Source organism: Pseudomonas sp. MG-9 (assembly GCF_018729515.1).
GTDB classification, from domain to species: Bacteria; Pseudomonadota; Gammaproteobacteria; order Pseudomonadales; family Pseudomonadaceae; genus Aquipseudomonas; species Aquipseudomonas serboccidentalis.
Map to the genome: position 1 here is coordinate 1 of NZ_JAHHZH010000007.1, position 230686 is coordinate 230686.

At 59.7% G+C, this 230686-nt stretch carries 209 protein-coding genes and 1 pseudogene (1 of these 210 cut by a window edge); 88 read left to right on the forward strand and 122 right to left on the reverse strand.

Annotated elements, in window-relative coordinates; all coding sequences use genetic code 11:
• The first annotated feature begins 329 nt into the window (after window positions 1-329).
• On the forward strand, window positions 330-1217 hold the full coding sequence (gene rhtA / locus KKQ10_RS18600; RefSeq protein WP_127648696.1) for a threonine/homoserine exporter RhtA: 888 nt from the start codon (window positions 330-332) through the stop codon (window positions 1215-1217).
• Between the two features lie 168 nt (window positions 1218-1385).
• On the forward strand, window positions 1386-1667 hold the full coding sequence (locus KKQ10_RS18605) for a hypothetical protein (RefSeq protein ID WP_102353948.1): 282 nt from the start codon (window positions 1386-1388) through the stop codon (window positions 1665-1667).
• Window position 1668: 1 nt separating this feature from the next.
• Here KKQ10_RS18605 and KKQ10_RS18610 read toward each other — a convergent pair whose 3' ends face one another.
• Window positions 1669-2247, reverse strand: a complete 579-nt coding sequence (locus KKQ10_RS18610) for a TetR/AcrR family transcriptional regulator (protein ID WP_215501935.1) — start codon at window positions 2245-2247, stop codon at window positions 1669-1671.
• Window positions 2248-2339: 92 nt separating this feature from the next.
• Here KKQ10_RS18610 and KKQ10_RS18615 point away from each other — a divergent pair, with 92 nt between their 5' ends.
• Window positions 2340-3068, forward strand: coding sequence for an SDR family oxidoreductase (locus tag KKQ10_RS18615; protein ID WP_215501936.1), 729 nt, complete (start codon window positions 2340-2342; stop codon window positions 3066-3068).
• Window positions 3069-3108: 40 nt separating this feature from the next.
• On the forward strand, window positions 3109-3705 hold the full coding sequence (locus tag KKQ10_RS18620; RefSeq protein ID WP_215501937.1) for a 2-hydroxychromene-2-carboxylate isomerase: 597 nt from the start codon (window positions 3109-3111) through the stop codon (window positions 3703-3705).
• A gap of 48 nt (window positions 3706-3753) precedes the next feature.
• Here KKQ10_RS18620 and KKQ10_RS18625 read toward each other — a convergent pair whose 3' ends face one another.
• The 4 genes from KKQ10_RS18625 to KKQ10_RS18640 all read right to left on the reverse strand — a co-directional run bounded on the left by KKQ10_RS18625 (window position 3754) and on the right by KKQ10_RS18640 (window position 7965).
• Window positions 3754-5562, reverse strand: coding sequence for an aminopeptidase P family protein (locus tag KKQ10_RS18625; protein WP_215501938.1), 1809 nt, complete (start codon window positions 5560-5562; stop codon window positions 3754-3756).
• A 56-nt stretch (window positions 5563-5618) separates the two neighbouring features.
• Window positions 5619-6785, reverse strand: coding sequence for an aminotransferase class V-fold PLP-dependent enzyme (locus KKQ10_RS18630; RefSeq protein ID WP_215501939.1), 1167 nt, complete (start codon window positions 6783-6785; stop codon window positions 5619-5621).
• Between the two features lie 205 nt (window positions 6786-6990).
• Window positions 6991-7605, reverse strand: coding sequence for a LysE family translocator (locus KKQ10_RS18635; protein WP_215501940.1), 615 nt, complete (start codon window positions 7603-7605; stop codon window positions 6991-6993).
• A 102-nt stretch (window positions 7606-7707) separates the two neighbouring features.
• Window positions 7708-7965: a hypothetical protein gene (locus tag KKQ10_RS18640; RefSeq protein ID WP_215501941.1), complete on the reverse strand. Its 258-nt coding sequence runs from the start codon at window positions 7963-7965 to the stop codon at window positions 7708-7710.
• A 393-nt stretch (window positions 7966-8358) separates the two neighbouring features.
• Between KKQ10_RS18640 and msuE the strand changes: the two genes are divergently transcribed.
• The 4 genes from msuE to KKQ10_RS18660 all read left to right on the forward strand — a co-directional run bounded on the left by msuE (window position 8359) and on the right by KKQ10_RS18660 (window position 12525).
• Window positions 8359-8922, forward strand: coding sequence for an FMN reductase (gene msuE, locus KKQ10_RS18645; RefSeq protein WP_127648704.1), 564 nt, complete (start codon window positions 8359-8361; stop codon window positions 8920-8922).
• A 10-nt stretch (window positions 8923-8932) separates the two neighbouring features.
• Window positions 8933-10078, forward strand: a complete 1146-nt coding sequence (ssuD, locus tag KKQ10_RS18650; protein ID WP_127648705.1) for an FMNH2-dependent alkanesulfonate monooxygenase — start codon at window positions 8933-8935, stop codon at window positions 10076-10078.
• Between the two features lie 131 nt (window positions 10079-10209).
• On the forward strand, window positions 10210-11397 hold the full coding sequence (locus tag KKQ10_RS18655) for an acyl-CoA dehydrogenase family protein (protein WP_215501942.1): 1188 nt from the start codon (window positions 10210-10212) through the stop codon (window positions 11395-11397).
• Between the two features lie 24 nt (window positions 11398-11421).
• Window positions 11422-12525 (forward strand): sigma-54 interaction domain-containing protein, encoded by a 1104-nt coding sequence (locus KKQ10_RS18660; protein ID WP_215501943.1) that lies wholly within the window; start codon window positions 11422-11424, stop codon window positions 12523-12525.
• Here the strand turns inward: KKQ10_RS18660 and KKQ10_RS18665 are convergent.
• On the reverse strand, window positions 12522-12887 hold the full coding sequence (locus KKQ10_RS18665) for an antibiotic biosynthesis monooxygenase (protein ID WP_127648708.1): 366 nt from the start codon (window positions 12885-12887) through the stop codon (window positions 12522-12524). The genes KKQ10_RS18660 and KKQ10_RS18665 overlap by 4 nt on opposite strands.
• Window positions 12888-12981: 94 nt before the next feature.
• Here KKQ10_RS18665 and soxR point away from each other — a divergent pair, with 94 nt between their 5' ends.
• From soxR to KKQ10_RS18715, 10 genes are all read left to right on the forward strand, one after another.
• On the forward strand, window positions 12982-13431 hold the full coding sequence (soxR, locus tag KKQ10_RS18670) for a redox-sensitive transcriptional activator SoxR (RefSeq protein ID WP_215501944.1): 450 nt from the start codon (window positions 12982-12984) through the stop codon (window positions 13429-13431).
• 107 nt (window positions 13432-13538) lie between these two features.
• Entirely contained in the window at window positions 13539-13997 is a 459-nt protein-coding gene (locus KKQ10_RS18675; RefSeq protein WP_127648710.1) for a VOC family protein, read from the forward strand.
• A gap of 280 nt (window positions 13998-14277) precedes the next feature.
• Window positions 14278-15468: a PepSY-associated TM helix domain-containing protein gene (locus KKQ10_RS18680; RefSeq protein ID WP_127648711.1), complete on the forward strand. Its 1191-nt coding sequence runs from the start codon at window positions 14278-14280 to the stop codon at window positions 15466-15468.
• The gene (locus KKQ10_RS18685; RefSeq protein WP_127648712.1) at window positions 15465-16007 is read left to right on the forward strand and encodes a PA2404 family protein; all 543 of its coding nucleotides are present in this window, start codon (window positions 15465-15467) and stop codon (window positions 16005-16007) included. The genes KKQ10_RS18680 and KKQ10_RS18685 overlap by 4 nt, the downstream gene beginning before the upstream one ends.
• The gene (locus KKQ10_RS18690) at window positions 16004-16345 is read left to right on the forward strand and encodes a hypothetical protein (protein WP_215501945.1); all 342 of its coding nucleotides are present in this window, start codon (window positions 16004-16006) and stop codon (window positions 16343-16345) included. Before KKQ10_RS18685 ends, KKQ10_RS18690 begins: the two co-directional genes overlap by 4 nt.
• Window positions 16342-16917 carry a DUF6162 family protein gene (locus KKQ10_RS18695; RefSeq protein WP_215501946.1) on the forward strand — a complete coding sequence of 192 codons (576 nt, stop codon included), beginning with the start codon at window positions 16342-16344 and terminating at the stop codon, window positions 16915-16917. Before KKQ10_RS18690 ends, KKQ10_RS18695 begins: the two co-directional genes overlap by 4 nt.
• Before the next feature lie 35 nt (window positions 16918-16952).
• Window positions 16953-17882, forward strand: coding sequence for a metal ABC transporter substrate-binding protein (locus tag KKQ10_RS18700; protein ID WP_127648715.1), 930 nt, complete (start codon window positions 16953-16955; stop codon window positions 17880-17882).
• On the forward strand, window positions 17879-18727 hold the full coding sequence (locus KKQ10_RS18705) for a metal ABC transporter ATP-binding protein (protein ID WP_252191668.1): 849 nt from the start codon (window positions 17879-17881) through the stop codon (window positions 18725-18727). Before KKQ10_RS18700 ends, KKQ10_RS18705 begins: the two co-directional genes overlap by 4 nt.
• Complete coding sequence (locus tag KKQ10_RS18710) at window positions 18727-19626, forward strand: metal ABC transporter permease (protein ID WP_127648717.1); 900 nt, start codon at window positions 18727-18729, stop codon at window positions 19624-19626. Before KKQ10_RS18705 ends, KKQ10_RS18710 begins: the two co-directional genes overlap by 1 nt.
• Window positions 19627-20541, forward strand: coding sequence for a metal ABC transporter substrate-binding protein (locus KKQ10_RS18715; protein ID WP_215501947.1), 915 nt, complete (start codon window positions 19627-19629; stop codon window positions 20539-20541). It abuts the gene before it with no gap.
• Window positions 20542-20670: 129 nt separating this feature from the next.
• Here KKQ10_RS18715 and KKQ10_RS18720 read toward each other — a convergent pair whose 3' ends face one another.
• From KKQ10_RS18720 to KKQ10_RS18740, 5 genes are all read right to left on the reverse strand, one after another.
• Complete coding sequence (locus KKQ10_RS18720; protein WP_016985437.1) at window positions 20671-20895, reverse strand: MbtH family protein; 225 nt, start codon at window positions 20893-20895, stop codon at window positions 20671-20673.
• An 83-nt stretch (window positions 20896-20978) separates the two neighbouring features.
• Entirely contained in the window at window positions 20979-22391 is a 1413-nt protein-coding gene (locus KKQ10_RS18725; protein WP_127648719.1) for an aspartate aminotransferase family protein, read from the reverse strand.
• A gap of 143 nt (window positions 22392-22534) precedes the next feature.
• Window positions 22535-23020, reverse strand: a complete 486-nt coding sequence (locus KKQ10_RS18730; RefSeq protein ID WP_215501948.1) for a GNAT family N-acetyltransferase — start codon at window positions 23018-23020, stop codon at window positions 22535-22537.
• Window positions 23021-23148: 128 nt separating this feature from the next.
• Window positions 23149-24471 (reverse strand): ATP-binding protein, encoded by a 1323-nt coding sequence (locus tag KKQ10_RS18735; protein WP_215501949.1) that lies wholly within the window; start codon window positions 24469-24471, stop codon window positions 23149-23151.
• On the reverse strand, window positions 24471-25151 hold the full coding sequence (locus tag KKQ10_RS18740; RefSeq protein WP_127648722.1) for a response regulator: 681 nt from the start codon (window positions 25149-25151) through the stop codon (window positions 24471-24473). Before KKQ10_RS18740 ends, KKQ10_RS18735 begins: the two co-directional genes overlap by 1 nt.
• Before the next feature lie 295 nt (window positions 25152-25446).
• Here KKQ10_RS18740 and KKQ10_RS18745 point away from each other — a divergent pair, with 295 nt between their 5' ends.
• The 4 genes from KKQ10_RS18745 to dsbG all read left to right on the forward strand — a co-directional run bounded on the left by KKQ10_RS18745 (window position 25447) and on the right by dsbG (window position 29603).
• The gene (locus KKQ10_RS18745) at window positions 25447-26130 is read left to right on the forward strand and encodes a hypothetical protein (RefSeq protein ID WP_215501950.1); all 684 of its coding nucleotides are present in this window, start codon (window positions 25447-25449) and stop codon (window positions 26128-26130) included.
• Window positions 26131-26254: 124 nt separating this feature from the next.
• The gene (gene dsbD, locus KKQ10_RS18750; RefSeq protein WP_215501951.1) at window positions 26255-27988 is read left to right on the forward strand and encodes a protein-disulfide reductase DsbD; all 1734 of its coding nucleotides are present in this window, start codon (window positions 26255-26257) and stop codon (window positions 27986-27988) included.
• A complete protein-coding gene (locus KKQ10_RS18755) occupies window positions 27988-28857 on the forward strand; it encodes a TlpA disulfide reductase family protein (protein WP_215501952.1) in 870 nt (289 codons plus the stop codon). Before dsbD ends, KKQ10_RS18755 begins: the two co-directional genes overlap by 1 nt.
• Window positions 28833-29603: a thiol:disulfide interchange protein DsbG gene (gene dsbG, locus KKQ10_RS18760; protein ID WP_215501953.1), complete on the forward strand. Its 771-nt coding sequence runs from the start codon at window positions 28833-28835 to the stop codon at window positions 29601-29603. Before KKQ10_RS18755 ends, dsbG begins: the two co-directional genes overlap by 25 nt.
• A 48-nt stretch (window positions 29604-29651) precedes the next feature.
• Here dsbG and KKQ10_RS18765 read toward each other — a convergent pair whose 3' ends face one another.
• From KKQ10_RS18765 to KKQ10_RS18775, 3 genes are all read right to left on the reverse strand, one after another.
• On the reverse strand, window positions 29652-31175 hold the full coding sequence (locus KKQ10_RS18765) for a hypothetical protein (protein WP_215501954.1): 1524 nt from the start codon (window positions 31173-31175) through the stop codon (window positions 29652-29654).
• Window positions 31176-31296: 121 nt separating this feature from the next.
• Window positions 31297-32121, reverse strand: coding sequence for an alpha/beta fold hydrolase (locus KKQ10_RS18770; protein WP_215501955.1), 825 nt, complete (start codon window positions 32119-32121; stop codon window positions 31297-31299).
• Between the two features lie 191 nt (window positions 32122-32312).
• Window positions 32313-45311, reverse strand: a complete 12999-nt coding sequence (locus KKQ10_RS18775; protein WP_215501956.1) for a non-ribosomal peptide synthetase — start codon at window positions 45309-45311, stop codon at window positions 32313-32315.
• Window positions 45312-45680: 369 nt separating this feature from the next.
• On the opposite strand from KKQ10_RS18775, the gene KKQ10_RS18780 reads away from it, so the two are divergent.
• Complete coding sequence (locus tag KKQ10_RS18780) at window positions 45681-46235, forward strand: RNA polymerase factor sigma-70 (RefSeq protein WP_027613402.1); 555 nt, start codon at window positions 45681-45683, stop codon at window positions 46233-46235.
• Between the two features lie 96 nt (window positions 46236-46331).
• Here the strand turns inward: KKQ10_RS18780 and KKQ10_RS18785 are convergent, their stop codons facing one another.
• The 3 genes from KKQ10_RS18785 to KKQ10_RS18795 all read right to left on the reverse strand — a co-directional run bounded on the left by KKQ10_RS18785 (window position 46332) and on the right by KKQ10_RS18795 (window position 48943).
• On the reverse strand, window positions 46332-47345 hold the full coding sequence (locus KKQ10_RS18785) for a GNAT family N-acetyltransferase (RefSeq protein WP_215501957.1): 1014 nt from the start codon (window positions 47343-47345) through the stop codon (window positions 46332-46334).
• 84 nt (window positions 47346-47429) lie between these two features.
• The gene (locus tag KKQ10_RS18790) at window positions 47430-48227 is read right to left on the reverse strand and encodes a substrate-binding periplasmic protein (protein ID WP_127648730.1); all 798 of its coding nucleotides are present in this window, start codon (window positions 48225-48227) and stop codon (window positions 47430-47432) included.
• A gap of 92 nt (window positions 48228-48319) precedes the next feature.
• A complete protein-coding gene (locus KKQ10_RS18795; protein ID WP_127648731.1) occupies window positions 48320-48943 on the reverse strand; it encodes a TetR/AcrR family transcriptional regulator in 624 nt (207 codons plus the stop codon).
• Window positions 48944-49126: 183 nt separating this feature from the next.
• Here KKQ10_RS18795 and KKQ10_RS18800 point away from each other — a divergent pair, with 183 nt between their 5' ends.
• The 8 genes from KKQ10_RS18800 to ppnP all read left to right on the forward strand — a co-directional run bounded on the left by KKQ10_RS18800 (window position 49127) and on the right by ppnP (window position 58494).
• Window positions 49127-50917, forward strand: coding sequence for an acyclic terpene utilization AtuA family protein (locus tag KKQ10_RS18800; protein WP_215501958.1), 1791 nt, complete (start codon window positions 49127-49129; stop codon window positions 50915-50917).
• Between the two features lie 12 nt (window positions 50918-50929).
• Window positions 50930-51799, forward strand: a complete 870-nt coding sequence (locus KKQ10_RS18805; RefSeq protein ID WP_215501959.1) for an SDR family oxidoreductase — start codon at window positions 50930-50932, stop codon at window positions 51797-51799.
• 3 nt (window positions 51800-51802) lie between these two features.
• Window positions 51803-53419: a geranyl-CoA carboxylase subunit beta gene (gene atuC / locus KKQ10_RS18810; RefSeq protein WP_215501960.1), complete on the forward strand. Its 1617-nt coding sequence runs from the start codon at window positions 51803-51805 to the stop codon at window positions 53417-53419.
• A gap of 30 nt (window positions 53420-53449) precedes the next feature.
• Window positions 53450-54607: a citronellyl-CoA dehydrogenase gene (gene atuD / locus KKQ10_RS18815; RefSeq protein ID WP_215501961.1), complete on the forward strand. Its 1158-nt coding sequence runs from the start codon at window positions 53450-53452 to the stop codon at window positions 54605-54607.
• Complete coding sequence (locus tag KKQ10_RS18820; protein ID WP_215501962.1) at window positions 54604-55401, forward strand: enoyl-CoA hydratase/isomerase family protein; 798 nt, start codon at window positions 54604-54606, stop codon at window positions 55399-55401. The genes atuD and KKQ10_RS18820 overlap by 4 nt, the downstream gene beginning before the upstream one ends.
• A 119-nt stretch (window positions 55402-55520) precedes the next feature.
• Entirely contained in the window at window positions 55521-57482 is a 1962-nt protein-coding gene (locus KKQ10_RS18825) for an acetyl/propionyl/methylcrotonyl-CoA carboxylase subunit alpha (RefSeq protein WP_215501963.1), read from the forward strand.
• Between the two features lie 70 nt (window positions 57483-57552).
• Window positions 57553-58095 carry a 3'-5' exonuclease gene (locus KKQ10_RS18830; RefSeq protein ID WP_127648738.1) on the forward strand — a complete coding sequence of 181 codons (543 nt, stop codon included), beginning with the start codon at window positions 57553-57555 and terminating at the stop codon, window positions 58093-58095.
• A gap of 114 nt (window positions 58096-58209) precedes the next feature.
• A complete protein-coding gene (ppnP, locus tag KKQ10_RS18835; protein ID WP_127648739.1) occupies window positions 58210-58494 on the forward strand; it encodes a pyrimidine/purine nucleoside phosphorylase in 285 nt (94 codons plus the stop codon).
• A gap of 70 nt (window positions 58495-58564) precedes the next feature.
• Here the strand turns inward: ppnP and KKQ10_RS18840 are convergent, their stop codons facing one another.
• Together KKQ10_RS18840 and KKQ10_RS18845 are read right to left on the reverse strand one after the other, a co-directional pair.
• The gene (locus tag KKQ10_RS18840) at window positions 58565-59371 is read right to left on the reverse strand and encodes an MOSC domain-containing protein (RefSeq protein ID WP_127648740.1); all 807 of its coding nucleotides are present in this window, start codon (window positions 59369-59371) and stop codon (window positions 58565-58567) included.
• A gap of 109 nt (window positions 59372-59480) precedes the next feature.
• Entirely contained in the window at window positions 59481-60416 is a 936-nt protein-coding gene (locus tag KKQ10_RS18845; RefSeq protein WP_215501964.1) for a chemotaxis protein CheV, read from the reverse strand.
• A 453-nt stretch (window positions 60417-60869) separates the two neighbouring features.
• Between KKQ10_RS18845 and KKQ10_RS18850 the strand changes: the two genes are divergently transcribed.
• The 3 genes from KKQ10_RS18850 to KKQ10_RS18860 all read left to right on the forward strand — a co-directional run bounded on the left by KKQ10_RS18850 (window position 60870) and on the right by KKQ10_RS18860 (window position 63382).
• On the forward strand, window positions 60870-61340 hold the full coding sequence (locus tag KKQ10_RS18850) for a hypothetical protein (protein WP_215501965.1): 471 nt from the start codon (window positions 60870-60872) through the stop codon (window positions 61338-61340).
• Between the two features lie 492 nt (window positions 61341-61832).
• The gene (locus KKQ10_RS18855) at window positions 61833-62726 is read left to right on the forward strand and encodes a sensor histidine kinase (RefSeq protein ID WP_215502112.1); all 894 of its coding nucleotides are present in this window, start codon (window positions 61833-61835) and stop codon (window positions 62724-62726) included.
• Window positions 62723-63382 carry a response regulator gene (locus KKQ10_RS18860; protein WP_127648742.1) on the forward strand — a complete coding sequence of 220 codons (660 nt, stop codon included), beginning with the start codon at window positions 62723-62725 and terminating at the stop codon, window positions 63380-63382. The genes KKQ10_RS18855 and KKQ10_RS18860 overlap by 4 nt, the downstream gene beginning before the upstream one ends.
• Here KKQ10_RS18860 and yegS read toward each other — a convergent pair.
• The gene (yegS, locus tag KKQ10_RS18865; protein WP_127648743.1) at window positions 63366-64283 is read right to left on the reverse strand and encodes a lipid kinase YegS; all 918 of its coding nucleotides are present in this window, start codon (window positions 64281-64283) and stop codon (window positions 63366-63368) included. The two genes, KKQ10_RS18860 and yegS, sit on opposite strands and share 17 nt — an antisense overlap.
• A 318-nt stretch (window positions 64284-64601) precedes the next feature.
• Here yegS and KKQ10_RS18870 point away from each other — a divergent pair, with 318 nt between their 5' ends.
• The gene (locus tag KKQ10_RS18870; protein ID WP_174823769.1) at window positions 64602-64910 is read left to right on the forward strand and encodes a hypothetical protein; all 309 of its coding nucleotides are present in this window, start codon (window positions 64602-64604) and stop codon (window positions 64908-64910) included.
• 57 nt (window positions 64911-64967) lie between these two features.
• On the opposite strand, the gene KKQ10_RS18875 is transcribed toward KKQ10_RS18870, so the two are convergent.
• Complete coding sequence (locus tag KKQ10_RS18875) at window positions 64968-66155, reverse strand: molybdopterin molybdotransferase MoeA (protein ID WP_215502113.1); 1188 nt, start codon at window positions 66153-66155, stop codon at window positions 64968-64970.
• Window positions 66156-66177: 22 nt separating this feature from the next.
• Entirely contained in the window at window positions 66178-66717 is a 540-nt protein-coding gene (gene moaB, locus KKQ10_RS18880) for a molybdenum cofactor biosynthesis protein B (RefSeq protein ID WP_003226719.1), read from the reverse strand.
• A gap of 82 nt (window positions 66718-66799) precedes the next feature.
• Between moaB and mobA the strand changes: the two genes are divergently transcribed.
• Together mobA and KKQ10_RS18890 are read left to right on the forward strand one after the other, a co-directional pair.
• Window positions 66800-67402, forward strand: a complete 603-nt coding sequence (gene mobA, locus KKQ10_RS18885) for a molybdenum cofactor guanylyltransferase MobA (RefSeq protein ID WP_215501966.1) — start codon at window positions 66800-66802, stop codon at window positions 67400-67402.
• A 78-nt stretch (window positions 67403-67480) separates the two neighbouring features.
• Window positions 67481-67702, forward strand: coding sequence for a YgdI/YgdR family lipoprotein (locus KKQ10_RS18890; RefSeq protein WP_003226722.1), 222 nt, complete (start codon window positions 67481-67483; stop codon window positions 67700-67702).
• 77 nt (window positions 67703-67779) lie between these two features.
• Here KKQ10_RS18890 and KKQ10_RS18895 read toward each other — a convergent pair whose 3' ends face one another.
• From KKQ10_RS18895 to KKQ10_RS18905, 3 genes are all read right to left on the reverse strand, one after another.
• The gene (locus KKQ10_RS18895; protein ID WP_215501967.1) at window positions 67780-68670 is read right to left on the reverse strand and encodes a pseudouridine synthase; all 891 of its coding nucleotides are present in this window, start codon (window positions 68668-68670) and stop codon (window positions 67780-67782) included.
• 81 nt (window positions 68671-68751) lie between these two features.
• On the reverse strand, window positions 68752-69069 hold the full coding sequence (locus tag KKQ10_RS18900) for a hypothetical protein (RefSeq protein WP_064588512.1): 318 nt from the start codon (window positions 69067-69069) through the stop codon (window positions 68752-68754).
• Window positions 69070-69234: 165 nt separating this feature from the next.
• Window positions 69235-69471 (reverse strand): glutaredoxin family protein, encoded by a 237-nt coding sequence (locus KKQ10_RS18905; protein ID WP_215501968.1) that lies wholly within the window; start codon window positions 69469-69471, stop codon window positions 69235-69237.
• Window positions 69472-69672: 201 nt separating this feature from the next.
• Here KKQ10_RS18905 and KKQ10_RS18910 point away from each other — a divergent pair, with 201 nt between their 5' ends.
• On the forward strand, window positions 69673-71385 hold the full coding sequence (locus KKQ10_RS18910) for a cation:proton antiporter (RefSeq protein WP_215501969.1): 1713 nt from the start codon (window positions 69673-69675) through the stop codon (window positions 71383-71385).
• On the opposite strand, the gene KKQ10_RS18915 is transcribed toward KKQ10_RS18910, so the two are convergent.
• Window positions 71382-72590: an ammonium transporter gene (locus KKQ10_RS18915; protein ID WP_127648750.1), complete on the reverse strand. Its 1209-nt coding sequence runs from the start codon at window positions 72588-72590 to the stop codon at window positions 71382-71384. The two genes, KKQ10_RS18910 and KKQ10_RS18915, sit on opposite strands and share 4 nt — an antisense overlap.
• A 306-nt stretch (window positions 72591-72896) precedes the next feature.
• Between KKQ10_RS18915 and KKQ10_RS18920 the strand changes: the two genes are divergently transcribed.
• From KKQ10_RS18920 to KKQ10_RS18955, 8 genes are all read left to right on the forward strand, one after another.
• Window positions 72897-73211 (forward strand): ElaB/YgaM/YqjD family protein, encoded by a 315-nt coding sequence (locus KKQ10_RS18920; protein ID WP_025113166.1) that lies wholly within the window; start codon window positions 72897-72899, stop codon window positions 73209-73211.
• Window positions 73212-73213: 2 nt separating this feature from the next.
• A complete protein-coding gene (locus KKQ10_RS18925) occupies window positions 73214-73597 on the forward strand; it encodes a phage holin family protein (RefSeq protein WP_215501970.1) in 384 nt (127 codons plus the stop codon).
• Entirely contained in the window at window positions 73594-73932 is a 339-nt protein-coding gene (locus tag KKQ10_RS18930; RefSeq protein WP_102354011.1) for a hypothetical protein, read from the forward strand. Before KKQ10_RS18925 ends, KKQ10_RS18930 begins: the two co-directional genes overlap by 4 nt.
• 125 nt (window positions 73933-74057) lie before the next feature.
• On the forward strand, window positions 74058-75221 hold the full coding sequence (locus KKQ10_RS18935) for an EAL domain-containing protein (protein WP_215501971.1): 1164 nt from the start codon (window positions 74058-74060) through the stop codon (window positions 75219-75221).
• Window positions 75222-75297: 76 nt separating this feature from the next.
• Window positions 75298-76626 (forward strand): deoxyguanosinetriphosphate triphosphohydrolase, encoded by a 1329-nt coding sequence (locus tag KKQ10_RS18940; RefSeq protein WP_215501972.1) that lies wholly within the window; start codon window positions 75298-75300, stop codon window positions 76624-76626.
• A gap of 344 nt (window positions 76627-76970) precedes the next feature.
• Window positions 76971-77597: a response regulator transcription factor gene (locus KKQ10_RS18945; RefSeq protein WP_127648754.1), complete on the forward strand. Its 627-nt coding sequence runs from the start codon at window positions 76971-76973 to the stop codon at window positions 77595-77597.
• Window positions 77598-77605: 8 nt separating this feature from the next.
• Window positions 77606-81250, forward strand: coding sequence for a transporter substrate-binding domain-containing protein (locus tag KKQ10_RS18950; RefSeq protein ID WP_215501973.1), 3645 nt, complete (start codon window positions 77606-77608; stop codon window positions 81248-81250).
• 48 nt (window positions 81251-81298) lie between these two features.
• Window positions 81299-84244 carry an HD domain-containing phosphohydrolase gene (locus tag KKQ10_RS18955; protein WP_215501974.1) on the forward strand — a complete coding sequence of 982 codons (2946 nt, stop codon included), beginning with the start codon at window positions 81299-81301 and terminating at the stop codon, window positions 84242-84244.
• Here the strand turns inward: KKQ10_RS18955 and msrC are convergent, their stop codons facing one another.
• Both msrC and KKQ10_RS18965 read right to left on the reverse strand, forming a co-directional pair.
• The gene (msrC, locus tag KKQ10_RS18960) at window positions 84245-84727 is read right to left on the reverse strand and encodes a free L-methionine (R)-S-oxide reductase MsrC (RefSeq protein ID WP_215501975.1); all 483 of its coding nucleotides are present in this window, start codon (window positions 84725-84727) and stop codon (window positions 84245-84247) included.
• Entirely contained in the window at window positions 84724-85614 is an 891-nt protein-coding gene (locus KKQ10_RS18965) for an ATP-binding protein (protein ID WP_127648758.1), read from the reverse strand. The genes msrC and KKQ10_RS18965 overlap by 4 nt, the downstream gene beginning before the upstream one ends.
• A 167-nt stretch (window positions 85615-85781) precedes the next feature.
• On the opposite strand from KKQ10_RS18965, the gene KKQ10_RS18970 reads away from it, so the two are divergent.
• Window positions 85782-88103 carry a hybrid sensor histidine kinase/response regulator gene (locus KKQ10_RS18970; protein ID WP_215501976.1) on the forward strand — a complete coding sequence of 774 codons (2322 nt, stop codon included), beginning with the start codon at window positions 85782-85784 and terminating at the stop codon, window positions 88101-88103.
• Here the strand turns inward: KKQ10_RS18970 and KKQ10_RS18975 are convergent.
• From KKQ10_RS18975 to msrB, 3 genes are all read right to left on the reverse strand, one after another.
• Window positions 88087-88548: a MarR family winged helix-turn-helix transcriptional regulator gene (locus KKQ10_RS18975; RefSeq protein ID WP_127648760.1), complete on the reverse strand. Its 462-nt coding sequence runs from the start codon at window positions 88546-88548 to the stop codon at window positions 88087-88089. The genes KKQ10_RS18970 and KKQ10_RS18975 overlap by 17 nt on opposite strands.
• The gene (locus KKQ10_RS18980) at window positions 88545-89030 is read right to left on the reverse strand and encodes a glutathione peroxidase (RefSeq protein WP_127648761.1); all 486 of its coding nucleotides are present in this window, start codon (window positions 89028-89030) and stop codon (window positions 88545-88547) included. The genes KKQ10_RS18975 and KKQ10_RS18980 overlap by 4 nt, the downstream gene beginning before the upstream one ends.
• Window positions 89031-89131: 101 nt before the next feature.
• A complete protein-coding gene (msrB, locus tag KKQ10_RS18985; RefSeq protein WP_215501977.1) occupies window positions 89132-89527 on the reverse strand; it encodes a peptide-methionine (R)-S-oxide reductase MsrB in 396 nt (131 codons plus the stop codon).
• A gap of 223 nt (window positions 89528-89750) precedes the next feature.
• On the opposite strand from msrB, the gene KKQ10_RS18990 reads away from it, so the two are divergent.
• Entirely contained in the window at window positions 89751-90962 is a 1212-nt protein-coding gene (locus tag KKQ10_RS18990; RefSeq protein ID WP_127648763.1) for a pyridoxal phosphate-dependent aminotransferase, read from the forward strand.
• A gap of 304 nt (window positions 90963-91266) precedes the next feature.
• Window positions 91267-92154 (forward strand): protease HtpX, encoded by an 888-nt coding sequence (htpX, locus tag KKQ10_RS18995; RefSeq protein ID WP_007964827.1) that lies wholly within the window; start codon window positions 91267-91269, stop codon window positions 92152-92154.
• Between the two features lie 199 nt (window positions 92155-92353).
• Here htpX and KKQ10_RS19000 read toward each other — a convergent pair whose 3' ends face one another.
• Window positions 92354-93004, reverse strand: coding sequence for a thiopurine S-methyltransferase (locus KKQ10_RS19000; RefSeq protein WP_215501978.1), 651 nt, complete (start codon window positions 93002-93004; stop codon window positions 92354-92356).
• Window positions 93005-93107: 103 nt separating this feature from the next.
• Between KKQ10_RS19000 and KKQ10_RS19005 the strand changes: the two genes are divergently transcribed.
• Complete coding sequence (locus KKQ10_RS19005) at window positions 93108-93875, forward strand: DODA-type extradiol aromatic ring-opening family dioxygenase (RefSeq protein WP_215501979.1); 768 nt, start codon at window positions 93108-93110, stop codon at window positions 93873-93875.
• Between the two features lie 161 nt (window positions 93876-94036).
• Here the strand turns inward: KKQ10_RS19005 and KKQ10_RS19010 are convergent, their stop codons facing one another.
• Window positions 94037-95710: a DEAD/DEAH box helicase gene (locus tag KKQ10_RS19010; RefSeq protein WP_007964821.1), complete on the reverse strand. Its 1674-nt coding sequence runs from the start codon at window positions 95708-95710 to the stop codon at window positions 94037-94039.
• Between the two features lie 422 nt (window positions 95711-96132).
• Here KKQ10_RS19010 and KKQ10_RS19015 point away from each other — a divergent pair, with 422 nt between their 5' ends.
• Entirely contained in the window at window positions 96133-96924 is a 792-nt protein-coding gene (locus KKQ10_RS19015; protein ID WP_127648766.1) for a crotonase/enoyl-CoA hydratase family protein, read from the forward strand.
• A 115-nt stretch (window positions 96925-97039) separates the two neighbouring features.
• Here KKQ10_RS19015 and KKQ10_RS19020 read toward each other — a convergent pair whose 3' ends face one another.
• Window positions 97040-97795, reverse strand: coding sequence for a spermidine synthase (locus tag KKQ10_RS19020; protein WP_127648767.1), 756 nt, complete (start codon window positions 97793-97795; stop codon window positions 97040-97042).
• A gap of 153 nt (window positions 97796-97948) precedes the next feature.
• Here KKQ10_RS19020 and KKQ10_RS19025 point away from each other — a divergent pair, with 153 nt between their 5' ends.
• Window positions 97949-99295, forward strand: coding sequence for a class II 3-deoxy-7-phosphoheptulonate synthase (locus KKQ10_RS19025; RefSeq protein ID WP_215501980.1), 1347 nt, complete (start codon window positions 97949-97951; stop codon window positions 99293-99295).
• A 206-nt stretch (window positions 99296-99501) separates the two neighbouring features.
• On the opposite strand, the gene KKQ10_RS19030 is transcribed toward KKQ10_RS19025, so the two are convergent.
• Together KKQ10_RS19030 and KKQ10_RS19035 are read right to left on the reverse strand one after the other, a co-directional pair.
• On the reverse strand, window positions 99502-100728 hold the full coding sequence (locus KKQ10_RS19030; RefSeq protein WP_215501981.1) for a winged helix-turn-helix domain-containing protein: 1227 nt from the start codon (window positions 100726-100728) through the stop codon (window positions 99502-99504).
• 64 nt (window positions 100729-100792) lie between these two features.
• Window positions 100793-101014 (reverse strand): DUF1127 domain-containing protein, encoded by a 222-nt coding sequence (locus KKQ10_RS19035; protein ID WP_007964812.1) that lies wholly within the window; start codon window positions 101012-101014, stop codon window positions 100793-100795.
• A 96-nt stretch (window positions 101015-101110) separates the two neighbouring features.
• Here KKQ10_RS19035 and KKQ10_RS19040 point away from each other — a divergent pair, with 96 nt between their 5' ends.
• Window positions 101111-101965, forward strand: coding sequence for a LysR substrate-binding domain-containing protein (locus tag KKQ10_RS19040; protein ID WP_047295460.1), 855 nt, complete (start codon window positions 101111-101113; stop codon window positions 101963-101965).
• On the opposite strand, the gene KKQ10_RS19045 is transcribed toward KKQ10_RS19040, so the two are convergent.
• Window positions 101955-102704 carry a sulfite exporter TauE/SafE family protein gene (locus tag KKQ10_RS19045; RefSeq protein WP_174823773.1) on the reverse strand — a complete coding sequence of 250 codons (750 nt, stop codon included), beginning with the start codon at window positions 102702-102704 and terminating at the stop codon, window positions 101955-101957. The genes KKQ10_RS19040 and KKQ10_RS19045 overlap by 11 nt on opposite strands.
• A 109-nt stretch (window positions 102705-102813) precedes the next feature.
• Here KKQ10_RS19045 and KKQ10_RS19050 point away from each other — a divergent pair, with 109 nt between their 5' ends.
• From KKQ10_RS19050 to KKQ10_RS19060, 3 genes are all read left to right on the forward strand, one after another.
• Entirely contained in the window at window positions 102814-103770 is a 957-nt protein-coding gene (locus KKQ10_RS19050) for a LysR family transcriptional regulator (RefSeq protein ID WP_127648771.1), read from the forward strand.
• Window positions 103771-103843: 73 nt separating this feature from the next.
• Complete coding sequence (locus KKQ10_RS19055) at window positions 103844-104308, forward strand: MarR family winged helix-turn-helix transcriptional regulator (RefSeq protein WP_215501982.1); 465 nt, start codon at window positions 103844-103846, stop codon at window positions 104306-104308.
• Window positions 104309-104640: 332 nt separating this feature from the next.
• Window positions 104641-105060 (forward strand): organic hydroperoxide resistance protein, encoded by a 420-nt coding sequence (locus KKQ10_RS19060; RefSeq protein WP_215501983.1) that lies wholly within the window; start codon window positions 104641-104643, stop codon window positions 105058-105060.
• Window positions 105061-105204: 144 nt separating this feature from the next.
• Here KKQ10_RS19060 and KKQ10_RS19065 read toward each other — a convergent pair whose 3' ends face one another.
• Both KKQ10_RS19065 and earP read right to left on the reverse strand, forming a co-directional pair.
• Window positions 105205-105774: an elongation factor P gene (locus tag KKQ10_RS19065; protein WP_028619992.1), complete on the reverse strand. Its 570-nt coding sequence runs from the start codon at window positions 105772-105774 to the stop codon at window positions 105205-105207.
• Window positions 105775-105822: 48 nt separating this feature from the next.
• Window positions 105823-106965, reverse strand: a complete 1143-nt coding sequence (earP, locus tag KKQ10_RS19070; protein ID WP_215501984.1) for an elongation factor P maturation arginine rhamnosyltransferase EarP — start codon at window positions 106963-106965, stop codon at window positions 105823-105825.
• 125 nt (window positions 106966-107090) lie between these two features.
• Between earP and KKQ10_RS19075 the strand changes: the two genes are divergently transcribed.
• Both KKQ10_RS19075 and KKQ10_RS19080 read left to right on the forward strand, forming a co-directional pair.
• On the forward strand, window positions 107091-107501 hold the full coding sequence (locus tag KKQ10_RS19075; protein ID WP_215501985.1) for a hypothetical protein: 411 nt from the start codon (window positions 107091-107093) through the stop codon (window positions 107499-107501).
• Between the two features lie 2 nt (window positions 107502-107503).
• Window positions 107504-107986 carry a GreA/GreB family elongation factor gene (locus tag KKQ10_RS19080; protein ID WP_003226791.1) on the forward strand — a complete coding sequence of 161 codons (483 nt, stop codon included), beginning with the start codon at window positions 107504-107506 and terminating at the stop codon, window positions 107984-107986.
• A 9-nt stretch (window positions 107987-107995) separates the two neighbouring features.
• Here KKQ10_RS19080 and cysB read toward each other — a convergent pair whose 3' ends face one another.
• From cysB to KKQ10_RS19105, 5 genes are all read right to left on the reverse strand, one after another.
• Window positions 107996-108970 (reverse strand): HTH-type transcriptional regulator CysB, encoded by a 975-nt coding sequence (gene cysB / locus KKQ10_RS19085; RefSeq protein ID WP_007908591.1) that lies wholly within the window; start codon window positions 108968-108970, stop codon window positions 107996-107998.
• 113 nt (window positions 108971-109083) lie between these two features.
• On the reverse strand, window positions 109084-109587 hold the full coding sequence (locus tag KKQ10_RS19090) for a universal stress protein (RefSeq protein WP_127648775.1): 504 nt from the start codon (window positions 109585-109587) through the stop codon (window positions 109084-109086).
• A 98-nt stretch (window positions 109588-109685) separates the two neighbouring features.
• Window positions 109686-110591: a 5'-nucleotidase gene (locus tag KKQ10_RS19095; protein WP_025113136.1), complete on the reverse strand. Its 906-nt coding sequence runs from the start codon at window positions 110589-110591 to the stop codon at window positions 109686-109688.
• A gap of 28 nt (window positions 110592-110619) precedes the next feature.
• Window positions 110620-111576, reverse strand: coding sequence for a putative 2-dehydropantoate 2-reductase (locus tag KKQ10_RS19100; protein WP_215501986.1), 957 nt, complete (start codon window positions 111574-111576; stop codon window positions 110620-110622).
• Entirely contained in the window at window positions 111577-111963 is a 387-nt protein-coding gene (locus KKQ10_RS19105; protein WP_215501987.1) for a thioredoxin family protein, read from the reverse strand. It lies immediately after the preceding gene.
• Here KKQ10_RS19105 and KKQ10_RS19110 point away from each other — a divergent pair.
• The gene (locus KKQ10_RS19110) at window positions 111962-112405 is read left to right on the forward strand and encodes a PilZ domain-containing protein (protein WP_064588583.1); all 444 of its coding nucleotides are present in this window, start codon (window positions 111962-111964) and stop codon (window positions 112403-112405) included. The two genes, KKQ10_RS19105 and KKQ10_RS19110, sit on opposite strands and share 2 nt — an antisense overlap.
• A gap of 129 nt (window positions 112406-112534) precedes the next feature.
• Window positions 112535-113611, forward strand: coding sequence for a 3-deoxy-7-phosphoheptulonate synthase (locus KKQ10_RS19115; RefSeq protein WP_108592466.1), 1077 nt, complete (start codon window positions 112535-112537; stop codon window positions 113609-113611).
• A gap of 63 nt (window positions 113612-113674) precedes the next feature.
• On the opposite strand, the gene KKQ10_RS19120 is transcribed toward KKQ10_RS19115, so the two are convergent.
• Window positions 113675-113956 (reverse strand): GNAT family N-acetyltransferase, encoded by a 282-nt coding sequence (locus KKQ10_RS19120; protein ID WP_025113131.1) that lies wholly within the window; start codon window positions 113954-113956, stop codon window positions 113675-113677.
• A 636-nt stretch (window positions 113957-114592) separates the two neighbouring features.
• On the opposite strand from KKQ10_RS19120, the gene oprI reads away from it, so the two are divergent.
• A complete protein-coding gene (gene oprI, locus KKQ10_RS19125) occupies window positions 114593-114844 on the forward strand; it encodes an outer membrane lipoprotei OprI (RefSeq protein WP_025113130.1) in 252 nt (83 codons plus the stop codon).
• Between the two features lie 122 nt (window positions 114845-114966).
• Here the strand turns inward: oprI and KKQ10_RS19130 are convergent, their stop codons facing one another.
• The 3 genes from KKQ10_RS19130 to KKQ10_RS19140 form a co-directional block, all read right to left on the reverse strand.
• Window positions 114967-115938, reverse strand: a complete 972-nt coding sequence (locus KKQ10_RS19130) for a L,D-transpeptidase family protein (RefSeq protein WP_215501988.1) — start codon at window positions 115936-115938, stop codon at window positions 114967-114969.
• A 136-nt stretch (window positions 115939-116074) separates the two neighbouring features.
• The gene (locus tag KKQ10_RS19135) at window positions 116075-116368 is read right to left on the reverse strand and encodes a hypothetical protein (protein WP_003226812.1); all 294 of its coding nucleotides are present in this window, start codon (window positions 116366-116368) and stop codon (window positions 116075-116077) included.
• 57 nt (window positions 116369-116425) lie between these two features.
• On the reverse strand, window positions 116426-117031 hold the full coding sequence (locus tag KKQ10_RS19140) for an arylesterase (protein WP_215501989.1): 606 nt from the start codon (window positions 117029-117031) through the stop codon (window positions 116426-116428).
• A gap of 10 nt (window positions 117032-117041) precedes the next feature.
• On the opposite strand from KKQ10_RS19140, the gene KKQ10_RS19145 reads away from it, so the two are divergent.
• Genes KKQ10_RS19145 through greB form a run of 3 tightly spaced genes read left to right on the forward strand, consistent with a single transcriptional unit; the run spans window position 117042 to window position 120761 of the window.
• Window positions 117042-117725: an ABC transporter ATP-binding protein gene (locus KKQ10_RS19145; RefSeq protein ID WP_007908572.1), complete on the forward strand. Its 684-nt coding sequence runs from the start codon at window positions 117042-117044 to the stop codon at window positions 117723-117725.
• Window positions 117725-120229 carry an ABC transporter permease gene (locus tag KKQ10_RS19150; protein WP_215501990.1) on the forward strand — a complete coding sequence of 835 codons (2505 nt, stop codon included), beginning with the start codon at window positions 117725-117727 and terminating at the stop codon, window positions 120227-120229. Before KKQ10_RS19145 ends, KKQ10_RS19150 begins: the two co-directional genes overlap by 1 nt.
• Window positions 120230-120263: 34 nt before the next feature.
• Window positions 120264-120761: a transcription elongation factor GreB gene (greB, locus tag KKQ10_RS19155; protein ID WP_003226818.1), complete on the forward strand. Its 498-nt coding sequence runs from the start codon at window positions 120264-120266 to the stop codon at window positions 120759-120761.
• 3 nt (window positions 120762-120764) lie between these two features.
• On the opposite strand, the gene KKQ10_RS19160 is transcribed toward greB, so the two are convergent.
• The 3 genes from KKQ10_RS19160 to KKQ10_RS19170 all read right to left on the reverse strand — a co-directional run bounded on the left by KKQ10_RS19160 (window position 120765) and on the right by KKQ10_RS19170 (window position 123286).
• On the reverse strand, window positions 120765-121073 hold the full coding sequence (locus tag KKQ10_RS19160) for a class I SAM-dependent methyltransferase (RefSeq protein WP_123587445.1): 309 nt from the start codon (window positions 121071-121073) through the stop codon (window positions 120765-120767).
• A 248-nt stretch (window positions 121074-121321) separates the two neighbouring features.
• Entirely contained in the window at window positions 121322-121756 is a 435-nt protein-coding gene (locus KKQ10_RS19165; RefSeq protein ID WP_007964771.1) for a DoxX family protein, read from the reverse strand.
• A gap of 108 nt (window positions 121757-121864) precedes the next feature.
• The gene (locus tag KKQ10_RS19170) at window positions 121865-123286 is read right to left on the reverse strand and encodes an MltF family protein (RefSeq protein ID WP_215501991.1); all 1422 of its coding nucleotides are present in this window, start codon (window positions 123284-123286) and stop codon (window positions 121865-121867) included.
• Between the two features lie 238 nt (window positions 123287-123524).
• Here KKQ10_RS19170 and KKQ10_RS19175 point away from each other — a divergent pair, with 238 nt between their 5' ends.
• From KKQ10_RS19175 to KKQ10_RS19185, 3 genes are all read left to right on the forward strand, one after another.
• Complete coding sequence (locus KKQ10_RS19175) at window positions 123525-124331, forward strand: TatD family hydrolase (RefSeq protein WP_215501992.1); 807 nt, start codon at window positions 123525-123527, stop codon at window positions 124329-124331.
• Window positions 124332-124506: 175 nt separating this feature from the next.
• Window positions 124507-125988 (forward strand): methyl-accepting chemotaxis protein, encoded by a 1482-nt coding sequence (locus tag KKQ10_RS19180; RefSeq protein ID WP_215501993.1) that lies wholly within the window; start codon window positions 124507-124509, stop codon window positions 125986-125988.
• A 203-nt stretch (window positions 125989-126191) separates the two neighbouring features.
• Window positions 126192-126557: an Mpo1-like protein gene (locus KKQ10_RS19185; RefSeq protein WP_041069479.1), complete on the forward strand. Its 366-nt coding sequence runs from the start codon at window positions 126192-126194 to the stop codon at window positions 126555-126557.
• A 1-nt stretch (window position 126558) separates the two neighbouring features.
• On the opposite strand, the gene KKQ10_RS19190 is transcribed toward KKQ10_RS19185, so the two are convergent.
• From KKQ10_RS19190 to KKQ10_RS19200, 3 genes are all read right to left on the reverse strand, one after another.
• Window positions 126559-127353 carry an acyl-CoA thioesterase gene (locus KKQ10_RS19190; RefSeq protein ID WP_127648785.1) on the reverse strand — a complete coding sequence of 265 codons (795 nt, stop codon included), beginning with the start codon at window positions 127351-127353 and terminating at the stop codon, window positions 126559-126561.
• A 213-nt stretch (window positions 127354-127566) separates the two neighbouring features.
• Entirely contained in the window at window positions 127567-128337 is a 771-nt protein-coding gene (locus tag KKQ10_RS19195) for a CHAD domain-containing protein (protein WP_215501994.1), read from the reverse strand.
• Between the two features lie 79 nt (window positions 128338-128416).
• Entirely contained in the window at window positions 128417-128695 is a 279-nt protein-coding gene (locus KKQ10_RS19200; protein WP_041069470.1) for a hypothetical protein, read from the reverse strand.
• Between the two features lie 215 nt (window positions 128696-128910).
• Here KKQ10_RS19200 and KKQ10_RS19205 point away from each other — a divergent pair, with 215 nt between their 5' ends.
• Window positions 128911-129948, forward strand: coding sequence for a patatin-like phospholipase family protein (locus tag KKQ10_RS19205; RefSeq protein WP_127648787.1), 1038 nt, complete (start codon window positions 128911-128913; stop codon window positions 129946-129948).
• A 135-nt stretch (window positions 129949-130083) separates the two neighbouring features.
• On the opposite strand, the gene KKQ10_RS19210 is transcribed toward KKQ10_RS19205, so the two are convergent.
• From KKQ10_RS19210 to kdpF, 6 genes are all read right to left on the reverse strand, one after another.
• On the reverse strand, window positions 130084-130782 hold the full coding sequence (locus KKQ10_RS19210) for a response regulator (RefSeq protein ID WP_127648788.1): 699 nt from the start codon (window positions 130780-130782) through the stop codon (window positions 130084-130086).
• A 48-nt stretch (window positions 130783-130830) separates the two neighbouring features.
• Window positions 130831-133482, reverse strand: coding sequence for a DUF4118 domain-containing protein (locus KKQ10_RS19215; protein WP_215501995.1), 2652 nt, complete (start codon window positions 133480-133482; stop codon window positions 130831-130833).
• Between the two features lie 115 nt (window positions 133483-133597).
• Window positions 133598-134143 (reverse strand): potassium-transporting ATPase subunit KdpC, encoded by a 546-nt coding sequence (kdpC, locus tag KKQ10_RS19220; protein ID WP_215501996.1) that lies wholly within the window; start codon window positions 134141-134143, stop codon window positions 133598-133600.
• A 208-nt stretch (window positions 134144-134351) separates the two neighbouring features.
• Window positions 134352-136415 carry a potassium-transporting ATPase subunit KdpB gene (gene kdpB / locus KKQ10_RS19225; RefSeq protein WP_414892887.1) on the reverse strand — a complete coding sequence of 688 codons (2064 nt, stop codon included), beginning with the start codon at window positions 136413-136415 and terminating at the stop codon, window positions 134352-134354.
• 4 nt (window positions 136416-136419) lie between these two features.
• On the reverse strand, window positions 136420-138114 hold the full coding sequence (gene kdpA / locus KKQ10_RS19230; protein WP_215501998.1) for a potassium-transporting ATPase subunit KdpA: 1695 nt from the start codon (window positions 138112-138114) through the stop codon (window positions 136420-136422).
• A gap of 8 nt (window positions 138115-138122) precedes the next feature.
• On the reverse strand, window positions 138123-138212 hold the full coding sequence (gene kdpF / locus KKQ10_RS19235; RefSeq protein ID WP_007963673.1) for a K(+)-transporting ATPase subunit F: 90 nt from the start codon (window positions 138210-138212) through the stop codon (window positions 138123-138125).
• A gap of 383 nt (window positions 138213-138595) precedes the next feature.
• On the opposite strand from kdpF, the gene eat reads away from it, so the two are divergent.
• From eat to KKQ10_RS19250, 3 genes are all read left to right on the forward strand, one after another.
• Window positions 138596-139960 (forward strand): ethanolamine permease, encoded by a 1365-nt coding sequence (gene eat, locus KKQ10_RS19240; protein WP_127648792.1) that lies wholly within the window; start codon window positions 138596-138598, stop codon window positions 139958-139960.
• Window positions 139961-140180: 220 nt separating this feature from the next.
• Window positions 140181-140348 carry a DUF2897 family protein gene (locus tag KKQ10_RS19245; protein WP_003226857.1) on the forward strand — a complete coding sequence of 56 codons (168 nt, stop codon included), beginning with the start codon at window positions 140181-140183 and terminating at the stop codon, window positions 140346-140348.
• A gap of 171 nt (window positions 140349-140519) precedes the next feature.
• The gene (locus KKQ10_RS19250; RefSeq protein ID WP_215501999.1) at window positions 140520-141077 is read left to right on the forward strand and encodes a TetR/AcrR family transcriptional regulator; all 558 of its coding nucleotides are present in this window, start codon (window positions 140520-140522) and stop codon (window positions 141075-141077) included.
• On the opposite strand, the gene fabF is transcribed toward KKQ10_RS19250, so the two are convergent.
• From fabF to KKQ10_RS19270, 4 genes are all read right to left on the reverse strand, one after another.
• Window positions 141074-142348 (reverse strand): beta-ketoacyl-ACP synthase II, encoded by a 1275-nt coding sequence (gene fabF / locus KKQ10_RS19255; protein WP_215502000.1) that lies wholly within the window; start codon window positions 142346-142348, stop codon window positions 141074-141076. The two genes, KKQ10_RS19250 and fabF, sit on opposite strands and share 4 nt — an antisense overlap.
• Window positions 142349-142365: 17 nt before the next feature.
• Window positions 142366-143163, reverse strand: coding sequence for an SDR family NAD(P)-dependent oxidoreductase (locus tag KKQ10_RS19260; RefSeq protein WP_215502001.1), 798 nt, complete (start codon window positions 143161-143163; stop codon window positions 142366-142368).
• A 212-nt stretch (window positions 143164-143375) separates the two neighbouring features.
• A complete protein-coding gene (locus KKQ10_RS19265) occupies window positions 143376-143711 on the reverse strand; it encodes a ComEA family DNA-binding protein (protein ID WP_215502002.1) in 336 nt (111 codons plus the stop codon).
• Between the two features lie 112 nt (window positions 143712-143823).
• Window positions 143824-145818, reverse strand: a complete 1995-nt coding sequence (locus KKQ10_RS19270) for a polysaccharide biosynthesis protein (protein WP_425518788.1) — start codon at window positions 145816-145818, stop codon at window positions 143824-143826.
• A 369-nt stretch (window positions 145819-146187) separates the two neighbouring features.
• Between KKQ10_RS19270 and cysC the strand changes: the two genes are divergently transcribed.
• Window positions 146188-146781, forward strand: a complete 594-nt coding sequence (gene cysC, locus KKQ10_RS19275; RefSeq protein WP_215502004.1) for an adenylyl-sulfate kinase — start codon at window positions 146188-146190, stop codon at window positions 146779-146781.
• Complete coding sequence (locus tag KKQ10_RS19280) at window positions 146778-148157, forward strand: FAD/NAD(P)-binding protein (RefSeq protein WP_215502005.1); 1380 nt, start codon at window positions 146778-146780, stop codon at window positions 148155-148157. The genes cysC and KKQ10_RS19280 overlap by 4 nt, the downstream gene beginning before the upstream one ends.
• A gap of 81 nt (window positions 148158-148238) precedes the next feature.
• On the opposite strand, the gene KKQ10_RS19285 is transcribed toward KKQ10_RS19280, so the two are convergent.
• From KKQ10_RS19285 to mtnA, 26 genes and pseudogenes are all read right to left on the reverse strand, one after another.
• A complete protein-coding gene (locus KKQ10_RS19285) occupies window positions 148239-149303 on the reverse strand; it encodes an NAD-dependent epimerase/dehydratase family protein (protein ID WP_215502006.1) in 1065 nt (354 codons plus the stop codon).
• Between the two features lie 29 nt (window positions 149304-149332).
• Window positions 149333-150790 (reverse strand): alginate O-acetyltransferase AlgX-related protein, encoded by a 1458-nt coding sequence (locus KKQ10_RS19290; RefSeq protein ID WP_215502007.1) that lies wholly within the window; start codon window positions 150788-150790, stop codon window positions 149333-149335.
• Window positions 150791-150835: 45 nt separating this feature from the next.
• Complete coding sequence (locus KKQ10_RS19295; protein ID WP_215502008.1) at window positions 150836-152263, reverse strand: MBOAT family O-acyltransferase; 1428 nt, start codon at window positions 152261-152263, stop codon at window positions 150836-150838.
• A gap of 77 nt (window positions 152264-152340) precedes the next feature.
• On the reverse strand, window positions 152341-154170 hold the full coding sequence (locus KKQ10_RS19300; RefSeq protein ID WP_215502114.1) for a rhamnan synthesis F family protein: 1830 nt from the start codon (window positions 154168-154170) through the stop codon (window positions 152341-152343).
• A 116-nt stretch (window positions 154171-154286) separates the two neighbouring features.
• Window positions 154287-156302: a rhamnan synthesis F family protein gene (locus KKQ10_RS19305; RefSeq protein ID WP_215502009.1), complete on the reverse strand. Its 2016-nt coding sequence runs from the start codon at window positions 156300-156302 to the stop codon at window positions 154287-154289.
• A gap of 23 nt (window positions 156303-156325) precedes the next feature.
• Window positions 156326-157525, reverse strand: a complete 1200-nt coding sequence (locus KKQ10_RS19310; protein WP_215502010.1) for a sulfotransferase — start codon at window positions 157523-157525, stop codon at window positions 156326-156328.
• Window positions 157518-158921: an ABC transporter ATP-binding protein gene (locus tag KKQ10_RS19315; protein WP_215502011.1), complete on the reverse strand. Its 1404-nt coding sequence runs from the start codon at window positions 158919-158921 to the stop codon at window positions 157518-157520. The genes KKQ10_RS19310 and KKQ10_RS19315 overlap by 8 nt, the downstream gene beginning before the upstream one ends.
• Window positions 158911-159741 (reverse strand): ABC transporter permease, encoded by an 831-nt coding sequence (locus tag KKQ10_RS19320; RefSeq protein ID WP_215502012.1) that lies wholly within the window; start codon window positions 159739-159741, stop codon window positions 158911-158913. The genes KKQ10_RS19315 and KKQ10_RS19320 overlap by 11 nt, the downstream gene beginning before the upstream one ends.
• A 187-nt stretch (window positions 159742-159928) precedes the next feature.
• Window positions 159929-160903 (reverse strand): glycosyltransferase family 2 protein, encoded by a 975-nt coding sequence (locus KKQ10_RS19325; protein ID WP_274657495.1) that lies wholly within the window; start codon window positions 160901-160903, stop codon window positions 159929-159931.
• Between the two features lie 289 nt (window positions 160904-161192).
• Window positions 161193-162209 (reverse strand): MraY family glycosyltransferase, encoded by a 1017-nt coding sequence (locus tag KKQ10_RS19330; RefSeq protein ID WP_215502013.1) that lies wholly within the window; start codon window positions 162207-162209, stop codon window positions 161193-161195.
• Window positions 162206-163167: pseudogene (locus KKQ10_RS19335) on the reverse strand (UDP-glucose 4-epimerase family protein). The gene KKQ10_RS19330 and the pseudogene KKQ10_RS19335 overlap by 4 nt, the downstream one beginning before the upstream one ends.
• Window positions 163164-164087 (reverse strand): glycosyltransferase, encoded by a 924-nt coding sequence (locus KKQ10_RS19340; RefSeq protein WP_215502014.1) that lies wholly within the window; start codon window positions 164085-164087, stop codon window positions 163164-163166. Before KKQ10_RS19340 ends, KKQ10_RS19335 begins: the two are co-directional and overlap by 4 nt.
• A 56-nt stretch (window positions 164088-164143) precedes the next feature.
• Window positions 164144-165034, reverse strand: a complete 891-nt coding sequence (gene rfbA / locus KKQ10_RS19345) for a glucose-1-phosphate thymidylyltransferase RfbA (protein WP_215502015.1) — start codon at window positions 165032-165034, stop codon at window positions 164144-164146.
• Window positions 165031-165924 carry a dTDP-4-dehydrorhamnose reductase gene (gene rfbD / locus KKQ10_RS19350; protein ID WP_215502016.1) on the reverse strand — a complete coding sequence of 298 codons (894 nt, stop codon included), beginning with the start codon at window positions 165922-165924 and terminating at the stop codon, window positions 165031-165033. The genes rfbA and rfbD overlap by 4 nt, the downstream gene beginning before the upstream one ends.
• Window positions 165921-166997 carry a dTDP-glucose 4,6-dehydratase gene (gene rfbB, locus KKQ10_RS19355; RefSeq protein WP_215502017.1) on the reverse strand — a complete coding sequence of 359 codons (1077 nt, stop codon included), beginning with the start codon at window positions 166995-166997 and terminating at the stop codon, window positions 165921-165923. The genes rfbD and rfbB overlap by 4 nt, the downstream gene beginning before the upstream one ends.
• A 225-nt stretch (window positions 166998-167222) precedes the next feature.
• Window positions 167223-167462: a LapA family protein gene (locus KKQ10_RS19360; protein ID WP_215502018.1), complete on the reverse strand. Its 240-nt coding sequence runs from the start codon at window positions 167460-167462 to the stop codon at window positions 167223-167225.
• A 27-nt stretch (window positions 167463-167489) separates the two neighbouring features.
• Window positions 167490-167783 carry an integration host factor subunit beta gene (gene ihfB, locus KKQ10_RS19365; protein ID WP_038858476.1) on the reverse strand — a complete coding sequence of 98 codons (294 nt, stop codon included), beginning with the start codon at window positions 167781-167783 and terminating at the stop codon, window positions 167490-167492.
• A gap of 153 nt (window positions 167784-167936) precedes the next feature.
• Window positions 167937-168215: a hypothetical protein gene (locus KKQ10_RS19370; RefSeq protein ID WP_215502019.1), complete on the reverse strand. Its 279-nt coding sequence runs from the start codon at window positions 168213-168215 to the stop codon at window positions 167937-167939.
• A 213-nt stretch (window positions 168216-168428) separates the two neighbouring features.
• Window positions 168429-170111: a 30S ribosomal protein S1 gene (gene rpsA, locus KKQ10_RS19375; RefSeq protein WP_041069380.1), complete on the reverse strand. Its 1683-nt coding sequence runs from the start codon at window positions 170109-170111 to the stop codon at window positions 168429-168431.
• 119 nt (window positions 170112-170230) lie between these two features.
• Window positions 170231-170920 carry a (d)CMP kinase gene (gene cmk, locus KKQ10_RS19380; RefSeq protein ID WP_064391442.1) on the reverse strand — a complete coding sequence of 230 codons (690 nt, stop codon included), beginning with the start codon at window positions 170918-170920 and terminating at the stop codon, window positions 170231-170233.
• Window positions 170917-173124, reverse strand: coding sequence for a bifunctional prephenate dehydrogenase/3-phosphoshikimate 1-carboxyvinyltransferase (locus KKQ10_RS19385; protein ID WP_252191670.1), 2208 nt, complete (start codon window positions 173122-173124; stop codon window positions 170917-170919). Before KKQ10_RS19385 ends, cmk begins: the two co-directional genes overlap by 4 nt.
• Window positions 173125-173152: 28 nt before the next feature.
• Entirely contained in the window at window positions 173153-174265 is a 1113-nt protein-coding gene (gene hisC / locus KKQ10_RS19390) for a histidinol-phosphate transaminase (protein ID WP_127648816.1), read from the reverse strand.
• Between the two features lie 12 nt (window positions 174266-174277).
• Window positions 174278-175372 (reverse strand): prephenate dehydratase, encoded by a 1095-nt coding sequence (pheA, locus tag KKQ10_RS19395; protein WP_127648817.1) that lies wholly within the window; start codon window positions 175370-175372, stop codon window positions 174278-174280.
• A complete protein-coding gene (gene serC, locus KKQ10_RS19400) occupies window positions 175372-176457 on the reverse strand; it encodes a 3-phosphoserine/phosphohydroxythreonine transaminase (protein WP_127648818.1) in 1086 nt (361 codons plus the stop codon). Before serC ends, pheA begins: the two co-directional genes overlap by 1 nt.
• 242 nt (window positions 176458-176699) lie before the next feature.
• Window positions 176700-179354: a DNA gyrase subunit A gene (gyrA, locus tag KKQ10_RS19405; RefSeq protein ID WP_127648819.1), complete on the reverse strand. Its 2655-nt coding sequence runs from the start codon at window positions 179352-179354 to the stop codon at window positions 176700-176702.
• A gap of 426 nt (window positions 179355-179780) precedes the next feature.
• Window positions 179781-180857: an S-methyl-5-thioribose-1-phosphate isomerase gene (gene mtnA, locus KKQ10_RS19410; protein WP_215502021.1), complete on the reverse strand. Its 1077-nt coding sequence runs from the start codon at window positions 180855-180857 to the stop codon at window positions 179781-179783.
• Window positions 180858-180965: 108 nt separating this feature from the next.
• Between mtnA and KKQ10_RS19415 the strand changes: the two genes are divergently transcribed.
• The 5 genes from KKQ10_RS19415 (at window position 180966) to KKQ10_RS19435 (ending at window position 185886) form a co-directional block, all read left to right on the forward strand.
• A complete protein-coding gene (locus tag KKQ10_RS19415; protein ID WP_215502022.1) occupies window positions 180966-182300 on the forward strand; it encodes a TRZ/ATZ family hydrolase in 1335 nt (444 codons plus the stop codon).
• A gap of 58 nt (window positions 182301-182358) precedes the next feature.
• The gene (gene ubiG, locus KKQ10_RS19420) at window positions 182359-183057 is read left to right on the forward strand and encodes a bifunctional 2-polyprenyl-6-hydroxyphenol methylase/3-demethylubiquinol 3-O-methyltransferase UbiG (RefSeq protein ID WP_108183445.1); all 699 of its coding nucleotides are present in this window, start codon (window positions 182359-182361) and stop codon (window positions 183055-183057) included.
• Window positions 183058-183061: 4 nt separating this feature from the next.
• A complete protein-coding gene (gene mupP, locus KKQ10_RS19425; protein WP_215502023.1) occupies window positions 183062-183733 on the forward strand; it encodes an N-acetylmuramic acid 6-phosphate phosphatase MupP in 672 nt (223 codons plus the stop codon).
• 123 nt (window positions 183734-183856) lie between these two features.
• Entirely contained in the window at window positions 183857-184597 is a 741-nt protein-coding gene (locus KKQ10_RS19430) for a YciK family oxidoreductase (protein WP_025113079.1), read from the forward strand.
• 362 nt (window positions 184598-184959) lie between these two features.
• Window positions 184960-185886 (forward strand): GGDEF domain-containing protein, encoded by a 927-nt coding sequence (locus KKQ10_RS19435; protein ID WP_215502024.1) that lies wholly within the window; start codon window positions 184960-184962, stop codon window positions 185884-185886.
• 138 nt (window positions 185887-186024) lie between these two features.
• Here the strand turns inward: KKQ10_RS19435 and KKQ10_RS19440 are convergent, their stop codons facing one another.
• The 7 genes from KKQ10_RS19440 to KKQ10_RS19470 form a co-directional block, all read right to left on the reverse strand.
• Window positions 186025-186786 (reverse strand): iron-containing redox enzyme family protein, encoded by a 762-nt coding sequence (locus tag KKQ10_RS19440; RefSeq protein ID WP_252191672.1) that lies wholly within the window; start codon window positions 186784-186786, stop codon window positions 186025-186027.
• Window positions 186787-186865: 79 nt separating this feature from the next.
• Window positions 186866-189325, reverse strand: coding sequence for an EAL domain-containing protein (locus tag KKQ10_RS19445; RefSeq protein ID WP_215502026.1), 2460 nt, complete (start codon window positions 189323-189325; stop codon window positions 186866-186868).
• 200 nt (window positions 189326-189525) lie between these two features.
• On the reverse strand, window positions 189526-191352 hold the full coding sequence (locus tag KKQ10_RS19450) for an ABC transporter ATP-binding protein (protein ID WP_127648827.1): 1827 nt from the start codon (window positions 191350-191352) through the stop codon (window positions 189526-189528).
• Window positions 191345-191947: a DsbA family protein gene (locus tag KKQ10_RS19455; RefSeq protein ID WP_174823774.1), complete on the reverse strand. Its 603-nt coding sequence runs from the start codon at window positions 191945-191947 to the stop codon at window positions 191345-191347. Before KKQ10_RS19455 ends, KKQ10_RS19450 begins: the two co-directional genes overlap by 8 nt.
• A 35-nt stretch (window positions 191948-191982) precedes the next feature.
• A complete protein-coding gene (trhO, locus tag KKQ10_RS19460; protein ID WP_108592511.1) occupies window positions 191983-192924 on the reverse strand; it encodes an oxygen-dependent tRNA uridine(34) hydroxylase TrhO in 942 nt (313 codons plus the stop codon).
• 151 nt (window positions 192925-193075) lie between these two features.
• Window positions 193076-193375 carry a BolA family protein gene (locus KKQ10_RS19465; protein WP_127648829.1) on the reverse strand — a complete coding sequence of 100 codons (300 nt, stop codon included), beginning with the start codon at window positions 193373-193375 and terminating at the stop codon, window positions 193076-193078.
• 12 nt (window positions 193376-193387) lie between these two features.
• Window positions 193388-193906 (reverse strand): DUF2059 domain-containing protein, encoded by a 519-nt coding sequence (locus tag KKQ10_RS19470; protein ID WP_003226938.1) that lies wholly within the window; start codon window positions 193904-193906, stop codon window positions 193388-193390.
• A 193-nt stretch (window positions 193907-194099) separates the two neighbouring features.
• Here KKQ10_RS19470 and KKQ10_RS19475 point away from each other — a divergent pair, with 193 nt between their 5' ends.
• Complete coding sequence (locus KKQ10_RS19475; RefSeq protein ID WP_127648830.1) at window positions 194100-195494, forward strand: class II fumarate hydratase; 1395 nt, start codon at window positions 194100-194102, stop codon at window positions 195492-195494.
• 89 nt (window positions 195495-195583) lie between these two features.
• Here KKQ10_RS19475 and KKQ10_RS19480 read toward each other — a convergent pair whose 3' ends face one another.
• Window positions 195584-196537, reverse strand: coding sequence for a DMT family transporter (locus KKQ10_RS19480; protein ID WP_215502027.1), 954 nt, complete (start codon window positions 196535-196537; stop codon window positions 195584-195586).
• A 210-nt stretch (window positions 196538-196747) separates the two neighbouring features.
• On the opposite strand from KKQ10_RS19480, the gene KKQ10_RS19485 reads away from it, so the two are divergent.
• Window positions 196748-196942 carry a DUF6316 family protein gene (locus KKQ10_RS19485; protein ID WP_127648832.1) on the forward strand — a complete coding sequence of 65 codons (195 nt, stop codon included), beginning with the start codon at window positions 196748-196750 and terminating at the stop codon, window positions 196940-196942.
• 110 nt (window positions 196943-197052) lie between these two features.
• Here the strand turns inward: KKQ10_RS19485 and KKQ10_RS19490 are convergent, their stop codons facing one another.
• Window positions 197053-198237: a thiolase family protein gene (locus KKQ10_RS19490; protein WP_215502028.1), complete on the reverse strand. Its 1185-nt coding sequence runs from the start codon at window positions 198235-198237 to the stop codon at window positions 197053-197055.
• 103 nt (window positions 198238-198340) lie between these two features.
• Window positions 198341-199855 (reverse strand): polyphosphate:AMP phosphotransferase, encoded by a 1515-nt coding sequence (gene pap, locus KKQ10_RS19495; RefSeq protein WP_215502029.1) that lies wholly within the window; start codon window positions 199853-199855, stop codon window positions 198341-198343.
• A gap of 335 nt (window positions 199856-200190) precedes the next feature.
• On the opposite strand from pap, the gene mnmC reads away from it, so the two are divergent.
• The 5 genes from mnmC to KKQ10_RS19520 all read left to right on the forward strand — a co-directional run bounded on the left by mnmC (window position 200191) and on the right by KKQ10_RS19520 (window position 207591).
• A complete protein-coding gene (gene mnmC, locus KKQ10_RS19500) occupies window positions 200191-202170 on the forward strand; it encodes a bifunctional tRNA (5-methylaminomethyl-2-thiouridine)(34)-methyltransferase MnmC2/FAD-dependent 5-carboxymethylaminomethyl-2-thiouridine(34) oxidoreductase MnmC1 (protein WP_215502030.1) in 1980 nt (659 codons plus the stop codon).
• A 150-nt stretch (window positions 202171-202320) separates the two neighbouring features.
• Window positions 202321-204093, forward strand: a complete 1773-nt coding sequence (locus tag KKQ10_RS19505) for an N-acetylglutaminylglutamine amidotransferase (RefSeq protein ID WP_127648888.1) — start codon at window positions 202321-202323, stop codon at window positions 204091-204093.
• Window positions 204094-204096: 3 nt separating this feature from the next.
• Complete coding sequence (gene ngg / locus KKQ10_RS19510) at window positions 204097-205842, forward strand: N-acetylglutaminylglutamine synthetase (protein WP_215502031.1); 1746 nt, start codon at window positions 204097-204099, stop codon at window positions 205840-205842.
• Between the two features lie 162 nt (window positions 205843-206004).
• Entirely contained in the window at window positions 206005-207195 is a 1191-nt protein-coding gene (locus tag KKQ10_RS19515) for an osmoprotectant NAGGN system M42 family peptidase (protein ID WP_215502032.1), read from the forward strand.
• A 168-nt stretch (window positions 207196-207363) separates the two neighbouring features.
• Window positions 207364-207591: a YheU family protein gene (locus KKQ10_RS19520; RefSeq protein ID WP_003192759.1), complete on the forward strand. Its 228-nt coding sequence runs from the start codon at window positions 207364-207366 to the stop codon at window positions 207589-207591.
• On the opposite strand, the gene csrA is transcribed toward KKQ10_RS19520, so the two are convergent.
• The 3 genes from csrA to KKQ10_RS19535 form a co-directional block, all read right to left on the reverse strand.
• The gene (gene csrA / locus KKQ10_RS19525; RefSeq protein ID WP_127648892.1) at window positions 207588-207773 is read right to left on the reverse strand and encodes a carbon storage regulator CsrA; all 186 of its coding nucleotides are present in this window, start codon (window positions 207771-207773) and stop codon (window positions 207588-207590) included. The two genes, KKQ10_RS19520 and csrA, sit on opposite strands and share 4 nt — an antisense overlap.
• A gap of 146 nt (window positions 207774-207919) precedes the next feature.
• Window positions 207920-208252: a YnfA family protein gene (locus KKQ10_RS19530; protein ID WP_003226957.1), complete on the reverse strand. Its 333-nt coding sequence runs from the start codon at window positions 208250-208252 to the stop codon at window positions 207920-207922.
• Window positions 208253-208315: 63 nt separating this feature from the next.
• Entirely contained in the window at window positions 208316-209131 is an 816-nt protein-coding gene (locus tag KKQ10_RS19535) for an SDR family oxidoreductase (protein ID WP_215502033.1), read from the reverse strand.
• A 323-nt stretch (window positions 209132-209454) separates the two neighbouring features.
• Here KKQ10_RS19535 and KKQ10_RS19540 point away from each other — a divergent pair, with 323 nt between their 5' ends.
• The gene (locus tag KKQ10_RS19540) at window positions 209455-209613 is read left to right on the forward strand and encodes a DUF3309 family protein (protein WP_172833327.1); all 159 of its coding nucleotides are present in this window, start codon (window positions 209455-209457) and stop codon (window positions 209611-209613) included.
• Between the two features lie 56 nt (window positions 209614-209669).
• Here KKQ10_RS19540 and KKQ10_RS19545 read toward each other — a convergent pair whose 3' ends face one another.
• From KKQ10_RS19545 to KKQ10_RS19590, 10 genes are all read right to left on the reverse strand, one after another.
• Window positions 209670-211763 carry an LTA synthase family protein gene (locus tag KKQ10_RS19545; RefSeq protein WP_215502034.1) on the reverse strand — a complete coding sequence of 698 codons (2094 nt, stop codon included), beginning with the start codon at window positions 211761-211763 and terminating at the stop codon, window positions 209670-209672.
• Window positions 211764-212074: 311 nt separating this feature from the next.
• Window positions 212075-212680 carry an START domain-containing protein gene (locus KKQ10_RS19550; RefSeq protein WP_127648895.1) on the reverse strand — a complete coding sequence of 202 codons (606 nt, stop codon included), beginning with the start codon at window positions 212678-212680 and terminating at the stop codon, window positions 212075-212077.
• A 41-nt stretch (window positions 212681-212721) separates the two neighbouring features.
• Window positions 212722-212976 carry a YkgJ family cysteine cluster protein gene (locus tag KKQ10_RS19555; RefSeq protein WP_127648896.1) on the reverse strand — a complete coding sequence of 85 codons (255 nt, stop codon included), beginning with the start codon at window positions 212974-212976 and terminating at the stop codon, window positions 212722-212724.
• A 165-nt stretch (window positions 212977-213141) separates the two neighbouring features.
• Window positions 213142-213651, reverse strand: a complete 510-nt coding sequence (locus KKQ10_RS19560) for a translation initiation factor 2 (RefSeq protein WP_215502035.1) — start codon at window positions 213649-213651, stop codon at window positions 213142-213144.
• 78 nt (window positions 213652-213729) lie between these two features.
• Window positions 213730-215169, reverse strand: coding sequence for an aminotransferase-like domain-containing protein (locus KKQ10_RS19565; protein ID WP_064588649.1), 1440 nt, complete (start codon window positions 215167-215169; stop codon window positions 213730-213732).
• Between the two features lie 288 nt (window positions 215170-215457).
• Window positions 215458-216270, reverse strand: coding sequence for an OmpA family protein (locus KKQ10_RS19570; RefSeq protein WP_215502036.1), 813 nt, complete (start codon window positions 216268-216270; stop codon window positions 215458-215460).
• Window positions 216267-216623: a DUF4398 domain-containing protein gene (locus KKQ10_RS19575; RefSeq protein ID WP_215502037.1), complete on the reverse strand. Its 357-nt coding sequence runs from the start codon at window positions 216621-216623 to the stop codon at window positions 216267-216269. Before KKQ10_RS19575 ends, KKQ10_RS19570 begins: the two co-directional genes overlap by 4 nt.
• A gap of 9 nt (window positions 216624-216632) precedes the next feature.
• Window positions 216633-217454 (reverse strand): substrate-binding periplasmic protein, encoded by an 822-nt coding sequence (locus KKQ10_RS19580; RefSeq protein WP_215502038.1) that lies wholly within the window; start codon window positions 217452-217454, stop codon window positions 216633-216635.
• Window positions 217455-217533: 79 nt separating this feature from the next.
• Window positions 217534-218463: an electron transfer flavoprotein subunit alpha/FixB family protein gene (locus KKQ10_RS19585; RefSeq protein WP_215502039.1), complete on the reverse strand. Its 930-nt coding sequence runs from the start codon at window positions 218461-218463 to the stop codon at window positions 217534-217536.
• Window positions 218464-218465: 2 nt separating this feature from the next.
• Window positions 218466-219215, reverse strand: a complete 750-nt coding sequence (locus tag KKQ10_RS19590) for an electron transfer flavoprotein subunit beta/FixA family protein (RefSeq protein ID WP_003226982.1) — start codon at window positions 219213-219215, stop codon at window positions 218466-218468.
• Between the two features lie 525 nt (window positions 219216-219740).
• Between KKQ10_RS19590 and KKQ10_RS19595 the strand changes: the two genes are divergently transcribed.
• Window positions 219741-221405, forward strand: coding sequence for an electron transfer flavoprotein-ubiquinone oxidoreductase (locus KKQ10_RS19595; protein WP_215502040.1), 1665 nt, complete (start codon window positions 219741-219743; stop codon window positions 221403-221405).
• Between the two features lie 176 nt (window positions 221406-221581).
• Here the strand turns inward: KKQ10_RS19595 and KKQ10_RS19600 are convergent, their stop codons facing one another.
• Complete coding sequence (locus KKQ10_RS19600; protein WP_127648903.1) at window positions 221582-222472, reverse strand: AraC family transcriptional regulator; 891 nt, start codon at window positions 222470-222472, stop codon at window positions 221582-221584.
• A 190-nt stretch (window positions 222473-222662) separates the two neighbouring features.
• Here KKQ10_RS19600 and KKQ10_RS19605 point away from each other — a divergent pair, with 190 nt between their 5' ends.
• Window positions 222663-223715 carry an NAD(P)-dependent alcohol dehydrogenase gene (locus KKQ10_RS19605; RefSeq protein ID WP_215502041.1) on the forward strand — a complete coding sequence of 351 codons (1053 nt, stop codon included), beginning with the start codon at window positions 222663-222665 and terminating at the stop codon, window positions 223713-223715.
• A 4-nt stretch (window positions 223716-223719) separates the two neighbouring features.
• Here the strand turns inward: KKQ10_RS19605 and KKQ10_RS19610 are convergent, their stop codons facing one another.
• From KKQ10_RS19610 to KKQ10_RS19645, 8 genes are all read right to left on the reverse strand, one after another.
• Window positions 223720-224523: an IclR family transcriptional regulator gene (locus KKQ10_RS19610; RefSeq protein WP_096794901.1), complete on the reverse strand. Its 804-nt coding sequence runs from the start codon at window positions 224521-224523 to the stop codon at window positions 223720-223722.
• Between the two features lie 60 nt (window positions 224524-224583).
• Window positions 224584-225888, reverse strand: coding sequence for an MFS transporter (locus KKQ10_RS19615; protein ID WP_127648905.1), 1305 nt, complete (start codon window positions 225886-225888; stop codon window positions 224584-224586).
• Between the two features lie 172 nt (window positions 225889-226060).
• Window positions 226061-227209, reverse strand: coding sequence for a galactonate dehydratase (gene dgoD, locus KKQ10_RS19620; RefSeq protein WP_007961968.1), 1149 nt, complete (start codon window positions 227207-227209; stop codon window positions 226061-226063).
• A 62-nt stretch (window positions 227210-227271) separates the two neighbouring features.
• Entirely contained in the window at window positions 227272-227892 is a 621-nt protein-coding gene (locus tag KKQ10_RS19625) for a 2-dehydro-3-deoxy-6-phosphogalactonate aldolase (RefSeq protein ID WP_215502042.1), read from the reverse strand.
• A 19-nt stretch (window positions 227893-227911) separates the two neighbouring features.
• Window positions 227912-228901 (reverse strand): 2-dehydro-3-deoxygalactonokinase, encoded by a 990-nt coding sequence (locus KKQ10_RS19630; RefSeq protein WP_215502043.1) that lies wholly within the window; start codon window positions 228899-228901, stop codon window positions 227912-227914.
• Window positions 228902-229044: 143 nt separating this feature from the next.
• On the reverse strand, window positions 229045-229575 hold the full coding sequence (locus KKQ10_RS19635) for a hypothetical protein (RefSeq protein ID WP_215502044.1): 531 nt from the start codon (window positions 229573-229575) through the stop codon (window positions 229045-229047).
• Window position 229576: 1 nt separating this feature from the next.
• Window positions 229577-230305, reverse strand: a complete 729-nt coding sequence (locus tag KKQ10_RS19640; protein WP_127648910.1) for an alpha/beta hydrolase family protein — start codon at window positions 230303-230305, stop codon at window positions 229577-229579.
• 5 nt (window positions 230306-230310) lie between these two features.
• A protein-coding gene (locus tag KKQ10_RS19645; protein ID WP_215502045.1) for a PAAR domain-containing protein crosses the window boundary here: on the reverse strand, window positions 230311-230686 show its 3' portion. It continues 119 nt past the right edge of the window; only the last 376 of its 495 coding nucleotides appear in the window; its start codon lies beyond the right edge, outside the window; the stop codon is at window positions 230311-230313.

Genomic DNA, 230686 nt, shown 5'->3' on the forward strand with positions numbered 1-230686 from the left:
TTTTTCACCGCTTTCGACCGAGAAGATCGAACCGTTAAAAGCGCCAGAAAAACCGGCATTTTCAACGCCTTCCAGGCCTCGATGAACTGAAGCAAGTCACTGTCGAAAATCGTATAACTCATTGAATTTCAAGGAGTTTTCCGTTTCGACTGCGCCGGAAGTGGGGCGAATTATAGACCTCCAGAATCTGCCGTCAACCGTTAATTTCAGTTTTCTATCGAGACAGCGAAAAAGCCTGCTTATATATAGACGCAACGACAGCGAATGCGCAGTATATTGCCCAATATCAAAAACAATACCCTGCTCTTACCTTTGGATGATGCCTCGCAATGACTGACCAACCTCGTTCTCTGGCCTCAATGCTGTTCCCGGTTGGCCTGTTATTAATAGCCATGGCATCCATCCAGTCCGGCGCGTCTCTGGCCAAGAGCATGTTCCCGGTGGTTGGCGCTCAAGGGACGACCACCCTGCGCCTGATCTTCGCCAGCGTGATCATGCTGCTGTTATTACGCCCATGGCGAGCCAGACTGACAGCCCAGTCTCTGCGGACGGTGATCGTTTACGGAATGGCGCTGGGCGGGATGAACTTCCTCTTCTATATGTCATTGCGCACCGTACCGCTCGGTATCGCCGTCGCACTCGAATTTACCGGTCCGCTGGCCGTCGCCATTTATGCCTCCCGTCGCGCCATCGACTTTCTCTGGATTGCCCTGGCTGCGGTCGGACTACTGCTGTTGATCCCCACGGGGGCGACGACTGCCGGAATTGATCTGGTCGGGGCTGGTTATGCCTTGGGGGCTGGCGTCTGCTGGGCACTGTATATTCTGTTCGGCCAGAAGGCCGGTGCTGACAACGGCGTCACCACCGCAGCGTTGGGTGTGATGATTGCCGCACTGTTTGTTGCGCCAATCGGCATCGTGCATGCCGGCGCTGCGCTGCTGACGCCCTCACTGATCCCGGTCGCCATTGGCGTCGCCGTGCTGTCGACCGCGCTGCCCTACACGCTGGAGATGGTCGCCCTGACCCGCATGCCCGCGCGCACTTTTGGCACTTTGATGAGCATTGAACCTGCCTTCGGCGCGTTGTCAGGGCTGCTGTTTCTGCAGGAATACCTCTCGTTGTCACAATGGATGGCAATCCTGTGCATTATTCTGGCCTCCGTCGGGGCAACCATGACCATGGGCAGTACCGCCAAACCCGCCGTTGCGGCAGATTGAAACAGGATTTGACGAAGGTCTGGCAATTGGCGCTTATTTAGGCCATGTTTAGGCCCCTTAACTCAGTGCCAGATATGGATTTTTCGGACAGGGACATCGAAACGCTTAAAGCGCAAGCGAATACAGGCAGACCCGAGCGCCAGACTCGTGGCTACCATAAGGACGGTAATGAAACGAATTTTAATACTGATCGCTGTGTTGGCAGTAACGGGGTGCGCAGCGACTTCCGAGACCCAAGTGAAGCACGGTAGAAAAGGGCTGCACATCAACTGTTCCGGTCTATCGTCCTCTTGGGACAAGTGCTACACCAGCGCCGCCAATGCTTGTGCCCCGAAAGGCTACAAGGTCATCGCCAAATCGGGGGACGCCGTGGAAGAGCCAGGCGACTACCCGTTCGGTCTCAATCCGGCTGGTTATACCAGTCGAAGCATGATCGTCATCTGCAAATGAATCATTCTGGCTGCTCGTCCCGTCGAGCAGCCAGTTGACGTCCGATCTCTTCATGACTGGACTTCAATACCGTCTGCTGGATCTCCGGCGTCACCAGCATCCGCGCAACCACCAATGCTCCGACACATTGCGACAGAATCGCCCACGCCAGGCTGTCGCTCTCCAGAACCTGCGCCCAACTGGCTTGCAGCCGACAAATCCACAGCTCTGCCTGCTCGCGAACCTGATCATCTGAACGGGCAATCTCCGCCCCCAGTGTCGGCAAGGCACAACCCGATTCAGGCTGCTCTACGTGGGCCATGCTCAGGTATTGCTTGAGACAGCGCTCCAGGCGCTCGCGGTCCTGCTCTCCCCTCCCTCCCAATCGTTCCAGGCTCTGGCACAGTTCACGCTCGACGATTGCCGTGAACAGCGCGTCTTTCGACGAGAAGTGGCTATAAAACGCCGCTCCGCTCAGACCGATGGCCTTCATCAAACCATCGACTCCAACGGTCGAAAATCCAGCGCGCTTCGCCGACAGCGCACTGCTGTTCAGCAGTTTTTCCCGGGTTTCCAGCTTGTGACCGGCGGAATACCGCATGCGCTTACCCTCTTGATCGACCGCCTTGACGTTGCCCGGATCCTAGCATAACGTTCGTTCACTTAACGATCGTTTACTAAAGGGATCCACCCATGAATAACAAGAAGGTCGTGTTAGTGGTTGGTGCTGGCGATGCCACCGGTGGCGCGATTGCCAAGCGCTTTGCCAGAGAAGGTTTTGTCGCGTGTGTTACACGACGCAGTGCCGACAAATTGCAGCCGCTGGTCGAGGCGATTCTGGCCGAGGGTGGAGAAGCACACGGTTTTGCCTGCGATGCGCGCAAGGAAGAAGATGTCATTGCGTTGATTGAAGAGATCGAAACCCGCCTTGGTCCGATTGAGGCGTTTGTCTTCAACATTGGCGCCAACGTGCCTTGCAGTATTCTCGAAGAAACCGCACGCAAGTATTTCAAGATCTGGGAGATGGCCTGTTTCTCCGGCTTCCTCAATGCCCGCGAAGTGGCCAAGCGTATGGTTACCCGCAAACGCGGCACTATTCTGTTCACCGGCGCGACTGCCGGGTTGCGCGGCGCTGCCGGGTTTGCCGCGTTTGCCGGCGCCAAACACGGTATCCGCGCACTGGCACAAAGCATGGCGCGCGAGCTGGGGCCGATGAACATCCACGTCGCCCACGTGGTGGTCGATGGCGCCATCGATACCGATTTCATCCGTAACAGTTTTCCGGAGAAGTACGCGACCAAGGATCAGGACGGTATTCTCGATCCCGAACACATTGCCGAAAACTACTGGTATCTACACAGTCAGCCACGGGATGCCTGGACATTCGAGCTGGACCTGCGTCCATGGAACGAACGCTGGTAAGCCACGCCTTCTCCATAACAATAAATAGAGAGCAGCGAACATGACGAAAACCGTGGAGTTCTATTTTGACCTCGGCAGCCCTGCCACTTATCTGGCCTACACCCAATTACCGAAAATCTGTGCCAAAACCCATAGCGAGCTGATCTACATTCCAATGCTACTGGGCGGCGTGTTCAAGGCGACCGGCAATGCCTCTCCGGCGATGATTCCGGCCAAGGGCCGCTACATGTTCCAGGATCTGGATCGCTACGCCGGACGCTATGGCGTGCCACTGAAGTTCAATCCGCACTTCCCGATCAACACGCTGATGCTGATGCGCGCCGTCACCGGCATACAACTGCGGCAGCCGGAACGCTTTCAGGCGTTTATCGGTTGTCTGTTCAAGGCACTGTGGGTGGAGGGACGCGCTCTCGATGAGCCGGCGACTGTCGCAGCGGTATTGAGCGACAACGGCTTCGATCCCAATGAAGTCCTGGCCCTGACCAATGACGAAACGGTCAAGGCAGCCCTCAAGGACAACACCGAGACAGCCGTTAAACGCGGCGTGTTTGGTGCGCCGAGCATGTTTATCGGCACTCAGCTGTTCTTCGGCCAGGACCGCCTCGACTTCGTCGAAGAAACCCTGCGTCAGGCTTGAACCCAGAATAGAACCCGGGCGCTGCCAACAGCGCCCGGGTTTCAGCCATCAGATGGCCGCTGTCCGCGTGTTCAACCACGCCAGCGCAGCCCCCTCAAGCAATGGACTCAGACGCTCGCGCACTTCGGCGTGATAGGCGTTGAACCACTGTTTCTCTTCCTGCGTCAGCAGGGACGGTTCCAGGCAGCGCGTGTCGATCGGGCACAGGGTCAAGGTTTCAAACTTGAGGAACTCGCCAAACTCGCTGCTTCCTGCGTCGCGATTCATCGCCAGGTTCTCGATCCGCACACCCCAACGCCCCGGACGGTAAGTGCCCGGCTCGATCGACGTGATCATCCCCGGCAGCATCGCCGTTTGCGGTGCCGCTGCGGCCTGATAGGCGATCACCTGCGGGCCTTCGTGAACGTTGAGGAAATAACCGACCCCGTGACCGGTGCCGTGGCCGTAATCCACGCTTTCAGCCCAGATCGGCGCACGCGCGATGGCATCCAGCAGCGGCGACAGAATGCCTTTCGGGAAGTGTGCCCGCGACAGTGCGATCACGCCTTTGAGCACGCGCGTGCAGTCACGTTTCTGCTCGTCTGTCGGCGTGCCGACCGGGACCATTCGCGTGATGTCGGTCGTACCGCCCAGGTACTGGCCGCCCGAGTCGATCAGCAGCAAGCCGTCGCCCTCGATCACCGCGTGTTCTTCTTCGGTGGCGTGATAGTGCGGCATCGCACCGTTGGCGTTGAACGCGGCAATCGTGTTGAAGCTCAGCGACACATAATCCGGACGGCGCTCGCGGGCCGCGGTGAGTTTCTCGTCGATGGTCAGTTCGGTGATGCGCTCGCGACCCCAGGCCGATTCCAGCCAGGCGAAGAATTCGCACAACGCCGCGCCATCCTGTTCCATGGCTTTGCGGATGTGCTTGGCGTCGGCCTCGCTCTTCTGCGATTTGGCGAGGGTGGTCGGGTTCAGGCCTTCGACCAGTTTTACCCCACTGTCCAGGTTATCCAGCAAACCGCTGGTCACCCGCGCCGGATCCACCAGCAGCCTCGCGCCGTTTGGCACCGCGCGCAAGGCATCGGCCACTTCGCGGTAATCGCGCAGGGTCACGCCGTCCTGCTCCAGCACGGCACGCAGCTCGGCATCGACCTTGCTCAACGCCACAAACAGTGTCGCTTGCTGTTGATTGATCAACGCGAAAGACACAAACACCGGGTTGAACGAGACATCGCCGCCACGCAGGTTGAACAGCCAGGCGATGTCGTCGAGAGTAGCGATGAAGTGCCAATCGGCGCCGCGCGCCTGCAAGGTCTCACGCAGTTTGGCGAGTTTTTCGCCGCGACTGACCGTCGCCTGCGGCGGCAGATGCTGATAGATCGGCGCGTTCGGCAGGCTCGGGCGATCGGCCCAGACTTCATTCAACAGATCGATGTCGGTGCGCAGACGCGCGCCACGGGCTTCAAGCTTGCTGCTCAACGTACGCGCCGAGGCCACGGCCATCACCGCGCCATCGACCGCCACCACGCCACCTTCCGGAGTCTGCTCGGCCAGCCAGTCCAGCGGGCTCGGTTGCCCCGGTTGCAGCTTGACCAGTTCAATGCCGCTGCCCTTGAGTTCCTTGGTCGCCTGTTCCCAGTAACGACTGTCGGCCCAGACCCCGGCGAAATCAGCAGTGACAATCAGAGTGCCAACCGAGCCGTGGAATCCCGACAGCCATTGCCGCCCTTGCCAGTAGCCGGGCAGGTATTCCGACAGATGCGGGTCGGCCGATGGCACCAGCAACGCATGAATGCCTTCGCGGCGCATCAGTTCACGGGTGCGCGCCAGGCGCTGGGGAACCGTTCCTTCGGTCAAAGTCTGGGTACTCATCATGTCTCCTGCCAATCACTTCATCATTATTGTGCGTAGCCGTGGAAATCGGCTGGTTAAAGCCCTGTCGCCCAGAAGGCCGGGGCACTGGCGCAGGCGCCTTTGATCAGTTCTGCCGCCTGATCGATATCATCGGCGGTGGTGAAGCGGCCGAGGCTCAGGCGAATGGTGCGACCGGCCAGCCGTGCGTCATGCCCCAGTGCCAATAGCACATGGGACGGTGCGTTGTTCGCCGAATTGCAGGCCGAGGTCGCGGAAAACGCGATCGAATGGTTCAAGGCTGCACCGTTGAACTCACCTTCACTGAACGTCAGGCTCAAGGTGTGCGGGATGCGCTGGCTGGCGCTGCCGTTGAGGCGCACGCCGGGCAGAGTCAGCAACTGTTCAAGCAAGCGTTCGCGCAGTGCCACGATGGTCTTTTTCTCCTCATCGAACGCCGCAGCGGCCAGGGCGAATGCCGCGCCCATGCCTGCGATCTGATGGGTCGCCAGGGTCCCGGAGCGCAAACCGCCTTCGTGTCCTCCGCCGTGAATCTGCGCCTGCAAACGCTGTTGCGCCCGCGGTCCGACATACAGCGCACCGATGCCTTTGGGGCCGTAGAGTTTGTGCGCCGAAAACGACATCAGATCCACCGGCCACGGCTGCAGATCAATCGCCACTTTGCCGGCGCCCTGCGCCGCATCGACATGGAACAACGCCCCACGGCCACGCACGACTTCACCGATGGCCGGGATGTCGTTAAGCGTGCCGAGTTCGTTGTTGACCAGCATCAGCGACACCAGAAAAGTGTCGTCGCGCATCGCTTCGCTGACGGCCTGCGGGGTGATCAGGCCCTCGGCGTCCGGCACCAGATAGGTCACCGCAACGCCGGCGTCCTGCAATTGCCGGGCGGTATCAAGGATGGCTTTGTGTTCGATCTGGCTGGTAATGATGTGGCCGCCAGCAACGCCGCGCGCCTGGGCCACGCCTTTGAGGGCGAGGTTGTTGGATTCGGTGGCCCCGGAGGTCCAGACGATCTGTCCGGGCTCGGCCCCGACCAGTTCGGCGACTTGACGACGGGCCTGCTCGACCGTTTGCCGGGCTTGCTGGCCGAAGGCGTGGGAGCTGGAAGCCGGATTGCCGAAGTTGGCGTGAAACCCCAGACAGTCGATCATCACCTGGATGACCCGCTCGTCCACCGGGGTGGTGGCGGCGTAATCAAAATACAACGGACGTTTATTCATAAAGGACTCGCAGAGCGTGTTCCGGGATCAGGAGGCTCGTGTCTGCAAACGGCACAGCGCAGCCTTGTGAGCTGCGCGTCGGTTCGAGAGCGTCATCAATACCTGATCGGATGCCGTTAAAGAAGGACAACTTCATTTAAAAGTGCGTAGGAACGCTCCTGAAGCCGAGCTTAACAGGCATCGGGCCGGCGGTTGAAGCAATGCGTCAGTGAAAGCTTTCGAGAAGTAACGGGTACAGCGAAATCACCAACAGCGCGGCCATGCCCCAATTGAATACGCGCAACCAGCGCGGGTCCTTCAGCACGTTGCGCAACAACGTGCCGCATGCCGCCCAGACACCGACGCTGGGCAGGTTAATGACGGCGAACACCGCCGCGATCACCACAACGTTGGTGAAATAACCCTGCATCGGCGTATAGGTACTGATCGCGCCGATGGCCATGATCCAGGCCTTGGGATTGACCCACTGAAACGCGGCGGCACCCAGATAACTGATCGGTTTGGCCTCGCCTTCCGCGCCGTCGCCCACCGGTCCCGAATGGGCGATCTTCCACGCCAGGTACAACAGATACGCGGCGCCGACATAACGCAGCACCGTGTAGAGAAGCGGATAAGTCTGGAACACCGCGCCCAGGCCAAAACCCACCGCGACCACCAATACGAAGAAACCGCAGGTGATGCCGAGCATATGGGGAATGGTGCGGTTGAAGCCGAAGTTCACGCCCGACGCCAGCAACATGGTGTTATTCGGCCCCGGTGTAATCGAGGTGACAAGGGCAAACAGGGTAAAGCCCAACAGCAGATCAAGCGAGAGGGTCATGGAGGACAATCCGTCGGGGGTCATTCAGGTGTTGACCCTATCGCACGGCAGCCCGCAAACCCACGGACAGTTGGGTAAAACTTCCAGCAGTACAGTTTGCTATCAGCTTGGACGACCGTGCAGCTGTATCGCACGCCCGGCGCTCATTTCAGCTTTCTTGTCGAATGACGATTCGCCGAGCAGCGCGGCTTTTTTCGCGTGGTATTCGTCGAAGGACAAGCCACTGCGATTCAGCGCTTCCATCGCCAGTTCGCGGGTTTCTTCGGCGGTGTACGGCCGTTGTTCGGGGGAAACGTGGGTAGCGCAACCAGCGAGTACGGAGACAGCGAGCAGCAGCGAAACAGTCAGTAAACGATTCATGGGGAGCGTCCTGGCGAGCGGTGTTAGTTGATGAACAAAGGCTACGCCCGCGCCGGCCCGGGCAAAAATCAACGCTCTCAATAGTGGCTATCAGAATTTCAGCTTTATCGCCCCTCATATCTCTTAAAGATCTATAAATATCGATTAACGTTCTTTTACGGAATAACAGACAGCCGCTATAAATCCTTCCACCCGGCGAACAACTGTTGCTCCTGCAACTGTTGTCCAGACAACAGCAGATCAACAAACCCGCCTGATATCTGCACAACGCACTCGCGCCGGAACGCTCAATCCCGCGTAAACCGGGGCTTTCAGGAATTGGTACAGCGCTTGCTCAAGCCTTGGGACTTACTCACTGCTCGCTGAGCAACTGTTGATAAAAAGGAACTCATCATGTCGCGTCCCCTGAAAGTCGTTGCCCTGTCCGGCGGCACCTGGCGTCCGTCCCGCACCCTGGTGCTGACCCAAGCCTTGCTGGCCGAACTGGCCGGGCACCTGTCGATCGACAGTCACCTGATCGAACTCGGTGACATCGCCCGCCCACTGGGCGCCGCGCTGTCGCGTCAGGAACTGAACGCTGAGGTCGAAGCCGAACTGCAAGCCATTGAACAAGCCGATCTGCTGATCGTCGCCGCGCCGGTGTATCGCGGTTCCTACCCGGGGCTGCTCAAGCACCTGTTCGACCTGATCGACCTCAATGCGCTGATCGACACCCCGGTGTTGCTGGCCGCCACCGGCGGCAGCGAGCGTCATGCGCTGGTGCTCGATCACCAGTTACGTCCGCTGTTCAGTTTCTTCCAGGCCGTGACCCTGCCGATCGGGGTGTACGCCACCGAAGCCGATTTCGCCGACTACCAGATCACCAGCGAGCCGCTGAAAGCGCGCATCCGCCTGGCCGCCGAACGCGCCGCGCCGCTGTTCGGCACGCAAATCAAACCGCTGCTGAAAATCGCCTGAGGAGCTGTTCATGGATGTTTTCTGGTTCCTGCCGACCCACGGCGACGGCCATTACCTGGGCACCACGCAAGGCGCGCGCCCGGTCACCCTGAATTATCTGAAACAAGTGGCGCAGGCCGCCGACAGCCTCGGCTATCACGGCGTATTGATTCCCACCGGGCGCTCCTGCGAAGACTCGTGGGTGATTGCTTCGGCGCTGGTTCCATTGACCGAGCGCCTGCGTTATCTGGTGGCGATCCGCCCAGGGATCATCTCGCCAACGGTGTCGGCGCGCATGGCCGCGACCCTCGATCGACTGTCCAACGGCCGCTTGCTGATCAACGTGGTGACCGGCGGCGACCCCGACGAAAACCGGGGTGACGGCAGCTTCCTCAGCCACAGCGAACGTTACGAAGTCACCGACGAATTCCTCAGGATCTGGCGCCGGGTGTTGCAAGGCGAGTCTGTGGATTTCGACGGCAAACACCTGAAAGTGCAGAACGCCAAAGCCTTGTATCCGCCGGTGCAAAAACCGTATCCGCCGCTGTACTTCGGCGGTTCGTCCGACGCCGCCCATGACCTCGCCGCCGAGCAAGTGGACGTGTACCTGACCTGGGGCGAACCACCCGCCGCCGTCGCCGAGAAACTCGCCGATGTGCGCGAACGCGCCGCACGGCATGGGCGCAAGGTGAAGTTCGGTATTCGCCTGCACGTGATCGTCCGCGAGACCGCCGAAGAAGCCTGGAAAGCCGCGGACAAACTGATCGAGCACATCAGCGACGAGACTATCGAGGCGGCGCAGAAATCCTTCTCGCGCTTCGACTCCGAAGGCCAGCGGCGCATGGCGGCGTTGCACGATGGCCGTCGCGACAACCTGGAAATCGCTCCCAACCTGTGGGCCGGCGTCGGCCTGGTCCGTGGCGGCGCCGGGACTGCGCTGGTGGGCGATCCGCAGCAAGTGGCGGCGCGCATCAAGGAGTACGCCGACCTCGGCATCGAGAGCTTCATTTTTTCCGGTTATCCGCATCTTGAAGAAGCTTACCGCTTTGCCGAACTGGTGTTTCCGCTGCTGCCGGAACCGTACGCCAGCCTGGCCGGACGCGGTGTGACCAACCTCACCGGGCCGTTTGGCGAAATGATTGCCAACGATGTGTTGCCCGGCCAAGCCAAGGCCTGAAAACGCCCACTGTAGGAGTGAGCCTGCTCGCGAAAGCGGTGTGTCTGCGACGGTGATGTCGACTGTACTGACCTCATCGCGAGCAGGCTCACTCCTACAGAGAATCGCGTCGAATTGATGAGGAACACCGCGTGACCGCCAAACCACAAAGCACCCTGCTCTCCCCCCTGCAGACCGCCCGCCAACTGGCCGCCGGATTCGCCCTGACCGCCGTCGAACGCGACGAGCGCGGCGGCACGCCGAAGGCCGAGCGCGATGCCCTGCGCGACAGCGGCCTGCTGGCCCTGAGCATTCCCACGCGCTACGGCGGCCTCGGCGCACGCTGGAGCGAAACCCTGCAGATCGTGCGCGAGTTCGCCAAGGTCGACAGTTCCATCGCCCACGTATTCGGCTTTCATCACCTGATGCTCGCCACCGTGCGCCTGTTCGCGCGCCCGGAACAATGGCAGCCGTGGTTCGAACAAACCGCGCGGCAGAACTGGTTCTGGGGCAACGCGCTCAACCCGCTCGACACCCGCACGGTGGTCAAGGACTGCGGTGGCTGGCGCGAATTCTCCGGCAAGAAAAGCTTCTGCTCCGGCGCCAGCGATTCGCAGATGCTGATCGCCTCGGCAGCGGACGAAAGCGCTGGCGGCAAATTGCTGATCGCGGCGATCCCCAGCGCGCGCAGCGGCATCACCCTGCACGATGACTGGAACAACATCGGCCAGCGCCAGACCGACAGCGGTAGTGCCACGTTCGAACGGGTGCGTGTCGAAGAATCCGAGCTGCTGCTCGATCCCGGCCCGTTGAGCACGCCGTTCGCCTGCCTGCGTCCGCTGATCGCGCAATTGACCTTCACCCACCTGTTTCTCGGCATCGCTGAAGGCGCTTTTGCAGAGGCCCGGCAATACACGTTGAGTGAAACCCGGCTCTGGCACAAATCCGCGGCCCGCGATGTGCGTGAGGACCCGTACGTGCTCGCCCATTACGGCGAGTTCTGGGTTGCGCTGGAGGGCATTCGGCGGCTGGTCGAACGTGCCGCCGCGCTGCTCGACGACGCCTGGGCCAAAGGCCCGAACCTGAGTGCCGAGGAACGCGGACATCTGGCCACGGCGATTGCCACGGCCAAGGTCGCCGCCAGTCGTCAGGGGCTGGAGATTTGCAGTCGCTTATTCGAAGTCACCGGCGCGCGCTCGACCCACGCCTCGCTGCGCCTCGATCGGCACTGGCGCAACCTGCGCACGCAAACCCTGCACGACCCGCTCGATTACAAACTCCATGAGCTGGGCGACTGGGCGCTGAATCAGGCGCTGCCGATGCCGACGTTCTATTCCTGATCTTGCCTTTAATGGAGCGAGTCCATGCAACTGCTGACCCTTCCACCCTCACCCGCCCTGGCGACCTCGATCCGCGCCACCGCGCAGGTCTTCGAAGACCCAAAGTCCCAGGCCCTGCTCGCGCATCTGCAGCAGGTCGCGCCGAGCGAAGCCAGCGTGCTGATCATCGGCGAGACCGGCACCGGCAAGGAGCTGGTGGCGCGGCACATCCACAACCTGAGCCACCGCCGCCACCGGCCGTTTGTCGCGGTCAACTGCGGCGCCTTTTCCGAATCGCTGGTGGAGGCCGAGCTGTTCGGCCATGAAAAAGGGGCTTTCACCGGTGCCCTCAGCGCCAAGGCCGGCTGGTTCGAAGAGGCGGACGGCGGCACCTTGTTCCTCGACGAAATCGGTGATTTGCCGATGGCGATTCAGGTCAAGTTGCTGCGGGTGTTGCAGGAGCGCGAGGTGGTGCGCCTGGGCTCGCGCAAGAGCATCCCCATCGATGTGCGAGTGCTGGCCGCGACCAATGTGCAACTGGAGAAAGCCATCAATGCCGGGAATTTCCGCGAAGACCTGTTCTATCGCCTCAACGTGGTCAATCTGGAACTCAGCCCGTTGCGCGAGCGGCCCGGCGACATCCTGCCGCTGACCCGGCATTTCATCGAGGCCTACAGTCAGCGCCTGGGCTACGGGCGGGTCAGCATCAGTCCCGGTGCCGAGCACAAGCTGCGCAGCTACAGTTGGCCAGGGAACATCCGCGAACTGGAAAACGTCATCCATCACACCCTGCTGATCTGCCGCAACGGCGTGATCGAGCGCGATGATTTACGTCTGTCGAACCTGCGCATCGAGCGTCCGGACGATCAGCAGTCGAGCGCCGACGATTCACCGGAAGCACTGCTTGAGCGGGCCTTTCAAAAACTGTTCGAACAACAGGCCGGCGCACTCCACGAAAAGGTCGAAGACGCCCTGCTGCGCGCCGCGTATCGCTTCTGCCATTACAACCAGGTGCACACCGCCGCGCTGCTTGGTCTGAGCCGCAATGTCACCCGCACGCGGCTGATCAAGATCGGCGAACTGGCAGTGAACAAGCGGCGACTCACGGAGAACCTGCGAGGCGAACGCCTGATCCAGTTGTCGATCTAGCCCACCAGACGGCAGTGCAGCGCATCGTCATGACTGCGGGCGATGCTGCTCAACACCTGGAATGAATTGAAAGTCACGGTTTTCGCCTGATGGGCGCGGATCAGTTGCCAGAAGTCCTGCTCGCCGCTTTCAAACCGGCTGAACGCCGCCTCCCCTGCCTCACGGGTCTGCCATTGCAGCAGGCTCAGCACCCGCCGACCGTCGTCGCTGACCTGGACGCTGGCGCTGACGAAGCCTGCGTAGCGTTGCGCCAGATGCTCGGTCTGCTGCGACAGTGCGGTCACCAGCGCCGGTTGCTGACGCGGTTCGATCTCGAATTCGATCAATTGGGTAAAGCTGCGATTTTTCGCTGACGTTTGCATGACAAGTCCCCATTCACCGTAAGACGAGTCTTGCGACTCGTAGGCCTGCAGGGTAAAACCTCTAGTTAAGTCAAGGTCAAGAGTCATTTTGCCAATGATCACCAAAGAAACCCTGCACAAGCAGCTCACCGTCGGCGAAGTCGCCGCGCGCAGCGGTGTGGCGGTCACCGCCCTGCACTTTTACGAATCCAAGGGCCTGATCAAGAGCCAGCGCAATGCTGGCAATCAGCGCCGCTATCCCCGCGAAGTGTTGCGCCGGGTGGCGCTGATCAAGGTCGCGCAACGGCTGGGCATTCCGCTGGCGGAAATCGGCGAGGCGTTGAAGAGGCTTCCGGACGACCGCGCACCGACCGCAGCGGACTGGAAAGTCCTGTCCGAGCAATGGCGCCGCGAGCTGGATGAGCGGATCAGCCAATTGACCCAGCTGCGTGATCGGCTCACCGGTTGCATCGGTTGCGGTTGCCTGTCGATGGAGGCCTGCCCGCTGCGCAATCAGGGCGATGTGCTCGGTGAACAGGGGCCGGGGGCGCATTTTCCGGGCTGACTGCTCGTCGGGCAAAAATCCTGGCCGCGCAGACAGTTCTATAGTGAATCTTCCACAAATCCGGTGGAGCCATACAACCTCACAAAACAAAGAACAGGGAGAACGTCATGAGCGTCAAACCCATTCCCGAGGGGTATCACAGCATTACCCCGTACCTCGGCATCCTCAAGGCCGCCGAAGCCATCGATTTCTATAAAAAAGCCTTCGGCGCCACGGTGGTCATGCGCCTGGACATGCCGGACGGCCGCATCGGCCACGCCGAACTGCGCATTGGCGACAGCGCGATCATGCTGGGTACGCCTTGCGAACAAGGGCCGTTGAGCGGCCCGGAAAAAGCCGTGTCGGTCGGCTTGCATCTGTATGTCACCGATGTCGACAAGTCCTTCCAACGGGCGCTGGATGCCGGGGCGGAGACAGTGTCAGAGGTCAAGGATCAGTTTTATGGTGATCGCAGCGGGACGCTGAAGGATCCGTATGGGCACCTGTGGTTTCTCGCCACGCGCAAGGAAGATCTGACCGAAGAGCAGATCAAGCAGCGGGCGCACGAGATGTTTCAGCAGGGTTGAGTTGTTCATCGTTTTTACCAGCCCCTTCGCGAGCAGGCTCCCACACTTGAAATGCGTTCCAACTGTGGGAGCAAGCTCGCTCCCACAGGTTGAATAGCGGTGTTCGGGGAACTGCGAAACATTTACTTTCATATAAGCCATCGGGATTTACCCGGCTCATCCGTCCTATAGAGATGCAGGCCGTTCGCGTAGGCAAAAGCCACGACCGCGCCTTTCGGGGACACCCGCGCTGCGAAGCCCGTAGCCGCGTGCCCTTTCATCGAAATCAAGACGCGTAAACATGTCGAAGAAATCCCGCTCCAAACTGTGGTTCCTGGTGCACAGCTGGCTCGCGCTGCCAATCTGGTTTTTTGTCCTGATCGTCTGTGTCACCGGCACGCTGGCGGTGGTCAGCCAGGAAATCGTCTGGCTGGCCAACCCGCAGATGCGCGCCAGCCAACCGACGGACGACGCGCCGCTGCTCAGTTACGATCAAGTGCTGGCCGCGATCAAGAAAGCCGAACCGCAACTCTTGGTCGAAAGCATCAGCCGCCCCGACGAGGCGCATTTCGCCCTCGACGTCGAAGTCAGCTACCCCGACGGCCGTGCGCAGACGGTGTACGTCAACCCGTACACCGGCGTGATCCAGGGCCCGGCGCCAGACTTCAACTTCAAGGCATTCACCCGCGCCCTGCACGGCTGGTGGCTGGTGCCGTTCACCAACGGTTACAGCTGGGGCTGGTATCTGGTGTCGTTTCTCGGCCTGCCGATGCTCGCCTCGCTGGTCACCGGGCTGGTGGTCTACAAGCGCTTCTGGAAAGGTTTCTTCAAGCCTACGCTGCGTTTTCGCCACGGCGCACGGATCTTCTGGGGCGACTTCCATCGACTGAGCGGCATCTGGTCGATCTGGTTCATCGCGGTGATCTCGATCACCGGCACCTGGTTTCTGATTCAAGCGTTTCTGTTCGATAACCAGGTGTCCATCACCACCGAACCGATTATCCCGGCGATGGCCCGCGAAGACGTGCCGATGTCGGCCGATGCCGGGCCACCGCCACGGATCAGCCTGGATCGCGCGGTGCAGATCGCCGAACAGAACATCCCCGGGCTGGACGTCAGTTTCATCAGCCTGCCGGGCAACGCCTACAGCCACCTGAGCGTCGGCGGTCGTGGCTGGTATCCGCTGATGTTCCAGACCGCCACGCTCAATCCGTACAACGGCGAGATGGCCGCCTCGCGGCTGATCTCCGACCGCTCCTCGCTGGAGTTCGTCACCGAGTCGATGCGCCCGTTGCACACCGGTGATTTCGGCGGTCTGTGGATCAAACTGATCTGGTTCTTCTTCGGCCTGCTGCTGAGCATGATGGTGCTCAGCGGTCTGTTGATCTGGACCAAACGCACCGCACTGGCCACCGCCAACGCACTCAAGCGCGAGCACAAGAAGGCCCGCAGCACCAACACCCGCCGTGAACCAGCGGAGGTCAGCCTGTGAGCCCGTCCAACCGCACTGCCCAACCGTCTGCACTGCGCCGTTTCTGGCACACATGGCGCTTTCATTTGAACGCCTTGCTGCTGCTGATTCCGTTGGGTTTCATGCCCAAGTATTTCGCCGACGCCGCGCTGTTTCGCGGCGACGTCGGCCTCGGCGAGCATGAGATCGGCGACATCCAGGTCGGCCCCTGGAGCCTGCGCCTGGCCGAACTGCGCAACGAAGCGCCGCACCTCGACGGCCCTGCCGGTTATATGAAGGACTTCAACGCCGCTTTGTGCGACGCCTGCGTCGAACAGGTCAAGGCCACCTACCTGCGCATCGGCAAACCCCGCAGCCTGCGTGCCGCCGGGGTGATTTTCTTCGGCACGCCATACCGCATGGGCGCGCAGCTGCCAGTGGCCGAAAAGACCCAGGCCGACGCCGAACTGTGGATCACCATGGAAGGCTGGGACGGCAGCCTGCACCAGGCCTCGATTCCGCTGAGCCAGGCCTCACCCGCCACCATTGCCTGGCTGAACAAACAAGGAGCCAAACCATGAACTGCGTTCAACGACCTTCCCGCCTGCGGTTGCGCGCCGCGTTGCTGATGCTGTGCACAGGTTTCAGCGCCGGGGCCCTGGCCCACAACCCGATGTGTGAATGCAAGGCCGTCGATGCCGAGCAGATCAAATGTACGGGTGGCTTTTCCGATGGCAGCGGTGCTCCGGGGGTGACCCTGGACGTGATCGGCTACGACGAAACCATTCTGGTGCCGGGCAAGCTCGACGCCGATTCGACCCTGACCTTCAAGAAGCCGGCGGCCGAGTTTTATGTGCTGTTCGACGCCGGCCCCGGTCACGTCGTGGAAATCGACCAAGCGGACATCGAGGCCCCATGAGCACGCCCACCACGCACATCGTGCGTCCGGCCGGTGCCGGCCACGAAACCCTCAATGTCTTGCTGCTGTGTCTGCTGATCCTTGCCGTCGCCGGTTCGGTGGTGGCCTGGCGCGGGGTGGCCCACGAACCAGAGCCGGTCGCCAGTCATCAGCTCGATGCGCGGCGCGACCTCCGCGCCGCCGAGCAAGGCATCTATGCCGACCTGCGAGTGACCCTCGACGAAATCCGCCTGTTGCGTGAAGAGCAGCAAACCCTGCCGACTCCGCAAGGCCTGGCCGACGAAGGTTTCGCCCCGTTCGCCCAGGATGCCAGCTCGGTCAGCCGTGGTGCTCATCTCTGGCAGTTGCTGGCCGGCACCGCCTATTTCGGTCACAGCCAATCGCCCGCCGTCGCCGGTTCGTTCGTGATGCGGCTGAGCGCCGATGCCAATGCCGCGCCGGACATCTGGCTCAACCGCGCCGCCGATCTGCAGACGCCCGTCGAACTGACCGACGCCGCGCTTTCGGCCGCTGGCTGGAAACAGATCGTCGCGCAATTCGATGCCGGCGTGACCCGCGAGCATCGCCACTGAACCTTCGCCTTCACCCCAGAGAAGACCGCTTGCCCATGTCTATTTCATCGCCTCGCCGTCCCTTCCTGCGCTTGCTGCTGTTGAGTCTGTGCGCCTGCCTGCTGAGCCCGCTGGCCAGCGCCGATCCGGGCAAACGCCTGCGCATCGGCATCACCCTGCACCCGTATTACAGCTATGTGGCGAACATCGTCGGCGACAAGGCCGAGGTGGTGCCGCTGATTCCCGCCGGTTTCAACCCGCACGCCTACGAGCCACGGGCCGAGGACATCAAACGCATCAGCGGGCTGGACGTGATCGTGCTCAACGGGGTTGGCCATGACGACTTCGCCGACCGCATGATCGCCGCCAGCGAAACGCCGAACATCAAGACCATCGAAGCCAACGAGAACGTGCCGCTGCTGGCCGCTACCGGTACCGCCGCGCGCGGCGCCGGCAAAGTGGTCAACCCGCACACCTTCCTGTCGATCAGCGCCTCGATTGCCCAGGTCAACAACATCGCCCGCGAGCTGGGCAAGCTCGACCCGGACAACGCCAAGACCTACACCCAGAACGCCCGCGCCTACGGCAAACGCCTGCGGCAGATGCGCGCCGACGCCTTGGCGAAACTGACCCAGGCCCCCAACGCCGAGCTGCGAGTGGCCACGGTGCACGCGGCTTACGACTATCTGCTGCGCGAATTCGGCCTGGAAGTCACCGCGGTGGTCGAGCCGGCCCACGGCATCGAACCCAGCCCCAGCCAGCTGAAAAAGACCATCGACCAACTGCGCGAACTCGACGTGAAGGTGATCTTCTCCGAGATGGACTTCCCGTCCACCTACGTCGAAACCATTCAGCGCGAGTCGGGCGTGAAGCTGTACCCGCTGTCGCACATTTCCTACGGCGAATACACCGCCGACAAGTACGAAAAGGAAATGACCGGCAACCTCGACACCGTGGTGCGAGCGATTCAGGAGTCCGGGGCATGACGGTAAAAGAATCTCTCTCTGATACCCCCCGATCCCCTGTGGGAGCGAGCTTGCTCGCGAAGGCGTCGGGTCAGTCGATACCACTGCTGAATGATTCACCGCATTCGCGAGCAAGCTCGCTCCCACATGGGGTAAGCGGGCCGACGCTGGAATTTGCCCAGATCAGCCTGACCCTGGGACGCACCACAATTCTCGACAACGTCACCTTCCAGGTCCACCCCGGCCACGTGCACGCGCTGGTCGGCCCCAACGGCGGCGGCAAGAGTTCGCTGATCAAGACCTTGCTCGGGCAGATGCCCCATCAGGGCCAGTTGAGCCTGCACTGGCCCGGAGCGCCCGGCACCATCGGTTATGTGCCGCAGGCGCTGGAGTTCGATCGCGGCCTGCCGATGACCGTCGACGATTTCATGGCCGCCATGTGCCAGCGCCGTCCGGCGTTTCTTGGCCTGAGCAAGCGCCACGCCAAGGCCATCGGCGAAGCGCTGGAGCGGGTCGGCATGCAGGACAAACGCAAGCGGCGCATGGGCGCGCTGTCCGGCGGTGAGCGGCAGCGCGTGCTGCTCGCTCAAGGCCTGATTCCGCCTCCGCAACTGCTGGTGCTGGATGAGCCAATGTCGGCACTCGATGAAGCCGGGATCCAGGTGTTCGAACGCCTGCTTGAAGACTGGCGCGCCGCCGGCATCACCGTGCTGTGGATCGAACACGATCTGGAAGCGGTCAAGCGCATGGCCGATCGCGTCACCGGCCTCAACCGCCGCGTGCTGTTCGATGCCACGCCGCAACAGGCGCTGACCCCGGAACGTCTGCTGACACTGTTTTCGACCCATCCACGGAGCGCTGCCTGATGAGTTACGAAGCCTTTCGTTTGATGGTCCAGGGCTGGGCCGCTTCCGGTTATCTACCCGAAGCGCTGGCCTACGGTTTTGTGGTCAATGCGCTGCTCGCCGGCCTGTTGATCGGCCCGGTGCTCGGTGGGCTCGGCACGCTGGTGGTGGTCAAGCGCTTCGCGTTTTTCTCCGAAGCGGTCGGTCACGCGGCGCTGACCGGCGTGGCCATCGGCATTCTGCTCGGCGAGCCCTACACCGGGCCGTACGGCAGCCTGTTCGGCTACTGCCTGCTGTTCGGCATTCTGCTCAACTACTTGCGTAACCGCACCGGTCTGGCGCCGGACACGCTGATCGGCGTGTTCCTCTCGGTGTCGCTGGCGCTGGGGGCGAGCCTGCTGTTGATTCTGGCCGGCAAGATCAACGTGCACATTCTGGAGAACGTGCTGTTCGGTTCAGTACTGACCGTCAACGGCAACGACCTGCTGGTGCTGGCGATCGTCGGTTCGCTGGTCATGGCCCTGGCGTTGCCGCTGTACAACCGCATCATGCTCGCCAGCTTCAACCCGCAACTGGCGGCGGTGCGCGGCGTGGCGGTGAAGACCCTGGATTACCTGTTCGTGATTCTGGTGACGCTGATCACTGTCGCGGCGGTGAAGGTCATCGGCGCGATCCTGGTCGGTGCGCTGCTGGTGATTCCGGCCGCGGCGGCGCGCTTGCTCAGCCAGTCGCTCAAGGGCTTCTTCTGGTGCTCGGTGCTGATTGCCACCGTCAGCACCTTGTGCGGGATTCTCGCGCCGATTGTCTTCGATCTGCCGATTCCGTCCGGCGCCGCGATCATTCTGGTCGCCGGCATTGCCTTCGCCCTCGCCGCCATGGCGCGCGGGGTTGTTCCGAGTCTGAAAGGGAACCTTGGATAAATGCCCATCTCATTGCGCAAACTGCCGCTGACCATCGCCCTGTGCGGCGTGGTCTGCACCCCGCTGATCGCTGCCGAAAACGCCAAACCGTTGCGCGTACTGGCCTCGTTGCCGATCACCTACGGGCTGGGCGAGGTGCTGCTCAAAGGCACCGACGTCAGCCTGGAACGCGCGGCGCCGGCGAATCTGCCGGGCAGCCGTCAGACCGCGTATTTCACCGGTCGCGGTGCGCCGGCATTGGGCAAACTGGCGAGCGATGCCGACGCGGTGATCGGCGTACGCTCGCTGTGGGCCGATGATCCGCTGTACCCGATTGCACGGCGCAGCAACATCCGCATTGTCGAGGTCGACGCCGCGCGTCCGGTCGATGGCGCCCTGCCAGGGATTGCCGTGCAACCGGGGCTCAAGGTCGATGGCTTGAACAGTCAGCCGTGGCTGGCGAGCAATAACATGGGGCGCATGGCCGATGTGATCGCGGCGGATCTGGTACGCCTGGCCCCCACCGCCAAACCGAAGATCGAGGCCAATCTGGCAGCGCTGAAACAGCGTTTGCTCAAGCTCAGTGCCGACAGCGAAGCGCGTCTGGCCGAGGCCGACAACCTCAGTGTGATGAGTCTGAGCGATCACTTCGGTTACCTGATCGGCAGCCTGAATCTGGAGCTGATCGGCCAGGACCCGCGCCCGGATGCCGAATGGACGCCGCAAGACCTGAAGCAACTGACGGCGACGCTCAAGGACAACGACGTGGCGCTGGTGCTGCATCATCGTCAGCCGTCGGAGGCGGTGAAAGCGGCGATTGCCGAGTCGGGGAGTCATTTGCTGGTGTTGAGCACCGATACCGAAGATCCGGTGGCGGAGCTGGAGGGGAATGTGGATGTGCTGCTCAAGGGTCTGAGCGGCGGGCCTTCGGCCTAAGATCAAAAGATCGCAGCTCCGACATGGAATGCAAAACCTGTAGGAGCTGCCGAAGGCTGCGATCTTTTGAAAGCCATGAAAAACCCGCTGACGGTCACCAGTCCAGCGGGTTTCTTTTTGACCGACGAGTTACTGAGCCGCCGCCTGCCCTTCCATCTTCTGACGCAGACTCAGCGGACGCATATCGGTCCAGACTTCTTCGATGTAGGCCAGGCATTCCTTTTTCAGGCCGCTCTTGCCCACGGTGCGCCAGCCTTGCGGCACGGCTTTGTAATCGGGCCAGATCGAGTATTGCTCTTCGTGGTTGACCACGACCTGAAAGAGGATGTCCTCGCGGTCGAATACTGACGTCATGGTGGTTCTCCATCACTGTAGGGGTGGGCTGCACACGAAGTGCAGCCGGGTCTGTAGAAAGAACGTGGGGCGCTGCGAAAAATTTACCCAACAGCCGTGGCGGCGGCCAAGGCTCGACCGAAGATCTCGGCGACGCGGTCGATTTCGGCAGCGGTGATCACCAGCGGTGGCAGGAAACGCACCACCGCGCCATGGCGGCCGCCCAGCTCCAGAATCAGCCCGCGCTTGAGGCATTCGCGCTGCACCAGCGGCGCCAGACGGGCGAAGGCCGGCGGATGACCGAGGGCATCTGGCGTACCGTCCGGGTCAACCAATTCGACCCCGAGCATCAAGCCGCGACCACGAATGTCGCCCAGTTGCGGGAAGTCGCGTTGCAGGATGCGCAAGTGTTCGCTCAGGCGCTCGCCCATGGCCGCAGCGTGTTCGCTGACCTTGTGCTCAAGCAGATAACGCATCACTGCGGAACCGGCGGCCATCGCCATCTGATTGCCACGGAAGGTGCCGGCATGGGCACCCGGTTGCCAGGTGTCGAGCCAGTCGCGATAGACCACCACCGCCAATGGCAGGCTGCCGCCGATGGCTTTGGACAACACCACCACGTCCGGGACGATGTCGGCGTGTTCGAAGGCAAACATCTTGCCGGTGCGGGCGAAACCGCTCTGGATCTCGTCGACGATCAGCGCCACGCCCGCCTTTTCGGTGATTCGGCGCAAGCCGCGCAGCCACTCGATATCCGCCGGAATCACCCCGCCCTCGCCCTGCACCGCTTCGACAATCACCGCTGCCGGCAACTGGACCCCGGCCTCGGGATCGTTGAGCAGGTTTTCCAGATAACTCAGGTTGGCTTTGACCCCGGCGGCGCCACCGAGGCCGAACGGGCAGCGGTAGTCATACGGGAACGGCATGAACTGCACGCCGTTGCTGAGCAGGGCGCCCAACGGCTTTTTCGGCCCCAGGCTACCCATCAGGCTCAACGCGCCCTGGCTCATGCCGTGATAGCCGCCGGAAAACGACAGGACGGTGCTGCGCCCGGTGGCGGTACGCACCAGTTTCAGCGCGGCTTCCACCGCATCGGTGCCGGTCGGGCCGCAGAACTGGATCTTCGCCTCGGCGGCCAGCGCTGGCGGGAGCAGGCCGAACAGGTCCTGAACGAATTGATCCTTGACCGGCGTGGTCAGGTCTAGGGTATGCAGCGGCAATTCATCGGCGAGCACTTGCTGGATCGCCTCGATCACCACCGGGTGGTTGTGCCCCAAGGCCAGCGTGCCGGCACCGGCCAGGCAATCGATGAAGGTACGGCCTTCAACATCTTCGACATACAGCCCCTTGGCGCGCTTGAGTGCCAGCGGAATGCGGCGCGGGTAACTGCGGGCGTTGGATTCCTGCTGGCTCTGGCGGGCCAGCAGTGGCGATTCGTGGAACTGATACAGGATTTCCGTCGGAGCGGAGGCGATCCGGGCCGACGACTCTTCGATAAGGCTGGTGGCGACTGACATCTCTCGACCCCTCAATACGCTATGGATAGTGACCAAAACAGCACACCGCACAGGTGCGCGTTCCGGTCGCGAGGCGCACATGCAGGTTTTCCTGTTCTGGAAACGCTTAAGCGGGGCGAGGATTTACACCCTTGATCGCGTTGTCAGTCGGGCAATGGCAACGGCTTGTGCAGCGCCACGCCGTGCAAGCCCTGATCGCAGGCGAGTGGCGCCGACTCGCAGTAGCCCAAATGCCGATAAAAAGCCGCGCCGGTGCGCGTGCTGGCGATACTCGCCTGAGGTACGCCACGTATTCGCAACCAGCCTTCCAGATCCATCACCAACGCCCGCCCGGCGCCACGGCGAAACCATTCCGGCTGCACATGACAAAACCCGATATCACCGCTGGCCGTGGCCATGCCGACACCCACCGGTTTGTCCTGTAACAAGGCGAGGTTCAGGTAGCAATGCGGATCGACAAGCTGCGCCGTGATGACCTCCACGGATTGCCGGCTGATCCAGCGGCTGACGAGTTGCGGGTCGTTGCGGTGTTCGAGCGCACAACCGACGCGGATCGAACGCTCGATGATGCGGCTGATAATGCCGGCGTCGGCAGGTTTCGCCGGGCAGATGCAGATTGCTGCTTCCATGCTGCGGTCCCTCAATCCATTGAGTCAAAGCAGCCCCGACCATACCGCCGGGACGGACGAATCACCAATGCGCAGACGTTACATTTGATGTGCCCGAACATCGCTCCCACGGGAGATCTGCGGTGGTGTCAGATGGATTGCAGCGGCATCGTCAGTTCCACCCGCAAGCCATCCGGGCGGCTGTCGAAATGCAGGGTGCAGGCACAGCGCTGGACGATGGCTTGCACGATCGCCAGGCCGAGGCCGCAGCCGGTGCTCTGGCCGTTGCGCCAGAAGCGCTGGGTCAGATGCTGCAGATCTTCTGCGGCAATTCCCGGGCCGTGGTCGCGCACCACAAAGCGTGCGCGCTGACCGACGGTTTCCAGGCTCAATTCCACGTTAGCGTCCGCCGGGGTATGACGCAGGGCGTTGTCGAGCAGATTGCGCAGTGCAGCAATCGACAGCACCGCCGGCATTTGCACCGGGGCGCTGGACAGCGACGTCGGCAATTGCAGTTTGATGCGCTGGCGCTCGCCGCCAGCCGCATCCTGCATCGCCAGTTTCGCCACCTGCTCGGCGCTGCACTGCACACCGTCGTCAAATGACAGGCTGCCCTCGACCCGTGCCAGCAACAACAGTTGCTCCAGCGTGCGGTGCATCCGGTCGGCGCCTTCTTCGGCCCGCGCCAGCGACTGATCGCGGGCACTGCCCTCGGTCATGCGCGCCACTTGCAGGTGAGTCTTGATCGCCGTCAGCGGGCTGCGCAGTTCATGGGCGGCGTCACCGGTCAGCCGCCGCTCACGCTCGATGGTCTTGCCAATGCGCTGGAACAGCTGATTCTGGGTGTCGAGCAATGGTTTCAGTTCGCTGGGAAACGACTGCAGCTGCAAGGGTTCCAGCGAGTCGGCATTGCGCCGCATCAAGGCTTCGCGCAGGCGATTGAGCGGCGCCAGGCCCTGACCGATGCCCAGCCACAACAGGCACAGACAACCGAGCAATGCCACGCCGACCGGCACCGAGGCCGCCAGCAGGATCGACATGTTCAGCGCTTCGCGCTCGATCTGCCGATCGGCGGTGGTGATCCGCACGTCACCTCGTGCGAGGGTGAAACTGCGCCACGGCGCGCCGTCGATCATCTGGTCATGGAAGCCCATTTTCGCAGCTTCCAGGGTTTGCTCGGGGCTGCTGTGGCTGCGGGCCAGAATCTCCCCACGCAAGGAACTGACCTGGCAGGCCATGCCGCCGGGAATGTTCAACTGTTCAGCACTGAAATGGGTGCCCTCGCCCTTGCTCGGCAACGCCGGCAATTGCTCCAGCAGCCCGGCGACCATGCGCGCCGAAGCCACCAGCCGCTGGTCGAGGGAAAACATCATCTGATTGCGCAGGTCGCTGAGCATCCAGGCCGCGGCCAGGGCCCAGATCAGGGCGAACGCGGCGCCGAGGGTCAGACTCAGGCGCAGACGCAGACTCATCACTTCTGCTGCTCTCCACCATCGGCCGGCCCGAGGCGATAGCCCAGACCGCGCACGGTTTCGACGATGCCCTTGCCGAGCTTGCTGCGCAGGTGATGGATATGCACGTTGAGGGCGTTGCTCTCCAGCTCATCATTGAAGCCGTAGACGCTGTCCTTCAATTGCTCGGTGGACAGCACCCGGCCACGGTTGTGCAGCAGCGCCTGCAACAGCGATTGCTCGCGCCGCGACAAGTCCACCGATTGCCCGGCCAGAGTGGTTTCACGGCTGCTCGGGTCGTAGGTGAGTGCGCCGTGTTCAATCAGGTTGACGCTGCGTCCGGCGACCCGGCGCAACAAGGTTTGCAGGCGGGCGAACAGTTCACGCAGATCGAACGGTTTGAGCAGGTAATCGTCAGCCCCCGCCTGTAGACCATCGACCCGATCGGTGACCGAATCGCGCGCGGTCAGAATCAGCACCGGAATTTCCAGGCCCTGTTGCCGCAACTGTTGCAGCAACTTGAGGCCATCTTCATCGGGCAGGCCGAGATCGAGCACCATCACGTCGAATTCGGCAACCTTGAGCATCGCCCGCGCCTTCGACGCGGTGTTGACGTGCTCGACCGTCAAGCCCTGGGCAGTGAGACCGGCAACGATACCGCTGGCGATCAGTTCATCGTCTTCGCAAACCAGTACGTGCATGGTGGTTCCCTGAGAAAAAGGCAAGTCGAACAGAACAGGATTAAGCCGCAATTATGGCCGGGCCACAACCGACCAGACAGAGGCTTCATAGCTCGCCTGCGTTGACCGGTAATACCCCATCGGGGGCACGTACAAAATACCATCCGGCAAATACAAGTCAAACTAACCGAAATAAAATACAACACCCTCGAACTATACAAACAAAGCAGCGAAAACTAATCTCGCCCAGCAACTTTACAACAACTAAACACCCAACCAGAAAGACCAATCACAAATTACTTGAGAAACCGTAAAAATGACCACTAGCAAAAACTTCGCTGCCGTTGACTGGTGCACCGGCCCTGACCGTCTTTATTTCTTTTTCCGAGAAAAGAACACTTACGCCCGTTTCGACATCGGAGATAACAAAGTTCTCTCCGGTTACCCCAAATCGGTTGACGAACACTGGGAAGGCTTCGACAAGACTGCCGCAGACTTGCGCTTTGGCTTTACCACTACCAGCCCCAGCTGGGACGGCGGTATCGACACCCTCTGGCTGTTCTACGACGATGGCGATACTCCATCAGTCTGTGAATTCAACCAGCGATATGACAAGGCCGTATCGAACACCCCCGTCGCGCAATCCAAATGGGCAAAGTTACTGCCTTATTACTATAAAATAGTCGGTGCAATGTGCAACGAAAACAACTCGAAAGGATACACCTACTGGATATTACTGAACGACGGTAACTATCTGACTTACGAGATTTACTCGACAAACCTGCAAGTACTGCCCCTCAAAAACTCTCCATGGGATGAGCTGACACAATATCAAGGACGCATGATGACTGCCGCCCTGAATGACTACCCGACTTTCGACACATATTTTTATATCTTCCTGAATGACAACCAGTATCTGCGATATGAACAGGGCGCGAAAAAACTATTCGGCCCGTATACAATCTCCGAATCAACCTGGCCCGGTCTGCTGACGGACTGAGGCCATTTGCAGGCACCAGTGCATCGACGTCGGGGTTCCATCCGGCATCGTGCGGGGCGGTTAATCATCGGTTAATCGCTACCCGCCACTGTGCATTCCACTTGCACAGGGACAAGGCTCCTCCATGCGTCATTTTTTTCTTTTGTTTGCACTGCTGATCTCCGGCCTGGCTCAGGCGGGAAATAATCCATTCGAGACCAAACCGGAATTTCTGCCGGTCGACCAAGCGTTCGTGCTTACCTCCGAACGCCTGGAGTCCGGGGAAACCCAACTGTTCTGGCAGATCAGCGACGGCTACTACCTGTATCAGAAGCGCCTGAAACTCGACGGTCTGAAGGCCGAACAACAGCCGGTTCTGCCCGAGGGTGAATCCCACAGCGACGAATTTTTCGGCGAACAACCGGTGTATCGCCAGGGGCTGGAGGTAAAAGTCCCGGCCTCGGCCAGCGGTCAGATCAAGGTCAGTTATCAGGGCTGCGCCGATGCCGGCCTGTGTTATCCACCGCAAACCCGGGTCATCGATCTGGGTGGCAAAGCCACGCCGACGACCAGCGCGCAAGCGCCGGATCAAGCCTTGGCCAGCGGCCTGCAACAGCGAGCGCTGGGCTGGAGCCTGCTGGTGTTCTTCGGCCTTGGCCTGCTGCTGGCATTTACCCCGTGTTCCCTGCCAATGCTGCCGATTCTGGCGGGAATGGTCGTCGGCAGTGGTGCCACGCCACGGCGTGGTTTCGCCCTGGCCAGCAGCTATGTGATCTGCATGGCACTGGTGTATGCCGCGATGGGCGTGATCGCTTCTCTGCTCGGCGCCAACCTGCAGGCATGGCTGCAGAATCCCTGGCTGCTCGGTGCGTTTGCGGCGGTGTTCGTGGTGCTGGCGTTGCCGATGTTCGGCTTCTTCGAATTGCAATTGCCGGTGGCCTTGCGTGATCGCCTCGAACACGCCTCGCGCAGCCGCAACGGCGGCAGCCTGATCGGTGCCGGGGTGCTCGGGGCCTTGTCCGGTCTGCTGGTCGGCCCGTGCATGACCGCGCCGCTGGCCGGCGCCTTGCTGTACATCGCCCAGAGCGGCAATGCGCTGCACGGTGGCCTGATTCTGTTCGCGCTGGGCATCGGCATTGGTGTGCCGCTGTTGCTGCTGGTGACCGTCGGCAACCGCTTCCTGCCAAAACCCGGGGCATGGATGAACCTGCTCAAGGGCATCTTCGGTTTCCTGTTCCTGGCGACTGCGCTGTTGATGTTGCGCCCGGTGCTGGACTCCTCGTTGTGGCTGGGCCTGTGCGGCGCGCTGCTGCTGATCGCTGCGTTCTGTGCCTGGAAGCAATCGGAAGGCTTCGGGCGTGTCGCCCAGATGTTCGGCGCCAGCTCGCTGTTGCTCGGTCTGTGGGGCAGCCTGTTGATGATCGGTGCCGCCGGTGGCGGTGATGACCCGTATCAGCCGCTGCAGGTGTACAGCGCGGGTCGTGTCGCCAGCGCAACGCCGAGCGGCCATGACGCTTTCACCACCATCAAGGACCCGGCAGCGCTGCAGCGTGAACTGGATACCGCCAAGGCTCAGGGGCAGTGGGTGTTGCTCGATTACTACGCCGACTGGTGCGTGTCGTGCAAAGTCATGGAGAAACAAGTGTTCGGCAAAGACAAGGTCATGCAGGCACTCAGCGATGTGCGTCTGCTGCGCCTGGATGTCACCGCCGACAATGCCGCCAGCCGCGAGCTGCTCGGCCGTTACAAAGTCCCGGGGCCACCGAGTTTTGTCTGGATCGGCGCCGACGGCGAAGAACGACGTAGCCAGCGCATCACCGGTGAGGTGGATGCCGATACATTCCTGCAACGCTGGACCACCACCCGAGACGCCAACTGATGCTGACGTTCACCCTCGGCACCTTTGCCATCGCGCTTAACCACCTGCTGCTGATCAGTGCCCTGGCGCTGGCGACCCTTGTCGGCTGGCGGGTGGCCAAACGTGGCGGCGATAACCCCGAGTCGGCGCTGTTCAGCCTGTTTCTGATTGGTCTGCTCGCGGCACGCGTGGCGTTTGTCGCCCTGTATTGGGGCCACTATCGCAACGATCCGTGGCAGATCATCGACCTGCGCGATGGCGGGTTCCTCGCCTGGCCGGGGGTGATCGTGCTGTTGCTGGCGGCGTTGTATCGCGGCTGGCGCCGACCGGGCCTGCGTCGGCCACTGGGTTTTGGCGTGGCCAGCGGTGTCGTGTTCTGGCTGCTGGCGACCCTGTCGTTGAACATCTACGAACAAGGCACGCGCCTGCCGGAGATCACCCTGCGCAACGCCGCCGGGGAGACCATTGAGCTCAGCGATTATCAGGGCGGCCCGCTGGTAATCAACCTGTGGGCGACCTGGTGTCCACCCTGCCGGCGCGAGATGCCGGTGCTGGAGAGCGCTCAACAACAACGCCCGGACCTGACCTTTTTGTTCGTCAATCAAGCCGAAAGCATGCAAAGCGTTGCAACCTTTCTCGAAACCCAGGGCCTGAGCCTGAACAACGTGCTGTTCGACCGCAGCGGCCGACTCGGTCAGGCCGTGGGTTCCATGGCGCTGCCGACTACGCTGTTCTATAGCCCTGATGGACGTCTGCTGAGCAGCCATCTGGGCGAGCTGTCGAACGCCAGCCTGGCCCGCGCCCTGGAAAACTTCGACAGTCCGAACCCAACCGCCGCACCGGCCACCTCTGCAAGGAAACTGCCATGCCCCGCCTCCGCCACCTGCTGACGCTGACTCTGGGCACCGCCCTGCTGCACCTGCCGTCGGTACAGGCCGCCGAAGAATTGCCCGCCGCGATCAAACAGATCGAAGCCAAGGGCGCGAAAATCGTCGGCCAGTTCGACGCCCCGGACGGCTTGCGCGGTTATGCGGCGCAGTACCAGAACCGCGGCATGGCCCTGTACCTGACGCCGGATGGTCAACACGTGCTGCTGGGCAATCTGTACGACGCCGACGGCAAGGACCTGAGCAGCGAACCGCTGCAGAAACTGGTCTACGCGCCGATGGCCAAGGAAATCTGGGGCAAGTTCGAAGCCAGCAACTGGATTCAGGACGGCAGCAAGGACGCACCGCGCACCGTGTACCTGTTCAGCGATCCGAACTGCCCATACTGCAACATGTTCTGGGAGCAGGCGCGACCATGGGTCAAGGCCGGCAAGGTGCAATTGCGGCACATCATGGTCGGAATCATCCGCGAGGACAGCCCGGCGAAATCCGCCGCGCTGCTGGCGGCGAAAGATCCGGCCAAGGCCCTGGAAGACCACGAGAAAGCCGGCAAGGCCAGCACACTCAAGCCATTGAAAGACATTCCGGCGGCGGTGCAGACCAAACTGGCCGCCAACATGCAGTTGATGGAAGACCTGGAGTTGCAGGCGACACCGGCAATCTTCTACATGGACGACAAGGGTGAACTGCAACAGCAGCAAGGGGCGCCTTCGCCGGACAAACTGGCTAAGATTCTCGGGCCTAAGTAAAGAGAAAAGCCCGCTCTGAAGAACGGGCTTCGATTGTTGCCGGAACGATCAACCACACATTGTGAAGAAGTCGAGGAAGCTGTAGTCCTCGGCTTCAACTCGCATACTCTTGATTCGAGACTGGCCAGGGGCGACGAACTCGATCAATTGATGGAGTTGGCCTCCTTCGCTTATGCCGTGATACTCATTCGTGCCCAAGACCTCACCATTGATATCGAAATACGTGACGACACCTTTATGGTGAAGGTGGGCCCACGTGAACGAAATTCGAGCGTAATCCACCCGAAAATCAAACTGGAAGCGCTGGGGCGGAGTTGTCATGCCAGAGTTGATACACATACCAAAAGAGAGCGCTTCAACGAATCCGACCGTGGTGGAGCCGAAGCGCATGATGCCTGCCGTCCCTGCTCCCTCAAGCAACCTGATCGACATGGTGGGTAAGGTGAAGGTGTAATTATCAGCTGCGTTGACCCGCTTTACGTCCTGTTCATCAAAATTTTCTACATCAACATAGCGTCGTTTCTGCACCGTTACTCGAGTGATGGGTGAAGGCCGCTCGATGCCATCCCGCTCAACCGTGTAGCTCACATCGACCGTTTCACCTTCATTGGCGGCTACTGCAGATACACTAACGGCAACCTCAATACTTCCTGCTGAATTACCATTAACCGTTTCCAGCTCAGGCGACCCCTCCCCCGGAGTGCCACGCCACCACGGCTTGACCCTGTCGGTGGGTAGCATGCCGTCGTACGTGATGACGATCATCGCATTTTCCGAGACCAGCTCTGGATCCAGCACACCGTTCAGCGTCTGCGTGACGGTGGGTGCCGGTAAATCGGTATCGGATTTCAGCAATAGATTGGTCCAGCGCGGCAATTCATGCGCACTGTCGATATTCGGACTTTTGTCGAACGTGACAAACGTCTCCAACGTCAAAGCCGATCTATGGTCGAGCCTACTTAACCAGCTTCGATCAATAGTCAACTCCAGTCCGTTGCTGACCTGCTCTGATGTCACTTCCAGTGCCGTGACCAAATGAAGCGTTTCATGGTTGGGATAATTGCGCTGCCCGACAACGTTGATCCAGATTCGCTGCCTCAGATCGATGAACTTCCAGGGTGCAAGCTGAACCCGAGGGTTGCCTGAGAACCTGCGCATATCCAGGAATACAGTACCTTCGATTTTGACGACTTCAGGTAAACGCGGCACTGGCAAATCGGCGGGAGGAATGTGCTCTACCTTCAGATCAAGTTTATGGGAAAACATCACGTCCTCCCCCAAACTTGCCTCGTACCAGAGCTGTATGGTTTTGCCGACACATAGACCAACGAGCCACGCAGGAATGAAAACTTCAGCAGGCTCTGAAGCCCTTTTTGACTGAGTGGTAAACTCCTCAGTATGTCCGGGTCCAACCAAGAAGAGCCGGAGACGATGTTCGGGTTTCAGTCCCGGGAAATCGATGCGTACGGTTGTACCGTCCAGAGCCTTACAAGGTGGCAATGTCGAGTTGTACGATGCATCTACTACCACTGGAACCGGAAGTTCAGGATCGTTTGCTGCTTGATTGGACATGACGATTCTCCCGTCGAGGATCACTCGATTCAGCCCACACCGGGCGAAACCATTTGATGCCTGTTCAAGAGGAGCGCGCTACTGTCAGAGTTGACAGTAGCGCGGGACGCAAAAGGGTGATTCAGTCGATAGAATGGTTTCGCTCAGCCAAAAAGGCCAACAACACCTCGTTCACAAACTGCGGATTCTCCAGACTGGAGATATGCCCCGCTTCCGGCACCAGCACCCACGGGCAAGCGATCAACTCCGCCATCTCCTTTGCCTCCGACGGCGGGCGCGGTTTGTCCTGATCGCCGCACAGCACCAGCGTGGTCGCGGCATTCAACTCGCCCAGACGCGGCAACCGATCATCACGACTGAAGGTAATACGCCCCATCGGCACGATGCTGTCGCGCAGGCGATCAGTGCTGTACGCCGCCAGTTTGGCGCGGAAGTCCTGATACAGCGCCGATTGAGGATCGATGCCCGGGCGGAAGAAAATCGGTACTACGATGTCCAGCAGTTGCTCGGAAATTTCGCCGCTTTCTTCAATCTGTTTGAACAGCGAGAAGTAGTACTGACGAGTCGGCTCAGGCTCCACGCCGACGTAAGTGTCCATCAGCACCAGCCCGTTGAGCCGCTGCGGTGCCGACAGCGCCAGGCGCACGCCCCACATGCCGCCGACCGACAGTCCGACCAAAGTGACCTGATCGATCCCCAGATGATCGAGCAACGCCTCGGCCTGTCGCGCGATGTCATCCAGCGACGTGGTGCCTGGCGGCAAGCGCCCGGATTCGCCATGGCCCCACAGGTCCAGCGCAATCACCCGATAGTGCGGCGCCAGCGCAGCGATCTGCGGCGCCCACATGGCGGTGTCCCACAGATAACTGCCGGCCAGTAACACGGCCGGGCCGGTACCTTGATCAATGTAGTGCAGCGCTTGTCCGTCAACCGTGAAGAAAGGCATCGACCACTCCCGCGATGAAAAAGAGAACCGGCAGACTGGGCTGCCGGTTCTGGCTCGTCAACCCTGGAAATGTCTGAAAATATGCCGCCCCCCAATCGCGAGCAAACTCGCTCCCACATTGGTTCTGCTTACACAGTGCTAAGTGTGGGAGCGAGCTTGCTCGCGAAAGGGCCAGTGCAGGCACCAGAGAATCAAAGTCCCTCCAGCTCCGCCATCAGATCATTCAATCGATCCACCTTGTCCTCGGTCATGTCACTGGCCGCCAGGCCCTCAATGTACTCAGCCAGTTCCTGCACTGTGCTGCACTCGAACATCGCCCGCAGTGGCACGTCGCGTTGCAGGGTTTTCTGCACCCGCGAGGCGATCTGCGTGGCCAGCAGCGAGTGACCGCCCAGCTCGAAGAAGTTGTCGCGCACACCGACCTTGTCGACCTTGAGCACCTCGGCCCAGATATCGGCCAGGGTCTGTTCCAGTTCGTTGCGCGGGGCCAGGTAATCCTGGCTCTGCAACTGGCCGATCTCCAGCGCTGGCAGGGCGTTGCGGTCGAGTTTGCCGTTGGCGTTATGCGGCAACTGATCCAGCCACAACCAGTGCAGCGGCACCATGTACTCCGGCAGTTCGGCGCGCAGGCGTTGTTTGATACGCTCCAGTCGTTCGTTCGGATTCAGGGCCAGATCTGCCGCTACGAGATACCCGACCAGATGCTTGCCATTGACGCCCTCCTGCACACCCACCGCCGCATCGCGGACTTCCGGTTGTTCGTGCAGACGCGCTTCGATTTCGCCCAGTTCGATGCGGTAACCGCGAATCTTCACTTGATGATCGACCCGGCCGACGTATTCCAGCACACCATCACTGCGACGCCGCGCCAGGTCACCGGTGCGATACAGACGCTCGCCCGGTGCGCCGAACGGATTCGGCACGAACACCGGCGCGGTGCGCAACGGATCACTGACATAACCGCGACCGACGCCAGTGCCGGCCACGCACAACTCACCCACCGCACCCAACGGCACCAGCTCCAGCGCGCCATCCACCAGATAGAGCAAGTTGTTGTCGGTCGGCGTACCGATCGGCAAGTAGCTGCCACGAGTCGAGGCCAGATCGACGCGGAAGAACGCCACGTCATCGGAACACTCCGCCGGACCATAGGCGTTGACCAGACCGATCTGCGGATAACGCTGTAGCCATTGGTGCGCCAGTTCCGGCGGCATCGCTTCACCGGTCGGCAGCATCCAGCGCAAGCCGTCGAGGCTCAGGCGCTCGGCGGCGAGCATGCCCTGAATCAGCGACGGCACGCTCTCCAGCACGGTAATGCCCTGGGCCTGCACGTGCACCAGCAAACCCTGCGGATCGTGGGCGATGGTGTTCGGCACAATGTCCACCCGTGCGCCAAACAACGGCGCGGCGAGGAACTGCCAGACCGAAATGTCGAAGCTTTGCGAAGCGGTCTGTGCGATCACATCGGCGTCGCTCAGATCGAGGTACGGACGCTTGCTCAACTGGTTGTTGAGCATGCCGCGCTGCTCGACCATCACGCCTTTCGGCAGGCCGGTGGAGCCCGAGGTGTAGATCACATACGCCAGGTTGTCCGGGCCACTGTAAATGCCCGGGTTTTGCAACGACCTCGCCAGCGCCTGCACCTCTTCCCAGACCAACAGCCGTGGGCGGTTGGCGCAGCTGAATTCATCGAGCAAGGTCTGCGCCTGTTCGCGACAGGCTTGAGTGCACACCAGCAGCGGCGTGCGGCTCAGTTCGATGATGCGTTGCAGACGCTGGCTCGGCAGGCCCGGATCCAGCGGCAGGTAACCGGCACCGGCCTTGAAACTGCCGATGATCATGCCCAGCAGATCGAGATTACGTTCCGCCAGCAACGCCACCGGTTGATCCATCCGCACCCCGGCTGCAACCAGCGCATGAGCGAGGCGGTTGGCGTTGTGGTTCAGCTCGGCATAGCTCAGTTGCTGATCGAGGCAAGTGGCCGCGATGCGTTGCGGATGCGCTGCAACCTGCGCTTCGAACAGCGCCACGTAGCTCTGCTCCAGTGGATAATCGTGCGCACTCTGGTTGCAACCGTGCAGCAGGAAGTCCTGCTCCTCGGCGCCCAGCAGCGGCAGCTCGGCCATGTCGCCATGGAAGCCATCGACCAGCGCCAGCAACAGCCGTTTGAACTCGCCGAGCATGCGTTCGATGGTCGATTCGTCGAAGTAGCGCTGGTCATACGACAGATGCAGGCCAAGGTCATCGCCCGGGTAGCACACCGCCGTCAGTGGGAAGTTGGTGTGGGTACGGCCGGAGTCCGAAGTCGCGTTAAGGCTCTGCGCACGGTCCAGCACCGAGACTTCCACCGGCGCATTTTCAAACACGAACAGGCTGTCGAACAGCGGCTGGCCTTTCGGCAGTTCGCTCTGTTCCTGGATGTTCACCAGTGGCAGGTATTCGTACTCGCGCAGTTGCATGTTGCTGTCGAGCAGAGCGCTCAGCCACTGGCGCACACTGGCGCGCTGATCGTCCGCCGGGATCTGCACCCGCAGCGCAATGCTGTTGATGAACAGGCCGACCGTGCGCTGCATCTCCGGCATCTCCACCGGACGCCCGGCCACGGTGACGCCGAACAGCACGTCACGATCACCGCTCAAGCGTCGCAGCACCAGCGCCCACGCCGCTTGAGCGAAGGTGTTCACCGTCAATTGATGGGCCTGGGCCAGTTCACGCAGACGCGCACCCTCCTCGACATTGAGGCGGGTGTAGCGGTCGCCAACGATCATGCCGCCGCTTTCGCCGGCATGTTCACGCAGGAACGGCCGGTCGCTCGGGATCGGCGTGGTGCGTTCGAACCCGCGCAGGTTCTGCTGCCACCACTGACGCGCCTCAGCCAGACTCTGGCGTTGCAGCCAGCCGATGTAATCGCGGTAACGCGGCGGCACGCTCAACTGCGCTTCGCGGCCTTCACCAAGGGCGGTGTAGATCTCGAAGAAATCGTTCATCAGCAACGAGCGGCACCAGGCATCAATGAGGATGTGATGGTTGCTCATCATGAACCAGTAGCGCGCCGCGCCGACCTTGATCAGACGCAGGTGGAACGGTGCCCGATTGAGCAGATCGAAGCCGGCCTCACGCTCGCTTTTGAGCAGCGCTTGCAGCTTCGGTTCTTGCTCGGTTTCGGCAACGGCGCTCCAGTCCAGGTACTCGATCGGCGTGCGCCCCGGGGTGTGGATCACTTGCAGCATGTCTTCGCCGACGTTCCAGCAGAACGATGCGCGCAACGCTTCATGACGGGCGATCACCGCTTGCCAGGCCTGGGCAAAACGCTCGGGGTCGAGTTCGCTGTTGATGCGGTAGCGATCCTGCATGTAGTACAGGCCAGTGCCCGGTTCGAGCAAGGTGTGCAGCAACATGCCTTCCTGCATCGGCGTCAGCGGATAGACGTCTTCGATGTGCGCCGCCGGCACCGGCAACGCGTCGAGTTGCGCCTGGGTCAGTTTCGCCAGCGGGAAGTCCGACGGCGTCAGGCCGCCGGCTGTGTCTTGCAGGCAATGGGCGATCAGGCTTTGCAGTTCGCCGAGGTAGGCGTCGGCCAGATCATTGATGGTTTGCGCGTCATAACGCTCGGCGCTGAAGGTCCAGCGCAACAGCAGTTCACCGCCATACACCTGACTGTCGATGCTCAACTCGTTGGGCAGCGGTGCGTGCGGATCGTGGGCAGCACCGACCGCTTCGTCCAGCGGACGGAACAGCGCATCGCTGCCGAAACTCTGGTCGAACTGGCCGAGGTAGTTGAAGGTCACCGGTGCATCCGGCAACGCCGCCATGCTGCGCTGGCTGAGGTCGTCGGCCAGATAACGCAGCACGCCATAGCCCAGACCTTTGTGCGGCACGCCGCGCAGTTGCTCCTTGATCGCCTTGATCGAAGCGCCCTGCCCGGCCGCCTCTTCGATGTTGTGCGGGGTCAGGCGTAACGGATAAGCGCTGGTGAACCAGCCGACGGTGCGGGTCAGGTCGATCTCGTCGAACAGGGTTTCGCGGCCGTGGCCTTCCAGTTGAATCAGCGCCGACGGCTGCCCGCTCCAGCGGCACAAGACGCGGGCCAGTGCGGTCAGCAACAGGTCGTTGACCTGCGTGCGATAGGCGCGCGGTGCCTGTTGCAACAGTTGTTGAGTGCGCTCGGCATCAAGGCGCACGCTGACGGTTTGCGCGTGCCGGTTCTGCCGTCCGCCTTGCGGGTTTTCGCACGGCAACTCGGCGTTCGGCCCGGCCAGTTGCGTCTGCCACCAGTTCAGTTCTTCACGTAGGGACTCGCTGCCGGCGTAGGCCTGCAAGCGTGCTGCCCAGTCCTTGAAGGCACTGGTTTTCGCCGGTAGCTTCACCGCCTGTTCGGCGTCGAGTTGGCGATACACGGTTTGCAGATCGTCGAGCAGCACGCGCCACGACACACCATCGACCACCAAGTGATGGATCGCGATGAACAGCCGTTGCTGCCCTTGCGGCCCATCCACCAGCAACGCGCGCAACAGCGGGCCGTTTTGCAGATCGAGGCTGCGCTGGGCATCGGCGAACAGCGCTTGGCACTTGTCCATCGCCGCCACCCGTACTTGCCACAGTACCTCGGCATCGAACACCGGTTGATGCGTTGCCTGCCACTGATCATTGATCTGCATGAAGCGCAAACGCAGTGCGTCGTGCTGCTCGATCACCGCCAGCAGCGCCTGCTCCAGACGATGGGGTTCCAGCGCCACGCTCGGCTCCAGCAGCAGGGCCTGGTTCCAGTGCTGACGCTCCGGGATTTCAGTGTGGAAGAACCAGTGCTGGATCGGCGTAAGCGCCGACTCACCGCTGAGCAGACCTTGTTCGGCAGTCACTTGCTCGCTGCGGCTGGCGACCCCGGCGAGGGTCTGCACGGTCTGATGCTGGAACAGGTCCCGCGGGCTGAAATGGATGCCCTGCTGCCGCGCCCGGCTGACCACCTGAATCGACAGAATCGAGTCGCCACCGAGCTCGAAGAAGTTGTCATTGAGGCCGACCTGCTTGACGTTGAGCACTTCGCACCAGATCTGCGCCAGGGTCTGCTCCAGCTCATTGCTCGGGGCGACGTAGTCCTGACGATTGAGCTCAGGGTCCGGCGCCGGCAAGGCGCGGCGGTCGAGTTTGCCGTTGGCGGTCAGCGGCATGCTCGCCAGCAGGATCAGGTGCGTCGGCACCATGTAGTCCGGCAGTTGTGCCTTGAGGTGCGACTTCAGCGCTTCGCGCAGTTCAGCCTGTTTGGCTTCGCTTTGCTCGGCGACTTCAGTGACCAGATAGCCAACCAGTTGCTTGCCGCTCGGCGCATCCAGCGCCAGCACCACCGCTTCACGAATCGAAGCGTGATCGAGCAGACGGCTTTCGATCTCGCCCAACTCGATACGGAAACCGCGAATCTTCACCTGATGGTCGATCCGCCCAAGGTATTCCACCAAACCATCGGCACGCTGGCGCACCAGGTCGCCGGTGCGGTACATGCGTGCGCCATCGGCGGCAAACGGGTCAGCCACAAAACGCTCGGCGCTGATGCCCGGACGGTCGTGGTATCCCTGCGCCAGACCCGCGCCGCCGACGAACAATTCCCCGGTCGCACCTTGTGGCACCAGCGCCAGATCGGCGTCGAGAATGTAGGCCACGCGATCACCGATCACACTGCCGATCGGCACGCTGCCGACGCCCTCTTCCAGCACTTGCGGGGCCAGACTGGCGAGTGGCATGACCACGGTTTCGGTCGGGCCGTAGGCGTTGAAAAACAGGCTCGGCTGGAACGCGGCGCGAATCCGCTGCAGGTGTTCGCCGGTCAGCGCTTCGCCGCCGGTGATGATCATCCGCACCGGCAGCATCTCGTTTTGCGTGGCGAGGAACTGCGCCAACTGGCTGCCGTAGCTCGGGGTGAAACCGAGCACGTTGATCCGGTGGGTGCGGATCAAACCGCAGATTTCTTCCGCGTCCCACTGCCCTTGCGCACGCAGCACCACCTGCGCGCCACTGAGCAGCGGCACCAGCAGCCGCTCGGTGGCGGCGTCGAAGTTGATCGAATAGAAGTGCAGTTCGCAGTCGTCGGCTCGCATGCCGAACCGCGCGATCACCGCCTGGCAATGCATGGCGATTTCACCGTGGGACACCACCACGCCTTTCGGCTTACCGGTGGAGCCCGAGGTGTAAATCAGGTAAGCCTGATGCTGCGGCAGGCTGATGAACGGCAACTCGCTGGCCGGGTAATCGACCAGCGCCGCGCTGTCTTCTTCCAGGCACCAGCGCGCTACGCTCGGCGGCAGATCGCCAAGGGCCTTGAACATCGACCGATCGCTGAGCAGCAGGCCGATGCGGCTGTCTTCGATCATGTAGTGCAAACGGTCGAGCGGGTATTCCGGGTCCAGCGGCACATAGGCGCCGCCGGCCTTGAGAATCGCCAGCAGGCCGATGACCATTTCCAGCGAGCGCTCCAGCGCCAGACCGACCCGCACTTGCGGGCCGACGCCACGCTCGCGCAGAGCCCAGGCCAGGCGATTGGCGCGGGTGTCGAGTTCGGCGTAGCTCAGGGTCTGCCCGGCGAACGTCAGGGCCGGTGCATCTTTGCGGACCAGCGCCTGCTCGGCGAACAAGTGATGGATGCACTGGTCGAGACGATGCTCGCCCGGCTCGACACCAAGGCTGTCGAGCAGTTGCTGTTGCTCCGGCGCAGCGAGCAGCGGCAGTTGGCTCAGACGCTGCTGCGGATCGGCGATCAACGCTTCCAGCAGGTTGCGCCAATGCTGGGCCATGCGCGCGATGGTCGGCTCGTCGAACAGGTCGGTGCTGTACGTCAGGCAGCAGCCGAGGCGATGGTCGAGGTCGGTGACTTCCAGATTGAGGTCGAACTTGGTCGCCCGCGCATCGTTGGCCAAGTACTCGACGGTCATGCCGGCGAGGGTGCGGCTCTGCTGGAACTCCCAGCGCTGCACGTTGCACATCACCTGGAACAGCGGGTTGTAAGCGGCACTGCGCGGTGGCTGCAGGGCTTCGACCAGATGATCGAACGGCAGGTCCTGGTGCGACTGGCCTTCGATCACGGTGTGGCGCACCTGCTCGAACAACTCACCGACCGACATCTGACCGTCGAGCTGGCAACGCAGCACCTGGGTGTTGAGGAAGGCGCCGATCAGCCCTTCGCTTTCCGGACGGATACGGTTGGCCACCGGTGCGCCGATGCGCAGGTCGGTCTGGCCGCTGTAGCGGTAGAGCAAGGTGGCGAGTGCGGCCGTCATGGTCATGAACAGGGTCAGACCGTTTTGCGCGTTGAACGCACGGACGCGGGCAGCGAGGTCATCACTGAGATCGAAACGAAACAGTTCGCCCTGGTGGCTTTGCACCGGCGGACGCGGCCGGTCACCGGGCAGTTCCAGCAACGGATGTTCGCGACCGAGTTGCGCGGTCCAGTAGTCGAGTTGGCGCTGACGTTCACCGGATTCCAGCCAGTTGCGCTGCCAGACGCTGTAGTCGAGGTACTGCACCGGCAGCGGCTCCAGCGGTGAGTCGCGGTCATCGACGAACGCTTCGTACAGCGCGCTGAGTTCGCGAGCGAAGATGTCCATCGCCCAGCCTTCGGTGACGATGTGGTGCAGGGTCAGGACAAAGTAATGTTCGTCCTCGGCAGTCTTCACCAGACAGGCGCGCAGCAACGGCCCGGTTTCCAGATCGAACGGCAGGTGCGCTTCGGCGTCGGCCAGTTGCTGAACCTTTTGCTCGCGTATATCCGCAGCGAATGTCGAGAAATCCTTCCAGTCCATGCGCACCCCCGTCTCGGCATGCACCTGCTGCCGGGCCACGCCGTCGATGCTCGGGAAGGTGGTGCGCAGGGTTTCGTGGCGCAGGATCAGCGCCTGCAAGGCCGCCTCGAAACGCTCGACATGCAACACGCCACGCAGGCGCGCCATGCCGCCGACGTTGTACGCCGGGCTGTCCGGTTCCATCTGCCAGAGGAACCACATGCGTTGCTGCGAATAGGACAGCGGCACGGGTTGGCTGCGGTCGACTTTTGCAATCGGCGGCTGCTGGTTGGTCTTGCCGCTGGCCTGGATCAGCCGGATCTGCTCGGCGAAATCACCCAGTTCGCTGTGTTCGAACAAGGCGCGCAGCGGCAGCTCGACGTCGCAGGCCTGACGGCTGCGCGAGATGATTTGCGTGGCCAGCAGCGAGTGCCCGCCGAGGGCGAAGAAATCGTCGCGCAGACCGACCTGCGCCAGGCCCAGCACTTCACACCAGATCGCGGCGATCTGTTGTTCCAGTTCGGTGACCGGCTCGACGTGTTTGCGTACTTGCCACTGTGGTTCAGGCAACGCACGGCGATCAAGTTTGCCGCTCGGGCTCAGGGGCATTTGTTCCAGACGCATCAATTGCGCCGGGACCATGTATTCCGGCAGCGCGGCGGCCAGTGCGATTTTCAGTCGGGCGATTTGCGCGTCCTGATCTTCGCTGGCATCCAACGCGGTGAAGTAACCGATCAACTGCGCACCGGCCGCGGTTTCACGCACCAGCACCACGGCTTGGGTGACGCTTTCCTGGGCCAGCAGACGCGCTTCGATTTCTTCCGGTTCAACGCGAAAGCCACGCAGCTTGACCTGCTGATCCAGACGCCCGAGGTATTCGATCACGCCGTCCGAGGTCCAACGCGCGCGGTCACCGGTGCGGTACAACCGTGCGCCCTGCTCGCCCAGTGGATCGACCACGAAACGCTCGGCGGTCAACGCCGGACGGCCAAGGTAGCCGCGAGCGAGGCCGAGGCCGCTGATGCACAATTCACCCGGCACACCGGCCGGCACGGGATTGAGATCGGCGTCGAGGACGCGGCAGATCACGTTGCCCAGCGGCCGGCCAATCGGCGAACGTTCGCCGTCGGCGCTGGTGCAGTGCCAGTGGGTGACGTTGATCGCGGTTTCGGTCGGGCCATAACGGTTGTGCAGCTGCACCGCCGGCAGTTGCGCCAGCACGCGGTTGCGCAGCTCCGCCGGCAGCGCTTCGCCACCGGAGAACAGCCGACGCAGGCTGGTGCATTCGGCGCTCAGCGGTTCGTCGATAAACAGCGAAAGCAGCGGTGGCACAAAATGCAGCGTGGTCACCCCGTATGCCTGCACCAACTGGGCGATGCGATGCGGATCGCGGTGCTCGCCCGGCGCGGCAATCAGCAGGCGTGCACCCGTGATCAACGGCCAGAAGCATTCCCACACCGACACGTCGAAACTGATCGGCGCCTTTTGCATCAGCACGTCGGTTTCATCGAGGCCGTAGGTGTTCTGCATCCACTGCAGCCGTTCGGCCAGCGCCGCATGGGTGTTGCCGACGCCTTTCGGCTGGCCGGTGGAACCCGAGGTGTAAATAACGTAGGCGAGGTTGTCGCCATGCAGGTGCAGGCCGGGCGCCTGGCTCGGCCAGTTCTCCAGGTGCAGCGCGCCCATGGCAATCACACTGACGCCGTCGCTGGCCGGCAGTCGATCAAGCAATGCGGTCTGGGTCAGCAGCAGTTCGACACCGCTGTCGCTGAGCATATAGGCCAGACGGTCGGCCGGATAATCCGGGTCCAGCGGCACATAGGCACCGCCGGCCTTGATGATCGCCAGCAGGCCGATCAGCAGTTGCGGCGAACGCTCGGCAGCGATCGCCACACACACATCCGGGCCGACGCCCTTGTCGCGCAGGTAGTGCGCGAGGCGGTTGGCCTGGGCGTGCAGTTCGGCGAAGTCGAGGCTGCCGCCGTCCCACACCAGCGCGGTGCGTTCAGGAGTCTGGCGCGCCTGTTCGTTGAGCAGTTCCGGCAGCCATTGCTGCACTGGCGTGCACGGCGCGACGCTCCATGCCTGGTGCTGCTCGTGCTCGCACGGGGTCAGCAATGGCAGGTCGCCGATCGCCTGTTGCGGTTGTTCGCAGACGGCGCGCAGCAGGTTGCTGAAGTGTTCGGCCAGTCGCTCGATAGTTGCCGCTTCGAACAATTCATCGGCGTAGTCGAAGGACAGGGTCAGGCGCCCATTGCGATCTTCTTCGCTGTGCAGTTGCAGGTCGAACTTGGCCTCGCGGCTGTGCCACGGCAGTTCTTCGGCGAGCAACCCGGGCAGGCGCTTGAGCGCACTCAAGTCGCGTTGCTGGTGGTTGAACATGACCTGGAACAGCCCCTGCTCGCGGGCCTGCGGGAAGGCTTCGAGCAGTTGTTCGAAAGGCAGATCCTGATGGGCTTGAGCGCCGAGCGTGGCCTCGCGGGTCTGCGCCAGCAGCTCGACAAACGACAGCCGCGAATCGACCTCGGCACGCAGCACCTGGGTGTTGATGAAGAAGCCGATCAGACCCTGGGTTTCCAGGCGCGGACGGTTGGCATTGGGCACGCCGATGCGAATGTCGCGCTGACCGCTGTAGCGATGCAGCAGGCTCTGGAAGGCCGAGAGTAACAACATGAACGGCGTCGATTGATGAGCCTGGGCGGTCTGCTTGATCGCATCGCTGAGGCTGACACCGAGGCGCACGCTGTGGCGGGCGGCGCTGTGCACTTGTCTGGTCGAGCGCGGGTGGTCGGTGGCCAGTTCCAGCACCGGATGTTCGTCGCCCAACTGCGCTTTCCAGTACGCCAGTTGCCGCTCGCCCTCGCCTTGCGCCAGCCATTGGCGTTGCCAGCTGCCGTAGTCGGCGTATTGGGTCGGCAGCGACGCAAGGTCGGCGCGCTGGCCCTGGGATGCAGCGGCGTACAGGCGCGAGAACTCGTCGATCAGTACGTTCAGCGACCAGCCGTCGGCGATGATGTGGTGCAGCGTTACCAGCAACTGGTGATCTTCGTCGTCGAGACGCACCAGCGTCACCCACAGCAGCGGGCCGTTCTGCAGATCGAACTGGCTGCGCGCTTGGTCTTCGCGGATCTGTTGCGCGCGGGTTTCACGCTCGTACGCTGGCAGGTCGCTGATGTCGATCAGTTGCAGATTGAATTCAGTCGCCGTATCGACGTGTTGCAGCGCCACGCCGTCGCGTTCGAAGAAGCGCGTACGCAGCGATTCGTGGCGCTCGATCAGTTGCTGGAAGCTGGCGCGCAGCGCATCTTCGTCCAGCTCGCCACGCAGACGCAGGGCGCCGGGAATGTTGTAGGCGCTGCTTTGCGGGTCGAGTTGCCAGGTGATCCACAGACGGTTTTGCGCCAGCGATTGCGGCAGCGCTTCGGTGCGCGACAACACGCTGATTTCGCCTTGGGCGCTACCACCGTCCTGCTGCTGTTGCGCAACGGCAGCGGCGAACGCAGCCAGGGTCGGAGCCTCGAACAACAGACGCAGGTTCAGCTCCAGTGCCAGCGCTTCACGCACCCGGGCAATCACTTGCGTGGCGGCAATCGAGTTGCCGCCGAGCAGGAAGAAGTGGTCGTCAGCGTTGACGTGCTTGACGTTGAGTTGCTCGGCCCAGATCGTGCCGATCAGCGCTTCCAGTTCAGACGCCGAGGCGCCCGTGTTTTCAGTGGCTGCGCTGGCGGACGGGAACACCGCGTAGCTGTCGAGGCTGCCATCGGCCAGACGATTGCGGCAGGCGGAACGTTGCAGCTTGCCGCTGGAGGTCTTCGGCAAGGCCCCCGGATTGAGCAGCACCACCACGCTCGGCGCCTCTTGATACGCCTCGGCCACCGCCTGGCGAATGGCTTTGATCAGCGCTTCGGGCGGTAGGATTTTCTGTACGCTGCGGCTGATTTCCGCCGCAATGCCAATGCCTTCTTCGCCGTCCTGAGAGACCGCGAATGCCGCGACCCGGCCCTTGCGCACCACTTCCACTTCGCGCTCGACGGTTTGCTCGATGTCCTGCGGATACAGGTTGTGGCCGCGCACGATGAGCATGTCTTTCAAGCGCCCGGTGATGAACAGTTCGCCGTCGCGGATGAACCCCAGATCGCCCGTGCGCAGCCAGGTCTGGCCGGCGTGTTGGACGAAGGTCCTGGCGCTGGCTTCAGGATTGCGCCAGTAGCCGTGGGCGATGCTCGGCCCGGCGGCCCAGACTTCGCCGACGAGGTTGTCAGCCAGCTCTTTGAGCGTGACCGGATCGGCGATCAGTACCGCGTGCTCCGGCTGGCTGATGCCGCAACTCATGATCGGGCTGCCGTCGCCCGGCTCGGCGCGGTTTTGCGCCAGCGCCTGATCGTCCACGCGCAGCGCTGGAATGCCGGTGCCACGCGGTGTGCCGGCAACGAACAGCGTCGCTTCGGCCAGACCATAGGACGCCATGAAGCTGTCTTCACTGAAGCCGCACGCGGTAAATTTTTCGGCGAAGCGCTCAAGGGTGTCGAGACGGATCGGTTCCGAGCCGGAATAGGCCACACGCCAGCGGCTCAGGTCGAGACGCTCCAGCGCCGAATCGCTAACGCGTTCGCTGCACAGACGGTAGGCGAAATCCGGGCCGCCGCTGATGGTGCCGCCGTATTGGCTGATCGCTTCGAGCCAGCGCAACGGGCGACCGAGGAAGTACGCCGGCGACATCAGGATGCACGGCACGCCGCTGAAGATCGGTTGCAACAGACCACCGATCAGGCCCATGTCGTGGTACAGCGGCAGCCAACTGACGATCACGTCGTCAGGATTCACATCGATGCCGAAGCCGTGGCGAATCAACAACTCGTTGGCCACCAGATTGCCGTGGCTGACCTGCACGCCTTTGGGCAGCGCCGTGGAACCGGAGGTGTATTGCAGGAAGGCGATGTGCTCTGGCGGCAGGTTCGGCTCAACCCAGTTCTCGGCCAGTGCGCTGTCGAGCGTATCGACGCACAGCAACGGCGGCGCCCCCTCGATTTGCTGCAAGGCATCGCGCTGGTCGGCGCTGGTCAACAGCAGACGCGGTTCGGCGTCGGCAATGATCGACAGCAGGCGTTCCTGATGATGACGACGGGTGGACTCCGGCGGATAGGCCGGCACCGCGATCACCCCGGCGTACAGACAACCGAAGAACGCCGCGACGTAATCCGGGCCGCTGGGGAACAGCAACACCGCACGATCGCCGAATTCGGCTTCAGCCTGCAATGCGGCCGCGATGCTGCGGGCGCGCTGATCGAGTTCGCGATAGCTCAGTACCACAGCCTGCTCTGGGTTTTCGGCGAGAAAACGCAAGGCCAGTTGATCCGGGGTCAGGGCCGCGCGGCGCTGGAGGGCTTGGACCAGGGTGCTGGGGAGTTCGAACGCGTCGGTCATGAGGTTTCCTGCCTGAATTCGGCTTGCTAATGGAATCGGTTTGCTGCGTCACGCCCATCAGGGGGCATGCAGGGCGCGGTCTGTGCCGACCGCGCGAGGCTTCGGAATGCTGTCTGGCCGGGGCTGTGTACCCGGAACCATTCACCAATGAGAACGGATGACGTCTGGAAATAATTAGTCGGCAGGCTGGATCGCCAACGGGGGCAGGCGTGTGGCGGTGTGTCGCAGTTCTCGCTTCGCACCTTTACGGAGCATTACTTCTCTTTCTCAATTGACAATCATTATCATTCAACATAATTTGTCGCTCGATGTGTAGGACGACCCCTCCCCCAGGCGTCCCACTAACCTATTGGCAGCAAGGTGATTTCCATGACGGAACAAGTATCCACAAGCAGGTGCGATTCACCGCTACTTCAGGCCTTCGTCGACAATCGACTGATTCTGGTGAAGATTGCCGCGCGCATTACCGGCTGCCGTTCGCGCGCCGAAGACGTGGTGCAGGATGCGTTCTTCCGGTTGCAGTCGGCCCCACCGATCACCTCGTCGATCAAGGCGCAATTGAGTTACCTGTTCCAGATCGTGCGCAACCTCGCCATCGATCACTACCGCAAACAGGCGCTGGAACAGAAATACTCGGGCCCCGAGGAGGAAGGGTTGAACGTGGTCATTCAGGGCGCTTCGCCGGAAACCTCGCACATCAACTTCTCGACGCTGGAACACATCGCCGACGCGCTGACCGAACTGCCGAGCCGTACCCGCTACGCCTTCGAGATGTACCGCCTGCATGGCGTGCCGCAGAAAGACATCGCCAAGGAGCTGGGCGTCTCGCCGACCCTGGTCAACTTCATGATTCGCGATGCGCTGGTGCACTGCCGCAAGGTGTCGGGCAGCCGTGGGGATGCGGCATCGATGGGTCGTCGTTAAGCCCGGTTCATCGCAAAAAAAGATCGCAGCCTTCGGCAACTCCTACATGAAATATTTGCTTCTGTAGGAGCTGCCGAAGGCTGCGATCTTTTGCTTTTACGCCAACTTGCACCGATCAAAAAACCGCTCACGCCCCAGAATCATCAACGCCGCGCGCTTGTGCGGGAAGTCGAATTCTTTCTCGCAGTGAAAGCACTGGTTGTGCATGTGGCCGATCATCTTCGCGTTGTCGGCACGCGGTTCAGCGACCACCCGCTGCGTGCGCGGATCATCCAGAAACAGGTAGTGCACCAGCGCTGACAGCCAGCTCGCCACCTTGTGCGGACCACGGTGATCCTCCTCCCCCACCAGCATGTGAATGCCACGGTCGTAATTGTCGGCGTCGTAGAACGGCGCGATACGGTCTTCCTTGGCCCAGTAGGCTTCGAAGTAGGCAAACGGCTGATCGTCGAAACAGCCGATCAGGGTCAGGGTGTGCGGATCAGCATTAAGCTTGCTCAGGTATTCGCGATGCTGCTCGAGAGTGCCCTCTTCCTGCCAGAAACTGGCGACACGCGGATTGTTCTGCCAGCGATTGAAACGCGCCAGGTCCTGCTCGATTTCAACTGTACGCAGGGAAATCCACGCGCCAAGACGCGCATCGAAACGTCGATAGACCTCACCGCGCGGTTTCACCGGGCGCAGCGGGTGGCGTTTGCCATTGCTGATCACCATCTGTTGCGGGTAGCTGCCGCTCAGGGATGTACCGAGCCATGGCTGCGGCAGTTGCCAGAACAGCGTACGTTCGCAGCGATACTCGCCGGCGACCTCGGTGCTGACCAGCAGACCGCTGAGCAAGGCTTCAGTGGGGGGCTGATCCAGTTGCCAGATCAATTGCTGGCGTACCGGCTCACGGGCAAACAACCAATAACAGGCCGCCCACAGCGCCAGGCCTGGCGGCAGGGCGAAACGCTCATCGAGCTGGATCGGGCCGTTGCCTTCACGATCCAGACGCAGGCGAATCAGCGGTTGTCCGTCCAGGCTCAGGCTCAGACGGCTTTCAGTTGCATCGGCTATCAGCTGGCTGCCCGAAGGCAGGGCCAGGGCAGTCAGGTCATTCAGATTGGACATGGGTCGGGCTCACGATAATCGTCGACAGTTCAACGATGGGACGTGAGCCGAGAGCGGAAATTTACCCGCCCGGGTGAGAATCGCTCAGTGATGCGGCACCGGCACCACGGCAATCTTGTACGGATCGAAGATCTTCAGCATCTGCCCATTGTCGCGCAAACCCTGCAGCAACTTGCCGAATGCCTCACCGGTGATCGGCGCGGTCGGGCGCAGAATGGCGTAATGGTGGTAGATCTGGTCGATGCGCTGCGATACCAGCAATTCGTCGCGCACTTTCTCGTTGCGCAGCAGGTAATCGAACAGGTACGAGCGCGTGACCAGAGCGATATCGGCACGGCCGCGCAGAACCATCAGCAGGTTGCTGTCATGGGAATAGGTCAGCGTGGCGTTGAAGGTATCGGCGAGGTATTTGGGGTCGGCATTGAAGTTGGCGAATTCGTAGTGATAACCGCTGTACAGCGCCAGGCGTTTGCCCTTGAGGTCGGCGAAATAGTTCTGCTGGCGACCGTTTTCACGCTGCGCGACGAAAATCTCGGCATCTTCCAGCCCCATGTCGACGTCGGTGTGCGCAATCTCCTTCCAGCCCCAGTCGGGATTCTCGAAGATCGCCATGTCGATCCGGCCCTGCTTGAAATCACCGAAGCGCCGGGGAATCGAGGTTGGCACAAGGACAAACTGATAGTCGGTCTGCAATGCATTGAGCGCTTCGACCAATTGCGGCAGCAGGCCGGTGTCGGCACCACTTTCCGGACGTATGGTGTAAGGCGGAAAATGCGCCGCACCCACCCGAACCAGTTGCGCTGCCTGTGCGGGCAACACCCAAAATACCGCCAGCGCTACGAGCAAAAGCCCCGCGGTCGTCCGAATTGGCGAAGACTTCAAAACACCCCACTCCCCGAAAAAATACCGATCAATGCATTCAAGCTAGGCGGTTTCGCCCAGTTAGCCAGTTTCCCGGCCGGTTAGAAAGTGGGTCAGCGCTCTTCGAGCACCAGAATCAGCGCTTCATCAGCCAGCTGATCGAGGCTCAGACTGCCACCGGCACGGAACCAGGTGGTGGTCCAGGACAGCGCACCCGTGAGAAAACGTCGGGTTACAAATACATCGCCCCGGATGAACCCCGCCTCCTTGGCTTCGCCCAGTACCTGCAGCCAGATGTCTTCGTAGACATCGCGCAGCGCCAGCACTTTGGCCTGACCTTCTTCGGACAAGGAGCGCCATTCGTAGACCAGCACCGCCATCGCTTCGCCGCTGCCGCCCATGATCGACTGCAGCTCGCAGCGGATCAGCGCCAGCACCCGCTCGCGCACACTGCTCGCATCGGCCAGCGCGGCGCGCATCAACGCAGTGTTGTAACGAATGGTCTCTTCCATCACCGCACGGAGAATTTCATCCTTGCTTTTGAAGTGATGAAAAATGCTCCCGGACTGAATCCCCACCGCCCCGGCCAGATCGCGCACGGTGGTGCGTTCATAGCCCTTGTTGCGGAACAGGTGAGCGGCCACTTGCAGCAGTTTGCCGCGAGCGCTGTCAGGATCGGTCAGTTGGCCTTGGTCGACCAGTTCGCGCATGACCCTCAGGGCTTTTTGCTCGTCCACCCGTTCTCTCCTACAGTCGATCAGTCTGTTGCCCCCTGAACATGCAGGGTTGCGCGCAATTTAAGCCGCGGGCCGCGACCAAGCAAGCGCTTGGGCAGAAGATATTTCAGCTGTTTACAAACCAAGCGCTTGCTTGGTAGCCTCCAGACACTTCTGTCGCAGGTTCCTGAGTCGGAGATCACAATGCCAACCACCGTTCGCATCGGATGCGCCAGCGCATTCTGGGGAGACACCAGCACCGCCGCCGCCCAGCTAGTGGCTGGCGGACGCCTGGATTATCTGGTGTTCGATTACCTCGCCGAAATCACCATGTCGATCATGGCCGGTGCCCGCCTGAAAGACCCGCAGGCCGGATTCGCCGGGGACTTCATCGAAGTGCTCGCTCCGCTGCTGCCGCAACTGGCCGAACACAACATCCGCGTCATCAGCAACGCCGGCGGGGTCAATCCACAGGCCTGTGCCGCCGCCCTGCAAGCGGCCTGCGACAAGGCCGGTGTCGCGCTGAAAATCGCCGTGCTGCTGGGCGATGACCTGCAACCGCAATTCCAGCAACTCGCCTCTCAGGGCATCCACGAGATGTTCAATGGCACGCCGCTGCCGCCAATGTGCGTGTCGACCAACGCCTACCTGGGCGCGCCGGGCATCGTCGAGGCGTTGCGCCTGGGTGCCGACATCGTCATCACCGGGCGGGTGGTCGACAGCGCGGTGGTCAGTGCGGCGCTGGTGCATGAGTTCGGCTGGGCGTGGCACGACTACGACAAACTCGCCCAGGCCGCGCTGGCCGGGCACATCATCGAATGCGGCGCGCAGTGCACCGGCGGCAATTTCACCGACTGGCGCGACGTGCCGGATTACGAACACATCGGTTTTCCCATCGTTGAAGTCAGTGCCGACGGCCAGTTCATCGTCAGCAAACCCGAAGGCTCCGGCGGCCTGGTGACGCCGCTGACCGTCGGCGAACAGATGCTTTATGAAATCGGTGATCCGCAAGCGTATTTGTTGCCGGACGTGGTCTGCGATTTCACTCAGGTCAAACTGCAGCAACAGGGCAAAAACAGCGTGCATGTACACGGCGCCAAAGGCTTGCGCCCCAGCGACAAATACAAGGTCAGCGCCACTTGGCCGGACGGTTTTCGTTGCACCGCCAGTTGCCTGATCGCTGGCATCGATGCGGTGGACAAGGCACGACGCGTCAGCCAGGCGATCATCGACAAGACCTCGGAGATGTTCAGCCAACGTGGCTGGCCGCCCTACAGCGAAGTCGACATCGAACTGCTCGGCAGCGAAGCCACCTACGGCCCTCACGGCCAGCGCCGGGACAGCCGCGAGGTGGTGATCAAACTCGCCGTGCGCCATCCACAGAAACAGGCGCTGGTGCTGTTCTCCCGCGAGATCGCCCAGGCCGCCACCGGCATGGCGCCGGGGCTGACCGGCATCGTCGGCGGACGCCCGACGGTGTACCCGCTGATTCGCCTGTTCTCGTTCCTGATCGATAAAACCGCCTGCTCCCTGCAAGTCGCCATGGCCGGTGAACAACATCCCTGCGCCCTCCCCGCGCAGATGCCGCTCGACAGCCACGACCTGCCAACCCCCGACCAGCCGCCCAAACCCCAGGGCCGTGCCGACGCCAGTGTGCCGTTGGTGAAACTGGCCGTGGCGCGATCCGGAGACAAGGGCAATCACAGCAACATCGGCGTCCTCCCGCGCCGGCCGGAATACCTGCCGTGGATCGCCGAAGCGCTGACCCCGGCAGTGATCGTCGACTGGATGCGCCATGTGCTCGACCCGATTCACGGCCGGGTCGAACGCTGGTATCTGCCCGGCACCCACAGCCTGAACTTCCTGCTGGAAAACGCCCTCGGTGGCGGCGGTGTCGCGAGTCTGCGCATCGACCCACAGGGCAAGGCCTTCGCCCAGCAACTGCTGGAAATCCAGATCCCGGTGCCGCAAAGCATCGCCGAACAACTCGACTAGAGGTTGGGCTTCATGGCTTACGCATCGATTTTCAAAGCCGATCTGTTCAGCGGTCAGACCATCATCGTCACCGGGGGCGGCAGCGGCATCGGGCGCTGCACCGCCCATGAACTGGCGGCGCTCGGGGCCACGGTGCTGCTGGTCGGGCGCAAGCCGGAAAAACTGCAAAAGGTCGCCGCCGAAATCGCCGAAGACGGCGGCCGCGCTCACTGGCAAGCCTGTGACATCCGTGACGAAGAAGCAGTGAAACAACTGGTCGGCGAGTTGATTGCCGAACACGGGCCGATCCACGGTCTGGTCAACAATGCCGGCGGCCAATACCCGTCGCCGTTGGCCTCGATCAATCAGAAAGGCTTTGAAACCGTGCTGCGCACCAATCTGGTCGGCGGTTTCCTGATGGCTCGGGAGGTGTTCAACCAGTCGATGAGCAAGCACGGTGGCAACATCGTCAACATGCTCGCCGACATGTGGGGCGGCATGCCCGGCATGGGCCACTCGGGCGCGGCACGTTCGGGCATGGACAACTTCACCAAGACCGCCGCCTTCGAATGGGGTTACGCCGGTGTACGGGTCAATGCGGTGGCGCCGGGCTGGATCGCTTCCAGTGGCATGGACACCTATGAAGGCGCGTTCAAAGCGGTGATCCCGACCTTGCGCGAACATGTGCCGCTCAAGCGCATCGGCACCGAATCGGAAGTCAGCGCGGCGATCGTTTTCCTGCTCAGTCCGGCAGCGGCCTTCATCAGTGGCAGCACCTTGAAAATCGATGGTGCGGCGAGTCTCGGCAACCGCGCGTGGCCGCTGCACAAGGCGAGCCACAGCGAGTCGTTCAACGGATTCCATCGGGCCTACTTGCCCGACGTCCTCAAGGACAAGGAGTAAGCCATGCCGCAGATCCAGTCCCAACTCGATCCGCACAGTGAAGCCTTCGCCCGCAACCGCGCGGCGATGCTCACGGCCATCGAGCAAGTGCAGCAACTGGAACAGCACCTGCTGAACAAGGCTGCCGAAGCCAAGGCCAAATTCGACAAGCGCGGCCAACTGCTGCCCCGCGAACGCCTGAACCTGTTGCTTGACCCCGGCGCACCATTCCTCGAACTGGCGAGCCTGGCCGGCTACAAACTGCACGACGACAAGGACGGCAGCGCCGCCGGTGGTGGGCTGATCGCTGGCATCGGTTACGTATCCGGCGTGCGCGCGCTGGTGGTGGCCAACAACAGCGCGATCAAGGGCGGCACAATCTCGCCAAGCGGCCTGAAGAAATCCCTGCGTCTGCAGCAGATCGCTCAGGAAAACAAACTGCCGGTGATCACCCTGGCCGAAAGCGGCGGTGCCAACCTCAACTACGCCGCCGACATCTTCGTCGAAGGCGCGCGCAGTTTCGCCAATCAGGCGCGGATGTCGGCCATGGGCCTGCCGCAGATCACCGTGGTGCACGGCTCGGCCACGGCCGGTGGCGCGTATCAGCCGGGGTTGTCGGATTACGTGGTGGTGGTGCGCGGCAAGGCCAAGCTGTTTCTCGCCGGGCCGCCGCTGCTCAAAGCCGCGACCGGCGAAGTCGCCACCGATGAAGAACTGGGCGGCGCCGAGATGCACGCGCAGGTTGCCGGCACTGCCGAATACCTGGCCGAAAACGATGCCGACGGTGTCCGACTGGTGCGCGAGATTCTGCGCATGCTGCCGTGGAACGAGCAACTGCCGTGGCTGCCGGAGCCGCAATACAAGGAGCCGCTCTACCCGATCGACGAGTTGCTCGGGCTGATTCCCGATGACCCGAAGAAGCCCTACGACGTGCGCGAAATCATTGCGCGGACTGCCGATGAATCGGAGTTTCTCGAATTCAAGGGCGAGTTCGATCAACAGACCGTGTGCGGTCAACTGAAAATCCAGGGCCGCGCCTGCGGCCTGATCGGCAACAATGGCCCGATCACGCCGGCCGGTGCGAGCAAGGCAGCACAGTTCATTCAACTGTGCGACCAGAGCCAGACGCCGCTGCTGTTCTTCCACAACACCACCGGGTTCATGGTCGGCACCGAGTCGGAGCAGCAAGGCGTGATCAAACACGGCTCGAAACTGATTCAGGCGGTGGCCAATGCGCGAGTGCCTAAACTGACCATCGTCGTTGGCGGTTCCTACGGTGCCGGCAACTATGCGATGTGCGGGCGCGGTCTCGACCCACGTTTCATCTTCGCCTGGCCCAACAGCCGCACGGCCGTCATGGGTGGGGCGCAGGCCGGCAAGGTGCTGCGCATCGTCACCGAGGCCAAGCAACTCAAGGAAGGACTGGTGCCGGACCCGAAAATGCTCGACATGCTCGAACAGGTCACCGCACAGAAACTCGACAGCCAGTCGACCGCGCTCTACGGCAGCGCCAACCTGTGGGACGACGGCCTGATCGACCCGCGCGACACCCGCACCCTGCTAGGTTACCTGCTGGATATCTGCCACGAGGCCGACATCCGCACGCTGCAACCCAACAGCTTCGGCGTCAGCCGCTTCTGATCGCCACGGATCCCAAGGAGAACAATAAAAATGATCTTCACCCCGGAACACGAAGCACTGCGCCGCACCGTCCGCCAATTCGTCGAACACGAGATCAATCCGCACGTCGATGAATGGGAAAAGGCCGGGCGTTTTCCGATCCACGAGATTTTCCGCAAGGCCGGCGACCTCGGCCTGCTGGGAATTTCCAAACCGGAAAAATTCGGTGGCATGGGTCTCGACTACAGCTACTCGATTGTCGCCGCCGAAGAGTTCGGCACCATCCATTGCGGCGGCATTCCGATGTCGATCGGCGTACAGACCGACATGTGCACCCCGGCGCTGGCCCGCTTCGGCTCTGATCAATTGCGCGAAGAATTCCTCCGTCCTGCCATCACCGGGGAGCAAGTCGGGTGCATCGGGGTCTCGGAAGTCGGTGCCGGCTCTGACGTCGCCGGGCTCAAGACCACCGCGCGCAAGGACGGCGACGACTACGTGATCAACGGCAGCAAGATGTGGATCACCAACTCGCCGAGCGCCGACTTTATCTGTCTGCTGGCCAACACCTCAGACGACAAGCCGCACATCAACAAGTCGCTGATCATGGTGCCGATGAACACGCCGGGGATCAGCCTCAGCTCGCACCTGGACAAGCTCGGCATGCGCAGTTCGGAAACCGCCCAGGTGTTTTTCGATAACGTGCGCGTGCCGCAGCGCAACCGCATCGGCCACGAAGGTGCCGGTTTCATGATGCAGATGCTGCAGTTCCAGGAAGAACGTCTGTTCGGCGCAGCGAACATGATCAAAGGCCTGGAATACTGCGTCGACAGCACCATCGAGTACTGCAAGGAGCGCAAGACCTTCGGCAACGCGTTGATCGACAATCAGGTGATCCACTTCCGTCTCGCCGAACTGCAGACTGAAATCGAATGCCTGCGGGCGCTGGTCTATCAGGCCACCGAGCAGTATGTGAAAGGCCAGGACGTCACGCGTCTGGCATCAATGGCCAAGCTCAAGGCCGGGCGCCTCGGCCGGGAAGTCAGCGACAGCTGCCTGCAATATTGGGGCGGCATGGGCTTCATGTGGGACAACCCGGTGGCCCGCGCCTATCGCGATGTGCGATTGGTGTCGATTGGCGGCGGCGCCGACGAAATCATGCTCGGGATCATCTGCAAACTGATGGGCATCCTGCCGGGGAAAAAGAAATGAGCACCCTGCCCGACTGCCAGACCCTGCTGCTCGAACAGCATGGCGGCGTGTTGCACATCACCCTCAACCGCCCCGACAGCCGCAATGCGATGAACCTGCAAATGGTCGCCGAACTGCGTGCGGTGTTGGCGGCAGTGCGGGATGACCGTCGTGTTCGCGCCCTGGTGCTCAGTGGCGCCGGCGGCCATTTCTGTGCCGGTGGCGACATCAAGGACATGGCCAATGCCCGCGCCCAGGGGGCCGCAGCCTATCGCGAGTTGAACCGCGCTTTCGGCGCCCTGCTGGAGGAAGCTCAGCACGCGCCGCAAGTGCTGATCACCGTGCTACAGGGCGCAGTGCTGGGCGGCGGGTTCGGACTGGCCTGCGTCAGTGACATCGCCATGGCTGACCATCAGGCGCAGTTCGGCCTGCCGGAAACCAGCCTCGGGCTGCTGCCGGCGCAGATTGCCCCGTTCGTGGTGCAGCGCATCGGTCTGACCGAAACCCGCCGACTGGCACTGACTGCCGCGCGCTTCGACGGCCATCAGGCACGACGTCTGGGGCTGGTACATTTTGTCGAGCAGGACCCGCAAGCGCTGGCCGAGCGCCTCGATGAGGTTCTGCAGCATGTGTTGTGTTGCGCACCGGAGGCGAATGCCATGACCAAGAAGTTACTGCTGGCCAGCGCCGGGCAACCGTCGAGTGAATTGCTGGACGAGGCGGCGCAGTGGTTCAGCGAGGCGGTGACCGGGGCCGAGGGGGTCGAGGGCACCCTGGCTTTTGTGCAAAAGCGTAAACCGAAGTGGGCCCTTTAAAAGCATCGCGAGCAGGCTCACTCCTACAAGGGGATTTGCGTCGTTCACAAAACCTGCAGGAGTGAGCCTGCTCGCGATGAGGCCAACACATTCACCGCCACAATTTCAGGAACAAGACCATGCCCGCCATCCACAAAATCCTGATCGCCAACCGCGGTGAAATCGCCTGCCGCATCCAGCGCACCGCTCAGGCCCTGGGTTATCGCACCGTCGCCGTGTTCAGCGACGCCGACGCCGAGGCCTTGCACGTGCAGATGGCCGATCAAGCGGTCAACATCGGCCCGGCCCCGGTGCAACAGTCCTACCTGAACATTGCGGCGATCCTCGACGCCGCGCGCCGCAGCGGCGCCGACGCGATCCATCCCGGCTACGGTTTCCTCTCGGAAAATGCCGGGTTCGCCCGCGCCTGCGAAGAGGCCGGGCTGACCTTCATCGGCCCGAGTGCCGAGGCCATCGAGCTGATGGGCAGCAAGCGCCTGTCGAAAATCGCCATGCTCGACGCCGGTGTGCCGTGCATCGCCGGCTATCAAGGCGCCGCGCAGGACGACGCAACCTTGCTGCGCGAAGCCGAGCGTATCGGCTATCCACTGATGATCAAGGCCAGCGCCGGGGGCGGCGGGCGCGGCATGCGTCTGGTGCACAGCCGCGACGAGTTGCCGGCACAACTGCGCACAGCCCGCTCCGAGGCATTGAATGGATTCGGCAGTGACGAACTGATCCTCGAACAGGCGCTGATCGAACCGCGACACGTCGAGATGCAACTGTTCGGCGACAGCCACGGCAACCTGGTTTATCTGGGCGAGCGCGATTGCTCGGTGCAGCGGCGCCACCAGAAAGTCATCGAGGAGGCGCCCTGCCCGGTCATGACCCGCGAGTTGCGCCAAGCCATGGGCGAAGCCGCGCTCAAGGCTGGCCGCGCGGTGAATTACGTGGGTGCCGGTACGGTCGAGTTTCTGCTCGACGCCCGTGGGCAATTCTACTTTCTGGAAATGAATACGCGTCTGCAGGTGGAACATCCGGTCACCGAGTTGATCACCGGGCTGGACCTGGTCGCCTGGCAACTGGCCGTCGCCGAAGGGCAGCCGCTGCCATTGACCCAGGATCAGGTCACCCTCAACGGCCACGCGATGGAAGTGCGCCTGTATGCCGAAGATCCGACGCAGAATTTCCTGCCGCAGACCGGGTGCATCCAGGCCTGGGAACCGGCCTTGAGCGCGGGCGCGCGGATCGATCACGGCTTGCTCGAAGGTCAGGCGATCAGCCCGTTCTACGACCCGATGCTCGGCAAACTGATCGCCCACGGCGCCACCCGCGAAGAGGCGCGGCGCAAGTTGCTGCGCGCGGTGCAAGACAGCGTGCTGCTCGGCGTACAGAGCAATCAGCGCTTGCTGGACAGCCTGCTGCAACATCCGCAGTTCATCAGTGGCGAATTCAGCACCGCGTTCATCGTCCAACATTTCACTGACCACCCAAGTCTGCAGGCCCACATCCCCGGCGCCGAGGAGCTGGCCATCGCCGCCGTGCTGTTTTACCAGGCGGGCGCACAGGCGCATCGTGCATCGCTCAAGGGCTGGCGCAACAACGCCGGAGTACCACTCAATTACCGCCTCGGCCTTGAGGAAAAGGACTGGACGCTGCAACTGCTTACGGGCACCGATGGCCGCTTCACCGTGAACGTGATGGAACGTTCGTTGGCGCTGAAGGTTATCGATTGCAACGAGCGCTCGGTGACCCTGGAAATCGACGGCCTGCGCCAGCGTCACGCCTATCGACTGGCGGGCGAAGCGCTCTGGCTGTTCACCCATCCTGGCAACCTGCGGCTGGAGGATCGAACTCATGCACTGATCAGCAGTCAGAGCAGCGTCAGCTCCGGCACGCTGAAGGCGCCGATGGACGGTGTCATCGTCGACGTGCTGGTCAGCGAAGGCAGCCCGGTCAGCAAGGGTCAGTTGCTGGTGGTGCTGGAGGCAATGAAAATGGAGCACCCGCTCAAGGCCGGCATCGACGGCGTGCTCAAGCGGGTGCAGGTCAAGGTCGGCGATCAGGTAAAAAATCGTCAGGTTCTGTTGCAGGTCGAGTGAGTCGCCAGGCGCAAACGCAAGGTTTGACTACGCTCTGATCTATCAGGACGCGTAAATCAGGAAACCTGCGATGCCCCATTGGCTGGTCATTGATCTGGAAGCCACCACAGATGAAGGTGGCTGGCCGGTTACGGAAATGGAAATCATCGAAATCGGCGCCACGCTGGTCGATCGTGCCGGTCGCGAGCAGGATCACTTTCAGCGTTTCGTCAAACCGACCCGACGGCCGTTGCTGACGCCGTTCTGTCGTGAGCTCACGCACATCACCCAGGCCAACATCGACGCCGCGCAGCCGTTGAGCGTGGTCTGGCCGGCTTTCGAACGCTGGCTCGGCCAACACCAGACGCGGCTCGAAGGCTGGGCCAGTTGGGGGGATTACGACCGCAAGCAATTGCTCCAGGAATGGCAGCGTCTGCAACTCGACAGCGTATTGAGCCGGGTGCCGCACATGAACCTCAAGCAACGCTTCGCCAAGGCCCGGCGCCTGGAACGGCCATTGGGCTTGAACGGCGCGCTGCAACTGGCCGGCATGCAGTTCAGCGGTCAACAGCACCGGGCGCTGGAAGACGCTCGCAACACCGCACGGTTGTTGCCGTTGGTGTTGCCACTCTAGAGTCAGGGCGGGAACTCGCCGGACACGCCCCGGGCAGGTGACGGCGCCAGGAGCCTTGTGCATACTGGCCAGCCTTTTGTAACCCTTTTTTGCCCTTTTCGAGAGGAATCGCCCATGTTCAAAGTCAACGAGTACTTCGACGGCACCGTCAAGTCGATCGCTTTTGGCACCGCTGAAGGTCCGGCGACCCTCGGCGTCATGGCCCCGGGCGAATATGAATTCGGCACCGCTCAGCGTGAAATCATGCACGTGGTCTCCGGCGCACTGACCGTTAAACTGCCGGACAGCAGCGACTGGGAAACCTTCGCCGCCGGCAGCCAGTTCAACGTACCGGCCAACAGCAAGTTCCAGCTGAAAGTCGCCGTCGACACCGCTTATCTGTGCGAATACCGCGGCTGACACCTCGGCTTTCCCCGGCGCAAAAAAATGCCCGTGTCCAAGGACACGGGCATTTTCATTTCAGGGCCGGTTACTCGAGGATTTCCACCGACATCCCGACTTCCAGTTGACCATTGCTGTCGTTGACCAGATTCTGGCCGAACATCGCGCCGTCGGCCTGGGCACGGTATTTCTGCAAGGTTGCCAGCGGTTCGCGATCGGCACTGCGTTCGCCGGTCTGCGGATCGATCGTGGTGAGAATGCAGCGCGAGCACGGTTTCACGACACGGAATTCGACGTCGCCGATGCGAATTCGCTTCCAGCCATCCTCGGCAAACGCTTCGCTGCCCTCGATTACCAGATTCGGCCGGAAACGCAGCATCTCCAGCGGTCGTCCAACCTTTTGCACCAGATCCTGCAGCGACGCTTCGCCGATCAGCAACAGCGGGAAACCATCGGCGAACGCAACCTGATCGTCCTCGCGGCCAAATCCGGCCTGAGTCATGCGGGCGCGGTTCAACGGCACCTGCACCAGCCGGGTGGGTTTGCCAATGAAATCGCTGACCCAACGGGCCGCTTCGTCACCGGCATCCGGAACGCGCAAGGTATCGCGCCAGATGGTCACGCCGCGCAGGTCGGTATCTGCCTCCGGCAACGGCACATCCAGCGCCGCGTGCCCGGGCGCGCTGAGGGTCAGCCCGCCCTGCGCATTCCATAGCGCCGCCAGCTGACTCATTTTCGCCTCGGCCCTCTGGGTCAGAAAGCGCCCACTGGACTCGTCCACCAGCATCCAGCGTCGGTCACCTTCAAGGCCCAGTTTGTCCAGGCCAATCGATTGCAGAATCTCGGGCTTGCCGGATTTCAACGGGTAACGATAAAGCGCGCTCAGACGCAGCATGGCCAACTCCCTGGTGGCTAAAAAAAGCCACCCTATACGAGCTTGATCTGCGAATCAAAGCCTGAGTCCGGACACTGCACGACAATGCAGGAGCTGTGTGATGTTGTGATCAGGCAGACACTTCATCCAGCATCAGACGCTGGCGCACCACATCGACCAGTTTGTCCGGCTGGAACTTGGAGAGGAAGTTGTCGCAGCCGACCTTCTTCACCATCGAGTCGTTGAAGCTGCCGGACAGCGACGTGTGCAGCACCACGTACAGGCCACGCAGCCGTGGGTCGTTGCGAATTTCAGTGGTCAGGCGATAACCGTCCATCTCCGGCATTTCCGCATCGGTAAACACCATCAGCAGCTTATCGGTCATGTGCACGCCGGTATCGGCCCAGGCCTTGAGCATGTTCAAGGCCTTCAGACCGTCACTGGCAATGTGCATTTTCACGCCGAGCTGGCCGAGGGTGTCGCGCAGTTGCGAAAGCGCAACATTGGAGTCGTCCACCAGCAGCACTTCGCGGCCACGGGCACGTTCCAGCACCGGATCATCGAGCTTGTCGCGCGAGACCTTGGCGTTGTACGGGACGATTTCGGCGAGGACTTTCTCGACGTCGATGATTTCCACCAGTTGCTCGTCGACCTTGCTGATCGCGGTCAGGTAATGCTGGCGTCCGGCGCTGGTCGGCGGCGGCAGAATGGCTTCCCAGTTCATGTTGACGATGCGATCCACGCCACCGACGAGGAAGGCCTGCACCGAACGGTTGTATTCGGTCACGATAATGGTGCTGTTCGGGCCCGGCACCAGCGGACGCATGCCAATCGCCTGGGACAGATCGATCACTGGCAGCGTCTGACCGCGCAGGTTGACCACGCCGCAGACAAACGGGTGGCGCTGGGGCATCAGGGTCAGCTTCGGCAACTGCAGAACTTCCTGAACCTTGAACACGTTGATCGCGAACAATTGGCGTCCGGCCAGTCGAAACATGAGAATTTCCAGGCGATTCTCACCCACCAGTTGCGTGCGTTGGTCTACCGTGTCGAGAATGCCGGCCATCAATGACTCCTGGGCTTGTTCTGATGAATTCACTAAGAGGGGTTATCGGCTGTTTATGGCGAATCTTGATCCCCGCAAAAATCGCTATCAAAATGCCATGTGCAGGCATTGATGTCACATTAACATCATGCTTTACTGACTCGGTGACTTCATCTGCTACATTCTCTTCTGGCGCGACCACGGTTTGCGCCACAGGTTCCCGCGCGTAAGGGATTCCCCTAGGCACAATCAGGCCCAACCTGATGTTCGCAATATCCAATAGCCATTAATGTGACGCCATTCTCATTGCATGAACGGAGTCAGGCTATTGTGTGCGATCGCAGGTCAGTGGAAACCCACCCTCTGGAAAACCTCAGTCAGTGCACTTGCACAGTGGGGCGCGATCTCCCGACGATTCACGAACGTCGACACACACGGCATTCCCTCATCAGACATGACGCTGTGGAGATAAGCATGCCAATCGACCGTAAAGACTGGGCACAACGCTTTCCCGAATTTCTCGTCGAGGCGCAAACGCTCCTGGCCAAGTCCGAAGAGTGCCTGAGCCATCTGCAATTGATCAGCAACGACAAGGACGCCATCGACTGCATGCTCGGTACCCTGCTCAAACTCGCGAGCCGGGCCGAAGCCTTGGCGCTGGAAGCGGTTTCCGAGTTCTCCCTGCACATTCACAGCCTGCTCAATCACGCACCGGAACATATCGATCTGCACGCACAGGCGCTCGACGCGCTCAAAGACTGCTTCACCCTGATGGCCTGGCAAATCGAACTGGTCGACCAGAACACTGGCCAGTTGAGCCTGGATGCCAGCGAACAGACGTCCCTGATTGAAGCCTTCGCATTTCAGGTCGGTCAAAGCCAGTTTCAACCGCCGCTCTCGACCCAGCCGCCATTGCTCGCGCCCTACCTGGAGCGTCAGGCCTGATTTGCCGCGACCCATGCGCAAATCGAAGCCGTAGATCCGAATCGCTGAATGTCGCAATTGAATAGTTCATACCTGCCAACGACCAGCCGAATTAAATAATCACACCTGATACCAGCGGATATTTTCTCGCGGCCTCAGGGTTTGCCTGTGTCCGGGCAACGAGCAACTTCGGGCAATATCGATATCTATCGAGTGCATTAAAGCGAGCTTTTTTCCATTATGGAACTCACGTCCAACATGGCGTCTTTCCTGACTCAATGGACATATATGGCAACGCGACCAACGGTATCTTAAGTGGTATTATGCCGGCCACTAGTTGCTTTCAATTAATGGCACAGTGATTGAATGACAGACATCCAGCGAAGTTGGCGGTCAGACATCGTTCACTGAGCCTCGTCAAAATCAATCACATAATTGACAGTATTTTCAGACAGAGACCCGCCAGCCACCGGCCGGTCTACCCGCAGCGAACATCCATTGGCTCCATCCGTTATGTACGCCAGCCTCAAGTCGATCATTACATGGCCACCCTCCCGGGAAAATGCACGCCGGTTCACACTCATATTGTGTGTCATCGCAACCGTCGGCTGCCTGCTGACCTATGGTTTTTCAGCGCCACTGTCACTGGGTTTACTGCTGTTGAACGTCGCAGCCACTGCTTGTGTCTGGGTGCAATATCGACTGTCACGCAAATCGATCAAGTTCCAGCCCCAGGAACTCGCGGACCGCTTGCTCGAAGTCCAGGAAAACGAGCGGCACCGACTCAGCCGCGAACTGCATGACGACATCGGCCAGTTGCTGACCGCCGCCAAGCTGCAAAGCGAATGGCTGAAGAAACGCCTGCCGCCAGACTTGCAAGAGCAATGCTCGACGCTTTGCGACACTCTGGACGAAACCCTTAACAAAGTGCGCGATGTTTCGGCCATTCTCAACCCGCGCCAACTGACCAGTCTCGGGCTGGAAGCCAGCCTGCGCGCGCACTTGCTCAAGACCCTGGCCAACACGCCGGTGCACTGGAGCCTCGACTGCCAGCAGCGGCTCAATGGCATCCCGGAAGAAATGGCGGTTGCCGCCTTTCGCATTACCCAGGAAGCGGTCACCAACATTCTGCGTCACGCGCAGGCCAAAAATCTGCTGATCCGCGTACAACGCCTGCCACAAGGCCTGACGTTGTTCATCAGTGACGATGGTCTGGGATTTGCGCCTGCAGCCGATCCGGGGCGCGAAGGACAACGTGGCATGGCCGGGATGGCCGAAAGAATCGAACAGTTGGGCGGCACGCTGAACGTCATCAGCGAGCCGGGCAAAGGCACTCAAATCGAAGCACTATTCCCCTGGGCGCCCCGTGCACTCGAGCGGGCCAGTACGAATAAGGTTATGCGTTGACTTGTAACTTACTTCTGGTGGATGACCACTCGCTGATCAGGGCCGGCGTGCGCGCTCTGGTACTCGACATTCCCGGTTACGCGGTCATTGGCGAAGCCAGCGATGGCTCACAGCTGCTCGAAATGGTCGAGCAACTGGCGCCCGACATCGTGCTGCTGGATATCTCGATGAAGGAAACCGGTGGACTGGAAGCCCTGCAGCGGCTCAAGCGGGTGCGCCCGCAAAGCAAGGTGCTGATCCTGTCGATGCACACCGATCCGGCGCTGATCATGCAGGCGCTGGAGTCCGGCGCGCACGGTTATCTGCTCAAGGACACCACGGCCACCGAGCTTGAACATGCGCTTGAAGCGCTGCGCAACAACGAACGCTACCTGAGCCCGGCGATCGCCCATACCGTGATCAACCAGGCGCTGACCCGCACGCAGAAAAACCAGCCGGAAGTGGCCGACTCGCACAACCTGACGGCACGTCAGCTGGAAATCCTGCGGTTGATCGTGCGCGGCAAATCCACCCGGGAAATCGCCAACGGCCTGGGCCTGAGCATCAAGACCGTCGAAACTCACCGCTCGCAGATCATGAAACGCCTGCAGATCTACGACGTGGCGGGTCTGGTGCTGTTCGCGGTGCGCGAACAGATCATCAGCCTGGACGACTGATCGACCGTACACCGCCCAACAGCGGCGAATGCTCGGGCAAGTGCACCTGCAAGGCTGCGGGGCGCGCCTCGAAGCGCAGGCTCTCGCCCTCCAGCGGCTCGCCATCCAGATTGATGCTCAACCCCTCGGCGACCTTGATCTCGACCCAGGGCAAGCGGGCCCGGACAAACATATTGTCGAGGCCAAAGCCATCAGTGAGCAGATTCTTCAGCGTACTCACCAACTCCTGTGGCGCCGGCAGGATACTGATATCCAACAGGCCATCGTCAGCCAATGCCTGCGGACACAACACGTGCCCGCCGCCCGCCTGGCGACCATTGCCGATGCCCAATGCCAGCAGCTCGCCACTCCAGTGGAAATCCGGCCCCTGTAATTCACCGTAGGCCGCATGCAATTCGCTGAACCGCGACAAACCGGTGAACAGATAGGCGGCCCCGCCGAGCACTTTTTTCAGATCCTCAGACGTATTGGCCGTGACCTGGCTGCCGAAGCCGCCCGTCGCCATGTTCAGGAAAATCTGCCCACCGACTTCGCCCAGATCTATGTCACGCGCTGGCACATCCAGCAGTTCCAGCGCCTCGGCCGGCTCCAGCGGGATCCCCGCAGCACGGGAAAAATCATTGGCCGTCCCCAGCGGCAACAGCACCAGACTGGCCTGATGCGGATGTGCGGCAAGCGCTTCGGCGATATCCCGCAGCGTACCATCCCCGCCACCGGCGATGATCTGCCGGTACCCGCCAGCCAGTGCCTCTTGCACCAGACGTTGAGCATCACCGGCCTCCCAGGTCAGACGTACCGCCACCTCCCAGCCCTGCTTGCGTTTTCCTTCGACGGCGGCGCGAACCGCCTCATTGAGTGCCTGCTTGCCATGCAGAATCAACAGCGCCCTGCGTTCACTCATAATGGTCACTCCCCACGATTGAATCGGTCTGAGACATCTTGACCACTGGCGCACGCAAAAAAGCCGCAAGAATCACTTTTAATTCAAGCGGCTGATCTGTTGCGTCCTACAGGGCGGTATTTTTTCTTACAACATGTGAGGAATCGGCTCAATTGACCCGTCGCGATCATTGATTCACCGTGTGCAGGTGGTATCAATCTTCGATTTAACAACACAAGGATGTGCAGGTAATGAGTGGATACACCCTCGGAACGGGTAACAGTTTGAATGATGGAAAGGTTAGCGAGCTTACATTTGAAACTGCCGACGGACATTTCCATGCATAGCCATGAAGCCAGAGTCTCAACGAGTCCGGTGGCCCCTCTCACCGAAAGTCGCGCCAGCCACAAATCCGATTTCAAAAAGAGCGCCAGAACCACCGGAGAAGTCGATATGGAACCGCGCGTGACCGAACTGGAAACCCATCTCAAATACATTCGCCGGGATATGGATGAAGTCCGCAGCGATGTCAAAACGATCAAACACCGTCTCGCCTATTCGGCGGGGGCAACAGCGGTGGTGTTGGGACTGCTGGGATGGGTCGCCAACAGCCGGTTCGATCAGTTGGTCACATTGATGAGCCATTGATTGGGGAACGCAGGCATCGACGCGGTATCGGTCGAGCCTGCACTTGCAAGACGGGGCTCAGCCGAGTAGATCGCTCAGAGGGATGAAGACAACTTGATCGTCTTCTACCAGCGTGCGCCCCTCCAGCACTTCTACCAATCCATCCGCCCAGGCAGCGCTGCGCAGCACGCCTGAACTTTGATTGCGGTAGATGATTGCCCGTCCCTGTTCGAGTCGGCCGCGCAAGTATTCACGCCGATTACCCGCCACAGGCCAGACAAACCCTGCTGGCACCGAGAACTTCAGCGGTTCGACATCCTGCACACCCTGACGCCGCAACAGATAAGGCCGCGTAAGCAGGGCAAAGGTCACCAGCGTCGAAGCGGGGTTACCGGGCAGACCAATGACCGGCACATTGCGAAAATGGCCGAACGTCAGCGGTTTCCCAGGTTTGATTGCCAGTTTCCACAGTGCCAGCTCGCCCTCTTCTCTCAGTGCGATGCCAAGAAAATCCGCTTCGCCAACTGAGACACCACCCGTGGAAAGGATCAGATCAACATCCTGCAACTCGCCCAAGCGCGCACGGGTGGTGGCCAGATCATCCGGAAGAATGCCGGCATCGACCACCTCACAACCCAGGCGCTGCAGCCAGCTGCACAATACCACCCGATTGCTGTTGTAGATCTGGCCCGGGCCCAACGCCTGGCCTGGCTCGACCAGCTCATCTCCGGTAGACAGCACCGCCACCCGCACCTTGCGCACCACATTGAGCCCGGCGCAACCCAGCGATGCCGACAAACCTTGCTCGATCGGCCCCAACCGCGTGCCTGCCGGCAGGACCAGCTCACCGACGGTGGTTTCCTGGCCTTGCGGGCGTATGTTCTGGCCAACGCTCATGGCTTGGGTGAAACGCACCCGGCCATCGTCCTGAACCTCGGCGTTTTCCTGCATCTGCACGCAATCCGCTCCGGCAGGTACAGGCGCACCGGTAAAGATTCGCGCACAAGTGCCGGGTTCCAAAGGCTCGGGCGCCTGCCCGGCGAACACCTTTTGGCTGACCGGTAGCGGCTCGCCCGTCCAATCGGCGAGATTCAGGGCGTAACCATCCATGGCGCTGTTTGGCCAAGGCGGCAGGTCCAGTGTGGAGATCAAGTCTTCGGCCAGCACCCGCCCCTCAACGTCAGCCAACGGCAGGAACTCACGCTCGACAATCGGCGTGGCATCGGCCATTGCCAGCAGGCGGGCCAGTGCGTCTTCGACAGGCATCAGGCTGCCGGTCTTGCCCGGCTTACCCACGGGATTCACAAGGCGCCGCCTGCTTCAGGTGAGGCACGAAGTTGCACGGACGGTGCCGCGAATCCAGCTGCTCGGCCAGAATGCCATCCCAACCGGTGCGCACCGCGTTGGTCGATCCGGGCAGGCAGCACACCAGCGTGCCATTGGCCAGACCGGCCAGTGCCCGCGATTGCACGGTCGAGGTGCCGATGTCAGCGACCGAAATCTGACGGAACAACTCACCAAAGCCATCGACCTGTTTGTCCAACAGGCACGCCACGGCTTCCGGTGTGCTGTCACGCCCGGTGAAACCGGTGCCGCCGGTAATCAGCACGACCTGCACCACGTCCTCGGCAATCCAGTGGGCAACTTGCGCGCGGATTTTGTACAGGTCATCTTTGAGCAAAACCCGTTCGGCCAAGCGGTGGCCGGCAGCGGTCAGGCGGTCGACGAAGACCTGGCCTGAGGTGTCGGTTTCCAGGGTTCGGGTATCGCTGACAGTCAGCACTGCAATGTTCAGCGGTGCAAAAGGTACATCGGCCTTGGCTTTCATTAGGCTCGTCCAGTTGTAGGAGAAACAGCCCGGTGTTATATCACAGCGCCTGAATTTTTCGCCGCCCTGCTGGAGAGCTGCCATGACCTCGAACACGCCATTGCCCCCCTGCTCCATTCTGCTCCTGGCGGGCGGACGCGGTCAGCGCATGGGCGGCCAGGACAAAGGCCTGGTCGAATGGCAGGGTGAACCGCTGATTGCGCATTTGCAGCGCAAGGTGCGGCCGCTGACCGACGATCTGATCATCTCCTGCAACCGCAATCGCGAGCGTTATGCCGCCTACGCCGACCAACTGGTGAGCGATGAAGAAGGCGACTTTCCGGGCCCGTTGGCCGGCATCCTCGCCGGACTGAAGGCCGCGCGCCGGTCACACACGCTAGTTCTGCCCTGCGACGTACCGCGCATCGACGCCGCGCTGCTGCACGACATGCGTGCAACCGCCGGCCAATTTCCTGAAAAACCTTTAATGTTGCGTCATGACGACCACTGGGAACCCCTGCTGTGCGTGATTCCGGTGGCCCTTTTACCCGCGTTCGAAACCGCCTGGAACGCCGGTGAACGCAGCCCCGGCCGGGTCATGCGCAACCTCGGCGCCACGGCCCTGCAATGCCCGGACAATGACCCGCGCCTGGCCAACCTGAACACCCCCGAACTGTTAAATGCGCATAACACTGTGTCAGACTGACAGCATTCAAGGAACTCTCAGGCCTTGTATACGTCTCAAGCTCAGTAACCAAAAGTATTCCCATTCGGAGACACACCCATGACTCAACGGACCCTCGCCACTTTCATGCTCGCACTGGGCCTGGCAACGCTCGCTGGTTGCTCGTCGCCAACAGTGATCACCTTGAATGACGGTCGCGAAATCCAGGCCGTCGACACCCCTAAATACGACGAAGATTCGGGCTTCTACGAGTTCAAGCAACTGGACGGCAAAGAGACCCGCATCAACAAGGATCAGGTTCGTACCGTTAAAGAGCTGTAAGCTTTACGTCGACACCGGATACAGAAAAGCCCGCATTGCTGCGGGCTTTTTCATGGGCGCTGGAAAAGTGAACAGCGTCACCACTGCAGGGTGATCTGGCTCTCGAATGACCGCTCTTCGCCCGTCACCGGGTCGACAAAGCGCAACCCCTGCGCCAGCAACTTCAACGGATTGGCGTAGTCATCCTCAACGTCTTTCAACACATCCGGGTAAAACGGATCGTTACAGATACTCGCCCCGAGCGCGGTCATGTGTACCCGCAACTGATGCTTCTTGCCGGTCACCGGGTACAGTCCGTAGCGCCACAGATCGCCGTTCTTTTCCCGCACCTCCACCGCTGTTTCCGTATTGGCGACGCCTGGGCCTTCCTGCATGCGAAAGAACGGTTCGCCATCGATCAGACGACTTTTGTGTACGAGGGGAAATTCCAGCGCTGGCAGCGCACGGGCGATCGCTTCATAACGTTTTTCGATCTGCCGGGTCGGGAACAACGACTGATAGGCCGAACGGGTCTGCGGATTGGCCGAGAAAATCACCAGCCCCGCCGTGTGCCGGTCGATGCGGTGCAGCGGCACCAGATGCGGGTTGTCCAGGCGCCGGATCAGTCGGCGCAACAACGTCTGCTCGACGTACTCGCCGGCCGGTGTCACCGGCAGAAAATGCGGTTTGTCCGCCACCACCAGATGTTCGTCCGCATAGAGGATCGATTCCAGTACCGGAATTGGCTTTTCATCCGGCACTTCACGGAAGTAGTGAATGCGCAGGCCTTCCTTGTATGGCAGGTCCAGCGCAATCGGCTGGCCCTGACCATCCAGCACCCGCCCCCGGGCGATCCGGTCCAGCCATTGCTCGCGGCTGATCGCACTGAAATGCTCACACAGGCAATCAAGCACGGTCAGCCAGGTGCCCGGCGGCAGGTAAAGGGTACTGGCCTGATTCTGCGCAGCGGAAAATGTTGGTGTGGACATACGGAGATTCGAACCCTCAATGCAGGTCGGCATTATCCAACACTGAGCGATACGAACCTAGCGCAGATTCCGCCATCCGCCTCAGGCCGGGATCGCTTTCAGCGCTGCGGCTTCGGTGAATTCCTTGAGCCAGCGCAGCACATCGACCGCCTCCCAACGCCCCGGGTCATACAAGGCGTACAGCAGCCCCTGATAGCCGACAACATCCAGTTGTTTGTGATAACCGGCACGCTGGAACAGCGCCTCGATTTCGGCGAAGCAAGTATTGAAATGCAATTTGTTGAACGGCGTCTTGCCCTCCGTGACCAGCCCGTCCAGGCGCAGCTCGAGGACCGCCTCGCGCACCACGTCAACCGACATCCGGTTCACGCTGTTCTTCAACTGTTCGACATTGACCACGGTTCGTCCCTCTGACTGCCGGATTCACCTGCTCAAGTCATGAAAAGCAGCAGGCCAACCCAATTACTGTATAGGCATACAGTAACCGAATAATCCGCAAAGTGCCAAGGGATGGATGCACGGTCGCGACCGGCGGAAGACAGTGGCACGCCACCGGGAAACGGCTCAGCGCAGGAAGGCTACCACTTCATCAGCACTGAACGGCCAATCAAGTTCTGCGCCATTATCCACCCGGCGCAGCACCGGAATCCGCAGGCTGTAAGCCTCGTACCAGAACTCATCGTCGGCAATATCCACCAGCTCCACCAGCAGACCGTGCTCGACAAAAGGCATCAACTCGGCCTCTGCCACCTCACACAGATGACATCCCAGGGTGCCGAACAACTGACATTCAGGAGGCATGATCGCTCTACCGAAAAAATGAGCGTTCATTCTAGGCCCGCCTCCAAAACCCGTCGAGCCGCTGCTGCCCAAAGGGCCAAACCCGGCATCCAGTACGCAAAACCCTGACGCAAATCAGTCCACGGAAAAGCCAATCAGGCGATGCTCCCGCGCTTTTTGCCTCTACGCTTGAGAAGCCAGAGCCTGCCATCGGAGTGTCTTGTGTTTGCCAACCTGCTGATCATCCTCGCGTCGTCCCTGGTGATGATTGCCCTGTTCCGCCGTCTGCGCTTGCCGCCGGTGCTGGGCTATCTCTGCGTGGGTCTGATGGTCGGGCCGACCGCATTCGACTGGGTCAACGAGAGTGAACACCTGCCTGACGTGGCCGAGCTGGGCGTGGTGTTCCTGCTGTTTTCGCTGGGCCTGGAGTTTTCCCTGTCGAAAATGATCGCGCTGCGTCAGGTGGTGTTTCGCCTGGGCAGTCAGCAAGTGTTGCTCAGCACAGCGTTGCTGGGCCTGGTGTTGATCCTGCTGGGCATGCCGGTGCCCCCGGCGCTGTTGCTTGGGGCCGGGCTGTCGTTGTCGTCGACGGCGATTGTCACCAAGGAGCTGAGCAGCCTGGGCGAAGTGTTCAGCAGTCACGGGCAGAACGCCGTCGGGGTCTTGTTGTTTCAGGACGTGGTCGCGGTGTTGCTGCTGACGCTGGTACCGGTGTTCGCCGGGAGCAGCGCACAAGCCTGGTATTGGGCCTTGCCACTGACCCTGGCAAAGACCGTGGTGCTGTTTTTCGGTTTGCTGCTGGCCAGCCGCTGGTTGCTGCCACGGCTGTTTCATGAAGTGGCCGCCTCGCGCTCGGCGGAATTGTTCGTGCTGCTGGCGCTGGTCATTGTGCTGCTGACCGCATGGCTGACGCACCTGCTGGGCCTGTCCCCGGCCCTCGGTGCATTTCTGGCCGGCATGCTGTTGGGCGAAAGTCACTACCGCCACCAGATCGAGGCCGACATCCGGCCCTTTCGCGACATTCTGCTCGGGGTGTTTTTCGTCAGCATCGGCATGCTGATCGACTTGCAACTGTTTGTCAGCCACAGCGTGCTGATCATCGGTCTTACCCTCGGCCTGATGCTGCTCAAGGGCTCGGTCGTGGCGCTGCTGGTGAAGTGGCGCGGCAGCGATCACGAAACCGCCTGGCGCAGCGGCCTGGCCCTGGCGCAAGGGGGTGAGTTCTGCTTCGCGTTGATGGCGCAGATGCAGCAAAACAAGATACTGCCTGCCGAGTTGGGCGCCCTGCTGTTGGCGGCAACATTCTGCTCCATGCTGCTGACCCCGCTGTTACTGCGCGCGGCGCCGAAAATTGCCTTGCGCCTGCATCGCAAGCCGAACCAGGAAGCGCAAATCGAAGAGATCAGCGCGCTCAACGCCGACCTCGACCAGCATGTGGTGATTTGTGGATACGGGCGGGTCGGCCAGTCCATCGGCCGTTTCATGCGCAATGCCAATCAGCCTTACATTGCTCTGGACAACGACCCGGTGCGGATCCAGGAAGCTGCCGTCGGCGAAAGCAATGTGTATTACGGCGACTCTTCTCGCACCGATCTGCTGATCGCCGTCGGACTGTTGCGCGCACGACTGGTGGTAATCGCCGTGGATCAATGCGACGTTGCCCTGCATATTCTCAAGGAAGCACGCCGCCACAATGATCAAGTGCCGATACTGGTGCGCACCCGCGACGATAGCCAATTGGCCGAGCTCAAGGCGGCCGGCGCCACCGAAGTGGTGCCGGAACTGTTGGAGTCGAGCCTGATGCTCGGCTCTCACGCACTGATCCTGCTCGGTCTGCCAGCGCGGCAGGTACAGGAGCGAGTCGATCAGGTGCGCAGTGACCGTTATCGCCTGCTGCACGGGTTTTACCCCGGTGCCGACGATGAGGAAACCTAATCCTGACTGACCGCGCCGATCTTGTGCAGCGACAGGTCGGCGCCGTAATACTCCTGTTCCTGACTCAGGCGCAGACCGTGCAACGCCTTGATCAAACCGTAGACGGCAAAACCACCGATCAGCGCGACCACCACGCCGAGCGCGGTGCCGATCAACTGGCTGATCAGGCTGACACCACCGAGGCCACCGAGCGCGCTCTGGCCGAAGATGCCGCAGGCTATCCCGCCCCACACCCCGCACAAACCGTGCAACGGCCAGACACCCAGCACATCGTCGATGCGCCATTTGACTTGCGCGGCGGTAAAGCACCACACAAACAATGCGCCGGCAATCGCGCCGGTGACCAAGGCACCGACCGGGTGCATCAGGTCAGAACCGGCGCAGACCGCCACCAGCCCGGCCAAGGGGCCGTTGTGCAAAAAGCCCGGGTCGTTGCGCCCGGCGATCAACGCCGCCACCGTGCCGCCGACCATCGCCATCAACGAGTTGACCGCGACCAGACCGCTGACACCCTGCAAGGTTTGCGCGCTCATCACGTTGAAGCCGAACCAGCCGACAATGAGAATCCACGAACCCAGCGCCAGAAACGGAATGCTCGACGGCGCGAATGCCACCAGGCGCCCGTCGCGATAACGCCCGTTGCGCGGACCGAGCAACAACACGGCCGCCAACGCCAGCCAGCCGCCCATGGCATGAACCACCACGGAGCCAGCGAAATCATGAAACGCCGCGCCGAATCGGGCCGTCAGCCAGGCTTGCAGACCGTAGTTGCCGTTCCAGATCATGCCTTCGAAAAACGGGTAGATGAACGCCACGATCAACGCCGTCGCGCACAGCTGCGGTACGAACCGTGCACGCTCGGCGATGCCGCCGGAAATGATCGCCGGGATCGCTGCAGCGAAGGTCAGCAGGAAGAAAAACTTCACCAGACCGTAACCGTGATCGGCACTGAGTACGGCCGCCGGTTGCATGAAGGTCACCCCGTAGGAGATCCAATAGCCTATAAAGAAATAGGCCAGGGTCGAGACCGCGAAGTCGCTGAGAATCTTCGACAGCGCGTTGACCTGGTTCTTCTGGCGAACCGTGCCCACTTCAAGGAAGGCGAAACCGGCGTGCATCGCCAGCACCATCACCGCACCGATCAGAATGAACAGCGTGTTGGAACTGTGAACCAGCGTGTCCACAGCGCTTTGCAGATTTTCCATAAAGAGGCAGACCTGAAGGCCGAAAAAGGCACCAAAGCGGTTCGCGCGGACAATTCATGCACCAAGTTGCGCCTTGCGCGGCACCGCACTGAAGCTGCGATGAACCACTTTGGCGCATCAGATCGATGTCCTGACGCGAACCAGGATTATTTGAGTTAAGGTTTTCCCGCATGTACGCCCGCCAACAGCGCACGGCGACTGCAGGACGCACCACGACATAGCAAAAGCTGTACCAGTCATTTGTACTGAACCTTCGCGCAAGGCTCATACTCGAACGCTTCAGACGTCACTTACGGAGATCCACCCATGGCCAGCATCAAGGCAAAGACTGCTCAAGAAATCCTGATGAACGACTTCCAGACTCTGGTCGCCGACACCGAACGGTTGCTCGAGCACACCGCGACACTGGCGGGCGATCAGGCCGATGAGCTGCGCGAACAGATCCACGACAGCCTGCTGCGCGCTCGCGAAACCCTGAAGCTGACCGAAGACACCCTGCGCGATCGCGGCCAGGCCGCCGTCACCGCCACCGAAGACTATGTGTCGGCCAACCCTTGGCAATCGGTGGGCATCGCCGCCGGGGTGGGCTTTCTGATTGGCCTGCTGGCCACTCGGCGCTGATCATGTCGATCGGCGAATCCGGCCTGGGGTCGGGCACCTCCTCCACGCGGCGTCTGGGCGCCGCTGTTCTTGGTTTGCTGCACAGCCATGTCGAACTGTTCGGCATCGAGCTGCAGGAGCAGAAGGCACGTACCGTCAGCCTGTTGCTGTTTGCAGGTCTGGCACTGGTGTTTGCGCTGCTGTTGCTGGTCGGTCTGTCGACGCTGGTGCTGATTGTGTTCTGGGACACTTACCGCCTGCCCGCCATCATCGGCCTGTGCGTGTTCTACACCCTGGCGGCCGCTTTCTGTGGCTTGCGCCTGAAAGCTGCTGTCTTCGATGAGTCCTCACCCTTCCACGGCACCCTGGAAGAATTGGCCAACGATCGGGAGCGCCTGTTGCCATGAGCCTGCCTGAACTGCCCCACAACAGCTCGCGTCGGGAAATGCGCAAGGCGCTGATCCGCCTGCGCATGGAAATGCATCGCCAGGAAATCCGCCATGAAGCCGGGCAAGTGCTGCAACCCTTGCAGCGCATGCGCGGCATGACGCAAAACCTGCAAGACGGTTTCGGCATCAAACACGCGCCGCTCTGGGGCGTGGCGGCGGTCACGCTGCTGGGATTCATCACCGGTAAAGGCGCGAAAAGCGGTGGCGTCGGCGGTCTGACCCGGCTGATTCGTCTGGGCACCAGCCTCGGGCCACTGATCAAACTGGTGATGCAGAGCTCAAGCAAACGCTGAGCCCGCGCATCTGGCTGCATTCTTGCAATACCCGCGGGATGAACCTCTTTTATCCGGAGGTTCAATCCCGCGCGCCTACCTGGTCGGCGGGGTTCATCCAGAACAAGAACGACTAAGGAGGCCCCGTGATCGACGGGCAACCGCTCGCCTGCTTTCAGCCTTTCATCGATACCGCCACCGGACGCATTGCAGGCGTCGAGGCACTCGGTCGCCTGCGTCAGGCTGACGGCCAACTGGCCTCGGTCGGACCGCTGTTCGCCGACCCGCGCACACCCGCCGTTGCCCTGCGTCGCCTCGACCGCCAGATTCGCGACAATGCCCTGAGCCGACTGCATGAAGCCCCCGCCGAGTGGTTTCTCAGCCTGAACATGTCGCCGCGCTGGATTAGTCGCCTGCGCGCGGATCAGCCGTTGCCCAGCCTCAAGCAGATGCTGCGCCACGGCGTCGATCCGCAGCGCATCGTCTTCGAGATCACCGAACTGGGTGGCAACAGTCAGCGCCTGGCTGAAGTGGTCGCCCGCTATCGCGAGGCCGGTGCGCGCATCGCCATTGACGATTTCGGCGCCGGCTATTCGCAGCTCGACCGGGTGTTGGCCTTGCAGCCGGACATTCTCAAACTCGACATGCGCCTGTTTCAAGCCGCAGCGTTGGGCGGGCCGAGCAGTGACGTGGTCAAAGCGCTGGCGCAGATGGCCGAGAAGACCGGCTGCTGGATCATTGCCGAAGGCGTGGAAACCGAGGCACAACTTAATTTCGCTCTGGAATGCGGCTCGCGATACGTCCAGGGATTTCTCTTCGCCAAGGCGCAGGAAGCCTTCTATCCATCTGACGCCTTCGTGCAACGCTTCGCCGAACTGCGCCAGCGCTACGTGCGGCAGAAACTGGCCGAACGCGGACGTCTGATGCAGATGCGTCAACAGCTCGGCGAACTGATGTCGATCCTCCAGGCCTGGGCTCAGACCCATGCACCGCTCAGTGCGCTGCCACAGCTGGACGCCTTTCCGTGGTTGCTGCGGTTCTACCAGTGCGATCGCCACGGCACGCAACTGACGCCGAACCTTGAGTGGCGCCCCGGTGGCTGGATGGCCGACAACCGCTATCTGGGGCACAACTGGTCATGGCGCCCGTACTTCTATCACTTGTTGGCCGAAGGCTGGGAGGAACGCCGTCTGACCCTGTCCAACACCTACCGCGACGCCACCAGCAATCAGTATTGCCTGACCGCCGGCCAGTTCTTCGATAACGGCGAACGCCTGTTGCTGATCGATATTGATGCCGCGGGCCTGTAGTTCCGCTTGCAGCTGGAGGCGCGAACCGGGAAGCTAGGGCCACAGTCATCCCAATCACCGACGGAGAGAACCAGCCTTGGATTGGCAGACCCTGCTCAACCGCGAACGCCTTGGAAAACCGCTGCACAGCCCGCAAGAGCTGGGCCGCAGCCCGTTCCACAAAGACCATGACCGCATCATCTTCTCCGGCGCCTTCCGGCGTCTGGGACGCAAGACCCAGGTGCATCCGGTATCGAGTAACGACCACATCCACACCCGTCTGACCCACTCGCTGGAAGTCAGCTGCGTGGGCCGTTCGCTGGGCATGCGCGTCGGTGAAACCTTGCGCAGTGCCCTGCCCGACTGGTGCGAACCCAGCGACCTGGGCATGGTGGTGCAGTCGGCCTGTCTGGCCCATGACATCGGCAACCCGCCCTTCGGCCACTCCGGTGAAGACGCGATCCGTCACTGGTTCCAGCAAGCGGCCGGGCGCGGCTGGCTCGACGGCATGAGCGAAGCCGAGCGCGGTGATTTCCTCAATTTCGAAGGTAACGCGCAAGGTTTCCGGGTGCTGACTCAGCTTGAGTACCATCAGTTCGACGGCGGCACCCGCCTCACCTACGCCACCCTCGGCACCTATCTGAAGTATCCGTGGACCGCGCGTCACGCCGACTCGCTGGGCTACAAGAAACACAAGTTCGGCTGCTATCAGAGTGAACTGCCGCTGCTCGAGCAGATCGCCCACAAGCTCGGCCTGCCGCAGCTGGAAGACCAGCGCTGGGCGCGTCACCCATTGGTGTACCTGATGGAGGCTGCCGACGACATCTGCTATGCGCTGATCGACCTCGAAGACGGCCTGGAAATGGAGCTGCTGGAGTACGCAGAAGTCGAATCGCTGCTGCTCGGCCTGGTGGGTGACGATCTGCCGGAGACTTATCGCCAGCTCGGCCCGCAGGATTCGCGTCGGCGCAAACTGGCGATCCTGCGTGGCAAGGCCATCGAGCACCTGACGAATGCCGCCGCCCGGGCATTCGTCGAGCAACAGGACGCGCTGCTGGCCGGCACCCTGCACGGCGACCTCGTCGAACACATGCACGGCCCGGCCAAACGTTGCGTGCTGAACGCCAAGGACATCGCCCGCAAGAAGATCTTCCAGGACAAGCGCAAGACGCTGCATGAAATCGGCGCCTACACCACCCTGGAAATCCTCCTCAATGCGTTCTGCGGCGCAGCGCTGGAGCAACATGGCGGCCGTAGCCCGTCGTTCAAGAGCCGGCGTATTCTCGACCTCTTGGGCAACAACGCCCCTGCCCCCCATGGACCGCTGCACACTTCGTTTCTGCGCATGATCGACTTCATCGCCGGGATGACCGACAGCTACGCCAGTGACATGGCGCTGGAAATGACCGGGCGCTCCAGCCACTGACCGGGCGCGCTTCTTGACCGGTCAGCGCAGCTGTCCGGTCGAGCGGTTTTCCAATAAATCGGCTCTGACCTGTTCGATAAATACCCTGAGCGAAACGTAATACGTTTCACGCAAAAAACCTCAACCCAACACCTTATTTAAACACTCGACCCGCAACTTAAAACATTCAACTAAACAAACAAGCTCAACACTTCCTTACGCGCCACAGAGTTCTGTCGTAGTAGATTTCCTTTTAGTGTGTAGGACTTATCCTATATTGCCGCTAAAGCCATGTGAGTTCATGCGACCGCTCATTTAACTGAGCTAAGGTGCGCGCTTTATTCGCGCACGTATGGGATTTGATTATGAACTCCGTTTTTATTGTCGATGATCACCCCGTCATCCGGCTTGCCGTTCGAATGCTGCTCGAGCATGAAGGTTACAAGGTCGTCGGCGAAACCGATAACGGGGTCGACGCCATGCAAATGGTCCGCGAATGCATGCCCGACCTGATCATCCTCGATATCAGCATCCCCAAACTTGACGGCCTGGAAGTCCTCGCCCGTTTCAACGCCATGGGCATGCCGCTCAAGACGCTGGTACTGACCGCGCAATGCCCGACGCTGTTCGGTATCCGCTGCATGCAGTCCGGCGCATCCGGTTACGTGTGCAAGGAAGAGGACTTGAGCGAACTGGTCAGCGCCATCAAGGCCGTACTTTCCGGTTACAACTATTTCCCCAGCCAGGCGTTGAATCCGGTACGCAGCGATGATGTGCGTTATGCCGAACTGGAACTGTTCAAGTCCGTCAATGACCGGGAACTTATGGTCTTGCAATTATTTGCACAAGGTCGCACCAACAAGGAAATTGCCAAGGGCATGTTTCTCAGCAACAAGACCGTCAGTACCTACAAGAAGCGCCTGATGCAAAAACTCAAGGCCAGATCCCTGGTTGAACTTATCGAGATGGCCAAACGCAACGCGCTAGTGTGAGAGCCCGAATGCCCAGTCGTTTAAAGATCTATCTCGCTGGATTGTGCGCGAGCCTGTGCCTGACGACTCAGGTAAATGCCGAGGTCGTTACCGCACAAGATTACGTGCTGCGCAGCCGCTCGGGTCACGAAACGCTGGTCGTGGCCCTTGAACTGGCGCAACGCCAATGGTTGCAGACTCGCAGCGAACTGGTACTGGGCACTTCCGCACCGGATTATCCGCCGTTCGACATGACCGCCAGCGGTCGCGATTACGAAGGCTTCACCGCCGACTACGCCGGCCTGCTCAGCCGGGCCACCGAGCTGCCGATCCGGGTCAAACGCTTTGCCTCACGGGACGCCGCCTTGCGAGCGCTGGTAGCCGGTCAGGTCGACATGCTCGGGACGGCCAACGGTTTCGAGGCGAGTCGTGCCGACGTCCTGCTTTCTACCCCCTACGCCATCGATCAGCCGGTACTGGTCACCCGTGAAGACGAGACCCGCACGCTCACCGAAGGCCTGGCCGGACTGCGCCTGAGCATGGTGTATCACTATCTGCCGCAGGATGAAGTCAAGGCGCTGTATCCCAAGGCCATCCTGACGTCCTATCCCTCCTATCAGAACGCAATCAACGCGGTGGCTTTCGATCAGGCCGACGTGTTTCTGGGCGACACCATCTCCACCCACTACATGATCAACAAGGGTTATCTGAACAACATTCGCATGGCCAATTTCGGCAAGCAGGAAGCCCACGGCTTCAGCTTTGCCGTGCGTGCAGACAACCCGCAACTCCTCGCCATCATCAACACCGCGCTCCAGGCCGTCTCAGCCAGTGAACGGGACAGCATCGCCAAGCGCTGGAGCGCCGGCAGCGACATCCTGCTGACCGACCAGAAGCTGCAATTGACCCACCATGAAGAGCAGTGGCTCAAGCAGCATCCAGTGCTGCGTGTCGTGGTCAATGAGGCGTTCGCACCGCTGACATTCTTCGACAGCGACGGCAATCTGCGGGGCATCACCGCAGACCTGCTCGAACTGCTGCGCCTGCGCACCGGCATGCGCTTCGAACTGGTACGCAGCCGCAGCGACGGCGACATGATCGAGCAGATCGACCAGCATCGGGCCGACCTGATCGCGGCGTTGCTCCCCACTCCTCAGCGGGAAAAGTCCCTGCTGTTCAGTCGCCCCTATCTGGAAAACTCGTTTGTCCTGCTGACACGCAAATCCGCTGACAGCCCGACTCATCCAACCCAGCTCTCGGGCAAGTCCCTGGCGATCTCCCAAGGCAATCCCATGGCCGATTACCTGCGCCGCGAGTTCCCCGACATCCACCTGATTGAAACCTCCGATACCTTCGGCGCCGCGACGTTGCTCGCCGAAGGCAAAGCCGATGGCGCGGTCGCCTCGCTGGTGATCGCCAACTATCTGATCGCGTCGCGGTTCTTCGAACATCCGTTGCAGATCACCACGACCCTGGGCACCCGCCAGGCGGCCTTTTCACTGGCCACCGCCCGCGACAACAGCGAACTGGGATCGATCCTCGACAAGGCGCTGCTGAGCATCACGCCCGAGGAACTGGGCGTCATCAACAGCCGCTGGCGTGGTTTTTCCAACGCCGCGCAAGGCAACTGGCATCACTACCAGCGCCTGTTCTACCAACTGATCGGCGCGGCGTGTTTGCTGCTGGTGTTGTCACTGCTGTGGAATGCCTACATGCGTCGCCAGATCAAGCAGCGTCAGGCGGCCGAGCGCGCCCTGAACGATCAGTTCGAGTTCATGCGCTCACTGGTCAACGGCACTCCGCATCCGATCTACGTGCGCGACCGTCGAGGCCTGCTGCAAAGCTGCAACGACAGCTACCTCGAAGCCTTCAACGCCAAACGTGAAGACGTGATCGGCAAAAGCGTCATGCAAGGCACCCTGAGCAATGCCTTCGAAGCGCAGGCGTATCAGGCGGATTACCAGCGGGTCGTGGACGAAGGCACGCCATTGGTGCTGGATCGTCCGCTGCACATTGGCGGCCGACGCCTGACGATCTACCACTGGATCCTGCCGTACCGCGACTCCAGCGGCGACGTGCAAGGGATCATCGGCGGCTGGATCGATATCAGCGAACGTCGACAACTGTTCGATGAGTTGCGCAGCGCCAAGGAACAGGCGGACAACGCCAACCGCGCCAAAAGTACCTTTCTGGCGACCATGAGCCACGAAATCCGTACGCCGATGAATGCCATCATCGGCATGCTCGAATTGACCCTCAAACGCATGGCCGAGCAGCACCCGGATCGTTCATCCATCGAAACCGCCTACTGCTCGGCCAAGGATCTGCTGGGCCTGATCGGTGACATCCTCGATATCGCGCGGATCGAGTCCGGGCGCCTGAGCCTGAGTCCGGAGCGGGTCAATCTGGTCGAAACGGTGGCGTCAGTGGTCAGGATTTTCGACGGCCTGGCCCGTCAGAAAAACCTTGCTCTGCCGCTGAGCGTCAATCCCCCAGGGCTTCAAGTCGATGTCGAACTCGATCCGTTACGCTTCAAGCAAATCCTGTCCAACCTGATCAGCAACGCCATCAAATTCACCGAGTACGGACAGGTGCGGATCACGCTGGACGTGCTGTCCAATGGCCCGGGCACGTGTTCGCTCATCCAGTTGACGATCCAGGACACCGGGGTCGGGATCAGTATCGAAGATCAACAGCGCCTGTTCGAACCTTTCGCCCAGGCCGACGGTGGCCGACAGCAGGCCCGCAGTGGCGCGGGTCTGGGGCTGGTGATCAGCCGCAATCTCTGCGAAATGATGGGCGGCCAGTTGCAATTGAGCAGCCAGCCCGGGATCGGCACCCAGGTCTGTCTGTCGCTGCCGCTGCAAACGCTGCCGTGCACAGTGGCCACGACGAAAACCGAACCACCGATCCGCGTGACCTTTACGCCGCTGAACATCCTGGTGGTCGACGATCACCCCGCCAATCGCCTGTTGATGTGTCAGCAACTGGAGTTTCTCGGGCACCGCTTCAGCCTGGCGGAAGAAGGGCGAAGCGGGTTTGAACAGTGGCAGGCAGGTGAATTCGATCTGGTCATTGCCGACTGCAACATGCCGCTGATGAACGGCTATGAACTGACCGCCGCCATCCGCCAGCAGGAACAACGCACAGGTCGCGCACCGTGTACGGTGCTGGGCTTCACCGCCAACGCGCAGCCTGAGGAAGTGCAGCGCTGCAAACAGGCCGGCATGAATGACTGTCTGTTCAAGCCCTTGAGCCTCAGCGCGCTGAGCCACTGGGTCAACGGCTTGCAGCCCGTCGCGCCCGAGCCTGCATTCAATTTCCAGGGACTGAATCAGTTGACGGGCGGCAATCCGCTGCAGGCCCGGCGCCTGCTCACAGAGTTGCTCAAGAGCAGCCGCCTCGATCGCCAGGAGTTGTTGGCCCTGGCCCCGCACAATGATCGTGAGGCATTGGCGGTGGTGGCGCACAAGATCAAAGGAGCCGCCCGAATCGCTCAGGCTTCGCGCCTGATCGCCCGTTGCGATGCGCTCGAACAAGCCTGCGCGCCGACAACGCCCGGGCTCACTCTCGTGCATCGCATACAGGCCACCGATGCGGCCATGGTCGAACTGGAGCAGGCGTTGCAGCAACAACTCGAACCGCTTGAAAAAAGCAGAATGACCGAGCCTTAACTATGCTTGGGCGCTGAGCAGTGTGTTTACTTCAATGGAGAGCCAGCGATGCCCAGCCCACTGCGCCCGGATCAACGCCGGTTCCCGTTGCATGTGCATATCAGCGTCATGTTCACCTTTCTGCTGTTGCTCACGGGCATCGTGCTGGGACTGTTCAATTATCGCCAGACCACCCGGATCATCCTGTCGAGCAGCGAAAACCTGTTCAATCGTATCGAACAGGACGTGCGCCTGGACCTGCAGGCCACTTACCAGCCGATCCGGCATTTGCTCAGTCTGCTGGCGGTCAACCAGGCGACCGAGGCCTCGAACCTGCAACAGCGTCTGGCACTGCTCAAGCCGTTCAGTCAGTCGCTCAAGGACAACACCGACCTCGCTTCGCTGTATCTGGGCTATGGCAACGGCGACTTCTTCATGGTGCGCCCCTTGCGCACCGACGCCCTGAAAACCCTGCTCAAGGCGCCGCCGACAGCGGCCTATCAGGTCTGGAGTATCGAACACACGGCCAGCGGCACCGCGTCTTCACAATCGTTGTTCTTCGACGAAGCGCTGAACCCGGTCGCTCATCAGGACAATCCCGACGATCGCTACGACCCGCGCACCCGCAACTGGTACAGCAACGCCCTGCGACAAGGCGATCAGATCACCACCGAACCCTACGTGTTTTTCTCCACGCACAACGTCGGCACCACCCTCGCCCGGCGCAGCAACGCAACGACGGTGATCGGTGCCGATCTGACCTTGGCCGCGCTCTCGGCCACCTTGATCAAGCACGTGGTTACCCCCTCCACCGAAATCGTGCTGTTCGATGCCGATGGCAATGCCGTGGCCTATCCGGACAGCAGCCGGCTGATTGTCGATGACAGCAATGCACGCCTGGCCAAGGCCGCCGACCTGAGTCCGAATCTGCACGCGCTGCTGTCCACGGCGCATCAGGGCAAGCGGCTCGACGTCGCGGGCCGACACTGGATCGTCGCCCGCAGCAACCTGCAGGAAGGCGGCCCGAAAGGTCTGCAGATGGCCCTGCTGGTGCCGGAGGACGAGTTGCTCGCCGACGCCTACCGCATGCGCTGGCAAGGCGCGCTGATCACCTTGGCGACATTGCTGCTGTGCCTGCCGCTGGGTTGGCTGATATCGCGGATTCTGGTCAAGCCGCTGCACGCGCTGGTCAAGGAAGCCGACGCGATTCGCAGTTTCGATTTCAACTTTCCGGTCACCCGCCGCTCGCCAGTGCTGGAGGTGGATCAGTTGAGCCTGTCGATGGCCCGCATGAAGGACACACTTGCCAGTTTCTTCCGCATCACCGACAGCCTGTGCGCCGAAACCCGCTTCGCCCCGCTGCTGCAACGGGTGCTGTTCGAAACGGTGCAGATCGCCCAGGCGCAGGCAGGCTTGATCTATCTGCGCGAAAACGATGGCAACCGGATGGAACCCTACGGGCTGGTGATCGATGGCGTCTCGCAGGATCTGGACGAGTTCGATGTGCTGGGTCAGGAGCTTCTGGCGGGTCAGGGGCCTGCGTGGTTCCAGCAACTGACGAACGCTGACAACGTGGTGACCAGTCTTGGCTTCGAACAGGCCGGGGACTTGCAGAAAGTACTGCTGGCGATGACGTCGCCGCGTATCCACTTGATCGGCATTCGCCTGCGCAACCGGCACAACGAAACCATCGGCCTGTTGATTCTGCTGATCAACGACAGCGGCACCGCGCAGGATCTGGAAAAACTGCGTCCGGACCGCATCGCCTTCCTGCAGGCGGTTTCCGGCGCTGCGGCGGTGAGTATCGAAAGCCAGCGCCTGCAGGCAAAGCAGAAGCAGTTGCTCGATGCGTTCATCCAGCTGCTGGCCGGTGCCATCGACGCCAAGAGCCCCTACACCGGTGGCCACTGCCAGCGCGTGCCGGAGCTGACGCTGATGCTCGCGCAGGCCGCTGCCGCCAGCCAGGCGCCGGCGTTTCAGGGCTATCAGCCAAACGAAGACGAATGGGAGGCCCTGCACATCGCCGCCTGGCTGCACGACTGCGGCAAGGTCACGACACCGGAATACGTGGTCGACAAGGCCACCAAACTGGAAACCCTCAATGATCGCATCCACGAAATCCGCACCCGCTTCGAGGTGCTCAAACGCGACGCCTGGATCAGCTACTGGCAGGCACTGGCCATGGGCGGCAACGAGGCGCAACTGAGCGAACTCCGTGACGCCACGCTGACAGAACTGGACGACGACTTTGCATTTGTCGCCCGCTGCAACCTGGGCGGTGAGGCCATGGCGCCAGCCGATCTGCAGCGCCTTGAGCGCATTGCCGAGCGTCGCTGGACGCGCACCCTCGATGATCGTCTGGGCGTGTCCTGGGAGGAAAACCGGCGGCAGGCACGAACGCCTGCACCGAAGCTTCCGGCCAGCGAACCTCTGCTGGCGGACAAACCCGAACACCTGATCGAACGCGCCGACAGCGAACTGATTCCGGAAGACAACCCGTGGGGATTCAAACTGGATGTGCCGCGCTACAAATACAACCGCGGCGAACGCTACAACCTGAGCATCGCCCGCGGCACGCTGACCCGCGAAGAGCGCTACATCATCAATCACCACATGGTGCAGACGATCCTGATGCTCAGCCACCTGCCCTTCCCGGGGCACCTGGACAGCGTCGCGGAAATCGCCGGTGGGCATCATGAAAAAATGGACGGCAGCGGTTACCCCAAACGCCTGAAGCGCGAAGACATGAGCCTGCCGGCGCGGATGATGGCGATTGCCGATATCTTCGAGGCTCTGACCGCGGCTGACCGGCCGTACAAGAAGGCCAAATCCCTGAGCGAAGCACTGGGGATCATGGCCACCATGTGCCGCGAGGCGCACATCGATGCCGAATTGTTCGGGCTGTTCATCAACGAAGGGGTGTACATGCAGTACGCCGCGCGGTTTCTCGACCCGCGGCAAATCGATGCGGTAGAACCGGCCAGCCTGTTGCGCAAGGCTGGCCTGAGCGCCTGATCAGCAGTCGGTCAGACGCAGGAAGATCGCCGCCAGACGCTCGATACCGGCCTGATCGTCGGCACCGAAACGTGCCAGTTTCGGGCTGTCGAGATCGAGCACGCCGATCAGACGACCGTCCTTGACCAGCGGCACCACCAGCTCGCTGTTCGAGGCGCTGTCACAGGCAATGTGCCCGGGAAAGGCATGCACGTCTTCGACCCGCTGGGTCTGCAGACTGGCCGCCGCCGCGCCACACACGCCGCGACCGAATGGAATGCGCACGCAGGCGATCTGCCCCTGAAACGGGCCAAGCACCAGCTCCTCCTTGCGATTGAGGTAGAAGCCGGCCCAGTTCAAGTCATCGAGCTGGTTGAACAGGAACGCCGAAAACTGCGCGGCGTTGGCGATGAAATCGCGCTCGTCCGCCAGCAGCGACTCCAGTTGCGCGGCCAACATGCCATAGCCTTCAAGGCCCTGGCCGCTTTGTTGCAGATCAATCATGCCTTGTGCTCCAGCAATTTCAGTCCCACCCAGTAACGGGCGAATTGGTACGCGCAACGTCCATTGCGATTGCCGCGCCCGGTTGCCCAGCGCACGGCGAGGATGTCCAGCGCTTCGTCACGCTGCCAGCTCAAGCCGGCCTTGGCCGCCAACTGGCCGATCCAGTGTTCGACGACGTTGAGAAAGTGCTCTTGGGTAAACGGATAGAACGACAGCCATAGGCCGAAACGGTCCGACAGGGCGATCTTGTCTTCCACCGCTTCGCTGGGATGCAGTTCGCCGTCGACGCGTTTCCAGTTCTCGTTGTCGCTTTCCTTCTCCGGCACCAGATGGCGGCGGTTGGACGTGGCGTACAGCAAGACGTTGTCCGGCGCCTGCTCCAGCGAGCCGTCGAGCACACTTTTCAGGACGCGGTAATCACCCTCACCGGATTCGAACGACAGGTCATCGCAGAACAGCACGAAGCGCTGTGGCAGTTTGGCGATCTGCTCCACCACCCGCGGCAGGTCTGCCAGGTGATCGCGCTCGATCTCGATCAGGCGCAGGCCGGCCTGGGCGTGCTCGGCCAGCAACGCCCGCACCAGCGAGGATTTACCGGTACCGCGCGAGCCCCAGAGCAGCGCGTGGTTGGCCGGCATGCCGTCGAGAAACTGTTGGGTGTTACGCCCCAACTGCTCCAGCTGCCGGTCGACACCGATCAGGTCGCTCAGACGCATGTCGAGGCTGACTTCCAGCGGCAGCAGAAACCCGCTGCGCCCGTCGCGCTGCCAGCGCGCCGCCAGGCAGGTGTTCCAGTCAATAACGGGACGCGGAGCCGGCAACAGCGGCTCGATCCGCGCCAGAACCGACTCGGCGCGTTCAAGAAAAGCATTCAATCGGGAATCCACGTCTTCTCCTCGGGCACGTTCAAAGTGATGATGGTGCTTCAGCGACGACAATCAGATCAACAATGGCGCGCCGCGCCCTTGTTACAAGGCGATTCGGGAACCTCGGTATCCATACATGATCGACTATGCTTGAGCAGCGAAGGGAAACGGAAGTGGTTCATCACCCTATGGATATCAAATTCACCCACCGGCTGTCTTACAAGCAAGCCAGACTCACTGTGCTGGTCGGGTTCATTCTGGGCACGCTGCTCAGCCTGCTGCAAATCGGCATCGATTATGCCAGCGAAGACGCCTCCATCAACCGTGAAATCCTGTCTTTGCTGGAAATCAGCCACAATCCGGCATCGCGGATCGCCTACAACATCGACTCCGAACTGGCCCAGGAACTGACCCTGGGTCTGTTGCGTTCGCCGGCGATCATCTCTGCGCAACTGACCGACAACAATGGCAACGTCCTGGCCAGCGTCAAACGCCCGGAGCTGCAAAGCGGCTATCGGGTCATCAGCGACTTCCTGTTCGGTGCCAAGCGCGAATTCGAAGACCGCCTGTACCTCGACCACTTGCCCAACGAGTCGCTGGGCATTCTGAGCCTGGAAGTCGACACCTACGCGTTCGGCAGCCGGTTCCTGCGCCGCGCCGAAATCACGCTGTTCAACGGCTTTGCCCGCAGTCTGATCCTCACCGGGATTCTGCTGGCCTTGTTCTACGTGATGCTGACCAAGCCACTGGTGCGGCTGATCCGCGAACTCAGCGCACGCGATGCGCGCAGTGCGGAACACACAATGCTGGAGTGTCCGGCCGGACACGCCAACGACGAAATTGGTGTGCTGGTCAGGGTTGCCAACCAGCAGTTCGACAACATCGCCACAGAAATCCAGCAACGGCGCAACGCCGAAAACCGCCTGACCGATTACCTCGGGCAACTGGAGCACATCGTTTCGGCGCGCACCGCCGAGCTGAAGGCCATCAACGCCCGGCTCAGCCAGTCCAACCAGGAACTGGAAGTGGCCCGCAGCACCGCACTGGACATGGCCGAAGCGCGTTCGGCGTTCCTCGCCAACATGAGCCACGAGATCCGCACTCCGCTCAACGGCTTGCTGGGCATGATCGCCCTCTCCCTCGACGGGCCGCTGAACGCCGAGCAGCAGCAACAACTGTCGATTGCTCATGACTCGGGCAAGGTCCTGGTGGAGTTGCTCAACGATATTCTCGATCTGTCCAAGTTCGATGCCGGGCAACTGGAGCTGGAGCACATCCCGTTCGACCTCGGTTCACTGATCGAGGACACCGCCAACCTGTTGTCACAGAATGCGGCGCCCAGTGTCGAGCTGACGTGCCTGATCGACCCGCACTTCCCGGCATTGGTGTTGGGGGATCCGACCCGGGTGCGGCAGATTGTCAGCAATCTGCTCTCCAACGCGCTGAAGTTCACCCGTTTCGGCCGCGTCGATGTGCGTCTGTCCGCCCACCAGGACGGGGTGCGCATCGAAGTCTGCGACACTGGCATCGGCATCGCCCAGGACGCCCAAGTGAAAATCTTCCAGCCGTTCACCCAGGCCGGTGCCGGCATCACCCGTCAGTACGGCGGCACCGGCCTCGGTCTGGCGCTGACCTACAACCTGTGCGAAGCCATGCAGGGTCGGCTGACGATCAGCTCCGAGGCCGGTTTCGGCAGTCAGTTCTGTGCCGACCTGCCGCTGCCATGCCACACCCGGGCGGTCATGCCGCCGCCGCTGCACGGCAAGGTACTGGCGATCACCGCTGCCAGCAGCGGGTTGGCAGAGTTGCTCAAGACGCTGCTGCCGGTGTGGGGCGTAACCTATGAGCAGCGCACCATGGACGACCCGTTGCTGGGCCTCTCCCCAGACTTGCTGATCACCGATTGCCCGGAATGTCTGTTCAGTCTGCGCCCGACGCTCAGCGCGCCGATCCTGGTGGTGACGGCCTATGGCAGTTTCATGCCCGGTGAAGAAGCCGCCGCGCTGGCACCGTTACAGCAGCAAGCGCGGCCGTTGGCGCGCAACGCGCTGTATCAGATCCTGCGGCGCATCCTGCTGGCCGACATCACCACGATCAACGACGCGCGCCTTGACAGCCAACCGGTTCAGCGGCGCGGAAAGGTGCTGCTGGTGGAGGACAATCCGGTCAACCAACTGGTGGCCAAAGGCATGCTCGGCAAGCTCGGCTGCGACGTGGTGGTTGCGGCCCACGGCGCCGAAGCGCTGGATCAACTGGAACACGATGAATTCGATCTGGTACTGATGGACTGCAACATGCCGGTGATGGACGGCTACGAAGCGAGCCGGCAGATTCGCCAGAGCGGGCGCTGGCCGCACCTGCCGATCGTCGCGCTGACCGCCAACGCCATGTCCGAGGAGCGCGAACGTTGCCGTGCCGCTGGCATGAGCGATTACCTGGCCAAGCCGTTCCGCCGCGAAGAGCTGGCGGCCCTGCTCGACCAATGGATCCCGACTACGTCAGCGCTTTGATCTGCCCCAGCAGGTGATCGAGGCCATTGCGCAAATCGTTGAGCCGATCAAGATTCACCCCGCTGTCGCACAACAAGCGAGCCTTGAGCGGCCCGACCTGTTCGCGCAGCGCCTGCCCTTGCGGCGTCAGGCTCAGATGAACTTCACGCTCATCACGCGCCGCACGCTGACGCTGCACCAATTGCAGTAGCTCAAGACGCTTGAGCAGCGGCGTCAGGGTGCCGGAATCCAGCGCCAGACGCTCGCCCAGAGACTTGACCGTCGGTTGCTCCGGCGCACTGTCCTGCCATTCCCACAGCACCAGCATCGCCAGGTATTGCGGATAGGTCAGGCCGAGCTGATCGAGCATCGGCTTGTAGGCGCGAATCACCGCCCGGGACGCGGCATACAACTTGAAGCACAACTGATTGTCGAGCTTCAGCGAATCAACGGGCAGGCTGTTCATTTGAGCAGGGCTTCGATCTCGCCGGTCAGGTCCTGCGGCTTGGTGGCCGGGGCAAAACGCTTGACCAACTGGCCATCCTTGCCGATCAGGAACTTGGTGAAGTTCCACTTGATGCCTTGGGAGCCGAGCACACCCGGAGCGCGCTTTTTCAACTGCACAAACAGCGGATGGGCGTCGGCGCCGTTGACGTCGATCTTCTTGAACAGCGGGAAACTGACGCCGTAGTTCAGCTCACAGAACTCGCTGATCGCGCCCTCGTTGCCCGGTTCCTGCTTGCCGAACTGATTGCACGGGAAACCCAGTACCACCAGGCCCTGATCCTTGTAGGTCTGCCAGAGTTGTTCCAGCCCCTTGTATTGCGGGGTGAAACCGCATTTGCTGGCCGTATTGACCACCAGCACCGCTTTGCCGGCGTAATCGGCGAGGGTCTTTTGCTCGCCCTTGATGTTCGTGACCGGGATATTCAGCAGGTTGTCGCTCATGGGTCGGCTCCACGGGTTATCGGGAAAGGCCAAACATAGCGAGCAATTAAATTGTGTGCAATTTAATTATCCGAAAGGCGACCCACAGGTCGCCCGTTCGATTACTCGCGTGGTACCAGATCCAGGCACACCGAGTTGATGCAGTAACGCAGGCCGGTCGGTGGCGGACCGTCAGGGAATACATGCCCCAAGTGCGCATCGCAGCGGGCGCATTTGACCTCGGTGCGAATCATGCCGTGGCTGGTGTCGCGGATTTCGGTCATGGCGCTTTCGCCGATCGGCGCATAGAAGCTCGGCCAGCCGCAGCCGGAATCGAATTTGGTCGTGGAATCGAACAGCGGCTCATTGCAGCAGACGCAATGATAGACGCCGTCGGTCTTGGTGGCGTTGTATTTGCCGGAGAACGGCCGTTCGGTCGCACTGAGACGGCACACGTTGTACTGCTCGGGGTCGAGCATCGCACGCCATTCTTCCAGGGTTTTTTCCAACTTTTCCATCATCACACCTCAGCGGCTGAAAAAGCCCGATCTGTATCTTTTCCACGGATCGGGTGGCACGTATGATTGCGCCTCGTCACACGCCAGTCTGGCAGCCAGACCGGGCGCATTCAAACGGATTCTCGGCGCCACGGCGCAAGACTCCGCCTGTGCGAAGACGCAGGAATCCCAGCACGGTTGTCCATCCGCCGTCTGGATCGTTCATTTTCGGGATCACATCGCCATGCAGTTCAGCAAATCGAACAAGCTCGCCAACGTCTGCTACGACATCCGCGGTCCGGTGCTCAAGCACGCCAAACGTCTGGAAGAGGAAGGTCAGCGCATCCTCAAGCTGAACATCGGCAACCCGGCGCCATTTGGTTTCGAAGCACCGGACGAAATTCTCCAGGATGTGATCCGCAACCTGCCGACGGCGCAGGGCTACAGCGACTCCAAAGGTCTGTTCAGCGCACGTAAAGCGGTGATGCAGTACTACCAGCAGAAAAATGTTGAAGGTGTCGGCATCGAAGACATCTACCTGGGCAACGGCGTGTCCGAACTGATCGTGATGTCGTTGCAGGCGCTGCTCAACAACGGCGACGAAGTACTGGTGCCGGCGCCGGACTACCCGCTGTGGACCGCCGCCGTGAGCCTGGCCGGTGGTAACGCCGTGCACTATCTGTGCGACGAGGGTGCCAACTGGTTCCCAGACCTTGCCGACATCAAGGCCAAGATCACCCCGAACACCAAGGCCATGGTGATCATCAACCCGAACAACCCGACCGGCGCGGTGTATTCGAAGGAAGTGCTGCTGGGCATGCTGGAAATCGCCCGTGCGCACAATCTGGTGGTGTTCTCCGACGAGATCTACGACAAGATCCTCTACGACGATGCCGTGCACGTCTGCACCGCTTCGCTGGCCCCGGACCTGCTGTGCCTGACCTTCAACGGCCTGTCGAAATCCTACCGCGTGGCCGGTTTCCGCTCCGGCTGGATCGCCATCTCCGGGCCGAAACACAATGCCCAGAGTTACATCGAAGGCATCGACATTCTGGCCAACATGCGCCTGTGTGCCAACGTGCCGAGCCAGCATGCGATCCAGACCGCGCTGGGCGGTTATCAGAGCATCAACGACCTGGTGCTGCCGCAAGGTCGCCTGCTGGAGCAGCGCAACCGCACCTGGGAGTTGCTCAACGACATTCCGGGCGTCAGCTGCGTCAAGCCGATGGGCGCGCTGTATGCGTTCCCGAAGATCGACCCGAAGGTCTGCCCGATCCACAACGACGAGAAATTCGTCCTCGACCTGCTGCTCTCCGAGAAGCTGCTGGTGGTGCAAGGCACGGCGTTCAACTGGCCGTGGCCGGATCACTTCCGGGTGGTCACCCTGCCGCGTGTCGACGATCTCGAGATGGCCATCGGACGCATCGGTAACTTCCTCAAGTCCTACCGCCAGTAACCGGTCAACAGTGCGCAACGGCCCCCACGTTGCGCACTGTCTGATTCAGCAACACTTCTGCCCTCCCCGCCTCGCTGCGCCTTCTACACTTGCGATTCATATGGCTTACACGCATCTGACGTAATGGCGGCGGGCGGCGGCTGTCTGTCATCCCTTTCGGTTTCGGTCGTGGGGAATGACCTGCAGACCATGGAATTCGCTGTAGGACACAGTTTGAAATAGTCACTCGGTTGAATCACCCCGTGCCGCACCTTATATACCCCGCAGTACGCTACATCTTTAGCTTGAGGAGATTTCTACAACCATGATGCGCATCCTGCTGTTTTTGGCCACTAACCTGGCGGTCGTGCTGATAGCCAGCATCACCCTGAGCCTGTTCGGCTTCAACGGGTTCATGGCGGCCAACGGGGTTGATCTCAACCTCAGTCAGCTGCTGGTTTTCTGTGCGGTCTTTGGTTTCGCCGGTTCCCTGTTCTCGCTGTTCATCTCCAAGTGGATGGCGAAGATGAGCACCAGCACCCAGATCATCAGCCAGCCACGCACCCGGCATGAGCAATGGCTGCTGCAAACCGTCGAGCAACTGTCCCGCGAAGCCGGGATCAAGATGCCTGAAGTCGGTATTTTCCCGGCCTACGAAGCAAACGCCTTCGCCACCGGCTGGAACAAGAACGACGCGCTGGTCGCGGTCAGCCAGGGCTTGCTCGAGCGCTTTTCGCCGGACGAAGTGAAGGCCGTACTGGCCCACGAAATCGGTCACGTGGCCAACGGTGACATGGTCACCCTGGCATTGATCCAGGGCGTGGTGAACACCTTCGTGATGTTCTTCGCGCGGATCATCGGCAACTTCGTCGACAAGGTGATCTTCAAGAACGAAGAAGGCCAGGGCATCGCCTACTACGTGGCGACCATCTTCGCCGAACTGGTTCTGGGCATCCTCGCCAGTGCCATCGTCATGTGGTTCTCGCGCAAACGCGAATTCCGTGCCGACGAAGCCGGCGCACGTCTGGCCGGCACCAACGCGATGATCGGCGCCCTGCAGCGCCTGCGCGCCGAACAGGGCCTGCCGGTGCACATGCCGGACACCCTGAATGCCTTTGGCATCAACGGTGGCATCAAGCAGGGCTTTGCCCGCATGTTCATGAGCCACCCGCCGCTGGAAGAGCGTATCGACGCGTTGCGTCGTCGCGGTTGATCCATCGGGTGCAGTAACGAAAAGGCCCGCAGCGATGCGGGCCTTTTTTGATTGATTGAAATAATTGTTTGCTCATTCTGCCCCTATCGCGAGCAGGCTCACTCCTACAGGGTTCTGTGGTGCACGCAATTCGCGAGTCACCACAAATCATTGTAGGAGTGAGCCTGCTCGCGACAGGGCCGACACTGACTGCAAAAATCTACTGCCCAGAAACCCGGTAAACCCGCTCCTCCAACCGCGTCACCCCCGCCTGCAGGAACTTCCAGCTCTCCCCCAGCACATCCTGCTCTTCCAGCATCCGCACCTGCCAGGCACCACCCAGCAACCGCTGCACCTCGTCGTCGTCAACCGCAAACGGCGGCCCGGACATCTGCGCCTGATCGTAATCCAGCGTGATCAACAGCCCTTGCACAGTCGGCGGCAGGATCTGCTGCAGATGCGCCGCGTAACGCTCACGCATCGCTGGCGGCAAGGCAATCAGTGCCGCCCGGTCATAGAACGCTGCGCAATCCGCCACATCGCCTGCGGTCAGTGCAAAGAAATCCCCGCACCACAACTCGATGGCGTCGGCACGGTAGACCTTGAACGGCCCTTTGTCGCTGACCTGCGGCGTTACCTGATGCTCACTGAAAAAGTCCTCGATGGCCTTCTTCGACAACTCCACCCCCAGCACCTGATGACCACGCCCGGCCAGCCACAGCAGATCCAGACTCTTACCGCACAACGGCACCAGCACCCGCGCCGGGAGGGTCAATTGCGGCCAGTGACGTTGCAGATACGGGTTCACCTCAGGCTGATGAAAGCCGATCTGATTGGATTCCCACTTCTTGTGCCAAAACTCAGGCTGCATGCATCACCCCAATAAATTCGATCAAAAGGCGTTAAAACTTATATTAGATTTAGATCAATGATCTGACTGAAGATGGGCCATCTTACCGCTCAGGAACCTTTCCATGTTTCCCAGCCTGTTTATCTCCCACGGCTCGCCGATGCTGGCCCTGGAACCCGGCGCCAGTGGCCCGGCCCTCGCACGTCTGGCGGCCGAGCTGCCGAAACCCAAAGCCATCGTCATCGTTTCTGCCCACTGGGAGAGCCAGGAACTGCTGGTCAGCAGCAATCCGCAGCCGGAAACCTGGCACGACTTCGGTGGCTTCCCGCGCGCCCTGTTCGAAGTGCAGTACCCGGCCCCCGGTGATCCGCAACTGGCAGCCGAGGTCGCCCAATTGCTACAAGCCGCGCATCTGCCGGCACGCCTCGATCCGCAACGACCTTTCGATCACGGCGTGTGGGTGCCACTGTCGCTGATGTACCCACAGGCCGATATCCCGGTGGTGCAGGTGTCGCTGCCGAGTCGCGGCGGCCCGGCGTTGCAAACCCGTGTCGGGCAAGCGCTGGCGAGTCTGCGCGATCAGGGCATTTTGCTGATCGGTTCCGGCAGCATCACCCACAACCTGCGCGAACTGGACTGGCACGCCGGGCCGGAAAGCGTCGAGCCGTGGGCCCGGGACTTCCGCGACTGGATGATCGACAAGCTGGCGGCCAATGACGAAGCGGCCTTGCACGACTACCGCCAGCAAGCACCAAATGCGGTGCGCAGCCATCCGAGCGATGAGCATTTGTTGCCGCTGTATTTTGCCCGCGGTGCCGGGGGTGAGTTCAGCGTGGCGCACCGGGGGTTCACCATGGGTGCGCTGGGCATGGATATTTATCGTTTCGGTTAAAAGCAAAAGATCGCAGCCTGCGGCAGCTCCTACAGGAGGAACGCGTTCCAACATGTAGAAGCTGCCGCAGCCTGCGATCTTTTGATCTTGAAAGACAGGCAAAAAAAATCCCCGAACCAGTCGGGGATTTTTTATGTTCGATCAATCAGCCCAAGGGCAGATCAATCTTCGCGGTAGCGACGCAGTTTCAGCTGCTTGCCAGCGACGCGAGTGTCCTTCAGCTTGGTCAGGAGTTTGTCCAGACCATCTTCCGGCAGCTCGACGAGGCTGAAGCTGTCACGCACCTGGATGCGACCGATTGCTTCGCGGGCCAGACCACCTTCGTTGAGGATGGCGCCCAGCAGGTTCTTGGCGGCGATACCGTCACGCGCACCCAGCGCGGTACGGCAACGGGCACGACCTTCGCCCAAAGGCATTGGCGCGCGACGCTCGCGGTCACCACGATCCGGACGATCACCGGAACGCTCAGGACGGTCACCACGCGGTGCGTTGTTCGGCACCAGTGGACGTTCCTTCTCGATCGCTGCCAGGTTCAACGCTTGACCGTTGGTAGCTTTGCGCAGCAGGGCTGCAGCCAGTGCACGCGGGGTGCAACCGATGTCAGCGGTCAGACGATCCAGCAGTTCGCCGTGAGTCGACTCGGCATCAGCGACCAGCGGCGACAGGCTGTTGGTCAGTTTCTTGATGCGTGCATCGAGAACCGCCTGAGCGTCCGGCAGACGCACTTCGGCAACCTTCTGACCGGTGACACGCTCGATCACTTGCAGCATGCGGCGCTCACGCGGAGTCACCAGCAGCAGCGCACGACCTTCGCGACCGGCACGGCCGGTACGGCCGATACGGTGCACGTAGGATTCCGGATCGTACGGCATGTCCACGTTGAATACGTGGGTGATGCGCGGAACGTCCAGACCACGGGCAGCAACGTCGGTCGCGACAACGATGTCCAGACGGCCATCCTTGAGCGAGTCGATGACGCGCTCACGCTGGTTCTGGGCGATGTCACCGTTCAGCGCAGCGGCTTTGTAGCCTTTGGCGTCCAGGGCACTGGCCAGATCCAGGGTCGCTTGCTTGGTGCGCACGAACATGATCAGAGCGTCGAAATCTTCCACTTCCAGCAAGCTGAGAACGGCAGAGGTCTTCTGGTCAGCGTGAACCAACAGGTGAGCCTGTTCGATCGCGGTAACGGTCTGGGTCTTGCTCTGGATCTTCACGTGCTTCGGATCGCGCAGGTGGCGCTCGGCGATGGCACGGATCGACTGCGGCAGGGTCGCCGAGAACAATACGGTCTGACGGGTTTCCGGCATGGCCTTGAAGATGACTTCCAGGTCGTCCATGAAGCCCAGTTTGAGCATTTCGTCCGCCTCGTCCAGAACCAGGTGGTTCACGGTGGCGAGGACTTTTTCGTCACGACGCAGGTGGTCGCACAGACGGCCCGGAGTGGCGACAACGATCTGTGCGCCATTACGGATTGCTTTCAATTGTGGGCCCATCGGCGCGCCGCCGTAGACAGCCACAACAGTTACGCCCGGCATTTGCTTGGCGTAGGTTTCGAAAGCGGTTGCAACTTGCAGCGCCAACTCACGAGTTGGGGCCAGGATCAGAGCTTGCGGCTCGCGCTTGGACGGATCAATGCGGTGCAGGATAGGCAGGGCAAAGGCAGCGGTTTTACCGGTACCGGTTTGCGCCTGACCAATCATATCGTGACCGGCGAGGATGATCGGGATCGACTGCTGCTGAATGGCCGAAGGCTCTTCATAGCCGGTAGCGACTACTGCAGCGACAATATTGGGATGAAGTTCAAGAGCGGCGAAGCCGCCGATTTCCTGGGTCATGGGTCTGCCTCTAAGTGCATCCGCAAAGACCCATGCTCCAAAGCTGCACATGCCGTGTTGAGACTCAAGAGTCGCCCTGGCAGCTTTGTCGGCGGGGATTTGCGAAAACGTATGAATGAAAAAGAATCGTCAAGGAAGAGCCCGCAGTGCGGACATGCAGCCGAAGCTGACTTCGGGGAATTGCGCTACCTAAACGCGGCCCGGTTAAAGGCCGGCGCGCACTATACCGGAATTTGCCCAAAAAGGGAGCTTTTTTTATCGCTTGAATCCGTGTGTCACCGCTGTGTAACGGGGTTTTGCGGATAATCATGCGAAGGTCTATTTTTCAAAAGGCCCGGCCCTGCGGGTGATGACGCTTAAACGATTCACCGATGTGCGGCATACCGTCGCTGCACCCGCCCTTCCCGCCCGAGGATTTACCCATGAATCAGCCCTGCCCCGGCCGCGTCAGCCGTGAACGTCGTGGTCATGTCCACTTGATAGGCCTGGATCGAGCCGCCAAACGCAACGCATTCGACCTCGACCTGCTCAACGCGCTGAGTCTGGCCTACGGTGAATTCGAGGCCGACAGCGAGGCGCGGGTAGCCGTGGTGTTCGGGCATGGCGAGCACTTTACCGCGGGTCTGGATCTGCTCAACGTCAGCGCCGCCCTCGCCGAAGGCTGGCAGGTTCCGACCGGCGGTTGCGACCCCTGGGGGGTGTTCGTCGGGCCACGGGTCAGCAAACCGGTGATTGTCGCCGCCCAGGGTTACTGCCTGACCATTGGCATCGAGCTGATGCTCGCGGCGGATATCAACCTGTGCGCGAGCAACACCCGCTTCGCGCAAATGGAAGTGCAGCGGGGGATTTTTCCTTTTGGTGGCGCGACGTTACGTTTTCATCAGGTGGCTGGCTGGGGCAACGCGATGCGCTGGCTGCTGACCGGTGATGAGTTCGACGCGCATGATGCCTTGCGCTTGGGTTTGGTGCAGGAAGTCATGGCCAGCGAGGACCTGTTGCCGCGAGCGCTCGAACTGGCCGAACGGATTGCCCGGCAGGCACCGCTGGGGGTTCAGGCGACGCTGATGTCGGCGCGGCAGGCGCGCTATGAAGGCGAGACGGCGGCAGCGCAGGGGTTACCGGCGCTGGTGAAGAAGTTGCTGGGCAGTGAGGATGCCAAGGAGGGAGTGCGGTCGCTGGTGGAGAGGCGGCCTGGAATCTTCAAAGGGATCTGATGAACTGCGCCCCCTGTAGGAGCTGCCGAAGGCTGCGATCTTTTGACTTTGGTTTTAAAAACAAGATCAAAAGATCGCAGCCTTCGGCAGCTCCTACAGTTGACCGAGTCCCCACTCAGGTGGCTGGGCGGATACTGTTGATCAACGACTGCAACGAATACCCCAACTTCGGCGCCAGCGCTTCGGCCCGGGCCGTCAGGGCCTGCATGTCGAGTGCCTGATCGAGGTCTGCCGGCACAATCAGAATCACGTTGCCCTCCTTCACCGGCAGCTCCCAGTAATGCCGGTGATAGAGCCCGCGCAACAGCGCGGCGCCCAGTGGCTTGCCGTCATCGGTGGCCCACTGGTTGATCACCAGCCAGCCGCCCGGATTCAGGCGTTTCTGGCAGTCACCGAGGAAACTCCAGGCCAGATGCCCGACACCCGGGCCGACGTCGGTGTAGAGGTCGACAAAGATCAGATCCGCAGGCTCGGCGGTCGGCAGCAGCTCCAGCGCATCGCCGACACGAATGTAGAGCCTCGGGTCGTCATCCAGTCCAAGGTATTCGATGGCCAGGCGCGGTACATCCGGGCGCAGTTCGATGGCTTCGACGTCTTCCAGCGGCAGGAACTTGAGGCAGGCCTGAGTCAGCGTGCCGGCGCCGAGGCCGAGAAACAGCGCGCTCTCCGGTTGCTCATGGCACAACGCGCCAATCAGCATCGCCCGGGTGTAGTCGTACTCCAGCCAGCTCGGATCGGCGGTGAACACGCAGCTTTGCTCAATCGCGTCGCCGAACTCCAGAAAGCGGTAATCGGCCACTTCCAGCACGCGAATCACGCCGAACTCATCCTGTACCTCGGCGAGCAGATGCTCGACGCGCTCCTCAGTCATTTCGTCTCCTGATGGTCACCGGGCGCGGTGACGCGATGGCACCGCTCAGGTGCCGTGGCAAAGCGGCGATTGTCGATGATGGGGCGGGAGCAGGTCACGCACTAATTGCTGCTACCATGGGCTTCCCGTGCGTAGAACCCTTTAGAGACCGTGATGAGCCAATCCTGGAGCCCTGACAGCTGGCGCGCCCTGCCGATCCAGCAACAACCCCAATATCCCGACGCTGCGCATCTGCGCCAGGTCGAGCAGACCCTGGCCAGCTATCCGCCGCTGGTGTTTGCCGGCGAAGCGCGCGAGCTGCGCCGACAGTTTGCCGAAGTGACTCAGGGCCGGGCATTCCTGCTGCAGGGCGGCGACTGCGCGGAAAGCTTCGCCGAGTTCTCCGCGGCGAAGATTCGCGACACGTTCAAAGTGTTGCTGCAGATGGCGATCGTCATGACCTTCGCCGCCGGCAGCCCGGTGGTCAAGGTCGGGCGCATGGCCGGCCAGTTCGCCAAGCCGCGTTCGGCCAACGATGAAACCATCGACGGCGTGACCCTGCCGGCCTACCGTGGCGACATCGTCAACGGCATCGGTTTCGACGAAAAAAGCCGCGTGCCGGATCCCGAGCGTCTGCTGCAGTCGTATCACCAGTCCACCGCCACCCTGAACCTGCTGCGCGCCTTCGCCCAGGGCGGGTTTGCCGACCTGCATCAGGTGCACAAGTGGAACCTCGATTTCATCGCCAACTCGGCGCTGGCCGAAAAATACAGCCACCTCGCCGACCGCATCGATGAAACCCTGGCGTTCATGCGCGCCTGCGGCATGGACAGCTCGCCGCAACTGCGCGAAACCAGTTTCTTCACCGCCCACGAGGCGCTGCTGCTGAACTACGAAGAAGCCTTCGTGCGTCGCGACAGCCTGACCAACGATTACTACGATTGCTCGGCGCACATGCTGTGGATCGGCGACCGCACCCGTCAGCTCGACGGCGCCCACGTCGAATTCCTGCGCGGGGTGAACAACCCGATCGGGGTGAAAGTCGGCCCAAGCATGAACCCGGACGATCTGATCCGCCTGATCGACGTGCTCAACCCGGACAACGATCCGGGCCGCTTGAACCTGATCGCGCGGATGGGCGCGAACAAGGTCGGCGATCACCTGCCGGCGCTGCTCCGTGCGGTGCAGCGTGAAGGCAAGCAGGTACTGTGGAGCTCCGACCCGATGCACGGCAACACCATCAAGGCCAGCAGCGGCTACAAGACCCGCGACTTCGCGCAGATCCTTGGTGAGGTGAAACAGTTCTTCCAGGTGCACGAAGCCGAAGGCACTTATGCCGGCGGGATTCACATCGAGATGACCGGGCAGAATGTCACCGAGTGCATCGGGGGTGCGCGGCCGATCACTGAAGACGGGCTGTCGGACCGTTATCACACCCACTGTGATCCGCGGATGAATGCCGATCAGTCGCTGGAGCTGGCGTTTTTGATTGCTGAAACGCTGAAACAAGTCCGCCGCTAGACCGCGTCGCCCCTATCGCGAGCAGGCTCGCCCCCACAGAGATTTTTGGGTGACCTGGATCCCTGTAGGAGCTGCCGAAGGCTGCGATCTTTTGATTTTGTTTTTAAGACCAGGATCAAAAGATCGCAGCCTTCGGCAGCTCCTACATTGACCGCGTCAATATACAAACCCCTTGTAGGAGTGAGCCTGCTCGCGATGGCGTTAGATCAATCACAACCGATCTGCGCCAATGCCACCCGCAACCGCCCTGCACTCTCGCGCTGACAATTGAGCTGTACCCGCCCCAGCCCCAACCAATCCGCCATCCGCCGCAAATTCAAAGCCAGCGCCAGCATCCCTTCATCCTCCAGCCCAGGCGTCTCCTCGTGCACCGCATGCACCGCCAGGCGTCCTGCCGCCCTCTCGGCACGCAGATCCACCCGGGCGGCAATCCGCTCGTTGTGCAGAAACGGCAGCACATAATAGCCGTAGACCCGCTTGTCCTGCGGCGTATAGATCTCCAGCCGATAGCGGAAATCAAATAACCGCTCGGTGCGACTGCGCTCCCAAATCAACGAATCGAATGGCGACAACAACGCACTGGCGACAACTTTGCGCGGCACTTTCGGCTCCGGCAGGCAATAGGCGATCTGTCGCCAACCGGCGACTTCACAGGTCTGCAACTGCCCGTCCTCGACCAGTTCCGCCAGACGCGGTCGGGCGTCCCCCGGACTCAAACGGAAATAATCTCGCAGGTCCTTCTCCGTCCCCACGCCCAGAGCCTGCGCCGCGTGCAGCAGCAAGCCACGCTGTGCGCAGGCTTCATCCGGCAGCGGCTGCTGCAGAATCGGCGCGGGGATGACCCGCTCCGGCAAATCATACAAACGCTCAAACCCGCGACGGCCGGCCACCGTCACTTCACCGGCGGCAAACAACCATTCCAGCGCATGCTTTTCCGCGCTCCAGTCCCACCATGGCCCGGCCTTGTCTTCGCGGGTCGACAGACTGCCAGCGCCCAATGCGCCCTGCTCCTCGACCGAAGTCAGAACCCGGCGAATCGTCGCCTGCTGCTCACGCCCGAATCTGGCCAATTGCTGATAGATGTCCTCGCCACGTCTGGCGCGCTGCATCCGCCAACCCAGCAACGGATACATCGTCAGCGGCAGCAACGACGCCTCGTGGCCCCAGTATTCGAACAGCGTACGGCGTCGCCCCGAACTCCAGGCGGCCTGGTCGAGCAAATCAGAGGAATAGGAACCGAGACGGGAAAACAGCGGCAGATAGTGCGAGCGCACCACGGCGTTGACGGAGTCGATTTGCAGCAGACCCAGCCGTTCGATCAACCGGTTGAGCTGTGGCGCCCGGACGGTTGGCGGCTGGCGCCCGTTGAACCCTTGGGCAGCCAGCGCCAGACGTCGCGCCTGTTTGAGGGAAAAGGCCAGAGTCGCGGGCATGAAGATCTCCTTGTCTGCTCGCAACCTACCTCACCTGAAAGTGGTTTGTGTAGTAAGGCCCTGATCATTTATGCATCGGATCGTCCCAGAACGGCCGAATGGCCTCGTGTTCGACGTCGGCCCGACTGACCCCGATGTCCTTCAGCGCTTCGTCGCTCAGACTGGCGAGCAACTCGCGTTCACGGTGCAATTCATACCAGCGACTAAACTTGTGCAGCAGGTCAGAAACGATATGGCCGTGGCCGGAAAATTTTGTGTCGTCTACATACTCTCTTTGACCTTTCATCGTGTTGCCCTCCTTGTGGATGGCTCAAGTCTCGCGCTGGCGCTAAGATCAATCCAACGAATGTTTCTGATGGCATTCATCACGGAGATTCATCAATTGTCGGCCTACCCCAGTATCGATACCGATGTCCTGCGCACCTTCGTCGCGATTGCCGATCAGGGTGGATTTACCCGCGCCGGCGAAATGGTCAACCGCACGCAATCGGCGGTGAGCATGCAGATGAAGCGCCTGGAAGAAGACGTGTTGCAGCGCCAGCTGTTCGAGCGTGACGGACGTCAGGTGCGCCTGACCGCTGAGGGCCAGGTGCTGCTCGGGTATGCGCGGCGCATCCTCAAGCTGCACAGCGAGGTGTTCAACACCCTGCGCGAGCCGCACATGGTCGGCACCGTGCGCATCGGTACGCCGGACGATTACGTGATGCGTTTCCTGCCGGGGATCCTCTCGCGGTTCGCCCAGTTCTATCCGCTGATCCAGATCGAAGTGCATTGCGAGTCCAGCAAGCAGTTGTTGCAGCGTACCGACCTGGATTTGTCGATCGTCACCCGCGAGCCGGGCAACGAGATCGGCCAGTTGCTGCGCAAGGAGCGTTTCGTCTGGGCCGAGGCGCAAAATTTCAGCGCCCACGAGCAGACGCCGTTGCCGCTGGCGATGTTCAACAGTGATTGTTTCTGCCGCTTGTGGGCGTGCAATGCGCTGGACGCGATGGGCCGCGACTACCGCATCGCCTACAACAGCACCAGCCTGTCGGCGCTGATGGCGGTGGTGAGCGCGGGTCTGGCGATCACCGCGCAACTGGAGAGTTTGATCACCCCGGACATGCGCATTCTCGGCGCCAACGAAGACCTGCCGTTGCTGCCCGAGGCCAGCATCATGCTGATCCGCAACCTGAACAATCCGTCGCCGATCACCGAGTGCCTGGCCGAGCACATCGTCGAAGGCTTCAAACTTTAAACGCGAGCATCACCGCACACAGCACCAGAAAACCGCAGAACAGCCCGCGCAGCAGCCTTTCCGGCATGGCGTGGGCGACTTTCACGCCCCAACTGATGCTCGCCAGACCGCCGATGGCCAGCGGCAGGCCGATCATCCAGTCCACCTCGTGATGCACCGCGTATGTCACCAATGTCACGCCGGTGCTCGGCAACGCCAGCGCCAGTGACAAGCCCTGGGCGACCACCTGGCTGGTGCCGAACAGGCTGGTCAACACCGGCGTCGCCACCACGGCCCCGCCGACACCGAACAGCCCACCCATGGTCCCGGACGCCGCGCCAAGCACACCCAGCCATGGCCATGAGTAACGCATCTCGGAGGTCGCCGCGGGCCGCGCGCCGAACATCCGCACCAGGTTGTAGGCCGACAACGCGACGAGGAACGCGACAAAGCCGATGCGCATGGTTTGCGCATCGATGCCCACCGCCCAGATCGAACCGATCCAGGCAAAGCAGAAGCCCATGACCGCCAGCGGCAGCGCATGGCGCAGTTCGATGCGATTGCGCTGGTGATAGCGCCACAGCGCCAGCATCACGTTGGGCACGACCATCACCAGCGCCGTGCCTTGGGCGATCTGCTGATCGAGGCCGAACCACACGCCCAGCAGCGGAATCGCGATCAGGCCACCGCCGATGCCGAATATGCCGCCTAATGTGCCAAGGGCGGCGCCAAACAGCAGGTACAACAAGAACTCGATCACAGCGATTTCCTCATCCGTCAGGCGGTTCATCCTACGCAGTCGAGGCTGGCGGGGAAACGCACAGCAACGCACAATGGTTATGCCAACTTCGCACAAGCACTGAACACTCATGAATCCCAATCAATTGACCGAACAGCTCGGGTTGTTTCTCGATGTGTTGGAAAGCGGCAGTTTTTCTGCGGCTTCCCGTCGTCATCCGCTGACGCCCTCCGCCGTGGCGCGGCGCATCGACAGCCTGGAAAGCGCGGTGGGTAGCCAGTTGTTCATCCGCAGCACCCACGCCGTGCGGGCCACACCCGCCGGTCTGGCCTTTGCCGAACGCGCGCGGCGCATTGTTGCCGAGTTGCAACTGGCCCGGGCCGAAGCGGTGTCCCTGAGCAGTGCGCCGGAAGGCTTGATTCGCATCGACGCCCCGGCCGCGTTCGGGCGCCGCCATCTGGCACCGGTGATTGCCGATTTTCTGGTGTTGTACCCGGGCCTGGACGTGCAGTTGCACCTGATCGACAGCTTCATCGACATGCACGGCTCCAACCTGGGCAAGGTCGACCTGGTATTGCGAGCCGGGCAGATGGCCGATACCCGGCTGGTTGCCACCCCGCTGGCGAGCATGATGCGCATCGCCTGCGCCAGCCCCGATTACCTCAAGCGTCGCGGTGCACCGAGTCATCCCGGGCAGTTGAGCGAACATGACGGACTGGATTGGGAAGGCCTGGCCCCGCCCTTCGCCTGGCGCTTCGAACAGGACGGGCAAATGCAACTGCACCGCCCTTCGCGAATCCGCATGAGCGCCAACAATGCCGAGGCGCTGGTGTGCGGCGCATTGGCCGGGCTGGGCATCGCGCACTTGCCGACCTGGCTGGCCAGTGAATACCTGCTGCGCGGAGAGCTGTTACCGCTGTTCTGCGAGAACGGTCTGCCACAACCGGAGAGCACCGGTATCTATGCGCTGCGCATGGAACAGCAAACCAACTCGCGCAGCCGCTTGCTTCTGGAATACCTCAAGACCCGCTTCAGCCCGGTGCCGCCGTGGGATCTGGCGCTGCAGCGCGAGCTGGGCCGACACTAAGTTCTGGATAATTATCTGGCGCATTAAACATTCGGGCGCTAGATTCAAGCCCATCATCGAACAAGGCTTTGCCATGACCACCGAACGCGACACCACCGACAACTGCGATCACCTGCTGTTGGACAACCAGGCCTGCTTCGCCCTGCACTCCACCTCGCTGATGATGACCAAGGTCTACAAGCCGTTGCTGCAAGCGCTGGGCCTGACCTATCCGCAGTATCTGGCGATGATGGTGCTGTGGGAAAAGGACGGTTTGACCGTGGGCGAAATCAGCACGCGGTTGCTGACCGATCCGGGATCGCTGACACCGTTGCTCAAGCGCCTGGAGGCTGAAGGTTTGCTCAGCCGTACGCGCAGTCGCGAGGATGAGCGGGTGGTGATCGTTGAACTCACCGCACAAGGCCGGGCCCTGCGTGACCAGGCCAAGAGCGTTCCGCAATGCATCCTGGGCGCCAGCGGCTTTACCATCGAACGCCTGCAGCATCTGCAATCGGAGCTGCAAGCCCTGCGCAGCCACCTGCAAGACAGCTTGACTTGATAACAACACTGCCTCTCCCACAGTAGGAGTGAGCCTGCTCGCGATAGCGATGGTTCAGTCGACTTCCGTTGATTTTTGTCCCACCGCTATCGCGAGCAGGCTCACTCCTACCAGGGATCGCTTCACCTGAAAAATATTCTTCAGCCCCCGCACCCCCACCATCCGCTCTAAATCAACACTTTCAAGCTGATCGTCAGTTCGTTGCAGGACTGAAACGCAGCTTTCTCGAAAATTTATCTTGCGCGCTAAATATTTGAGAGCTACATTTATCTCGCACTTACTTAGCGCGCAAACAATTAGCGCAAATAAAGACTCTGAACGAGGCTCACACCATGCAAACTCTCTACACTGCAATCGCAACCTCCACTGACGGCCGTGACGGTCGTGCGATCTCCAGCGACAACGTCCTCGACGTCAAACTCGCCACCCCGAAAGAACTCGGTGGTGCCGGTGGTGCAGCGACCAACCCTGAGCAACTGTTCGCTGCCGGTTACTCGGCCTGCTTCATCGGCGCACTGAAATTCGTTGCCAGCCAGACCAAACGCAAGATCCCCGACGGCGCCTCGATCACCGCGCATGTCGGCATTGGCCAGATCCCAGGCGGTTTCGGTCTGGACATCGACCTGCACATCAGCCTGCCGGGTCTGGAACAAGCGGATGCACAGAGCCTGGTCGAAGCCGCGCATCAGGTCTGCCCGTACTCCAACGCCACCCGTGGCAACGTTGACGTGCATCTGCACACCACCGTGTAACCGAAGCAAAAGATCGCAGCCTGCGGCAGCTCCTCCACCGATCCCTGCAGGAGCTGCCGCAGGCTGCGATCTTTTGATCTTTCTTGCAGGCACAAAAAAGCCCGACTCAATGGTCGGGCTTTTTCTTTCCGCGAAAAGCTGTGCTTATTTGGCACGGCCTTTGTAGGAACCGCCTTCACGGGTGTCGATCTCGATCTTGTCACCGATTTCGATGAAGTCAGCAACTTGCAGCTCAGTACCGTTGCTCAGCTTGGCTGGCTTCATGACTTTGCCGGAAGTGTCGCCACGAGCCGAACCTTCGGTGTAGTCAACTACGCGCACGATGGTGGTCGGCAGTTCTACGGAAACCAGACGCTCTTCGAAGAAGATCGCTTCGCAAACATCGGTCATGCCTTCTTCAACGAAAGGCAGAACAGCTTCGATGTCTTCAGCGTTCAGCTCGTACATGGTGTAGTCAGTGGTGTCCATGAACGTGTAGGTGTCGCCGCTGATGAAGGACAGGGTCGCTTCTTTGCGGTCGAGGATTACGTCGTCCAGTTTGTCGTCAGCGCTGTAAACGATCTCGGTCTTGTAACCGGTCAGCAGGTTTTTCAGCTTGGTCTTCATGATCGCGCTGTTACGGCCCGACTTGGTGAATTCAGCTTTCTGAACCAGCCAAGGATCGTTCTCGAGACGGATCACGGTACCGGGTTTGAGTTCTTTACCAGTTTTCATTGCGAATATCCGAATTTGGATGGGATTTACAAAAATCTAGGCCGCGTATCATATCCAATTTAGGTAAAACTGTACCAGCGCCGTGGCAAGATCGGCCTGCAAGCCTTGTTCCAGACACCATTGTTCGGCGTCTTCCTGCAGTTCTGGCCAGTGTTTACGGGCCTCTAGCCAGTGCTCGCCGATCGGTTGCCCGGCACTCCAGGCATGCCACAGACCGTTCATCGCCTCGGCAGCCGCCGGCGAAAGTCCTTTCGTATACAACGCAAGGAAGGCGTCGAGCTTGTCCAGATGGATGTCTTCGTCCTGCTGATAGATGTGCCAGAGCATCGGCCGCCCGGCCCACTGCGCACGAACGAACGAATCCTCCCCACGCACCGCATTGAAATCACAGCACCACAGCAACTGATCGTATTGATCCTGACGGACGAACGGCAGCACCTGCACCGTCAGCGCCTGACGCACGTTCAGGTCGCCGACCTCCAGTGAGTCAACCCCGAGCCAGCGCGCGACGTCACCGAGAATCCGCCCTTCCGGCACCAGCAGGTGGGTGGGTTCGTTATCAGCGGCCAGCACATCCAGCCAACTGGCGAGACCGGCGTTCTCGTAGGCAAACAGTGAAATCAGTTGTGCGCCCGGTGCGCGATCGATCCCCAGACGTTCCAGGAACTGGCGCTGCGCCTCGTCATCCGCCTGAAACGCACGACGTCGCTCAAGCAAACCCCGTTCACGCAGCAAGCCTCCGGTGCCCGGCTGAAACCCGGGAAAGAAGAAAAACTTCTGCACCGATTTGTATTTCACCGAGGGCAAACCGTGACAACCGATGACCCAGCCTTCGGCGCTGAGGTAATCGAGGTTCATCCACAGCGGCAGCTGTTGGCGCTCGGCCATGGCGTCCATGTACGCGGGAGGCAACTGACAGGCAAACGCGGCGATCACCACGTCCGCCGCCTCCGTCTGCGGCCAGTCGCTCGGCCAGTGCCGCACGTCGACGCCCTGCTGCGTTTGCTCGCCCAGGTGGATGTCGATCTCGGGGCAGATGCGCTCGAAGGCGCGCAGGTCATCGACCCACAGGCGCACCGCCAGCGCATGTTCGGCCACCAGTTGCCGGGCCAGACGCCAGGTCACGCCGATGTCGCCATAGTTATCGACCACGGTGCAAAAAATATCCCAGCGGGTTTTCGGTACCGGCATGCAAGACTCCCCGTTGGCAAAAGCGCTGATTGTCCGCATAAATGACGTCGCGCAGAAGAGCCGACGGCGATTAATCTTCGTGCGACAATCGCCACTTGCCCGCAATCATCCGCCAGGAGGCAGCCATGCCCTACCGTCCCAACCCGCGTCGTCCATTGCCTGTTCAGCTTAGCGCGCTGCAACTGACCGGCAGTATTGCTTTGGGCATGTGGCTGGGCTTTCTGGCCATCGCGCTGACCTGCTGGCTGCTCTCGCGTCTGGTGTTCACCGAACAGCTGGCGCCTGTCGCTCAGGCAGTGCAACAGCTGGCCAAACCGCCCGCGACCGTCCAGGTACAACCGGACATTGCGCCACAGAGCCCGCTGTTCGAGCAGTACGAAGAGAACCTGCGCAAGAACGAACAGCAGGCACGGTTGGAGCAGGCGCGCAGCAGCACGCGCAATCAGTCGAACCCCAAGTGCCAGTTCTGGCTGCAACAGGACCAGACCGCGCCAAGCGAGAAGAGCCGCGCCAACGTTTTGCAATTCTGCGATTGATCATGAACAAACACACCGTCCACCAGTTGATCCTCGACAAACTGCGCGTCGACCTCGACATCGCCGAACGCGCCGCGCAGACCGCTTATGAAACCGCGACCCACGAAGAGAACATCGCCGAGAACAAGTACGACACGCTGGGGCTTGAGGCGTCTTATCTGGCGGCGGGTCAGGCGAAACGGGTCGAAGAAATCCGTCAGTCGCTGGCGCTGTGCCAGAACTTGACGCTGCGCGCCTACGATGAAAATCGTGGCATCGAGATCGGCGCCCTGCTCGGCCTGGAAGACGAAAAGGGTCGCGAGCAATGGCTGTTTCTGGCCCCGGATGCAGCGGGCCTGAAAGTCGATGTGGTGGGTCAGCCGATTACCGTCATCACCCCTCGCTCGCCGCTGGGCAAAAGCCTGCTGGGCAAGTTCGAGGGCGACGAGGTGGAGATCCTGGTGGCGGGCACCCGGCAACAGTTCGCTGTCACCGAGGTGCTCTGAGGCAGGGTCTTAGTGGACCGGCAGTTCGACGCCGTCGAACAGCTCTTCCAGCTCCTGCTTGTTGTGGCACTGGATGGCTTTGGCCATCACTTCGCGGGTCAGGTGCGGGGCGAACTTCTCGATGAAGTCGCACATGAAGCCACGCAGGAAAGTGCCACGACGGAAACCGATCTTGGTGATGCTCGATTCGAACAGCTCGCTGGCATCCAGCACCACCAGGTCGTTATCGAGTTTGGTATCGACCGCCATCTTCGCCACGATGCCCACGCCCAGCCCCAGGCGCACGTAGGTTTTGATCACGTCGGCGTCGGCTGCGGTGAACACCACTTTCGGCGTCAGGCCACGATGGCTGAAGGCTTCGTCGAGTTTCGAACGACCGGTGAAACCGAACACGTAAGTCACGATCGGGTATTCGGCCAGCGCTTCGAGGGTCAGTTTCGGCAGCTTGGTCAGCGGGTGACCCTGCGGCACGACCACGCAACGGTTCCAGCGATAGCACGGCATCATCACCAGATCACCGAACAGCTCCAGCGCTTCGGTGGCAATGGCGAAATCGACGGTGCCGTCAGCCGCCATTTCGGCGATCTGCATCGGCGAACCCTGGTGCATGTGCAGCGCCACGTCCGGGTATTGCTTGATGAAATTGCTGATCACCGGCGGCAGCGCATAACGCGCCTGGGTGTGGGTGGTGGCGATCGACAGAGTGCCTTTCTTCTCGTTGGAGAATTCCTGGGCAATCTGCTTGATGCTTTCGACCTTGCGCAGGATTTCGCCTGCGGTGGTGATGATGCGCTCGCCAGCCGGGGTGACGCGGGTCAGGTGCTTGCCGCTGCGGGCGAACACTTCAACGCCCAGTTCGTCTTCCAGCAGGCGGATCTGTTTACTGATGCCCGGTTGCGAGGTGTAAAGGCTTTGGGCTGTAGCGGAAACGTTGAGGTCGTGGTGCGCCACTTCCCAGATGTAGCGCAATTGTTGAAGCTTCATATGTATCCCTCAAAGCAGGTAGACGCCACGGGCATCAGCGACGGTATATAACTATATTAATGGTTTGATTAATAAATCTAGAACTTTTTTATCAAAACGCCATTATTCCCGCCTCAGCGATCCCCCCGGCGCCGACGCTCCACCAACGGCACCAGATAAACCGGTACCTTGGCCAATTGCAGGACCCGGGTCGCCGTGCGCCCCAAAGGAGTTTCCGCCCCCACACCGTGGCTATGCGTGCCTACGATCAGCAAATCCACCGAGAGTTTCTGCACCTGGTCGAGAATCACCTGCGCCGGATCGCCCTGCACCACCCGAACCGCGCAAATCCGCTGCAGATCCTGATCGCCCTCGTCGCCCAGTTCTTCGCGAAAACTGTCCAGCACCCGCTGCTCAATACTGGCGATGACAGTTTTCAGACCCTGGCTGTGGAATTCGTTCAATGCCTGTTCGTCGAGATAGCTTTGCAGCACCGACTCGGCAAACAGCCCCATGGGTTCCACTGCGTGCACCACATACAAGTCGGCATCGAATGTTCGCGCCAACGCCAGGGCATGCTGCATCACTAACGGTGCGTACAGACCGAGGTCAGTGGCATACAGCATCGAACGAATCATATGACCTCCTCGCGTGCCAACATGGCGGAGATTTGATTCAGCTTAGCAGTGCCTTGGCGAGTACGACGTGCGACGCAACGTCTTGAAGCACAGGGGCTTTAGATCGATGGTTCGTTGCTGATGCCGTGCGGCACGTGGCCGGTGGCGACCACTTCACGCGCGAGCTCGCAGTGACCGGCCTGATCGTCGAAAAACACATCGGCGGCAAAGGCTTCGAGGAACGCCGATTTGGTCAGCCCGCCGAGGAACAGCGACTCGTCGAGACGGATGTCCCACTCGCGCAAGGTGCGGATCACCCGCTCATGGGCCGGCGCCGAACGCGCGGTCACCAGCGCTGTGCGGATCGGGCAATCGTCCTCGGGGAACTCGCGCTGCAGCGCATTGAGCGCGGCCAGAAAGCCTTTGAACGGCCCGCCGCGCAATGGCTCGCGCGCCGCTTCACGCTCCTTGGCCTGAAACGCCTCCAGCCCGCCGGATTGATAAATGCGCTCGGACTCATCGGAAAACAGCACCGCGTCGCCGTCGAAGGCGATGCGCAACTCATCACTGGCGGCACGACTGGCGCCACCAGACAGAATCGTCGCTGCAGCAAATCCAGCGTCCAGTGCAGCGCGCACATCCTCGGCGTGCGTGGACAGAAACAGGTCACAGCCAAAGGCCTTGAGGTACGGATACGGACTGCGCCCGCCGACGAATGCCGCCCGGGAAATGTCCAGCCCATAGTGATGAATCGAGTTGAAGGCGCGCAGGCCGGTGTCGGCACTGTTACGCGAAACCAGAATCACCTCGACCCGGGCGCGGTCGAGGCGACTGTTGAGGCTCAGGAGTTTTTCCACCAGGGGAAAGGCATCGCCCGGTGCGAGAATCTCGTCTTCGTGTTCGATCTGATATTGCCGGTAGGCTTCGACGCCGCTCGACAGGTAGACCTTGTGACTTTCGCTCAGGTCGAACAGGGCGCGAGACGAAATCGCCAGCACCAGTTTGTCATCGATGTTCTTGGCCATGCCTTCCCCCACTCCCTCGAAAACCGACTCAAGTGTTGCGTCGGTCGATAAAACTCAACGTGCGATACAGCGCTTCGATACGCGGCAGTTCACACCCTGCCGCCTTGGCCGCCGCCAATGGCCGGGCATAAATCGCTTCCAGTTCCAGCGGTCGTTTGTGCAGGAAATCGTGGTACATGCTCGGCCAATAGTCGGGCATTTTCTCGGTCATCATGAACAGGTACTCGGCGTAACCGGGTGGCATGTCGTGACCACAGGCCTTGGCGCCCTGCACCACTTCGGCCATCAACGCCTGGATCAGCGCGCGACTGTCAGCGTCAGCCATCAGCGGCGTGGTGCCGGCACCGAGCAGAACCGAGAGACCGTTGTAGGGAATATTCCAAACCAGTTTCTGCCAGCGTGCCTGATGCAGATTGGGCATCGCCTGGGAGTCGATGCCGGCGGCGCGAAACAGACTGGCGCCCTCCTCGACGATCGCCATGCGCGCCGTGTCATCTGCTGCCGGACCGCTGTGATAGCCGACGTTCACCGCTCCCAACGCCTGATGGGTGATGTGCCCCGGAGCTTCGCGATGCACACAGATCAGACACAGGCCACCGAGCAGATGCAGGGAATCGGGTAACAGCTCACGCAGGCTGTCTTCGACGTCCAGACCGTTTTGCAGTACCAACACTTTCGCACCGGGTTTGGCCGCAGCAATGATCGCCGGCGCCAGCCCGACGCTGCTGGTGGTCTTGGCACCGACCAGCAGCCAGTCGCAGGCTGGCATGTCGTCAGCCTTGGCATAGGCTTGCACCGGGTTGAGCGTCAGCGTGCCGTGGACCGCACTGTCCACCTGCAAACCACGCTCGGCCACCGCGGCGAATTCACTGCGCAACAAAAAGTGCACATCGAAACCGGCCCGCGCCAGCATCACACCGTAGAACCCGCCGATTGCCCCGGTGCCGATAATCCCGATCACCGGTTTATTGTCTGCTCCCGCCATCTATGGCAACTCCTCTGCAATTCGACCCAGCGCCTGCGTCACTGCCGCGTTCAGCGCATCGGCGGTCAGGCGCGTGTGCAATGCCCCAAAGAACTCGCCGTCGCGCACCACAAACAGCGCCGGCAAATGAAAGACCTGATAACGCTCCACCAACCCGCCGTTGTTGCCGGCATCGATCCAGCACAGGCGATCCACCGCCAGCTCGAAGCCGGGCAACACCTCTCTGGCATAACGGCAGCTGGAACAGCCGACGCTGGTGAAAATCACCAGCGAAACGCCGCTCATCGCCAGCAGCCGCTGGTCGGCGTCGAAATCGGTCAGTTGCGATTCGACCACTATACTGGGGGAAACAATGTCAAATGGCCGACACAGGGAGTCTGTGCTCATGGGACGTTTCATTCCTCATCCGGACGAAGTGCCTGTCGAATTAACGTTACTCAAGCCCGAGTGTATTTCCAGGCAACAGCTGCACACTATCAGCCTCGGTGGGATCGCTTGCAATTATCACCGTGCCTGGCGCCACGGCACCGCCCTTGAGGTGCGCATGCCGACGCTCAATGCCGACATCTGTTACCCGGGCTATGTGGCGTGGTGCCTGCGACGCAAAAAGGGCTATCTGGTAGGGATCGCGTTCACCGATGAGCAGACGCTGTTCAGCGCCCGGATGGGCGAGCAGGTGTGCCAGATCGAACGTTATTGCCGCATGAATGAGGCCCACGACGACCTGCAGGATATTCAGGCGCTGGCCCTGCAATGGGTCGAACAACACGCCGACGAGTTCTCTCACGACAGCGTTCGCAAGGCTTTTGCCCAGCCAGTGCTGGATTAAAGCGGCGTTTGCCCATTGTCGAGCCGCGTCTGACGCGCTAAGGTTCGGCTCCCCGACGCGCTTAAATCCGCTGTGCTCCGCCGCGCGGGGATCGCTGGCGGCCGGCACCCGTGACCTGACGAGTAAACGATGGCTGATTTACCGATCAACGACCTAAACGTCGCCTCTAACGAGACCCTGATCACTCCTGATCAGCTCAAGCGTGATATTCCTCTGAGCGACGCTGCCCTGCGCACCGTCACCAAGGGCCGCGAAGTCATTCGCAACATTCTTGATGGCACCGACCACCGTCTGTTCGTAGTGATCGGCCCGTGCTCGATCCACGACATCAAGGCTGCCCACGAATACGCTGACCGCCTCAAGGCATTGGCGGCGGAAGTCTCCGATACCCTGTATCTGGTCATGCGCGTGTATTTCGAGAAGCCACGGACCACCGTCGGCTGGAAAGGCCTGATCAACGACCCGTACCTCGACGACTCGTTCAAGATTCAGGACGGTCTGCACATCGGTCGCCAGCTGCTGCTGGACCTGGCCGAGAAAGGCCTGCCGACCGCCACCGAAGCCCTCGACCCGATCTCCCCGCAGTACCTGCAGGATCTGATCAGCTGGTCGGCCATCGGCGCACGCACCACCGAATCCCAGACTCACCGTGAAATGGCCTCCGGCCTGTCCTCGGCCGTCGGCTTCAAGAACGGCACCGACGGTGGCCTGACCGTGGCGATCAACGCCCTGCAGTCGGTCTCCAGCCCGCACCGTTTCCTGGGCATCAACCAGGAAGGTGGCGTGTCGATCGTCACCACCAAGGGCAACGCCTACGGTCACGTGGTGCTGCGTGGCGGCAACGGCAAGCCGAACTACGATTCGGTCAGCGTCGCCCTGTGCGAGCAGGCGCTGAACAAGGCGAAGATCAAGCCGAACATCATGGTCGATTGCAGCCACGCCAACTCCAACAAGGATCCGGCCCTGCAACCGCTGGTGATGGAAAACGTCGCCAACCAGATCCTTGAAGGCAACCAGTCGATCATCGGCCTGATGGTCGAGAGTCATCTGAACTGGGGCTGCCAGGCCATCCCGAAAGACCTCGCCGACCTGCAATACGGCGTGTCGATCACCGACGCCTGCATTGACTGGGCCGCCACCGAGAACACCTTGCGCAGCATGCACGCCAAGCTCAAGGATGTTCTGCCGAAGCGTCAGCGCAGCTGATCAGCGTTTCGCGGGCATAAAAAACGCCGGGCTCAGCCCGGCGTTTTTGTGTGTGAGGTGTTATCAGATTTTCGCGGCGCGCTTCTGATGGCGCTCCATGTAGCGCTCGACATAGGAGCACGACGGGATCACCGTGTAGCCCATTTCTTCGGCGTATTGCAGCGCGCTTTCAGTCAGCGCTGCCGCGATGCCTCGACCACGCAACGCGTTGGGCACGAAGGTGCGATAGATATCCAGGGTCTGTTTTCCCAGATCCATATAGGTCAGGTAGGCACGATGACCGTCCACATTGGTCTCGAACTGATGACCAGCCTGGTCATGGTGGATGGACAACGCCTCGCTCATCACTACTCCTCGCGGGTCTTGAATTCTGACCCCTACCTTACCGATGTTTTTCCGGCGAAGGAACATCTACGCCACCCCGTGCCTGATGGACACCGAGAAGAGCCACACCGATCTCGCGCAACCGAGCACCTGATAAATAGTAGGCACCATTGGCAAAAATGCTCAAGGTGCGCTCGTCATCATGCTCGTTGACCGGGTAACTCCGATGGGCGCAGCGGCAGGCGCGGGGAAGATCTTCCCGAGGCGCTCGCCTGAACGTTGCCGGATGTTGAGACTTAAGACGCAGCGCTTTCTTTAAAGTCACCTCAAGAGTGACAAAGATAGGTGAGGTGTCATGCAAAATCGGAACAAAAGTGTAGACGAATTCATCTAGGCAGACTTGGTGCAAGACCGCAAAAACTGTACAGGACAATGGGAACTTTTTCTCATTGACCGGCTCAAGCCGGGGCTTGCAGCTGTATATTTTTTAAACAGGCCAGTCAAAAGTTGCTCGAAAAAGAATCAACGCCTACAATTTTTTTTGCTTCTTGCGCTACGTCAGTTTACTTACTACAAGTAATGGGTAGTATGTACGCCGGCTATTTCCTCAATCGGAGGAGAAAGCCACTTAATTGAAAGTCCTTGAAGGGGAACACGATGAACAACGTTCTGAAATTCTCTGCTCTGGCTCTGGCCGCAGTTCTGGCTACCGGTTGCAGCAGCGCATCGAAAGAAACCGAAGCACGTCTGACCGCTACTGAAGACGCAGCTGCTCGCGCTCAAGCTCGTGCAGACGAAGCATACCGTAAAGCTGATGAAGCTCTGGCTGCTGCTCAAAAAGCACAACAGACTGCTGACGAAGCTAACGAGCGTGCTCTGCGTATGCTGGACAAAGCAAGCCGTAAGTAATAATCCCTCGGGATTGTTATCAAGCCGACCCAGTTTCTGGGTCGGCTTTTTTGTGCCTGGAGCTTTTGTCCGGGCAATAAAAAACCCGCCGACGCAAACGCATCGACGGGTCCGGATCGATCTTATTGCTGCAGGTCGATCGGCGCACTCGAGACAATCGGTGCCGAGGTATTCGGCGTGCCGATTTCGGTTGGCAAGCCATCTTCGGCCGCCACCACATCGCGCACCACATCCCAGTTCACGCGCAGGTTGTTGGTGACATCTTCACGCTTGAGCATCGCGTTGATCACCGCCGTGTGTTTGTCGACAACCGACGGGTTGCCCTTGTCGTCGATCGGCGTGTGCGCTTCCAGATAGACCTTGCCGCCACTGCTGCCGAACTTGTACGCGTCGTTGAGGATGCGCACCGAAGTGCCGACCGGCACCATGCTGGCCATCTCCAGCACGTTGTTGTTGAACATGCGGAAGCAGCCGTGGCTGGTGCGCATGCCGATGCCGAACTTCTTGTTCGAACCGTGGATCAGGTAGCCCGGCGTGCCCAGGGTGAACTTGAACGGCCCCAGCGGGTTGTCTGGACCGGCCGGCACCACGTTCGGCAGCGGATCACCATCGGCGGCGTGCTCGGCCTTGATCGACGCTGGAGGGGTCCAGGTCGGGTTCGGTGTCTTGGCGGTGATCGAGGTGTGCGCGATTGGCGAACCCCAACCTTCACGACCGATACCCAGCGGGAAGGTGTACACCACGTTCCGGCCTTTCGGGTAGTAGTAGAGACGGTATTCGGCGAGGTTGATCACGATGCCTTCGCGCGGACCCGGCGGCAGGATGAACCGCGTCGGCAGGACGATTTCCGTGCCGGCGCCCGGCAGCCAGGCATCGACGCCCGGGTTGGCCGCGACCATTTCCGAATAGCCCAGATCGTATTTTGTCCCCAGGTCAGCGAAGGTATCTTCGTACTTGGCCTTGATCACCTGCACCTGGCCGATGATGTCCTCACCGGGTGGTGGCAAGGGAAACTCCAATGCAGCAACGGGACCGGCCATACACAGGGCGGCAAGTGACAGGCAGCGGGTGACGGCAGGAAAGCGCGGCAACATCCGGAAAATCCTTCGCATGATCAACAAGGGTATAAGAGCGCGATTGTACACCGCGCCTCGGGAATTCGGGGAGATGCGCCGATGGGCAGACACAACTCTTCATGCAGGAGCTGCCGCAAGCTGCGATCTTTTGATCCTAGAGTTCGAAACGCAACTCGGGCCAGATCGGCGAGGTGCCGCGCTTTTGCGATTCGAGAATCGCCCGGCACAACGAACACAGGCGCTGATCCTGGAACACCCGCCGATCGACACTCGACCAGCGCGGTTGCGCCGGCAGCAGGCTGCCGCACAACGTCCGGTCTGCAGAGCCACCGAGTTCGAGCTGACGGGTCACCAGATGCACCCGCACTTCCTGGCAGGCGAACAGATCCAGCTGTTCGTCAGGCTCGATCAGTTGGTAGGCAAACAGGGACCAGGCAGGACGCGGCATCGGGGGCTCCAAATAAGGGGGCGCCACATTAGCCGAAAGCCTGCCGCTAGAAAAGCCTCATAACAGCGGTTTTAGCGTCGGCCAGACATTTTCCAGCAACTTGCCCTGAGCCCCGGCGGCCGGGTGCAGACCATCGGCCTGCATCAGCTCGGGATGACCGCCCACGCCGTCGAGGAAAAACGGTACCAGCGGGATCTTTTTATCGTCGGCGAGTTTGCCGTAGACCTCGGCAAAGGCATCGGTGTAACGCTTGCCGTAGTTGGGCGGCAGTTGCATGCCGAGCAACAGCACCTTGGCGCCGCTCTGGCGGGAGCTGTCGATCATCGCCGCAAGGTTTTGTTGCAATTGCGTTGGCGGCATTCCGCGCAGGCCGTCATTGCCGCCCAATTCGAGGATCACCAGTTCCGGCCTGTGCTCTGCAAGCAGCGCCGGCAGGCGCGCCTGGCCTCCGGCACTGGTATCGCCGCTGATGGAAGCATTGACCACTTTGTCGTCAAAACCCTCCTGCTTGAGCCGTTGCTCGAGCAGCGATACCCACCCCAGGCGGGTATCCAGTCCGAAACCGGCGCTGATACTATCGCCAACGATCAGGACAGTACCCGCCGCTGCGTTCTGGGCCATGCACATCAAGGCCAGGCCAGCACTCAAAAACCACACACGCATCGGATTCTCCATGGGCGCAAGTATTCTCACCGCGAAGAACCTTAGCAAAGTGGTTCCCAGCGCGGAAGGTGAACTGACCATCCTGCACGAACTCAGCCTGGAACTGAACAAGGGCGACAGCCTGGCCATCGTCGGCGCGTCCGGTTCCGGCAAATCCACCCTGCTCGGTCTGCTGGCCGGCCTCGACTTGCCGAGCAGCGGCGAGGTCATTCTCGCCGGGCAAGGCCTGAGCAATCTCGACGAAGACCAGCGCGCGCGCATTCGCGCCGAACACGTGGGTTTCGTCTTTCAATCCTTCCAGTTGCTCGACAGCCTCAACGCGCTGGAGAACGTCATGCTGCCGCTGGAGCTCGATGGGCGCAAAGACGCCCGCGAACGCGCCACCGAATTGCTGCAACGGGTCGGCCTTGGTCAGCGCCTGACGCACTCGCCGCGCCAGCTCTCCGGCGGCGAACAACAGCGCGTGGCGATTGCCCGGGCCTTCGCTGCCGAGCCGGACGTGCTGTTCGCCGACGAACCTACCGGCAACCTCGACAGCCACACCGGCGAGCGCATCAGCGACTTGCTGTTTGAACTGAACAAGGAACGCGGCACCACTCTGGTGCTGGTGACCCACGACGAACGCCTGGCCCATCGCTGCCGGCGCCTGATCCGTCTTGAAGCCGGGCTGCTGGTCGCCCCTCTGGAGCCTTGATGGCACGTCTGCCGCTGTTGCGCCTGTTCAGTCTCGCTATCCGCCAATTGCTGCGCGATGCCCGCGCCGGTGAATTGCGCGTGCTGTTCTTCGCTCTGGTCGTCGCGGTGGCGGCCAGTACCGCCATCGGCTATTTCGGCGCCCGCCTCAACGGCGCCATGATGCTGCGCGCCACCGAGTTCCTTGGCGCCGATCTGGTGCTTGAAGGTAGCTCGCCGGCACGCGACGAACAGATCCGCAGCGGCACCGAGCTGCGCTTGAATCATGCGCAGGTGGTGGAGTTTTCCAGCGTCATCGCCACCGACAACGGCATTCAGTTATCGAGTATCAAAGCGGTTGATCGCGCCTACCCGCTGCGCGGTGAACTGAAAAGCGCCCCTGCCCCGTTTGCCACTGAAACCTCTGGCGGCGAGCCGCAACCCGGCGAAGCCTGGGTCGAAGCCCGTCTGCTGACTGCACTGGATCTGAAGATCGGCGACAGCGTCGACGTCGGCATGAAGACCCTGAAGCTGACCCGCGTGCTGACCTATGAGCCGGATCGCGCCGGCAACTTCTACAGCCTCACGCCTCGGGTGATGATCAACCTCGACGACCTCGCCGCCACCGGCGTGGTGCAACCCGGCAGCCGGGTCAGCTACCGCGAACTGTGGCGCGGCGAACCGCAGGCACTGGAAACCTATCGGCAACTGATCAAACCGGGACTGGCAGCGAATCAGCGCATTCAGGACGCCCGTGATGGCAACCGGCAAATTGGCGGCGCGCTGGGCAAGGCCGAGCGCTACCTGAACATGGCCAGTCTGGTCGCGGTGCTGTTGGCCGGCGTGGCCGTGGCGCTGTCGGCCAACCGCTTCGCCAGTCGCCGCTTCGACGCCAGTGCCCTTCTGCGCTGTCTCGGCTTGTCGCGCCGGGAAACCCTGCTGTTGTTCAGTATTCAATTGACCGTACTGGGTCTGTTCGCCGCCCTCAGCGGTGCCGTGATCGGCTGGTTGGCGCAACTGGGGCTGTTTGCCCTGCTGCATGATCTGTTGCCGACGGATGTTCCACCGGGCGGGCTGTTTCCGGCGCTGGCCGGGATCGGTACGGGGCTGGTGGCGCTCGCCGGGTTTGCCCTGCCACCGCTTGCCGCACTGGGTCGGGTGCCTCCGCTGCGGGTGCTGCGTCGCGACATGCTGCCGATTCCGTCGAGCACCTGGATGGTCTATGGCGCGGCGCTGGGTGCGCTGGGCCTGATCATGTGGCGCCTGAGTCTCGACCTGCTGTTGACCTTTGCCCTGCTCGGTGGCGGCGTCGTGGCGGCGCTCATCCTTGGCGGGCTGCTGCTGTTGCTGCTGAACAGCCTGCGTCGTCTGTTGGCGCGGGCCTCGCTGCCGTGGCGCCTGGGGCTCGGCCAGTTGTTGCGTCATCCACTGGCCGCCGCCGGGCAATCACTGGCGTTCGGTTTGATCCTGCTGTCGATGGCGTTGATCGCCTTGCTGCGCGGTGAATTGCTCGACACCTGGCAAAACCAGTTGCCGAAAAACGCGCCGAACTATTTCGCCCTGAACATCCTGCCGGCGGACAAACAGGCCTTCACCGATCATTTGGTCAACGTGTCCGCGCAAGCAGCGCCCCTGTACCCGGTGGTGCCGGGGCGCCTGATCAGCATCAATGGCGAACCGGTGCAACTGATCGTCAGCAAGGATTCGGCCGGTGACCGGGCGGTTCAGCGTGACCTGAGCCTGACCTGGGCTGCCGACCTGCCGGCCGGCAACAAGCTCACGGCCGGCTCGTGGTGGACCGAACAGCCCTCGGACGATGTTCCGGGCGTGTCGGTGGAAGGCAAAGTCGCCGAAAGCCTCAAGCTCAAACTGGGCGATCACATGGTGTTCAGCGTCGGCGGGGTCAATCGTGAAGCGAAAGTCACCAGCCTGCGCGAGATCAATTGGGACAATTTTCAGCCGAATTTCTTCATGATCTTCCAGCCCGGCACCCTGAAGGATCTGCCGGCGACCTACCTGACCAGTTTTTATCTGGCACCGGGTCACGATCAGCAGATCGTCGAGTTGTCGCGGGCCTTTCCGGCCGTGACCATTCTTCAGGTCGAAGCGCTGCTGGAACAACTGCGCAGCATCCTCGCCCAGGTCACCCTGGCGGTGGAGTATGTGTTGTTGTTTGTGTTGGCCGCAGGGATGGCGGTGCTGTTCTCTGGCTTGCAGGCAACGCTGGATGAACGCATTCGCCAAGGCGCGCTGTTGCGCGCGCTGGGTGCGGAGCGGCAGCTACTGGTCAAGGCCCGGCGCATCGAGTTCGGCTTGCTCGGGGCGGTCAGCGGTTTGCTCGCAGCCATTGGTTCGGAGGTGGTGAGCCTGGTGTTGTATCGCTTTGCCTTCGACCTGCCGTGGCATCCGCATCCGTGGCTGCTGGTGCTGCCTCTGATCGGTGCGGCGCTGATTGGCGGCGCGGGTGTCTTCGGTACGCGCCGGGCGCTCAATGCAAGTCCGCTGACAGTCTTGCGCGAGGGTTGATAGACTCAAGCGGTCTTTATCACAAGAAGTTGCCATGAGCCGTTATCGCCCTCCCCGCACCGCCGGTACCGCGCTGATCACCCCAGAAGGTGAAGCGCGGATGCGCGCTGAATTCCATGAGCTGTGGCATGTGCGCCGCCCGCAGGTGACGCAATCGGTCAGCGAGGCGGCGGCTCAGGGGGATCGCTCGGAAAACGCCGAGTACACCTACGGCAAAAAGATGCTGCGCGAGATCGACAGCCGCGTGCGTTTTCTCACCAAGCGCCTCGAAGCCTTGAAGGTCGTCAGCGAAAAACCCAGTGACCCGAACAAGGTCTACTTCGGTGCCTGGGTGACCATCGAAGACGAAGACGGCAAGCAATCGCGCTACCGCATCGTTGGCCCGGATGAACTGGATCTGAAACTGGGCTTGATCAGCATCGACTCGCCGCTGGCCCGCGCCTTGATCGGCAAGGCGCTGGACGCCGAAGTACGGGTGCAGACGCCGACCGGTGAGCAGTTTGTCTATATCGTGGCGATCGACTACCCGTAAACCTCAGCGACGGGTGATCAGTCCCTGACGCGCAACGCGGGTCAGTTGTCTGATCATTTCCGGAGCGTCTTCAGCGCTCGGCGCCTGAATCACCGCCAGATCGAAACTGTCGCTGGCAAAGCGTGCCAGGGACTCGCCGTCTTCGACAAACTGGATCAGGAACGCGGCAGGACCGCCGCTACGACGTGGCCAACCATCGAGATAACGCAACAGCGTCGGCTGATGTTTGCCGCCAAGCAGGATTTTCGGGTTGCGCTGGGTGATATGTGCCGTGATCGGCGCGGGACGTGCTGGAGGGCGTAGTGCATTCATCGTGTCGTGTCTCTGCCTCAAAAGTCTGCATGGCAGGTGAGAGGCAACACCGAACCAGCGCTTTAGCGGTATTTCGAAGCCCTGTTCCGGCTTCTGACGGCAACTGTCTGAGTTACCTGGCGCCCCGCAAGTAGCTGTTTAAATCGGCGCATGAGCAACATCCTAGATAACGTGACCGATGAGTGTCAAGAATCAGCCACAACAAAAAAGGCCCGCACAATGCGGGCCTTTTGCTTGATCCAGAGCGCTCAACCGGCGATGGCGCGATCCACCGACAGCTTGCCGGCGCCTTCGATCATCACCGCGAGACTGCCACCGAGCAGCGCCAGGGCGAACTCGTAACCGTTGTTGGCCATGAACAGGCCGTTGCTGATGTGCACGGTGAAGATCGCCACCAGCGACAGGAAGGTCAGACCCAGCGCTGCCGGACGCACCAGCAGACCGATGATCAACGCCAGACCGGCAAAGAATTCGGTACCGCCGGCCAGTGTCGCCATCAGGTAACCCGGGTGCAGGCCAATGCTGTCCATGTACTGCGCAGTGCCGGCCAGACCGTAACCACCGAACAGACCGAAAAGCTTCTGCGAACCGTGGGCGGCGAAGATCACGCCGACGGCGATGCGCAGAATGGTCAGGCCGTAACCGGCGCGGGTGAACAGAACCTTGTTGATCAGAGAGCTCATGGGGCATTCCTTGTTTAGCGAGAAGTGTGTTGGGATTGGTCGCTATATTAATCAGTTAAATTCATGTTAAAAGCGCAATTATTTCGCCATAACAATCAGTTTATTAGATCATTTCCGTGAGACAACTTTCTGTCCCCGGGGCTCCAGTGACTCCCGCTCCCGGTCGAACGCCAAGTAGTACTTGTTCACGCTATTAACATAGCTGACGGCACCCATGCCCACCTGCTCCATGGCGATGCGCTCGACCTGGAAGAACCACTGGTTCGGATTCAGCCCACGTCGCCGCGCCTCGGCACGCATGCCTTGAACGCGCTCCGGACCGATGTTGTAGGCCGCCAGGGTGAACGCCATGCGCTCGCGCTCATTGAGCTTCGGACTGTTGAAAAACTTGCGGCGGATCATCGCCAGGTACTTGGCCCCGGCCTGCACATTCGCATCGAGATTCTGGATATTGTTCACGCCGACCCGCTGCGCCGCGGACGGGGTGATCTGCATCAGCCCGGTCGGGCCACTGCCGCTGCGGGCGTCCGGTTGCAGGGCCGACTCCTTGAATGCCAGCGCCGCCAGATTCAACCAGTCCATGTTTTGCGCGTCAGCGTGTTTTTGCAGGGTCGGGCGCAGTTTTTCCAGACGCTGGCGGTTAGCCTTGGCCAACGGATAATGCACTTGGTAGAGGCGCCGATAGATCCGCAGAAATTCCGCATCCTCGTTCGCCGGTTTTTTGTAGCCGACCAGAAAGCGATCGATGCTCGCCCTCAGCATCGAGGCATCGCGGCGCACGAACCAGTATTCCTCACCCGGCTCGCTGATCATCAACTGCCGGTCAGAACGCAGCTTGGGCAGGATCTTGCTCCAGCGCTCGGCGATGGGTTGCTCGACGATGGTCAGGTGAAATATCCCGCCCTGCACCATCTCCAGCACGTCTTCGACGGCCAGGGTGGGATCGACCCACTCGATCTTGATCGGCGCCAGTTTGTGCAACGCAAGTTTCTGATTGAGCTGGCTGACCGCCTCACCAGCAGCGCTGCCGGTGGGCAGCGCCAGGGTCTTGCCGGACAGCTGTTCGACCTTGGTGTAGCGGCGCTCGCCCTTGATGCCGACCAGCACCAGCGGCACGTTGCGGGCAATCGGTTCACTGCTGGCCACCGCATGGCCCGGCTGCAGATCGAGCAGTTCTCCAGGCGCTACCAGATCGCCTTCGCCGCGCTGCAAGGCGCCGAGCAGTTGATCCTTGGCTTTGGGAATGATTTTGAGGGTGAGTTCCTGGCCATCGCGGGCGTGACCGTTGAGGTATTGCTCAAAGGCGCGCAGGCGGTGGTATTCGACACCGATGGCCTGGCCCTGGACTTCCCCGGAGCTGTTGCGGCTCTGGTTGACCAGTACTCGCAGCACGCGGCTGCTGCGTATTTCCGACAGGTCGCGAACCTTGGCGGCCGGCACGGCTTGCAGTGGCCCGGGCAGGCGCGCAACCGCCGTTATCGGCAGCAGCAGCGACGCACACAACAGGAGCAAAACCGAGGGACGATGCATCCACTCTCCGGAAAGAATACGGGGTGTTTTTTTACCGCTGAACGGTCGCAAACACCGACGAAAACAGAGCGCCTGGAGCGCTGGCAAAGTGCGAGAGACTGGCACAGTGATGGCATTTATGCCAACCCGGGCTGCGTCACGGCATCAAGAGACAGCTATAACTCTTTGTAGTTCTTGGCTTTTCTTATAAATCTACAGCTCTGATATGCTTTCCGGCCCTTCGGCCCGAGGTAGAACCATGCAACTCATCGATATCGGCGTCAACCTGACCAACCCAAGTTTCGCCGAAAAACATCAGGCCGTGCTCGACCGCGCCTACGCCGCCGGGGTCTGCCAACTGGTGCTCACCGGCACCAGCGTCGAGGGTAGCGAGCAGGCGCTGGAACTGTGCCAGCAACTGGATGAAAGCGGGCAACGGCTGTTCGCCACTGCCGGCCTTCACCCGCATTCGGCCAGCGACTGGAACGCCGACAGCGCACGTCGTTTGCGCAGCCTGCTGCAAGAGAAAAACGTGGTCGCCGTGGGTGAGTGCGGGCTGGACTTCAACCGCGATTTCTCGCCACGCCCGCAACAGGAAAAGGTCCTGGAAGAACATCTGGCGCTGGCCGCAGAACTGCAACTGCCGGTGTTCCTGCACGAGCGTGACGCCAGCCAGCGTCTGCTGGAAATTCTCCGGGACTTCCGTGATCAATTGCCCGCCGCGGTGGTGCACTGTTTTACCGGCGAGCAGAAAGCCTTGTTCAGTTATCTGGATCTGGACCTGCACATCGGCATCACCGGCTGGATCTGCGACGAGCGCCGGGGCACGCATCTACACCCACTGGTCAAGGAGATCAAGCGCGGACGGCTGATGCTCGAAAGCGACGCGCCGTACCTGCTGCCGCGCACCCTGCGGCCAAAGCCGAAAAACGGTCGCAACGAGCCGGCCTACCTGACTGAAGTACTGCGCGAAGTGGCGCTGCACCGGAGCGAGAGCGAGGACGATCTGGCGGCGCACACCACCGCATGTGCCCGTGCGTTCTTCACTCTGCCGACGTTGGTGTAAGCCGCAAAAGATCGCAGCCTTCGGCAGCTCCTACAGGGTGCACAGCATCTCAATGCAGGAGCTGCCGAAGGCTGCGATCTTTTGATCTGTTGACCCACATCAAACCCGGCTTCCGACATAGCGGCACAATGCTGGCACCTTGCCAAAACTGTTTCCGCTATCAGAGAAGACCTCCATGGGTGCCTGGCTTAGCAATATCTCGCTGAAATACAAATTCTGGGCGGTCAACGCGGTCGCCTTCGTCACCACCCTGCTGCTGGTGCTGTACGCCGTGCAACTCGAGCAGCAGGCCCGCAGCCAGGCGTCCAAAACCTCCGCTCAGGCCCAGGCGCAATTGCTCAAGGCCTGGCCGACCGGGCAGGCGCTGCCCAAGGCCGACCAGGTGTTGAGCTTCAAACGCGGGGAAGCACCGCGCCTCAACGATCAACCCGTGCTGGAAATCAGCGACAGCAACGGCTGGAACGAGATCAATCACCTGCCCTTGTTCGGCAACAACCCGCTGATGGGCGCCGAAGTGTTCAGCCGTGCCGACGGTGAGCAAGTCGCGGTCATCGCCTATGGCCCAAGCCTGGCGCAAGTGTTCAGCGAACGTTTTGCCAACTACGCCGTTGCCGTGTTCATCCTGATGCTGGCAATGCTCGGCGCTTCGCAACTGCTGATCCGCTTCCTGCTCAGCCAGCTCAATACATTGAAAGACGTAATGCTGCATGTCGAGAAAAGCGGCGACCTCTCGGCCCGTGTGCCGCTGGCCTGCAAGGATGAAGTCGGGCAGATGGCCAACGCGTTCAATGCGATGCAGGCCGGTTATCAACGGGTGGTCACGACCGTTGCCAACACCGCGCGACAACTCGACGTTGGCGCTGCACGCCTGGCGGCGAGCATGAACGAGGTGCGCCACGGCATGCTCGGCCAACAGAGCGAGACCGATCAGGCCGCGACGGCGATCAATGAAATGACCGCCACGGTTTATCACATCGCCCAGCACGCCGGCGCCACCCGTGATCTGTCGCAGACCGCCGATGGCCTGGCTGGCAGCGGTCAGCAAGTGGTCAGCCGCGTGCAGCAGTCGATTGCCGGACTCTCCAGCGGTGTGCAGCAGACCGCTGAGATGATCCAGCGCCTGGCCGAAGACAGCCAGAAGATCAATGGCGTGGTCAGTGTGATTCACAGCATCGCCGAGCAAACCAACCTGCTGGCCCTCAACGCGGCCATCGAAGCCGCCCGGGCCGGTGAGATGGGCCGTGGGTTTGCCGTGGTCGCCGATGAGGTACGCAACCTGGCGAAACGCGTGCAGACCTCCACCGATGAAATCACCACCATGGTGTCGGCATTGCAGGCCGGCACCCGCGATGCGGTGGACTTCATGCAGGAGAGTTCCTACAAGGCCGACGACTGCGTGCAACAGGCGCAGGAGGCTGGCGAGGCGCTGGCGGAAATCACCGGTGCCGTGGCGCAGATGCGCGAGAGCAACACGCAGATCGCGGTGGCGGCGGAGCAGCAGAGTCAGGTGGCCGAGGAGATGAATCGGGCGGTGGTTAGTATTCGTGATGTAACCGAGAACACTGTGCAGCAGACGGTGGATTCGGCGACCACCAGTAATGAGCTGGCGACACTGGCCGGGGAGCTGAGCAAGGCCATCGGGCAGTTGAAGCTCTGAAGATCAAAAGATCAAAAGATCAAAAGATCGCAGCCTTCGGCAGCTCCTACATTGGAATGCAGGTTCCTGTAGGAGCTGCCGAAGGCTGCGATCTTTTTTGTCCATCATTACTATGATGCCAATAGCCAACCTTGATTCGCCGCCCCACCCGCCCCGGCCTATTCTTCAATCATGTGTTCAACATGGATCGAGGAGTAGCAAACATGGGCAAACGTCACCCCAATCTTCCCGCGTGGCAATGGCGCGCGTACCCGAACAATCACCAGCACCCGACCAATCTGGTGTTGCACCTGATTGCCGTGCCGTTGTTCATCGTCGCGTTTCTGCTGATCGTGTCCGGGGTGTTCAGCCTGAGCCTGGCGAGTGTCGCCATCGGCGTGATCGGGATCGTCGCGGCGCTGGGTCTGCAGCGCCACGGCCACAGCCTGGAGGCGCAAGCCTCCGAGCCGTTCAGTGATCGCCAGGATGCCGTGTCACGCCTGCTGGTCGAACAGTTTCTGACCTTTCCACGGTTTTTCCTCAGCGGCGGCTGGTGGCGCGCCTGGCGTGAGCGCCACCGTCGGCATTGATTCAGGCAAAAATCGTCACGGTCTGCCGGCTCATGGCGATCAATTCCCCTTCCGCGCTCCACAGCTTGGCGGCGACATGGCCGTAGCCGTCGGCGGCGTACTCGATGTCAGCCAGGTATTTGCACCAGTCCAGCGTGCTCAAGTCGCGTAGTGGCTGAACGAACTCAATGGTCCAGGTCAATGTGCTGCCCGGTGCCGGTTTCTTCAGGTACGGCAACAAGGCCGGCGGCCACGCATCCACCAGTGCCAGCAGATGCGCCTCATTGACCGGCTCTTCCTTGACGTCCCCACGCAAACGCACCCAGCCGCCCATCTGCCGCGAGGTGTTGCCGGTGAACGGCATGCCGCCGACACTCCAGCGCATCGACAGATGACGCATGAACTCCGGGGTCACGCCCTTGATATAAGGCAGCTCCTGGCATTCATCCCAGTGCTTCATTTCGGCTGCTGGATAGGCGGCAACTGCCACTTCCGAAGGTCGCGAGGCACCAAAGCTGCCTTGCACGATCGTCACCACCTGACCATTCTGCATCGCACGCCCCAGCACCTGGCTGACCGCTTTGCCTTCGCGCAACACATCGACTTCGAAACTCACCGGCACTTGCGGCTCGACCGGGCCGACAAAGGTGATCGCCAGCGATCGCACCGGGCGATCCGCGGGCACTTTCGCGCGCATGGCTTCGTATTGCAGCGCCGCCACCAGACCGCCAAAACTGGCCCGGCCCTGACCCCACTCGGCGGGAATGGTCAGTTCTGGTTGGCGACGGACCGCTTCGAGCAGATCGGAAAAACGCATGACAACCTCGTAAAGCCAAAGTGAATGCAGCGATCTTAACCAGCATGGCAGAGCGCCGCAGCGTCTATTCCGGTCAAATGGACTGACAGAAAGGCCTTATCCGGTTTCCTGCTCAATGAAAAACCCCTGTAGGAGCTGCCGAAGACTGCGATCTTTTGACCTTCAAAAGCCAAGATCGCAGCCTTCGCAGCTCCTACAGGGGTTCAGGTGATATCAGGATTTTTTGAAGCAGCTTGAACTGAGTTTTTCCAGCACCCGGTCCGCCTTGGCTTCAGCCTTGATCAGGCCCGCCTGCCAGGTCGCAACGCACGGTTGCAGATCGCTTTCCTGCTCGGCCCGCGCCAGCCACTGCCAGCAATCGTGCCAGTCACCCAGAGCGCCCTGCGCTGACTTCAGCCGGGCCAGCGCCGCTTCAGGCAGACGATCCAGCTCCGGGTAGGCTTCGATGCCATAGCGCACGCGCTTGATCAGCAAGCGCAGACGATGCCGGTCGTGGGCTGGATCGTGCAGCGCTTCGTCGAGTTTTTTCCATTGCTTGTGCAGGCGTTTCTCGATGCGTTTGCCCAGGCCCTTGAGCAGGCCCTGACGCTGGGAGGCGCGCAAGAATCGCGGAAAGGCGTCGAGAATGATCAGCAGCGACGCCACTTCGGCACTCGCGGCCAGTGCCGGATAGGCGTCGGCCATTTGCGCCATGCGTCGCTGCGCCGCTTGTGGCTGATCGTGCTGGAGCAGATACGCCGCCAGCACCTCGCGGTCACGCCACGGCGTGGTCAACTGCCCCACCGCCGATGCAGCCCCCTCCAATTGCTCGACACCAGGCAAGCCGCGCAATGGCCGTAGCAGGCTGCGCAAGCGTCGCACCGTGGTGCGCAAGTCGTGCAGTGCCTCGGGGTCGGTACGCGCGGTCAAGCGCGCCTGACAGGCCAGCAGCCGCACTTCCAGGCTCAGGACATGAGCCACCAACCGATCCACCAACGCCGACATCACTCGCTCCAGACTCAAATGGCTTGAAAGACAAGTCTGCCGTTGGATGGCAGGCGCATCCTTGCGTTATGTCAGCAGCTTAGCGTCCGGCGCGGGATTCGCGAATGTAGAACCGGGCTTTCTCGGCCTTTTTGCTGCAGCCCTCGAAGCCTTCGAATTGCTGTTGGGTCTTGGCGGCGGTCAGCAACGACAGCGCTTTGGAATAGCTGACCGTGCCGGCGAACCCTTCGGCCTTGGCCAGATCCAGTTCGTGCCACGCCGCATCGAGCTGACTGCCACAGCTGTCACGATAAGCAGTCTTGCCAGCGCAACCGGCCAATGCCAGCGCGATCAACGGCACACAGATCCAGGCTTTCATCACTTACACCTCAAAATAGGTCAACAGTCGTGCAGGTAAGACGCTGCGGCAAGGAAAAAGTGCCTTGGCGCCCATCAATCTACGGTGATCAAAGGATAGCGCTGCGCGGGCATCGCGTATCGAAAAAACGACGCCGTAGCCGCCCTGAACGACCCTGCCGATTGTCGCCCGCCCCCGGATGGGTGCATTGTGGAACCTTGTCGGGAGGAAGTTTGATGAAAAAGCGTGTCGCACTGGTGCTGGGCTCCGGTGGCGCCCGGGGCTATGCCCATATCGGGGTCATTGAGGAGATCGAAAGACGCGGTTACGACATTGCCTGCATTGCCGGTTGTTCGATGGGCGCGGTCGTCGGCGGGATCTATGCGGCGGGCAAGCTCGAGGAGTACCGCAACTGGATCGAAACCCTCGATTATCTGGACGTGCTGCGGCTGGTGGACGTGAGCTTCCGCCTCGGGGCAATCCGTGGCGAGAAAGTCTTCGGGCAGATCCGCAAGATCGTCGGCGAGATCAACATCGAAGACTTGCGCATCCCCTACACCGCCGTCGCCGCCGACCTCACCAATCAGCAGGAAATCTGGTTCCAGGAAGGCTGCCTGCATCAGGCGATGCGCGCCTCGGCGGCGATTCCCAGCCTGTTCACCCCGGTGATGCAAGGCAACCGGATGCTGGTGGACGGCGGCATTCTCAACCCGTTGCCGATCGTGCCGGTGGTGTCGAGCCACTGTGATCTGATCATTGCGGTCAATCTCAACGCGACCAACCAGCGGCATTACAAACTGCCGGTGATTCAGCGCCCGCCAGCCTTTCGTTCGCGCTTCGACAGCTTGCTCAGGTCGCTGGGTTCGAAGATGCCGTTCCGCCGCAAGCAGGCCGAGCAGTTGCTGTTGCTCGAGCAGGAAGCCCTGCGCACACAGGCAGCGGACATCAACCCGTGGCTGGAAGGCAGCGAACCGGAAAGCCAGCAACCGGCAGCCGCCCCCGAGCGCGAAGGCGCACCGAAATCCGCCACCGGTTCGTTCATCATCGATAACGTCGGGCCGGCGTCACTGCTGGACCTGATCAACCAGAGTTTCGAGGTGATGCAGACGTCGCTGGCGCAATACAAGATCGCCGGGTATCCGCCGGACATCCTGATCAACGTGCCGAAGCGCGTGTGCCGGTTTTTCGAGTTCTACAAGGCGCCGGAATTGATCGCGCTGGGGCGGGAGATTGCTCGGGATACGCTGGATCGGTATGAGAGTGAGCAGGGTTGAGTGCCTGAAAGGTCTCTATTGAATGCAATGCCCTCATCGCGAGCAGGCTCACTCCTACATTGAATCTGCGTCGATCACAAAACCCTTGCAGGAGCGAGCCTGCTCGCGAAGGGGGCTGAACAGACACCACAAAAACTACAGGCTGTTCTCATTCAGCAGCCGATACCCGACCCCCGCCTCCGTCACAATAAACCGGGGCCGCGTCGGGTCATCCGCCAGCTTCTGCCGCAAATGCCCGACGACGATCCGCAAATAATGACTGTCCTCGGTGTGCGTCGGGCCCCAGATGTCCTTGAGCAACTGCTGCTGGGTGATGACCCGTCCCGGATGCCGTGCCAGTTGCGCCAGCACCGCGTACTCCTTGCGGGTCAGCGCCACTTCGACACCGTCGAGCAACACCCGCCGATAAGCCAGATCCACAGTCAGCGGGCCAAACGTCAACGCCGCCTGCTGCGCCTCGCCGACCGGCGCCTGACGCAATAACGCGCGAACCCGGGCAAGAAATTCCTGGATGCCGAACGGCTTGGTCACGTAGTCATTGGCGCCGCCATCCAGCGCCTGGACTTTCTGCCCTTCGCTGGCCCGCACCGAGAGCACCAGCACCGGTGCGGTGGCCCATTCGCGAAACTCGCGCAGCACCTGCTGGCCGTCCATGTCCGGCAGGCCGAGGTCAAGCACCAGCAGGTCCGGTTTGTTCAGCGCGGCCTGGGCCAGGCCCTCGGTGCCAGTGCCGGCCTCCAGCACTTTGTAGCCTTGTGAGGCGAGGCTGATGCGCAGGAATTTGCGGATCTGCGGTTCGTCATCGATGACCAAAATGGTCGCGGTCTGGCTCATGAATTCACATCAACACAAAAGATTGGCAAGAGAGTAGCGCACCCGGACTCAGGCTTCATTGTCCATTCCCGGTTGCGTCTGCAACGGCAGGTGCAGGGTGATACAGGTGCCGCGTCCTTCGATACCGTCAGCGACGCTGATCCGCCCGCCATGCGCACCGACCATGCCCTGACAGATCGCCAGCCCCAGACCTGTGCCCTGCCCGCCGCGATCACCGCGGGCGGCGGTGTAGAACATGTCGAAAATCTTCGCCCGCTCGTCTGCGGGAATCCCCGGCCCCTCATCGCTGACCGAGAAAAAAATCTCCTCGTCATTCGCCCCGGCGCTCAGTTGCAAACGACCATGCGGCGGTGAGAACCGCGCAGCGTTTTCCAGCACATTGACCAGCGCCTGCTCGATCAGCGCCGCATGCACGAACAGCAGCGGCAATTCTTCCGGCACATCCGCGCTCACCTGCAACGGCGCCAGCACCGCACGCAGGCGATTGAGCGAACTGCCGACAATGTCGGCCGGCGCCACCCAGTCGCGCGCAAGCTTCAACGCACCGTGACCGAGGCGGGTCATGTCCAGCAGGTTCTGGATGTAGCGGTCGAGGCGTTCGGCTTCATCGCGGGTGCCTTCGAGCAACTCGCGGCGATCTTCCAGCGGGATGGCTTCGCCGAGGGCCAGCAGGCTGTCGATACTGCCGCGCATGGCGGTCAGCGGCGTGCGTAGATCGTGGGACACCGAGGCGAGCAATGCGCTGCGCAATTGCTCGGTTTCACCGTGCAGGCGCGCGGCTTCCAGATCGTCCGCCAATTGCGCCCGGGCCAGTGCCTGAGCCAGTGGCTGACTCAACGCGGTGAGCAGGCGCCGACGCTGGCCACTCAAGGTCTGGCCTTCTTTGGCACAGACCCCGAGCAACGCCAGCGGCCCGTCCTCCACCGACAGCGGCCACCACCACCAGCGACCGAACGGCAGCGTGCCGGTGCCCATGCCTGCCGGTTGATCGTGCTGCCAGGCCCAGTCGGCGGCGGCACGTTCGGATTCGGTGAACTCCAGCGGCCCGCCGGTCTCGACTTTCCAGCCGCCCTGCCCGTCCCGGTTGAGCAGGCACAACTGCAGATCGCTCCAGCCATTGAGGTGCTGCGCGGCGGCGCTGACCACCGCCTGACGGTCCGTCGCGGCGGTAAGTTTGCGCGACAGATCGAGCAGTTCAGTGGTCTCCTCCTGAGTGTCGCGCAGGGCCTGCAACTGACGCCGCTGGCGGGCGGCGAGGTTGCCGGTGAGCGCCGCCATCAGCAGGAAGAACAGCAAGGTCAGGACGTCTTCTTCGCGCTGGATGGCGAAGGAAAAATTCGGCGGAATGAACAGAAAATCGTACGTCAGGAACGACAACGCCGCGCAGGCCAACGCCGGCCCCAGGCTGCTGCGCACCGCCACCAGCAACACCGCCGCGAGGAATACCAGCGAGATGTTCGGCAGCGGCAACACACTCGACACCGCCCACGCCAGAGCGCTGGCCAGCACCGTGGCAACCAGCGCCAACAGATAGTCGAACCAGACCAGCGTTGGCGTCACCCGCGGGCGCGGTTGAAGGTCCTCATGGTCGTTGTCGAGGACGTTGATTTCCAGCCCGTGAGCCTGGCGCAGCAAACGTGCTGCAAGCCCGCCACCGAACAGGCGACGACGCAGACTCGGCCGCGACTGGCCGACCAGCACCAGACTCGCGCGGCGCTCAGCGGCATGCTGAATCAGGGTTTTCACCACTTCACCGGCACGCAGCAACACCACTTCGCCGCCCAGACGTTCAGCCAATTGCTGGGCATTTTGCAGGCGCAGGCGCGATTGCTCATCGCGCACCGTGCCGTTGTCGACGTGTACCAGACTCCACGGCAAATGCCGACGCTGGGCGACGCGACTGGCGTGACGCACCAGGCGTTCAGCCTGTGCATCACCGTCGATCCCCACCAGCAAACGCCCGCGCACCGCCGGGGCCGCCTGACCGAGTTGACGATAGCCTTGGGCCAGATCGTTATCGACCTGCGCAGCCGCCGTTTGCATCGCCAGTTCGCGCAGCGCGGTGAGGTTGGTCTGGGTGAAAAACGCATCGATCGCCGCCCGCGCCTGCTCCGGTACGTAGACCTTGCCTTCGCGCAGACGCTCCAGCAGTTCGCGCGATGGCAGGTCGATCAGCAGCAGTTCGTAAGCCTCCTGCAGCACCCAGTCCGGCAGGGTTTCGCGCACCTGCACGCCGGTGATGCCGCGTACCTGGTCGTTGAGGCTTTCCAGGTGCTGGACGTTGACCGTGGTGTAGACGTCGATGCCGGCGGCGAGCAGCTCCTGAATGTCCTGCCAACGTTTGGCGTGGCGACTGCCGGGGGCGTTGGTGTGCGCCAGTTCATCCACCAGCACCAGTTTCGGTTTGGCCGCGAGCAGGCCGTCGAGGTCCATTTCTTCGAGCGTCACGCCCCGGTATTCCAAGCGCACCAGCGGTTGCTGCGGCAAGCCGCCGAGCAGCGCCTCGGTTTCGGCCCGGCCGTGGGTTTCAACGACGCCGGCAATGATTTTCACGCCTTGGCGCAATTGCGCGTGCGCGGCCTGAAGCATGGCGTAGGTCTTGCCGACACCGGGGGCGGCACCGAGGAAGACTTTCAGCCGGCCACGGCCGTCACGGGGCAGGTCTGCTAACAGCGCGTCGGCGCGGCCGGAGTCACTCATCGGAGATTGCCTTGTTCGGTTTGAAATGAGGGTGAAGCGTTACAAGATCGCAGCCTGCGCCAGCGCCTGCTGGCCGATCCAGTGTAGGCGTTGCCGCAGGCTGCGATCTTTTGCTCTACAGCTTTTCCAGCGCCATGTTCAGCTCCAGCACATTCACCACCGGCGGTCCCACCAACGGCTGTTCGATGTGCGCATCGAGCAGTTGCTGCAAGGTCGACACCGGCAGGTTACGGGCTGCCGCGACACGCGCCAGTTGATAGGCAATTGCCGCCGGTGGCAAGTGCGGGTCCAGGCCACTGCCGGAGGTGGTCAGCAACGCCAATGGTACCGGCCCCTGGCCTGGCACCTGCAACTTGTTGGCGTCGTCGATCACGCGTGTGGCCAGCGCCGGATTGCTCGGCGCCAGGTTGCTGGCGCTGCTGGAAACAGTCGCAAAGGCGCCCGCCGAAGGACGCGGATGGAACCACGCATCACCGACGAAATCCTGGGCGATCAGCGACGAACCACGCACCTTGCCGTCGGCATCGCGCACCAGGCTGCCGTTGGCTTGCTCAGGGAAGGCGACCTGCGCGACACCGGTCACCACCAGTGGATAGGCCACGCCGGTGATCAGGGTCATCAGCACCAACAGGCTCAGGGCCGGACGTATCATTGTGGACATTGCAAAATCCTCGAATTCAGAAAAACGACTCAGGGCTTAATGCCATTCAAACTGTGGCGAGGGGGCTTGCCCCCGTTAGGCTGCGAAGCAGCCCCAATACCTGAAGTCCTCATTGATTCAGGCGGACCGCGCTCACCGGGTTGACGACTGCTTCGCAGTCGAACGGGGGCAAGCCCCCTCGCCACAATGGCGCGACCAACTCAAATCGTTACACCAGATGCAGCGCCGTCAGCAGCATGTCGATCGCCTTGATCCCCACGAACGGCACCAGAATTCCGCCCAGTCCATAGATCAGCAGGTTGCGGCGCAGCAACGCCGCAGCGCTCGCCGCCTGCACCCGCACGCCACGCAGTGCCAGCGGGATCAGCACCACGATGATCAGGGCGTTGAAGACGATGGCCGAGAGGATCGCGCTCTGCGGACTGGTCAGGTGCATGATGTTCAGCACGCCCAGTTGCGGGTAGATCGCAGCGAACAGTGCCGGCAGAATCGCGAAGTATTTGGCGATGTCGTTGGCGATGGAAAAGGTCGTCAGCGCGCCACGGGTTACCAGCAACTCCTTGCCGACCTGCACCACGTCCAGCAGCTTGGTCGGGTCGCTGTCGAGGTCGACCATGTTCGCCGCTTCGCGTGCCGCCTGGGTGCCGTCGTTCATCGCCATGCCGACGTCAGCCTGGGCCAGCGCCGGGGCGTCGTTGGCGCCGTCACCGCACATGGCGACCAGACGACCGTCGTTCTGTTCGTGACGGATACGCGCCAGTTTTTTCTCCGGGGTGGCTTCGGCGAGCACGTCATCGACGCCCGCTTCAGCAGCGATGGCCGCAGCAGTCAACGGGTTGTCGCCGGTGACCATCACCGTACGAATCCCCAGCTTGCGCAGCTCGGCAAAACGCTCGCGAATGCCTGGCTTGACCACGTCCTTGAGGTGGATCGCGCCGAGCAGTTTGCCGTCGGCACAGACCAGCAACGGAGTACCGCCGCTCTGGGCGATCTTGTCGATTTCCCGCGACAGTGCCGACGGCAGCTCGGCACGTTGTTGACCGAGGAAGGCCAGCAGCGAATCCACTGCGCCCTTGCGGTAAACACGGCCCTGATAGTCGACACCGGACAAGCGGGTTTCAGCGCTGAATGGCACGGCGGTCAGAGTGTCCAGCGCCGGCTCAGGCTGCGGGTGCAGACCGCGCAGGTATTCGACGATGGATTTGCCTTCAGCGGTTTCGTCGGCCAAGGATGCGAACAACGCGCCTTCGGCCAGTTCACGACCATTCACACCCGGAGCTGCATACACCGCGCTGCAACGACGGTTGCCGAAGGTGATGGTGCCGGTCTTGTCCAGCAGCAACACGTGCACGTCACCGGCCGCCTCTACGGCACGGCCAGACTTGGCGATGACGTTCAGACGCACCAGACGATCCATCCCGGCGATACCAATGGCCGAGAGCAGACCGCCAATGGTGGTCGGAATCAGCGTCACCAGCAGCGCCACCAGGAACACCAGAGGCAAGCTGCCGTTGGCGAAATGAGCGAACGGTTGCAGGGTCACCACCACCAGCAGGAAGATCAGGGTCAGACCGATCAGCAGAATGTCCAGGGCAACTTCGTTCGGGGTCTTCTGGCGTTTGGCGCCTTCGACCAGCGCGATCATGCGGTCGAGGGTCGATTCACCGGGGTTGGCGGTGATCTTCACCAGCAGCCAGTCAGACACCAGGCGCGTGTTGCCGGTGACCGCCGAACGATCACCGCCAGACTCGCGAATCACCGGTGCCGATTCGCCAGTGATCGCCGCTTCGTTGACCGCCGCGATACCTTCAATGACCTCGCCGTCACCGGGGATCATCTCCCCGGCTTCGACGCGCACCACATCACCTTTGCGCAGATTCGCAGCGGGCACTACCTGGAAGCTGCCATTGGCCATTTTGCGCCGCGCGCTGAGGCCTTCGCTGCCCGCCTTGAGGCTGTCGGCGCGGGCCTTGCCACGACCTTCGGCCAGGGCCTCGGCGAAGTTGGCGAACAGCACGGTGAACCACAGCCACAGGGCAATCTGCGCGGCGACGAAGGTCGGCACGACGTTGTCCGGGATGAAGCACAGCACGGTGGTGAAGATCGCGGTCAGTTCGACCACCAGCATCACGGGCGAGCGCACCAACTGACGCGGGTCGAGCTTGACGAAGGCTTGCACCAGCGCTGGCCGCCACAGGGCCGAGATCGCGGTTTTCGCTTGCTCCGGCGCCTTGGCGGCGGCGGGTTTGATTGCGGGCATATTCATCATCAGCTCCTTAGAAGCCCATGCTCAGGTGTTCGGCGATTGGGCCGAGCGCCAGGGTTGGCAGGAAGGTCAGGCCGCCCACCAGCAAAATGGTCACGGTCAACAGGGTCACGAACAGCGGGCCGTGGGTCGGGAAGCTGTTCTGGCCGATCGGTGCGGTTTTCTTCATCGCCAGACTGCCAGCCAATGCCAGCACCGGCAGGATGTAACCGAAGCGACCGATCAACATGCCCAGACCCAGCATCAGGTTGTGGAACGGCGTGTTGGCGCTCAGGCCACCGAACGCCGAACCATTGTTGGCACTGGCCGAGGTGTAGGCGTACAGCAACTGGCTGAAACCGTGCGGGCCGGGGTTGCTGATGGTCGCCGCCGGACCTGGCAGGACAGCCGCGATCGCGCCAAGTACCAGCACGCCCACTGGCATCACCAACAGCGTGACCACCAGCAATTGCACCTCCCGCGCCTGCAGTTTCTTGCCGAGGTATTCCGGGGTGCGGCCAATCATCAGGCCGGCGAGGAACACCGCGATCAGCACGTTGAGCAACATGCCGTAGAGGCCGGCCCCGACGCCGCCGAAGATCACTTCGCCGACCATCATGTTGACCAGCGCGACCATGCCGCTGAGCGGGTTGAGGCTGTCGTGCATGCCGTTGACCGAACCGTTCGACGCCGCCGTGGTGGTCACCGACCACAGCACCGTGGCGGTGGTGCCGAAGCGTGCTTCCTTGCCTTCCAGCGGTGCGGTCTGTTCGACGGCAACGTTGTTCAGCGCCGGGTTAGGCTGATATTCGGCCCACAGCGAAGTCGCGCCACCAATCAGGAACAGCGCGAGCATGCAGGCGATAATCGCGCGGCTCTGACGCAGATCCTTGACGTAGTGGCCGAAGGTGAACACCAGCGCCACCGGGATCAGAATGATCGAAGACACCTCGAACAGGTTGCTCCACGCCGTCGGGTTCTCGAACGGATGCGCCGAGTTGACACCGAAGAAGCCACCGCCGTTGGTGCCCAGTTGCTTGATCGCAATCTGGCTGGCCGCCGGGCCGAGCGGGATCACTTGATCAACGCCCTGCATCGTCAGCGCATTCACGTATTGCGCGAAGGTCTGTGGCACGCCCTGCCACACCAGGTACAGCGCCAGCAGCAAGCATAGTGGCAGCAAGCCGTAGAGGGTGGCGCGAGTCATGTCGACCCAGAAGTTGCCCAGGGTCTTGGCCGATTTACGGCCGATGCCACGGCACAGCGCAACCAGCACGGCCAGGCCGGTGGCGGCGCTGACAAAGTTCTGCACGGTGAGGCCGACCATCTGGCTCAGGTAGCTGAGGGTCGCTTCACCGCTGTAGGACTGCCAGTTGGTGTTGGTCATGAAACTGACCGCGGTGTTGAACGCCTGGGTCCATTCCTGGCCCGGCAGGTTTTGCGGGTTCAGCGGCAGGTGATCCTGGAACAACAGGATCGTGAACAGCAGCAGGAAACCGGCGAGGTTGAACGCCAGCAAGGCCAGCGTGTATTTCTGCCAGCTCTGTTCAGCCTGCGGATCGACCCCAGCAATGCGATAGCAGCCGCGCTCGACCGGGCCGAGAATCGGCGTCAGCCAGGTGCGCTGGCCTTCCATCACTTTGTAGTAGAAGCGCCCGAGGAACGGCGCCGGCAGCAAGACCACCGCAAAAAACGCGAGGATCAGCCAATAGTCATAACTGTGCATAGCCGCTCCTAGTTCCGATCCGCGCGCAACAGCGCAACCAACAGATAAATGAACAGCCCGGCTGCCAACAGCAGGGACACCCCGTCCAGAACGCTCATGGAAGATCTCCGTGTTACGGCGTATTGCCGCGTGTGGAGGCATTGTCGGAAAGGAGGCTGTAAAGGAACGAGACCGAGGGGTGCAGCGGGGCATAAAGAAAGCGTAAAGAGTGGGTTTATGCTGGCGTTACAGCAGGATTTAGCGGCGACGCGAGCAGGCTCGCTCCTACAGTTGGAATGCATTCAACTGTAGGAGTGAGCCTGCTCGCGATAGCGCCATAACTGGCGACAACGCACCCAACTGGCGCACAAAAAGCAGCTATCCCACCCCGAACATCCCCGATACGACAGCATTCAACTCATTACGACTTGTTTCTCGGTAGTGGCACGTCCACTGCAAACGCCTTCCCCCGAGCTTTCCAAACCGTTCAGGGAGCATGCGCATGAACACACAACTCAAACCCACGCTGGGCACCTTGCACCTGTGGGGTATCGCCGTCGGGCTGGTGATTTCCGGTGAGTATTTCGGCTGGAGTTACGGCTGGGGCGTGGCCGGCACGCTGGGTTTCCTGGTGACCTCATTCATGGTTGCCACCATGTACACCTGCTTCATCTTCAGCTTCACCGAACTGACCACTGCGATTCCCCATGCAGGCGGGCCATTTGCCTACAGTCGGCGGGCGTTCGGCGAAAAAGGTGGGTTGATCGCCGGGCTGGCGACGCTGATCGAATTCGTCTTTGCACCGCCGGCAATCGCGCTGGCGATTGGCGCCTATCTGAATGTGCAGTTTCCGGCGCTCGATCCGAAACACGCCGCGGTCGGTGCGTACATCGTGTTCATGACCCTGAACATCCTCGGGGTGAAACTGGCTGCAACGTTCGAACTGATTGTCTGCGTACTGGCGGTGATCGAATTGCTGGTGTTCATGGGCGTGGTCGCGCCGGCGTTCAGCTTCAGCAGTTTTGCCCTGAATGGCTGGGCCGGGTCAGACGTTTTCGGTGCGCCGGCGATTGCCGGGATGTTCGCCGCGATTCCGTTCGCAATCTGGTTTTTCCTCGCCATCGAAGGCGCGGCGATGGCCGCCGAAGAGGCCAAGGACCCCAAGCGCACAATCCCCAAGGCCTACATCAGCGGCATTCTGACTCTGGTGCTGTTGGCCATGGGCGTGATGTTCTTTGCCGGCGGCGTCGGCGACTGGCGCACCCTGGCGAACATCAACGATCCCCTGCCGCAGGCGATGAAGACTGTGGTCGGTGACAACTCCGGCTGGCTGCACATGCTGGTGTGGATCGGCCTGTTCGGCCTGGTGGCGAGTTTCCACGGGATCATTCTCGGCTACTCGCGGCAGTTCTTCGCCCTGGCCCGCGCCGGTTACCTGCCGGCCTCGCTGGCGAAACTGTCGCGCTTCCAGACGCCGCACCGGGCGATCATCGCCGGCGGCATCATCGGCATTGCTGCGATCTACAGCGACGGCCTGATCAACCTCGGCGGCATGACTCTCACCGCCGCGATGATCACCATGGCCGTATTCGGCGCCATCGTGATGTACATCATGAGCATGCTCAGCCTGTTCAAACTGCGTAAGTCGGAGCCGAATCTTGAGCGTACTTTCCGTGCACCATGCTATCCGCTGGTGCCGATGATTGCGCTGGTGCTGGCCGTGGTGTGTCTGATCGCCATGGCCTGGTTCAACGCACTGATCGGGCTGATTTTCCTGGGCTTCATGGCGGTCGGCTTCGGCTACTTCCTGCTCACCGGGCAGTTGCGCGCCGACGCCCCGGCCGATGCGATGCTCACCGGTCTGTAATCCCCGCAGCCTTGTAGGAGCTGTCGAGTGAAACGAGGCTGCGATCTTCGATTTTTAAAGATCAAAAGATCGCAGCCTGCGGCTGCTCCTACAGGGATTTCGGGTACACCGGGTATAACCGGCCTAGAATGGAACCACTGCGAACTCACTTCGCTCAAAGTGGTATGCAGCGTCGCTGGCGAAATCCTCGTCCGTCGAACTGCCATTAAGGAGAGCCGTTATGCCCTGGTATGCCTGGTTGATTCTGGTCGTTGCAATCGGCTCGATCGTTGGCGGATTGATGATGCTGCGCGACACCGCCAACAAGGTCGAACTGACCGATGAAGAACGCAAGCGCGTTGCGCAGCGCAATGCCGAAGCGGATATCAAGGACGCGCAGGATCGCTGAACAGAAAACCCCGCCGGAACAGGCGGGGTTTGTTTTTAATGCACGGTTCGCAGCCGTTACTCGCACATAAGGATCATGTTGGACTCAACAGCACGTTTTTAAGAAGTAGAAGTACAGTCACCCTGTCATTTACCTTGGTTAAGATGGCGGTCTTGTTGCGGAGAGTTCCCCATGCGTTACTCGCAAGATCATAAAGCTCAGACCCATCAGCGCATCATCAAGGAAGCCTCGGCACGGTTTCGCAAGGACGGCATCGGTGGCACCGGCCTGCAACCCTTGATGAAGGCACTCGGGCTGACCCATGGCGGCTTTTACTCACACTTCAAATCCAAGGACGAACTGGTCGAAAAAGCCCTGCAAGCGGCCGGCGATCAAGTCGACGGCCTGTGCGCCGAAATCTTTGCCCAGGAAAACCCGCTGCACGCGTTTATCGACACCTACCTGTCCCAATGGCATCAGACCTCCCCGCACGAAGGCTGCCCGCTGCTGACCATCTCTTCAGAACTGGGCCTGCGCGGCCAGCCAAGCCCGACCAGTGATCAGGTACTCAACAACCGACTGGCTCAGATCGCAAACACTCTGCAAGGCGACAACCGCGCCGATCAGGCCATCGTCATCATGTCGACGCTGGTCGGCGCGCTGCTGCTGTCACGCAGTGTCGCCGACGCCGAGTGTGCCCAACACCTCCTCGACGTCACCCGCAATCACCTCAAGCAGTCACAGGACTAAGCCTGCCAACGCTTGAACAGCACGCTGGCGTTCACCCCGCCAAAGCCGAAACCGTTGGACAAGGCATATTCGATCGGCATTGAACGCGCCTGGCCATGGACAATATCTACACCCGCGCTCGCTGGATCCGGGTTTTCGAAATTGAGCGTCGGCGGCACGATCTGATCGCGAATGGCCAACAGGGTGAAGATCGCTTCCAGCCCACCCGCGGCCCCCAGCAAATGCCCCGTGGCCGACTTGGTCGACGTCACGGCGATCTTGTTCTCCGTGCCGAACAACGTCTTGATGGCGGCCAATTCGCCGAGATCACCGACCGGCGTGGAAGTCGCATGTGCATTGAGATGCTGCACCTGGTCCGGCGTGATACCACCCTGAGCCAACGCCAGTGCCATCGCCCGACGAGCACCGCTGCCATCTTCCGGCCCGGCAGTGAGGTGATACGCATCAGCAGTGGTGCCGTAACCGACCAGTTCGGCCAAGGGCTGCGCCCCCCGGGCCAGCGCATGCTCCAGTGACTCGATCACCAGCAGGCCGGCACCCTCGCCCATCACGAAACCATCGCGACCACTATCAAACGGTCGCGAAGCGCGCTCGGGGGTATCGTTGTAACCACTGGACAATGCTCGCGCCGCGGCAAAACCGGCCAGACTGACCCGATCGATGCAAGCTTCTGCCCCGCCGCAAACAGCGATATCCGCTTCACCGGCACGAATCATCCGTGCCGCATCGCCGATCGCTTGAACCCCGGCGGCGCAGGCGGTCACCGGTGCGCCCAACGGACCTTTCAACGCGTGCTGAATCGACACGTGTCCAGCCGCCAGATTGACCAGAAACGATGGAATGGTGAACGGCGACAGACGACGCGGGCCGCGACTGTCGGTGGTGCGTACCGCATCGGCTATCGCACCGAACCCGCCCACACCGGAGCCGATGATCGTCGCGGTGCGCTCCTGATCCCGCTCCTGGGACGGATGCCACCCGGCCTGCGCCAACGCCTGCCGCGCGGCCTCCATGGCGAACAGAATGAAGCGATCCATTTTCTTCTGCTCTTTGGGTGGCGTGGCAAGGTCCGGATCGAAACCGGCCTCGGCGTCCTCCGCCACGGTCGGCACGATACCGCCGACCCGGGTTGGCAGATCGGCGCTCACTGCGTCCGGCAAATTGCGCAGACCGGAGCGTCCGGCCAGCAAACGCTGCCAGACAATGTCGAGATCACTCCCCAAAGGGGAAACCAGACCCATACCCGTGACAACAATTCGACGCTGACTCATACCGCAGTTACCTCTGATCAATTTTTGTAACGTTGGGCCGCCGCGCTGCGCGACAGATTCGGTGCCATGACATGCCGTGCACGCACAAACGCCTGCCATTCGTTTTCGTCAGGCAGTGACGGGATGGTAATCAACTCGCCCTGATCCAGACCGGCCAGCGCCGCGTCGACCATTTCGCCGGCCTCCATCACCATCTCCGCCGGAATGCCGCTGGCGTCGATGCCGGAGCGCTCCCAGATTTCGGTGCGGGTAATGCCGGGCAATACCGCTTGTACCTTGACGCCGGTGCCTTCGAGCTCCGCATTCAGCGTTTGAGTAAGGCTCAGTACATAAGCCTTGCTGGCACTGTAGGCGGCATTGAAACGCTCCGGAAACAATGCGACCACGGAAGCGATGTTGATGATCGTGCCACGACCGGCCTTCGTGAAACTGGCGGCAGCCGCCGACGCCAGAAGGGTTACGGCGGTGACATTCAACTGGATCAGCCGCTCCAGTTGCTCGGCGTCGGAATTGGCCAGCAGACCATCGGCCCCCACTCCGGCGTTGTTCAGCAACAGGCTGATGCTCGAATCACTGCGCAGGCGCTGCTGGAGTTTCAGCAGATCATCCTTTTGTGTCAGATCGGCTTTGAGCACTTCAACCTGGACGCCATGGGCCTCGCGCAGCTGGCTTGCGGCGCTTTCCAGACGTTGCTGGTCACGGGCGACCAACAACAAATCAAAACCTCGCGCTGCCAACCGCTGCGCGTAAACGGCACCGATACCGGATGAAGCGCCGGTGACGAGGGCTGTACCTTGAGACTGAACCGAACTCATGAGGGCGCTCCTGAAACACATCGGGATATTGGCCTCCAACGCTCACTGACCTGGAGGCAACGGAAATTATTATAGGCATAATCCAAAGGTAATATGACACCCATAATTTTCAGCTTGCCGACAAACGCAACAAGGCTCCCTTCGCCTAATCTCTGGCACCCGAAAACAGAAAAGCCGGTCAATGACCGGCCCCTGAGTGTTGAATAATCAGCTTAGTTCACTTCCAGCTTCTCGCGATTGCGATCCAGGATCGCCTTGCCGATGCCCTTGACTTCCAGCAACTCATCCACCGAGGCAAATGGCCCATTAGCATCACGATACGCAACAATCGCTTTGGCCTTCGCCTCGCCTACTCCGGATAATTGCTTTTGCAGAGTCGCGGCATCGGCACCGTTCAGATCGACTTTTTCACTCGGAGACGTCGCCATAGCGTCGCTCACCATCGTTGCGCTCTCCGTATGAGGGACAACGGAAGGTGCCGCAATTACAGCAATTGAAGCACTGGTGAGCAGAGCAAAAACCAGAGAGTAGAAAAAACCGTTACGCATAAATGACGCTCCATGACATCGATTGAGAAAGCAGCTTTTCCAAAGCTGCTCTCCAAACTTAGGCCATGGTTGGCTGGTGTCAAAAATGCGTCTATTACAGGATGTGAAACAATCAGGGTTCGAGGCGGCGCTGCTGGTAGATCCAGTCGACGATATCGCCGTCAGGTGTGTAACCGCTGACGGTTTCGCGCAGGAGCTGGCGGACGCGGGCATAATCATCCTGCTCGACGGCAACCAGCAAATCCGTCAAACGAAGCTTGAGCAAGTCCCACGGCAAATGATCTTCGCTGGCACTCATGATCATCGGGTGCGGTGTGGCAGCCACGTTATCACCGATCAGCAACTCTTCGTACAGCTTCTCTCCCGGACGAAGCCCCGTAAAATCAATGGAGATGTCTCCTTGTGGATTACGCTCAGAACGAATGCTCAATCCCGACAGGTGAATCATTTTCTCCGCCAATTCGACGATTTTTACCGGCTCGCCCATGTCCAGGACAAATACATCCCCGCCCTGCCCCATCGAGCCTGCCTGGATGACCAGTTGCGCAGCCTCGGGAATGGTCATGAAATAGCGGGTGATCCGGGGATGAGTGACTGTCAGCGGGCCACCGGATTTGATCTGACTGTGAAACAACGGAATCACTGAGCCCGACGATCCTAGAACATTACCGAACCGAACCATGGTGAAGCGGGTTTTATTGACCCGGGAAACGTTGGCCTTGTCACCGAACATCACTGGGGCAACCTCCCGACTCAGCGCCTGGAGGATCAACTCGGCCAGACGTTTGGTGCTGCCCATGACATTCGTCGGCCGCACAGCCTTGTCTGTAGAAATCAGGACAAAATTCGAGACCCCGGACTGAAGCGCCGCCTGAGCGGTATTGAGGGTTCCGAATACGTTATTGAGGACACCCTCGGCAATGTTGTGCTCCACCATCGGCACATGCTTGTAAGCTGCCGCATGGTAGACGGTGTCAATTTTCCAGGTCTTCATCACATCGAGCAGCTTGTCCTGATGACGAATGGAGCCCAGGATCGGCAACAACCGCACAGAAACCGACTGCCGAGACCCACGCTGCTCCAACTCGGTCAAAATGCTGTAAAGGTTGAATTCGCTGTGCTCAAACAACAGTAGCGTCTTCGGTTCCAGTGAGAAAATCTGTCGGCACAACTCCGAACCGATTGAACCACCGGCACCGGTGACCATTACTGTTTTGCCTTTGATACAACGCTCCAGCAGGTCTGGCTGTGCTGGCACCGAATCTCGTCCAAGCAGATCGGCAATGTCCACTTCCTGAATATCTTCAACCTTTACTCGACCGCTAGCCAGATCCGTGAAATTGGGAACGCTGCGGATATGAAGGGGGAAGACTTCCAGCAGATTCAGAATCTCCCTGCGTCGAGCACGCGTCGAGGACGGGAGCGCGAGAAGGATTTCCTGCGCCCCGGTGGCGTCGATCATCTGCTGAATATGCTTGGGCTTGTAAACCTGCAGACCTGAAATTGAACGATCGGCAATGCTGGAGTCGTCATCTATGAACGCTACAGGGCGCATGGTTCGCCCCATGCGCAACGCGGCGACCAGTTGGTTACCCGCAACGCCGGCACCGTAGATAGCTACCTTCGTCAGACCGTCATCCCGGGACGTAAAGGGTACGTGTTGGGCCGCCGTGAACCAGTCCCCCATGAAGTACTGACGCATGCACAGGCGTAAACCACCGATGATGACAAGACTAAGCCACCAATAGTTGAAAACGATAGACCGGGGAACTACAGCCTCGTGGTTGCTATACCAATAAACCACCAGAGCCAGAAACAGAGAGGAAAGACTTACGGCCTTGATGATCGCGATGAGCGCATCGTTGCCGAAATATCGCATGACAGCACGGTACATGCCAAAACGGATAAAAAGCGGGATGGCGATGATCGGTGCGCAAGCGAAGAGCCAGAAATGAACTTTCAAGGGGTTGTACATGTCGTCTATGCCCAGACGAACGATGAACGCGAGCCAGAGCGCGCCCCACACAAGAACGACGTCGGTGGCAACCTGTATCAGGCGTTTCTTGCGCCGCGGCAACCCCAACAAAAAAGATCGAATTTTATCCATTAGCATAATGGCTTAGTGCCCACTCCTTTCACCAAGGTCAGCGTTTCACATTGTAACCGTCTACCAGGACTCTAGGTGAACTCAAATTGGTTGCCAGCCCACCACGACCGAAGACGCTCGCACCAATATTCCGCAACTCTGACAACTGAAATGTAACCTTTGATGCACAGAATGTCATATTTTGACAGGAATCAGGGCGTAAAAAAACGGAAATGAAATTGAGACACAGAGGGACATCAGCTACACTTGAGGTCATTCGAAATGCTATTCAGAATAAATGTAAGCTTTCTACAAAACATTAGTAATACATACTGTTTGATTATCAAATAAATCCGCCGCTTGTAACCAATTCGTTGTAAAAGAGATATCATGATCAGAAATCTTACCTCACCGCCTCAAGTGGTAACATCTGAAAATCGAACAGCCCTTAAAGGGCAGAGGCCTATCGTTATATGGCTGACAGGCTTGAGTGGTGCAGGCAAATCAACCATTGCCAACGCTTTGGAGCTGGCCCTATTAAACGCCGGACGACACACTTATCTTCTTGACGGAGATAACGTTAGGCTAGGTCTATGCAGTGATCTTGGATTTTCCGATCAAGACCGTGAAGAGAACATTCGAAGAATCTCGGAAGTTTCAAAACTATTTCTAGATGCCGGACTTATCGTAATAACTGCATTCATTTCACCCTTCCGGCGTGATAGAGACTTGGCCCGTAGCGTCATTGGCGATCAAAACTTCATTGAAGTCCATATCGATACACCTTTGACCGAGTGTGAGCGACGCGACCCGAAAGGCTTGTACGGAAAAGCAAGACAGGGACTGATCAAGAACTTCACTGGAATTGATTCAGCCTATGAAACTCCTCTTGCGCCCAAGATAAGAATCAACACACTTGAAGAGGACCTCGAAAATTCAGTTCAGCGCATTCTCGCTGTCCTTCAAGAAAACCTGGAAGCATGAACACATACGTCGTTGTTGGAGCAGGCTTCAGCGGAACCGTCGCTGCTATCGAATTTTTGAATCGAGTACAACACGAAGCTCAACTGCTCATCATCAACCGGTCTGGACTGATTGCTCGCGGGCTCGCTTATGGCACCAATAGTCCACTGCATCTTTTAAATGTACCAGCCGGCAATATGACAGCCCTTGCAGACGAGCCAGATTCCTTCCTGAAGTATTGCCTCGAGCGCAACATGGAAGTGACGGCAGGCTCGTTTGTTTCGCGGAAAGTGTATGGCGACTATCTCGAACACTTGCTCAATCGGGCGATTGAACGTTCGTCTCCTCGCGTCAAAACAACTCAGATCAGTGCCGAAGTTGTCAGCCTGACGCCTAACGGTCAAGGGGCCACCATTGAATTAGACTCGGGAGAGATATTCAAAGCTGATCAAGTCACGTTGGCTTTCGGACATTTCCCTCCCAGCAACCCATCGGGCCTCGGGTCCGTGAGCGAAACGCACTACTATCAGCAGGATCCCTGGGAGCAGCGAGCTGACTCAAAAATCCAGAAGGATGAGCCAATACTCTTGATCGGAGGCGGACTCACGGCAATAGATGTCATCAGCAACTTGATGAAGTCAAAGCATACCGGCAAAGTCTACATGCTTTCGCGACGTGGCTTATTACCCAAATCTCATCGTGTCGCGAGAGGTCAACATACGGATCACACGCACACGCGTAATCGCCTTCTTGAGTCAAAGCCATCAATACTTGGCTATCTGAAAATCATCCGAAATGCGATAAAAACCGGACTGAATGAACAGATTGACTGGCGAGATATCATCGCATCGATTCGCCCCGTGACAGCAGAGCTCTGGAGACGTCTTCCCGACACCGAACGTCGGCGATTCCTGCGCCATCTCCAAAGCTATTGGGACGTACATCGCCACAGGGTCGCGCCGGACACGTTCCAGATATTTGAAGATGCGCTGAATCGTGGCCAACTAATCCCACTGGCCGGACGCATTGTCTCGATGGATGTCGTGAACGGTTCTGTGACTGCAGTGATAAAGGAACGACGCAAGGCATCAAATCGATTACTGACAGTCAACCTGGTTGTGAACTGCACAGGTCCCACTTCCAACCCAGAAAAAACGAAAAGCCCGCTTATCAAAAAGCTATTGAAGAAGGGATTGGTCGTTTCGGACACCTTGGGATTGGGCGTTTGTGTAAATGAGCATTACTATCTGAAGAACACTCATGGGGAGCCTAATGACTGGCTAAGCTATGTCGGCCCTATGTTAAAAGCCGATCACTGGGAGCTTACTGCGGTTCCCGAATTGCGTGTGGCTGCACGTTCGGTAGCATTGAATGTATGTCAGAAGTTTGAAAGGTAGTGCACTGGCAATAGTGCCAGCGTAGAAAAACCAGAAAAAAAGGGTGATCAGTGGATCACCCTTCATTCATATCAGACGATTTCAGGCTTGAGCGCCATCATCAATCCACTTGCAAAGGATGTGTACACCCTCTTCAACCATAATCTTTGGCGACCAGTTCAGAACTTCCTTGGTCTCCTCAATGGTGCAAGAAGCGTGACGCACATCACCATGACGATACTTGCCATTGATGTGATGCTCAGGAGCTTTGTAGTAGCGAGAAATGATATCCGCCAACTGGGCTACGCTAGTCGCTTCGCCCGAACCTACGTCATAAGGCTTGGTGGTACCGTCGGAGTGGATGGTCGCAGCAAAAATTGCGTTAGCCACATCGTCGATAAAAACGAAGTCTCGAATAATGACGCCATCTTCATAGACCGGAATGCTCTTCCCTTCCTTCGCCATACGCGCGAACAGGGAAACAATACCGGTATAAGAGTTGATCAGCGACTGACCCGGGCCGTAAACGTTTTGCAGACGCAACATTACAGGCGTCACACCCAGTGCAAGGCACCAGGAGCTGAGGATATGCTCTTGAGCAAGCTTGGTTGCACCATAAACACTTGTTGGATCAGGTGTTGTGGTATGAGAGTTAAATGGCAAAGCCTTGAGACTTGGGAAATCCCACTCAGCGCGCTCTAGCTGCTCGCGGGAACGCTGGCCCGGGTAAACGATTGCACCGTTGGCATCTTTCCATGCGCCTTCACCATAAACGGCACGGCTGGAAGTCAGAACGATGCGTTCAGGCAACGCTTCCGGATTGTTGCGCACGAGCGCATCCAGCATTTGGGTCGTACCGGTGACGTTGACATGAGCGTGGCGGCTCGCCTCCATCAACGATTGGCCGGTACCTGTTTCTGCTGCCAAATGAATAACAACGTCGGGAGCAAAGTCTTTCAAGACCCGATCCCAGTCCTCAGGACAGGTGACATCGCCCTTCACAAACTCAACACGCGAATCCAGTGCCGCCGGACGCTCTGCGCTTGGATGCACCTGAGGGTGGAGATTGTCGAAAGCAACAACTCGGCTGAATTGCCCGGCCAACAAAGGAGACAAAGCACAGCCAATAAAGCCTGCGCCACCGGTAACTAGACATGTCTTGCTCATTAACCACTCCTGATCTTGATTCAAAAAAATTACTTCGCGTCCTGCACAACCATGGAAACCTTGCCCAAGCTCACCTGAACAGAAGGATCCATATTTTCAAAACTGACTTGAGCCCCCTCAACCTCGGAGGTCAGGCTCAAAAAGAGTTCATTATCTCCCTGCGCGTAGCGCTCGGCAAACTCCACCGGTCGCCCGTCCTTCACCCCTTGAATCTTGAGTATGCCTGAGGCGCTTGCCTTCAGGGAAACCCGCACAGTGCGCAACCCTTTCGACGAATCCGCCCACGTAAGAGCGAAGGGCCCCTTCAGATCCAAATTACCGCTCGTGGTGAGGGCTGGGGATTCATTGGCCACGTTGACACGGGCGCCCTGGCTCACAGCAAGATCATAGTTATTAGCGGATAACCACAAGTAACTCTCGCTCAAAACGTTATCGAGATGACGCTCAGTCATCACGTAGAGCACAACATCCGGTTTGTACTTTTCAATCAGAGCCGGAACATTGGGAGCGAGCGACTGATTGTCGATGTTATGCCGAACTTGAATCGTTTCATAAAAAGCCGCTTGCAAATATGGCGACAGTGAGTCACCCATCGAATCCCGCAATACCAACGCTCTCAAGCGTTTTTTCGCCGATTCATTGCGAGTATTTCTCGGTAGATCCAATAGACCTGTGTGCGTACTGCCAGGCACGACCTGAGCCGAGCCGTCATCAGCCACAATCGCAAATTCAGGCAAAGGAGAAGCCAGCTTGGGCATCGTCCAAGGATTGGGTTCCGGCAGGCTGATCATTGCCTTGAATTCACTACCGTAATTAGGATTGACGACAGCACCATCAGCTGGAGGAACGTACAGATCCATAAATTTCGGATTGAGGGTGGCCAGCTTTTTGCTGATTTCCTTCCAGCCTACCCAAGCGCCAAAATCCGTCCAATGACTATTGAATGGGGAATAGGTATCTCCAATTGAGCGAGCCTGTTGCAGACTTGGACGCAGATCAATCAACGGCAGATGCTGCGGCGAACTTAGTAACTGATCGAATATGTGAGTGCCAATGCGTCCTTCGGACCACTGAGGGAGCTTGTCCGGATAAATAGACCACTTGGCTGGCGCGACAACAAACAACATCGGGATATTGCGATGAGCCAACCATTGTTCTTGGCCCCCAACTGTGCCGTTCCAGGCGCTCAGCTCAACTTCATTATAGTGACGACGTCCGAGAGCCTGTGACATGTTTTTGTTGAAGAAGTCCCCAAGAAAAACCCAACCGTCACGCCCCACAACAGCAATAGCCTTGTCATTAGTCGTCCCGAGAGCGTAAAGAAAACTCGAGTAGCCCTCGACGGCGTTGTTCCAAAGCGGTGTGGTTCTGCGAATTCCATCCCTCAGATTTGCCCATTCACCAGGATGCTTGATGATGGATTTGATCGCAGGAGCGAATTGGGGAGAAAACATCACCGCAATGCCGGGCACGCACAGGGCGAGCATGAACAACCCAATGATGACCCGTGGGGTAAATATTGATCTCATATATTAAAACCGGAAGTAGAGAAAAGGGCTGTATGCACCGGAAAGAACTTTCATGCTTGCAAGCAGGAAGAGTGAACCGAGTCCAAATACGCCAACAACAAGTCGTTGACTGGATGATAGACGATCACACAGCCATCTATAGACCGGGAAGCTGAGAATTGCCCCGGCAACCAAGGCCAATAACAATCCGTTGCTCATATACTCGGCGACTACGTAATTTTCCGGGCCGCTTCGGAGGTTCAACATCAAGGCACTCATGTGGAACGCATGCTCGAATGTTTCAGAGCGGAACAGTACCCAGCCGAAAACCACCACTGCAAGGGTATATAACCAACGCAGCACGAAAGGTATTCCGCGGCCCTCCATATTGGTGAAGCGCTCGATAACAAGGAAAAGACCATGCCATAGGCCCCAGGCAACGAAAGTCCATGAAGCGCCGTGCCATAACCCTGTCAGAATGAAAACCGCCATAAGATTTACGTAAGTTCGAGCAGCGCCAGTTCGGTTCCCGCCCAAAGGCACATAGACGTAATCGCGAAACCACCCGGACAAGGTCATATGCCAGCGGCGCCAGAAGTCGCGAATAGACGCTGCCTTATAAGGGTAGTTGAAGTTTTCCGGAAACCGGAACCCCATCATCAAACCTAATCCGATAGCCATGTCGGAATAAGCGGAAAAGTCGAAGTATATTTGCAACGTATAACTGGCAGCGCCCAACCACGCCGTGCCGAAATTCAGTTCGGACGAGGGCAGTGCGAATATCGCGTCAGCGGTAATTGCGAAGGTATCAGCCAACAACACTTTTTTTGCAAAGCCGATAACAAATCGGGTGATCCCTTCAACGACCATATCGGGGTTGACAGATCGATCCGGAAGCTCTGCTGCGATATCACGGTAACGGACAATAGGCCCGGCAATAAGTTGCGGAAACAACGACTTGAATGTACCGAAAATCAATAGACTTTTGGTTGCCTGAATGGTGCCACGGTACACATCGACCAAATAGCTGATGCCTTGAAAAACAAAAAAACTGATGCCTAGGGGGAGAAGGACGGATATGACCGGAACCGCTGACGGATGCCCAAACTTTTCAGCGATGATATTGATATTCTGGGTAATAAAACCAATGTACTTGAAGTATCCTAATACCGACAAGTTGAAAAACAGACCAAGAATAAGAAAAATCCTGGCAAGTTTATTGGCCCCTTCACTGCCACCCGGTTGTCGATATATCGCAATCAAGTAACCGAAAGCGTAGTTCCCGACAATGGCAGCCAAGAGAATCCAGACCCCTTTTGCGTCGCCCAGGTAGTAAAAAAACAGACTTGCAACCAGAATCAGAATATTTCTGAGTCGATGCCCGACTAGCTTGTAAGCTATTAAAAATGCGGGCAAAAACAGAAAAATGAATAGGTAAGAACTAAAAACCATAATCTACTTTCCAGTTGGTAACGATGGCACTGTTGCCTACGCAAGAGAGTGGCGAGATCGACACCTTCTCAGCATTATTATTTTTTCAACGCCCAACGGTAGCCACTACGTAGAAGTGGTGCAAGCCGTGGAAATCTGAACATTATAGAACGTTTCAAAGAAACTATTACTCCCCCTGCAAAGCGTGCCGTTCTGGCGATTTGCATTTGCTCACGTAGGTCTCCAGAAGGAAAGCAACTAGATAGCGCCTGCACTTTATATTCTAGCTTGACGTAATTCTTCGATGCCTGTGCGGGCGTCATTATACACCGACTTATAAAACCAGCATCTTGAGCACAATACGTAATCAGCCGCTCAAGCACATGAGGAAGATCTCCATCTCCATAGCGCTCTTCATCAAAGTCACTCCACTTCCACTCATGCTCAAACAGCTTTCTCAACGCAACCGGCCTGAACCAATACATCGAGCCATACGTTGCGATGGGTGTCTCGATGTCTAAAGGGACGTTCAAGCCAATTTTGCTGGCGACGTCCACAGCTCGTTCTCTATTGAGAAACCATCCGTGACCTAAGGTGGGATAACCAATATGCACTGCAGGCGGCATCGCAACCCCCACCCATGGCTCTGCTTCAAACATCTCAAGCACATTGGTTACATATTCATTACTGGAAAGAAGGTTCTCGAACAGATGGCGTTTGAACATTGACGCTTTGGCCCAGCCATCTTGCGGAGACTTCTTGCTATGAAGCCTGCAAATATAATCAAATCCACCTTGGAGCACGACATCGCGGCAAGTAATAAATAATGCAGATGTATCCCTGCCAAAATTGGAAGCGCAAACCAATACCGAAAAATCACAAAAACTCAAACCGGCGAGCGTATTGATGATCTGCGTTTTCTTTTCTTCGGAATCAGTAGTGATAAATAATGAACAGACCAACGGAATATTTTTTACCAAGTCCATTATCTCATCCAGCATATCGACATAATAAATATGCGCGATAACAGCGACCCTCTTCAGGGAGAGTCCAGGACTAATGGAGTTAGCATGAGAGTCCGAAAGAATGCTCAACTGCTCGATATTTGTATAAATCGTACGCAAGGGCGTGGTACGGATCAGGTTTTTCCAGATCAACCCTTCATCATAATCTGATTTCTCCCGTACAAAATCCAAGGCACGTTTGACATCAATTGCCTGGGATTCGAGAAAGACAGGATCGTGAAAAAAAGGCCGTCGCTTTAAAATCGGCGAACGTCGCTCGATGGTTAAATCAATTTCAGAAAAAACCGGATGATCGGTATTGTAGGTCGCTGGATCTAAATAAACAGCACATTGAAAACCCAAGTCTTTGAAATACTGGGTAAAACGCCCCTCATGCTTTAAAATAGACTCCTCATAAGAGTTTATCATTGGCATTTCATGCCAATATTTATAAAAGCTATCAGAGCAAAGCATTTTATTACGAACAGCGATGAAGTGCGATTGGATATGAAACGGCAAATCGCCTTTACCGGTAAATGGATTTGGCGAAATCTGATTGTGAGCAGATACCCCCCAAAAATCCACGTTCGCTTCATTCATCGAATCAAACAGTTCCGAAAAAGGAAAAATCGGAGCGTAGAATGTATAGTTTAGAAACAGCGCCTCGTCGTACTGACGCAGCTCTTCCCAGCCAAACTTCTCTATCGACTCTTTATAAGCCCAAACATCAAAACCAGTATTTTCCCGGCAGTAAACAGTATCGACTAATTGCTCAACTTTCTCTAAAGAACCCGTAGCAATTTTAGAGTTAGAAACAAAAAATATGGTATCGACGTGCGCACGAAGCTTACGAAGCTTATAGACTATATAGTCATCCACAACTCCGTCATTATCATAAAAAAGATAAAAAGCAACTCTACGCATATTCAATCTGATTCCATTAAGCTCTCAAATAAACCATATGCACTCATCACGCAAAAGCACATGCATAGACTTATGATAAATGGCGAACCGTCAGATTCGCCATTTATCATTGCTGCTTACTTACCTCTGAACAACGATGCGAGTCGATTCAATACTCGTCGTTGAACAGACAGCTTCGCTCGATCTACCCAACGCAGGCGAGTCAAAATATCCGAATCGCCCATGAAAGAGTTCAATTTATCGTTCAAGATTCGAGCCTGATCCAAAGCTCCCATCTTTTCACGAAACGTCCCACCTGGCAAGAATGTTACCAGTTTCTCATGCAGCTCTCTCGCTTGATCCAGCCACTCGACAGGAGGCACGTAAGTATTGTTCGCTGTAGAATAATGGTCTACGCGATTACAAACATCCTTGGCTTTATCCAACCATTGAATTTGATACTGTATGTTTCCGTTAGGCAACATAGAACCAAGCCGTTGAAGCTTGTATTCCAGCTTCGTATAGTTGATCGATGCCTGATATGTGTTAAGGACACATCTCAAGTGATAGCCATCACTCATCACTGAATAACCTAGCAACCTCTCTAGTACGTGAGCCAGGCCGCCGTCCATATGATTCGGCTCAGGAGCAAAGTCGGACCATTTGAACGGATAGGTTGAAATTTTCTTGATAGCCTCTGGCCGGAACCAAAACATCGTTCCATACGGCGCCATTGGTGTTGAGTCATCAAATGCAGTGGTAATGCCTAACTTTTTCGCCCACTCCGTCGCTGGCTTGCGGTTCTCGAACCAAGCGTGCCCCAATGTAGGGTAGGCAATATGAACAACAGGAGGAAAAATCATCCCCAAACTTTCATTTTTTTCAAACAACCCAAGAACGCGCTTTACATATCCTGGACTGTGCAAGAGGTTGTCAAACATATGCTGTTTGAACAGCAACGCCATATTATGACCATTTTGCGGGGATTTTTTTGAATGAACCCGGCACAGATAGTCATATTCACCTGACAACAGAACATCGCGAAGCGTCATGAACAGGGAGCCCATGTCCCTTCCACGATTCTCCTCGGTAACGCGCACCTCAAATTTATTCACATTATATTTCAGTAGAGCAAGCTCGATATTCTTTTTCTTCTGCTCATCACTAGTAGTAATATAAAGATCATATGCGTATGGAATATTAGTAATATACGACATAGCCTCTTCAAGCATGTCATCATAATACAAGTGAGCCAGCACCGCGATACGGCGCGGCTTACTATCCAATTCTTCAAAGTCCTCACCCGGAAGAACCTCGAGCAAATCCATATTGGTATGAAGCGTTCGCGGCTGGGTACTGCGGACAACATTCTTCCAAATAAGAGAAGTGTCGTAATCACTTTCCTCTTCTATTTTTTTCATTACCCCTTTCAGGGTCATCGCGTTTTGTTCTAGAAATATCGGATCATGAAAAAACGGGCGCCGCTTTAGAATTGGGCTGCGATTCTCAAACATCAACTCAATACTCTGGAACGCGGAGTATTCGGTTGGATAATCTTCTACAGGAAAGGTTACCTCGAAGCTGAATCCGCAATCACTAAAATGCTTAGTAAAGCGAGACTCATGCTGAAGAATAGAGTCCACATAGGAGTTAATCATCGGCATCTCACGCCAATATTGCTTGAACTCCGGAGATGTGAACATTTTCTTACGCACTGCAATCCAGTGCGAGTTCAAATGAAGCGGAAGCTCATCACGCCCAGTGAACGGGTTAGGCACCATAGCCTTATGCGCAGTGATCCCCCAAAAATCGCAATCCATCGCGTCCATTTTTTCAAACGTTTCAGAGAACGGAAAAATCGGACCGAAGAATGTGTAATTCATCAGAATCAGTTCATCATATTCTTCTAACTTATCGAGACCAAAGGTCTCCATCGCTTCTTTATATCCCCAAACATCAAAACCGATATTCTCACGGACATAAACGACATCAACAACATCTTCAAGCTTCTTTCTTGACTCGACTGTCAGCGCAGAGTTTGACACGACAAAAATTGTATCAATACTTTCCTTCAGCGATTTCAATTTATGAGTAACATAGTCATCAACCTGACCCTGCTCATCATAAAAAAGATAAAATAGTACGCGCTTCATATAACCACCAATTCAAATAAGGCTTATTTTTTTTCAATCGAAAATAGTTTTTTTGCCAGCCACGTCCGGCTACTTGTAAGCGCAAGGAGCTCCGTATAACTCGCTTGGGCATCACGCAACTGCTGCTGACAGCTTTCTTCTCGCGCAGCCACGATCCCAAGCTCATATGAAACTTCATTGAGTGAATTTATCAATTTAGATATCTCCACCTTGCTCTCGGAGAGCGCTTCCTCCATTTTTTTTTGCGAGTTTTTCAGCTCGATCAACTCGGCATGTTGCTTAAAAAAAACATCGTTATGATGCTGCCTCAGCCCATCGAGCTCAGCCTGCTGCAAGAATTTCTCTTCATCTCGCTGTTCAAGAGCTCTATTAACTGCCTCGCGCATTGGAGAAGAAAAAAGAGCCAGCATTTCTGAAAACTCGATCTGCGCGTTTTCGATAACCTGCCAATAATCACTCTGCATTTCATTGCACACAGAATACACACGCTCTGCAAACGTTCTCCCTTTGCGTTGTGGATCTGCGTTTGAGTTGTGATCATGATGACGATTCTCAACCCCCAGGTAAGCATCAACTTCTTGCTTCGAGTCTGCAATCGAAACGGGCCACTCAAGCTTCAGTTCGGCTGCAACCCGCTCCACACTGGCAGCCCAATCCGCCAACAATTGATCATAAGTAATTATCGATCGGGGAATTTCACGTGTGGCTTTTTCAGCTTCAAAAAAGTATTCAAGCCACAAAATTTCAGTATGTCTGGGCCCCCACTGTTCCTCACCGACCATTCGAGCGACAGAACTCGCAACCTCATCAGGATGACGGGTAACCAGTAACGCACGAGGCGCAATGTTCAGCGAACGAAGGACTCTGAGCCATAGAGGAACAATACGACACATTCTCGGCTCTTTGATAATCCAAAGCGTTTGGTCGCTATATTCACGTCGAACCAGCTCGACCAGCTCTTCATGTGCCTTCTGGGTCGCTGGATGCTCAAGCCACCCCTCAGGCATTTCACTGACATCAAACCAGGTACGCCCTAAAGCCGTTAGTAGCCGCTCATGAATGGCCAACGCATCCGCGCTTTCAAAAAAGCCTTTAGGGTTCGGTTTGGCTGCAGGCAACAAGTTTCCCGACAACGCCGCCCCGCGTAAATTGAGCACACGGGTTACTGCCGAGGTACCGCTACGTGGCATTCCCAACACCAAAATCGCTGTAGGGTTATTCATGATGAGTTACCGCCAAATCTATAGAGGAGAACCATAAATCGGGCGATTCAACCAAATCTGTCAAACCGGTAGAAAGGCGCGATGGATTAGGCAGCACCCGAAACATTCCGACATCAATTTTTCGATCCAAGAACTGCTCTTGTCCATCTAGAACAGCCAACACCCCGGCGTTCAAAAAATACATTGCAGGCATTAACTGGCAGACAAAAGGAAAAACAGCCTTGACTCGAGTACCCTTTTCTACTACATCTATCGCGTTTTGGATCGTGGAACTAACTGCACCGCTCAGTTCCAGTCCGGATGTAGTACGAATCATCATACCGAATCTTACCTTCTCGGCAGACTCTGCAAACTCTGCTTCGTACACAAAATTATAGGCCTCACCTTCCTGAATCACATTGACTCGGCGACCGTCAAGAGTTTCAATCTGAGAATTATTTATGGACACACCGTTGGACTTATAGCTTAGTGTGCTTTGCGGGACCATGCCCTCATCATAATAAGCGCCTTCTTTAGTCTCAGCATCTTTCTTAGCACTGATTACCAACTTTGAGTCGACTCTATCGGCGACCGAAACAAACTTGTCAGAATCTTGCAAGTCATCATTCACTTGCAATTTTATCTCTGCCCTCAGCGCTTCCACAGAGTCAGCAGGAGAATAGATTAATTTGTGATACTTAGAGACAACCGACTTTGGACCGCCTAGGGCGAGTAACTCCCCTTTGTCCAGAAGAACAGCTCGGTCACAAAGCTCGGTTACAATCCCGGCAGAATGAGATACGAACAGGATAGTAGAACCTTCATCCCTTAGACGCTGAATACGTGCAAAACACTTACGCTGAAAAGCTTCGTCACCAACGGCCAGCGCCTCATCTACAATGAGTAAATCCGGGCTCACATTGATAGCTACGGAGAAAGCCAAACGGACATACATTCCGCTTGAATAACTCTTTACCGGTTGCTCTATAAAATCACCGATATCGGCAAATGCTGCGATTGCCTCAAATCGTGAATCGATCTCTTCCTTGGAAAGAACAAGTACAGAACCATTCAAGTAAACATTCTCACGCCCGGTAAAGTCTGGATTGAAACCAGCACCCAACTCAAGTAATGCAGCGATTCGCCCGTTAACCTTTATCGCACCTTGACTAGGAAATAGCGTACCGCAAATTAGCTGCAGTAAAGTTGACTTACCGGAGCCGTTACGACCGACAATCCCAAACGTTTCTCCACGCTTGACTTCAAAACTGATGTTTTTTAAAGCATGAAACTCCCTGAACCAAATCTTTTTCTTACTTGCTGGAGAAAGCATCTGCAGAAGTCGATGGTGGGGTTTGTCATACACAGGAAAGCTTTTACTTAAATTGCTCACAATTACCGCAGCGTCAGAGCACATCACCAAACCCCCTTCTTGTCGCCGAAAACCACGTATATCCGACCAATGCAAACAGCGAACTGGCCAAGGCATACAGCCCTAATCCGGCCCAATCAGGCATCCCCCCCCAAAGAGAAACCTCTCGAGCCTGATCGATAATAAAGGTCAATGGATTGAGCGAAAATACAAATCGATATTGTTCTGGAATAGCATTAACCGGAACGACAGCTGAAGAAGTGAACAATAGTGCAGTGGACAACACTCCCGTAACCTGACTGATATCCCGAATATAAACACCCAGAGCTGAAAGAAACCAGCCAACCCCCAACATCAATATGACCAAGGGCAAAAACACCACCGGCAAAAGGACAATAGTCCAGGAAAATTGATGATCGACTGCCAGCCTCAGCACGATTAGGACTACAACGTTCATAAAGGTATGAAACAACGCCGAGACCACCATCGGCCAAGGAAGTATCTCAATAGGAAAAATAACTTTCTTAACGTAACTTACATTGCTGGTAATCAGCATTGGGGCACGAGTGAAACACTCCGCAAAAAAGCCATGAACGATAAGGCCAACAAAAAGAATTATCGCAAAACTGTTGACCGAACCGGCTGGTTGAGGCCAGCGGCTATTAAGAATGCTGCCGAATGCAAAAGCGTAAACACACAGCATCAAAAAAGGGCTTAATATCGACCACAACAGGCCAAAACTAGCGCCCCGATATCGCCCAAGCACTTCACGCTTGCTCAATGCAAGTATCAACGAACGATTACGCACAACCGAAATGGCCGGTGCAAGAACACTTGTTTTTAAACTTCCAACAAAACTGGCCATAGCCACTCCAAGAAGTATCGCACTATCTAATAAACAAAATAATCTCAATAATCAAAAAAACAAACTACTGACATAAATTGTAAACACCACAAACTGATACACCAGAAAAAACCTCTATATTTCCTTGAGAAACTTTTAGCCTTTCCGCTAAAAATTTAAATCTATTCACCTGCATACATAATCCTATTCAAATTCTGTTGAGCAACACGGCTACCCAAAGAGCCAAATTCCCCTGCAGTGTTTGCCTATAGACACCTGAACGCATTAAAAAAATACACCGTTTCAATAACGGCGAGCATCTAGCCCGCTCAAAATTTTCCAGGACCATCAGATTTGAGGGAGGCATACGCTCTTTTAATAAACCAACCGCTTTAAGGTTACGTCTATTCCACTCGATAAAACGACCACCAAGCATTTTCTTTAAACGCGCCAAGCCGGATATAACACCTGCATTGGCACCGATAACATTATCTGAATGTTGTCTATAGCTGACGTGCGATTCGAAATCGTAATAAACTCGACCGCCACAGGCCGTCACAAGTATGTAAAACCACCAATCATGTGAAATGACTTCTGAATTGGCAGTAGCGCTGGCTATTGCTTTCAACGCATGGTTGAACACCATCGTATTTCCGCCGGCAAGACTTTGCACCAACGCATTCTTAAAACTCGGCGGATATTTAAAGAGAGGTGAGTTACCAACTTTCACTCCCAACTCATTGACCAGCGCTGTTCGCCCACAATAAAGTGAAGGGGTCTCTACCGCGTGTTTTTTTAGCCACTGAATAGAAACGTAGAGTTTATCCTCTGACCATATATCGTCCTGATCACAGAACGCGTAATAATCCGCAACGATACTCTGATTTTTGACCAAAGAAAAAAAGTTGTTCACGTAACCTTGCTGCGGACCTGGGAGTACAAAAAATCGCTCTGTGCCTAGTTTTTTTTGATAGGCACGCAGAATCTCCAAGGTATGATCTTGCGATCCGTCATCAGACGCATATATAACCCAATTATCATAAGTTTGACTAATAATAGAGTCGATTTGCTCAGCGAGATAGCGCTCCCCCTGGTAGGTGCAAAGTAATATCGCGACCTTCCCAATCGTCTCGTTACTAACGGTCACCGCATTGCTTTCCTTGACTAAAAAAGAGTCACTCACCGTATGCAGACCGTTTTTCCGAGGTGCAACACATTTTTCGGGGGAGCATGTTCGATACCTTCGCGGCTTTGGCCAAAAACGGAGGCCACTGTCAGAAATCATTGGCTCTGAGGTCAGCAGCTTGAGGATCCTGAAATCGAAGGGGATACGAATATCAGGGTGTCTGATCTTATCAAACCCACGCAGGGATCTCAAAATATCACCGCTGGACCGTCATTCTGAGAAATCTTCTGGCCAAGGTTGCCCACCTTCACGGTAGATATCCCTCAAAAGTCATGAAAGCAAACTCCTATTGAGGTGAAGCCGATCCCGCCCCAAACCTCCAAGCGAGAACAGCGATTGGCGAATAGGCCAGCAAAATCCCTACCACGCCGTCCAGAACGTTGACGGCGACCAGTACAGCAATGGGTAGAAGCCAGAGTAGGTTAATTGCGAGCACAGCCAACGTAACAAATCTATGGCTCTTAAAGTACCTTGAAGCATTTTGATAGGCGTGACTGCAGTGAGCCTGATAAATTTTTTCGCCTCGGGCGACTCGGCGGAAAAGTGTAAATGTAGCGTCTACCACAAAGACGCCAAGCAATATCAACCAACACCATAGAAAATGAGGTGAATGCCAAGCTGAAACAAGAGAAAGTCCACCTATCGCAATCCCAAGAAAGCCGCTACCTGCATCACCCATAAATATTTTCGCAGGAGGGAAGTTCCAAAATAGAAAACCCATGACCGCCGCAGACAGTAACAACGGCGCACCGAAAAGTTCTGGCGCTCCCGCAACGTAGTAAATGATACACATGCCCAAACAAACGCAAATAGCTTCTACACTTGCAAGACCATCAATACCATCCATAAAGTTATACAGATTGAGAAGCCAGACTAGATACATCGCTCCGAATACCGGGCCAGCCCACCCTAAATCTAATACATGGGAAAAAAGCAAAATAGGCGCAAAACCGTTTAACCAGAACAAAAGCCAGGCTGCAGCGATAAAGTGCCCCAGAAGACGCCATACAGCAGCGATGTGTCCATGATCATCGGCAAAGCCTAATATGGCTACAAATAAGCCTGCGCCGCCAACGGCTGCCGCCTCAGACAGCGTTAAAGAGTCAAATCCGACAAGTATCGGAAGCACCGCAATGAAAGAGACGACAATTGCAACGCCCCCGCCTCTAGGGGTAGGTACCGTGTGGGAACTTCGCTCGTTCGGGACATCCAACATGCTTGCATTGAGCGCGTAATGGCGCAAAGCCCACGTCAAAGCGAGGGAGATGCACAGAACAACTATTAATAGCCAACAGAAAATCATACCTTCCGATTATCCTGAAAGTGGAGCGCACTACGGCGAAATGCTAAATCCCTTGTAATCGGAGGAAACCACCCTAGCAAACTACAAGTATCACTAATATCAACTTGCAGTGAACTACAAAGACGTTGAGTCACGTCCCTGCGTCCCGTCAAAAAACCAGCCAATTTCAACAGAGCTACCGGAACGGAAAGCAAGCGATTTTTTTCCCTAAAGCTTTCGCCATTAATCCAAGCAACTGCGATGTGGATATATCTGCACCGTCACTGACCATCAATACACGCCCGCTGGCGGAAGGATGGCTGATACAGGTGACAATCAAATCCACCAGATTCTCGATAAACACCAGGCTTCGCTGATTATGAATAGCACCAAGCGGAAGAGGAACTTCCTTGTCCAGCCAGTTCATCATATTAAGAAAATTTGCCTTGACGCCCGGCCCATAAACCAGCGGAGGTCGAATGACCACCAACTCCATACCCGTTTCTAAACTTATTTTTCTTAGCCCCTCTTCTGCTTCAAATTTCGATAGCCCATAAGGATCTTTCGGCACTGAGTTCAGAACAGATGTGAACGGATGACCTGGAAGAGTAGTCTCACCATTAACTTTAATTGAGCTTATATATATAAAGCGCTTTACGCCCGAGTTAGCGGCTTTTCGCGCCAGATTCAAAGTGCTGTTGACATTGATTTTCCGGAATTCCGCGATAGCATCCGGTGCAGTTTCGTCCATCACATGAACCCTGGCAGCACAGTGAACGATTGCGTGAATACCATCAAGAGCAAAACCGATATCAGGTGAATTCATATCCCAATAAACAGTTTTACACAGCCCACTGATTCTTGACTGGGAACGCACAGTAGCTAGGGGTGTAAATGCTTTATCAATAAGCAGCCTAAAAACCACTGCCTCACCTACGAACCCTGTTGCCCCCGTAACCAACACCAGCGGCTGACTCATCGTTTCTTCGTCCCTGACAGCGCTGCAATCCAGCATAAAATAAAGAAAAGCGCTTTATCGCGCTTACGTCGCCGGCACTGATATGAACTCAATGACAGAAATATTAATTCTCTGCGACTAAAGCCAATCCATTGACGAACAAATCGTTCATCAACCAGACCAACCAACTCTACAATTATTCGAACCTGTTTGAACCACCAACCGTCACGCACTGTTTTGTAGCGTGCAATTAATGTCTTGACCCCGGTATTGGCACCGACTTGATTATGTTCATGTTGTCTGTATTGCATCGTGGGCACAGGATCAATCACCCACTTGAACCCACGACTACGAGCAAACGCATAACAATACCAATCGTGCAGATCAACACACTGCAGCGCCGGCCAATTAGTAAGAAGTGAGGCTTTAAGAGCGTCTGCCAGTTTACGCCCGAACACGTAGGTACAGCCCGGCCCTGCGGCCTCGAACAAGTAGTCCCACTCGACTTGAGGTTGAGCCTTATTTAACAAGCGACACTTTCCGCCTGCCCAAAACGCAGTAACATTGCTCGAATATGCGTCAGACTGTTCATCAACCAGCGTACGGGTCGCCCGAACAAGCTTCTCTTCGTGCCAAATATCATCTTGATCGGCAAAGGCAACAAAGTCATGCCTGGAAAAGTCGACATCCCGAATCAGGCGAAAGAAATTTCGTGATGCCCCACCAAACTTGCCTTGCGGTGGCAGAACAACCACATTGGAATGACGTGCTGCATAGGCAGCACACCAAGCCTCAGTGCCATCGGTAGACGAATCGACACTGATGTAGATCGATACATCGGTCATGGATTGTGCTTGAATCGAGTCAAGTTGTTGCTCGATCCAGAGCATACCGTTGTAGGCAGCCAGCAAAACTGCAACGCTCTGATTTTCTACTGGCATGCGAATCCTGCATAGACGGTACTGGATTTACTAATCCAGAGTGTGCTTCGCTCGATTTACAGCGAGCCATGATCCAATAGTTTTTGTAGATATTGGCCGTACCCGGTTTTCTTCAGGCGTTCTGCCTGAGACCCAAGTTGCTCCGCGTCAATCCACCCATTGGTGTAGGCAATTTCTTCAAGACACGCAATCTTGAATCCTTGACGATGCTCAATGGTGTGCACAAAGTGGCTGGCTTCGAGCAAAGAATCATGAGTCCCTGTATCAAGCCATGCAAAACCACGTCCAAGCATTTGAACGCTGAGCGACTTTTGCTCAAGATAAACTCGGTTGACGTCAGTAATTTCCAACTCGCCTCGTTCCGACGGCTTGATGCTTTTGGCGATATCCACAACCTGATTGTCGTAGAAGTACAAGCCAGTTACTGCATAGCTGGATTTTGGCTGATCAGGCTTTTCCTCAATACTCAAGGCACGGCCAGAACTATCAAACTCGACGACACCAAAACGCTCTGGGTCAGAAACATGATAGCCAAAAACTGTGGCTCCACTTTCCTGATTGCTGGCAGCGCGCAGGTTGTCCGAGAAATGATGCCCGTGGAAAATATTGTCGCCAAGAATCAAACAGCAAGGGTCTTTGCCAATAAATTCCTCACCGATAATAAATGCCTGAGCCAAGCCATCAGGACTTGGTTGCTCCGCATAGGTCAACTTTATGCCATACAGGCTGCCATCACCCAGCAGCTTGCGGAAACAAGGCAGATCCTCAGGTGTAGAAATAATGAGGATCTCCCGCATGCCCGCAAGCATTAGCACCGACAGCGGATAGAAGATCATCGGCTTGTCGTAGATAGGCAGCATTTGCTTGGATACGCCAAGGGTGAGCGGGTGTAGACGCGTACCCGAACCGCCAGCGAGAATGATGCCTTTACGATTTGTAGTGATCATTTATTTAAAACTTCCATAAGCATTCGGGTGACACCACCTTGCCAATCCGGCAAGTGCAGAGAGAAATTGTCACGGATTTTTTGAGTATTCAAACGCGAATTCAATGGCCGGCGTGCAGGGGTAGGATAGGCCGTCGTTTCAATCGGATTCACCTCCTTGACTGCCAGTTCTTCACCAACCGCTCGCGCAAAGTCAATAACGTGAACCGCATAACCGTGCCAAGAAACCTCACCACCGGCAGCCAAGTGATACAGGCCGCCCAGTTCAGGCGCTTGCAGCACTTTCTGAATAGCTAAGACAGTAACATCAGCAATGAGATCTGCACCTGTCGGAGCACCAATTTGGTCAGCGATGACATTGAGACTTTCCCGGTCTTTTGCCAGACGCAACATCGTTTTGGCGAAGTTGTTACCACGCGCGCCATACACCCAGCTGGTACGGAAGATCAGGTGCTTGCAGCCGGACTCCAGAATCCCCTGCTCACCCGCAAGCTTGCTGGCTCCGTAATGATTCACCGGAGCCACGTCGTCTGCCTCCTGCCAAGGATTCACACCGAGACCGCTGAATACGTAATCGGTTGAATAGTGGACTAGCCAAGCGTCCAGAAGCGCTGCTTCTTCCGCCATCACGCGGGTCGCTTCACCATTGACCCGATCAGCCAGTTCCTTATCCGACTCGGCCTTATCTACTGCGGTGTAAGCCGCGGCATTAACAATCACATCGGGCTTGACCTGGCGAATAGTCAAGCGCAGCGCGTCAAGGTTTGCCAAGTCACCGCACAATTCACCAACCGCATTACGGTCCAGTGCAATCAAATCACCAAGGGGTGCGAGAGCGCGTTGAAGCTCCCAGCCAACCTGGCCATTTTTGCCGAGCAACAAGATTTTCATTTTTTCACCGAACGGTCGCTGTAGTTGGCATCGATCCACTGCTGGTAGCTGCCGCTTTTCACGTGCTCCACCCATTCGGTATTAGTCAGATACCACTCGACAGTTTTACGAATTCCCGACTCGAACGTTTCTTCCGGGGTCCAGCCCAACTCTTTCTGGATCTTGCTGGCATCAATTGCATAACGCTGATCGTGGCCCGGGCGGTCCTGAACGTAAGTGATCAGGCTGGCATGCGGTCGATGGGCTGAATCAGGGCGCAACTCATCAAGCAAAGCACAAAGTGTGTGAACCACCTCGATGTTCTGCTTTTCGTTGTGTCCGCCAATGTTGTAAGTCTCGCCGATCACACCTTCAGTGACGACTTTATACAATGCGCGAGCGTGATCTTCGACATACAACCAGTCTCGAACTTGATTGCCTTTGCCGTAAACCGGCAGCGGCTTGCCTTCCAGTGCATTGAGAATGATCAACGGAATCAATTTCTCAGGGAAGTGGCAAGGACCATAGTTGTTCGAGCAATTTGTAACCAGTGTCGGCAGGCCATAAGTACGGGCCCAGGCGCGAACCAGGTGATCGGAGCTGGCCTTGCTGGCCGAATAAGGCGAACTTGGCTGATAGGGAGTGGTTTCGGTAAAGAGATCTTCTGGCCCTTCAAGATCACCGTAAACTTCGTCGGTCGAAATATGATGGAAACGGAAGTTGGCTTTACGCGCATCATCCAGTGCAGCCCAATACTGGCGTGCAGCTTCCAGCAGTGTGTAAGTTCCGATGATGTTGGTCTGGATAAATTCGGATGGGCCGGTAATCGAGCGATCAACGTGGGACTCAGCGGCCAAGTGCATGATGGCATCGGGTTGGTGTTCACGCAGGACACGGTCGATCTGATCACGATCACATATGTCGACACGCTCAAACACGTAGCGCGAATCACCGCTAACGTCTGCCAGGGACTCAAGATTACCGGCATACGTCAGTTTATCGACGTTGATCACTGCGTCGCTGGTATTGGAAATGATGTGACGGATAACTGCCGAGCCGATGAACCCGGCGCCGCCGGTAACTAGAATTTTCACGCGAAACCATACCCTTGAGCTGCGGACAGGCCACCAACGAGCACTGTCTAATCCATGAATACAAAAGCCTCAGAAGATCAGGCTTCCATCAAAGTCAGTCTGAATCGATGTGGATATGTTTCCACAATCGAACAAGGGCTGCATTTTACAGCTTAATGAACGTTTTACTAATGGATATGGACAAGCGACGTTGCAAATTCGACAGATGTCTCGCGCCTGCCGACCTCAGACAAGACGCTTGCGTGCAATCCTGGACGAGCGCCCCAGAAACCAGCCCAGAACCGGACCAATCAGCATGCCGACGAGCAATGCCATGACCACTACCAACGACACTGGCAGTTGCGGCCCAGCCAAACCCAGGAACACCAACGAAATGGATTGCTGATTCTCCAGCACAAAAGCCAGGATCACTAACACCAGCAATAAAATGAACACGCCAAGAAGTATGCGCTTGAGGTTACGCATGAGTAACTCCTTGAGAAATAGCGACTGTCAAATCCCCTCCTCCTCTTCGTTCACCCGATCGCGCAATTCCTTGCCCGGTTTGAAATGCGGAACGAACTTGCCATCCAGGCTGACCGACTGGCCGGTCTTGGGATTGCGACCGACACGCGGCGCACGGTAGTGCAGGGAGAAGCTGCCAAATCCACGGATCTCGATGCGATCACCTGTGGCCAGACATTGGGACATTTGTTCAAGCATGGTCTTGATGGCCAGCTCCACATCCTTGGATGAGAGTAGCCCTTGATGGGTGACAATTCGTTCGATCAACTCCGACTTCGTCATATTTTTCCCTTCTTTTTCAAGCAGCTAGATCAGCGCTTGAAAGGTTTTAGCACGCCCGGAAGATTTTGAACAGCCCAGGGATTGACATATCTTCCTCGGCGTCGAAACGCCCGTTTTCAGGACACAAAAGCACCGAACCGGATCAGTGCGCACTCAGCGACACATCACCAGCATGGTTCGGGTGACGTAGCCTGCGGGATTGAAGCCAAACGGAAACTCATCCTCATCCTTTGCATCATCAGACCGGGTGATCACCCTGTAACCCGCCCCCCTGCACTCCTTCGCCGCACGCTTTTGGCACTTCTCCCACCCTGAACCCAGGCCGGAACAGTCGATCTCGATACCGCTGACACCACGCACCGCATGCGTCTTGGCACTCGTGGTACAGCCGGCCAACAGCAGCACCACCATGAAGACTATAAATCTGTTCATCCACTTCCTTATGCCAGGCAACGCCCGACTACTGCACGACTAATACCCAGCTTAGTCGCGAATAGGCGATTGATCCGATTAAAGAAACAGACAACCAGTTGAAGGGATTGGTTTCACCGCGATCCCGACACAGGCTAACCGCGCCCCATCTCACCAAATCGCAGGCACAAAAAAGGGCGACCGAAGTCGCCCTTTTTCATGATCAATCAGAACTTAGTTCTGCTTGGCCATTGCTTGCTTCAGCAGAGCAGCCATAGTGGTATCGGCTGGAGCTTCCTGAACAGAGTTCAGGCTCTGGATAGCTTCTTTCTCTTCAGCGTCGTCTTTAGACTTGATCGAGAGCTGGATTACGCGGCTCTTGCGGTCAACGCTGATGATCTTGGCTTCAACTTCCTGGCCTTCTTTCAGAACGTTGCGCGCGTCTTCAACGCGGTCACGGCTGATTTCGGAGGCTTTCAGGGTCGCTTCGATGTCGTCAGCCAGAACGATGATGGCGCCTTTGGCGTCAACTTCTTTCACGGTGCCTTTAACGATAGCGCCTTTGTCGTTAACCGAGACGTACTCGGAGAACGGATCGCTTTCCAGTTGCTTGATGCCCAGGGAGATGCGCTCGCGCTCTGGGTCAACCGACAGGATGACGGTGTCCAGCTCGTCGCCCTTCTTGAAACGACGTACGGCTTCTTCGCCCACTTCGTTCCAGGAGATGTCGGACAGGTGAACCAGACCGTCGATGCCGCCGTCCAGACCAATGAAGATACCGAAATCGGTGATCGACTTGATGGTGCCGGAGATCTTGTCGCCCTTGTTGAACTGGCCAGAGAAGTCTTCCCATGGGTTCGACTTGCACTGCTTGATGCCCAAGGAGATACGACGACGCTCTTCGTCGATGTCCAGAACCATAACTTCCACTTCGTCGCCGACTTGTACGACTTTCGAAGGGTGGATGTTCTTGTTGGTCCAGTCCATTTCCGAAACGTGTACCAGACCTTCAACGCCTTCTTCCAGCTCAGCGAAGCAGCCGTAGTCGGTCAGGTTGGTTACACGAGCGGTAACGCGAGTGCTTTCTGGGTAACGGGCTTTGATAGCAACCCATGGATCTTCGCCCAGTTGCTTCAGGCCCAGGGAAACACGGTTGCGTTCGCGATCGTATTTCAGAACCTTGACGTCGATTTCGTCACCAACGTTGACGATTTCGGAAGGATGCTTGATACGCTTCCACGCCATGTCGGTGATGTGCAGCAGGCCGTCCACGCCACCCAGATCGACGAATGCGCCGTAATCGGTGAGGTTTTTGACGATACCTTTGACTTGCTGGCCTTCCTGCAGGGATTCCAGCAGAGCTTCACGCTCGGCGGAGTTCTCGGCTTCCAGGACGCTACGACGGGAAACGACAACGTTGTTGCGCTTCTGGTCCAGCTTGATGACCTTGAATTCCAGCTCTTTGCCTTCCAGGTGCGTGGTGTCGCGCACTGGACGGACGTCAACCAGGGAACCTGGCAGGAACGCACGGATGCCGTTAACGTCGACAGTGAAGCCGCCTTTAACCTTACCGTTGATAACGCCCTTGACCACTTCCTCAGCTGCGAAGGCTGCTTCCAGAACGATCCAGCATTCAGCGCGCTTGGCTTTTTCACGGGACAGCTTGGTTTCACCGAAACCGTCTTCAACCGAATCCAGAGCAACGTGAACTTCGTCACCGACATTGATAGTCAGGTCACCAGCGTCGTTGTAGAACTGTTCCAGCGGGATGAGTGCTTCAGACTTCAGACCAGCGTGAACGGTTACCCAGCGAGCCTGGTAATCGATATCAACGATAACACCGGTGATGATGGAGCCTGCCTGAAGGTTCAGGGTCTTTAGGCTTTCTTCAAAGAGTTCCGCAAAGCTTTCGCTCATTTTAATTCCTGTAGATGAGGGCGAAGAATACGCCCATCTCCACACCCCAGACGGTGTGGGTTAGTTTCATTTAAAAGAAGCGCTGCAGGACTATGACTGGTCCCCTGCGGCCTTCTTGGTCACCCGGCGATATCGCGAATGGCGATCTCGCTCATGATGCGTTCAAGCACCTGATCGATGGACAACTCCGTGGAATCCAGCTGTATCGCGTCAGCCGCCGGCTTTAGCGGGGCTACTGCGCGCTGGGTATCACGCTCGTCGCGTGCACGGATCTCATCTAGCAGACTCGACAGACTAACACCCTCGACTTTGCCCTTCAACTGCAAATATCGGCGGCGCGCCCGTTCCTCGGCACTGGCGGTGAGGAAAATCTTCAGCGGTGCATCGGGAAACACCACCGTACCCATGTCGCGACCGTCGGCCACCAGGCCCGGCGCTTCCTGAAAAGCACGCTGGCGCTGCAGCAGCGCCTCGCGTACCGCCGGCAATGCCGCCACCTGAGAAGCGCCGGAACCGACGCTTTCAGTACGAATGACATCACTGACTTCATCACCCTCAAGAATGATGCGCTGCAGCTGACCTTCGGTCGCCGCGATGAACTGCACATCCAGATGAGCGGCCAGTTTTTTCAGCAGCTCTTCATTGGTCAGGTCGACACCATGGTTGTGCGCCGCAAACGCCAGCAGGCGATACAGCGCACCGGAATCCAGCAGATTCCAGCCCAGACGCTTGGCCAGAATCCCGGCTACCGTGCCTTTGCCTGAACCGCTTGGCCCATCGATGGTGATGACCGGTGCAATGTTCTTCACGACTGAGCCTCTTGAGCAACACGAATACCCACCTGCGCGCACAACGCGAGGAAGTTCGGGAACGACGTCGCGACGTTGGCGCAATCATGGATGCGGATCGGTGCCGTGGCGCGCAGCGACGCCACGCTGAAAGCCATGGCGATACGGTGATCACCGTGACCATGCACTTCGCCGCCACCAATCTGGCCGCCATCGATGATGATGCCGTCCGGGGTCGGCTGGCATTTGACGCCCAGCGCCAGCAAGCCGTCCGCCATGACCTGAATGCGATCCGATTCCTTGACGCGCAACTCTTCGGCGCCGGTCAGCACGGTGCGCCCTTCGGCACAGGCGGCTGCCACGAACAGCACCGGGAATTCGTCGATGGCCAGTGGCACCAGCGCTTCCGGAATCTCGATACCCTTGAGTTTAGCTGCCCGCACGCGCAAATCAGCCACTGGCTCACCACCGACTTCACGCTGGTTCTCCAGGGTGATATCCGCACCCATCAGGCGCAGGATGTCGATGACGCCGGTACGGGTCGGGTTGATGCCGACATGCTCCAGCACCAGCTCGGAACCTTCGGCAATCGACGCCGCCACGAGGAAGAACGCCGACGACGAGATATCGCCCGGCACTTCGATGTGAGTCGCGGTCAGCTTGCCACCGGACTCGACCGATGCCGTGGCGCCATCGACGCTCACCGGGTAGCCGAAACCACGCAGCATGCGCTCGGTGTGGTCACGGGTCGGCGCCGGCTCGGTCACGGTAGTTTTGCCTTCAGCGTACAGGCCCGCCAGCAGCAGGCAGGACTTCACCTGCGCACTGGCCATCGGCATGGTGTAGGTCAGGCCTTTGAGCTTGTGACCGCCACGAATGGTCATCGGTGGACGACCTTCGGCAGCGGTTTCGATCACCGCGCCCATTTCACGCAGCGGATTGGCTACGCGATTCATCGGCCGCTTGGACAGCGAAGCATCGCCCGTCAGGGTGCTGTCGAAACTCTGCGCAGCCAGCAGGCCGGACAGCAGACGCATCGAGGTACCGGAGTTGCCCAGATAGATCGGGCCCGGCGCAGGCTTCAGACCGTGCAGGCCGACGCCGTGAATGGTCACGCGACCGTGGTGCGGGCCTTCAATGACCACACCCATGTCACGGAACGCCTGCAAAGTCGCCAAGGCATCTTCGCCTTCAAGGAAACCTTCGACTTCGGTCACGCCTTCGGCCAGCGAGCCAAGCATGATCGAACGGTGGGAAATCGATTTGTCACCTGGTACGCGAATCCGACCGGACAGGCGGCCACCAGGTTGAGCCAGGAAAATCAGATCGTTGGAATTCATAGCGTCCACATAGGCCCTGCGGGCCAGGATTTTACTGAAATGCTCGCGGGCAACCCGGGCGCGCGTGAAGACGCCCAACAATTGGTGCCCATCCCCTGCATCGACCGCGTCGCGCAAGGCGTCGAGGTCGCTGCGAAATGTATCGAGTGTGCGCAGGACAGCCTCGCGGTTGGCGAGAAAGATGTCGTGCCACATCACCGGGTCGCTTCCGGCGATTCTTGTGAAATCGCGAAAACCGCCCGCAGCGTAACGGAAGATCTCAAGGTTTTCATTGCGTTTGGCCAACGAGTCGACCAGACCGAAGGCCAGCAGGTGCGGCAGATGACTGGTCGCAGCCAGCACTTCATCGTGACGCTCGACCTGCATGTGCTCGACGTCAGCGCCCAATTCGCGCCACAAGCGATCGACAACGGCCAGCGCTGCCGGATCGGTTTGCTCGAGCGGAGTCAGAATCACCTTGTGCCGACGGAACAGCTCGGCATTGGAAGCTTCCACCCCGCTCTGCTCGGAACCGGCAATCGGATGGCCCGGCACGAAACGCGCCGGCATGCCGCCGAACGCCTCGGTCGCCGCCCGCACCACATTGCCTTTGGCACTGCCGACATCGGTCAGAATCGCCTGCCCCAGATCAACGCTCGCCAGACGGGCCAGCACTTTCTCCATGGCCAGAATCGGCACCGCCAGTTGAATCACGTCGGCGCCCTGACAGGCAGCGATCAAGTCGTCTTCACAACGATCAACCACACCCAACTCGACCGCCAACTTGCGCGATTGCGGGTCGAGATCGACCCCGACCACTTCACGGCAGATACCGCTTTCACGCAAGCCTTTGGCAAACGAACCACCGATCAACCCCAGACCGACCACCACAAGGCGACCGATCATAGGTGCAGCAGATTGCAGAGCAGTGACATCACCCACGAGCCAGAACCTTACGCAGCGCGTCGAGGAAGCGGCTGTTTTCCGCTGGCAGACCGATGGTCACCCGCAGGTGGTTCGGCATGCCGTAGTTGGCTACCGGACGCACGATTACGCCTTCACGCAGCAAGCCCTGGAAAATCGGCGCCGCCACCTGACCAAGATCGACACAGATGAAGTTGCCCTTGGACTCGATCCAGTTCAGGCCCAGTTCACGGAAACCTGCTTGCAGCTGCTGCATGCCGGATTCGTTGAGCTGACGGCTTTGCGCCAGATACTCTTCGTCCTTCAACGCCGCACAGGCAGCAGCCAGCGCCAGGCTGTTGACGTTGAACGGCTGGCGCACGCGGTTCAGCACGTCCGCCACGACAGCGGTGGACAGGCCATAACCCACGCGCAGCGCCGCCAGACCGTAGGCCTTGGAAAAGGTGCGCGACACCAGCAGGTTCGGATAGGCCGCGAGGAAATCCAGACCATCCGGCAGATCACTGCCTTCGGCGTACTCGATGTACGCCTCGTCCAGCACCACCAGCACGTGCTCCGGCACATCCTGCAGGAACTCGTCCAGCGCTTCGGCGCCGAACCAGGTGCCGGTCGGGTTGTTCGGGTTGGCGATGAACACCACGCGGGTGTTGGCATCGATGGCTGCAAGCATAGCCGGCAGATCATGCCCCCAATCCTTGGCCGGAACCACTTTGGCTTCGGCGCCAACCGCCTGAGTGGCAATCGGATAGACAGCGAAAGCGTGTTCGCTGAACACCGCATTCAGACCCGGCGCCAGATAGGCACGCGCCACCAGCTCGAGAATGTCGTTGGAGCCGTTGCCCAGGGTGACCTGGTTCAGCTCGACGCGGCACTGCTCGGCCAGCAGGGATTTCAGCGCAAAGCCGTTGCCGTCCGGATAACGGGTCAGCTCGGCCAGCTCTTCGCGGATCGCGGCCAGCGCTTTCGGGCTGGCGCCCAGCGGGTTTTCGTTGCTCGCCAGCTTGACGATTTTCGCAGGATCCAGGTCCAGCTCACGCGCCAGTTCGTCCACAGGCTTGCCCGGAACGTACGGCGAAAGTTGTTGCACGCCCGGCTGTGCCAGAGCGAGGAAGTTGCCACTCATTTGCTACCGCCCTTAGAGAACTGCTTTCGGGTAGGAACCCAGCACCTTGAGTGCTACTGCTTCCTGACTGATCTTTTCCAGCACACCTTTGATCAACGGATCACGGTGGTGGCCGACGAAGTCGATGAAGAATACGTAGGTCCATTTGCCGCTGCGCGACGGACGGGTTTCGATCCGGGTCAGGTCGATCCCGTTGTCATGGAACGGCACCAGCAGCTCGTGGAGCGCGCCAGGCTTGTTGCTCATCGAAACGATGATCGAGGTCTTGTCGTCGCCGGTCGGCGGCACTTCCTGGTTACCGATCATCAGGAAGCGCGTCGAGTTGTCCGGACGGTCTTCGATCTTCTCGGCCAGACGCGTCAGCCCATACAACCCTGCCGCCATGTCGCCGGCAATCGCTGCCGAGTTCCACTCACCCTTGACCCGCTTGGCGGCTTCGGCGTTGCTCGACACCGCCACGCGCTCGACATTCGGGTAGTGTGCATCCAGCCACTTGCGGCACTGGGCCAGCGACTGGGCGTGGGAGTAGATGCGGCTGATGCTGTCGGTCTTGGTGTTTTCACCGACCAGCAGGTGATGGTGAATGCGTAGCTCGACTTCGCCGCAAATCACCATGTCGTGCTCGAGGAAGCTGTCGAGCGTGTGGTTGACCGCGCCTTCGGTAGAGTTCTCCACCGGCACCACGCCAAAATTCACTGCACCCGCCGCCACTTCACGGAACACTTCGTCGATCGCCGCCATCGGCTTGCTGATCACCGCATGACCGAAGTGCTTCATGGCCGCCGCTTGGGTGAAGGTGCCCTCAGGGCCGAGGTACGCCACTTTCAGCGGCTGCTCGAGCGCCAGGCACGAGGACATGATTTCGCGGAACAGCCGCGCCATCTCTTCGTTGCCCAACGGCCCCTGATTGCGCTCCATCACCCGCTTGAGCACCTGAGCTTCACGCTCGGGACGATAGAACACCGGCACTTCGCCTTCGGCCAGCGAGGCCATCTTTACTCGCGCGACTTCCTGGGCGCAGCGCGCACGCTCACTGATCAGCTCCAGGACTTTCTCGTCCAGAGCATCAATGCGAACGCGCAGTGCCTTGAGTTCTTGCTCGGACATCAGCCGTGTTCCTTCTCGAATTCAGCCATGTACGCCACCAGCGCGTTGACGGCGTTGATGTCGACGGCGTTGTAGATGGAGGCGCGCATGCCGCCCACGGAGCGGTGGCCCTTGAGGTTGAGCAGACCGCGCGCGTCAGCACCGGCCAGGAACGGCTTGTCCAGACGATCGTCAGCCAGACGGAACGGCACGTTCATCCACGAGCGATCCGACTTGTTGATCGGGTTGCTGTAGAGACCGCTGGCGTCGATGAAGTCGTATAGCGTGCGCTGCTTGACGTCATTGAGTCTGGCGATGGCTTCGACGCCACCCTGCTCTTTCAGCCACTGGAACACCAGACCGGACAGGTACCAGGCCAGGGTCGGCGGCGTGTTGTACATCGAGCCGTTGTCAGCCGCGACCTTGTAGTCGAGCATGGTCGGGCACAGCGCGCGGGCCTTGCCCAGCAGGTCTTCGCGGATGATGTTGACCACGATGCCGCTCGGGCCGATGTTTTTCTGCGCACCGGCGTAGATCATGCCGAAACGCGAGACATCCACCGGGCGCGAAAGAATGTCCGAGGACATGTCGGCCACCAGCGGCACATCACCGGTTTCCGGGATCCACTGGAACTCCAGACCGCCAATGGTTTCGTTCGGCGCGTAGTGAACGTAGGCGGCGTCTTTCGACAGGCTCCACTCGTTCTGGCCCGGGATAGCGAAATAGTCGTAAGGCTTGGCGGTAGCGGCAACGTTGACGTGGCCGTAACGCGAGGCTTCTTCGATGGCTTTCTGCGACCAGATACCGGTGTCGATATAGTCGGCACTGCCGCCTTCAGGCAACAGGTTCAACGGGATCTGCGCGAACTGCTGGCTCGCGCCACCCTGCAGAAACAGCACTTTATAGTTCGACGGGATATTCAGCAGGTCACGCAGATCCTGCTCGGCCTGGGTGGCAATGGACACGAACTCATCGCTGCGATGGCTCATTTCCATGACCGACAGACCCTTGCCGTGCCAATCAAGGAGTTCACCCTGGGCACGTTGCAGGACAGCTTCAGGAAGCGCCGCAGGACCGGCACAGAAGTTATAGGCTCGCTTGCTCACATCCAATCTCGCTCTGATTTGGTGGTATCACAATAAATCGTATTAACCGTCGACACTGGAGCGGCGGCGCCCGCCCCCTCCCTTGCAGGAGTGAGCCTGCTCGCGATTGCATCACTACGGTATTTCAGATGTACCGCGGCGCCTGCATCGCGAGCAGGCTCACTCCTACAAGAGATCTCCGATGTTTCATACCGGACAAATAACAAGGGGGCGAATTTTCATCCGCCCCCTCGCTTGTCCGCTTATTCCTGCGGCTCTTCGTCAGCAGCGGCGTCGAGTTGCTGGTCCTCGGCAACGTCGTCGATCACGACCTCACCCTCGAACTCGGCACCCTCTTCACCTTCAAGCTCGTCGCCCTCGACTTCCGATGGCTCCTGAACCCGCTCCAGACCGACCAGGGTTTCATCCTTGGCCAGCTTGATCAGGGTTACACCTTGCGTGTTACGACCCAGGCTCGACACTTCGTCGACACGGGTACGCACCAGGGTGCCCTGATCGGAAATCAGCATGATTTCTTCGCCATCGAGCACCTGAACCGCACCGACCAGACGGCCGTTACGCTCGTTGCTGACCATGGCAATAACGCCCTGGCCGCCACGCTTGTACTCAGGGAACTCGGTGATCGCGGTGCGCTTGCCATAACCACGCTCGGAAGCGGTGAGGATCTGGCTGCCTTCTTCCGGGATCAGCATCGAAATCAGCTTCTGACCTTCCGGCAGACGCATGCCGCGCACACCGCGGGCGGTACGGCCCATGGCACGAACGTCGGACTCTTTGAAGCGCGTGACCTTGCCGCCGTCGGAGAACAGCATCACTTCACGCTCGCCATCGGTGATGGCAGCGGAAATCAGCACGTCGCCTTCGTCCAGCTCCAGCGCGATCAGACCGACGCTGCGCTGACGACTGAAGGATTCCAGCGGGGTCTTCTTGACGGTGCCGTTGGCGGTCGCCATGAAGATGTAGTGACCTTCAGTGTATTCCTCGACCGGCAGCATGGTGGTGATGTATTCACCGTCATCCAGCGGCAGCAGGTTGACCAGCGGACGACCACGGGCGGCGCGGGATGCTTCCGGAATCTCGTAAGTCTTGAGCCAGTACACCTTGCCCTTGCTGGAGAACAACAGCAACGTGGTGTGACTGTTGGCAACCAGCAGGTGAGCGATGTAGTCCTCATCCTTGACGCCGGTCGCCGACTTGCCTTTGCCGCCACGACGCTGAGCCTGGTACGCAGCCAATGGCTGGGTCTTGGCGTAGCCACCGTGGGAAATGGTCACGACGCGCTCTTCTTCCGGGATCATGTCACCCAGGGTCAGGTCGAGACGCGCATCGAGAATTTCGGTGCGGCGCACGTCGCCGTATTCGGCGCGGATCACTTCCAGCTCTTCGCGGATCACTTCCATCAGGCGCACGGCGCTGTTGAGGATGCGGATCAGCTCACCAATCTGGTTGAGGATCTCTTGGTACTCGGCCAGCAGCTTCTCGTGCTCCAGACCGGTCAGACGGTGCAGACGCAGTTCCAGAATGGCTTGCGCCTGCTCTGGCGACAGGAAGTACTTGCCTTCGCGCAGACCGTATTGAGGATCAAGGTTTTCCGGACGGCACGAATCGGCACCGGCACGTTCAACCATCGCCACGACTGCGCTGGATTCCCAAGGGGTGCTGACCAGCGCTTCTTTCGCTTCCGACGGGGTCGGCGAAGCCTTGATCAGGGCGATCACCGGGTCGATGTTCGACAGGGCGACGGCCTGGCCTTCGAGGATGTGACCACGCTCGCGGGCCTTGCGCAGCTCGAACACGGTACGGCGGGTGACCACTTCGCGACGGTGACGAACGAAGGCTTCCAGCAGATCCTTGAGGTTAAGGATCCGCGGACGACCGTCGATCAGCGCCACGATGTTGATGCCGAATACCGATTGCAGCTGGGTCTGGGCGTAGAGATTGTTGAGGATCACCTCAGGCACTTCACCGCGACGCAGCTCGATCACGACGCGCATACCGTCCTTGTCGGACTCGTCGCGCAGTTCGGTGATGCCTTCGAGCTTCTTCTCTTTTACCAGCTCGGCGATCTTTTCGATCAGACGCGCCTTGTTCAGCTGGTAAGGCAGTTCGGTGATGACGATCTGCTGACGGCCACCGACCTTGTCGATGTCCTCGATGATCGAGCGCGCACGCATGTAAATGCGGCCGCGACCGGTACGGTAGGCTTCGATGATGCCGGCACGACCGTTGATGATCGCGGCGGTCGGGAAGTCCGGACCCGGGATGTATTGCATCAGCTCATCGACGGTCAGCTCAGGGTTGTCGATGAGGGCCAGGCAACCGTCGATGACTTCACCGAGGTTGTGCGGCGGAATGTTGGTCGCCATGCCCACGGCGATACCGCTGGAGCCGTTGACCAGCAGGTTCGGCACGCGCGTCGGCATGACCGCCGGGATCAGTTCGGTGCCGTCGTAGTTCGGCACCCAGTCCACGGTTTCCTTGTGCAGGTCGGCCAGCAGCTCGTGCGCCAGCTTGGTCATGCGCACTTCGGTGTATCGCATGGCCGCGGCGTTGTCGCCGTCGACCGAACCGAAGTTGCCCTGACCATCAACCAGCAGGTAGCGCAGGGAGAAAGGCTGAGCCATGCGGACGATGGTGTCGTACACCGCGGTATCACCGTGCGGGTGATACTTACCGATTACGTCACCGACAACACGGGCAGATTTCTTGTACGGCTTGTTGAAGTCGTTGCCCAGCTCGCTCATCGCGAACAGTACGCGACGGTGCACGGGCTTGAGGCCATCGCGCGCATCCGGCAGTGCACGGCCGACGATTACGCTCATCGCGTAGTCGAGGTAGGACTGTTTCAGCTCGTCTTCGATATTGACCGGGAGGATTTCTTTGGCCAGTTCGCCCATGAGAAGCCTGATTCCTTTTTCTGGTGAAACTTCGTCATATCCATATGGGATGAACGAAGCTCGTCGGGGCAGGCTGAGTGCCATGCGCCGACTTACGACAAATCAACAAGTTGGACCGTGGATTTGCGCAGTAAAGACAGCTCCGTGAAGCTGCCTCGGAAAACGCCGGATGTTATCACAAGAGCCGCCACGCACCTATCCCCCAGATGCGCATGGAGCATAGTTAGTTGACCGATGACAGGCGTAAAGGGGACGAGAGAGGCTCAGAGCCGCTGCGAATGCAGAATTGGGGGCTGAATTACCGATGTTTATTGACTTTTAGGGCCTCATCGCGAGCAGGCTCACTCCTACAGGGTTTGCGTTCGACACAAGACCTTGTAGGAGTGAGCCTGCTCGCGATGGCGCCCTTCCAGGCACCACAGCCAATCAATGCAGGCGTTTACGGCACATCAACTGGGCCATTTTCGCCGTATCCGGACGCTCGACGATGCCTTTCTCGGTGACAATCGCATCGATCAGATCCGCCGGGGTCACGTCAAACACCGGGTTGAACGCCTCGACATCCGCACCCACGCGCTTGCCACCCACCTCCAGCAGCTCGGCACCGTCACGCTCCTCGATCGGGATGTCGTCGCCGATGGCCAGATTCATGTCGATGGTCGAACTCGGCGCCACCACCATGAAACGCACGCCGTGATGCATGGCGTTGACCGCCAGTTGATAGGTGCCGATCTTGTTCGCCACGTCGCCATTGGCGGTGATGCGGTCAGCGCCGACGATCACCCAGGTCACGCCTTTGGTTTTCATGATGTGCGCGGCGGCGGAATCGGCATTGAGGGTCACCGGGATGCCCTCGTTCGCCAGCTCCCACGCGGTCAGACGCGAGCCCTGCAGCCATGGCCGGGTCTCGTCGGCATAAACGCGCTCGACCATACCTTCAAGGTAAGCCGCACGAATCACCCCCAGCGCCGTACCGAAACCGCCGGTGGCCAGCGCCCCGGTGTTGCAGTGGGTCAGGATCGCCTGGGCGTTGCCCTGATGCTTGCGGATCAGATCGACACCGAGCTGGGCCATGGTCAGGTTGGCTTCGCGATCGCTTTCATGAATGGCGATGGCCTCGGCTTCCAGCGCCGCCAGCGGATCGGCATTGTCCTTCAGGCGATCGAGGCGATCGTGCATGCGGTTCAGCGCCCAGAACAGGTTGACCGCAGTCGGGCGGGAATCCGCCAACAGCGCGAAATCCTCTTCCAGCGCCGCATACCAGTCGCCGCCCTCCGCCACGCGGGCACGCGCCGCCAGTACAATGCCATAGGCCGCGCTGATACCGATGGCCGGCGCACCGCGCACCACCATCGAACGAATCGCCTCAGCCACGCCGGCGGCGCTGGTGTAGGCGATCCAGGTTTCCTCGAACGGCAAAATACGCTGATCCAGCAGGTGGAGCGCGCCATCTCGCCAATCGATGGCCTTTACTTTCTCCGCAGCCAACAGTCGATCGCGCATCCCTCACCCCGCACTCATGAACAAAAGCCGCCGATTATAGCGATCCCCCCGCGAAGACGCTCGGGTATACTTCGCCATCCTTTACAAAAGCACTGGAACCGACCCTCGATGCCGAAACCTGCCATTGCGCTCGACTTATTATTGCTGCCGACCTGGCTGGTACCCGTCGAACCTGCAGGCGTTGTGCTCAAGGAGCACGGCCTGGGCATCCGCGATGGTCGCATCGTGTTTATCGGCCCACGCGCCGAAGCACTGAAGTGTAACGCCACGCAAATCCGCGAATTACCGGACGTACTGCTCGCCCCGGGCCTGATCAACGCCCACGGCCACGCAGCGATGACGCTGTTCCGCGGCCTGGCCGATGATCTGCCGCTGATGACCTGGCTGGAAAACCACATCTGGCCGGCCGAGGCCAAATGGGTCGATGAAGATTTCGTGCGTGATGGCACCGATCTGGCCATTGCCGAGCAGATCAAAGGTGGCATCACCTGCTTCTCGGACATGTATTTCTTTCCGAAAGTCGCCAGCGAACGCGTGCACAACAGCGGCATCCGTGCGCAGATCGCGATCCCGATCCTCGATTTCCCGATTCCCGGCGCCGCCAGTGCCGATGAGGCCATTCGCCAGGGCGTCGAGCTGTTCGGCGATCTGAAACATCACGAACGGATCAAGATCACCTTCGGCCCTCATGCACCCTACACCGTGGGCGACGAGAACCTGGAAAAAATCCGCGTGATCGCTGAAGAGCTGGATGCGTCGATTCACATGCACGTCCACGAAACCGCTTTCGAAGTCCAGCAATCGCTGGAACATCGCGGCGAGCGGCCATTGGCCCGCCTCGGCCGGCTGGGCCTGCTCGGCCCGCGCTTCCAGGCCGTGCACATGACCCAGATCAGCGATGACGATCTCGCATTGCTGGTAGAAAGCAACAGCAGCGTGATCCACTGCCCGGAATCGAACCTGAAGCTGGCCAGCGGTTTCTGCCCGGTGGAGCGTCTGTGGCAGGCTGGCGTGAACGTCGCCGTCGGTACCGATGGCGCGGCGAGCAACAACGATCTCGACCTGCTGGGCGAAACCCGTACCGCCGCGTTGCTGGCCAAAGCCGTCGCCGGTTCGGCCACTGCGCTGGACGCCCATCGCGCGCTGCGCATGGCCACACTCAATGGCGCGCGAGCACTGGGGATCGAAGCGCAGGTCGGTTCGCTGGAAATTGGCAAGGCCGCCGACATCGTCGCCTTCGACCTGTCCGGCCTGGCCCAGCAACCGGTCTACGACCCGGTGTCGCAGCTTATCTATGCCACCGGTCGCGATTGCGTGAAACACCTGTGGGTCGCCGGCAAACAGTTACTCGACGACCGGCGCCTGACCCGTCTGGATGAACAACAGCTGGGCGCTACCGCCCGGGCCTGGGGCCTGCGCATCAGCGGCCACACCGAATCGTAAACACCCCGGACCAGACTCCGGGGCTACAGCCTTTTTCAAGTTTTTCGAGGAATTGATCATGAGCAACGTCGACCACGCCGAAATCGCCAAATTCGAAGCCCTGGCCCATCGCTGGTGGGACCGCGAAAGCGAGTTCAAACCGCTGCACGACATCAACCCGCTGCGCGTCAACTGGATTGACGAGCGGGTCAATCTGGCCGGCAAGAAAGTCCTCGACGTCGGTTGCGGCGGCGGCATCCTCAGCGAAGCCATGGCCCAGCGCGGCGCCACCGTGATGGGCATCGACATGGGCGAAGCGCCGCTGGCGGTCGCGCAACTGCATCAGCTGGAGTCCGGCGTCAGCGTCGAATACCGCCAGATCACCGCCGAAGCCCTGGCCGAAGAAATGCCCGAGCAGTTCGACGTCGTGACTTGCCTGGAAATGCTGGAACACGTGCCGGACCCGTCGTCGGTGATCCGCGCCTGCTACCGCATGGTCAAGCCCGGCGGCCAGGTGTTCTTCTCGACCATCAACCGCAACCCGAAGGCGTACCTGTTCGCCATCGTCGGCGCCGAATACATCATGAAGCTGCTGCCGCGCGGCACCCACGACTTCAAGAAATTCATCCGCCCGTCCGAGCTCGGCGCCTGGAGCCGCATCGCCGGCCTGACCGTCAAGGACATCATCGGCCTGACCTACAACCCGCTGACCAAGCACTACAAGCTGGCCAACGACGTTGACGTCAACTACATGATCCAGACCCTGCGCGAGGAGTAAGCCGATGGCCATCAGAGCAGTTCTTTTCGACATGGACGGCACCCTGCTCGACACCGCGCCGGACTTCATCGCCATTTGTCAGGCGATGCGCGCGGATCGTGGCTTGCCGCCGATGAATGACAAGCACATCCGCGACGAAATCTCCGGCGGCGCCAAAGCCATGGTTGCCGTGACCTTTTCAATGGACCCGGAATCGCCGGGTTTCGAGGAACTGCGCCTGGAGTTTCTGGAGCGCTATCTGGTTGGCTGCGCAGTGCATAGCAAACTGTTCGACGGCATGGGCGAACTGTTGGCAGATATCGAAAAGGCCAATCTGCTCTGGGGCGTGGTGACCAACAAGCCGCTGCGCTTTGCCGAACCGATCATGCAACAACTGGGGCTGGCCGAGCGTTCGGCGCTGCTGATCTGCCCGGATCACGTGAAAAACAGCAAGCCCGATCCGGAGCCACTGATCCTCGCGTGCAAGATGCTTGATCTGGATCCATCGACCGTTCTGTTTGTCGGCGATGATCTGCGCGATATCGAGTCAGGGCGCGATGCCGGTACGAAAACGGCGGCTGTGACATTTGGCTACATCCACCCCGACGACAACCCGCGACACTGGGGCGCGGACGTGGTGGTGGATCATCCGCTGGAATTGCGCAAGGTGCTCGACAGCGCGCTCTGCAGCTGCTGATCAAAGTCAAAAGATCGTCCGAACACGGCCCGAACCTGCGGCAGGTCCTACAAGATTGCGATGATCTGTAGGAGCTGCCGAAGGCTGCGATCTTTTAGCGTTTAAATGGATTGTGAGGTTTTTATGTTTGATTACTCCGCTCGTCCCGAATTGCTCAAGGATCGGGTCATTCTGGTCACCGGTGCCGGCCGTGGCATTGGTGCGGCTGCCGCGAAAACCTATGCCGCCCATGGCGCCACCGTGTTGCTGCTGGGCAAGACCGAAGCCAATCTGACGCAGGTCTACGACGAGATCGAAGCGGCGGGTCATCCGCAACCGGCGGTGATCCCGTTCAACCTCGAGACTGCCCTGCCCCATCAGTACGATGAGCTGGCGGCGATGATCGAGACCGAGTTCGGCCATCTCGACGGCCTGCTGCACAACGCCTCGATCATTGGTCCGCGCACGCCGATCGAACAGCTGTCGGGCGAAAACTTCATGCGCGTCATGCAAGTCAACGTCAACGCCATGTTCATGCTGACCAGCACCCTGCTGCCGCTGCTCAAACTGTCGCAGGATGCCTCGGTGGTGTTCACCTCCAGCAGCGTCGGGCGCAAGGGCCGGGCCTACTGGGGCGCCTACGGCGTATCGAAGTTCGCCACCGAAGGCCTGATGCAAACCCTGGCCGATGAAGTCGATGGCGTGGCGCCGGTACGCTCCAACAGCATCAACCCGGGGGGCACCCGCACCAGCATGCGCGCCCAGGCTTACCCGGGAGAAAACCCGCTGAACAACCCGACCCCGGAAGAGATCATGCCGGTGTACTTGTACCTGATGGGCCCGGACAGCACCGGCATCAATGGCCAGGCCTTCAACGCGCAATAACTGCCATACGTCGCTTTTGTGGCCGTGACGGATTACCGTCGCGGCACACATTTGCCGCTTCCCGATATCACACTCCAGTCAAATATCCGCCACCCACCCTCAAAGCAAAAAGCCATCCTGTTGATTCATAACGATTTTAATAAACATGAACCGAATGGCATGACTTTCGCTCTAATTTTCCTCAAAGCATGCCGTGTGAAGGCACTGGGGCAAGGCCGATTTCGATAGCTGACTAATCGTCATCAGGCAGACTAAACTTACGCCAAATGTCCTACGGGACTGATGGATCAGTATGACGCGCAGCCCATAGCCGCTCTCACCCAGCCTGTAAGACAGACTTACTGCTTAGGGGCTCACGCCATATGAAATCACCCTCCCAGACCAATGCAATTGACTTTGACAGTGCCAAATTGCAACGCCTGGGCTTTGGTCAGCTGCCTCCGCTGCTGGAACGCCCGGCCAACCTGGCGCAACTGCGCCAGCAAATGAGCCTGCAACTGCAAACCAGTCTTGAGCCGCAACGAATCCTTGGTCTGTTTTTCCGCGAAGTTCAGCGCCTGGTGCCGCTGGACGCTTTGAGTTACGTGCATTCGGGCAGCGACCTGCGCCTGGAGTTCGGCGCACGCGGTCACCATTCGGTCAGCTACAGCCTCAGCCACGAAGGCGAGCATCTGGGTGAGCTGGTGTTCCGCCGCAATCAACGCTTCAGTGAGCAAGACCAGGGCAACCTCGAATCGCTGCTGTCGTCGCTGTTGTTCCCGATGCGCAACGCCCTGCTCTACCGCGCCGCGACGCAAAGCGCGCTGCGCGACCCGTTGACCGGGACCGGCAACCGGATCGCCATGGAGCAGACCCTGCAACGCGAGATCGACATGTCACGGCGGCACCTGCAACCGTTGTCGGTGCTGATGCTCGACATCGACCACTTCAAACGGGTCAACGACAGCCACGGACACAGCGCCGGGGATGACGTACTCAAAGCGGTGGCGGCGTCGATCAAGGGCCAACTGCGCAATGTCGACATGGTGTTTCGCTATGGCGGAGAAGAGTTTCTGATCCTGCTGTGCAACACCGGCCGGGAAGCGGCGGCGATGGTCGGCGAACGCCTGCGCCATGCCGCGCAGGCTGCGCAATACTTCGCTGACGGCCAGTTGATCGACCTGACCGTGAGCCTCGGCTGCTCGAGCCTGCTGCCGGGGGAATCGGCCGACAGCCTGCTGCGCCGCGCTGACAGCGCGCTGTATGTGGCCAAGCGCGAGGGGCGTAATCGCCTGGCAATGGCTGGCTGATACTTTTTTGATACCCCCAAAATCACTGTAGGAGTGAGCCTGCTCGCGATAACGGTGTGTCAGTCACCCTCTCTGTTGACTGGCACACCGTTATCGCGAGCAGGCTCACTCCTACACTTTTTGCGGTGTTATGGGATATCAGCTCTCTACCAGCGCCAGACGCTCACGCCCATGGATCGCCCGCTCGGCGTTTTCCAGTTGCATGCAGCGCTCGAGGAACAGGTACATGTAGTCATAGCTCTTGCAGACTGCCTGGCGCAGCTCGGTCTGCAACGCCTTGCTCGGGTTCATCCCGGCCAGCGTGCAGATGATTTCCAGCGCCTCCCACGGATGCGCGTCGTCATACTGGGCGTGCATCTTCAGCCACTTCATGGCGCGCTTGCGCTCCTCTTCGGGGAACGCCGCGGCGTACACCCCCGTAGAGCAGACCAGCGCCGACCACTCCCCGGTCGCACCCTCGATGGCATAGTTGGTGGCGGCGATGGCGACGATCAGCGAATCCGCCGAGCTGGTGTGCCAGCACCAGTGACTCAAGGCATGCAGTTCGGGCGGCACTTGCTGGGCCTGAAGATCCTCAAGGCTGACGCCATGCGCGCGGCTCCAGTTCAGCCAGTAGTCGGCATGGTTGAGTTCGACGCGGATGTTGCGCATCAGCCAGCGGCGCGCCATGTCCTCCCCAGGATGGCGGGCAAACCTGGTCTTGGTCAGGTTCTGCGCCATATACAACGCAAACTGTTCAACGACCGGCCAGCCCCCGATCAGGTACTGGCGCATGGTCTTGGCGCTGAGCTTGTTATCGCGCAGGCGCAGGTACAGTTCATGTTCGACAACCCGGCGCTTGCTCTCGCTGCAATCCACAATGAGCTGTTGTGCCCAGGCTGGATAACTTGCAGCTTCCATGAGTGGTCCGGTTCGGTTGAATGTGTCGATCACTGTTCGGCTCCTTTTGATTTGTGATTGTAAGGATCGGCAAGAGCTTTCAACGGAACGTGCCAGGCGCCTTGAACAACAACGGCTGCGGTCTGGCGGGCCGACTTTGCAAACTGTCGCAGGTAAACAATTGCGGGCGTTCGATGACATAACCCTGAGCGTAATCCACCCCGATTTCAAGCAGTGCCTGCTCGATCTGGGTTGTTTCAACAAACTCGGCAATTGTCTGCTTACCCATGACATGCCCGATGTGATTGATCACTTCGACCATTGCGCGGTTAATCGGGTCGTCCAGCATATCCTTTACGAAACTCCCGTCGATCTTCAGGAAGTCTACAGGCAAATGTTTCAGATAAGCGAATGAAGACATTCCGGCACAAAAGTCATCGAGCGAGAAGTAACAACCTAAGCCTTTGAGTTCATTAATAAATCTAATTGCACTACCGAGATTGGCAATTGCACTGGTTTCGGTAATTTCAAAACAAATCATTTCAGGTGGTATGGAGTAACTAACAAACTGTTCCCGCAGAAAGTGCAAGAACGCGTCATCTCCGATAGTAATGCCTGAAAGATTAATCGCACACATTGCCAACGGGCCTTCATGTTGTTCGGCAATACATTGGGCAATGACTTTAAAAACATTCTCGACTACCCAGCGGTCGAGTTGACTCATCAGGCCATAACGTTCGGCTGCCGGAATGAAACTGTCCGGCAGGATCATCCGTCCGGCCTCGTCATGCAGGCGCAAAAGGATTTCGATGTGCCCGCCACCGCCGACCGTGGTACCCAGCGGGGCAATTTCCTGGGCATACAGGCAGAAGCGGTTTTCTTCCAGCGCCATGTGCAAACGCTGCACCCAGGCCATTTCACCGAAGCGCAACGACAGCTCGGAGTCATCGGCGTGGTAGACCTGCACCCGGTTACGCCCCTTCTCCTTGGCCATGTAGCACGCCATGTCGGCTGCACGCAGCGACGCTTCAAGGGTCGTCGGGGTCTGGGCGATATGCACCAGGCCGATACTCACGGTGGTCAAAAATGGCCGGCCCTTCCACACGAAGTGCAGATTCTGCACGGTCTGGCGCAGGCTTTCGGCGATTTTCTCCGCAGCCTCCGGTGCGCAGTTCTCCAGCAGAATGCCGAACTCATCCCCGCCCAGCCGCGCCAAGGTATCGCTCTCGCGCAAGCCCGACTGCAACAGCGCGCAGATGTGGCGCAGCAGCTCGTCGCCGGCTGCGTGACCGCAGGTGTCGTTGACCAGTTTGAACTGGTCCAGATCCAGGAACATCAGCGCATGTCGACCGGACTGGCGCGTCAAATTGTGCAGCGCCTGTTCCAGGCGGTATTCGAACTCACGGCGATTGGCCAGACCGGTCAGGGCATCGTGGGTCGCTTGCCACGACAGGTTGGCGATGTACTGCCGCTCTTGAGTCATGTCATGCAATACCAGCACCGTGCCACTGATCTTTTCGGCATTGCGGATCGGCGCGCCGACCAGTGTCACCGACACCGTACTGCCGTCCAGGCGCTGAATCAGTTTGGAGTGCTCGCTGCCGCCGACCAGTTTGCCGCTGAGAATATGCTCGATCAGTGTCAGCCCTTCAGTCTGGGCGTTGTCATCCAGCAAGTTGAACAGTGCGGCCAGCGGCAGACCCGCCGCGTGCTCGGCCTTCCAGTGGGTCATGGCCTCGGCCGCCGGGTTCATGTAATCGATGGCCCCATCGACATCGGTGGTGATGACGCCGTCGCCGATCGATTGCAGGGTGATGTGCGCCCGGTCCTTCTCCAACTGCAGTGCCTGGGCAAAGGCATGGCGCTGCTTGAGCAGCTTGTGCGTACGCAGCAAGGCCAGCGCAATCAGCCCCAGCGCCGTGGCCAGGTTGGTGAACAGCAGCAGGCGCAGGATCATCCGCGAGCCCTCGCCCAAGGCATCGCTGAAGGCCTTGGCTGCCGGGGTCACGCCGTCATTGATTGCGAAAATCTGCGTTTTCCAGCGTTGAATATCAGCCGGCGTCGCAACGTTTTCACTGATGCCCTGATGCATCTCGCGCGCGACTTTGTCCAGCTGGACCAGATAGGCATCGCCGATCGTCCAGCGGTCGATGGCGGTTTCCAGATAACTGAAATGACGAAAATTGAGGTACAGCCAGATCAGGCTCGGGACGTCATCGGGGTGGTTGCCACCCTTGAGGATGCCTTCTCGTGCCGCTTGCAGATCCGGTGGCTGTCGATCCAGAGCCAGACGCAACTCGTGACCGCCCTGCGGCACGGCAATCGCGTCCTTGTACTTGAGGAAGATCGCCTCGTCGCGGCTGTCGGCGTAGAGGTTCAGATAATAGATGGCGTCCTTCTGGCCCTTGGACCAGAGACTCTCGCCGGCCACATAGCCGCGAACGGCCGACAGGACGTAAAGACTCACGCCCCCCAATAACGCCTGAAATAACACGACGGCAATAAATGGCCAGACGATGCCCAACAACCGTGGCGTTCCGAGAGTCCTTTTTTGCTTCATGAGGTCCCTTGCACAAGCACTGCCAGATGAACACCGGAAGATACCGCTTCTGACAGCTCAGCCTAGGCTATTTTCGACACATCGAAGGCAGCGCTGTGCCGTCTTGCGGGTCGATCGTACTACCGACTGGTCTGTCGCAGGGTTTCAGGTGGTTTTACTCAAAGCAATTCAAGCACTAAGCACAGAAAGTGCGACGAAACTCAAGTGCGTTGTATCTGCTGCAGATGGCCATACAGCTTGGCGTACAGGCCACCATCCGCGATCAGTTGCTGGTGATCGCCGTCCTCGGCCACTCGCCCGCCATCGAACACCAGCACGCGGTCCGCCTGCTTCACCGCTGACAGGCGATGCGCAATGATCAACGTGGTGCGGCCATTGAGGAAACGCGCCATGGCCTGATGCAGGTTGTACTCGGTGGCGGCATCGAGGGCCGAAGTGGCTTCATCGAGGATCACCACTTTCGGCTCGGCGAGGATCATCCGGGCAATCGCCAGGCGCTGACGCTGACCGCCGGACAGGCGCACGCCAGAGCGTCCGACAATGCTGTCGAGACCGTCCGGCAGCGCGCGAATGCTCGCCTCCAGCTGGGCGATTTCCAGCGCCTGCCAGCAGGCTTCATCGCTGCGGGTGCGACCCATGGTCAGGTTGGCGCGTACCGTGTCGTTGAACAGCGCCGGATGCTGCAGCACCACCGCGACGTTTTCGCGAATCAGCTCCAGGCCGATTTCCTGCTGGGTCGAACCGCCGAAACGGATCGTACCGGCCAACGGCGTGTACAGCCCGAGCAGCAACTGCACCAGGGTACTCTTGCCGCCGCCACTGGCACCGACAATTGCGACTTTTTCACCGGGGGCGATGGACAGGTTCATCTGATCCACCACCAATTCATCGCCGTAACCGAAGCTCAGCCCCTGCACCTCGATGCCCACGGTTTCACGGCCCTTGAACGGATCGACGCCGCCCGGGTATTGCGGTTCGTCAGCCCGCGCCAGCAGTTCGTTGATCCGCGACAGCGCGCCGCCCGCCGCGTAGTAGGCGTATTGCAGATTAAGCAGTTGTTCGACCGGGCCGATCATGAACCACAGGTAACTGAACACCGCGAGCATCTGGCCGATCGACAGGTCGGAGAACAGCACCGTAAGCATGGCCGCGGCGCGAAAGATATCGATGCCGAACTGGAACAGCAGACCGCTGGCGCGGTTCGACGCATCGGTCTTCCACTGCGAATTGACCGCGTAATTGCGCACTTCCTGCGCGCGCAATCCGAGCCGTCCGAGGAAGAAGCCCTGACGGTTGCCGGCGCGCACTTCCTGGATCGCATCGAGGGTTTCGCTCAGGGCCTGAGTGAAACGCGAGGTGCTGTCGTTCTCCAGTTTCTTCAGGTGCTTGACCCGCTTGCCCAACTGCACCGTGGCGTAGATCACCAGCGGGTTGAACAGCAGGATCAGCAGCGCCAGTTTCCAGTGCATCCACATCAGGATGCTGGCGGTGCCGACCAGGGTCAGCATCGCCACCAGAAAACGGCTGAGGGTTTCGCCGACGAACTTGTCGAGGGTGTCCAGATCAGTGACCAGGTGCGTGGTCACGGTGCCGCTGCCGAGGCTTTCGTACTCGCCGAGGGAGATACGTTTGAGGCGCTCGATCAGGCGCACGCGAATGCGGTAGACGATGTCCTTGGCCAGCCGCGCAAACAACCGCGCCTGCAGCACACCAAAGCACAGGGCGCTGCAACGCAGGGTCAGGGTGACCACCAGCATCAGGCCGATGTAACCCGCCGCCTGCTGCCACATCGACGGCAGCACGTGGTTCATGATTTTCAGCGCGGCATCGCCATGGCCGAGCAGGACTTCATCCACCAGCAACGGCAACAGCAATGGAATCGGCACGCTGCACAGCGTCGCCAGTACGGCCACGCCGTTAGCGATCCACAGGGATTTTTTGTGATGAAGCGCCAGACGCCGGACTTCTGCCCAGCTCAGCCGGTCGACACGCTTTACGGCTGGCGTGTCATCGGCCCGGTCAGGCACAGGCTGCGCGCTCCAGCCAGCGGCCGAGCAATGGCGACAGCTCACTGAGCGGTTGATAGCCGTTGGTCAGCAACGCCAGTTGGCCGTTGCGTTCGGCGAGCAGGGTCGGGAAACCGGCGATGCCCAGATCCTGCACCCAACTGAAATCGGCCTGAGTCGCCTTGTGTTGATCGGCATGATCGAACAGCGCGGCAAATTCGATACGCGGCACGCCGGCCTGTTCAGCCAGTTCCACCAGCACACTGGCCTGGGTGACATCGCGACCTTCAGCGTAAAACGCCTGCTGGATCAGGCCGACCAGTTTCCACGCGCAATCCGGCGCCAGGCTGCGCGCGGTGACGATCGCGCGGCAGGCCGGCTCGGTGTCGTAGACAAAACCGTCGGGCAACGCGCCGTCGAACTTGAACGGCTGGCCGGTGGCCTCGGTGACCGCCTGCCAGTGCTCAAGAATGTAGCGCCGCGTGGTCGGTTCCAGTGCCGCACCGCTGCCGGTGCGCAAGCCGCCGACCACCAGATGCAGTTCCACCCCCGCTGCCTGCGCCTGCTCGACCAATGCCTTGGCAACCGGAGCGAACCCCCAGCACCAGGAACACATCGGATCCATCACATAGAGCAGGCGCGCAGACATGATTAAGCCTCGGTGGATGCTTGTTTATAGTTGTAGCCGATCGGGTGCGGCATGTTGCGCGCCTTGGCCAGTTCGATCTGCTTCTGCCGATCGATGGCGCTGCGACGGGTTTTCTCGCTCAGCTTGTCCCAGCAATGCGGGCAACTGATGCCGGCCACGTAATGCTCGGAGGCACGATCTTCAACGCTGACCGGTGTGCGGCAGGCATGACATTGATCGTAGTCGCCTTCGCTGAGGTCGTGACGCACGGTCACGCGGTTGTCGAACACGAAGCAGTCGCCCTGCCATTTGGTTTCTTCCTGCGGCACCTCTTCGAGGTATTTCAGGATGCCGCCCTTGAGGTGGTAAACCTCTTCGAAACCCTCGCCCAGCATGTAGCTCGAGGCTTTCTCGCAGCGAATGCCACCGGTGCAGAACATCGCGACCTTCTTGTGCACGGCCGGGTCGAAGTGCTCTTTGATGTAATCGGGAAATTCGCGAAAACTGGTGGTTTTCGGATCGATGGCGCCTTCGAAGGTACCGATCGACACTTCGTAGTCGTTGCGGGTGTCGATCAGCAGCACTTCCGGATCGCTGATCAGCGCGTTCCAGTCTTGCGGCTCGACGTAGGTGCCGACCTTTTTGTTCGGGTCCACGCCTTCGACGCCGAGGGTGACAATCTCTTTTTTCAGTTTGACTTTGGTGCGGTAGAACGGCTGCTCGTCGCAGTACGACTCTTTGTGGTCGATGTCGATCATGCGCGGGTCGTTCTTCAGCCAGGCGAGCAGGCCATCGATGCCTTCGCGGCTGCCGGACACGGTGCCGTTGATGCCTTCTTCGGCGATCAACAGGGTGCCTTTGATACCGTTGTCGACCATCGCTTGCAGCAGTGGCTCGCGCAGGTTGACGTAATCTTCGAGGGTGACGAACTTATACAGTGCCGCCACGACAATCGGTTGTGTCATGGGTATTTCTCCAGGTGGCTACCCTCGCAAAGGGTGAACCGGATTCAAAAAAAAACGCGCCGGGTGAGCGGCGCGTTGCGGATTCTATCAAAAACATCACCCTCTGCGGCAGCCACCTGTAGGAGCTGCCGCAGGCTGCGATCTTTTGATCTTAATGTTTGCTACCGCCGGCACAGGTCGGCGACGCCGGAGCGGCGCCCACCTCTGCCCATTCCTGCGGGGTGTAGGTGTGCAGCGCCAACGCATGGAACTCGCCCATCAGCTCGCCGAGCGTGCCGTAGACTTTCTGGTGGCGCTTGACCCGGTTCAGGCCTTCGAACTGTGCGCTGACCACCACAGCCTTGAAGTGGGTCTGTAACCCGCGACTGTGCATGTGGCTTTCGTCCAGCACCTGCAGATGCTCAGGCTGAAGCAGGCTCAGCGTCGATTCGATGCGTTGTTGCATGGTCATCACGAACTCCGCTTACTTCTTCTTGGCCGGCGCAGCGCCTTTCGGTGCCAGCTCGTTGGTCATGTCGTCGAGCAGCTTGTTGACGACAGGGACAGCGCTTTCCAGCTTGGCCTGGGTCATCTGGGCCGATTGCTGGGTCAGCTGCGGCATTTTTTCCAGGACTTTCTTGCCCAGTGGCGACTGGTAGAACGCGACCAGGTCTTTCAGCTCGGATTCGCTGAAGTTGCTGGTGTAGAGCTTGACCATGTCAGGCTTGAGCTTGTTCCAGCCGATGGCCTGGTCCAGGGCAGCGTTGGCCTTGGCCTGGTAGGTTTCCAGTACGGCTTTCTTGGATTCCGGGGCTTTGGTCTGTTCAAAGCGCTGAGCAAACATTTGCTGCACTTGCATGTACACCGGAGTACCCAGTTTGTCAGCGTGCGCCAGGGTCAGGAAAGCTTCGGCACTGGCGTTGTGGCTGGCGGTATCGGCAAGCACCTGGCCGCTGGCGCAAACCAGTGCAACCGCGGTACAGATGGCACGAAGACGAGTCATCGAGTTTCCTTTTCTAGCTAGCGAGGTAAAACCCCAAGGGCGACCATTCTGCGCCTAAAAAACCTCGTGGCTCAACCCCCGGCCCTTGCCGTGCTTGATTGGCCGGGTTTTACCGGTCAACAATCGGTTCGAGGGAACCACCTGGGCCTGACCGGGCCTAAACTGCGCAAACAGACCAACAGGAGTGTGCACCATGAGCCGTATCGAAACCGACAGCCTGGGCCAGATCGAAGTCCCGGACGACGCTTACTGGGGTGCTCAGACGCAACGCTCGCTGATCAACTTCGCCATCGGTCAGGAACGCATGCCGTTGCCGGTACTGCACGCCCTGGCCCTGATCAAGAAAGCCGCCGCCCGGGTCAACGACCGCAACGGCGACCTGCCCGCCGACATCGCCCGCCTGATCGAACAAGCCGCCGACGAAGTGCTCGACGGCCAGCACGACGACCAGTTCCCGCTGGTGGTCTGGCAGACCGGCAGCGGCACCCAGAGCAACATGAACGTCAACGAAGTGATCGCCGGTCGCGCCAACGAACTGGCCGGTAACCCGCGCGGCGGCAAGACGCCGGTGCACCCCAACGATCACGTCAACCGCTCGCAAAGCTCCAACGACTGCTTCCCCACCGCCATGAGCATCGCCACCGCCAAAGCCGTGCAGGAACAACTGCTGCCGGCCATCGCCGAGCTGTCCGGCGGTCTGGCCGAATTGGCGGCACGCCATATGAAACTGGTGAAGACCGGCCGCACGCACATGATGGATGCGACGCCGATCACCTTCGGTCAGGAGCTGTCTGGATTTATAGCGCAACTGGATTACGCCGAACGAGCGCTCCGCTCAGCGTTGCCAGCCGTGTGTGAACTGGCGCAGGGCGGCACCGCGGTCGGCACCGGCCTGAATTCGCCGCACGGCTTCGGCGAAGCGATAGCCGCAGAACTCGCCGCGCTGTCCGGCCTGCCGTTCGTCACCGCGCCGAACAAGTTTGCCGCACTGGCCGGGCATGAACCGCTGACCAGCCTGTCCGGTGCCCTGAAAACCCTCGCCGTGGCGCTGATGAAAATCGCCAACGACCTGCGCCTGCTCGGCTCTGGTCCACGCGCGGGGTTTGCCGAAGTGAAGCTGCCGGCCAACGAGCCGGGCAGCTCGATCATGCCGGGCAAGGTCAACCCGACCCAGTGCGAAGCGCTGTCGATGCTCGCCTGCCAGGTGTTGGGCAATGACGTCACCATCGGCATCGCCGCCAGTCAGGGCCACCTGCAACTGAACGTGTTCAAACCGGTGATCATCCACAACCTGCTGCAATCGATCCGCCTGCTCGCCGACGGTTGCAGCAACTTCCAGCAGCACTGCATCGCAGGTCTTGAGCCGGACGCCGACGTCATGGCCAAACATCTGGAGCGCGGGCTGATGCTGGTGACGGCGCTGAACCCGCACATCGGTTATGACAAGTCGGCAGAAATCGCCAAGAAGGCTTACAGCGAAGGCCTGACCTTGCGCGAGGCGGCGCTGCAGCTGGGGTATCTGACCGATGAAGAGTTCGATGCCTGGGTGCGGCCGGAGAACATGATCGAGGCTGGCGCCAAGGGCTAACAGCAAAAAAGATCGCAGCCTGCGGCAGCTCCTACAAGGGAATGCATTCCAACCGGTAGGAGCTGCCGCAGGCTGCGATCTTTTGATTTTCAGGCCATACGCATTCGCCGCGCCTTCAACCCGGCCATCAACGACGGCCCCAACGCCACCAGCACCGAACCCAGCACCACCAGCACCGCCCCGCCATAACCCAGGCCATTGATCTGCTCGGCGTGCACGTATTCCGGCCACATCCACGCCGCCAGCGCCACCGCGCCAAAGGTCACCAACGGGGTGATCGCCAACGTCGCACTGACCCGCGACGCCTCCCAATGCGCCAGCGCTTCGGCAAATGCGCCATAGGCAATCAACGTATTCATGCAGCACGCCAGCAGCAGCCAGCCCTGCAACGGGCTCAGCTCCAATGCCTCGAGCGGATGCACCCACGGCGTCAGCAACAGCGCGCAGAACAGGTAGATCACCATCATCACCTGCAGCGAATTCCACACCGTAAGCAATTGCTTCTGGCCCAGCGCGTAGAAGGTCCAGACCGTCGAGGCCAACAGCACCAGCAACACGCCAGCGGTGTAGTCCGACAACGAGGTGAGCAGTTCGGCCAGACGCTGATTGAAGAACAGCACAAAGCCGATCAGCAGCACCGCCAGGCCAATGCCCTGGCCGATGCTGAAGCGCTCCTTGAACACGAACAGGCTGGCGATCAGCAACATGATCGGCCCCATCTGCACCACCAGTTGCGCGGTGCCGGGGCTGAGCAGGTTGAGGCCCATCAGGTACAGCACGTAGTTGCCGACCAGCCCGAGCACCGCCATCAACACCAGCCAGCCGCCCCGGGGCCCGAGCGCTTTACGGCTCGGCAGACGCTTGACCGACGCCAGATAAATGAACAGGCAACCGCCGGAGACCAACAGGCGAAACCAGGTCACCGTGATCGGGTCCATCACCTGCAACACCTGCTTGAGCTTGATCGGCAGGATGCCCCACAGAAAGGCCGTCAGCAGCGCCAGGAACAGACCGTAAACCCAGCGACCGGATGAAATGTGCATGCGAACCCCAATGCCTGCTGACAAGAGCAGTCATTCTAGGCGCGCACGCAGGTGCAACACAGGGACAGTTCGGGCCAGGCCGCAAATGAAACTGCGCAGGTCGCAGCATTAAATTGACGGATCGCCGTTGATCGGCTGGGCGGGCGCGCCAAGTGCTTCAGGCATAAGCTCGTTGAACCCCTTTCAGCGCATTAATCAAGGAGGCCGATCATGTACGGAATGCGCGCCCAGGACAGCGCCCCCGCCACGCACTTTCGCAGCGACCGGTTGTGTCGGGTCAATGGCGAACTGTTTTTCTGCACGCGCGAGAACACCCTTGAAGGGCCGTTCGACAATGCGCAAAAGGCTGAGCAGGAAATAAAGGCGTATATCGCGCGGATGCAGCTTCTGGATTCCAACCGGTAACCGGGTTGATCCAATCGCGAGCAGACTCACTCCTACAGGGGACGCATTCCAAATGTAGGAGTGAGCCTGCTCGCGATAGCAACCGATCAGCCAACAAATTTATTCCTGATTCAGCGCACCGCCTCAAACAACCCCGTCGCCCCCATCCCGCCACCCACGCACATGGTGACGATGCCGTAACGCAGATCCCGCCGCTGCAACTCGCGCACCAGATGCCCGACCTGTCGTGATCCGGTCATGCCGAACGGGTGGCCAATGGAAATCGAGCCGCCGTTGACGTTGTATTTGTCGTTCTCGATTTCCAGCCGATCCCGCGCATACAGGCACTGCGAAGCGAACGCCTCGTTGAGTTCCCACAGATCGATGTCCGCCACCTGCAAGCCTTTGGCCTTGAGCAGTTTCGGCACCGAGAACACCGGGCCGATGCCCATCTCGTCCGGCTCGCAACCGGCCACGGTGAAACCGCGGAAAAATGCCTTGGGCTTGAGCCCCAGTTGCAGGGCTTTTTCCAGGCTCATCACCAGGGTCATCGATGCACCGTCAGACAACTGCGACGAGTTGCCGGCGGTTACCGAACCGTCCTCGGCAAACACCGGTTTCAATCCGGCGAGGCTTTCGTAGGTGGTGTCCGGGCGGTTGCAGTCGTCACGGTCGACGATGCCGTCGAGAATTTGCACCTCACCGCTGTGCTTGTCCTCGACCCGGTACTTGACCGCCATCGGCACGATTTCATCATCGAACAGTCCGGCGGCCTGCGCCTGGGCCGTGCGCAACTGGCTCTGCAGCGAATAGCGATCCTGCGCCTCGCGGCTGACGGCATAACGGCGCGCCACCACTTCAGCGGTCTGGCCCATCGTGTAATAGATGCCCGGTACCTGCTGCTTGAGCAACGGGTTGATCAGGTGATCGGTGTTGACGCTTTTCAGGGTCAGGCTGATCGACTCGACGCCACCGGCGACGATGATGTCGCTGCAACCGGAAGCGATCTGGTTGGCGGCAATCGCGATCGCCTGCAAACCCGAAGAGCAAAAACGATTGAGGGTCATGCCCGCCACATTGGTGCCCAGGCGCGAGAGCACTGCCACGTTACGACCGATGTTGTAACCCTGCGCGCCCTCGTTGGAGCCGGCGCCGACAATGCAATCCTCGACGCTGGCCGGGTCGATGTCGTTGCGCGACAGCAGCGCGTTGACGCAATGGGCCGCCATGTCGTCGGGACGGGTCTGGTTGAACTTGCCGCGAAAGGACTTGGCCAGGCCGGTCCGCACGCTGTCGACGATCACCACTTCACGCATGGCATACCTCAATTGTTGTTGTCGGAAGAGAGTGAACCGAGCATAAGTCCACCCCGCCGCCGACGGCGACAATCATTCACCCCGCGTATGCGTGTCCATCGGCTCAGTCCTTGTGCTTTTTCGCACGCTTGTCGGACTTTTCGAACGCCTCTTCGAGCGCCCGGTTGATCGTGCGCAGCACCTTGACCCGCGCCCAGCGCTTGTCATTGGCCTCGACCAGGGTCCACGGCGAAATCTCGGTGCTGGTGCGGTCGACCATGTCGCCTACGGCCGCGCGGTAGACGTCCCACTTGTCGCGATTGCGCCAGTCGTCTTCGGTGATCTTGAAGCGCTTGAATGGAATCTGTTCCCGGGACTGGAACCGCTCCATCTGCGTGTCCTTGTCGATCGCCAGCCAGAACTTGACGACGATGACGCCGGCATCGGCGATCTGCTCCTCGAAGTCATTGATCTCGCTGTAGGCGCGCAGCCAGTCGGCCGGGCTGCAAAAGCCCTCGACCCGCTCCACCAGGACCCGACCGTACCAAGAGCGGTCGAACACGGTGAACTTGCCCCGCGCCGGCAGGTGCCGCCAGAAACGCCACAAGTACGGCTGCGCACGCTCCTCCTCGGTCGGTGCGGCAATCGGCACGATGCTGTACTGACGCGGATCGAGCGCCGCCGCCACCCGGCGGATCGCCCCGCCCTTGCCCGCCGCATCGTTGCCTTCGAACACCGCCACCAGGGCGTGGCGGCGCATGCGTTTGTCACGCATCAACCCGGAAAAACGCGCCTGCTCGGTGATCAGTTGTTCTTCGTAGTCTTTCTTTTCCAGCTGCTGATTCAGGTCGAGGCTGTCGAGCAGGTTCAGTTGATCGACCGCCGTGCCCAGCGGTGCGGCGTTGACTTCCTCAGTGTGCACCTGTGGCCGCTTGAGCGCGGTTTGCAGGCCTTCGAGCAGGATCTTGCCGACCGCCAGGCTGCGGTAATTGGCGTCCATGCCTTCGATGACGTGCCAAGGTGCGTAGTCGCGGCTGGTGCGGCGCAGCACGCGTTCGCCGTATTTGACGAACTTGTCGTAGGTCTGCGATTGCTGCCAGTCCAGCGGGCTGATGCGCCAGCTGTGCAGCGGGTCGTCGGCCAGTGCCTTGAGCCGCGCCTTCATCTGTTTCTTGGACAGGTGGAACCAGAACTTGAAGATCAGCGCGCCTTCGTCGCACAGCATCTTTTCCAGACGCTCGGCGGCGTTGATCGCCTGATCCAGACGCGGATCCTTGAACAAACCGTGAACCCGCCCCTGGAGCATCTGGCTGTACCAGTTACCGAAGAACACCCCCATCCGCCCCTTGGCCGGGAGCATCCGCCAGTAACGCCAGGCCGGTGGCCGCGCCAGCTCTTCATCGGTCTGCTGATCGAAGGTGCGCACCTCGATCAGGCGCGGGTCCATCCATTCGTTGAGCAACTTGACGGTTTCGCCCTTGCCGGCGCCTTCGATGCCGTTGATCAAAATGATCACCGGGAAACGCTTCTGCTGCTGCAACTCAAACTGCGCTTCCAGTAATGCTTCACGCAGCGCAGGCACAGCCGCGTCGTAAGTCTCTTTGTCGATGGCGTGACCGATTTCAGCGGATTCAAACATAGGGACGGCTCCTTCCAGGATTCAGCAAGACTAGCGGATTGGGCACGGCGATGGAGGGGAAATTCCCCCACAAAGTTGGGTTAAATGATTGAAACCCTGTGGCGAGGGAGCTTGCTCCCGCTCGGCTGCGCAGCAGTCGCAAAATCTGCAACCACGGTCCTCCAGACAAATAGCGGTCGCAGGTTTTGGGGCTGCTGCGCACCCCGGCGGGAGCAAGCTCCCTCGCCACAAAAGCCGGTGATGATCCTGCATTCGACCCAAGGACCACTTGCCATGGATCAAGCACCCTCCGCGCGATCGGCTAGAATGGCCGCCTTGTCGTTGCCGAGCCTGCCATGAAACCTGTATTGCCCCACGCCCAACTCGACTGGGATGACCAGGGACGCCCGCGTTCGCGGGTGTTCGATGATGTGTATTTTTCCGACCAGTCGGGGCTGGATGAAACCCGTTATGTGTTCCTCGAACAGAACCGTCTGGCCGAGCGTTTTGCGGCGCTGCCGGCGCACGGGCGACTGGTGATCGGCGAAACCGGGTTCGGCACCGGACTGAATTTTCTCTGTGCCTGGCAGTTGTTCGAGCAACACGCGGTGGCCGGGGCGCGGCTGCATTTCGTCAGCGTCGAAAAGTACCCGCTGAGTCCGGCCGATCTGCAACGGGCCTTGGCTTTGTGGCCGGAGCTCAAGCCGCTGGCCGAGCAGTTGCTGACCCATTACGTGGCGATCCATCAGGGTTTTCAGCGGATCATTCTGGGCAATGGCCGGGTGACGCTGACGCTGCTGATCGGCGATGCGCTGGAGCAACTGCCGCAGCTCGATGCGCAGATCGACGCGTGGTTCCTCGACGGTTTCGCCCCGGCAAAAAACCCTGAGATGTGGACCGCCGAACTGTTCATCGAACTGGCACGGCTGGCCGCGCCCGGCTCGACCATCAGCACCTTCACCAGCACCGGTTGGGTGCGGCGCTTGCTCAACGCCGCCGGGTTCAAGATGAAGCGCACGCCGGGCATCGGCCACAAGTGGGAAATCCTGCGCGGCGAGTTTCTCGGCTGGCCGCAGGACGTTGCGCCACCGGCGCCGGACAAACCGTGGTTCGCCCGCCCTGCCCCGGTGACCGGTGAACGTCGAGCGCTGGTGATCGGCGCCGGGTTGGCCGGTTGCGCCAGCGCCGCCAGCCTCGCGGCGCGCGGTTGGCAGGTCAGCCTGCTGGAGCGGCATGCCGACGTGGCGCAGGAAGCGTCGGGCAATCCACAGGGCGTGCTGTACCTGAAGTTGTCGGCCCACGGCACCGCATTGTCGCAACTGATCGTCAGCGGGTTCGGCTACACCCGCCGTCTGCTGGAAACCCTGCAACGCGGCACGGACTGGGACGATTGCGGCGTGCTGCAACTGGCGTTCAATGCCAAAGAGGCCGAGCGTCAGGCGCAATTGGCCGCGGCGTTCCCGGAAGATCTGGTGCACTGGCTCGATCAGCCGCAAGCCGAAATTCAGGCCGGGATCAGTCTGGCCCACGGCGGGCTGTTCTACCCCGAAGGTGGCTGGGTGCATCCGCCGGCGCTGTGCCAGGCGCAAGCCACGCAACCGAACATCCAATTGCTCAAGCATCACCACGCGCTGGAACTGCGCCAGGTCGAGGGCCAGTGGCAGGCCCTCGACGGCGACCGCGTGCTCGCCAGCGCCCCGGTGGTGGTGCTGGCCGGCGCGGCCGAAATCAAACGTTTTGCGCAAAGTGCCGAGCTGCCGCTCAAGCGCATTCGCGGGCAGATCACGCGTCTGCCGCAAACCGTTGAGAGTCAAGCATTGAGCACCGTGGTCTGCGCCGAAGGCTACGTCGCACCGGCACGCCTTGGCGAACACACCCTCGGCGCCAGCTTCGACTTCAACAGCGATGACCTGACCCCGACCACCGCCGAACACCTGGGCAATCTGGCGATGCTCGAAGAGATTTCCGGCGATCTGGTGGCGCGTCTGCACATCCACGAACTGCCCGCGCAAACGCTAGAGGGCCGCGCTGCCTTCCGCTGCACCAGCCCCGATTATCTGCCGATTGTCGGCCCGCTCGCCGACCGCGAAACCTTCGCTCAGGCCTATGCCGCGTTGGCCAAGGATGCGCGGCAAGTGCCGGACGTTGCCTGCCCGTGGCTCGACGGTCTGTACGTCAACAGTGGCCATGGCTCACGGGGGCTGATCACCGCGCCGCTGTCCGGCGAACTGCTGGCCGCGTGGCTGGATAATGAGCCGCTGCCACTGCCCAGAAGTGTTGCCGAGGCCTGCCATCCCAACCGTTTCGCGCTGCGCCAGTTGATTCGCGGCAAGTGAAAAATCGCGACTGGCCGCCGGTCAGTCGCCACCCCTTATAACTCATCGTTCTAAAACTCCCACAACTGCACCGGGTCAGTTTCTGAGTACCGGCCATTTTGGCCGGACGCGGAATCACCTCTCCCCAACGGAAAAACCGGTAAGGACTTTATGTGCGGATTAGCTGGCGAGTTACGTTTTGATCATCAACCTGCAGACCTTGCAGCCATTGAGCGAATCACCCACCACCTGGCCCCTCGCGGCCCCGACGCGTGGGGCTTCCATGCCCAAGGGCCGATTGCCCTGGGCCATCGTCGCCTGAAAATCATGGACCTGTCGGACGGCTCGGCGCAGCCGATGATCGACAGCCAACTGGGTTTGTCCCTGGCCTTCAACGGCGCAATCTACAACTTTCCGCAATTGCGCGCCGAACTCGAAGCGCTCGGTTATGCCTTCTATTCCGGTGGCGACACCGAAGTGCTGCTCAAGGGTTACCACGCCTGGGGCGAAGCACTGCTGCCAAAACTCAACGGCATGTTTGCCTTCGCCATCTGGGAACGTGACGCCCAGCGCCTGTTCATCGCTCGCGACCGTCTCGGCGTGAAGCCTTTGTACCTGTCACGCACCGGCCAGCGTTTGCGCTTTGCCTCGGCCCTGCCGGCGTTGCTCAAGGGTGGCGACATCAACCCGATCCTCGACCCAGTGGCGCTCAATCACTATCTGAATTTCCACGCCGTGGTGCCCGCTCCACGCACCTTGCTCGCGGGCATCGAAAAGCTGCCGCCAGCGTCCTGGATGCGTGTTGAAGCCGATGGCAGCACCGAGCAGAAAACCTGGTGGACCCTGCCCTACGGCCCACACGACGACGAGAAAAACCTGACCCTTGAAGACTGGCGTGACCGCGTGCTCGACAGCACCCGCGAAGCCGTGGCGATCCGTCAACGCGCGGCGGTGGATGTTGGCGTGCTGCTCTCGGGCGGCGTCGATTCGAGCATGCTGGTCGGGCTGTTGCGTGAAGTCGGCGTGGAAAACCTGTCGACCTTTTCCATCGGTTTCCAGGACGCTGGTGGCGAGCGCGGTGACGAGTTCCAGTATTCGGACTTGATCGCCAAGCACTACGGCACTCAGCACCACCAATTGCGCATCGACGAAAAAGAAATCATCGAACAACTGCCCGCTGCGTTCCGTGCGATGAGCGAACCGATGGTCAGCCACGATTGCATCGCCTTCTATCTGTTGTCCCGCGAAGTGGCCAAGCACTGCAAGGTGGTGCAAAGCGGCCAGGGTGCCGACGAGCTGTTTGCCGGGTATCACTGGTATCCGCAGGTCGACGGTGCGGCGGATCCGTACGCGGCCTATCGCGCGGCGTTCTTCGACCGCAGTTACGACGACTACGCCGCCACCGTGCAGCCAAAATGGCTGACCGCGAATGACGCGGCCGGCGACTTCGTGAAGGCACATTTCGCCCAACCCGGCGCCGATGCTGCGGTCGATAAAGCCCTGCGTCTGGACAGTACGGTGATGCTGGTGGACGACCCGGTCAAACGCGTCGACAACATGACCATGGCCTGGGGCCTGGAAGCACGCACGCCGTTTCTCGACTATCGCCTGGTGGAACTCTCGGCGCGGATTCCCGGCCAGTTCAAGCTGCCCGATGGCGGCAAACAGGTACTCAAAGAAGCTGCACGCCTGGTGATTCCAAGCGAAGTGATCGACCGCAAGAAAGGCTACTTCCCGGTACCGGGTCTCAAGCATTTGCAGGGCGACACCCTGAACTGGGTACGTGAACTGCTGCTGGATCCGAGCCAGGATCGCGGCCTGTTCAACCCGGCCATGCTCGACAAACTGCTGACCGATCCGCAAGGCCAATTGACCCCACTGCGCGGCTCGAAACTGTGGCAACTGGCGGCCCTGAACCTGTGGCTCAGTGAACAAGGAATCTGATCGATGAAACCTCACGCCACGGCTATCAGCCAACGCCTGTTGCGCGGTCAGACACCCTCATATGAGCGCTTGCAGGCACGTCTGGCCGAAGACGGCAGCGAACTCGGCGGCGATCCCATCGCCGTGCATTGCGGTTGGGGCCGGCTACTGATCGGCCACACCTTTCCTGACCCGGCGACGCTGGCGCAGGAACTGCTCAACGAGCAGCCGGGCGAGCGCGACATCGCCCTGTACGTCGCCGCGCCGCAGCAAATTCTGGGTCTGGAACCGACTCAGCTGTTTCTCGACCCATCCGATACCTTGCGTCTGTGGTTCAGCGATTACCGCCAGGCTACGCGAGTATTTCGCGGTTTCCGGATTCGCCGGGCGCAAAGCGAAGCGGACTGGCAGGCGATCAATCAGCTGTATCTGGCGCGCGGCATGCTGCCGATCGATGCCACGCGGCTGACCCCGCACCATCAGGGCGGCCCGGTGTACTGGCTGGCCGAAGATGAAGACAGCGGCGCGGTGATCGGCAGCGTCATGGGTCTGAATCATCACAAGGCGTTCAACGACCCGGAAAACGGCAGCAGCCTGTGGTGCCTGGCGGTCGATCCGCAGTGTTCGCGCCCCGGTGTCGGCGAAGTGCTGGTGCGGCATTTGATCGAGCATTTCATGAGTCGCGGCCTGAGTTATCTGGACCTGTCGGTGCTGCACGACAACCGACAGGCGAAGAACCTCTACGCCAAGCTCGGTTTCCGCAACCTCTCGACCTTCGCCATCAAACGCAAGAACGGCATCAATCAGCCGCTGTTTCTCGGCCCGGGACCGGAGGCGCAGTTCAATCCGTATGCGCGGATCATCGTCGAAGAAGCGCATCGGCGTGGCATCGATGTGCAAGTGGATGACGCCGATGCCGGGCTGTTCACCCTCAGCCATGGCGGGCGCCGGGTGCGTTGCCGCGAATCGCTGAGCGACCTGACCAGCGCCATCAGCATGAGCCTGTGCCAGGACAAAAGCCTGACCCACAAGGTGTTGAAAGGCGCCGGCCTGAACCTGCCCTCACAGCAACTGGCAGGCAATGCCGACGACAACCTGGCGTTTCTCGACGAGCATCAGCGGGTGGTGGTCAAGCCGCTCGACGGTGAACAGGGCCAGGGCGTGGCGGTGGATCTGCAGAGCATCGAAGAGGTGCAGCAAGCCATCGACTCCGCCAAGCGTTTTGACAGCCGGGTGCTGCTCGAAAGCTTCCACGAAGGGCTGGACCTGCGGATTCTGGTGATCGGTTTTGAAGTGGTGGCGGCGGCGATTCGTCGTCCGGCAGAAGTGGTCGGTGACGGGCATCACTCGATTGGCGCCTTGATCGAGGCCCAGAGCCGGCGCCGGCAAGCTGCCACCGGCGGCGAGAGCAAGATCCCGCTGGATCACGAAACCCAGCGCACCCTGCACGCGGCCGGTTATGACTACAGCAGCATCCTGCCGGCCGGCAAGCATCTGTTCGTGCGCCGTACTGCCAATCTGCACACCGGCGGCACCCTGGAGGATGTCACCGCGATCCTGCATCCGACCCTGATCGATGCCGCTGTACGCGCGGCGCGAGCGCTGGACATTCCGATGGTCGGCCTTGATCTGATGGTGCCGGCGGCGGATCAACCGGAGTACGTGTTTATCGAAGCCAACGAACGTGCGGGCCTGGCCAATCATGAGCCGCAGCCAACGGCGGAGCGGTTTGTCGATTTGTTGTTTCCGCACAGTCAGCCTGCAGTCTGAAATTGATGTGCTGAACGTACCGCCGCCATCGCGAGCAGGCTCACTCCTACATTTAATCGCGTTCCCCTGTAGGAGTGAGCCTGCTCGCGATGCGGCCCTCAAAGGCACCACAAATCTTCCTCATCGAAACCATCGATGCGCCTCAACTCATCAGGAGTTTCCATGACCACACATATCCCCGAACCGGATCTGAACTACCTGCAAAAAGTCCTGCTGGAAATGCTCGCCATTCCCAGCCCCACCGGGTTCACCGACACCATCGTGCGCTACGTCGCCGAGCGTCTGGAAGAACTCGGCATTCCCTTTGAAATGACCCGTCGCGGCACGATTCGCGCCACCCTCAAGGGCAAGAAGAACAGCCCTGACCGCGCCGTCTCCGCACACCTCGACACCATCGGCGCGGCCGTGCGCGCAGTGAAAGACAACGGGCGTCTGACCCTGGCCCCAGTCGGCTGCTGGTCGAGCCGGTTTGCCGAAGGCAGCCGCGTCAGCCTGTTCACCGACAATGGCGTGATTCGCGGCAGCGTGTTGCCGCTGATGGCGTCCGGGCACGCGTTCAATACCGCCGTGGACGAGATGCCGATCAGTTGGGATCACGTCGAACTGCGCCTGGACGCCTACTGCGCCACCAAGGCCGATTGCGACTCACTGGGTATCAGCGTCGGCGACGTGGTGGCGTTCGACCCGCTGCCGGAGTTCACTGACAGCGGCCATATCAGCGCCCGTCACCTGGATGACAAGGCCGGTGTCGCGGCGTTGCTCGCTTCGCTCAAAGCCATCGTCGACAGCGGTCAGGAGTTGATGATCGACTGTCACCCGCTGTTCACCATCACCGAAGAAACCGGCAGCGGTGCGGCGGCGGCCTTGCCGTGGGATGTCAGCGAATTCGTCGGCATCGACATCGCACCGGTCGCGCCGGGCCAGCATTCCAGCGAACACGCGGTGAGCGTGGCGATGCAGGATTCCGGCGGGCCATACGACTATCACCTGTCGCGCCATCTGCTGCGCCTGGCCAGCGAAAACGAACTGCCGGTGCGCCGCGACCTGTTTCGCTATTACTTCAGCGACGCGCATTCGGCGGTCACCGCCGGGCACGATATCCGTACTGCCCTGCTCGCCTTCGGCTGCGATGCCACGCATGGTTACGAACGCACGCACATCGACAGCCTGGCAGCACTCAGTCGTTTGCTCGGGGCGTACATCCTGAGTCCGCCAGTGTTCGCCAGCGATGCCGCGCCGGCCAATGCATCGCTCGATCGCTTCAGTCATCAGATCGAACATGAGACGCAAATGGAGAGCGATACCCGGGTGCCGTCGGTAGACAGTCTGGTGGGGCAACGTTCCGACAGTTAATTCTTTGTTCTGAACTATGGCTATCGCGAGCAGGCTCACGCCTACAGTTGGAATGCATTTCCCTGTAGGAGTGAGCCTGCTCGCGATGAGGCCGGTACCCACCACACAAAACTGGCAGGCAAACCGCAATCGCCGTAGCATCCCGACATTGATTTAGCCGAGGTGCCCATGCTGATTCCCTACGATGCTCTTGAAGTCGACACCCTCACCCGCCTGATCGAGGATTTCGTCACCCGCGATGGCACCGACAACGGTGATGACACACCGCTGGAAACCCGCGTGTTGCGTGTGCGCCAGGCGCTGACCAAAGGCCAGGCACTGATCGTGTTCGACCCGGAAAGCGAACAATGCCAGCTGATGCTCAAACACGATGTGCCCAAGCATCTGTTCGACTAGCGGACCTTTTCGGTGGCCTGTTTGCGCTGAATCCGCGCGTAGACTTCAGAGCGGTGCACATTGACCTTCTGCGGTGCCTCGACACCAAAGCGCACACTGGAACCGTTGACTGACAAAACGCGCACGGAAATGTCGTCACCGATGGAAATCAACTCGCCCACAACACGGCTGAGTACAAGCATGGAGTTCGTCCTTCAGGGTTAGCCAGCCCTGAAGATGCGCGGTGAACGCCCGCTCGACAATGCGCGGCGAGCAATTCAGTCTTGCCCTACACCCGCAATCGCTGCGCCCGTCAGACGTTTCCTGCAAATCGCTAAACAGCCTCGTCTCAAGCAGCGGAAAAGCGTGGCCCGAACAGAATCACACTGGCCCCGATCACGCACAGCGCCACGCCGATCCAGTCCGAACCCAACGGGCGCACACGCTCGACCACCGCCAGCCAACCGATCGACGCCACGATATAGATCCCGCCATACGCAGCATAGGCGCGACCGGCGTAAGCCGCTTCGACACGGGTCAGCAACAGGGCGAACAGGGTCAGGCTGAGCAGCGCCGGGATCACCCACAGGGCACTTTTGCCTTGGCGCAACCACATGAAAAAAGCGAAACAACCGGCGATTTCAAACAGCGCCGCCAGAAAGAACCACAGGTAATTGAGCATTGATGCGTCTCGACAGGGTGACCATTGCGGCCACCCTAACGACGCGACACCCGGCGGGCAAGTTCAACCGTTGGTGGGTCTGGCCTTGGCGCGCATTTTATCGGCCATGGTGGTCATTTCGTTGTAGATCAGTTGCGGGTTCTTCTGCTTGATCGCCCAGGCCATGCGCCCCTGTTCGTGCGGCAGGATCATGAACTCGCCGGCGGCCACTTGCTGATAAATGTAGTCGGCGATGTCGGCTGCGCTGATCGGTGAACTTTCCAGCAACTTGCCGACCTGCGCTTTCATCGCCGGGGTCGGGCCACGGAACGAATCGAGCAAGTTGGTCTGGAAGAACGATGGGCAGACCACATGCACCCCGACTTCCTGCTGCGCCAGTTCCACCAGCAGGCTTTCCGACAACGCCACCACACCGGCCTTGGCCACGTTGTAGTTGCTCATCGCCGGGCCCTGCATCAACGCCGCCATCGAGGCGATGTTGATGATCTTGCCTTTGCTCTGCTCCAGCAGCGGCAGGAACGCCTTGCAGCCCTTGACCACACCCATCAGGTTGATTGCGATCTGCCAGTCCCAATCTTCCAGCGACAGTTCGCTGAAGAACCCGCCGGACGCCACCCCCGCGTTGTTGACGATGACATCGATGCCGCCCAGCTTCACTTCGCAGGCCTGGGAAAACGCGGTGAGCTGGCTGTAATCGCGCACATCGCAGCGTTGGGTGAAACCGTCGCCACCGGCCTCACGCACAAGCTTCAGGGTTTCCAGCAGGCCGGGCTCGCTGACGTCGGACAAGGCCAGCTGCCAGCCTTCACGCGCCCAGCGCAGCGCGATTTCGCGACCCAAACCTGAGCCCGCACCCGTGATCATCATGCGATTTTGCATAGCAGACAGCCCTGTTGTTCCGTAGGAGATGCGCGGAGTGTAGCGAAGGTTCTGCGTGCGCCCACGCTCCATCAAGTTGCTGAATGGAGGAACAAAAGATCGCAGCCTTCGGCAGCTCCTACATGGATGGATGTAGGAGCTATCGAGTGAAACGAGGCTGCGATCTTTTTGCCTTAAAGGAAATAAGCCTGAAATCTAAATACATTAAAAAAACTTTGAATCTTCTGTCATTCGCACCAGTCGGAATTTGTAAGCCGTCTGGATTTAGTTAGCCTCCAGTCGCCCTTGAATACCAAGACTTCTCGAACACTATCAACAAGGAAATCGACATGGGCACAATTCTTATCATTATCCTGATCCTGTTGCTGATCGGTGGTCTGCCGGTCTTCCCGCACTCCAGAAGTTGGGGTTACGGCCCGTCGGGCATTATCGGCGTGGTCTTGGTGGTGCTGTTGGTCTTGCTGTTACTTGGCAAGATATAAAATCCCAAGACAAAAAAAGAGGCCCTCAGGGGCCTCTTTTTTATGCAGCGGTTTTATCAGTCGGGCTTGCCATTGATCACACCGGCGGTGTTATCCATCAGGCTCTTGGTTGCGGTTTGCAGGAACGCTTCAAGCTTGAGTTTCAGTTCGGCGGTACGCGGGGCGTCCGCAATGATCTCGGCAGAAGGGTTCGCACCCAGTTGGTACTGATAGATCTTCGGCGCCATTTCCTTCTCTTTCGGCAGCACCAGGATCTGGTCGGCGGTGACGATGGCAGTGGTCTGCTCGCTGCCCGACGGCTTGATCACACCGAAACCGGTGTCGCCTGCCGGCAGGTTGAGCAAATCACGGCCCCAGCACTGGTGCCGCACTTCGCCACCGAGACGCCCCATGATGGTCGGCACGATGTCGATCTGGGTGCCCACGGTGTGGTCACGGGTACCGAACTTCTCCTGGATGCCCGGTGCGATCATCAGCATCGGCACGTTGAAGCGGCCCAGGTCCATTTCGGTGATCTGACGCTCGTTGCCGAAACCGTGGTCGCCGACGATCACGAACAGGGTTTCCTTGAAGTACGGCTCTTTGCGCGCCTTCTCGAAGAACTGACCCAATGCCCAGTCGGAGTAACGCATGGCGGTCAGGTGTTCGTTGAGCGTGCCGCGATCGGTCACGCGCTCGACCGGCAATGGCGTCGGCAAGGCGTACGGCGTGTGGTTGGACAGGGTTTGCAGCAGCGCATAGAACGGTTTGCCGTTTTCCCGCGCCTTCAGCTCCACCAGACCGCGGTCGAACATGTCCTGGTCGGACACGCCCCAGGTCGGATCGGAGAACACCGGGTTGACGAAGTCGTTGCGGCCAACGAAGTTGGTCATGCCCTGGTTGCTGAAGAAGCCCGACTGGTTGTCCCAGGCGAAATCACCGTTGTAGACGTAGACGTCGTCATACTTGCGCGCGCTGAGCAGCTGCGGCAAGCCGGAGAGCTTGTGGCTGCCTTCCGGGGTCTGCATCAGGTATTCGAAACCCGGCAGGTTCGGGAAGCACGCCATGGTCGCAAACATGCCCTGGTGGGTATGCGTACCGTTGGAGAAGAAGCGGTCAAACAGCAGGCCTTCCTTCGACAGTTTGTCGAGGTATGGCGTGATGTTACCCGGTGCGCCCAGGGCGCCCACGGAGTGACCGGCCATGCTTTCCATCAGGATCACGACCACGTTCTTGATCGGCAGGGTCTTGTCAGCCGGCGGCGTGTAGTCACGACGCACGGCGGCGATGTCGGCATCGACCAGTTTGTCGTCCGGCATCACCAGCATCTCGCGCACTACTTTCTGCGCCTGTTCCTGCGGCAATGTGGCCTTCCAGATGTTGTTGCGATCTTCGCCCATGCGGTCCTTGGCAGCCGCGATCAGCGACAGCGTACCGTTGAGGCCGAGCTGGTTGGCGAAGTTCGATTCGGTGGTGTACACGTCACCCCAACGCAACGGCGGGCCCTGACGCAGGGTGCCACGGGCGGCCACCACGCAGATCAGCAGGCAGACCACGAACACCGCCAGGCGGGTGTACCACGGCGCCACCTGACGGGTGCCGACGTTGCCGCCGCTGAACGGGCCGCGTGGACGGGTTGCACGGTCAGCGCCCTTGAAGGCCAGGGTCAGGATCACGGTACCGACGGCCCACGTCAGCAGGTAGCGCACCACCGGAAAACCGTACCAGAGCATGCTCATCACGGTTTTCGGGTCTTCCTTCACGTACTGGAACACCAGGCCGTTGAGGCGCTGGTGGAACTCGCGGTAGAAGTCCATCTCCATCAGGCCGAGGAACAGCGCGATGCTGGAAGCCACGGTCAGCCACAGACGGAAGAAGCCACGCGCCGCCATCGCCCGTGCACTGAACAGTGCCAGCAGCAGCGGAACGCAGACGTAGACCACCAGGCGCAGGTCGAAACGCAGGCCGTTGGCGAAAGCTTCGAGGAAGGTCGAAGCCGGGGTGTCGAGGATCATCTCGCGGTTGTAGACCAGCAGCGCGAGGCGCAGCACGGAAAACATCACCATCATGACCAGAGCACACAACAGTGTGTAGGCCAGATGCGATTTGACGGTCGGTTGCAGCAGGCGAGTGGAAGATCGCTGCTGATTCAGGGCGTCCGGGTTTGCCATGTCGTTTTAGGACCCATTGGAAGTTGAAGTTGCAAAATACAGCGGCGCCATGCCCTCTATTGGCCATTCCAGGCCCCGGGGCGTGCGCGGTGCGCAAATGTTGCACGATCAACGACAGCATTGCCATTGATTACTGCCCCGCTGCCCGACTCTTTCATACAGGCTGCCGCAGGGAGACGAAGTGAATTGCGTGGGTGAATTGTCTGGAACGCTTTGTGAAAATTTCGTGCAGCGCATATCTGGAAACACAATATAACGACAAAACAAAAACGCCCCGAATCGATCGGGGCGTTTTGCGGTAAGCGCGCGGATTACTTCTCGGCGCGTTCTTTCAGGGCTTTAAGGGTGTTGAACGGCGCATCGACCACAAACTTGTTGGCGACCATGGCCGGCACGCTGCCGCCTGGCTCGGTGTGCACCTGATAGGTCACTTCGACCTGATCACCTTTCGGTACGAACTTCCAGAAGCCTTTGACCTGAGCGACGCGGACAAAGCCTTTCTCTTCCGGAACGTACTTCGGCACGCCTTCGAGGTTGCGGGTCAGGCTGCCATCAGCGCCTTCGACGGTGGTGATGTGCAGCACCGAATCACGCGGGGTCACTGGCCACGGCGTATTGAACTGGGTGTAGGTCCAGCTCTGATCGCCCTCGTGCTTGAGCAGCTTCTGGGTTTTGCACTCGTGAATCCAGGCGCAGGCACCCGGGACGTCTTCCTGCAAGGCGCGCAGTTTGGCAATGGTGGTCTTCATCAGGGTTACACCCTGATAGGACTTGTAATCGGAGCCCGGCACTTCGGCCAGCGAGACCTTGATCCCGTCCTGCTCCTTGGCGACCTTCCAGTCCTCAGCCTGAGCAACCGAAGTAGCCAGCACGGCCGTCAAACCACACAACACAGCGATACGATGCAGCGAACCCATAGTCTTATTCCTTATTGTTGAAGTTCCGTTCGTTTGACACATCACGCCGCCGTCATCTGCTCCCACCAGCCGATCAACCTGATCGCTTCTTCCGAGCTGCTGCCACAGACTTCGACATCGGCGGCAAATCCTGAACAGACCGCCGGACGCTCCGGCTGGCCGAAAATCTTGCACAGGTTTTCGACCGACAGCTGCACGCAACGTTCGCCGGCAGGTTTGCCGTTGGGCATACCCGGAATGGCAGAACTGATGGAAGGGGCAATACAGCAAGCGCCACAGCCTTCACGGCATTTCATGACGAGCAAGTCCTCGCGACGGGCAATGTGTTAAAGAGACACGGACAGAGTAACCGCTAAAACGGTTGTTTCAAATTCCCTGAACCGGGGTTTTTACCGATAACTGAACGTGACTGACCAGTCTGCGACAAAGCGTCTGGTCTGCGGGTCACGGATCGATTGAATTTACTGTTTGAACTCGAAATCCAGCGCTGCGCCTTCGATATCGCGGCGCTCTTCGTTGCGCAGCTGCAATTGCATTTCGTTGCTGAGCAGGCGGCCGTTGAGCTGGAACCCGCTGTCCTTCTCGCCAAACATCTGCGGCAGGATTCCCTCGTGTTTGGGCATCGGCACGCTACCGGCCGGCTTGAGCTGCTGGACCATTTCCTTGGGCAGGCTCAGATCGAGCTTGGCCGGCGGCAGTCTGGTCTTTACCACCTCACTGGCTGGCTTCGATTTGGAAGCGACCGGGGGCCGTTTCTTCACCGTGGCGGCTTTCTTCTGCCGGACTTGTTTATCCTGAGTTTTTTTATCCTGGGCTTTTTTATCGGCAACGGCTTTTTTGCTGGTGGTCGATTTGCTTGCCGGTGCGGACGTTGCAGGCTTTTCCTGAACGGCGGCTGCCATGACACCGGGCGCGTGGCCCATCGTCAACACACCAAGCAAAACCCAGGCGGCAGGAAAAATCGCTTTCATGAACCCAACAACACTAACGGCAGAGGGCCATATGCTCGCCTGTTGAGCGTCACAAGACAAGCACGACGCGCCGCTCGTTCAGAAACCGCCAGCGGTTTCCTGACACAGTTGCGTCGCCAGCAAACCGAGGGTCATCAGCGCCCTCTCCGCCTCGCGATTCCACGGCGTGCCGCAATTGAGGCGGATACAGTGGTTGAACTGCTCGGTATTACTGAAGATCAGCCCCGGCGCAATACTGATGCCCTGCTGCAATGCGCGGACATGCAGTTCCTGAGTATTGACCCTGCCCGGCAGACTCACCCAGAGGATGAAACCGCCGGTGGGCCGGGTCATTTGTGTACCTTCGGGGAAGTACTGCTGAACCGCCAGCTGGAACGCGCTGAGGTTTTTTCGGTATTCCTGGCGGATGTACCGTAAATGCCGGTCATAACCGCCGTTTTCCAGATAGGCAGCAATCGCCATTTGCGTCACGCTGCACGCCGAATGCGTGGTGAACGTCTGCAGACGCTGGATTTCCTGCTGATACTTGCCGGCAATCATCCAGCCGACACGCACGCCCGGCGATAAGGTCTTGGAGAAGCTCGAACAGTAGATCACCCGATCCAGCCGGTCGTAGGCTTTCAGAGCTTTGGTGCGGCCCTGTTCGAACATCAACTCGCCATAAATGTCGTCCTCGACAATCTGGATATCGAAATCCGAAGCCAGGCGCAGCAACTGTTTCTGCCGCTCTTCCGGCATGGTGCCGCCCAGTGGATTGCTCAGGCGTGTGGTCAGGACCAAGGCCTTGATCGACCATTGGTTGGCCGCCAGTTGCAAGGCTTCAAGACTCATGCCGGTGGCCGGATCGCTGGGGATCTCGATCACTTTCAAACCCAGCAGATCAGCCAGTTGCAAAAGGCCGTAATAGGTCGGCGATTCAGCGGCGATCAGGTCGCCCGGACGGGTCAGCACACGCAGCGACATCTGCAATGCATCGACGCAACCGTGGGTGATCACCACTTCTGAAGGATCGACCACCACTCCGGCGTCGCGCATGCGGATTGCCACTTGCCGGCGCAGCGGTTCGAAACCCGGGCTGAACATATAGCTGAACGCTCGCGGGCTATGGAACCGGGTGACTTTGGCCAATTGCTGATGCAGCGCCCGCACCGGCAAATACTCGACGCTCGGCACCGCCGCGCCAAGAGGGAACACTCCTTCGCGGCGCGATTCGACCAACACTTGCTGAATGATGCTGGCGCGGGTGACCAGCCCAGGCCGTTCGACCCGGGCGATATCCGGCGTCGGTGCGGTCAGTGCCGGGGTCTGGTGCACGTAGTAACCGGACTGCGGCCGCGCGCGAATCAGGCCCTGATCCTCGAGATTGGCGTAAGCCTGCAACACCGTCGCATGGCTGACATTGAGCTGCGAGCTCATCTTGCGTACCGAAGGCACGCGCTCCCCCGGTTGATAGACGCCACGGCGGATGTCTTCAGCCAGTTGTTGAGCAATACGTTGGTAGAGCAAAAGATTGGTCATGACGCAGCACTCGATTTCACGGGCATTTTATTCTTGTGTGAAACAATACCGGAACAGTTTAGAAGTGTACTGGGACAGTTACCACTTTAGTCAACGATACAGTGCTGTGTCAGCTACAACTGTATGGATTTGCGCGCCAATCGACAGACGTAAAAAAGCCCGGCGCTGCATGACAGGCCGGGCTTTTGTAGGAGCTGTCGAGTGAAACGAGGCTGCGATCTTTTGATCTTGCTTTTTAAAGATCAAAAGATCGCAGGCTTCGCCAGCTCCTACAGGGTGCGGTGACACTCAGCGGGCGGCGCCGAGCTGGCCTTTTTCGTCGGAGAACACAATTTCCACCCGACGGTTCTGTGCTCGCCCGCGCTCGGAAGCGTTGGCGTCCACCGGGTACTCGTCGCCGTAACCTTCGACCTGAATGCGTTTGTCCTCAATGCCCAGGTCCATCAGCACATCGGCCACCGCTTGGGCGCGATCACGCGACAGTTTGAGGTTTTCCTGTTTGCCACCGGTGCTGTCGGTGTAGCCCTCGATACGCACCACGCGCTTCGGGTTGAGTTGCAGGAACTGCACGATCTTCAACACCACGCGGTTGGCGGAACTCTTCAGCTCCGCTTCTCCGGTGTCGAACAATACGTCGCCGAGGGTCATGACCAGACCGCGATCGGTTTGCGTGGTGGCCAGCGCAACGATCTGTTCTTCTAGCCACTTGCCCTGCTGCTGCACGCTCAGCAGTTTGGACTCGCGCAGGGCCAGTTGCAGACGCTGGCGTTCCAACTCCAGCTTTGCCGCACGCTCTTCGTTAAGCACCAGATTGGTGTGTTCACGGGCGATTTCGCTGTAGCGCTGGCTCAGGTAGGCGTAATGCGCCACGTCCCAGCCGCTGCCCCAATAGGTCGACAGGCGATCGGCACGGGCCAGCGACTCACCGGCGCGAATCACATCCTTCGGCGCGATGCGCAGCACGTTGGAGTCTTCCTTGACCTTCTGGAAGTCGCTGCTGGCCTGCTGCAAGGCGGCTTCGCTGTGTTGACCGGCGCAACCGTAGAGGCTCGCGCAACCCGCCAGAATCAGTCCGCCGAGGGCTTTTGACTTGAGGCTCATTGGGCATCTCCCAGTTGCTTGCGCAGACGGATGATGCGGGTGTTCAGCACATTCAGCTGCTCTTCGCTCTTTTGCGTCAGCACCTTGGCTTCGGCCAGACGCGCATCCAGCTCGGCTTGTTCGGAACGCATGCGCGCGTTCTTGAACGACTCGTCAGCCATTTTGCCCTTGGCCCGGTTGAACTTGTCTTCGGCCAGTTTCATTTCCGGCATTTCATCGGCGGTCGCACCCACAGCCTTGGCCTGGGCGATGGCCTGCTCGGTCAGACGCATTTGTTCATTGGGTGCCGGATCGTTGGCGCAGCCGGCCAGGGCCAGAACGGCCATGGCCGCGAAAAGAGGTCGAATACTCACTAAGAATCCCTACTGTTTTGGGGCACTGACAGATGGCTGCGGCTGTTGCTGCTGCGCCTTCCAGCGCTCGATGTTGCGTTGCAGCGCGGCTTCGGTCAGTCCGGACGCGGGCAATTCTGTCATCTTTTTAGCGAGCTGTCCGCGCAACCACGGATCGTTGCATGCGGAGTTGTGCGAAACCGCGAGGAACAGGCCCGGCCGGTCGATCGGTTGCTCGAAGGCCAGCAGATCATTGACCATGCCCAGCGCCTGCGCGGCCGCCATACCCGAGTAGCGTCCGGCAAGTACATATTCCACTTCACCGAGAAGCAATTTCTGAAAGGCCTGAGTGATGTTGGCTGTCCGGGTCAGGGTCAGATTCTGCTCGGCGAAAGTGCCGAATGCCTGGGTCATGCGAGACTTTTCCGACAGCCCGCCGGTGTGCCCGTGCAGGTCTTTGGCTTCGCTGTAGACCAGCGCCGAGCCTTTGCGCGTCCACACCAGGTAGTCGTTTTCCAGCAACGGCGGATAGATGTAATCGAGGCTTTCCAGCTCGTTGAACATCAGCGGCGTGTCGGCCAGCATGTCCATGCGCCCGCTGCGCACCTCATCGAGGGCCTGCGCGCGTTTGCCGGCGTAAAGCAGCTCGACCTTGATGCCCAGGTCCTTGGCCACTTGCTGCAGCAGGTCAGCACTGGCGCCGATCAATTGCTTGGGATTCTGCGGGTCCTGCCACAGGTACGGCGGTGCGTCCGGGCTGCCGGTGACAACGAGGCGCTCGCACTTGCCGGCAGCCACGGCCAGCCCCGGCAAGAGGACCAATCCCAATAACAACCTGCGGTGCAGATCCATGGCAACACGCTCCACTCAAATGCGAAACAAAAAAAAGCCCGACCAGAAGGCCGGGCTCTTTATAAGTGAAGCCGCCGGATTAGACCAGCTTCTCCAGCTCAGGGACTGCTTCGAACAGATCCGCCACCAGGCCGTAATCGGCCACCTGGAAGATCGGCGCTTCTTCGTCCTTGTTGATCGCAACGATCACTTTGGAGTCTTTCATGCCGGCCAGGTGCTGGATCGCGCCGGAGATACCGACGGCGATGTACAGCTGCGGCGCAACGATCTTGCCGGTCTGACCGACCTGCATGTCGTTGGGTACGAAACCTGCGTCGACCGCGGCGCGCGAAGCACCGACGGCAGCGCCCAGCTTGTCGGCCAGGGCGTACAGGTGTTTGAAGTTGTCGCCGTTCTGCATGCCGCGGCCGCCGGAAACGACGATCTTGGCAGCGGTCAGCTCAGGACGATCGGACTTGGCCAGTTCTTCGCTGACGAAGCTGGAAGTACCGGCGTCGTGCACAGCAGCAACGGCTTCGACAGCCGCCGAACCGCCTTCAGCGGCAACCGGGTCGAAACCGGTGGCACGCACGGTGATCACTTTGATCGCGGCGGTCGATTGCACGGTGGCAATCGCGTTACCGGCGTAGATCGGGCGCTTGAAGGTATCAGCGCTTTCTACCGAGATGATCTCGGAGATCTGGTCAACGTCCAGTGCAGCGGCAACGCGCGGCAGGATGTTTTTACCGTTGGACGTGGCGGCAGCCAGAATGTGGCTGTAACCCTTGCCCAGCTCAGCCACCAGCGGCGCAACGTTTTCCGGCAGCTGATGCGCGTAAGCGGCGTTGTCAGCGTTCAGGACTTTGCTCACGCCAGCGATTTTCGCAGCGGCTTCAGCCACGGCGCCAGCGCCTTGACCTGCAACCAGCACGTGAATGTCGCCGCCGATTTTGGCAGCAGCAGCCACGGTGTTCAGTGTGGCCGGAGCCAGCACTTTGTTGTCGTGTTCGGCGATTACCAAGATAGTCATGATTAGATTACCTTCGCTTCGTTTTTCAGTTTCTCGACCAGTTCAGCCACCGACTTGACCTTGATGCCCGCGCTGCGTGCAGCCGGCGCTTCGACTTTCAGGGTCTTGTTGGTGGAGGCGGTGGAAACGCCCAAAGCGTCCGGAGTCAGCACTTCGAGAGGCTTCTTCTTGGCTTTCATGATGTTTGGCAGGGACGCGTAGCGCGGCTCGTTCAAACGCAGGTCGGTGGTGACGATGGCCGGCAGTTTCAGGGAAACGGTCTGCGCGCCGCCGTCGATTTCGCGGGTCACGGCAACGCTGTCGCCGGAGACTTCGACTTTCGAGGCGAACGTGCCCTGACCGTAGCCGCTCAGTGCAGCGAGCATCTGGCCGGTCTGGTTGTTGTCGCTGTCGATAGCCTGTTTGCCCAGGATCACCAACTGAGGTTGTTCCTTGTCGACCACAGCCTTGAGCAGCTTGGCCACGGCCAGCGAAGTCAGGTCTTCAGCGGATTCGACGAGGATGGCGCGGTCGGCACCCAGAGCCAGTGCGGTACGCAGCTGTTCCTGAGCGGTGGACGGGCCGATGGAGACGACGACGATTTCGGTCGCAACACCTTTCTCTTTCAGGCGTACGGCTTCTTCCACTGCGATTTCGCAGAACGGGTTCATCGACATCTTGACGTTGGCGAGGTCTACGCCGGAATTGTCCGCCTTGACGCGAACCTTGACGTTGTAATCCACAACGCGTTTGACAGCTACAAGAACCTTCATGGATTCCTCGTTACTCTCCGGTGAAAAGAAAGTCGCCTAGGCGAACCTGGCGGTTGATGCTCATCGGGCACAAGGGCACCTCTAAAAACGCCGGCGGGGCGCGATGACCGTTCGTCAGTGGTGACCGAGAAGTCATGCCGCGTGACGGTGTGTAAACTGCGCGCCAGACCTGCGCTGCGCATCACCTTCAACTGCCTGTGCCCTGTCTTTAGAGGTGCTCTTGAAACCGCCAGTCTGCCTACGGCGAGCGCAAAACCGCCCGTATCTTGACCGGAACGCCTATTCCGGTCAATACGGCAAAATGGTCGTTCATAAGCCGCGCTTCTTTGATTTCTCTGGGCTGGAGCCGATTCAAACAAACGTTTGTATTGGACGCTCAGAGTGGTGTAGATATAATGCGCCGCCTAGAGAGAAAGGTGGTTTGCCCATTATTACCCTTGACGTTAACGTAAAGGCAATAACGGATACGACACCGAACCTCCAAATTAGAAAAAAAACTGTTGAGCCTTGAGTAGGAGATAGCCTGTGGAACGCGAATACATGGAATTCGACGTGGTCATCGTCGGTGCCGGCCCCGCTGGCCTGTCCGCCGCCTGCCGTCTGAAGCAGAAGGCCGCCGAAGCCGGTAAGGAAATCAGCGTCTGCGTGGTCGAAAAAGGCTCCGAAGTCGGCGCACATATCCTTTCCGGTGCCGTGTTCGAACCACGCGCTCTGAACGAACTGTTCCCGGACTGGAAAGAACTCGGCGCCCCGCTGAACACCCCGGTCACCCGCGACGATATTTTCGTACTGAAAAACGCCGACAGCGCGCAGAAAGTCCCTGACTTTTTTGTGCCCAAGACCATGCACAACGAAGGCAACTACATTATTTCTCTGGGCAACCTGTGCCGCTGGCTGGCGCAGCAGGCCGAGAACCTGGGCGTGGAAATCTACCCGGGCTTCGCCGCTCAGGAAGCGCTGATCGATGACAACGGCATCGTGCGCGGGATCATCACCGGTGATCTGGGCGTCGACCGTGAAGGCAATCCGAAAGAAGGCCTGTACACCCCGGGCATGGAACTGCGTGGCAAGTACACGCTGTTCGCCGAAGGCTGCCGTGGCCACATCGGCAAGCAACTGATCAAGCGCTACAACCTCGACAGCGATGCCGACGCCCAGCATTACGGCATCGGCCTGAAGGAAATCTGGGAAATCGACCCGGCCAAACATCAGCCAGGCCTGGTAGTCCACACCGCCGGCTGGCCGCTGGACATCATGGGCACCGAAAACACCGGCGGCTCGTTCCTCTATCACCTGGAAAACAACCAGGTGGTGGTCGGTCTGATCGTTGACCTGTCCTACAGCAACACCTACCTGTCGCCGTTCGACGAGTTCCAGCGCCTCAAGCATCACCCGGTGCTGGCCCAGTATCTGGAAGGCGGCAAGCGCGTCAGCTACGGTGCTCGCGCGATCTGCAAAGGTGGCCTGAACTCGCTGCCGAAAATGGTCTTCAAGGGCGGCGCGCTGATCGGTTGCGACCTCGGCACCCTGAACTTCGCCAAAATCAAGGGCAGCCACACGGCGATGAAGTCCGGCATGCTCGCCGCTGAATCGGTGGCCGACGCACTGTTCGCCGAGAAGGATGGCACCGAAGAACTGACCGCCTACGTGGACGCGTTCAAGAAGAGCTGGCTCTACGACGAACTGTTCGCCAGCCGCAACTTCGGCCCAGCGATCCACAAGTTCGGTGCCATCGTCGGCGGTGGTTTCAACTGGCTGGACCAGAACATCTTCGGCGGCAAACTGCCGTTCACCCTGCACGACACCAAGCCGGACTACGCGTGTCTGAAGCTGGCGGCCGACTGCAAGAAGATCGACTATCCGAAGCCGGACGGCAAACTCAGCTTCGACAAACTGAGCTCGGTGTTCATCTCCGGTACCAACCACGAAGAAGAGCAGCCGTGCCACCTGAAGCTGACCGACCCGAGCATCCCGATCAGCAAGAACCTGCCGCTGTACGACGAACCGGCGCAGCGCTACTGCCCGGCCGGCGTCTACGAAGTGATCACCAAGGAAGACGGCGAGAAGCGCTTCCAGATCAACGCCCAGAACTGCGTGCACTGCAAGACCTGTGACATCAAGGACCCTTCGCAGAACATCACCTGGGTCACGCCGGAAGGCGCTGGCGGCCCGACTTACCCGAATATGTAAGTCGTATCGCTGAACAACGAGGCTCCCGAAATGGGGGCCTTTTTGTTGCCCATAATTCCTGCAACACCACAAAACCAATGCAGGAGTGAGCCTGCTCGCGATAGCGGAGTATCAGTCGACACACCTCTATCTGACACACCGCTATCGCGAGCAGGCTCACTCCTACAGGTCGTGGATCAGGCAACGCGTTCCTCGCCCGGGCTGCGCTCGAAGTAGCGCTTGTACTCACGACTGAACTGCGACGTGCTCTGATACCCCACCCGATGCGCCACCTGCGCCACACCCAGCCCCTCGGCGATCAACAACGTTTGCGCCTTGAGCAAACGCAAGCGCTTCAAGTACTGCACCGGCGACAAAAGGGTGCTGCGCTTGAAGTGCTCGTGAAAGGTCGACACGCTCATGTTGGCGCAACTGGCCAGGGTCTCGACGTTCAACGGCTCGGTGTAATGCGCATGCAGATGGCTGATCGACGCAGCGACCCGGGCGAACTGCCCCTGCTGCTCCACCAGCGCGCGCAACACATCGGCCTGCGGCCCGCGCAGCGCGGTGAACAACAATTCGCGCACCCGCGCCGGCCCCAAAATCTGACACGCCAGCGGATCGTGCAGGCAGCGCAGCAAGCGTTCAACACAACCACGCATGTCATCGTCGAGCACCACCGAGGTCATCGACTCCGGCGTCTGCGCCGGAATGTGCCGCCCCGGCGCCAGCCCCATGGCCAGCACCAGCTCACCGAGCAGCACCCGGTCAATGGCCACCGACACGCCCAGCAACGGCGCATCCGGCAAGGCAAAGGTTTCGCACTCGAACGGCACCGGCAGCGCCTGAATCAGATAGTGCCCGGCGCCATACTCCATGGTGCGCGGGCCCAGAAACGCCAGTTTGCTGCCCTGAGCGATGATCATCAGGCTCGGCTCATAAATGTGCGGGCCGCGCGCGACGTCGCAACTGGCGCGCAAGACCTGCACGCCGGGCAGCCCGGTCTGACTGTAACCGTCGCGGAGCGCCAGCGGCTCGATCAACGAAACCAGCGTGGCATTGGCATCAAGGTGGCGGGTCAACTGCATCGAATGGGTCTTCAAAAAAGTCACGGAAAAAGGCATGCAAGCATCATCGCAGATCCTTTTGCCAATGCGATTGCCCAGACCCGCATGCCGGAGGATTAGGCATGAGACCCGGAGGAATCGTCATGGCCGCCGCAGCGGACGGCGCCCAGAATGCGCCACCTCACCTGTCACTGCTTCTGCGAGGTTCCTCATGTACACCGCAATCGGTTATGCCGCTCAATCGGCCACCACTCCCCTCGCCCCGATGAAATTCGAACGCCGCAGCCCTCGCGCTGACGACGTGGCGATCGAGATCCTGTACTGCGGCGTCTGCCACTCCGACATCCACCAGGCGCGCAACGAATGGGGCATCGCCGTTTATCCGTTGATGCCCGGCCACGAGATCGTCGGAAAAGTCACCGCCGTCGGTGCGAACGTCACCCAACATAAAGTAGGCGATCTGGTCGGTGTTGGCTGCATGGTCGACTCCTGCCGCACCTGCGCCGCCTGCCAGCAGAACCTCGAGCAATACTGCCTCGAAGGTCCGACCATGACCTACGCCACCCCGGACCGGGTCGACGGGAGCAACACCATGGGCGGCTACTCGGACAGCATCGTCGTCAGCGAGCACTTCGTGGTGCGCATCCCGGAGAAACTCGACCTGGCCAGCGCCGCGCCGATCCTCTGCGCCGGCATCACCACCTACTCGCCGCTCAAGCACTACGGCGTCAAGGCCGGCGACAAGGTCGGGATTCTCGGCATGGGCGGCCTCGGCCACATGGGCATCAAGTTCGCCAAGGCCCTGGGCGCGCAAGTCACGCTGTTCACCCGTTCGGCGAGCAAGGCCGAGGAAGGTCGTCGTCAGGGCGCCGATCATGTGATCGTCTCCACCGATGCCGAACAGATGGCCGCCGCCGCAGGCCAGTTCGATTTCCTGCTCGACACCATTCCGGTGCAGCACGACCTCAACCCGTACCTGCAAACCCTGCGCTTTGATGGCGTGCATATTCTGGTAGGGCTGATCGAGCCGATCGACCCGCCGGTGCATGCTGCCAACCTGGTACTGGGCCGCCGGGTGCTGGCCGGTTCGTTGATCGGTGGCATCGCCGAAACCCAGGAAGTGCTGGATTTCTGCGCCGAGCACAACATCACCTGCGACATCGAAATGCTCGACATCCGCCAGATCAACGAGGCTTACGCGCGCATGATCGCCGGTGACGTGAAGTACCGCTTCGTGATCGACATGGCGACGCTCAAGGTTTAAGGCCTCAGACCTTCAAGCCAAGCTCCGCCGAGAGCCGGGCTGTGACCCCTTTGATCAGGGGGATCAGCTCGGCCATTTTTTCCAGCGGCATGTACGGCACGGTGCTGGCGATGCTGATCGCCGCCACAATGCGCTTGCTCGCATCGCGAATCGGCGCCGCCACGCAGCGGATCGACGGTTCGTTGTCTTCCAGATCGAACGCGTAGCCACCGGCCACGTACTCGGTCATGCGCTGCTCAAGCTGTTCCCACGACTGCTGGGGATGCTGCGGCCAGAACTGACTTTTCCCACCCGCCGGCAGGCTGATGTCGTACAGCCGCTGCCAATCCTGCGGCGCATCATCGAGCATCAAGGCCTTGCCGATCCCGGTGCGCGCCAGCGGCATCCGATGGCCGACCCGCGAACGCATTTCCGGGCCATTACGCCCCGGATTCTTCAGCAGGTACAGAACCTCGTCACCTTCACGAATACCCAGATGCACGGTGTCGCCGGTCAGCGCCGACAACTCGTCCAGATACGGCCCGGCCAGGCTCACCAGCGGCAACTCTTCGCGCGCCTGAAACCCCAGCTCGATCAACTTGGGCCCCAGCAGATAGCCGATTTGCGGCACCACGCGCAGGTAGCGCTCGTCCACCAGGCAACTGGCCAGCCGATGGGTGGTGCTGCGCGTGGTGCCGATCAGCCGGGCGATCTCTTTCAGATCGCGGGCGCCACTGGCCACCGCCTGCACCACACCCAGTCCGCGAAGCAGCGTCTGCGTGCCGGTGGGTGCGGCGTCCTTGGTTTTTTCCGGGGCGTCTTCCTGCATATCCAGCCTTTACCGTTGAGCGAGGGAACGGGCGGCATTATGGTCGCCCGACGCGGAGCACTACAACTCGATACGCTCGACCTTGCCCACCAGCAGCACATAGGACAATGCACCGACCAGCGCAAGCACCGCGATGTAGGTGATCGCCGGCGCGAACGAGTCACCGCTGGCGAGAAAACCGATGACGATCGGTGTGGCAATCGCCGACAGGTTGCCGATGAAGTTGAACACCCCGCCGGTCAGCCCCAACAACCGCGCCGGCGCCAGTGTCGACACCAGCGACCAGGTGATCGACGCCAGCCCGTTGCCGAAAAACGCCAGCGCCAGGAAGGCAATCACCAGCGGCGTCGACTCAACAAAATTCGCGCCGATGATCGAGGTGGAAATCAGCAGCCCGCCAATGATCGGCAACTTGCGCGCAAAGCCGACGCTGCAACCACGGCGAATCAGCAGGTCGGAAAAGAACCCCGAACACAGCACGCCAATGAACGCGGCAAGGAACGGCAGCGACGCCAGCAGGCCGGACTTGATGAAGTCCATGCCGCGATATTTCACCAGGTAGGTCGGGAACCACGTCAGAAAAAACCACAGCGTCGAGTTCAGGCAGAACTGGCCGAGGTAGATGCCCCACAACTTGCGTTTGGTCAGGACGATACCCAGGTCGGTCCAACTGAACGACGCCTTGGCCGTTTGCGCTTGAATGTCTACCAGCCCGCCACCCTCGCGGATCAGGTCGATCTCCGCATCGTTGGCGCCCTTGAAATCTCGCGGCTCGCGATACACCGCGTACCAGATCGCCGCCCAGACAATGCCCGCCGCGCCAGTGGCGACGAACACCATGTGCCAGCCGAACTCATGTTGCAGCCACGCCAGCACCGGGGTCAGAAACGCCAGCCCGACAAATTGCCCGGAGGTGTAGAAACCAATCGCCGTGGCCCGCTCGCGCTCGGGAAACCAGGTGGTCACCACGCGGCTGTTGATCGGATAGGCTGGGGCTTCCAGCGCGCCGACCGCCATGCGCAGCACGAACAGTGCAATGAAACTCGCGGCAAAACCGAGCATCACCGTGGCCAGCGACCACAGCAGCAGCGCGACGCTGTAGAGAATGCGCGGTGGCACCCGGTCCACCAGCCAGCCGCCGGGGATCTGCATCGCGGCGTAGGTCCAGCCGAACGCGGAGAAAATCAGCCCGACGTGAACCGGATCGATGCCCAGTTCGCTGGTCAGCGCGGGTGCGGCAATCGACAGGTTGCTGCGGTCGAGGTAGTTGATGACCACGGTGATGAACAACAACACCATGATGAAGAACCGCTTGCGGCTGGGCGTGACTAAAGACGCCTGCCCGGTGAGGGTTTGCGGTGGCATGAGAGATACCTCTTCTTATGTTTATTGAGGTCGGCCTGAGGCCTTGCACTAATCCCTGTAGGAGTGAGCCTGCTCGCGATAGCGTCCTGTCAGTCATAGACATGCCGGATGTAAAAACCGAATCGCGAGCAGGCTCACTCCTACATTTGAATTGTGTTGAATCAGTAAGCACTCACCACTCGGCAAAACTGCCATCGGCATGGCGCCAGATCGGGTTGCGCCAGCGGTGGCCGACGGCGGCGCGCTCGATCACGTATTCCTCGTTGATCTCGATGCCCAGCCCCGGCCCGTTCGGAATCTTCACGAAGCCCTGGTCGTAGTCGAACACCCGTGGATCCTTCACGTAGTCGAGCAAGTCGTTGCTCTCGTTGTAATGGATGCCCAGGCTCTGCTCCTGGATAAACGCGTTGTAACAAGCCGCGTCGAGTTGCAAACACGCCGCCAGCGCAATCGGCCCGAGCGGGCAATGCAGCGCCAGCGCCACGTCGTAGGCTTCGGCCATGTTGGCGATCTTGCGGGTTTCGGTGATGCCGCCGGCGTGGGAGGCATCCGGCTGGATGATGTCGACGTAGCCTTCGCTCAACACGCGTTTAAAGTCCCAACGCGAGAACAGCCGCTCACCGAGGGCAATCGGCGTGCTGGTCAGCGGCGCCAGCTCTTTCAGCGCTTCGTAGTTTTCACTGAGCACCGGTTCTTCGATGAACATCAGTTTGTATGGGTCGAGTTCTTTCATCAGCACCTTGGCCATCGGCTTGTGCACCCGACCATGGAAGTCGACGCCGATACCGACGTTCGGCCCGACCGCATCACGCACCGCAGCCACGTTGGCCAGGGCCAGATCGACTTTCTCAAAGGAGTCGAGGAACTGCAGCTCTTCGGTGCCGTTCATTTTCACCGCGGTAAAACCACGACTCACCGCCTCTTTCGCCGCCCGTGCCGTATCGGCCGGACGGTCGCCACCGATCCACGAATACACACGGATCTTGTCACGCACCTGGCCGCCAAGCAGATCGCTGACCGACACACCGAGGGCCTTGCCCTTGATGTCCCACAGCGCCTGATCGATACCGGCCAGCGCGCTCATGTGGATCGCACCGCCACGGTAGAAGCCGCCGCGGTACAACACGGTCCAGATGTCCTCGATGTTGCGTGGGTCTTTGCCGATCAGGTAGTCGGACAATTCCTCGACCGCAGCGGCGACGGTGTGGGCGCGGCCTTCGACCACAGGCTCGCCCCAACCGGTGACGCCCTCGTCGGTTTCGACCTTGAGGAAACACCAGCGCGGCGGGACGATGAAGGTGGTGAGTTTGGTGATTTTCATCTCTGCTCTCTTTTTGTAAATGCAGCTCTTATTAGATGCAGCGCACGCGGCGCCAAAAAGTCTTAGCGAAGCGCCTTCCAGGCGGCCACGTAGGCCTTGGCGTTCACCGCCACTTGCTCCGGCGTCATGCCCGGCTTGAACAGACCGGAACCGAGCCCGAAACCTTTGACCCCGGCATCGATGAACACCTGCATGTTGTCCGGGGTGATGCCGCCGACCGGCGCCAGCACCGTCCCCGCTGGCAACACCGCGAGCCAGGCTTTGACGACCGCCGGGCCCATCTGCTCGGCCGGGAACAGCTTGAGAATGTCCGCGCCCTCCTCCAGCGCCGCGAAGGCTTCGGTCGGCGTGGCGACACCCGGCGACAGGTACAGCCCCGCCGCTTTCGCTGCGCGCAGCACTTTGGCATCGCTGTGCGGCATGACAATCACCTGGCCGCCAGCCGCTTTCACCTGCTCGACCTGTTCCGGGGTCAGCACCGTGCCGGCACCGATCAGGCAATCGGCGGGCAAGGTCTGGCGCAGGATGCGGATACTTTCGTACGGTGAAGGGGAATTGAGCGGTACTTCGATGACGCGAAATCCGGCGGCATACAGGACTTCTCCGATAGCGGCGGCTTCCTGCGGATGCAGGCCACGCAGAATCGCGATCAGACCGTTTTGTGCCAGTGCTTGCTTGAGCATGTCAGGCCTCCAGTCAGGGTTAACGGGATGAGGAATCGAGCAGTCCGGCGGCCAGCGCCAGTTGCCACAGGCCACGCTCGGTGGCCTGCTCGGCCAGCGTCACGTTGGCGAAACCACAGGCCTCCAGCGCGCGGCTGTAGCGGGCGCAGAGTTGCGCGTTGCCGATGAGGATGATTGAGGGCAGATGCACGCTGTGGTGCCGTCGCCGCTGCACGGTGGCGAGCGCCGCCAGTTCATGGCCGATCATCAGCCCGGACAGGTAATCCGCTTGCGCCGTCGGGGCCAGTTCGCCGGTCAGGCCCAAGGTGCGCGCACTGAACAGCGTGGAAAGCACACCGAGTTCGCCGTCCGCCGACAGCGCCACTTGCACGCCACGGTCAAACGCCAGGCCATCGAACGCCGCCCCCGGTTGCTGGGTACGTCCAAGAATGCTGTGTTCACTGAGCACGGCGAACACTTCGCCGGTCATGAAGGTATCGAAATGAGTGATGCGGCCATCGACCACTTCCACCCATTTGGAATGGCTGCCCGGCAAGCCGATCAACAGGTCGCCGCCCGCCTCGGCCGGCAGGTTCTGCAGCACGCCGAGGACCTGGGTTTCTTCACCGCGCATCACGTTCGGCAGGCGTGAACGCTGGATCACGCCCGGCACGATATGCACCCGCGTGCCGCGCAGACTGACCAGTGTTTGTAGGGAATTTCCGAGATTGGCGACGTTCGCCGGTGTTTCGCAGTAGGCCGCTTCGCGCCAGCCCTGGGCGCTGCCGACCATGCCGCAGGCGATCACCGGCAGATCCGGCTGCGCATCGAGCCAGTCGCCACACGCGTCTTCGAAGGCCAGTTCAAAACCGTCGGCGCATTCACGACCGTTGATGACTCGCGAGGTCTTGGGCAACTGCATGATCCCGGACGACAGCGCACGCTGCTCCAGCACCACCCCGCCCGCCGCGAGTTTGTAAGCACGTAATGAGGTCGTCCCCCAATCGAGCGCGATCAATTGCACCTGCATCGCTTCACCTGTTTTGTTTTTGGCAGTGAGTGCGACGGACTATAGACCTCTCAGACCGGAAATCTCAATATGTAATTTTGCATCCCATATTATGGGATAAAACAATCTCGCCCTACCTCGAACAGGTTCAGCCATCACCGCCATCAGAATGCCTGCTTATGCTGTATCGCCTGGATAAAAGCGCTGGCAGGAACATCCATCGACTCTGAGTAATAAGGACCATAGGAATAAGCGGCAGTCTTGAACTTACAAACGACAACTTTACGCAGCTTCAAAATGGCCAGCACTTGCTCTTTACTGATATATGTACTCAGCGTTCCACCATCCGGTGTGTACACGGCAAACACCTCGGCTGAATAAACGTGCGAGGACGCTGAACCTTCATCTTTCGCCGCTACGACTTCGCCCTCGAAATACCTGACCAGGTCCTGCTTCGTTTCGAAGACACCGGCTTCATCCAATGAACAGATCAAGCTGTTACCCACCTGATTCTGACCGGCATGTATTTCAAAAAAACGCAACACGTCAGTCTTTGAACTGAATCGAACATCTAAAAAAGCGTTCTTTCCCTGTCTGGTGACGGAAACAAAATCAATCCCGGATTCCGGCAAGGGCACTCTTTTTGCGCACGAGGCACACAAAACAAGTGAAACAATTGCGAGCAAGATTCTCATCTCAAGACTCCAGATATTTGATCATTCTCTCAGCGATAAGATCACGTGCCGATTGCTCGCCAAGAGCCACTGCCTTGAACATTTTGCCTGCGTCTTCGTGATTGGCATCTACGGACAGGTTGATATCCGGACCGGAACTCATTTTCCATCGTTCGCCCATGTCGGCCACATCATCGGATTGATTGGGTTTCGAGGGAGCCGCCAGTATGTTTATCCAGTACTCCGCCCCAGGTTTAGGGGTGGTAGCGTAAATGTCAGAAATCAGCCAGACCCCCAATCCACCACCAACAGGATCAAGTGTGACCAGCGACTTTACCGTGTAACCCTGTTCCTTGAGTATGGCTGCCAGGTGGGCACCATTCCACCCACCAAGACTATGACCGACGATACTGATGTAAATTGATTTATCGCCTTTCAAGTGGCGATGTACATACTTGTCAATGTCCTTCTTGCCGCGAACATCCTTATAACTCAGATACACCGACTGCAATTTCGTTAATTGGGCGTCGCTGAATTTTTTAGGCAACAGAACCTGCGCGGCGGTCACATTATGGTGAGGCGGCTGGTCTTGGTAGTACTGCTCTTTATCCCCAGCGCCGCCAATAAAAAACACCACTATCTTTTTGACACTCACCGCAACTGTCTTGACGCTCTGATCGGATTTGCAAGTCAATTCATGACTCGCCGCCAGTTTATTGCAAGCCTGAGAAGCAGGACTTTCAGCTTCCATTTCAATCACTCTACAAACAGTTTTATGGATTCGGGTAAGTGGGAGCTGACCGTGTGGGTAAAGCCCTGTTCATTGGTAATGCCGTGCTCAATACGTCCATCACCTCGTTCGATTGCATAAGGATGGTTCGGGACAGGCTCGCCAGTCGCTTCATTTACCACTTGCAACTTGTCCGTAAAATGCACCGGCATCGGCAACAACCCGCTAAACGCCGCGCCTCCACCACTCTGGCCGATAATCACCGTCCCCGACCCACCGACCACGACATTGCCGTGACCTCCGGTGCTGTCGAGCGTGGCGGCGTTCAGGCCGTTAATGAATACGGTGCCGGAAACGGCGCCGGTGATCGGGCTGCCACAGGCCGATTTATCGGTCATGCGC

What these genes read in the sequence shown, in the direction of transcription:
- eat (WP_127648792.1), top strand. Translation starts at nt 138,596, where the DNA reads ATGAACACACAACTCAAACCCACGCTGGGCACCTTGCACCTGTGGGGT.
- KKQ10_RS19095 (WP_025113136.1), bottom strand. Translation starts at nt 110,591, where the DNA reads ATGGCCAAGAACATCGATGACAAACTGGTGCTGGCGATTTCGTCTCGC.
- KKQ10_RS19250 (WP_215501999.1), top strand. Translation starts at nt 140,520, where the DNA reads ATGCGTTACTCGCAAGATCATAAAGCTCAGACCCATCAGCGCATCATC.
- csrA (WP_127648892.1), bottom strand. Translation starts at nt 207,773, where the DNA reads ATGCTTGTACTCAGCCGTGTTGTGGGCGAGTTGATTTCCATCGGTGAC.
- rpsA (WP_041069380.1), bottom strand. Translation starts at nt 170,111, where the DNA reads ATGAGCGAAAGCTTTGCGGAACTCTTTGAAGAAAGCCTAAAGACCCTG.
- KKQ10_RS19015 (WP_127648766.1), top strand. Translation starts at nt 96,133, where the DNA reads ATGAATCAGCCCTGCCCCGGCCGCGTCAGCCGTGAACGTCGTGGTCAT.
- KKQ10_RS18955 (WP_215501974.1), top strand. Translation starts at nt 81,299, where the DNA reads ATGCCCAGCCCACTGCGCCCGGATCAACGCCGGTTCCCGTTGCATGTG.
- msrB (WP_215501977.1), bottom strand. Translation starts at nt 89,527, where the DNA reads ATGGAAAAGTTGGAAAAAACCCTGGAAGAATGGCGTGCGATGCTCGAC.
- KKQ10_RS19090 (WP_127648775.1), bottom strand. Translation starts at nt 109,587, where the DNA reads ATGATTCGTTCGATGCTGTATGCCACTGACCTCGGTCTGTACGCACCG.
- KKQ10_RS19175 (WP_215501992.1), top strand. Translation starts at nt 123,525, where the DNA reads ATGCAACTCATCGATATCGGCGTCAACCTGACCAACCCAAGTTTCGCC.
- KKQ10_RS19565 (WP_064588649.1), bottom strand. Translation starts at nt 215,169, where the DNA reads ATGACCAATCTTTTGCTCTACCAACGTATTGCTCAACAACTGGCTGAA.
- KKQ10_RS19360 (WP_215502018.1), bottom strand. Translation starts at nt 167,462, where the DNA reads ATGCGTAACCTCAAGCGCATACTTCTTGGCGTGTTCATTTTATTGCTG.
- KKQ10_RS19280 (WP_215502005.1), top strand. Translation starts at nt 146,778, where the DNA reads ATGAACACATACGTCGTTGTTGGAGCAGGCTTCAGCGGAACCGTCGCT.
- KKQ10_RS18780 (WP_027613402.1), top strand. Translation starts at nt 45,681, where the DNA reads ATGACGGAACAAGTATCCACAAGCAGGTGCGATTCACCGCTACTTCAG.
- KKQ10_RS19320 (WP_215502012.1), bottom strand. Translation starts at nt 159,741, where the DNA reads ATGGCCAGTTTTGTTGGAAGTTTAAAAACAAGTGTTCTTGCACCGGCC.
- KKQ10_RS19295 (WP_215502008.1), bottom strand. Translation starts at nt 152,263, where the DNA reads ATGGTTTTTAGTTCTTACCTATTCATTTTTCTGTTTTTGCCCGCATTT.
- mobA (WP_215501966.1), top strand. Translation starts at nt 66,800, where the DNA reads ATGACCTCGAACACGCCATTGCCCCCCTGCTCCATTCTGCTCCTGGCG.
- KKQ10_RS19005 (WP_215501979.1), top strand. Translation starts at nt 93,108, where the DNA reads ATGTTTCCCAGCCTGTTTATCTCCCACGGCTCGCCGATGCTGGCCCTG.
- KKQ10_RS18690 (WP_215501945.1), top strand. Translation starts at nt 16,004, where the DNA reads ATGAACTGCGTTCAACGACCTTCCCGCCTGCGGTTGCGCGCCGCGTTG.
- KKQ10_RS18675 (WP_127648710.1), top strand. Translation starts at nt 13,539, where the DNA reads ATGAGCGTCAAACCCATTCCCGAGGGGTATCACAGCATTACCCCGTAC.
- KKQ10_RS18720 (WP_016985437.1), bottom strand. Translation starts at nt 20,895, where the DNA reads ATGACGTCAGTATTCGACCGCGAGGACATCCTCTTTCAGGTCGTGGTC.
- htpX (WP_007964827.1), top strand. Translation starts at nt 91,267, where the DNA reads ATGATGCGCATCCTGCTGTTTTTGGCCACTAACCTGGCGGTCGTGCTG.
- KKQ10_RS19065 (WP_028619992.1), bottom strand. Translation starts at nt 105,774, where the DNA reads ATGAAAACTGGTAAAGAACTCAAACCCGGTACCGTGATCCGTCTCGAG.
- KKQ10_RS19580 (WP_215502038.1), bottom strand. Translation starts at nt 217,454, where the DNA reads ATGGATCTGCACCGCAGGTTGTTATTGGGATTGGTCCTCTTGCCGGGG.
- KKQ10_RS19100 (WP_215501986.1), bottom strand. Translation starts at nt 111,576, where the DNA reads ATGGCGGGAGCAGACAATAAACCGGTGATCGGGATTATCGGCACCGGG.
- KKQ10_RS19030 (WP_215501981.1), bottom strand. Translation starts at nt 100,728, where the DNA reads ATGCCCGCGACTCTGGCCTTTTCCCTCAAACAGGCGCGACGTCTGGCG.
- ngg (WP_215502031.1), top strand. Translation starts at nt 204,097, where the DNA reads ATGAAACCTCACGCCACGGCTATCAGCCAACGCCTGTTGCGCGGTCAG.
- KKQ10_RS19560 (WP_215502035.1), bottom strand. Translation starts at nt 213,651, where the DNA reads ATGAAAGCGATTTTTCCTGCCGCCTGGGTTTTGCTTGGTGTGTTGACG.
- KKQ10_RS19215 (WP_215501995.1), bottom strand. Translation starts at nt 133,482, where the DNA reads ATGAGTGACTCCGGCCGCGCCGACGCGCTGTTAGCAGACCTGCCCCGT.
- earP (WP_215501984.1), bottom strand. Translation starts at nt 106,965, where the DNA reads ATGCCGGTACCGAAAACCCGCTGGGATATTTTTTGCACCGTGGTCGAT.
- KKQ10_RS19205 (WP_127648787.1), top strand. Translation starts at nt 128,911, where the DNA reads ATGAAAAAGCGTGTCGCACTGGTGCTGGGCTCCGGTGGCGCCCGGGGC.
- KKQ10_RS18630 (WP_215501939.1), bottom strand. Translation starts at nt 6,785, where the DNA reads ATGAATAAACGTCCGTTGTATTTTGATTACGCCGCCACCACCCCGGTG.
- ubiG (WP_108183445.1), top strand. Translation starts at nt 182,359, where the DNA reads ATGAGCAACGTCGACCACGCCGAAATCGCCAAATTCGAAGCCCTGGCC.
- KKQ10_RS19550 (WP_127648895.1), bottom strand. Translation starts at nt 212,680, where the DNA reads ATGGGTTCGCTGCATCGTATCGCTGTGTTGTGTGGTTTGACGGCCGTG.
- msrC (WP_215501975.1), bottom strand. Translation starts at nt 84,727, where the DNA reads ATGATTGATCTGCAACAAAGCGGCCAGGGCCTTGAAGGCTATGGCATG.
- KKQ10_RS19000 (WP_215501978.1), bottom strand. Translation starts at nt 93,004, where the DNA reads ATGCAGCCTGAGTTTTGGCACAAGAAGTGGGAATCCAATCAGATCGGC.
- KKQ10_RS19075 (WP_215501985.1), top strand. Translation starts at nt 107,091, where the DNA reads ATGCCCTACCGTCCCAACCCGCGTCGTCCATTGCCTGTTCAGCTTAGC.
- atuD (WP_215501961.1), top strand. Translation starts at nt 53,450, where the DNA reads ATGATCTTCACCCCGGAACACGAAGCACTGCGCCGCACCGTCCGCCAA.
- KKQ10_RS18805 (WP_215501959.1), top strand. Translation starts at nt 50,930, where the DNA reads ATGGCTTACGCATCGATTTTCAAAGCCGATCTGTTCAGCGGTCAGACC.
- KKQ10_RS19415 (WP_215502022.1), top strand. Translation starts at nt 180,966, where the DNA reads ATGCCGAAACCTGCCATTGCGCTCGACTTATTATTGCTGCCGACCTGG.
- KKQ10_RS19635 (WP_215502044.1), bottom strand. Translation starts at nt 229,575, where the DNA reads ATGAGAATCTTGCTCGCAATTGTTTCACTTGTTTTGTGTGCCTCGTGC.
- KKQ10_RS19210 (WP_127648788.1), bottom strand. Translation starts at nt 130,782, where the DNA reads ATGAGCCAGACCGCGACCATTTTGGTCATCGATGACGAACCGCAGATC.
- cysB (WP_007908591.1), bottom strand. Translation starts at nt 108,970, where the DNA reads ATGAAGCTTCAACAATTGCGCTACATCTGGGAAGTGGCGCACCACGAC.
- mupP (WP_215502023.1), top strand. Translation starts at nt 183,062, where the DNA reads ATGGCCATCAGAGCAGTTCTTTTCGACATGGACGGCACCCTGCTCGAC.
- KKQ10_RS18660 (WP_215501943.1), top strand. Translation starts at nt 11,422, where the DNA reads ATGCAACTGCTGACCCTTCCACCCTCACCCGCCCTGGCGACCTCGATC.
- KKQ10_RS19115 (WP_108592466.1), top strand. Translation starts at nt 112,535, where the DNA reads ATGGCTGATTTACCGATCAACGACCTAAACGTCGCCTCTAACGAGACC.
- KKQ10_RS19480 (WP_215502027.1), bottom strand. Translation starts at nt 196,537, where the DNA reads ATGCACATTTCATCCGGTCGCTGGGTTTACGGTCTGTTCCTGGCGCTG.
- KKQ10_RS18605 (WP_102353948.1), top strand. Translation starts at nt 1,386, where the DNA reads ATGAAACGAATTTTAATACTGATCGCTGTGTTGGCAGTAACGGGGTGC.
- KKQ10_RS18680 (WP_127648711.1), top strand. Translation starts at nt 14,278, where the DNA reads ATGTCGAAGAAATCCCGCTCCAAACTGTGGTTCCTGGTGCACAGCTGG.
- KKQ10_RS19290 (WP_215502007.1), bottom strand. Translation starts at nt 150,790, where the DNA reads ATGCTCGCCCTGTGCGTGCCCGGCATTGCGGTGATGTTTTCTCCCCAA.
- KKQ10_RS19545 (WP_215502034.1), bottom strand. Translation starts at nt 211,763, where the DNA reads ATGGCAAACCCGGACGCCCTGAATCAGCAGCGATCTTCCACTCGCCTG.
- KKQ10_RS19430 (WP_025113079.1), top strand. Translation starts at nt 183,857, where the DNA reads ATGTTTGATTACTCCGCTCGTCCCGAATTGCTCAAGGATCGGGTCATT.
- KKQ10_RS19570 (WP_215502036.1), bottom strand. Translation starts at nt 216,270, where the DNA reads ATGAGCCTCAAGTCAAAAGCCCTCGGCGGACTGATTCTGGCGGGTTGC.
- KKQ10_RS19170 (WP_215501991.1), bottom strand. Translation starts at nt 123,286, where the DNA reads ATGCATCGTCCCTCGGTTTTGCTCCTGTTGTGTGCGTCGCTGCTGCTG.
- KKQ10_RS19080 (WP_003226791.1), top strand. Translation starts at nt 107,504, where the DNA reads ATGAACAAACACACCGTCCACCAGTTGATCCTCGACAAACTGCGCGTC.
- atuC (WP_215501960.1), top strand. Translation starts at nt 51,803, where the DNA reads ATGCCGCAGATCCAGTCCCAACTCGATCCGCACAGTGAAGCCTTCGCC.
- KKQ10_RS18715 (WP_215501947.1), top strand. Translation starts at nt 19,627, where the DNA reads ATGCCCATCTCATTGCGCAAACTGCCGCTGACCATCGCCCTGTGCGGC.
- KKQ10_RS19035 (WP_007964812.1), bottom strand. Translation starts at nt 101,014, where the DNA reads ATGAAAGGTCAAAGAGAGTATGTAGACGACACAAAATTTTCCGGCCAC.
- KKQ10_RS18705 (WP_252191668.1), top strand. Translation starts at nt 17,879, where the DNA reads ATGACGGTAAAAGAATCTCTCTCTGATACCCCCCGATCCCCTGTGGGA.
- KKQ10_RS19520 (WP_003192759.1), top strand. Translation starts at nt 207,364, where the DNA reads ATGCTGATTCCCTACGATGCTCTTGAAGTCGACACCCTCACCCGCCTG.
- KKQ10_RS19600 (WP_127648903.1), bottom strand. Translation starts at nt 222,472, where the DNA reads ATGCAGTTGACCCGCCACCTTGATGCCAATGCCACGCTGGTTTCGTTG.
- KKQ10_RS18730 (WP_215501948.1), bottom strand. Translation starts at nt 23,020, where the DNA reads ATGGAAGCAGCAATCTGCATCTGCCCGGCGAAACCTGCCGACGCCGGC.
- KKQ10_RS18840 (WP_127648740.1), bottom strand. Translation starts at nt 59,371, where the DNA reads ATGCTGCGTCTGAGCGCGCTTTATCGTTACCCGTTGAAATCCGGCAAG.
- KKQ10_RS19640 (WP_127648910.1), bottom strand. Translation starts at nt 230,305, where the DNA reads ATGGAAGCTGAAAGTCCTGCTTCTCAGGCTTGCAATAAACTGGCGGCG.
- KKQ10_RS19025 (WP_215501980.1), top strand. Translation starts at nt 97,949, where the DNA reads ATGAGCCAATCCTGGAGCCCTGACAGCTGGCGCGCCCTGCCGATCCAG.
- KKQ10_RS18980 (WP_127648761.1), bottom strand. Translation starts at nt 89,030, where the DNA reads ATGAGCGACAACCTGCTGAATATCCCGGTCACGAACATCAAGGGCGAG.
- KKQ10_RS18785 (WP_215501957.1), bottom strand. Translation starts at nt 47,345, where the DNA reads ATGTCCAATCTGAATGACCTGACTGCCCTGGCCCTGCCTTCGGGCAGC.
- KKQ10_RS19300 (WP_215502114.1), bottom strand. Translation starts at nt 154,170, where the DNA reads ATGCGTAGAGTTGCTTTTTATCTTTTTTATGATAATGACGGAGTTGTG.
- KKQ10_RS19505 (WP_127648888.1), top strand. Translation starts at nt 202,321, where the DNA reads ATGTGCGGATTAGCTGGCGAGTTACGTTTTGATCATCAACCTGCAGAC.
- KKQ10_RS19615 (WP_127648905.1), bottom strand. Translation starts at nt 225,888, where the DNA reads ATGCCACCGCAAACCCTCACCGGGCAGGCGTCTTTAGTCACGCCCAGC.
- KKQ10_RS19010 (WP_007964821.1), bottom strand. Translation starts at nt 95,710, where the DNA reads ATGACCCAGGAAATCGGCGGCTTCGCCGCTCTTGAACTTCATCCCAAT.
- KKQ10_RS18950 (WP_215501973.1), top strand. Translation starts at nt 77,606, where the DNA reads ATGCCCAGTCGTTTAAAGATCTATCTCGCTGGATTGTGCGCGAGCCTG.
- KKQ10_RS18895 (WP_215501967.1), bottom strand. Translation starts at nt 68,670, where the DNA reads ATGTCCACACCAACATTTTCCGCTGCGCAGAATCAGGCCAGTACCCTT.
- KKQ10_RS18695 (WP_215501946.1), top strand. Translation starts at nt 16,342, where the DNA reads ATGAGCACGCCCACCACGCACATCGTGCGTCCGGCCGGTGCCGGCCAC.
- KKQ10_RS18635 (WP_215501940.1), bottom strand. Translation starts at nt 7,605, where the DNA reads ATGACCCTCTCGCTTGATCTGCTGTTGGGCTTTACCCTGTTTGCCCTT.
- KKQ10_RS18890 (WP_003226722.1), top strand. Translation starts at nt 67,481, where the DNA reads ATGACTCAACGGACCCTCGCCACTTTCATGCTCGCACTGGGCCTGGCA.
- KKQ10_RS18665 (WP_127648708.1), bottom strand. Translation starts at nt 12,887, where the DNA reads ATGCAAACGTCAGCGAAAAATCGCAGCTTTACCCAATTGATCGAATTC.
- KKQ10_RS18845 (WP_215501964.1), bottom strand. Translation starts at nt 60,416, where the DNA reads ATGGCCGGCATTCTCGACACGGTAGACCAACGCACGCAACTGGTGGGT.
- pap (WP_215502029.1), bottom strand. Translation starts at nt 199,855, where the DNA reads ATGTTTGAATCCGCTGAAATCGGTCACGCCATCGACAAAGAGACTTAC.
- KKQ10_RS19630 (WP_215502043.1), bottom strand. Translation starts at nt 228,901, where the DNA reads ATGCAGGTGCAATTGATCGCGCTCGATTGGGGGACGACCTCATTACGT.
- KKQ10_RS18765 (WP_215501954.1), bottom strand. Translation starts at nt 31,175, where the DNA reads ATGTCCAATCAAGCAGCAAACGATCCTGAACTTCCGGTTCCAGTGGTA.
- KKQ10_RS18775 (WP_215501956.1), bottom strand. Translation starts at nt 45,311, where the DNA reads ATGACCGACGCGTTCGAACTCCCCAGCACCCTGGTCCAAGCCCTCCAG.
- mnmC (WP_215502030.1), top strand. Translation starts at nt 200,191, where the DNA reads ATGAAACCTGTATTGCCCCACGCCCAACTCGACTGGGATGACCAGGGA.
- KKQ10_RS18875 (WP_215502113.1), bottom strand. Translation starts at nt 66,155, where the DNA reads ATGCCTGTCGAAGACGCACTGGCCCGCCTGCTGGCAATGGCCGATGCC.
- KKQ10_RS19555 (WP_127648896.1), bottom strand. Translation starts at nt 212,976, where the DNA reads ATGAAATGCCGTGAAGGCTGTGGCGCTTGCTGTATTGCCCCTTCCATC.
- msuE (WP_127648704.1), top strand. Translation starts at nt 8,359, where the DNA reads ATGTCGCGTCCCCTGAAAGTCGTTGCCCTGTCCGGCGGCACCTGGCGT.
- KKQ10_RS18870 (WP_174823769.1), top strand. Translation starts at nt 64,602, where the DNA reads ATGCATAGCCATGAAGCCAGAGTCTCAACGAGTCCGGTGGCCCCTCTC.
- trhO (WP_108592511.1), bottom strand. Translation starts at nt 192,924, where the DNA reads ATGACACAACCGATTGTCGTGGCGGCACTGTATAAGTTCGTCACCCTC.
- mtnA (WP_215502021.1), bottom strand. Translation starts at nt 180,857, where the DNA reads ATGCGCGATCGACTGTTGGCTGCGGAGAAAGTAAAGGCCATCGATTGG.
- KKQ10_RS19270 (WP_425518788.1), bottom strand. Translation starts at nt 145,818, where the DNA reads ATGGATAAAATTCGATCTTTTTTGTTGGGGTTGCCGCGGCGCAAGAAA.
- moaB (WP_003226719.1), bottom strand. Translation starts at nt 66,717, where the DNA reads ATGAAAGCCAAGGCCGATGTACCTTTTGCACCGCTGAACATTGCAGTG.
- dsbG (WP_215501953.1), top strand. Translation starts at nt 28,833, where the DNA reads ATGCCCCGCCTCCGCCACCTGCTGACGCTGACTCTGGGCACCGCCCTG.
- KKQ10_RS18745 (WP_215501950.1), top strand. Translation starts at nt 25,447, where the DNA reads ATGACCACTAGCAAAAACTTCGCTGCCGTTGACTGGTGCACCGGCCCT.
- KKQ10_RS19340 (WP_215502014.1), bottom strand. Translation starts at nt 164,087, where the DNA reads ATGCCAGTAGAAAATCAGAGCGTTGCAGTTTTGCTGGCTGCCTACAAC.
- KKQ10_RS19060 (WP_215501983.1), top strand. Translation starts at nt 104,641, where the DNA reads ATGCAAACTCTCTACACTGCAATCGCAACCTCCACTGACGGCCGTGAC.
- KKQ10_RS18610 (WP_215501935.1), bottom strand. Translation starts at nt 2,247, where the DNA reads ATGCGGTATTCCGCCGGTCACAAGCTGGAAACCCGGGAAAAACTGCTG.
- KKQ10_RS19465 (WP_127648829.1), bottom strand. Translation starts at nt 193,375, where the DNA reads ATGACCATGCAACAACGCATCGAATCGACGCTGAGCCTGCTTCAGCCT.
- KKQ10_RS18975 (WP_127648760.1), bottom strand. Translation starts at nt 88,548, where the DNA reads ATGAACAGCCTGCCCGTTGATTCGCTGAAGCTCGACAATCAGTTGTGC.
- KKQ10_RS19610 (WP_096794901.1), bottom strand. Translation starts at nt 224,523, where the DNA reads ATGCAGGAAGACGCCCCGGAAAAAACCAAGGACGCCGCACCCACCGGC.
- KKQ10_RS19120 (WP_025113131.1), bottom strand. Translation starts at nt 113,956, where the DNA reads ATGAGCGAGGCGTTGTCCATCCACCATGACCAGGCTGGTCATCAGTTC.
- KKQ10_RS19195 (WP_215501994.1), bottom strand. Translation starts at nt 128,337, where the DNA reads ATGTCGGCGTTGGTGGATCGGTTGGTGGCTCATGTCCTGAGCCTGGAA.
- KKQ10_RS19285 (WP_215502006.1), bottom strand. Translation starts at nt 149,303, where the DNA reads ATGAGCAAGACATGTCTAGTTACCGGTGGCGCAGGCTTTATTGGCTGT.
- KKQ10_RS19020 (WP_127648767.1), bottom strand. Translation starts at nt 97,795, where the DNA reads ATGACTGAGGAGCGCGTCGAGCATCTGCTCGCCGAGGTACAGGATGAG.
- KKQ10_RS18620 (WP_215501937.1), top strand. Translation starts at nt 3,109, where the DNA reads ATGACGAAAACCGTGGAGTTCTATTTTGACCTCGGCAGCCCTGCCACT.
- KKQ10_RS19455 (WP_174823774.1), bottom strand. Translation starts at nt 191,947, where the DNA reads ATGTGTTCCTGGTGCTGGGGGTTCGCTCCGGTTGCCAAGGCATTGGTC.
- ppnP (WP_127648739.1), top strand. Translation starts at nt 58,210, where the DNA reads ATGTTCAAAGTCAACGAGTACTTCGACGGCACCGTCAAGTCGATCGCT.
- dgoD (WP_007961968.1), bottom strand. Translation starts at nt 227,209, where the DNA reads ATGAAAATCACCAAACTCACCACCTTCATCGTCCCGCCGCGCTGGTGT.
- KKQ10_RS19200 (WP_041069470.1), bottom strand. Translation starts at nt 128,695, where the DNA reads ATGAAAGCCTGGATCTGTGTGCCGTTGATCGCGCTGGCATTGGCCGGT.
- KKQ10_RS19385 (WP_252191670.1), bottom strand. Translation starts at nt 173,124, where the DNA reads ATGATCGGTCGCCTTGTGGTGGTCGGTCTGGGGTTGATCGGTGGTTCG.
- rfbD (WP_215502016.1), bottom strand. Translation starts at nt 165,924, where the DNA reads ATGAAAATCTTGTTGCTCGGCAAAAATGGCCAGGTTGGCTGGGAGCTT.
- kdpC (WP_215501996.1), bottom strand. Translation starts at nt 134,143, where the DNA reads ATGTCCACAATGATACGTCCGGCCCTGAGCCTGTTGGTGCTGATGACC.
- KKQ10_RS19160 (WP_123587445.1), bottom strand. Translation starts at nt 121,073, where the DNA reads ATGAATGCACTACGCCCTCCAGCACGTCCCGCGCCGATCACGGCACAT.
- oprI (WP_025113130.1), top strand. Translation starts at nt 114,593, where the DNA reads ATGAACAACGTTCTGAAATTCTCTGCTCTGGCTCTGGCCGCAGTTCTG.
- KKQ10_RS18640 (WP_215501941.1), bottom strand. Translation starts at nt 7,965, where the DNA reads ATGAATCGTTTACTGACTGTTTCGCTGCTGCTCGCTGTCTCCGTACTC.
- greB (WP_003226818.1), top strand. Translation starts at nt 120,264, where the DNA reads ATGAGCCGTTATCGCCCTCCCCGCACCGCCGGTACCGCGCTGATCACC.
- kdpA (WP_215501998.1), bottom strand. Translation starts at nt 138,114, where the DNA reads ATGCACAGTTATGACTATTGGCTGATCCTCGCGTTTTTTGCGGTGGTC.
- KKQ10_RS19530 (WP_003226957.1), bottom strand. Translation starts at nt 208,252, where the DNA reads ATGCTCAATTACCTGTGGTTCTTTCTGGCGGCGCTGTTTGAAATCGCC.
- KKQ10_RS18930 (WP_102354011.1), top strand. Translation starts at nt 73,594, where the DNA reads ATGAGCCTGCCTGAACTGCCCCACAACAGCTCGCGTCGGGAAATGCGC.
- KKQ10_RS18770 (WP_215501955.1), bottom strand. Translation starts at nt 32,121, where the DNA reads ATGCCTTTCTTCACGGTTGACGGACAAGCGCTGCACTACATTGATCAA.
- KKQ10_RS18905 (WP_215501968.1), bottom strand. Translation starts at nt 69,471, where the DNA reads ATGCCTCCTGAATGTCAGTTGTTCGGCACCCTGGGATGTCATCTGTGT.
- soxR (WP_215501944.1), top strand. Translation starts at nt 12,982, where the DNA reads ATGATCACCAAAGAAACCCTGCACAAGCAGCTCACCGTCGGCGAAGTC.
- KKQ10_RS19490 (WP_215502028.1), bottom strand. Translation starts at nt 198,237, where the DNA reads ATGCGTGAAGTGGTGATCGTCGACAGCGTGCGGACCGGCCTGGCCAAG.
- KKQ10_RS19310 (WP_215502010.1), bottom strand. Translation starts at nt 157,525, where the DNA reads ATGAATAACCCTACAGCGATTTTGGTGTTGGGAATGCCACGTAGCGGT.
- ihfB (WP_038858476.1), bottom strand. Translation starts at nt 167,783, where the DNA reads ATGACGAAGTCGGAGTTGATCGAACGAATTGTCACCCATCAAGGGCTA.
- KKQ10_RS19130 (WP_215501988.1), bottom strand. Translation starts at nt 115,938, where the DNA reads ATGTTGCCGCGCTTTCCTGCCGTCACCCGCTGCCTGTCACTTGCCGCC.
- KKQ10_RS18625 (WP_215501938.1), bottom strand. Translation starts at nt 5,562, where the DNA reads ATGAGTACCCAGACTTTGACCGAAGGAACGGTTCCCCAGCGCCTGGCG.
- gyrA (WP_127648819.1), bottom strand. Translation starts at nt 179,354, where the DNA reads ATGGGCGAACTGGCCAAAGAAATCCTCCCGGTCAATATCGAAGACGAG.
- cysC (WP_215502004.1), top strand. Translation starts at nt 146,188, where the DNA reads ATGATCAGAAATCTTACCTCACCGCCTCAAGTGGTAACATCTGAAAAT.
- KKQ10_RS19475 (WP_127648830.1), top strand. Translation starts at nt 194,100, where the DNA reads ATGAGCCGTATCGAAACCGACAGCCTGGGCCAGATCGAAGTCCCGGAC.
- KKQ10_RS18725 (WP_127648719.1), bottom strand. Translation starts at nt 22,391, where the DNA reads ATGTCAGTCGCCACCAGCCTTATCGAAGAGTCGTCGGCCCGGATCGCC.
- KKQ10_RS19330 (WP_215502013.1), bottom strand. Translation starts at nt 162,209, where the DNA reads ATGATTTTCTGTTGGCTATTAATAGTTGTTCTGTGCATCTCCCTCGCT.
- KKQ10_RS19190 (WP_127648785.1), bottom strand. Translation starts at nt 127,353, where the DNA reads ATGCGTTTTTCCGATCTGCTCGAAGCGGTCCGTCGCCAACCAGAACTG.
- KKQ10_RS19245 (WP_003226857.1), top strand. Translation starts at nt 140,181, where the DNA reads ATGCCCTGGTATGCCTGGTTGATTCTGGTCGTTGCAATCGGCTCGATC.
- rhtA (WP_127648696.1), top strand. Translation starts at nt 330, where the DNA reads ATGACTGACCAACCTCGTTCTCTGGCCTCAATGCTGTTCCCGGTTGGC.
- KKQ10_RS19370 (WP_215502019.1), bottom strand. Translation starts at nt 168,215, where the DNA reads ATGAACAGATTTATAGTCTTCATGGTGGTGCTGCTGTTGGCCGGCTGT.
- KKQ10_RS19050 (WP_127648771.1), top strand. Translation starts at nt 102,814, where the DNA reads ATGAATCCCAATCAATTGACCGAACAGCTCGGGTTGTTTCTCGATGTG.
- KKQ10_RS19105 (WP_215501987.1), bottom strand. Translation starts at nt 111,963, where the DNA reads ATGAGCACAGACTCCCTGTGTCGGCCATTTGACATTGTTTCCCCCAGT.
- KKQ10_RS19440 (WP_252191672.1), bottom strand. Translation starts at nt 186,786, where the DNA reads ATGGAAGCTGCAAGTTATCCAGCCTGGGCACAACAGCTCATTGTGGAT.
- KKQ10_RS19135 (WP_003226812.1), bottom strand. Translation starts at nt 116,368, where the DNA reads ATGCCGCGTCCTGCCTGGTCCCTGTTTGCCTACCAACTGATCGAGCCT.
- KKQ10_RS19470 (WP_003226938.1), bottom strand. Translation starts at nt 193,906, where the DNA reads ATGACTCGTCTTCGTGCCATCTGTACCGCGGTTGCACTGGTTTGCGCC.
- KKQ10_RS19625 (WP_215502042.1), bottom strand. Translation starts at nt 227,892, where the DNA reads ATGCTCAAGCAAGCACTGGCACAAAACGGTCTGATCGCGATTCTGCGT.
- KKQ10_RS19265 (WP_215502002.1), bottom strand. Translation starts at nt 143,711, where the DNA reads ATGCGTAACGGTTTTTTCTACTCTCTGGTTTTTGCTCTGCTCACCAGT.
- KKQ10_RS19145 (WP_007908572.1), top strand. Translation starts at nt 117,042, where the DNA reads ATGGGCGCAAGTATTCTCACCGCGAAGAACCTTAGCAAAGTGGTTCCC.
- KKQ10_RS18830 (WP_127648738.1), top strand. Translation starts at nt 57,553, where the DNA reads ATGCCCCATTGGCTGGTCATTGATCTGGAAGCCACCACAGATGAAGGT.
- rfbA (WP_215502015.1), bottom strand. Translation starts at nt 165,034, where the DNA reads ATGATCACTACAAATCGTAAAGGCATCATTCTCGCTGGCGGTTCGGGT.
- KKQ10_RS18820 (WP_215501962.1), top strand. Translation starts at nt 54,604, where the DNA reads ATGAGCACCCTGCCCGACTGCCAGACCCTGCTGCTCGAACAGCATGGC.
- KKQ10_RS19515 (WP_215502032.1), top strand. Translation starts at nt 206,005, where the DNA reads ATGACCACACATATCCCCGAACCGGATCTGAACTACCTGCAAAAAGTC.
- KKQ10_RS18850 (WP_215501965.1), top strand. Translation starts at nt 60,870, where the DNA reads ATGCCAATCGACCGTAAAGACTGGGCACAACGCTTTCCCGAATTTCTC.
- KKQ10_RS19590 (WP_003226982.1), bottom strand. Translation starts at nt 219,215, where the DNA reads ATGAAGGTTCTTGTAGCTGTCAAACGCGTTGTGGATTACAACGTCAAG.
- ssuD (WP_127648705.1), top strand. Translation starts at nt 8,933, where the DNA reads ATGGATGTTTTCTGGTTCCTGCCGACCCACGGCGACGGCCATTACCTG.
- kdpF (WP_007963673.1), bottom strand. Translation starts at nt 138,212, where the DNA reads ATGAGCGTTCTGGACGGGGTGTCCCTGCTGTTGGCAGCCGGGCTGTTC.
- KKQ10_RS18945 (WP_127648754.1), top strand. Translation starts at nt 76,971, where the DNA reads ATGAACTCCGTTTTTATTGTCGATGATCACCCCGTCATCCGGCTTGCC.
- KKQ10_RS18740 (WP_127648722.1), bottom strand. Translation starts at nt 25,151, where the DNA reads ATGCACGTACTGGTTTGCGAAGACGATGAACTGATCGCCAGCGGTATC.
- KKQ10_RS18925 (WP_215501970.1), top strand. Translation starts at nt 73,214, where the DNA reads ATGTCGATCGGCGAATCCGGCCTGGGGTCGGGCACCTCCTCCACGCGG.
- KKQ10_RS19165 (WP_007964771.1), bottom strand. Translation starts at nt 121,756, where the DNA reads ATGAGCTCTCTGATCAACAAGGTTCTGTTCACCCGCGCCGGTTACGGC.
- KKQ10_RS18755 (WP_215501952.1), top strand. Translation starts at nt 27,988, where the DNA reads ATGCTGACGTTCACCCTCGGCACCTTTGCCATCGCGCTTAACCACCTG.
- KKQ10_RS19535 (WP_215502033.1), bottom strand. Translation starts at nt 209,131, where the DNA reads ATGCAAAATCGCATGATGATCACGGGTGCGGGCTCAGGTTTGGGTCGC.
- KKQ10_RS18700 (WP_127648715.1), top strand. Translation starts at nt 16,953, where the DNA reads ATGTCTATTTCATCGCCTCGCCGTCCCTTCCTGCGCTTGCTGCTGTTG.
- dsbD (WP_215501951.1), top strand. Translation starts at nt 26,255, where the DNA reads ATGCGTCATTTTTTTCTTTTGTTTGCACTGCTGATCTCCGGCCTGGCT.
- KKQ10_RS19185 (WP_041069479.1), top strand. Translation starts at nt 126,192, where the DNA reads ATGGGCAAACGTCACCCCAATCTTCCCGCGTGGCAATGGCGCGCGTAC.
- KKQ10_RS18615 (WP_215501936.1), top strand. Translation starts at nt 2,340, where the DNA reads ATGAATAACAAGAAGGTCGTGTTAGTGGTTGGTGCTGGCGATGCCACC.
- KKQ10_RS18800 (WP_215501958.1), top strand. Translation starts at nt 49,127, where the DNA reads ATGCCAACCACCGTTCGCATCGGATGCGCCAGCGCATTCTGGGGAGAC.
- KKQ10_RS19605 (WP_215502041.1), top strand. Translation starts at nt 222,663, where the DNA reads ATGTACACCGCAATCGGTTATGCCGCTCAATCGGCCACCACTCCCCTC.
- KKQ10_RS18915 (WP_127648750.1), bottom strand. Translation starts at nt 72,590, where the DNA reads ATGGAAAATCTGCAAAGCGCTGTGGACACGCTGGTTCACAGTTCCAAC.
- KKQ10_RS18735 (WP_215501949.1), bottom strand. Translation starts at nt 24,471, where the DNA reads ATGAGTCTGCGTCTGCGCCTGAGTCTGACCCTCGGCGCCGCGTTCGCC.
- hisC (WP_127648816.1), bottom strand. Translation starts at nt 174,265, where the DNA reads ATGAGTGGCAACTTCCTCGCTCTGGCACAGCCGGGCGTGCAACAACTT.
- KKQ10_RS19485 (WP_127648832.1), top strand. Translation starts at nt 196,748, where the DNA reads ATGTACGGAATGCGCGCCCAGGACAGCGCCCCCGCCACGCACTTTCGC.
- KKQ10_RS18855 (WP_215502112.1), top strand. Translation starts at nt 61,833, where the DNA reads ATGTACGCCAGCCTCAAGTCGATCATTACATGGCCACCCTCCCGGGAA.
- KKQ10_RS19110 (WP_064588583.1), top strand. Translation starts at nt 111,962, where the DNA reads ATGGGACGTTTCATTCCTCATCCGGACGAAGTGCCTGTCGAATTAACG.
- KKQ10_RS18825 (WP_215501963.1), top strand. Translation starts at nt 55,521, where the DNA reads ATGCCCGCCATCCACAAAATCCTGATCGCCAACCGCGGTGAAATCGCC.
- KKQ10_RS18920 (WP_025113166.1), top strand. Translation starts at nt 72,897, where the DNA reads ATGGCCAGCATCAAGGCAAAGACTGCTCAAGAAATCCTGATGAACGAC.
- KKQ10_RS19445 (WP_215502026.1), bottom strand. Translation starts at nt 189,325, where the DNA reads ATGAAGCAAAAAAGGACTCTCGGAACGCCACGGTTGTTGGGCATCGTC.
- KKQ10_RS19585 (WP_215502039.1), bottom strand. Translation starts at nt 218,463, where the DNA reads ATGACTATCTTGGTAATCGCCGAACACGACAACAAAGTGCTGGCTCCG.
- KKQ10_RS19315 (WP_215502011.1), bottom strand. Translation starts at nt 158,921, where the DNA reads ATGTGCTCTGACGCTGCGGTAATTGTGAGCAATTTAAGTAAAAGCTTT.
- yegS (WP_127648743.1), bottom strand. Translation starts at nt 64,283, where the DNA reads ATGAGTGAACGCAGGGCGCTGTTGATTCTGCATGGCAAGCAGGCACTC.
- KKQ10_RS19260 (WP_215502001.1), bottom strand. Translation starts at nt 143,163, where the DNA reads ATGAGTTCGGTTCAGTCTCAAGGTACAGCCCTCGTCACCGGCGCTTCA.
- KKQ10_RS19180 (WP_215501993.1), top strand. Translation starts at nt 124,507, where the DNA reads ATGGGTGCCTGGCTTAGCAATATCTCGCTGAAATACAAATTCTGGGCG.
- KKQ10_RS19150 (WP_215501990.1), top strand. Translation starts at nt 117,725, where the DNA reads ATGGCACGTCTGCCGCTGTTGCGCCTGTTCAGTCTCGCTATCCGCCAA.
- KKQ10_RS18990 (WP_127648763.1), top strand. Translation starts at nt 89,751, where the DNA reads ATGCAGTTCAGCAAATCGAACAAGCTCGCCAACGTCTGCTACGACATC.
- KKQ10_RS18970 (WP_215501976.1), top strand. Translation starts at nt 85,782, where the DNA reads ATGGATATCAAATTCACCCACCGGCTGTCTTACAAGCAAGCCAGACTC.
- pheA (WP_127648817.1), bottom strand. Translation starts at nt 175,372, where the DNA reads ATGTCCGAGCAAGAACTCAAGGCACTGCGCGTTCGCATTGATGCTCTG.
- KKQ10_RS19055 (WP_215501982.1), top strand. Translation starts at nt 103,844, where the DNA reads ATGACCACCGAACGCGACACCACCGACAACTGCGATCACCTGCTGTTG.
- KKQ10_RS18710 (WP_127648717.1), top strand. Translation starts at nt 18,727, where the DNA reads ATGAGTTACGAAGCCTTTCGTTTGATGGTCCAGGGCTGGGCCGCTTCC.
- KKQ10_RS19305 (WP_215502009.1), bottom strand. Translation starts at nt 156,302, where the DNA reads ATGAAGCGCGTACTATTTTATCTTTTTTATGATGAGCAGGGTCAGGTT.
- fabF (WP_215502000.1), bottom strand. Translation starts at nt 142,348, where the DNA reads ATGAGTCAGCGTCGAATTGTTGTCACGGGTATGGGTCTGGTTTCCCCT.
- KKQ10_RS19140 (WP_215501989.1), bottom strand. Translation starts at nt 117,031, where the DNA reads ATGCGTGTGTGGTTTTTGAGTGCTGGCCTGGCCTTGATGTGCATGGCC.
- KKQ10_RS19435 (WP_215502024.1), top strand. Translation starts at nt 184,960, where the DNA reads ATGAAATCACCCTCCCAGACCAATGCAATTGACTTTGACAGTGCCAAA.